Below are 227,011 nucleotides of genomic sequence, written 5' to 3'. Positions count from 1 at the left end.
GCGCGCTTACTTTCAGCGCATTGCGGCCAGCTTGAAGACCGGAGGCCAAGATGAGTGAGCGCAAGGACTTGGAGGTCATCGCCCGTCTGGTGCCCGAGGGCTCACGGGTGCTGGATTTGGGCTGTGGGCAAGGCGAGTTGTTGGCCCACCTGCAGCAGCACCGCGGCTGCAGTGGCTATGGCATCGAGATCGATGATGCCAATGTGCTGGCCTGTGCACAGCGCGGCGTGAATGTGATTCAGCTCAACCTCGAAGAGGGCTTGAAGCTGTTCGACGACCACAGCTTCGATGTGGTGCTGCAACTGGAGACCTTGCAACACCTGCGGAACACCGAGCATATGCTGCGCGAGACAGCACGGGTTGGCCGCATTGGCATCGTCAGCTTCCCCAACTTTGCCCATTGGCCCAACCGGCTGAGTGTGATGCGCGGACGCATGCCCGTGACCAAGGCCTTGCCCTACCAGTGGTACGACACGCCCAATATTCGTGTCAGTACCTTCGCGGACTTTGAGGTGTTGGCGGGCAAGAACGGACTGGCGGTGACCGACAGCTTTGGCTTGAGCGGCGGAGAAGTGATCCGTACTTGGCCCAATCTGCTGGCCAGCGTGGCGGTCTTCAAGTTCGAGCAAGTTTAGGTCCCGCCCCAGACCCTTCTCTTCCGGGAAGGTATCCTCCCGCCTGCCATGTACGCCAAGTTCTTCGGGCTGAGCCAGACCCCTTTCTCCATCGCACCGGATCCGCGCTACCTTTATATGAGCGAGCGCCACCGGGATGCCTTGGCACATCTGCTCTGGGGCGTGGGTGCGGGCGGCGGCTTTGTGCTCCTCAGCGGTGACATTGGCGCCGGCAAAACCACTGTGTGTCGCTGCTTCTTGGAGCAGTTGCCGCCGCAGTGCACGGTGGCCTATATCTTCAACCCCAGCCTGACGGTGGACGAGCTGCTGCAGACCGTCTGCCAAGAGTTTGGCGTGGCGCTGCCAGAGGCACCGCAGACGCCAGGCTCCACCAAGGGCATGGTGGATGCGCTCAACACCTTTTTGCTGCAGGAGCATGCAGCCGGGCGCTCTTGCGTGCTGATCATCGACGAGGCGCAGAGTCTCAGCGCCCCGGTGCTGGAGCAATTGCGTCTTCTCACCAACCTGGAGACGGCCGAGCGCAAGCTCTTACAAATCATCCTGATTGGTCAGCCCGAATTGCGCGACATATTGGCCAGGCCCGAGTTGGAGCAGCTCTCTCAGCGCGTGGTGGCCCAGTTTCACCTCGAGGCTTTGTCGCCCGCCGAGACGCATCAGTACGTGCAGCATCGCCTCTCGGTCGCCGGCTGGCAAGGCCCGTCGCCCTTCGAGCCGCGAGCCTTGGCGCGCATCCAGCAACTCACCAAGGGCGTGCCGCGCCGCATCAACCTGCTGTGTGACCGAGCCCTGCTGGGGGCTTATGCGCTGGGCCTCAAGACCATCGATCGCCACATGGTCGACAAAGCGGCGTTGGAGGTGTTTGCACGCCCGCGTGCTGCCTCGGCATCGCAAACGTCTTGGTTGGGGCGTTTTGGGGTGTTCGGGGGCCTGGGTGCTGGCCTGCTGAGTCTGGGTCTTGCTGCGGTGTGGTGGTGGCCGAATCACGGGCCATCGCGCACGGTGGAGACGCTGACACTGCCGCAGGGCAAGCCCAAGCTGCCGCCTGAAGGCTCAGCGTCTTCCCCAACCACCGCTTCGGGGCCTCTCAAGCCCGCGGTGGCGGCTGAGCTCACCGTGGCCTCCGCGGATGATTTGCAGACAAAGCAGCCTGCCGTGGCCGCTTCGGCTGCGCTTGGCGCGATGCCGGAACGCGGCCAATGGTGGAAGCAAGAGGCCACACCGCTGGGCCTGTTGGTCGAGCGTTGGGGTGGGCAGGTGAGCAAAGGCGATGTGTGTGAGCAGGCCGTCGCGCAGTCTCTACGCTGCTTCCGGGCCTACGGCAGCACCCAACTGATCCGCCTCCTGGACCGCCCCGTGATGCTGCTGTTGCAAGATGAGAGTGGCGCCAAAGGCCAAGTGCTGTTGTGGGGGATGAGGCCTGATCAAGCCTTGGTGCAACACAAAGATGGGCAACTCTGGGTGCGTTGGATCGATCTGGCCCCCCATTGGCGCGGCGAATTCGTGACCCTCTGGCGCACCTCCGAAGCCTGGGCTCAGCGCGACGATGCGGCTGCCCTCAAGGGCATACAAGCGGCCTTGCGCCAGTTGGGTGTGGCGCCTAAGGCGGCCTCCGGCGCTGGCGGCGAGGTCAGTGCGGCCATCTACGCGTTTCAAGCGGCGCAGGGCTTGCGTCCGGATGGCAAAGGCAATGTGCAAACGCTGATGCTGCTGAATCGCGCGATGGCAGTGAAGGAGCCTCGCTTGGGCGAGGAGCGCTGAATATGTCCTACATCCTCGAAGCTCTAAAGAAAGCGGAAGCAGAGCGTGAGCAAGGCCGTGTGCCGAGCCTGCGCAGCCAAGCCTGGGTGCCAAGCGCTCCGGAGATTGACGCCAAAGCGTGGCCCGCAAGCCGATGGCTGCTGGCCGGCTTTTTGGTGGTGGTCTGCGTCGGCGCTGGCTTGTGGCTGTGGCGCGTCGCTGCTCCTTCGGAGCGTCCTGCGCCGACTCCGACCCCCGATCAAACAGTGGCGGCGGCCTTGCCGGTGATACCGCCCACAGCGGCGTCTCAGCTTGTTGCCCCCCCCACGATCGTGCCGGCGCCTCCTGCGCCTGCGCCGGCACTGCGAGCACCCTCTGCCGTGGCGTCGACACCTGCGCCGCTGACTAAGCCAAAAGTGCCCAAGCCGCCTTCACAGGCGGTGTCGGGAAGCGAGCGTGTGATCAAGTGGGCGGACATGACGACAGCACAGCAGCAAGCCCTCTCAAAGCTGGTCTGGGGCGGTGCCATGCATTCCAGCGATCCGAGCGCACGCATGGTGATCATCAACGATCAAGTGATGCGCGAAGGTGATGTGCTCGGCCCAGGGTTGGTGCTGGAGCAGATTGAGCCCAAGTCCGTGGTCCTCAACATGCAGGGGCAGCGGATTCGAAAGAGCTTTTGAACCCGCTCAAGGGCGGCAGCCCTCACGCACTAGGGTGCAGGTGCCTGGGTGTCTAGGGCGGTGGGTTTGAGCTCTTCGACACGCAGACCTTCTTTCAGCAATGCGTGCCGCAGCCATTCCGGGTGAGGGCCTTGGCCATCCCAGGTTTCGCCACTGACGGGGTGACGATACTTGATGGGCAAGGGCCCGGCGGGGGGCGGCGGAGCCGGGATGGGAGCGTCAAGTTCTTCCAGCGTGATGCCCCAAAAGGACATCAAAGACTGAATTCGAGCAATCACCGGCTCCAGTTCGCGGCGGGAGAGACGCTGTTCACCCTGCTCGGGCAGGGGCTCACCGCTGTCTTGAGGCTGCAGCGGTTCATTCATGGCAAATCATGTGCCGATAGATCGAAAAGGAGCGTTGAAATGCGACACAGGGCACCGAGTGGTGCCCTGTTCAAGGGTGTCAGCCCTTGGCCGCGTCAAGTTCGCGGCAGGACGGAGCGCAAACGGCCTGGGACTTGCCCAGAATCTTGCGCGACTTCAGTTGCGCGCGAGGCCGATGCTTGCCGCACAAGAAGCACGACATGGTGGCAGCGCCAAAGGCGCCGGTTGCAGAAAATGGGGAACCCGCCACTTTTGAGCGGTAACGTAGGCCGCCTGGGTCGATGGCGGTCTTGGGATCGTCCTTGGCCAGAATGTGCTCCTTCCTGTGCAATCCATAGATATGGGGCTTTTGCCCTCTCACAGCACGCCACCGAAACGCAATACGTCGCAGTTGACCTTGCAGCGAATCGATGATTATCGCCGATCTCGTCGCGAAAAGCAGAAAGGATAGAGAGAGCTACGTTTGACTCAGCCCACTTGCGTGACGGATGCTGTCCTTTGGGCTCGACGCTTTAGGACTCGCCGTCCATTCCAGCCTTTCAGAGCGGCTGCCAATCGTTGCCACAGGTTGGGTTTGCTGAACGCCAGCCCTGCCTCAAGTGCATATGGTGCGCCTGCCCGCAGTGCCTCGAACTCGTAGGTGGCCAGGAGCCGACGCTCGTCCAATCGGGGATCCAAATCCGGATTGTTCTTGTAGAGGTCTCCGCCAATGGGGCGGGTGTGCCAAACCGGTGTGGCATCCAAGATGGCGATCTTGGGTTGATGCGGTGCCAGCACGGTGGGCCACACCCAGTCTAGCCCCCAACCACTTCGACTTTCCGCAAAGGTATGCAGTACTTTGCGCAGCGTCTCACGCGTGAACAGCGGTGCCATGACCTCCACAAATTGACTGTAGCGGGCGACATGCCCTGGTCGCTGCAAGAGAAGCGCCCAGCTGAAGTAAGAGTTCGCCGTCAGTGCGGGTTGTGCCAAATCGAGGCCCAAGCCGTGGAAGAGAGCAAACATCCGGTTCAGGGTTTCGGTGGACACCGACAAATCGTCATCCGGGAACCAAAAGCTGTCGTACTGATCGATCAACTCCGGCCGTGCGGCCAGCAGGTCTGCAATGCAAGACCACTTCGGGCCTTTGCGCATTTCATAGTGGTCTGCGTCCTGGCGGTGGCAATCTGGCGTGCTGCCGTAATAGCTGATGAGCAGGTCAAAGTGACGTGCGCCCTGAATCCACTCGGTGTGGAGCGACTTATCACCGGCACGCAGTATCACCAGATTGCGTGGAGCATGGGATGCACTCATGGGCGTTTCAGGATGTCATCACTGGCTTTCAACGCTGCCGCGACGATTTGATCCATGTTGTAGTAGCGATACTGGGCCAATCGACCCACGAACGTGACCTGTGTCTCTTGCTCCGCCAAGGCTTCATAGCGCTTGAACAGGGCCTCGGATTCAGGCCGTGGGACTGGATAGTAGGGGTCACCTTCGTCCTGAGGGTACTCCCTCACAATCGACGTACCTTTCGCTTTTTGGCCAGTCAAGTGCTTGAACTCGGTGATGCGGGTGAACGCATGGTCATTCGGGTAGTTCACCGTCCCTACCGCTTGGAACGATGAGTCCTGATCCAAATGTTCGTGAGCGAAGCGCAGGCTGCGGTAGGGCAGCGGGCCAAAGCATTGCTTGAAGTAGCTGTCGATGGGACCGGTGTAAATCAATCGAGCGCTGGTATAGACCTCTCGCACAGACTCGAAGTCTTGGCCCGTTTGCACGCTGATCAAGGGGTGGTCCAGCATGGCTTCGAACATGCGGGTGTAGCCCTGCGCCGGCATGAACTGAAAGCTGTCGGAGAAATAACGGTCGTCGTCATTGGTGCGCGTCGGGATGCGAGCCGCCACGCCGGCGGACAGCTCGCTCAAATCCAGGCCCCATTGTTTGCGCGTGTAGCCTCGGAAGAACTTCTCGCACAAGTCGCTGCCCACCGAGTTGAGCACCACATCCTCACTGGTCTTTAGAGGGGCTCTGGGCTCGCGCACGCGCTCGATATAGGCTTGAGCCTCCTCCTCGCTCAAGGTCAAGCCATAAAGCTTGTTGAGCGTGGTGCGATTGATCGGGATCGGCAGCAACTGGTCTCCCACTTTCGCCAGCACACGGTGCTCATAAAAGCGCCAGTCCGTGAAGCGTGAGAGGTACTCAAACACCAGCTTGCTGTTGGTGTGGAAGATGTGCGGGCCATAGGGGTGGATGAGCACCCCGTGCTCATCCAGGCAGTCGTACGCATTGCCGCCGATGTGTGGCCGCTTGTCGATCACGAGCACCCGGTGCCCCGCGTCTGCCAACTGGCGGGCGCACACGCTGCCGGCAAAACCGGCGCCGACGACCAGAAAGTCTGGGCTTGATGGCGAAGTGCTCATGATGTCTCTCCTGTTGAACCTACGGCAAGAAAGGGAGCCTCATCCCTTTCTTGCCGCAAGCGTTGCCAATTGCCAAGTGAATAGGCGATCTGTTGCCGCACGCGGCGCCAGCGGTGTGTCCAACTCTTGGGGGAGCTGCGGCGGCCAATGCTGGAGACCGTTGAACTTTGGTCCAGGCTCACAGGGTAGGGCAGCAAACCATAGACCCGCAGTTGGGTCTCCCAGGCATAGCGCAGGTCGATGTCGACAGGACGTCCGAAGGGAATGCGGCGCAGCAGCTTTTGGGCCCCTGCACGGCTGATGAAATAGGCGGCCGTCATGCTGGGAATCCGGGCATAGCGGACGACGCGATGCGGTGCACTCAGCGGCCACGTGGCCACCGTCTTTTCATGGCCGCGGCCCACCAGTTTGATCATGTCCCACTGTGGTTCAGTGGCCGACATGAGCTGCGCCATCAAGGTGGGCAAGCAGGCCGCCAACACCACATCGTCTTCCAGGACCAAGGCGCCTGGCACACCGCTGTCCACGATGGCCTGCCAGGTGTTGAGGTGGCTGACGTAGCAGCCGATTTCGCCCGCGGACAGCGGCAGGTGGTACTGCCGAGCATTCAGGTCGGGGCTGTAATAGCGGGCCATCTCCGAGGGCGACAAGTCTCGACCATAGGTGGCCTCTATCGCATGCAGATGATCCAGCAAGCCCAAGGCTGCCAACTGGCTGTGCATGTGTGCGGCGCGGGCCACATCCTTGGGCAAGTTGATCAGGTAGATGGGGCAGGGCATGGGGATCAAACAGGCTTCAGGCCAAACCCTTGAAGCGTGGCCGATTGTAGAGGGGGGTCAAGGCCGATTCACGATGGCCTGGGCTGTTTGCCAAACCAACTCTGTGTCTGGCCATTGCCCGTCTCCTCCCAAGGCGGTCACGGTGGGCCCCCAGGGCCGCCACTGGCGCGTCTTGGTAGGCCCCAAGACGCTCAGCAAGGGCGCGGCCGATGCTGCGGCCAAGTGGGCTGGGCCTGTGTCATTGGCCACGACCAGCTTGCTTTGACCCAGCAAGGCGGCATAGGCATCCAGCGGCAGCTTGTCGATCAGGATGGCGCCGGGGTAAAGGCGGCGGGCCTCTTCGACCTCGGCTGCGGGCCCGGGGCAGACCAAGATGGGTAAGCCCAGCCCTTCCAGCCGCTTGGCAAAAGCCGCAAACTCTGGCCAGCGCTTGGGTTGTTTGTCCACCAAGCCACCGGCAAAGGGTGCGATGCACACATAGTCACCTTGGGGGCCTGCGTGGCGTGCAATGACCTCCCGCGCACGGTCTTGCGCGGCTGCTGTGAGAGGGAGACTGATCCGATCTGGTATGGGCAAACGCTGGCCCAGCAAGCCGCAGGCTTGAGCCCAGAAGGACTCCGCAGCGTGGGGGCCGTCTGCCGCGGGTAATGCCTTCTTCAGCAAGAAGCCCCGGCCGTCGCTGGCAAAGCCCGCCACAGCAAAGCCGCCCAAACGCAACTCCAAAGCGCTGGAGAAGGAGTTGGGCATGGCCAAGGCCCAGACGGCTTCGTCTTGAGGGGCGCCCGCCGCCCGTAATTGTTGGCGCAGAGAGCGAAGTTGGCCCACGCGCGCGCGCAGTCCTTGGCCACGCTTGGTCACGGCCCAGCCTGTCCCTGTAAGCAAGGTTGATGCCCAGCCCGCACCGTAGAGATGTGGCTCATAGCCGTGGGCCGCCAAGAGCTGGAGTGCGGGCAGGCTCAGCACCACATCGCCGATGTAATTGCACAGACGGATGACAAGAGGGCGATTCATGAAGGAGGTATCGATACGGTAAAGCGAGGCCCACACCAAGGAGCGCTTCCAAGGCCTGGACGATAATTCAGACAGATTCTCATTTTGCGCCGCGAATCGGCCTGCCCTGGAGTGTTTGGAATGTCTGCATTGCCCATCAAGTCGCCCGAAGTGATCACTTGCCACGAGGATTGCTTGGCGCAGGCGGATTGGCCGGGCGCAGAGCCAACGGTTGCTGAAGGCGCTGAGTTGCTGCATTGGGTGCGTCGCAATCACTTTTTCAACAGCAGTTTGTGGGCCCAAGAAGACTTGGCTCGCCGCACCACCGTGAGCGCGGAAGAGATTGCTGGCAATAAGCGGGCGATCGACCGCTTCAACCAAGCCCGTAACGATGCGACCGAGCGGGTGGATGAGATTCTGTTGACGGCGCTGGGCCTGGTGGACGCTGCGTCCGCTCGCACAGACACCCCGATCTCGACGGTTCCCAAAGGCGCGCGACTGAACTCCGAGACGGCCGGCAGCATCATCGACCGCATGTCCATCATGGCGTTGAAGATCCACGCCATGCGTCAGCAAACCCTGCGCCAGGACGTGGACGACGCACATCGCGCCTCCAGCGCCGTCAAGCTTGAGCGCCTGCAGCAGCAGCGCCAAGATCTGGGCGATTGCCTGGATGGCTTGTTGGCCGATGCCTTGGCGGGCCGGGCTTACTTCAAGGTCTACCGTCAGTTCAAGATGTACAACGACCCGCGCTTCAATCCGGCGCTGGTGGCAGAGCGCGCAAGCAAGGCCTGAACGGTGGCGCTGCGCGTTTTGGTGGTGAAGACCACCTCGATGGGCGATGTGGTCCACATGTTGCCCGCGGTGGAAGACTTGCTGCGCTGGCACCCCGATGCGCAAGTGGATTGGTTGGTCGAGGCGCCATTTGCGGCCATCCCGGCGCTGCATCCAGGGGTGCAGCGTGTCATTCCTCAGGCTTGGCGCAAGTGGCGCAAGAAGTTGATGGAGCGCGTCACCTGGCAGGCCCTTGGCAAGGTGCGTGCGGCCTTGCGAGAGCAGCCCTATGACTTGGTGATCGATGCCCAGGGCTTGCTCAAGAGCGTGATGTGGGCTCTGCAGGCACCGGGCCTGCGCGTGGGCTTTGATCGGCACAGCATTCGTGAGCCCTTGGCCAGCGCGTTTTATCAACGCAAGGTGGCGGTGTCACGCAGCCTGCAGGCGGTCGAGCGCAATCGCCGCCTGATGGCAGCCGCGCTGGGCCGTGCTTTTGAACCTGAAGTGCCCGCGCAGTTTGGATTGGCCATTCCTCAAGAAGCAACCTGGCGCGCTCCGGTGGATCGCTATGCGCTCTTGATTCCTTGCGCCAGCCGCATTGAGAAGCGCTGGCCAGAGCCTGATTGGCTGGCGGTGGGTGAGCGCTTGAAGACCGCCGGTTTGGGGTTGGTGGTGCTGTGGGGTTCGCCGGATGAGGAGCAGTTGGCGCAGAGGCTGGCTGGCCCCTTGGGTGCGGCGGTGCCGCCTTTTTTGACGGTGCGCGAGATGGCCGCTGTCATCGGGCGTGCGCAAATCGCGGTGGGCTTGGACACAGGCTTCAGCCACTTGGCTGCGGCCTATGGCTTGCCGACCGTGGGCGTTTACTGCGACCATGAGCCGGGTCTGGCCGGCTTGACCGGCCCAGCACTGGTGCAAAGCCTGGGCGGCAAGGGCCGAGTGCCTGAGCGGGCCGAGGTGCTGGAGGCCGTAGAACGCGCCTTGGCGACGCTGGTCGTCAGCCCAGCCTGCGACTAAGGACGACCGTTACTGGTCTTCGATGCGCTGCGGCGGGAAGCTGTCCCAGCTCAAGCAGCCTGGGCACTGCCAGAAATAACGCTGGGCCTCAAAACCGCAGGCGGCGCAGCGGTAACGCTGCAAGGGGCGGCCTGCTTTATCCAGAGCCTTGCCCACAGCGTCCGCGCATTCCTGGGTCCATTGTTCAGCAGGCCGGTTGAGCACAGCCTGGGCGGCCGCTAGCGTGGCTTGTTGCTTCAAGTAGGGCAACACCAGCGGTGACTGTGCCAGCGCTGAACCGTCCAGCACGGCCAAGGCCTTGATGACGTCCAGTGAGGGATGGGCCTCATGGGCGCTGGTCAGGGTGGCCCGTGCTCGCTCCACCTGACCACAGGACTGGCCGGCCTGGGCATAGGCCATGGCCACCAGCGAGAAACTCGCCAGATCAGCCTGAAGCAGGGCTTCCCAGTGCGTCAAGGCCTCGCCGGCTTGCCCGGCAGCCAGCGCCCGCTGGCCCGCGATCAACTGAGGGCGTGGCGCTTGTGGTGCGGCTTGGTGAGCCAACGCCAGTGCTTCCGTCGCCTCGGCGCTTTGCTGTCGGGCATCGGCTTCCAGCGCCACCTCACACCAATGATGGGAGATGCGTTGACCAAACGCACCAGCGCCGGAGACTTCCAGTGCGCGCGCCATCTCGGCGGCGTTGCGCCAGTCGCGTGAGCGCTCGTAGAGGTTGAGCAAGGCCAAGCGGGCTTCTCGGTCATGCTCGCCACCCACCAGAGCGCGATAAGCCGCTTCGGCACGGTCGAACAAGCCAGCCTTCATGAAGTCTTGCGCCAGGGCATGCTGAGCACGGTCGCGCTCGCTTGCGGGCAGGTCGGCACGCGCCAATAAGTGTTGGTGCACCCGCACAGAGCGTTCAAACTCACCCCGGCGACGGAATAGATTTCCCAGTGCGAAGTGCAGCTCCGTGGTGTCGGGGTCGTTTTGGACGGCCTCGATGAAGGCGTCAATGGCTTTGTCCTGCTGCTCGTTGAGCAGCAAGTTCAAGCCCTTGTAATAGGCCTTGGGCGAGTCCACATGCTCACGACGCATCTGCCTGACATCCAGGCGCGAGGCCAGCCAGCCCAAGACAAAGGCCAGCGGCAGGCCGATCAGCAACCAGGCCTGCAGATCAAATTCCATCGGGGATCACGGGGGCTTGTGGGGAAGGGGGGCTTGGGGGCTGGGCACTTGCGACGGCCGCTTGTTGTGCTTGATGCGCTTTTTGGCGCTGCCGCCACCAGGACGGGGTCATGGCCAACACGCCCAGCGCCGCGCCCGCCGCGAAGGCTGCCAACACCACCATGACCATGGGCGCCGACCAACTCTGGCCGAAATACCAGTGCAGGGTGGCCGTGTGCAAGTTGTTCAGCGAGAACGCGAACAGACTAAAGAGGATGAAGGCTCGAAAGAGCCAAACCAGGATGCGCATGAATGCTCCGAGATGGCTGCATTGTAGAAGCATGCGCGTGGGTGCCAGCGAGCTGTTGCGCCCATGAAAAAGGGTCCTTGCGGACCCTCAGCAGAGATTGAGCGTGATGCAACCGTTCAGGCTGCAGGCCCTGACTGGGCCGGTGCAATGGCGTCCACCCCTTCACGCAAGGCTTTGCCCGGTTTGAAGTGGGGAACCAGCTTTTCGGGGATCGTCACCTGCTCGCCGGAGCGGGGGTTGCGCCCCACGCGTGGCGGGCGACGATTGATTGAAAAGCTGCCAAAGCCCCGGATCTCGATGCGGTGCCCGCGCGCCAGGGCGTCGGACATCGCATCCAGAATGGTCTTGACCGCGAACTCAGTGTCGCGCTGGGTCAGTTGCGCGAAGCGCTCTGCCAGTTTGGCGACGAGGTCGGATCGAGTCATGTTCAGGGCTCGCTCAGTTCAGCGGTGACTCAGTTGCCCGAGTTGTCCAGCTTGGCACGCAGCAGGGCGCCCAGGCTGGTGGTACCAGCGTTCTCGCGCTCGTTGGTCTGCGAGAGGCGCTGCATGGCTTCTTGCTGGTCGGCTTGATCCTTGGCCTTGATGGACAACTGGATGTTGCGGGTCTTGCGATCCACGTTGACGATCATCACGGAGACTTCGTCGCCTTCCTTCAGCGCCACGCGAGCGTCTTCAACGCGGTCGCGGCTGATTTCAGAGGCGCGCAGGTAGCCCATCACGTCGTCAGCCAGTTGCACTTCAGCGCCACGGGCGTCCACAGTCTTGACCACGCCGTTCACGATCTGGCCACGGTCGTTGACCGAGGTGAAGGTTGCGAAGGGGTCGCCATCCAACTGCTTGATGCCCAGGGAGATGCGCTCGCGCTCGATGTCGATGCCCAAGACCAGGGCTTCAACTTCTTGGCCCTTCTTGTAGTTGCGCACGGCAGCTTCGCCGGTTTCTTGCCAAGACAGGTCAGACAAGTGCACCAAGCCGTCGATGCCGGCAGCCAGGCCCACGAACACGCCGAAGTCGGTGATGCTCTTGATCGGGCCCTTGACCTTGTCACCGCGCTTGACGGTGGCAGCGAACTCTTCCCAAGGATTGGCCTTGCACTGCTTCATGCCCAGGGAGATGCGACGCTTGTCTTCGTCGATTTCCAGAACCATGACTTCGACTTCCTCGCCCAAGGTGACGACCTTGGAAGGAGCGACGTTCTTGTTGGTCCAGTCCATCTCAGAGACGTGCACCAAGCCTTCGATGCCGGGTTCGATCTCAACGAATGCGCCGTAGTCAGCGATGTTGGTGATCTTGCCGAACAGACGGGTGCTGTTGGGGTAGCGGCGAGCCACGCCCATCCAGGGGTCGTCGCCCAGTTGCTTGATGCCCAGAGAAACGCGGTTCTTCTCGGCGTCAAACTTCAGGACCTTGGCGGTCAGCTCTTGGCCCACGGTCACCACTTCGGACGGGTGACGGACACGGCGCCATGCCATGTCGGTGATGTGCAGAAGGCCGTCGATACCGCCCAGGTCCACGAACGCACCGTATTCGGTGATGTTCTTGACCACGCCGTTGACGATGGCGCCTTCGTGCAGGGTTTCCAGCAGCTTGGCGCGCTCTTCGCCCATGGAGGCTTCCACCACAGCGCGGCGGCTCAGCACCACGTTGTTGCGCTTGCGGTCCAGCTTGATGACCTTGAAGTCCATGGTCTTGCCCTCGAACGGGCTCATGTCCTTCACGGGGCGGGTGTCCAGCAGCGAGCCAGGCAGGAAGGCGCGGATGCCATTGACCAACACGGTCAGGCCGCCCTTGACCTTGCCAGAGACGGTACCAGTCACGAAGTCGCCAGACTCCAGTGCGGTTTCCAGGGACAGCCACGAGGCCAGACGCTTGGCCTTGTCGCGCGACAGGATGGTGTCGCCGTAGCCGTTTTCAACGGCGTCAATGGCCACCGAGACGAAGTCACCGACTTGGACTTCAACTTCGCCCTGGTCGTTCTTGAATTCTTCGATAGGCACATAGGCTTCGCTCTTGAGGCCTGCGTTGACCACCACAAAGCTGTGGTCGATGCGCACGACTTCAGCGGTGATGACTTCACCGGCACGCATTTCGCTCTTCTGCAGCGATTCCTCAAAGAGGGCGGCGAAGGATTCTGTGAATTGGGACATGAGAGATTTCCGTCAATCCAGCACCGCCAAGGGCGCCAGACAAGCATGTGCAGTGCAAGCACTGCGGGTTAGGTTGATGAGATCACGGCCCTATGCGGTGTGTTGCACACCAAGAAGGAGGGCTGTGGGCCCAGGCCGCCAAAACCCCGCTCCGAGCAAGCTCAGTTCGCGGCTGTTGGCGCTTTGCGCTGCTCCCACCAACCCAAGACTTGTTCCACCGAAGACTCGATCGACAACTCTGAGTTATCTAGCAGCAACGCATCTTCTGCAGGCTTTAAAGGCGCGGCTGCGCGAGATTTGTCCCGCTCATCCCGTGCCTGCAAATCCAGCAAAAGACTGTCGATATTAGCGGAAATTCCCTTAGCAATCAACTGCTTATAGCGCCGCTCAGCCCGCTTTTCGGCGCTGGCTGTCAGGAAAACCTTCAGCTGAGCTTGAGGAAAGACCACCGTGCCCATGTCACGCCCGTCTGCCACGAGGCCGGGTAGGCGCTGGAATGAGAGTTGTAACTCGTGCAAGGCTTGGCGCACTTCGGGGTGCACTGAGACTTGCGAGGCCAGGCCGCCGGTGGATTCGAGACGCAACTCGTGCGAGACCTCTTGGCCCGCCATCCACACCGACTCCCCATCGAAGCGGATGTCCAATCGGGCCGCAATCCGGGCCACGTTGGGCCCGTCGGAGAGCGCGACGCCTGCGTTGCGAGCGGCCAGTGCCGTGGCGCGGTAGAGCGCGCCGGAGTCCAGCAGGTGATAGCCCAACGCTTTGGCCAACTCCGCAGCCAGTGTCCCCTTGCCTGAGGCCGTAGGGCCGTCCACGGCCAGCACGGGAATGGCGCCGGGGGCTGCAGTCACCACGCTGAACAGGGTTTCGAAATAGTCTGGGAAGGTCTTGGCGACACACTTCGGGTCTTCAATGCGCACAGTGACGCCCGTTTTGGCCCCCGCCAGCGGGTTGAGTGCGGCGAGCGACAGGCACATGGCCATGCGATGGTCGTCATAGGTGTGGATGCTGGCGGACTGCCACTGATGAAGCGGTGCCACCTCAATGAAGTCCGGCCCCTCGATGACCTCTGCGCCCAGCTTGCGCAACTCGCAGGCCATGGCCGCGATGCGGTCGGTTTCTTTGACGCGCCAGCTCGCAATATTGCTCAGGCGTGTGGGGCTGTCGGCATACAAGGCCATCACGGCCAAAGTCATGGCAGCGTCTGGGATGTGGTTGCAGTCCAGTTGAATGCCCTTGAGCGGCCAGCGGCCTCGCTTCACTTCGAGCCAGCCTTCACCGCCTTGAACTTGAGCGCCCATGGCCTCGGCCGCCTCCACAAAGCGGATATCGCCTTGAATGGCCTCCAGGCCCACGCCTTCAATCCGCACAGGCTGCTCCGTGGCCGCCAGCGCGCCCAAGGCGACAAAGTAAGACGCTGAGGAGGCATCACCCTCCACATGAATGCGGCCCGGGGTTTGGTAGGCCGAGCATTGGGGAATGACAAAGCGCTGATAGCCGTCACGCTGCACCGCAATGCCAAAGCGCTCCAAGAGGCGCAAGGTGATGTCGATATAGGGCTTGGAGATCAGCTCACCTTGCACCTCGATGGTGACAGGCCCATCGTGGCTGACCAAGGGCAGGGCCAGCAGCAAGGCCGTCAAGAACTGGCTGGAGACATCGCCCCGCACGCGAATGGGCGTCTGGGTGTCCAAGCGGGTGGGTGTGCCTGAGCCCACTTGCAAGGGCGGAAAGCCCGCTTGCCCCAAGTCAGTGACGGGGCAGCCCAATTGGCGCAAGGCCTCGACCAAATCACCAATGGGCCGCTCGTGCATGCGGGCCACGCCCGAGAGCTTGAAGGCACCACCTTGGGTGGCGGCCAGCACGGCCAAGGCCGCCGTCAAGGGCCGCATGGCGGTGCCCGCATTGCCCAAGAAGAGGTCGGCCTGTTTGACCTTTAACTGTCCCCCCAAGCCGGTGACGCGCAACACCCCTGGCAGACGCTCCAGGGTGCAGCCCAGCGCCTCCAGGGCCGCCAGCATGACGCGGGTGTCGTCGGAGTCCAGCAAGTCATGCACATCGGTGGTGCCTTGCGCCAAGCCGGCCAGCAAGAGCACGCGATTGGAAATGCTCTTGGAGCCGGGCAGGCGCACCGTGCCAGCGGCTGCAGTCAGCGGGGGAAGGTCAAGGAAAGCGGTCGTGTACATGGTCAGCGCCCAACAACGAGGCGTGAGGAATTTCTATTTTTGACGGGTGTTCAAGCGCCAATGGCTGCGCACTTGCGCCACACCTTGCACCAAGGCTTCCAAGGATTCGCCTTGGCAGTCTTTGAGCGTTTGCTCCAACACACCCAGGGCCCCCCGGAAGCGCTCGGACTGTTTCAGCACCTCTTCCCGATTGGCGATCAAGATGTCGCGCCAGATGGCTGGATCGCTGGCCGCGATGCGGGTGAAATCTCTGAAGCCCGGCCCAGCCAACTGCAGAAAGGCTTCGCTTTCCTTTTGCTGCATCACCCCAGCCATATAGGCAAAGGCCAGCAAATGCGGCAGGTGGCTGACGGCCGCAAAAGCGGCGTCGTGATCTTCGGCCGACATGGTGCGGACCTGGCAGCCCAAGGCTGCCCACAGGCGCTCGGCCTGCACCACCAGCTCGGGCTGGGTTTGGGCAATGGGCGTCAGGATGACTTGGCGGTCGCGGTAGAGCTGTGCGTCGGCATGCTCCACGCCCGCCAGCTCTTTGCCGGCAATGGGGTGGGCGGGCACGAAGGAGCCGATCCGCTCACGCAGGGTGCGCCGGGCCGCGTCCACCACGTCGCGTTTGGTGCTGCCAACGTCCATGATCAGCACGTCGGGCTTGACCAGGTGTCGAATGGCTTTGAAGGTGGCGTCGGTGGCCGCCACCGGGACGGCCATCAGCACAATGTCTGAGCCGGCCACGGCCAGCAAGGCGGACTCGGCGGTTTGGTCGATCACACCCATTTGGCGGGCGCGCTCGGTGGTGGAGGGCGACTTGCTGTAGCCCACCACACGGCCGACCAAGCCTGCTTGCTTCATGGCCAGGGCGAAGGAGCCGCCCATCAGGCCGCAGCCAATCAGGCCCAGTTGTTGGTACTTCACTGGGGGTCTCTCAATGCGTGTCCAAAGGATAGGTGCCCAGCACCTTGAAATAGGCACAGGCCTCGCGCAACTCCTGCAAAGCCACTTGCACTTGGGGCTCGTCGGGGTGGCCTTGCAGGTCGATGTAGAAGTAGTACTCCCACTGGCCGGACCGCGCCGGGCGTGATTCAAAGCGGGTCATCGACACCCCGTGTTTTTTCAGGGGCACCAGCATGTCATGCACGGCCCCTGGGCGGTTGCTGACCGACACCACGAGGCTGGTGCAGTCATGGCCCGAGGCTTTGGGCGCAGGGTGGCGATGCGGGTCGGTGACGATGGCAAAGCGCGTGCGATTGTGCGGATCGTCCTGAATGGCAGGCGAGATCACATGCAGGCCGTATTCGCTGCTGGCGCGCACACTGGCAATGGCGGCCAAGCGGCTGTCCTGCGCCGCCAAGCGCGCGCCTTCTGCATTGCTGGAGACCGGCCTGCGCTCCGCATGAGGCAAATGGGCCGAGAGCCAGCCGTGGCACTGCGCCAGGGCTTGCGGGTGAGCGCACACCACCTCAATACCATCGAGCGCGTTGTCCTTGCGCATCAGGTTGTGACGCACGAACAAGCTGGTCTCGCCGATGATGAACAAGGGCGTTGTCAAGAAGATGTCGAGTGAGCGGGCCACCACACCTTCGGTGGAGTTCTCAACCGGCACCACGCCAAAATCAGCCGCGCCAGCGGCGGTGGTGCGAAACACCTCATCAATGCTGGCGCACATCACCCGCACCAACGACGAGCCGAAGTAACCGAGCGCGGCTTCTTCGCTGAAGGTGCCGGCGGGGCCCAGGTAGGCCACCCGTGTGGGGGTTTCCAGCGCCCGGCAGGCCGACATCACTTCGCGCCAAATGGGCGCAATGGTGTCCGTCATCAGCGGGCCTTGGTTGATGGCCTTCAGGCCGTCAATCACTTGCGCTTCACGCTCGGGCCTGAAGACCACCGAGCCCTCTTTCTTTTTGAGGGAGCCGACCGACAGTGCCAAGCTCGCGCGCTTGTTCAGCAGGGCCAGCAATTCGCGGTCAACGGCGTCGATCTGATGGCGCAAGGCCAGCAGTTCTGGCGGCGTGTCGCTGGAGGGAGCGGTGGGGGTGCTGGGGGCGGGGGCGTCAGCCATGGCGGCGGGCAAAGTCCTGCATATAGTTCACGAGCGCCTGCACACCTTCAAGGGGCATGGCGTTGTAGATCGATGCACGCATACCGCCCACGGACTTGTGGCCCTTGAGTTGCAGCAGCCCAGCCTCTTTGGCGCCGGCCAAGAACGCGTCATTCAGCGTCTCATCGGCGAGGAAGAAGGGCACATTCATCCGTGAGCGCGCGTCATGCGCCACACGGTTGGCATAGAAACCGCCGCTGTGATCGAGGGTGTGATACAGCAAGTCGGCCTTGGCTTGGGCGCGGCGGTCCATTTCGGCCACCCCGCCTTCGGCTTTGAGCCATTGAAACACCAGCCCGGCGATATAAATGCCATAGGTGGGCGGTGTGTTGTACATGGATTGGTTGTCGGCCACGCATTGGTAGTCGAAGGCTGACGGACAGATCGCCAGAGCGTGGCCGATCAGGTCTTCGCGCACGATGACAATGGTCACCCCGGCAGGGCCGATGTTCTTTTGTGCCCCGGCGAACAGCAGGCCCACCCGCGACCAATCCACGCTGCGCGAGAGGATGTGTGAAGACGCATCCACCACCAGCGGCGCCGCGCAGCCCAGGGCGGCCAGATCAGGCAGCGTGTGCATCTCCACGCCGTCAATCGTCTCGTTGCTGCACACATGCACATAGGCTGCGTTCGAGCGCAGACGCCACTGCGAGGTGGCTGGCAATGCCGTGTGGCGGCTGACTTCATTGCTGGCGGCTGCTTGAGCATTGCAGTAGCGCTGGGCCTCTTTCAGGGACTTTTTGCTCCAGGAGCCCGTCACCACCACATCCACCGCGCCACCGCGCGACAGGTTCATGGGTACGACGGCGTTTTCGCCCAAGCCGCCGCCTTGCATGAACAGAATGCGGAACTGCGATGGCACGGCCAGCAATTCACGCAAATCGCGCTCAGCCGCTTCATAGATGGAGATGAACTCTTTGCCACGGTGGCTCATCTCCATCACGCTCATGCCGCTGCCGTGCCAGTCGAGCATCTCGTCGGCAGCGCGCTGCAGCACGGCCTCGGGCAAGGCTGCTGGCCCGGCCGAAAAATTGAAGGGGCGCTTGAGCATGGCCGCAGTGCTGTGAGAGTTACTTCTTGGCGGGCTTGGTGGGGGCGGCCGCGGGGGCTGACGCACCACCTGCCGGTGCTGCAGCATTCAGACGCTTGACCACGTTTTGCTCCAGGGTGGAGATCTTGGCTTCCATCGCCGTGCGCGTTTCCGCCACCAGCTTCTCTGCCAGCACCTTTTCCATCTCACCAGCCAGTGCCTGGTACTTGCGCACTGTGGGCGACTCCAACATGGCGATGACTTCCTTCAGTTCCGCTTCGGTCAGCTTCTCTTCGAGCAAGGCACCGATCGTGCTGGGGCCCAGCTTGACCGCACGGTCACGCAGCATGGGGACGGCATCGTCCGCATACTTCTTGACGTCCGCCTGGATGTCCTTGGCCACAGCGGCCCGCTTCTCTTGGGGGATGCGGGTGTTCAGCACGCCATCGGCTTGCTGCAACATGGCCATGGCAGGGCGCTCGGCCAACTCACGCGCCATGTTCTCGATGGCGCTTTGTTGCAGTTGGACGACCTTGGCCACCAACTCCTTTTTGGACTGCGCCATCGCGGCGCTGCTACCCCCTAAAAGGCCCAAGCTCAGGGCGACGGGGAGGGTGGCTTTGAGGATGAAGTTCAAGTGTTGCTTTCGTCTGCGGCGCCGTCAGTCTCTGTGTCGCCTGGGGTTTCGAGTTGCGCATCGTTTTCGACGATGCGCTGCAAGCCGCTGAGTTTGGCGCCGTCATCCAGGGCGATGAGCGTCACGCCCTGGGTGGCGCGACCGAGTTCACGAATTTCGCTGACCCTGGTGCGCACGAGCACGCCCTTGTCGGTGATCAGCATGATTTCGTCGTCGGCATGAACCAGCGTGGCGGCCACGACCTTGCCGTTGCGCTCGCTTTGCTGGATGGCGATCATGCCCTTGGTACCTCGGCCGTGGCGGGTGTACTCCACGATGCTGGTGCGCTTGCCGTAGCCGTTCTCGGTGGCGGTCAGCACACTTTGGCTTTCGTCTTCAGCCACCAGCATGGCGATCACGGCCTGACCCTCTTCGAGCATCATGCCGCGCACACCACGGGCTTGACGGCCCAAGGGGCGTACATCATCTTCGTCAAAGCGCACCGCCTTGCCGCCATCGCTGAACAGCATCACGTCGTGCTTGCCGTCCGTCAGCGCGGCGCCAATCAGGTGGTCGCCTTCGTCCAAGTCCACGGCGATGATGCCGGCCTTGCGCGGGTTGCTGAATTCATCCAGCGCTGTCTTCTTGACAGTGCCGCGGGCCGTGCACATGAAGATGAAGCGGTCTGCCGGGAAGACGCGGTTGTCACCGGTCAGCGGCAGCACCACAGTCACCTTCTCGCCGGGCTGCAGCGGGAACATATTGACGATGGGCTTGCCGCGGCTGGTGCGGCCACCTTGGGGCACTTCCCAGACCTTGAGCCAATAGACACGGCCACGGTTGGAGAAGCACAGAATCCAGTCGTGGGTGTTGGCAATGAAGAGTTGGTCGACCCAATCATCCTCTTTGGTGGCGGTGGCTTGTTTGCCGCGCCCACCACGGCGCTGCGCGCGGTATTCGGCCAGGGGCTGGCTCTTCATGTAGCCGGTGTGGCTCAGCGTCACCACCATGTCGGTGGGCGTGATCAAGTCTTCGGTGCCCAGCTCTTGGACATTGTGTTCGACCACTGAGCGACGCGCGCCGACCTTGGTTTGGCCAAACTCTTGGCGCAGTGCCGTGAGTTCCTCGCCAATGATGAAGGTGACACGCTCGGGCTTGGCCAAGATGTCCAGCAGGTCGGCGATGACAGCCATCACCTCTTTGTACTCGCCAACGATCTTGTCTTGTTCCAGCCCGGTCAGGCGCTGCAGACGCATCTGCAAAATCTCGCCGGCTTGGTCCTCGGAGAGGCGGTACAGGCCGTCGGCCTGCATGCCAAACTGAGGGGCTAGGCCTTCTGGGCGGTAGGCGGCTGCACCGCCAGGGTTTTCGCTGTCGGCACGGGCCAACATTTCGCGCACCAGCGAGGAGTCCCAGCTTTGCTGCATCAAGGCGGCCTTGGCCACGGGCGGCGTGGGGGACTCCTTGATGATGCGGATGAACTCGTCGATGTTCGCCAGGGCAACCGCCAAGCCTTCCAGCACATGGCCACGCTCGCGGGCTTTGCGCAGCTCGAACACCGTGCGGCGCGTCACCACTTCACGGCGATGCTCCAGGAAGATGTCCAGCAGTTGCTTCAGGTTGCAGAGCTTGGGCTGGCCGTCAATCAGCGCCACCATATTGATGCCGAAGGTGTCCTGCAACTGCGTTTGCTTGTACAGGTTGTTCAGCACCACCTCGGGCACTTCGCCGCGCTTGAGCTCAATCACCACCCGCATGCCGGACTTATCCGACTCATCCTGGATGTGGCTGATGCCTTCGAGCTTCTTCTCGTGCACTAACTCGGCGATGCGCTCTAGCAGGGTCTTCTTGTTGACCTGATAGGGCAGCTCATCCACGATGATGGCTTGGCGGCCCCCTTTGTCGATGTCTTCAAAGTGCACCTTAGCGCGCATGACGACACGACCACGCCCTGTGCGATAGCCTTCGCGCACGCCGTTGATGCCGTAAATGATGCCGGCGGTGGGGAAGTCCGGCGCGGGAATGATCTCCATGATCTGTTCCAGCGTGGCATCGGGCGCCTTGAGCAGGTGTAAACAGGCGTCCACCACTTCATTGAGGTTGTGCGGTGGAATATTGGTCGCCATCCCCACTGCAATACCCGCAGCGCCGTTGATCAGCAAATTGGGCAAGCGTGCGGGCAGCACCAAGGGCTCTTTCTCAGAGCCGTCGTAATTCGGGCCGAAATCAACGGTTTCCTTGTCGATATCCGCCAGCATTTCGTGGGCGATTTTCGACAGCCGAATTTCCGTGTATCGCATGGCCGCGGCGTTGTCGCCGTCGACCGAGCCAAAGTTGCCTTGGCCATCCACCAGCATGTGACGCAGAGAGAAATCTTGCGCCATGCGAACAATGGTGTCGTAGACAGCGGTATCACCGTGAGGGTGGTACTTACCGATCACGTCACCGACGATACGCGCCGACTTCTTATACGGACGGTTCCAGTCGTTGTTCAACTCGTGCATGGCAAAGAGCACACGCCGATGCACGGGCTTCAATCCGTCGCGGGCGTCGGGCAGGGCCCGCCCCACGATCACGCTCATGGCGTAATCCAGATACGAGCGCCGCATCTCCTCTTCGAGGCTGATGGGCAAAGTTTCCTTGGCGAATTGGGTCATGGGCAGGGTGCTGTTGGCCTTTTGAGTCAGCCAGACAGACCGGGCAATGTGGACGAGGCGCTGATTCTAAATGCCATCGCTTGTCGCGGTTGCGCAACATCAAGGGGCGACTGTGGCGCTCGGCGGCGCAAAATACGGCTGGAGCGATGCCCTATGGCACAATGAGTCATCGGTGGTGAGCGCTCGCAAGGACCGGGTGTTTGCCAGGTTTTCTCGCTTCCGATTTGGACGTTACGCAGAGTTACTGCGGCTTTCCTTGAGAGGAGAATCATGAAGAAATTGAACAAGGTAGCGGTGCTGTTTGCATCGGCTGCGCTTGCTGCTCCACTGTCGAGCGCTTTCGCCCAGACAATTGACAACTGGCGCAACGTTGACGGTTTGGTGTGGAAGAACGGCACCAACGAACTGTGCTGGCGCGATGCCAATTGGACACCGGCTACCGCCGCTGCCGATTGCGACGGCGCTATCAAGGCAGCTGCCCCGGCACCTGCTCCGGTGGCTAAGCCTGCTCCTGCACCTGCCCCCGTGGCGCCCCCGGCACCTAAGCCCGCTCCTGCTGCTCCCAAGGCACCTGTGAGCGAGAAGGTGACCTACGCTGCTGACGCCTTCTTTGACGTCAACAAGTCTGTGCTGAAGCCTGAAGCCAAGGCCAAGTTGGACGACCTGGTGGCAAAGACCAAGGGCGTGAACCTGGAAGTCATCATCGCCGTCGGTCACACCGACAGCGACGGCTCTGACGCTTTCAACCAAGCGCTGTCGGTTCGCCGTGCAGACGCTGTGAAGGCTTATCTGGTTGGCGCTGGCGTCGAAAAGAACCGCGTGTACACCGAAGGCAAGGGCGAGAAGTCGCCTGTCGCCGACAACAAGACCAAGGAAGGCAAGGCCAAGAACCGCCGTGTCGAGATCGAGGTCGTCGGTACTCGCGCCACCAAGTAATCGGTTTTCCGATTGCTCCCAAAACCCCGCCCCGGCGGGGTTTTTGCTTTTTCAAGGCTAAGATTCACGCCATGGTGAACGCAGACACTCAAGAGCTGAACAAATTTGGTGACTTAGCCCATCGTTGGTGGGATTTAGAAGGCGAGTTTCGCCCTTTGCATCAAATCAACCCTTTGCGTTTGGATTGGATCGCAGCCCAGGCCCCCTTGACGGGTGCTCGCGTGCTGGATGTGGGCTGTGGTGGTGGCATCTTGGCCGAGTCCATGGCGCTGCGCGGCGCAGACGTGCTGGGCATAGACCTGTCCACCAAGCCGCTCAAAGTGGCGCAGCTTCATGCTCTGGAAGCAGGCGTCAGCGGGCTGGCCTATCGCGAAGTGGCGGTGGAGGCTCTGGCGGCTGAACAGCCGGCCAGCTTTGATGTGGTGACCTGCATGGAAATGTTGGAGCACGTGCCTGACCCTGCTTCTGTGGTGCGGGCCTGTGCGGCTCTGGTCAAGCCGGGTGGCTACGTGTTTTTCTCCACGCTCAATCGCAACGCCAAAGCCTTCTTGCTGGCCATCGTGGGCGCAGAGCATGTACTGGGCATGCTGCCCAAAGGCACGCACGAGTACGCCAAGTTCATCAAGCCCAGCGAATTGGCGGGCTTTGCGCGCCACGCGGCATTGGAGGTCAACGGCTTCAAAGGCTTGGAACACAATCCCCTCACCAAGCGTTATTGGCTGTCGGCCAACACCGACGTCAACTACATGATGGCGTGCCGTCGCCCGGCATGAAGCGCGGCATTCAAGCGGTGCTGTTCGATCTCGACGGCACTCTGATCGACAGTGCCCCCGACTTGGCTGGGGCCGCCAATGCTTTGCGGGCGCAGCACGGCCTTGCCGCATTGCCCTATGAGCAGTTAAGGCCGATGGTAGGCGCTGGTGCGCGGGGCATGGTGGGATTGGCTTTTGGTGTCAGTCCCGGTGACTCACCGTTCGAAGCGCTTCGTGACGCTTTCTTGGCCCAGTACGAGTCAGCCCTGTTGGTGCAGACGCATGTGTTTGCCGACATGTTGCCCGTGTTGGAAGCGCTCCTGGCCAAAGGCTGCCCTTGGGGCATTGTGACCAACAAGAACAGCCGTTTTGCCCAGCCGGTGGTCGCTGGCTTGCCGGACCTGGAGGCCAGCGGCGTGTTGATTTGCGGTGATACCACGGCCCATGCCAAGCCACACCCCGAGCCGCTGCTTGAGGCTGCGAGACGGCTGGCCGTTGCGCCTTCAGCATGCGTGTATGTCGGCGATGATCTCCGCGATATTGAAGCTGGTCGTGCAGCGGGCATGCGCACCGTTGCAGCAGGCTGGGGCTACCTCGGGCAAGGCGAACGCATTGAGGACTGGGGCGCAGATTTCATCGCTTCATCTCCGCAGCAGCTCTTGAAATGGCTGGAACAGGCGTAAACTGAAGGACTCACGGGGCCGACCTGGTTTCGACGTGGGTTCAAAGTTGGATTAGGGCATGCCGAGCACCAGTTCGCTCGTAAAACCACTGGAAACAAAGTAACTGCAAACGACTCTACGTTCGCACTCGCCGCTTAATACCGGCTGAGCATCTCAACGGTTGGCCCATGGGCCGGGCCTGAGCCGCAAGGCAAGGGCTGAGATGACATTCACATGGGCTGGTCTTCGGGTGTGCCACACATCCAAAGACGAGACTTTGTGGCTGGCATCCTGGGTAGCGTGCTGCTGCGCGACCCAGGGAGCGAGATTCAAATCAGACAGCTAAGCACGTAGATCTACCTGGCGATGGCTTACGGACGGGGGTTCAATTCCCCCCGGCTCCACCACTTGAACAAACGCCCTGACGGCTTGAGTCGTCAGGGCGTTTCCTTTTGCTGGCCCGCTAGCCCGACAGCAGCCGGTGCACGAGCTCTGGTGTGGTGGCTGCCCCCACTTTGCGCATCAGGCGCGCCCGATAAACGTCCACGGTGCGCGGGCTGATCTGCAGCTTCTTGCCGATCTGTTTGCTGGTATCACCTTCAATCAGCAGTGCCGCGATCTCACGTTCTCGGGCCGTGAAGTCCACCTTGAGCACGCGGCGCGCGGAGAGGTCTTCGAAGCTCCAAATGCCCGCGGCATGCGGGTCTTGGGCGTCCAGGGCTCGGCCAGAAACATGGCACCAAAAATGCTCACCGCTGCGGCGCTTCATCACGCGGTCGTCGGCATAGCGGCCATCGGTGCCCAAGCTGCCGATGATGCGGGCGCCTGTGCGCTGATACTCGTCTGAGCTGGGGTAGAGGACCTCAAAGGATTGGCCAATGTGATCTTCACGAATGCCACCAAACATGGCCAAAAATTGCTGATTAACGTCCACCATCAGGCGATGGCGAGACAGCACCAGTCCGATGGGGGCCATGTCGAAGGCGGTGCGGTAATCGAGGTCGATCATGCGGCGCGGCTCACAGCATGGCGTAAGTGGTGGTGGCTTGCATGGCCAGTTTGCCGTCGGGCAGCGTGATGTCGATGCGGCCAAAAACGATTTGCCGGCCTGGCCGCAGCACGGTGGCGGTCACATCCAAGTGGCTGGTGTTGGCGGGGACGGGTCTCAAGAAACTGCTGTTGAGTTGCACGGTGGTCATGGGCTGGAACTGGCCCAATTGCGCCGAGATCGCCAGCACCATGGCCGTGTCTGCTGCGGCCATCAAGGTTTGGCCACAGACAACGCCACCACCGTGCACCGTGTCCGCCTGAACGGGCAGACGCAAGACGATCTCGGGTGGCTGCACTGCCCAGGCTTGCAGGCCCAGGGCTTGGACCCAGGGGGCAAAGAGCTGCTCCAGCATGTGCTGTGCGTCTTCAACGCTTTTCAGGGGCAACGAGGAGGGGGGCGAGCTGGGCATGGGGCCGGGCCTTAGTCAAATCTACGTAGTGACTACGTAATGTGTTACGTAGTACCCTTCATGCCCATCCGAACAAGCCCGGAGTTTTTAGACATGAACAAAATTTACCCAAGCGCAGCGGCCGCGCTGGACGGCATTGTCCGTGATGGCCAGTTGCTCGCCGTCGGCGGCTTTGGCCTCTGCGGCATCCCTGAGGCCCTGATCGACGCGCTGCAAGCCAGCGGCAAAAAGGACCTGACCGTCATCTCCAACAACGCTGGTGTGGATGGTTTTGGCCTGGGCAAGCTTTTGGCCACGCGACAGATCAAGAAGATGATCTCCAGCTATGTGGGCGAGAACAAAGAGTTCGAGCGTCAGTATCTGGCAGGCGAGTTGCAATTGGAGTTCACCCCACAGGGCACATTGGCTGAGAAGTTGCGCGCCGGTGGCGCCGGCATTCCGGCCTTCTTCACCAAGACCGGTGTGGGCACCATCGTGGCCGAGGGCAAAGAGCTGCGCGAGTTTGATGGCCAGACCTATGTGATGGAGCGTTCGCTCACGCCAGAGGTGTCGCTGGTCAAGGCCTTCCGTGCCGACAAGAGCGGCAACCTGCAGTTCCGCCGCACCGCACGCAATTTCAACCCCAATGTGGCGATGGCGGGCAAGCTGACGGTGGTGGAGGTCGAAGAGATCGTCGAGACCGGCGCCATCGATCCGGATCAAGTCCATCTGCCTGGCATCTTCGTGCATCGGATTGTGTTGAACACCACACCCGAGAAGCGCATCGAACAACGAACTGTCCGCAAGGCCTAAGGAGAACTCACCATGGCATGGACCCGCGATGAAATGGCCGCCCGCGCTGCAAAAGAGCTGCAGGACGGTTTTTATGTGAACCTGGGCATTGGTTTGCCCACACTGGTGGCTAACCACGTTCCTGAGGGGATGGAAGTCTGGCTCCAGAGCGAAAATGGCCTGCTGGGCATTGGCCCCTTCCCTACGGAAGACCAAGTCGACCCCGACATGATCAATGCGGGCAAGCAGACAGTGACCACGCTGCCTGGCTCCTCGATCTTCAGCAGCGCCGACAGCTTTGGCATGATCCGCGGTGGCAAGATCAACTTGGCCATTCTGGGCGCGATGCAGGTGTCCGAGAAGGGTGACCTGGCCAACTGGATGATTCCCGGCAAGATGGTCAAGGGCATGGGCGGGGCCATGGACTTGGTGGCCGGTGTCGGTCGCGTGATCGTGCTGATGGAGCATGTGGCCACCAAGAAGGATGGCAGCACCGACATGAAGCTCTTGCCCCAATGCACGCTGCCGCTGACCGGCTTGGGCGTGGTGAACCGCATCATCACGGACTTGGCGGTGCTGGACGTGACCCCTCAAGGCTTGACGGTGGTGGAGCTGGCGCCGGGTGTGACACGTGAAGAGCTCCAATCCAAGACAGGCGTGCCACTGCACTGACGTGGCTCGTGAGGCAAAAAGGGAGCCGAAGGCTCCCTTTTTTTGTTTGGCTCAATCCGGATCAGCGTAGCGAGTCGATCAGGACTTCACAGCGCACACCTCGCGGCTCGCGTTCTTCCCAGTGCACGCTTCCCCCCAGCATCTTCACCCGCTTGCGGATGCCACCCAATCCCAAACCATGCGACCATCGTTTGGGCTCACGGCCCACACCGTCGTCGTTCATGACGATGCTGAAGCGACCTTGCTCCAAGGTGCATTCAATGCTCACATGCTGAGCTTTGGAGTGGGCAATCGCGTTGCTCACCAACTCACGCAAGATGCGGGTTAAGGCCGACCACTGCACAACGCTCAGCGTCAGGTCTTGGTCATAGTCGGTGCTCCATTCCAACTCGCACTTGACGGCCGCCAGACGCTGAGTGATGTCGGCCTTCCATTCGGCAGCGGCATGCGAAAGCGGGTGACTTTGCGCTGCCAAGCCACGGGTCAGCGTCTTCAAGTCCTGCAAGGTGTGGCGGACATAGTCCTCCATCTCTTTGCTCGGCGCCTTGTACATCAGGGTCAGCAAGCGCGCGCCGATGTCGTCGTGCAGGTCTTGCGCAATGCGCGTGCGTTCTTCACTGCGGCCACGCTCCACGGCGCGGTCGTGGGCCAAGGCGCGCATCAATTGTTCCAAGATCCGGTCCGCTAGGCGAGCATCCTCGGGGGTGAAGAGCCGCTTGCCGCGCTCCGCAAACCTCAGCGCCACCATGCCGTCTGTTTCAGGGCCCTGCACCAAGTTAGGCATGGGCACCAACAACACCGCGCCATTGCCAGAGATACGGCTGTGTCGGTCAGTGCCTTGCGTAAAGACGGCTTCCAGCGGCTCGAACACATGCCGCAGCAACTCTGCCATGCGCTCGCCCGCTCGCTCAGGCCGGGCTTCGACTTCGCGCGCGATGCGGTAGAGGTGCTCGAACATCCGCTCGGTGGTCAGCGTGCGTGCGCCCATCATTTGCTGCACGATCCAGTGCCGAATGGCGGCGTAAGCGCCCAAGGCCAAAAAGAGTGACAGCGTCAACGAGGCAAACTGGCTGAAAGAAAACGCTGCCACAAACAAGAGATCCACCGATGTGGCGATGGTGCTGATACCGGCCAACATGGCGAACTCACGCATCACGTTCTGTGAGCGCGCGATGAAGGGGATCAGCAAAACGATGGAGGCGAAAAACACCCCCCAGATCACCGGGCCGGCAGCAGCAGCGGGCTGCACTTCTTGCGGCAGCAAGGGCAGCATGGCGACCGCCAAGGTCAGCAGCGTGAGTGTGATCAGCGTCACATCACCAAAGCGCCGCATCACGAGCGCAAAGGGATGCGGAGAAATCTTGTATGACCAATGCAGCAGACCGATGGTCAGCGCGCCTTCACCCAACAGGATCCCTTGCGCCACCCACCATGAGCCTTGCGCCCCCGGCTGGGTGAAAACCAGCGCATAACCCACCACCAACAGCCAAACACTCACCGCAATGGCGCTGCCGCCGGGCAGCCGGCGCGGGTGGATCGTGGCAGCGTGCACCACGGCGGCGCCGGTAATCAGGTCCAACAAGATGCGGATCAATGGGTCGGCCAAGGTCAAGCTCGGCGGCAGAGCCAATCCATTGACGGACCCCATGGCCGCCAGAAGGAGCTGGGCGGCCTGGGCATGGGCCATCAGCCCATACAGGGCATTTCTGAACTGCGGCTGCACCAAGGGCACGATCCAGCCGACCAAGTACAAAATGGTGGCGAAGGTGCTCAGCAGCCAGAACATGGCACCCAGGCCCAGGTAACCCCGAGATTGAGTCGCCAATGTGATGTCGCGGCCCTCGCTGAACACCAGCGTGACTTGGCCGGTCTCTAAGGCATAGGCGGCTTGCAGACGGGCCTGAAGCTGAGCGTTACGCCGCTGGTCATCCGCGATCCAGCGCGCGGACTCCGAGGTTGTGAGGGAGGTCGGCGCCGACAGCGCGCCACTCGGCATCTTGATGCCTTTGAGCTCTGCCCCCAGAAACGGCGCCAATTGGGGCAGCGATGAGGAGGCCAACTCTACTTGGCCATGCGTGCCATGTCGCCATTCGGCTGGGATGTGAGGTTGGTTCGCCAACCATCGGGCCAGCAAAAAAATCCCCAGGCAGCCCACGACAGCCACCAGCAGCAGCAAGTGCCGGCGCCAGCCTATCCGTGCAGGCCCCAGCACGGTGATGGGGGTCGCTCCCTCCACTGCACTGCCATCCATCAGGTCGGGACGCGAGTGGGGGCCGAAAAAGCTGCTGGAGGCGTGTGTGTCCGCTGGGTCTGGGCTCATGACCGCAAGCCCGCTCTGCTCAGACCAGTCCTTGCTTGCTGGCCAGCACGGCGGCTTCAGCGCGGCTGGACACGTTGAGCTTGCGATAGATGGACTTGATGTGGTCGTTCACGGTGAACCACTTGATGCCCATCAGGTTGGCGATTTCTTTGATGGTGAAGCCCTTGCTAAGGTAGGTCAGGACTTCGATCTCACGGGGCGTGAGATGCGGGAGTTCCATGGGCTTTTCGATAGGCACCGGCGGCTTGCTGGAACCCGGCCCCGAGGAGGCTGGTGCGCTGAAACTTGACGACACCATCGGCGGCGTGCCTTCGGCGGCACCACCGAGTCGAAAGTGGGTCAAGAGCCTCCGGGCAATGGCCGGCGACAAGGGGGGTTGGCCCAGCACAATCTTGCGCAACTCTTCGACCAGCACCTCAAAGCGGTCTTCCTTGAGCAAGTAGCCGTCGGCTCCGCATTGCAGCGCTGGGAATAGGTGCTCATCATCGGAGTACAAGGTGGTGATGACCTTGGTCGCGGGGTACTGCCCCAATTCCGCCAGGAGCTCTAGGCCGTTGCCGTCAGGCAGTTCCAGGTCCAGCAACATGAGCTTGAAGGGGTCAGCGCCATGCAGGCCTTGTGGGCCGGTCAGAGAAATCTGCTGACGAGCGGTTTCAATGTCGCCCGCTTCGGTGATGGAGATGGGGTCGCTGAAGGCCTCGCGCAGCACCCGCGACAAGAAGTCCCGGGCCACCGGGTTGTCTTCGAGGATCAGAACTTTGACGGTCATGCGGGTACCTCTCTACGCAGCTTGTCGCCGATAAGGTCGTGACGCATGCACCGACCCTGCCGGGGTTTGAGGGGAGCCGCTTGCCAGCCGCTCCCCGACCAGATGCGGCATGCTAGCAGGCCTGGAAGGCCGATAACGATTTTGAAGACCCAGTCCGAAGCCTCAGTCTAGGGTCATGACCACCTTGCCCTTCACTTGCCGCCCCCCTAGTCGCGCGTAGCCTTGAGCCAACTCGCTGATGGGCAGCACGGCGTCCATCACCGGCTTGACTTGACCTTCGCTGTACCAACGCATCAACTGCGCCATGCCCGCCGCAAAAGCCGCTGGCTCGCGTTTGACAAATTCACCCCAGAACACGCCCACGATGGACGCACCCTTCAGCAGGGCTAAATTGAAGGGCAGGGCCGGAATGTCCCCCGCAGCGAATCCCACCACCAGGTAGCGTCCGCGCCAAGCGATGGAGCGAAAGGCCGGTTCGGCCAAGGCGCCGCCCACTGCGTCATAGACCACATCGGGGCCATGACCTCCGGTCAAGGCCTTTAGGGCCTCGCGCAATGATTCGGTGCTGGTGTTGATGGTGGCATCTGCGCCCATGGCCTTGCAGGCCGCACATTTGTCATCGGTGGAGGCGGCTGCAATCACTTGGGCGCCAGCCGCTTTGGCGATTTGCACCGCTGCACTGCCCACGCCGCCTGCGGCGCCCAGCACCAGCACGGTCTCACCGGGCTTTAGCGCGGCACGGTCGATCAGCGCATGGTGCGAGGTGCCATAAGTGAAGGCGAATGCCGCTGCGTCGGTGAGCGGAAAACCCGCAGGCAGGGGCAGGACTTGCGCGGCGGGCACACACGCGTGGGTGCCAAAGCCACCGGTCCCTGAAATGGCGGTGACGGCATCGCCCACCTTGAGGTGCTTGACCTCGGCGCCGAGCGCATCGATGTGGCCGGAGAACTCCGCGCCAGGCACAAAGGGCAGAGCAGGGCGGACTTGGTACTTGCCATGCACGATCAGCAAGTCGGGGAAATTCAGACTGGCAGCGGCCACCTTGATGCGCACCTCTTTGGGGCCGGGCTCAGGGGTCGGCGCCTCGCGCCAGACCAGGGCTTCAGGGCCATCAAGACGGTCGCAAAACCAAGCGTGCATGGGGAGATCTCCGGTTGAGGCTGACGAAAGTGGCTGATGATAGACAGACGGCGACCCGTGGCCCGTCGCCGAGGTGACGGCTGCCTACAATGCGGCATGCGCATTCTTATCGCCAACGACGACGGTTATCTCGCTCCCGGCATTGCCGCCTTGGTTCAGGCCTGTCAGGGCTTGGGCGAGATCGACGTGATCGCCCCGGAGCAAAACGCCAGCGGTACCTCCAACGCCCTGACCCTGAACCGGCCCCTGTCGGTGTTTCAAGCCAAGGGCGGGCCGGTGGACGGCTTTCGCTTCGTCAACGGCACGCCCTCGGACAGCGTGCATGTGGCCCTGACCGGGCTGTTGGCCCACAAACCCGATTTGGTGCTGACTGGCATCAATCAGGGCGCCAATATGGGCGACGACACGCTTTACTCGGGTACCGTGGCCGCAGCCATGGAAGGCTATCTGTTCGGCGTGCCTGCCATCGCGTTTTCCCAAGTCGATAAGGGCTGGGTTGAACTGGAGGCTGCTGCGCGGACGGTGCGACGCGTGGTGCAGTGGGCGTTGTCGCGCTGGCCGCAAGACGGCAGCCGCCCCGCGCCCTACTTGCTGAATGTGAACATCCCGAACCGGGCAGACGCCGACACCCTGCCGTGGGCCGTCACGCGCTTGGGTCGCCGCCACGCCAGCGAGCCGGTGGTGCGCCAAACCAGCCCCCGCGGCGAGCCGGTCTACTGGATTGGCCCGGCCGGCGATGCCCGCGAGGCAGGCGAGGGCACGGACTTTTTCGCGGTGGCCAATGGCCAGGTCTCCATCACCCCATTGCAGGTCGACTTGACCGACCATGCCGCGCTGGGGGGCTGGCGCGCCGCATGCCCTGCACCGAAGCCATGAGTGACACCCCCCGCAAACCGCGCTTTCCCGCCAGCCTGGCTGCGTTGAGCCCGGCCGCTTCTGCGGGCAAGCCGCAGGCCACACTGCGGCCCCAACGGCATCTGGCTGAAGCTGCCGCCGACGCGCGCCGTCAGGTGCAACCCTCAGGGATAGGCTTAGATGGCGCCGGCGTGCGCCAACGCATGGTGGCCCGTTTGCGCTTGGAAGGCATCAATTGCGAGCCGGTGCTCAAGGCCATGTCCGAGGTGCCGCGCCACCGCTTTGTCGACTCCGCCTTAGCCATCCAAGCCTACGAAGACACCAGCCTGCCAATCGGCCTGGGGCAAACGATCTCCAAGCCCTCCGTGGTCGCTCGGATGTTGGAGTGGCTGTTTCTGGGCGAGCGCGCCAAGGCCAGCGGCCACTTGGGCCATGTGTTGGAGATCGGGACGGGCTGTGGCTACCAGACAGCGGTCTTGGCGACCATGTCACGGAAAATCGTTTCGATTGAACGGCTCCAAGCGCTGCACCAACAGGCCCAACAGCACCTGGACCAGCAGCAGGTCCGCGGCGTGCATCTCCTCTGGGGGGATGGCATGCAGGGGCACGCTGCCCTCGGGCCTTATGACAGCATCATCTCTGCGGCTGGCGGGGAAGACATCCCGCAAGCATGGCTGCAGCAGTTGGCCGTCGGTGGGCGCTTGGTGGCACCCGCCCGGGCCAGCGACGGCCGGGGGCAGGTGCTGGTGGTCGTCGATAGACTGGTCGACGGTTGGCGACGAATCAGCGGTGAGGCCGTGCAGTTCGTCCCCTTAAAATCCGGTACTGACTGAATCTCATCAAAAGACGAGTTGGGCCTGTCAACTGAACAGGCTTGAAGCTCGCTGACAGTGCAGCAGATACGCATGGCGGGGCACTCTGGGCACCGCATGGGCTTCCCCCGCACTCACTCCAGCCCTTTTTCTCAATCGATCGCTCACCATGATGGCTTTCTCTCCTCGTCGATGGCTCGCGCCCGTCAGTCTTGTTGCGATGGTGGTGTTGGCAGGCTGTCAAAACACCAAGCCACCCGCGCCCGTTGAAGACCGCAAGCCCGTCGCGACGCGACCCACCGTGACCCGCGTCACGCCGCCCCCGGCGCCCAGCAACACGCCTGCCACGCCCAAAGCCGAGCCGGGCACCTATATCGTGAAGCCCGGTGACACCCTGACCCGCATTTCGCTTGAGACTGGCCAGGGCTGGCGAGATCTGGCGCGCTGGAACAATATTGAGAACCCCAATCTGATCGAGGTGGGTCAGGTGTTGCGCACTGGCCCGGCCCCCAGCGATACCGTGGCCACGGCACGCCCCGTCACTGGCACGGTGGTGGAGGCCAAGCCTCTGGATAGCAAGCCAGCCGCTGCGCCAGCCAGCAGCACGGCAGCCGCGTCCGGAGCGGCTTCCGCACCGGCCGCCCGCGAGCCGTCCGAAGACGATATTCAGTGGGCCTGGCCCGCCACCAACGCGGTGATTGCCAATTTCGACGAGCCCAAGACCAAGGGCATGATTTTTGGGGGCAAGGCGGGTGACCCGGTCTTGGCGGCAGCCGATGGCCGAGTGATCTACGCCAATGCCGGCCTGCGCGGCTATGGCAACCTCATCATCATCAAGCACAGCGCCAACTACCTGACGGCTTACGCTCACAATCAGGCACTGCTGGTCAAAGAAGACCAAGCGGTGCGCCGTGGGCAAAAGATCGCTGAAATGGGCTCCTCGGATGCTGAGCGGGTCCAATTGCACTTCGAAGTACGCCGCCAAGGCAAACCCATTGACCCGGCCAAGGTTTTGCCAGGCCGCTGACCCCATGACTGCACGTGACGAATGGTTGAGCGTCGAGTCGCTCGACATGGATGCCCAAGGCGTGGCGCATAACGCTGAAGGCAAGGTGGTGTTCATCGAGGGGGCCTTGCCGGGCGAGCAGGTCTTGGTCGAAGTCGGCAAGCGCAAGAACCAGTGGGAACAAGCCACCATGGTGGAGATGCGCCAAGAAAGCCCCTTGCGCGTTCGCCCCCGCTGCCCCAACTTTGGCTTGCATGCAGGCGCCTGTGGCGGCTGCAAGATGCAACACCTCGACGCCTCTGCGCAAGTGGCCGTCAAGCAGCGTGTGTTGGAAGACAACTTGGCGCACCTGGGCAAGGTCAAGCCTGAGCGCATGTTGCGGCCCATCGAAGGCCCGACCTGGGGCTATCGGCTGCGGGCGCGCTTGTCCGTGCGCTACGTCCCGCGCAAAGAAAAAGTGCTGGTGGGCTTTCATGAGCGCAAGTCGCGCTATGTGGCCGACATGGAGCAATGCGAGGTTTTGCCACGTACCGTCAGTGACATGCTGATGCCCCTGCGCGAGCTGATCGGCAGCATGGAAGCGCGGGATCGCTTGCCCCAGATCGAGCTGGCCGCCAGTGAAGAGGTCACCGCCCTGGTGTTGCGCCATCTGGAGCCGCTGTCCGCGGCAGACCAGCAGCGCCTGCGCGACTTTGGCCAACGGCATGCTGTGCAATGGTGGTTGCAGCCCAAAGGGCCGGACACCGTGCATTTGCTGGACACCGATGGGCCTGAGCTGGCCTACCGCCTGCCTGAGTTCGGCGTGGTCATGCCCTTCAAGCCCACGGATTTCACGCAGGTCAACCATCAAATCAACACTGTGCTGGTGGGCCGCGCCGTGCGCATGCTGGACCCGCAAGCGCAGGAGCGTGTCATCGATTGGTTCTGTGGCTTGGGCAACTTCACGCTGCCTCTGGCCACCAAAGCCCGTGAGGTGCTGGGCATTGAGGGCAGTGAGGCTTTGGTCGAGCGTTCACGCCAAAACGCGCTGCGCAATGGCCTGCAAGGCAAAACGAGTTTCGAGGCCCGCAATCTGTTTGAGCTGACGCCCGACGACCTGGTGGCCTTTGGCCAGGCCGACAAATGGCTGGTCGACCCACCGCGTGAGGGCGCCTTCGCTCTGGCCAAGGCGGTGGCGGACTTGCACACCGAGCCCTGCGCGGGCTGGACACCGCCCAAGCGCATCGTCTATGTCAGCTGCAACCCCGCCACCTTGGCCCGCGATGCCGGCTTGCTGGTGAACGTGGCTGGCTACCGCTGCGTGTCGGCCGGTGCCGTCAATATGTTCCCGCACACCGCGCACGTGGAAAGCATGGCGGTGTTTGAGCGCGCGTAAACGTCAGCGCCGCAGCACGCTCATCCCAAGATCAGACGCTTCAGGCCGCGCCACGACAACAGCGACCCCGGCGCTCGTCGTTCCGCCAGGATATCTGCCAAGCGGCTGATGATGCGTGGGCTGTGCTGGGCGCGCCAGATCAGCAAGTTCAGCAGCCAGGGGTGTTGGTTGACGCTGGCGGCTTTGCGGTAAAGCTGAAACTGGGGCAGCAGCGCCTGCAAGGCCGTGCGGTAGTGGGCCTGGACGGCGGCGTCGTTGGGCTCACCTGTGGCACTCAAAATGGCCTCAGCTGCGGCCATGCCGGTCTCCATAGCCTTGCCTATGCCTTCGCCGCTGAAACCATAGGTGGCGCCGACGGCATCGCCCACGGCCAGCAGGCCGGGGGCACTCCAGTGTGCGCCGTTCAAGTCACAGCGCAGCGGTGCGCCTTTGAGGTCGCCGATCATCTCGCCCTCGGCCACCAACTTGGCAGCGACCGGGTCTGCGGCGACAAAGTCGGCAAACATCAGGCGCAGGTTTTTGGGCTTGGGCGCGGGGCCGACGGGGTCCGCGTCCAGGGACTTCAACACGCCGGTGCCGATGTTGTAGGTGTGGTTGGGCCCGGGGAAGATCCAGCCGTAGCCTTCTTTGAGGGTGGGGTGCCAAAAGAAGCGCAAGCCCGGAATCTCCTGGGCCATGCCAGGGTGACGCACATAGCCGCGAATGGCCATGCCGGTGGGTGTGCGCCGTTGGCACAGGCCGGAGGCTTCCAAGGGCTTGAGGGCAGCGCCAGTGGCCAAGACCACCCACGCCGCGCGCACCTCATGCCGCCCGTCGGCGCTACTGAGCTGTGCGCCCACCACCCGGCCCTGCCCGTCATGCAGCGGGGCTTCAAAGCGCGCAGGTGCCACCATGCGGGCACCCGCCTGCACGGCGGCTTGGCAGAGCAGGGCGTCCAGCTCTCGTCTGGGAAGGGCTGCCAATTCGCCGGGCACATCAATGAAGCGGCCGCTGGGAGCCACGCAGCGCGCTGCGGCCGAGGGGCGGGCAAGGGCCTGAACGGACTCCCACACCCCGAGCCGCCTCAACGCCGCATGGGTGTCGGGCACCAAGCCGTCGCCACAGGTTTTGTCGCGAGGAAATCGCTGCGCGTCCACCAGCACCACCTGTTGCCCCGCCTCGGCCAGCATCTTGGCGCAGGCCGAGCCGGCAGGCCCGGCGCCCAGCACCAGCACATCGCAGTGAGTCGGGAGGGAAGAAGGGGGCTGGTTCACGAGCAGTGCGGTGCCGGTGTGGTGGTGAAAGGGTGCTGATGCGCCATAAACAAGAACGCCCCCAGCAGTGGGGGCGTTCAGTCAGCACAGGCGCGAAGCGCCTGATGCTGGGGGTCAGTCGTCGCTGCCGCCGAAGATGCCCAGCAGGCTCAGCAAGCTTTGGAAGACGTTGTAGACGTCCAGATACAAGGCCAAGGTCGCGCTGATGTAGTTGGTTTCGCCGCCATCGATGATGCGCTTGATGTCATAAACCATGAAGGCCGAGAACAAGCCAATGCACATCACAGACAGGGTCAACATCAAGGCGCTGGACTGCACGAACACATTGATGATGCCGGCGGCAAAGATGACCAAGGCGCCGATCATCAAGGTCTTGCCCATGCCCGACAGATCCCGCTTGATCATGCCAGCCAGTGTGGCCATGCCGGCAAACACCAGGGCGGTGCCGCCAAAGGCAGTCATGATCAGCGATGCGCCATTGCCCTTGGTGAGCACAAAGGCCAACAAGCGCGACAGCATGACGCCCATGAAGAAGGTGAAGGCCAGCAAGATGGGCACACCGGCGCCAGAGTTCTTGGTGCGCTCAATGGCAAACATGAAGCCAAACGCACCGCCCAAAAACACCAGCATGCTGACGATGGGGCTCAGGCCCGTGACGATGCCCGTGCTGACGCCGACCCAGGCGCCCAAGACGGTCGGCACCATGGAGAGGGCGAGCAGCCAATAGGTGTTGCGCAGCACGCGGTTGCGTTGTTGCGTCATCGAGCCCGACAGGCCAAAGGATTGCAGGCTTTCGTTCATAGAGGTGTACTCCAGTGGTTGTTCAAATCTTGCCAGGGGCCGAGGCGGCTTCACCAGCAGGACGGCCGCATTCTAGAGGGACATGACGCGCGCCTGGCAAGCAAGTTGGGGGCGCATTAGGGTTTTGCAAGAGCCTAGGACTTCACCGAGCCTTCAGCTCAGGCTATAATCAGCGGGTTTACCCCAAATCAAAAGCCGCCCAGCGAAATTCGTTTCCTTCTGACCTGCCGAACCTCTCGCTGACGCCTTTTCAAAGCGGCAGTATGGGGCACACGGGCTGGGCGCGCGAACACCGGAGTTCCCCCTTGCTGCCCGTCCTGCCCCCCGCAATCCTTGCACTCGCAGACGGCACGGTCTTTTTGGGCACCTCGATCGGCGCTGCCGGTCACACCGTCGGCGAAGTGGTGTTCAACACCGCGCTCACCGGCTACCAAGAAATCCTCACCGACCCGAGCTACTGCCAGCAGATCGTCACCCTGACGTACCCGCACATCGGCAACTACGGTGTCAACCCCGAGGATGTCGAGGCGCGAAAAGTCCATGCCGCAGGCCTGATCATCAAAGATCTGCCCATCCGAGTCTCGAACTTCCGTCAGACCCAGACCTTGTCTGAGTACCTGGTGGCCGAAGGCACGGTGGCGATTGCCGACATTGACACCCGCCGCCTGACCCGCGTGCTGCGCACCACAGGCGCCCAAAACGGCTGCATCGTGTCGTTTGCCGCAGGCCATCAAGTCAGCGAGGCCGACAAGGCTAAGGCCGTGGCCCAAGCCAAGGCAGCACCCAATATGGCCGGGCAAGATCTCGCCCAAGTGGTGACGTCGGATCAGTCTTACGAGTGGACAGAAACCGAGTGGAAGCTGGCCCGCGAAGACGGCACACCGGGCTTTGGCACGCAAAACGCGCCCCTCTACCATGTGGTGGCCTACGACTTCGGCGTGAAGCGCAATATTTTGCGCATGCTGGCTGAGCGCGGCTGCCGTGTCACCGTGGTGCCGGCCAAGACGCCCGCCGCCGAGGTGCTGAAGTACCAGCCAGACGGCATTTTCCTCTCTAACGGCCCCGGCGACCCCCAGCCTTGCGACTACGCCATCGAAGCCGCCAAGACCCTGATCGAGACGGGCATCCCCACTTTTGGCATTTGCCTGGGGCACCAGATCATGGCCTTGGCCAGTGGCGCACAGACTTTCAAGATGAAGTTCGGCCACCACGGTGCCAACCACCCGGTCAAAGACCTGGACACCGGCCGTGTCTCCATCACCAGCCAAAACCATGGTTTTGCGGTGGACGAGAAGACCTTGCCCGCCAACCTGCGCGCCACCCACATCAGCTTGTTTGATGGCACGCTGCAAGGCTTGGCCCGCACCGACAAGCCGGCGTTTTGCTTCCAGGGCCACCCGGAAGCCTCGCCCGGCCCGCACGACATCGCCTACCTGTTTGACCGCTTCACCGCCCTGATGGCGGCAGCCAAGAACTGAGCCGAGCGGCGCCATGTTCGGCATCACCGACCTGTCCACCTACGTCTTGGGCACGATTGCCATCGTGCTCTTGCCAGGCCCCAACTCCATGTTCGTGCTGTCTGTGGCCGCACGGCGCGGGGTGAAGGCCGGCTATGCCGGGGCGTGTGGCGTGTTTGTCGGCGATGCGGTGCTGATGCTGCTGGCCGCCTTGGGGGCGGCCTCGGTGCTCAAGGCGCTGCCGGCGCTCTTCATCGTCATCAAGATGGTGGGTGCGGCCTACCTGACCTGGATCGGCCTGCAGTTGCTCATCGGCGCGGTGCGCCGCTGGCGGGGTGAGGTGAGCGCCGAGCCCACGGCGTCAGCGGACTTGAGCCAGCCCTTTCGCAAGGCGCTGGTCATCAGCCTGCTGAACCCCAAGGCCATCTTGTTCTTCGTGTCCTTCTTCATTCAGTTTGTCGACCCTACCTATGCCTGGCCGGGCCTGACCTTTTTGGCGCTGGGGGCCATCGCCCAAGTGTGTAGCGCGGTGTATCTCTCGGTGCTGATTTTCGCGGGCGCGCGCCTGGCCCAAGCCTTTGCCGCCCGGCGCCGTGCGGCCAGCGTGGCGGCCTCGGGCGTGGGTGCACTCTTTCTCGGTTTTGGTGCCAAGCTGGCCACGGCCAGCTTGGGCTGAGCCCGCATCAGCCTTGGCCAACAACAATATTCACAAGACTCTCGATCATGCCTAAGCGTTCAGACCTACAAAGCATCCTCATCATCGGCGCGGGCCCGATCATCATTGGCCAGGCCTGTGAGTTCGACTACTCCGGCGCCCAGGCCTGCAAGGCCTTGCGGGAAGAGGGCTACCGCGTGGTGTTGGTGAACTCCAACCCGGCGACGATCATGACCGACCCCAACACGGCCGATGCGACCTACATCGAGCCCATCACTTGGCAGGTCGTCGAGCGCATCATCGCCAAAGAACGCGCTGCGCACCCCGACGAGAAAATGGCGGTGCTGCCCACCATGGGTGGCCAAACCGCGCTGAACTGCGCCCTCGATCTGCACCGCCACGGCGTATTGGCCAAATACGGCGTTGAGATGATCGGTGCCAATGAGCACGCCATTGAAAAGGCCGAAGACCGCCTGAAGTTCAAAGACGCGATGACCAAGATTGGTCTGGGCTCGGCCAAGTCGGGCATCGCGCACTCGATGGAAGAGGCGTGGGCGGTGCAAAAAAGCATACAAGCCGACATCGGCGGCTCTGGCTTTCCCATGGTCATTCGCCCCAGCTTCACGTTGGGCGGCACGGGCGGTGGCATTGCCTACAACCCCGAAGAGTTTGAAGAGATTTGCAAGCGCGGCTTGGACCTCTCGCCGACCAATGAGCTGCTCATTGAAGAGTCGCTGATGGGGTGGAAAGAGTACGAGATGGAAGTTGTGCGCGACAAGGCCGACAACTGCATCATCGTCTGCTCCATTGAGAACCTGGACCCGATGGGCATCCACACCGGTGACTCCATCACCGTGGCCCCGGCTCAGACCTTGACCGACCGCGAGTACCAACTGCTGCGCAACGCCTCCATCGCCATCTTGCGCGAGATCGGTGTAGACACCGGTGGCTCCAACGTGCAGTTCTCCATCAACCCGCGCGATGGCCGCATGGTGGTCATCGAGATGAACCCGCGTGTCTCGCGCTCGTCTGCGCTGGCCTCCAAGGCCACGGGTTTCCCGATTGCCAAGATCGCTGCCAAGCTGGCGGTGGGCTATACCCTGGATGAGCTGAAGAACGACATCACCGGCGGCATCACGCCCGCGTCCTTCGAGCCCAGCATCGACTATGTGGTCACCAAGATCCCACGCTTTGCCTTTGAAAAGTTCCCGGCGGCCGACGCTCACCTGACCACTCAGATGAAGTCTGTGGGGGAGGTGATGGCCATGGGTCGAACCTTCCAGGAGTCGTTCCAAAAGGCCTTGCGCGGCCTGGAAACCGGCATCGATGGCCTGACCGAGCGCAGCACCGACCGCGAAGAGATCATCGAGGAGATTGGCGAAGCCGGCCCCGAGCGCATCCTCTTCGTGGGTGATGCCTTCCGCATTGGCATGAGCTTGGAAGAGATCTTCGAAGAGACCGCCATCGACCCCTGGTTCCTGGCGCAGATCGAGCAGATCATCCAAGCGGAGCAGGCCTTGGCTGGCCGCACGCTGGAGAGCCTGAGCCGCGACGAGCTCTATTTCCTGAAGCGCAAGGGCTTCTCGGACCGCCGCTTGGCTAAGCTCCTGGGCACCAACCAGCACGAGGTGCGCGCGAAGCGCCATGCGCTGAACGTGCGCCCGGTCTACAAGCGTGTGGACACTTGTGCGGCCGAGTTCGCCACACAAACCGCCTACCTCTACTCGACCTACGACGAAGAGTGCGAAGCCGAGCCCACCACCAAGAAAAAGATCATGGTCCTGGGCGGTGGCCCCAACCGCATTGGTCAGGGCATTGAGTTTGATTACTGCTGCGTCCATGCTGCGCTGGCCATGCGCGAAGACGGCTACGAGACCATCATGGTCAACTGCAACCCTGAGACGGTTTCCACCGACTACGACACCTCGGACCGCCTCTACTTCGAGCCGGTGACCCTGGAAGACGTGCTGGAGATCGTCGCCAAGGAGCGGCCCGTCGGCGTGATCGTGCAGTACGGCGGCCAGACCCCGCTGAAGTTGGCGCTGGACTTGGAGCGTGCCGGCGTGCCCATCATTGGCACCACGCCCGACAGCATTGACGTGGCCGAAGACCGCGAGCGCTTCCAGCAGTTGTTGCACACCTTGGGCCTGAAGCAGCCGCCCAACCGCACGGCCCGCACCGAAGAAGCGGCGCTGAAGCTGGCCCAAGAAATTGGCTACCCTCTGGTGGTTCGCCCCTCCTATGTGCTGGGTGGCCGGGCGATGGAAATCGTGCACGGCGACAAGGACCTGGAGCGCTATATGCGCGAAGCGGTGCGTGTCTCTGAGAAGTCGCCCGTCCTGCTGGACCGCTTCTTGGATGACGCCATCGAAGTCGACGTGGACTGCATCGCCGACGCCTCGGGCGCGGTGATGATCGGCGGCATCATGGAGCACATCGAACAAGCCGGTGTGCACTCCGGCGACTCGGCCTGCTCACTGCCGCCGTACTCACTGCCCGCCGCCTTGCAAGACGAGCTGCGTCGCCAGACGGCCGAGATGGCCAAGGCCCTGAAGGTCGTCGGCCTGATGAACGTGCAGTTCGCCATCCAGGGCGAGGGCGCCGACGCCATCGTCTATGTGCTCGAAGTGAACCCCCGCGCCTCGCGCACCGTGCCCTTCGTCTCCAAGGCCACGGGCCAACCGCTGGCCAAGATTGCCGCACGCTGCATGGCCGGCCAGTTGCTGAAAGATCAGGTCGGCATGGGCGGCAAGGCGCCGCACGAGGTGATCCCGCCCTACTACAGCGTGAAGGAGGCCGTGTTCCCCTTCAACAAGTTCCCGGGCGTGGACCCGATCCTGGGGCCTGAGATGCGCTCGACCGGCGAGGTCATGGGTGTGGCCATGACCTTCGGCGAAGCCATGCTCAAGAGCCAGTTGGGGGCCGGCAGCCGCCTGCCCACCAAGGGCACTGTGGTCATCACCGTCAAGAACAACGATAAGGACCGCGCCGTCAAGATCGCCTCCGAGTTGGTGGACCTGGGCTTTGACGTGGTGGCTACCAAGGGCACGGCCGCAGCCATTGCTGCCGCTGGCGTGCCGGTCAAGGTGGTCAACAAGGTCAAAGACGGCCGGCCGCACATTGCCGACCTGATCAAGGCGGGTGAGATTCAACTGGTGTTCACCACCGTGGACGAGACCCGCACGGCGATCGCCGACAGCCGCTACATCCGCACGGCGGCCCTGGCCAACCGTGTGACCTACTACACCACCATGGCCGGCTGCGAAGCCGCCACCGAAGCGCTGAAGCATCAAGACGACCTGAACGTGGTGTCTTTGCAAGAGTTGCACCTGTCGCTCGTCTAAAGCTTGCCGGGCTCAGGCCCGATCTGGCTTAAACTCCGCGCCATTGCCGCCGCCTCCACGCCCTTTGGGCTTCAGAGGCGGCGGTTTTCATTCACCTAAGACTTTTGCTGACATGAGCACCATTCCCCTGACCAAGCGCGGCGCTGAAAAGCTGAAGGCCGAGTTGCATCAACTCAAGTCTGTGGAGCGCCACGCGGTCATCCAGGCCATTGCCGAGGCGCGCGCCCAGGGTGACCTGTCGGAGAACGCGGAGTACGACGCTGCCAAGGACAAGCAGGGCTTCATCGAAGGCCGAATCCTCGAAATCGAAGGCAAGCTGGCTGCAGCCCAAATCATTGACCCGGCCACGCTGGACGCGGGGGGGCGCATTGTGTTTGGCACCACGGTCGACTTGGAGGACGAAGAGAGCGGCGACGCTGTCACCTACCAAATCGTGGGCGACGATGAAGCCGACCTGAAGCAGGGCATGATCTCCATCAGCTCGCCCATCGCGCGCGCCTTGATTGGCAAAGAGGTCGGCGATGTGGCGGAAGTGAAGGCGCCGGGCGGCGTGCGCAGCTACGAAGTCATGGCCGTTCGCTACATCTAAGCCTCATGCGTTTGGACGCTTGGGCTGAGCTGCTGCGGCGCTTGTTGCCCGGCCTGTGGGCTGGGCTCTTGCTGTGTGTCGCGCTGGTGGCCACCCCCGCGCCATTCGCCGTGCTCAGCAGCGCGGAGGCGGGCCGGGTGGTGGGGCACGTATTTGCCCGAGAGGCTTCGGTGGCGGTGTTCTTGGGGGCCGTGCTGCTGGTGTTAGAGCGCCGCCGTGCCGCGCAAACCAAGCCCGAAGGCAGCCAATTCAGCGTGGAGATGGGCTTGGCCTTGCTGGCCATTTTCTGCACGGTGCTGGGCTATTACGCCCTGCAGCCTGAAATGGCAGCCGCCAAAGCCGGGCAAGGGCGTTTGAGCTTTGGCCAATTGCACGCCATCAGCTTGGGGCTGTTTGGCATCAAGATCTTGGCCGTGCTGGCGCTGGCGTGGCGCGCTGCCCAAACGGCCGAGCGTTGAGCAGGCCCGCGCCCTGTGCTTACTTGCTGTTGAGCGCCTTCTTCTTGGCGCTCACGACGCGAGCCTTGGCGCGCTTGATCTGGCCACCGGCGGTGATCCGCTCGTTGCCCAAGACCTGAACTTTCTTGATCTCTGGCCGCGAGTGGCCTGACTTGGAATACGTCACCAAGCGCACCGTGCGCGGTGCCGCTCCACCTTTTGTGCCGCCGTCATGGGCGGGCTCTGCGGCACTGTCCGGCAGAGGGCGCCACAGCACCAGCAGCTTGCCGATGTGTTGGACCGGAGCGGCACTGAGCTTGTCGGCCAGCTCGTCGAGCATGGCGCCTCGTGCTTCGCGGTCATCCGAGAAGACGCGCACCTTGATCAGGCCGTGGGCCTTCAGGGCAGCATCGCACTCTTTGAGGATGGCAGGTGTCAGGCCATCATTGCCGATCATGACGACCGGGTTGAGATGGTGGGCTTGGCCGCGCTTGTCCTTGCGGTCGGCGGGCGTGAGTTGAATCGCAGGCATTCCCGTATTATCCCTTCCTTCATGAAAACCCAAACCAAAAGCAAAAAGCTCAACAAGGCCTGGTTGCACGACCATGTCACCGACACCTATGTGAGGCTGGCCCAAAAAGAGGGCTACCGGGCGCGTGCCGCCTACAAACTCAAAGAGATCGACGAGACCTTTCATCTGTTCAGGCCCGGCCAAGTGGTGGTGGACCTCGGTTCAGCCCCTGGCGCTTGGAGCCAATACCTGCGGCGGCGCTTTGCGCCCAAGACCGCAGGGGTGGGCGGAGCGGCGACGGGCGAGCTGGACGGCACCATCATTGCGCTGGACTTGCTGGAGATGGAGCCCATCGACGGTGTGCAGTTCATCCAGGGCGATTTTTGCGAAGAAGCGGTGCTGGGCCAGCTTGAAGCTCTGTTGGCGGGCCGTCCGGTGGATGTGGTGGTGTCTGACATGGCCCCCAACCTCTCGGGCGTGGCGGTGACCGATGGCGCCCGCGTCGCCAATTTGATTGAACTCGCCATCGATTTCGCCCAAAACCACCTCAAACCCCAAGGTGCGCTGGTGGCCAAGGTGTTTCACGGCAGCGGCTACACGCAGTTGGTAGACCTGTTCAAGGCGCACTTCAAGGTGGTCAAGCCGCTCAAGCCCAAGTCGTCGCGCGACAAGTCCGCCGAAACCTTTCTGATCGGCATAGGCTTGAAGAAGGCTTGAAACTGAGCCAAACAGCCCAAGATATCCGCCTCATCTCCCCTGAAAAGGGTGAGGTTGCTCTGATTTACTTCAGGGCTAGCGGGGATTGACTCGTCTAGAATCAATCCCACTTGGTGTGCTGCGAGCCGACTTTGTCTGAAGTCCGGTCGCATGCCACGCTTTCGATGAAGGAACCTCGGTGAACAATCAGTGGCTCTCAAAGGTCGCACTCTCGCTGGTCATAGCATTCGTGCTTTTCACTGTCTTCAAGCAGTTCGAGAAGCCCCGCGCCAACGAGCAGGTGACCTACACCCAGTTCCTTGAAGACGCTCGCCAGGGCAAGATCAAGCGGGTTGAAGTTCAAGGCCGCACCCTCAAGGTCAGCCCGGCCGACGGTGGCCAGCCCTTTACGCTGACCAGCCCGGGCGATCTGTGGATGGTCAACGACCTGATGAAGTACGGTGTCCAGGTCACGGCCAAGCCTGAAGAAGAGCAATCCCTGCTCACCAGCTTGTTGCTGTCGTGGGGCCCCATGCTGCTCTTAATCGGCGTTTGGGTGTACTTCATGCGTCAAATGCAGGGTGGCGGCAAGGGCGGCGCATTCAGCTTTGGCAAGTCCAAAGCGCGCATGCTGGACGAGGCCAACAACGCCACCACCTTTGCCGATGTGGCGGGCTGCGATGAGGCCAAGGAAGAAGTCAAAGAGCTGGTCGACTTCCTGAAAGACCCCCAGAAGTTTCAAAAGCTGGGCGGCCGCATCCCACGCGGCGTCTTGCTGGTTGGCCCTCCGGGCACGGGCAAGACCTTGCTGGCCAAGGCCATCGCCGGCGAGGCCAAAGTGCCTTTCTTCACCATCTCCGGCTCCGACTTCGTCGAAATGTTCGTCGGTGTGGGCGCGGCCCGCGTGCGCGACATGTTCGAGCAGGCCAAGAAGAGCGCGCCTTGCATCATCTTCATCGATGAAATCGATGCGGTGGGCCGGCACCGTGGTGCAGGCCTGGGTGGCGGCAATGACGAGCGTGAGCAGACCCTCAACCAGATGCTGGTGGAGATGGACGGCTTCGAAACCAACCTCGGCGTCATCGTGATGGCGGCCACCAACCGCCCGGACATCCTGGACCCCGCCTTGCTGCGTCCGGGCCGTTTCGACCGCCAGGTTTACGTCACGCTGCCGGACATCCGTGGCCGCGAGCAGATCCTCAACGTCCACATGCGCAAAGTGCCGGTGGGCACCGACGTCAAGGCCGATGTGCTGGCCCGTGGCACGCCGGGTTTCTCGGGTGCTGATCTGGCGAACTTGGTCAATGAGGCCGCCTTGTTTGCGGCGCGCCGCAATGGCCGGGTGGTCGAGATGATCGACTTCGAGCGCGCCAAAGACAAGATCATCATGGGCACCGAGCGCAAGTCCATGGTCATGGACGAAGAAGAGCGCAAGAACACGGCCTACCACGAGGCGGGCCACGCCTTGATTGGCCGCCTGCTGCCCAAAATGGACCCGGTGCACAAGGTCACCATCATCCCGCGTGGTGGTGCCTTGGGGGTGACGGTGTCGCTGCCTGAGAAAGACCGTTACAGCACCGATAAGGTTCGCATGCTCAGCATGATCTCCATGCTCTTTGGCGGCCGCATTGCTGAAGAAGTGTTCATGAACCAAATGACCACTGGCGCCAGCAATGACTTCGAGCGTGCAACCTCCATCGCCCGTGACATGGTCATGCGCTATGGCATGTCGGATTCCTTAGGCCCTGTGGTCTACGCCGAGAACGAAGGCGAAGTCTTCCTGGGCCGCTCGGTGACCAAGACCACCAATGTCTCGGAAGAGACCATGCGCAAGGTCGACGCCGAGGTGCGCCGCATCATCGACGAGCAGTACGGCATTGCCCGCAAGCTCATCGAAGAGCATGCCGACAAGATGCACGCGATGGCGAAAGCCTTGCTGGATTGGGAAACCATTGACGCCGACCAGATCGACGACATCATGCAAGACAAGCCGCCGCGTCCGCCCAAGGATTGGACATCATCGTCCAGCGGCTCGGGCACAGGCCCCACGCCCCCGGTGAACCCGGACAGCGCGCCGGCGGCCGCCTGAGTCTGCCCTTGAGGCTTGAGACACCCACGGGGCCTTCGGGCCCCGTTCTTCATTTCCAGGGAGGTGTGCAGATGTGGTGGCAGACTCGACGATTTCGCGTGGACCTGAGCCGTCCTCAGGTGATGGGCATCGTCAATGTCACGCCCGATTCGTTCTCGGACGGCGGCCGGCATGCCAGCAGTGCCGCTGCGATGGCGCACTGCGAGCAGTTGCTGGGCGAGGGCGCGCACATCCTCGACATTGGAGGCGAGTCCACCCGACCCGGTGCGCAAACGCCCAGCATCGAGGAAGAACTGTCGCGGGTGCTGCCGGTGGTGCGGCATGCGGTGACGCTGGGCGTGCCTGTTTCTGTGGACACCAGCCGTGCCGAGGTGATTGCCGCGGTGCTGGACGCCGGCGCCGACATCATCAACGATGTGCGCGCGCTGCAAAGCCCTGGCAGTTTGGACGTGGTGGCTGCGCATCCGGGCGTGGGTGTCTGCCTCATGCACATGCAGGGCGACCCGCATTCCATGCAGCAAGCCCCGCACTACGCAAACGTGGTGGCCGAAGTGCAGCAGTTTCTGGCCGCCCGGCTGGCTGCCGCCCTGAAAGCCGGTGTGCCCGAAGACTGCATCACGTTGGATCCGGGCTACGGCTTTGGCAAAACCGCAACACACAACCTCGACTTGCTGCGCGGCCAGGCCGCGCTGTCAGCCCTGGGACGGCCCCTGCTGATAGGCTGGTCGCGTAAGCGCACCTTGGGCGAGATCACCGGCAAGCCCGTGAACGAGAGGGTCGCTGCCTCCGTCGCTGCCGCATTGGCCGGCATTCAGCGTGGGGCGCGCATTGTGCGGGTGCACGATGTCGCTCCGACGGTGGACGCCGTGAAAGTCTGGTCTGCAGCCGGGCTGATCGACAATATCCCATAGAGACAACACAAGGCAGGGTCGGGCCGTCGCCCACCACGGTCACTCAACTGCCCAGCATCACAGGAGTAGGTATGACACGCCAGTATTTCGGCACCGACGGTATTCGCGGCACAGTGGGGCAGGGCGCCATCACCGCAGACTTTGCACTGCGCTTGGGCCATGCCGTGGGCCGTGTCTTGCGGCAAGAGGCTGGCGAGGGCAAGCACCCGACTGTGCTGATCGGCAAAGACACCCGCATCTCGGGCTATATGCTGGAGTCGGCGCTGGAAGCGGGCTTTGCCTCTGCGGGCGTCAATGTGCTGCTCACCGGCCCGCTGCCCACCCCAGGCGTGGCCTACCTGACCCGCGCCCTGCGTCTGGACTTGGGCGTGGTCATCAGCGCCTCGCACAATGCTTACCCCGACAACGGCATCAAGTTCTTCTCAGCCAAGGGCGCCAAGCTGCCTGATGCCTGGGAGCTGGCTGTTGAAGCCGCCCTGAACGAGCCGCCGCAATGGGCGGATTCGGCCAGCTTGGGCAAGGCCAAGCGTCTGGACGACGCCGCTGGCCGTTACATCGAGTTTTGCAAAGCCAGCGTCAGCGGCGAGCTCTCGCTCAAAGGTCTGCATCTGGTGGTCGATGGCGCTCATGGCGCGGCCTACCACGTGGCCCCGGCGGTGTTCCATGAGTTGGGGGCCAAGGTCACCGCCATTGGCGTGTCGCCCAACGGCACCAACATCAACGACAAGGTGGGTGCCACGGCCCCGCAAGCGCTGGTCGACGCCGTCAAGCAGCACAACGCCGACTTTGGCATTGCGCTGGATGGTGACGCCGACCGCTTGCAATTGGTGGACCGCGAAGGCCGACTCTTCAACGGCGATGAGCTGCTTTATGTGATGGTGCAAGACCGCTTGGCCCAGGGCGAGAAGGTGCCGGGCGTGGTGGGCACCTTGATGACCAATATGGCCATTGAAGTGGCCTTGGCGGCGCAAGACGTCGAACTGGTGCGCGCCAAGGTGGGCGACCGCTATGTGTTGGAGTCGCTGATCGAGCGCGGCTGGTTGCTGGGCGGCGAAAGCTCGGGCCACCTCTTGGCCCTGGACCGCCACAGCACGGGCGACGGCATCGTCAGCGCCCTGCAGGTGCTGCAGGCCGTGCAGCGCAGCGGCAAGACCGTGGCCCAATTGCTCGAAGGCGTAGCGCTGTTCCCCCAGACCATGATCAATGTGCGCCTGCAAGCCGGTGCCGACTGGACCCGCAACGCCGCCCTCAAGGCTGACATCGAAGCCGTGAAGGCTGAGCTGGGCCAAAAGGGCCGGGTGCTGATTCGCGCCTCGGGCACCGAGCCGGTGTTGCGCGTGATGGTCGAGGCCCAAGATGCGGCCGTGGCCAAGGCGCAGGCTCAGCGCCTGGCGGATCTCGCCGCAAAAAGCTGATTCATGCCGCGCGGCTGAAACGCCGTCGATACGCTTCGGGCAAGTCGGCCAGGGTCAGCATGATGGGCAGGTCGGCCATGCCGAAGTCGGGATCCCACGCTGGGGGGCCCAGCACCTTGCCGCCGCATTTCAAGTACCCCTTGATCAGCGGCGGCGCCGTGACGGTCAAGTCGCTGCGCAGATGTTCCAGCGGCAGTGCTAGGCGGGGCGTCGCCACCACGCCCTCGGGGTGCAGATGGCTCTGGCTCAGTTGCTGCCAGAGACTGGCCGCGCTATGTCCACCGTCTTGCATCGGCACACTGGCGCAACCCAAGGTGGCCTGCAGGCCATTGCGCAGCATGAAGTCCGCCAAAGCGCCCCACAGCATCAAGATCACCCCACCGCTGCGCCACGCGGGCGCCGTGCACGAGCGGCCCAGCTCCACCACATGAGGCCGCAGCGCGTCCAGGCGGCTCAGATCAAACTCTTGGTCGCTGTAGAGGCCACCAGCGCGCCGTGCTGCGGCGGGGGTGAGCACGCGATAGGTGCCCACCACCTCAGCGGGGGCCTGCGCCGTCTCACGGGTGCGCACCAAGAGGTGCTCGCAATGCGCATCAAAGGCGTCCACATCCAGCCCGTCAGGCGTGCCTGGCGGGCAGCTCAGCTTGGCCCCCATCTCTTCGGCAAAGACGCGAAAGCGTAGGCGCTGCGCTTGGCGCACCTCGTCCTCATGGCGGGCCCAACAGACCTCTAGAGCCGGCGCTTCTGTGAGGGGCGCAGCAGAGGGCTGTGGGGCTTGTCCAGGCTGCAGAGCAGCGTTGGGAGACGGTGCGGCGAAGTGCAGTGTGTTCATGAGCCGTCATGCTCGCGTGCGGCCATGACCAGCGCATGAAGCCTGCATGTCAATGCGATGACCGTCATCGCCCCCAAGGCGCCAGAGGCCGCATTCGCGAGACCAAAAAAAAGGGCAGCCCAGCGGCTGCCCAACGACGAAAGAAAGTGCGAAGAAGCGAAAGCGCCCGGATCAGAAGTTGTGCTTGATGCCGACGTCGTAGCCGGTCTTCTGGCGATCGCTAGGGATAGCGTCACGCTTCTCTGTGGTCAGGTCGGCGTACACCGTGGTGCGCTTAGACAGCGCGTAGTGATAGCCCAGGCTGAGTTGCTTGTCGGCCACCACATTGGTGGTCGTGTTCTTCAGTTGGCCATAGCTCAGGCGGGCTTCGCCGCCACCGATCATGGCCTTGCCGCTCAGCATCCAAGCTTGGTGCTTTTGAGCGGAGGTGTTCTTGCCCGTGCCGAAGAAGGCGCCAGCCTTGAACATGCCAAAGTTGTATTCGCCGTTCACCGTGGTCCAGTTGTCGTCCTTGTCGGTGGGGTTCTCGTAGCCCAGGCCCAGCACCAAGGTCTTGTCCTTGTAGGCGGCACCCAAGCTGAAGGGGCGCTTCTCACCGCCATTGCTTTCAGCCATCTGGGCGCCCACGCTGAAGGCCCCCATGTCATAGCGGTAGTTCACCGAGTTGCTGTAGCGTGTGCTGCCAATGCGGCCGGCCACGATGCTGCCGTTGCTGGCCACCGTGTCGGTGCCCCAGGGGTCCGCGGGGCCTTGGCTGAAGGTGTAGGCGGGGTTCTCTTCACGGCCCAGGGTCACGCGGCCGAAAGCGCCTTGCAGGCCGACGATGGCCTTGCCTTCCCAGAAGCGGCTGGTGTTGGCCACGCTGCCGTCCTGGGCGTTGAAGCGGTGCTCAATGTGGAACACCGCATTCAGGCCACTGCCCAAATCTTCGGTGCCGCGAAAGCCCAAACGGCTGCCCGAGCCATTGCGCACTTCCAGGTTCTTGACTGCATCCACTTGCTGGGCGATCGAGAGGTCGACCCGGCCATAGACCGTGACGTTGGATTGAGCCTGTGCGCTGACGGCGGCCGTGGCGGCCAAGGCCAGCACGGCCAGAGCGAGAGTGTGTTGCTTCATGAGTTCTCCTAGCGGTTGAAAGCACGGGCGGCACAAGAGGCAGCCTTGTGTCGCGTTGACCCCGTCACTCTAGGCAGCCTCACTGCATGTTTTCGTGACAGTCCGCAATGCCGGGTGTGCCCGGCAGGGCATTGCCGCCTGTCATGCTTGCGTCACAAGGGGGTGGCAGGCGCCGAGTCAAGAGATGCGTCGGCACCTGGGTGCACGTGATTCACAGCCATGTCATGTCCGCCTTTCATCATGGCCCACCATGCACAGGAGACAAGGCATGGATGATGTGGCCGACCACCCGACTCAGCGCGTCCGCACCGTGTGGATCTCCGATCTGCACCTGGGCACTCCGGGCTGCCAGGCCGAGGCCTTGCTGAACTTCTTGAAGACCGTGGAGTGCGACACGCTGTATTTGGTGGGCGACATCATTGATGGCTGGCAGCTGCGCCGAAGTTGGTATTGGCCGCAGGCCCACAACGACGTGGTGCAGAAGATACTGCGCAAGGCGCGCAAAGGCACCAAGGTGATCTTTGTGCCGGGCAATCACGACGAGTTTGCGCGCCGCTATGTCGCGCACAACTTCGGCGGTGTGGATGTGGTGGAAGACTGCATTCACCACACCGCCGATGGCCGCAGCCTGTGGGTCACCCACGGCGACTTGTTCGACGGCGTCATCCAATGCGCCAAGTGGCTGGCCTATGTGGGCGACGTGGCCTACGAGACCACGCTGAAGGTCAACCGCTGGCTCAATCGTGCGCGCGGGCGCTTAGGTCTGCCGTATTGGAGCCTGTCGCGCTATCTCAAGCTCAAGGTCAAGCGCGCCGTCAGCTATGTCAGCGACTTCGAAGCCGCCGTCGCCCGCGAGGCCCGCAAGCGCGGCGTAGATGGTGTGGTCTGCGGCCACATCCACCATGCCGAGATCCGCACCATCGACGGCATCCTCTATTGCAATGATGGCGATTGGGTGGAGAGCCTCACCGCCTTGGTCGAGCACGCGGACGGCCGCTTGGAGATGCTGCATCACTGACCTGTCAACAGACTCTAGACACCGCTGGCGAGGGCATTCATGCCACTGGCTTGGAGCGACGGTCCAGCAAACGAACCGATCAATACACCTCGGGCACGATCAACTCTTGGGGTGCCGGCCGGCGCTCATAGTCTTCATGGCGCTGGCGCTCTGGCAGCTCAATCACGGGGTGATCGACCTCTTCATAGGGCATCTGGCTCAAGAGGTGATGGATGCAGTTCAGGCGCGCCTTCTTTTTGTTGTCGGCCTGAACGATCCACCACGGCGCCTCTTCAATGTGGGTGCGCTCCAGCATCACCTCTTTGGCCTTGGTGTAGTCCTCCCAGCGACGGCGTGACTCCAAGTCCATGGGGCTGAGCTTCCATTGCTTGAGCGGGTCATGGATGCGGCCCAAGAAGCGGATGCGCTGCTCTTCATCTGATATCGAGAACCAGTACTTGATGACCTGAATGCCGGAGCGCACCAGCATGCGTTCAAACTCAGGGGTGGAGCGGAAGAACTCTTCGTACTGGTCATCGGTGCAAAAGCCCATCACCCGCTCAACGCCCGCGCGGTTGTACCAACTGCGGTCAAACAGCACGATCTCTCCGCCTGCGGGCAGGTGGCTGATGTAGCGCTGGAAGTACCACTGGGTGCGTTCGCGGTCATTGGGTGCGGGCAGAGCCGCCACGCGGCAGACGCGCGGGTTGAGCCGCTGGGTGATGCGCTTGATCACGCCGCCCTTGCCAGCCGCATCGCGGCCTTCAAAGACGATCACCACCTTGTGCTTGGTGGCGACGACCCAGTCCTGCAGCTTGACCAACTCGGCTTGCAAGCGGAACAGCTCGCGAAAGTAAAGCTGCCGCTCGACCATGGGGGTGTTCAAGTCGCGGCTTTCGATCTCGCTGGCAATGCGATCCATGCTGCGGTCTTCAAACTCCAGCTCCAACTCTTCGTCCAAGTCGTCGCGCAGGTCTTGGTGAATGCGGCGGATCATGGACTCGTCAATCTCAGGCATGGCTCTTCCTAGGCTGTCATTTAGCGATGTCCTGTGACAGTAGCGTTGTCATATTTCAGGCCTGTGACACACTTCAGGGCAGGGTTGCAGCCGGGGCGCGGTGCGCGTTATTCTTGCTTGATGGGTTTGAAACCTATATAAATCAATAACTTAACAATCCAATGTCAGGATTGGCCCAAGGCAGGTTGGGGTTTCATTCGGCTCAGGATCTGTCACATCGTTGTCATACGGCGCCCCTACAGTTCAGGCCAACACGAGCACTTCTGCTCGGTGGCATTCACTGAAGAAAGGTCTGACACATGTTCAATACCCTTGCAAAGTTCACCGTCGCCAGCATGGTTCTGGTCAGCGGGTCCGCTGTTTTGGCGCAGGAAGTGACGGGTGCCGGTGCCACCTTCCCCGCACCGCTGTATGCCAAGTGGGCCGATGCCTATAACAAGGCCACCGGTGTTCGTGTGAACTACCAATCGGTGGGCTCGGGCGCTGGCATCAAGCAGATCAAGGCCAAAACGGTGGACTTTGGCGCTACCGACATGCCACTCAAGGACGAAGACCTGGCCAAGGACGGCTTGGTGCAGTTCCCTGCAGTGATCGGTGGCGTGGTGCCGGTGGTCAACATCAAGGGCATCACCCCGGGCCAAATGAAGTTGACCGGCCAACTGCTGGGTGACATCTATCTGGGCAAGATCAAGAAGTGGAACGACCCTGCGCTGGCCGCCTTGAACCCTGGTGTGCCGCTGCCCGATGCAGACATTTCAGTGGTCCGCCGTGCTGACGGTTCGGGCACGACCTTTGTGTTCACCAACTATCTCTCCAAGGTCAACACCGAGTGGAAGGAAAAAGTGGGTGACGGCACGGCCGTGAACTGGCCCACCGGCGCGGGTGGCAAGGGCAATGAGGGTGTGGCTGCGTTTGTGCAGCGTCTGCCCAACTCCATCGGTTACTTGGAGTACGCCTACGTCAAGCAAAACAAGATGACCTTCGCTTTGTTGAAGAACAAGGACGGCAATTTTGTGCCCCCGAGCGACACGGCCTTCAAGGCGGCTGCGGCGGGTGCTGACTGGAACAAGACCTTCTACCAGATCACCACCGAGCAGCCCGGCAAAGATGCTTGGCCCATCACCAACCCCACCTACATCCTGATGCACAAGGCTCAGGACAAGCCTGAAGTGGCGACCCAAGTGCTGAAGTTCTTCAACTGGACTTTTGCTAACGGTGACAAGGCTGCGGATGACCTGGACTATGTGCCGCTGCCTGACTCGGTGAAGGCCTTGGTCGCCCAGCGTCAGTGGTCGCAAATCAAGGATGCAGCTGGCAAGGCTGTGGCGTTCAAGTAATCGACTCCACGTTGAAGGCGGGTGGTGCGTCAGTGCCACCCGCTTTGTCGCGAATTCAGGAGTCCCAGCATGAGTACGACTGTGTCAGCCTCTCCACTTCCCTCCATGAACATTGAAGAGCAGGTGTCGCCCGGTGGTGATCCCACTGATCGCGTGCGCCGTCTGCCGTGGGCCGACAAGGCGTTTTCAGCGGTGGCGCACGGCGCGGCTTGGCTCACCCTGCTGCTGCTGGTGGGCATCATCGGCTCGCTGGTGGTCGGCGCATTGCCCGCCATCAAGGAGTACGGCCTGGCCTTTCTGTGGACCAGTGACTGGGATCCTGTCCAAGAGAAGTTCGGCGGCTTGGTGATGATTTACGGCACCTTGGTGTCGTCCCTCATCGCCTTGGTCATTGCTGTGCCCGTCAGCTTCGGCATTGCCATCTTCTTGACCGAGCTGTCGCCCAATTGGCTGAAGCGTCCTTTGGGCACCGCCGTGGAGCTGCTGGCCGCCGTGCCCTCCATCGTCTATGGCATGTGGGGCTTGATGGTGTTCAGCCCGCTGCTGGCCACCTATGTGCAAGGCCCCCTGCAAAAGACTTTTGCCGACGTGCCTTATCTGGGGGCGCTGTTTGCGGGGCCTCCTGTGGGGATTGGCTTGCTCTCGGCAGGCATCATTCTGTCGATCATGATCATTCCTTACATCGCGTCGGTCATGCGGGACGTGTTTGAAGTCACGCCCCCCATGCTCAAGGAATCAGCCTATGGCTTGGGCTGCACCACCTGGGAGGTGGTGCGCAATGTGGTGCTGCCTTACACCAAGACGGGTGTGGTCGGCGGCATCATGCTGGGCTTGGGCCGGGCGCTGGGCGAAACCATGGCCGTCACCTTTGTGATCGGCAATATGAACCAGCTCAACTCGGTGTCGCTGTTTGAGGCAGCCAACAGCATTGCCTCCTCCTTGGCCAACGAGTTTGCCGAAGCCGGTGAAGGCCTGCATCAGGCCTCGCTGATCTACTTGGGCTTGGTGCTGTTCTTCATCACCTTTGTGGTGCTGTCGCTGTCCAAGCTGATGCTGGCTCAACTCAAGAAGAACGAAGGGAGCCGCTCATGAGCAGCTTGACCCAATTGGCGCCCGAGCGCATGGCGCGGCACAAGAGCCGAAAGCGCATCAATGCGGTGGCCTTGGCGCTGTCTTTGGCGGCCATGTCTTTCGGCGTGTTTTGGCTGCTGTGGATCTTGTTTGAGACCTTCCGTTTGGGCCTGGGTGGCCTGAGCTGGCAGGTCTTCACCGAGATGACGCCGCCGCCGCAAGAAGAGGTGGGCGGCCTGGCCAATGCCATCTTTGGCTCGCTGCTGATGGTGAGTTTGGCCACACTGCTGGGCACGCCCATCGGCGTGATGGCCGGTGTCTACTTGGCTGAATATGGCCAGCGCACTTGGCTGGGCCGCGCCACGCAGTTCATCAACGACATTTTGCTGTCGGCCCCCTCCATCGTCATCGGCCTGTTCATCTATGCGGTGGTCGTGGCCAAGATGAAGAGCTTTTCCGGTTTTGCGGGCATCTTGGCCTTGGCCTTGATCGTGATCCCGGTGGTGATCCGCACCACGGAGAACATGCTCAGCCTGGTGCCCAACGCGATGCGTGAAGCGGCATACGCTTTAGGTACGCCCAAGTGGAAGGTGATCCTCAGCATCACCCTGAAGGCGGCTCGTGCCGGTGTGGTGACGGGCGTGCTGCTTGCCGTGGCCCGCATCGCGGGCGAGACCGCACCGCTGCTGTTCACTGCGCTGTCCAACCAGTTCTGGACCAGCAGCTTGGGTGAGCCCATGTCCAGCTTGCCGGTGACCATCTTCAAGTTCGCCATGAGCCCCTATGAGAACTGGCAGAAGCTCGCTTGGGCGGGTGTCTTCCTGATCACGATGGGCGTGCTGGCGCTGAACATCATTGCGCGGGTTTTCTTCCGCAACAAACACTGAACATAAGGTGAACCCTATGGACGCCAAAGTTGAATGGCCGGTGGCCGAAAAGGCCAAGATTGCGGTCCGTGACCTGAACTTCTATTACGGCAGCTTCCACGCGCTGAAGCACATCAATCTGGACATCCCCGAAAAGAAGGTCACCGCCTTCATCGGCCCGTCGGGCTGCGGCAAGTCCACCTTGCTGCGCACCTTCAACCGCATGTTCGAGCTCTATCCCGAGCAGCGCGCTGAAGGCGACATCTTGGTCGATGGCCAAAACGTGCTGGACCGCAAGCTGGATGTCTCGCTGATCCGCGCCAAGGTGGGCATGGTGTTTCAGAAGCCGACGCCCTTCCCGATGTCGATCTACGACAACATCGCGTTTGGCGTGCGCCTGTTCGAGAACCTCTCTCGCGTGGAGATGGATGAGCGGGTGGAGTGGGCGCTGAAGAAGGCGGCGCTGTGGACGGAAGTCAAGGACAAGCTGGGCCAAAGCGGCTCTGGCCTGTCGGGCGGCCAGCAGCAGCGTCTGTGCATCGCTCGTGGCATTGCCATCAAGCCCGAAGTGCTCCTGCTCGACGAGCCTTGCTCGGCGCTGGACCCGATCTCGACCGGCAAGGTTGAAGAGCTGATCCACGAGCTGCGCGAAGACTACACCGTGGTCATCGTGACGCACAACATGCAGCAGGCGGCGCGGGTCTCTGACTACACCGCCTACATGTACCTCGGCGATCTGGTCGAGTTTGGCCCCACGCGTGACCTCTTCATGAAGCCCAAGAAGAAGGACACTGAGGACTACATCACCGGCCGTTTCGGTTGAGACAGGGAATAAACCATGAGCGATAAGCACCTCTCTACGCAATTCGACAGCGAGTTGTCCAGCATTTCCACCCGCGTGTTGGAGATGGGCGGCTTGGTCGAGTCCCAAGTGGCCCAGGCCATGTATGCGCTGAATCATTTCAGTGCTGAAACCGCGACCCAGGTGTTGGCCATCGAAGAGCGCGTGAATGCCATGGAGGTGGAGATCGACGCCGATCTCTCCGCCATCATTGCGCGGCGCCAGCCCACCGCGCGCGACCTGCGCTTGCTGATTGCCGTCTCCAAGACCATCGGCAATTTGGAGCGCGTGGGCGACGAAGCCGCTCGTATTGCGCGCACCGTGCAACGCTTGATCAACACCGGCGTGTTCAGCCGCCTGCGTCTGCCCACCGGTGATGTCTCGTTTGAGTCCGACTTGGCCATCGCGTCGCTGCGCAAGGCGCTGGACGCTTTTGCTCGCCTGGATGCGGTGCAGGCCTTGGAGGTGATCAAGGGTGACAACCAGATCGACCAAGAGTTTGACGGCCTGATGCGCAAACTCATCACCTACATGATGGAAGACCCGCGCACCATCTCGGCCAGCATCGACCTGGTGTTTGTGGCCAAGGCCATCGAGCGCGTGGGCGACCATGCCAAGAACCTGGCCGAGCAAATCATCTACATCGTCAAGGGCACCGACGTGCGTCACCACTCGATGGAGTCGGTGGAGTCCGTGGCGCTGAATCGTTGATCTTCCATCGGAGCGTCACAGGGCGATGACTACGATTCTGGTCGTTGAAGATGAACCCGCGATCGGCGAGCTGATTGCCATCAATCTGCGTCACTCGGGCTTTAAAGTGGTCTTGGCGGAAACGGCAGAGGCCGCTCAGTCTGCTGTCGATGGCGTGCTGCCAGAACTGGTGTTGCTGGATTGGATGTTGCCCGGTCAATCCGGCGTGTCCTTGGCTCGGCGTTGGCGGGCAGATGCCCGTACCCGAGCCTTGCCAGTCATCATGCTGACGGCCAAGGCGGATGAAGCCGACAAAATTGCGGGCCTGGATGCAGGCGCCGACGACTACCTCACCAAGCCGTTTTCCCCGAATGAGCTCCTGGCGCGGATCCGCGCGGTGTTGCGTCGGCGGCAGCCCGAAGCGCTGGACGCAGCAGTCAGCGTCGCGGGCCTGGTGCTGGACCCGGCCACGCACCGCGTGAGCTTTCAAGGGCAGGAGTTGAAGCTGGGCCCGACCGAGTTCCGCCTCTTGCACTTCTTGATGAGCCATGCCGAGCGGGTGCACAGCCGGGCGCAGTTGCTCGACCGTGTTTGGGGTGACCATGTGTTCATTGAAGAGCGCACAGTGGATGTCCACATCAAGCGCTTGCGGGAGGCGCTTGCGGTGGGACAGTGCTCGCACATGATCGAAACCGTTCGGGGGGCTGGCTATCGCCTGACCGCTCAGGCTGGTGTGCGCATAGACTGACTGACGGACACTTATGTTTTGGTTAGTTCCTCGCGCCCTGGTTCCCATGCTGCTGGTGGGCTTGGGCGCCTTAGTCGGCGCCTGGGTGGGGCGCCAGTGGGGCTGGCCGGTTCTCGGTGCGGTGCTCGGTGGCATGGCTGGGTCGGCCGCTTGGACACTGGCGGACACCTTGCGCGCCGGTCGCCTCATGAGTTGGCTGAGTGGCACGATGGCAGAGGCCTCACCGCCCTTGGTGGGCTTGTGGGGTGAAGCAGGTTTGCGCATGGAGCGCGCTTTGCGCAACCGAGAGCGCGAGACCTTGCGGGAGCAGGAGCGCTTGACTCAGTTTCTCGAAGCCATTGAAGCCTCGCCCAATGGCGTGATGCTGTTGGACATCAACGACCAAATCCTCTGGACGAACCGGGTGGCTGCGGATCAGCTGGGCCTTCATCCGCAGCGCGATCTTCGACAGCGCGTGACCAATCTGGTGCGGGCGCCAGCCTTTGTCTCTGCACTGCATGAGCGCGGCGCCCAGTCGGTGCCCGTTCAGATTCCGGGTGTGGGGGGCCGAGGCTTGATCTCGGTGCTGCTGCGGCCGTACGGCGAAGGCCAGCGCCTGATGTTGACGCAGGACGTGACCGAGCGGGAGCGCGCGGACGCGATGCGGCGCGATTTCGTGGCCAATGTGTCGCATGAGATCCGCACACCATTGACGGTGCTGGCGGGCTTTGTGGAGACCATGGTCAGCCTGCCGCTGAGTGACGAGGAGCGCCGGCGTGTGCTGTCCTTGATGGGACAGCAGACTCAGCGCATGCAAGCGCTGGTGGGGGACCTCCTGACGCTGGCTCGTTTGGAAGGCAGCCCGAAGCCGGCGGTGGAAAGCTGGTGGCGTCTGGATCGGGTCGGTCGACAGGTCGAATCAGATGCACGTGCTTTATCGAGCGGGCGCCATGCCTTGAGCTTTGACTGGGGTGAAGACTTGGAAGTGGCTGGCAACGAGGGCGAGTTGCTCAGTGCGGTGGCCAACCTGGTCAACAACGCTGTGCGCTACACACCAGAGCATGGCCAGGTGTCCGTGAGCACGCAACAGCGTGAAGACGGTGGGCTGGAGATTGCCGTGGTGGACACAGGCCCTGGCATTGCGGCTGAGCATGTGCCTCGTCTGACCGAGCGCTTCTATCGCGTGGACAGCAGCCGCTCGCGAGACACCGGTGGCACGGGCTTGGGCTTGTCCATCGTCAAGCACGTGGCTCAGCGCCATGGCGGTGAGTTGCGCATCCACAGCGTGGTGGGGCAGGGCTCTCAGTTCATCATCAGTCTGCCCGCCATGCGCGTTCGGCAGCGTGAGGTTCACGCTCACTGAGTGGCCCCGTTCGGGTGCGCAAGCGCCGATCTGCAGCTCGCAGCGCACCTGGACTGGCGTGGCCTGTTGGGCTCATGCGGGCAGGTTTATTTGTCAACAGACCCTAGGCCTGCAGCACTGCTGCCTCTGTGCCGTTCAAGGTTGAGACTGCCGAAAGATCAACAGCTTTTCTTGCCGGTCGGTCGGGCGCCGTGCCTCGCCTTGCAAGGTCCAGCCCGGCACCTGCGGCGCGGCTTGGTCTGTGCGGAGGTTCAGCAGCCACCACGGGCAAGCCGCCATGGCGCTCTGGGCGTCTGCGGCCGAATGGACGGTATAGCCCCCCATGGCCTCCAGAGCCGCCACTTGGGGCCGCGAGAGACCGGCTGCCCGTACGCATTGGCCCGAGGGCACGGTCTTGGCAATGGCTTGCACCCATGGCTGCGGGCTGCGGGCGTAGTCCAGCACAGGCAGCCACAGGGTCATGGTCAAGAGCCAGGTCAGGGCCACACCACTGGCGGGCAAGACCAAGCTCTTCCACAAAGGGTGGCGATGCCGCGAGGTGCGCCAGTGCACCAGCCAGAACCAGGCCACCGTGCCCAGCAGTGCCGCCCCCAAAGCCAAGGCTGAAAAGCTCGGCACAAAGCCCGGTGCGAGGCGAAGAATGTTGGCCAGGGGCTTGGCAGGCACGCCCAGGTGCATGGACGAATAGATCACCCAGACGGCCAATGCCGCAATGCTGAAGAAGAAGACCGAGAACCAGTCGATCAGCGCCCCTGCGCTGCGGCGCAAGGTGGGCAGCGCAAAGGCCGCCAACACCGCCAAGCCCGGCAGGGCCAGCATCAAGGCTCGGTCGGAGCCGCCCATGACCAAACAGCCCATGAGCCCGACGGCAAAAGCGCCCAGTGGAATGGAGATATGGCGCCTCAGCCATTGGCGCCGCCATTGCCAGAGGGTCCAGAGCGCCATGGGCCACAGTGGCCACGGGAACCACAGCAACAGCTTGATGATGTCCAAGACATCATTGCTGCTGTCCGGTGCGCGCACCCGCCAGTGCCAAGCCCCCAGGCCCCAGGCTGCCAGTGCCGCGAGCGCGGTCGAGGCCAGCCACCACAGGGTTAGACGGTGGACTTGCGGATAGGCTGAGCGCGCGCAGATCATCAAGGCGACGGCGCCCAGGGCCACTGCCATGGCCGGCGCACCGCTGCTGGCCAAGGCGGGCAGTGACAGGAGGGCTACGGCCCGGCTGCGGCCTTCACGATAGGGCGCGGCAGCCAATGCCCACAGCCACAGCGCGACGCCGCACAACTGGGCCAGCTCCGGCGTGGTCTCGTGCCCCAGTTGCAGCAAGCCAAGGCTTGCGATGGTGGCGAGCAAAGCCCCGTCCGCCAAGGCACGAGCGTAGTCCAGCGGTGCGGCTTCTCCGCCAAAGGCAAAGGCGACGGGCTGGGCGGCCTCTGTGCGGGCCAAGTGAAAGGTGGCATACCAGACCAGGGCCAAGGTGCCGGCCAGCAGCAGGACAAAGGGCAAGCGGGCGGCGAGGGCAGGGTCCAGCCAGGGACTGAGGGCTTGAATGGCCCAGGCGCCCAGCGCATGCGGCAACACGGCGACGTCAGCCGGAATCCCGCCCAGCATGGGGTTCAACCACGAGGTGCGGCCTTCGGCCATGGCCAACATGGTGGCGTAGGTCGTCAGGTCCGCATTGCGCCAGGGGTCTCGGCCGATCAGCCCGGGCAGCAAATAGGCCGCGCAGAACAACAACAGTGCCAGCCGGGGCAAACGCTCGGCGGCGCGCTGAGTGACGAGGGCAGGAGTGGCGAGGCTCACTGGAAGGGTGTAGAGCTGAGAGGCAGATGTGTGGCGATGCTGACAAGAAAAAAGGCAGCCTGAGCTGCCTTTTTACCGCGAGAGCGCCAAGACTCAAGCAGACTTCTTGATGCCGACGCGCGCAAACTTGTTGCGGAACTTCTCGACGCGACCGCCCAGCGAGTCCACGCTCTTTTGGGTGCCGGTGTAGAAGGGGTGCGACTCGCTGGAAGTTTCGAGCTTGAACAACGGCATTTCGCGGCCGTCTTCCAGCTTGATCATTTCCTTGCTAGGCGCGCAAGAACGCGTCACGAACTTGAAGCCGTTGGACTGGTCCACGAAGCAAACGTCGCGGTAGTTCGGGTGAATGCCGTCTTTCATGTCTTCATTGGCGCGGTCAAGCGCCCCCTTGTCGCGCAGCGCAAAATTGCTGTGCTGCTTTGCTGTTTACGCGCTGTTGAGCCGGGAGCCACGCGCCACCCCATGTGGGCGCACTTTCCGACAACGGTAAAACCTTGGATTATAGCCTATGTAGGACCTACGCAAAACAGGCGCGGCTTTGTTGCTTTGGCTTGCCGTACGGGGTGTACTGTCTGCGCCTTCGCGCCTAGCCCCGCCCGCTTTGCGTCAATCCTACTGTGCAGACGCGAGCAGGCGATCAGCCGCCGCGCCGCATCATCTCGAAGAAGTCCAGATTGGTCTTGCTGGACTTCATCTTGTCGAGGATGAACTCCATCGCCTCGATCTCGTCCATGTTGTAGAGCAGCTTGCGCAAGATCCAGGTCTTTTGCAGGATCTCAGGCTTCAGCAACAGCTCTTCACGGCGGGTGCCCGAGCGGTTGATCTGGATGGACGGGTAGACCCGCTTCTCGGCCATGCGACGATCCAGGTGGATTTCGCAGTTGCCCGTGCCCTTGAACTCTTCGTAGATCACCTCGTCCATCTTGGAGCCGGTGTCGATCAGGGCGGTGCCGATGATGGTCAGCGAGCCACCTTCTTCGACATTGCGTGCGGCACCGAAGAAGCGCTTGGGGCGCTGCAGGGCGTTGGCATCCACACCACCGCTCAACACTTTGCCGGACGACGGCAGCACGTTGTTATAGGCGCGAGCCAAGCGGGTGATGGAGTCCAGCAGGATCACCACGTCCTTCTTCAGCTCGACCAAGCGCTTGGCGCGCTCAATCACCATTTCGGCCACTTGCACATGGCGGGCGGCCGGCTCGTCGAAGGTCGACGAGATAACCTCGCCGCGCACGGTGCGCAGCATTTCGGTCACTTCCTCGGGGCGCTCATCCACCAGTAGCACGATCAGGTGCACGTCCGGGTGGTTGGCCACCAAGGCGTGAGCCAAGTTCTGCATCATGATCGTCTTGCCGGTCTTGGGCTGGGCGACGATCAGGGCACGCTGGCCTTTACCAATGGGGGCGATCAGGTCAACGATGCGCCCGGTGATGTTGTCATCGGCCTTCTTCAAGCCCTCACGTTCTAACCTGAACGCTTCCTTGGGGAAGAGCGGGGTCAGGTTTTCGAACATGATCTTGTGCTTGTTCTCCTCGGGGGTCAGGCCGTTGACGCGGTCAACCTTGACCAAGGCGAAATAGCGCTCACCGTCCTTGGGGACGCGCACCTCACCCTCGACCATGTCGCCGGTGTGGAGGTTGAAGCGCCGCACTTGGCTGGGGCTGAGGTAGATGTCGTCGGTGGACGCCATGAAGCTGCTGTCCAGCGAGCGCAGAAAGCCGAAGCCGTCCGGCAGCACTTCGAGCACGCCGTCGCCGAAGACCTGCTCGCCTGCCTTGGCGCGCTTCTTCATGATGGCGAACATCAGCTCCTGCTTGCGCAGGCGAGCGACGTTGTCGATCTCCAGCGCCTCGCCCATCTCGATCAGTGCCGAGACGTGGAGCGCCTTGAGTTCAGATAAATGCATCGGAAATCACCCTCTGGGTGTGCCGCCATGCCCGTCGCTGCCGCAGGCGCATGGCCTGTAGAGCGGGCTCAGATGATCCTGAGCCTGGGCAGTCCGGGTGGTGCAATCCACTCGGGTGCGGTGCGGAAAAATCTTGTCGGGGGGATCTGTGGGCTGCACAGCAAGAATGTGCATGAAGGTGCGAGCGCTTGACGCTCGAACCCCGGCAGCCCTGGAGCCTGCGGTGTGACCGAGATGGGTGTGGCGCAGGGCGCCCCACCAAGCTCAGCACAGGCGTGATTATAGTTGAGCGTCGACGAAGGCCTTGATCTTGGCCTTCGGATGGTTGCCCACCAAGGTGTCAGCAAACTGGCCGTTCTTGAACAGCATCAGGGTAGGAATGCCACGGATGCCGAACTTGGCCGGGATGGCGCGGTTCTCATCGACGTTCATTTTGGTGATCTGAACGCTTGCGCCATATTCCTTGGCCAACTCTTCCAGAACGGGGGCAATGGCCTTGCAAGGCCCGCACCACTCGGCCCAGTAATCGACCAGCACTAGCTTGTCGGATTGCAGGACATCGGCTTCGAATGAAGCGTCGGAAACGTGCTTGATCAAATCGCTCATGGGAAATTCCTGTGGGGGAGTCCGCGGCGTAATGGAGGGTGGCGCTGCTCGTCGAATGACAGGCCTTGCGGCGCACCCCAACCGGGTCGCGTTGATTCTGACACAAAGGTGCGCCCTTTGTTGCCGACGCCCCCCGCAGGCCCGCTGGGGCGCGTGCTCCGGTTTCTGGCATGGCCGCCAAGGCGGGGAAAAGATCACGGATTCCCTGGCTACTCCGGCCGCTACAAAGCTGAAGCAAAGGGTTCAATGCCGTGGCAATCCCCCTTTTCTCGTCATGAACGCCACGTCCGCTCCGCCACCTCCCAATGCTGCTTCGTCCGGCAAGGCCGTGCGCATGTTTGGGCGGTTCCAATTGCTGAGGCTGCTGGGCAAAAGCGCCAAGACCATGGTCTGGTTGTGCATGGATACCCGCAGCCAGCTTGAATGCATGCTGGATATCCCACGTGATAAGCCAGCCGGTGGCGCTTTGGCGGCCTGGCTAGAGGCGGTTCGTCGCGGCGCCCGGCTCAACCACCCTCAGTTGGCGCAGCCGCTGGAAGTGGGCGAGCACGACCATTGGCCCTATGCGGTTTATGAGCGCGGCCAGTGGGTGACTTGGGCCGAAAAAATCTCCACCAAAGGCCTGCCGCCCGGCGAGGTCGCCACCTGGACGGCGCAAGTTGGCCGCGGGCTGGCGTTTGCGCATGAGGCAGGCATCAGCCACCAAGACCTTCAGCCCTTTCATTTGCTGATAGACGACGACCAAAACGTCTGCATCATGGGCTTGGAAGTGGCCTCGCGGGCGCAGACGGCCGATGGCTCGGTCGGCTTGGAGTCGCTGCGGGCGTCTCGACATGCCGCCGAGGACGATGTGTTGGCCCTGGGCTTGATCTTGCACCATGCCTTAGCCGGGCAGCCGGCGCTGGAAGAGGCCGATGTCAGCCTGGTGATGGGGCGCATGGCGCCGCGTGGTTCAGAGTTTGTGCGTTTGCCGTGGGCCTTGCCCAGGCCCGTGCCCGACCCCTTGCGCGCCATCGTCAACCGCGCGACCGATCGCCAAGAAAAGCAGCGCTATCTCACCGCACGCTCGCTGCAGCGCGCCTTGGAAGGCTGGCTCAGCACGCTGTCTGACCAGAACGGCGGTCCGCTGGCCATTCTGATGGACCGCTTGCGCAGCGTCGGGGTCTTGCCCGCCATGCCGGGCGGGGCGGACCGGGTGGCTCACCTGATCCTGCTGGAAAAGGGCCGCACCAACGAGCTGGCCGCCATCGTCTTGGAAGACTTGGCCTTGACCTACGAGCTGCTGCGGGTGGTCAACACGGCGCAACTGCGGGGTGGTCAAGTTTCGGGGGACGGCCCGGTGCTGATGTTGCGCCGTGCCATCTCGATGGTCGGTTTGGAAGGGGTGCGCCGTGCTGCCCTGAGCCTGCGGGCTTGGCCCGGCCCCATGAACGAAAAGGCCGCTGAGGAAATGGAGCGGCTGATTCAGCGCGTGAAGCGCGCCGCCCGCATCGCCACCCGACTGGCTCCCGCGGGCTACGACGCCGAGGTCATCGCGCTGATCACCACCTTGCAGAACTTGGGTCGCATGATGGTGCAGTACCACTTCCCGGAGGAGTCCCTGCAGATCCGCCGTCTGATGCATCCCTCAGAGTCCGCAGCAGGCACCTCTGCAGAGCAAGGGATGACTGCGGAGGCCGCCTCCTTTGCCGTGCTGGGCACCGACCTGGAGTCTTTGGGCGTGGCAGTGGTGCGGCAGTGGGGCTTTGACGAAGCGGTGCTGACCATGATTCGCCGCTTGCCCACCAACACGGGGCTGAAGATGCTCGAAGGTGACAACGACCTCCTGCGTGCCACCGCGAGCTGCGCCAACGAGCTGATGGATGCACTGGCCCTGCCGCCTAAACGGGTCGGCCAAGCGCTGAGCGCCGTGGCCAGCCGCTATGGCCGGGCGCTTCACATCACGCCCAAGGACATTCAAGACGCGATCCAGGCCGATTCAGCGCCTGCAGGGAGTACCTCGGCGGAGCGGGGCATGGCCTCCGCCTGATGCAGGCCACCATGCCCACACAACAGGTTGGCCGCTTCAGGCTGTTAGAGCCTTTGGGGCAGGGCGCGCAGGCGGTGGTGTGGTGTGCGTTTGACCCCAACCTGCAGCGCGAAGTTGCGCTCAAACTTTTTCGCAGCGATCTGCCGGCCTCAGAGGTCGACGCGTGGCTGCGGGAGGCCCGCTTGATGGCGCGGCTCAACCACCCCGGCATCGTGGCGGTGCACGATGTGGGCCGGGATGGCGCTCAGCCCTTCGTCGTGCTCGAGCGCGTCAAGGGCCGCAGCTTGACGGAGCATCTCAGAGACCACGGTGCGCTGGCGCCTCGAGAGGCCGTGGCTTTGATGCTGCCGGTGCTGGAGGCGCTGGCCTTTGCCCACCGGCACGGCATTGTTCACCGCGACCTGAAGCTCTCCAACGTGCTGTTGGGTGAGGACGGCCGCCCCCGCGTGATGGACTTCGGCATTGCCGGACGCATGGCGCAGGACCACGATGGCAGCATCGTCGGCACCCCCTCCACCATCTCGCCCGAGGCCGCGCAGGGCTTGGCGCCTACACCGGCCATGGACGTGTACTCTGCGGGGATGGTCTTGGGCCACTTGCTCTGCGGCCAGCCCTTGCGCCAAGAGCGCGACCCCTGGCGTGCCATTCAAAGCGCCATCCACGATGACATTCAGTGGCCGAGCGCAGCGCACAGTGCTGCGGGGCAAGCCGTCGATGACGGCCTGCGCTCCTTGGTGCTGCGGGCGGTGGCCCGAGACCCCAGCGTGCGCTTCGCGGACGCTGCTGCGTTGGCGTCCGCCTTGACGCGCTGGATGGAGCCTGACCCGGCTCCGGTGCAAGACGCCCAGCACAGCACGCTCCACTTCTTGCTGCGCCGCATGCGCTTGCACGGTGACTTCCCGGCGCTGAGCGACTCAGTCATGCGCATCCAGCGCATCGTGGGCTCGGATGCCGGCAGCTTGGGCGCCCTCTCCGACGAGATCATGAAGGACGTGGCGCTGACCCATAAGCTGCTGCGCTTGGTCAACACTGTGCAGTTCCGTCGCTCCAACGCAGCGGAAGTGACCTCGGTCGCCCGCGCGGCCGCCTTGGTGGGCTTTGCCGCCATCCGCAACATGGCTTTGTCGGTGATGTTGCTCGAGCACATGCAGGACAAGGCCCAGGCCGAGCGCATGCGCAGCCTGTTCTTGCGGGCTTTGCTGACCGCCGCGCTGTGTGATGAGTTGACCCCCATTGGCCCCGAACGAGAGGAGTCCTTTCTGGCCGGCCTGCTCAGCCACTTGGGCCGATTGCTGGTGCAGTACTACCTGCCCGAAGAAGCGAGGCAGATTGACGCGCGCGTGCAGGCCTCAGGCCAGCCCGCATCAGCAGCCTCGGACCACGCTGCCCGCTCGGTGCTGGGCCTGAGCCTGCACGAGTTGGCCCACGGCGTGGCTGAGGCTTGGCAATTGCCACCTAGCTTGCTGGAGGCCATGAGCCTGCCCCAAGGCGATGTGCCCAAAAGGGCTTTGCAGACCACGCCTGAGCGCCTGCGCTGGCGCACACGCTTGGCGCATGACATGGTCGACACCCTTTTGAGCCAGGAGCCCGAAGCCGCTGCCAGTGAGATCGCACGTCTGGCGCACACCTATGCTCGGGCGCTGGGTTTGTCGGCCGATCAAATCCAAGCAGCCGTTCAAGTGGCCCGGGCGCAGTTGGTGTCACTGGCCGCCAGCCTGCATTTGCCCCTGGGCCAAGGGCCGCTGGACAGGCGTCTGAGCGGCTTGGCTTCCCCAAAGCGCCCGGCGCCGCATGACCCAGAGTTGGCCCAGCAGCAGTTGGAGCACAGCATCGAGCAGGTGACCGACGCTTTGGCCGCCGACAGCTTCAGGCTCAACGACGTGCTGCTGATGGTCCTGCAGGGTTTGCAGCAGGCGTTGGACGCTCGCACCGTGGTGCTGGCGCTGAGGGACCCCGCCACCGGCAGTTTGCTGGGCCGTTTGGCAGTGGGGGAGGACGTCGACACGCTGCGGGCTCAATGCCGCGTTGAGTTGCGCAGCGGCTTGGCCGCTGACCTGCTGGCCGCTGTTTGCATCAAGGGCAAAGACACCTTGATCAGCGACGCCCAGGCCTCGACCTTGGCGCCGCGATTGCCGGCCTGGCTGCGCGAGCACACGCCGCGCAGTTTTTTGCTGCTGCCCTTGATGCGCCAGGGCGTGCCCTTTGCCTTGATCTATGTGGCCTATGACGGCGAGGAAGCCTTGACGCTCAGCGACCGCGAACTGGGCCTGGTGCGCACGCTGCGCAACCAAGCCCTGATGGCCTTCAAGACAGCGGCCTGACAGCGCCATCCGTTAACCTCGGGTCATGAGTGAGGCGAGTACCCCTGACGCCGCAGCGCCGCTGCGCCTGCGCGATTTCCCAGACTATCTACGGCTGATGCTGGCCCGCATCAGTGGCACCACGGCCAATCAGATGCTGATGGTGGCCTTGGGCTGGCAGATGTATGACCTCACCGGCAGCGCTTGGGATTTGGGCCTCGTGGGCCTCTACCAGTTTGTGCCGGCCCTGGCGCTGACGCTGCCGGCTGGCCACCTGGCGGATCGCTATGACCGGCGCGGCCTCTTGGCCATCAGCTTGCTGATCCAAGCCGCCGTGGCCACGCTGCTGCTGTGGGGCAGTTGGGGTTTGTGGATAGACCGCGATGTGGTGCTGGCCACCTCGGTGATGCTGGGCATGGCGCGTGCCCTGCAAATGCCCAGCCTGTCCGCCCTGACGCCGTCCTTGGTGCCGCCTGCCTTGCTGCCACGCGCGGTGGCCCTCAGCAGCACCGCCATGCAAGCCGCCATCGTGGCCGGCCCCGCGCTGGGCGGTGCGCTCTACGCGTGGGGCCCGCAGCTCTTGGCCCTGGTGTGGCCCTCTGTGCCACGCAGTGGCAGCGGCCCGGCCTCGGTGTATGGCACCAGCTTGTTGCTGCTGGGTTTGGCGGTGCTCGGGGTGGCGGCGATTCGCACCCGCTCAAAAGCGGCCGAGCAGCGCGCGGCCAGCTTCGAGACGCTGACCGCCGGCGTGCGCTTCATCTGGCAGCGCCCGGTTTTGCTGGGGGCCATCTCACTCGACTTGTTTGCCGTGCTTTTGGGCGGGGCGGTGGCCCTGCTGCCCATTTTTGCCAAGGACATCCTGCACACGGGTCCCGAGGGCTTGGGCGTGCTGCGGGCCGCACCGGCTTGCGGTGCGCTGGTCGTGGGCCTGTGGCTGGCGCGACGGCCGATTGAGCGCAAAGCGGGGGCTTGGCTCTTGGGCGCGGTGGCGGTGTTTGGCGTCTCGACCATTGTGTTTGGCCTGTCCACTCACTTCGGCGTGGCCCTGGTGGCGCTGGCCGTGTCGGGCGCTTCCGACATGGTCAGCGTGGTGTTGCGTCAGTCGCTGGTGCAACTGGAAACGCCCGACGAGATGCGCGGCCGCGTGGCGGCTGTCAACTCGGTGTTCATCGGAGCCAGCAATCAGCTTGGCGAGTTTGAGTCGGGCGTGACCGCCGCTTGGTGGGGGCCGGTGGGCGCCGTGGTGGTGGGCGGCGTGGGCACTTTGTTGGTGGTCGCGGGCTGGACCCGGCTGTTTCCGGAGCTGGCGCGGCGCGACCAGCTCTACAGCCCCAAAACTGCTTGATAACGGCTTGTTCAGAACACCATGTTCTGCCGCACCAAGCCCACCGCAATGCCTTCAATGAAGAAGTCTTCACGCTCGGGCGTGACGATGATGGGCGCGAAGTCGGGGTTCTCGGGCAGCAGCTCAATCTGGCTGCGGCTGCGGTGCAGGCGCTTGACGGTGACTTCGTCGCCCAAACGCGCCACCACAATTTGGCCGTTACGGGCGTCGGCGGCACGCTGCACAGCCAGCAGGTCGCCGTCCATGATGCCCACATCGCGCATACTCAAGCCTTTGACCTTGAGCAGGTAATCGGGCTTGGTGCGGAAGAGGCTGGCCTCCAGCACATAGTTCTGCTCAATGTGCTCTTGGGCCAAGATGGGCTGGCCTGCCGCCACCCGGCCCACCAAGGGCAGGGTGAGTTGGGCGAGGCTGGGGAGGGGCAGCATCATTTGTTGGCTGCGGGCCTCGTTCATCGCGCGTAAAGTGCGGCCCTGCAAACGGATGCCGCGCGAGGTGCCGCCCAGCAGCTCGATGGCGCCTTTGCGGGCCAAGGCCTGTAAATGCTCTTCAGCGGCGTTGGGCGACTTAAAGCCCAGCTCAGCGGCGATCTCAGCCCGGGTGGGTGGGGCGCCCGTCAGCTCCATGGTGCGTGTCACCAAATCCAGCACCTGTTGTTGGCGCGCGGTGAGTTTGGGGCTGTCGGTCATGATGGGCAGGCCCACTCAAGGGCTGAGGTTGTATCCAGTATCTGTATTTTTATCCAGACTTCATCGAAATGCAAAACAAAGCTGAAAAGATCGTCCTGCTGGGCACCGGCGGCACCATTGCCGGCACCTCGGCCCAGGCGGGCGACAACGTGGGCTACACCGCCGGCCAGCTCAGCGTGGGGCACCTCATCGCCGCCGTGCCCGCTTTGGGCCACGTGCCGCTGGAGGCCGAGCAAGTCGCCCAACTCGACAGCAAAGACATGAGCCATGCGGTGTGGCAGGCCTTGGCCCAGCGGGTGGCGGCGCACCTGGCCCGGCCTGACGTGGCGGGCGTGGTCATCACCCATGGCACCGACACCCTGGAAGAAACCGCCTGGTTCTTGCACCGGGCCTTGGCGCCGCAAAAGCCCGTGGTGCTGACCTGCGCCATGCGGCCGGCCAGCTCACTGCAGCCCGACGGCCCGCAAAACCTGCTGGACGCCGTGACCGTGGCACAAAGCGCTGTGGCTCAGGGTGTGTTGTGCGTGGCCCAAGGCCAGGTCTTGGCGGCTGAAGACGTGCGCAAAGTGCATGGCTACCGCATCGACGCGTTTTCTGCCGGAGATGCAGGGCCTGTGGCGCGGGTGGAAGAAGGGCAGTTGATCGCGCTCAGGCCTTGGCCCCAAGCACAGGCGCTGGGCTTGGCGGCCATCGCCCAAGATGTTGCCCAATGGCCCCGCGTGGGCCTGGTCTGCAGCCATGCGGGAGCAGAGCCTTGGGCGGTGGAGGCGGCGGTGGCCGCAGGCCTGCAAGGCTTGGTGGTGGAGGGCACGGGCAATGGCACCGTGCATCACGGCTTGGAAGCCGCGCTGCACAAAGCGCAAAGTGCCGGCCTGCGTGTGCTGCGCGCCTCGCGCTGCGTGGCGGGTGGCGTGGTGGGCGCACCCACCGGGGCATTGCCCTCAGCAGGTGGGCTGACGCCAGCCAAGGCGCGGGTGGAGTTGCTGTTGCAACTCCTTGCGAAGGCCTCAACCTAGAGCGGCGCACAAAAGCGAGCGCAGCGGTTCTGGCTATCTTGAGACGCGCTTAGGCGACCGTCAGGGTCACGTCGATATTGCCGCGAGTGGCATTCGAGTAAGGGCAGACCTGGTGCGCAGCAGCCACCAGGGCCTCCGTGGCAGCACGCTCCATGCCGGGCACGGTGATGGTCATGGCCACCTGGATGCCGAAGCCGCCGGTGATGGGGCCGATGCCCACGCTGGCGCTGATGGACACATCGTCCGGCAGCTTGATCTTCTGGCCAGCGGCCACGGCCTTCATGGCGCCGATGAAGCAGGCCGAGTAGCCGGCGGCAAACAACTGCTCAGGGTTGGTGCCAGCACCGCCAGCGCCACCCAGTTCACGCGGAGTCGAGAGGTTGACTTGCAGCGCGCCGTCGTCTGACTTGGCCGTGCCGGTGCGGCCACCGGTGGAGGTGGCGTGGGCGGTGTAGAGAACTTTGTCGAGTGCCATGGTGTGTCCTTGTAGGGTGAGGGAAGGGTGAAGGGTCTTTATCAAGCGGTGGTCACCGCAGCGAGGCGTTGACGCAGGGCCTTCAACTCCTGCGTCAGCCGGGAAATCTCATCCAGCTCGCACGCTACGGCGCAGCCGATGTCGTGAGGGATGCGCTCTGCGTGCTGCCGCAGCGTCTGGCCTGTGCGGGTCAGGTGCACCAAGACCCGACGTTCATCGGCGGCGTCGCGCTGGCGCTCAATCAACCCAGCGGCTTGCAGGCGCTTGAGCAAGGGTGTGAGCGTGCCGCTGTCCAGAAACAGGCGCTCGCCCAACTGCGACACGGTGACCCCGTCTTGCTCCCACAACACCAGCATCACCAAGTACTGCGGATAGGTCAGCCCCAGCGGCTCCAGCAGTGGCTTGTAGAGTTTGGTCATGGCCAGCGAGGACGAGTACAGCGCAAAGCACAACTGATGGTCCAGAGCCAGCCAAGAGGCGGGGGGAGAGGGGGGGCGGCGGGGCATGGGCTGAATTGTGATGTGAGCGATTAAATTGCGTGCAACCTAAATAATTGACCTTGCGATCGACAAGGGCATCGTGGGCCAACCGCGTCCGGGAATGTCCTGTCCTGATTTGTCAGGACGCTGGCTGTCCGCTGAGAGAGGGGGCTGCACAATCCGATGCGAGGGTCATCAGGCCGTTTGCTGCTGTCATGACAAGCGTCGTGAAGCCCTGACTGGATGGGAGTTTGGCCATGTTCTTGAACACGCGACAGCTGAGTTTGCTCAGCCACATCATGCAAGCCTTGGCCGAGCCGCATGAGGAAATGGCCCTGCGGGAGCAGATTGGCAGCTGGGTCTTGGACCTGCTGCAAGCGCAGTTCTATGCCAGCTTTGTTTGGCAGCCGGGCAGCCAAGCCTTTGAGCGGCCGGTGGTCATCAATATGGACCCCGGCAACCTGGATCGCTACCTCGCGCATTACCAGTATCACGACCCCATCACGCCGGTGATGCAACGCTACCGCGTGGCCATTCGGTCCACCGATGTGATGGCCCAGCCGGCCCTGATGCGCACCGAGTTTTTCAATGACTTCTTGGCGCGAGATGGCCTGCATTGGGGCGTCAATCTCTATGCCTGGCAGGGCGGCCACAACATTGGCGATATGCGCATCTGGCGCGACAAGCGCCGCGAGAACTTCAGCGCCGATGACTTGCAACTGCTGGACCTCATCGGCCCCGCCTACGTGGCGGCCTTGGCCCGCGCGCGGCAAGGCCAAGGCGCGGTGGCTGTGCCGGTCGCTTCCTCGGTGCTGGCTGCACCGCTCAGCCCCCGCGAGTGGCAGGCCGCGCGCATGGTGGCCCAAGGCTTGGCCGACAAAGAAATCGCCCGCGCCTTGGGGGTCAGCATCACCACCGTCAGAACTCACTTAGAGCGCTCGTTCCGCAAGCTCGGTGTGCACAACCGGGCGGGCCTGGCCCACGCGCTGTCTCAGTGTCCTGAGCCTCGAGGATAGTGCGGCGCGAAGGGTCTTCCTAGGATGAAGCCTTGCCGCTTGAGTGCGGTTGGCCTTCAACCCAAGGACCCTCATGTCTACGCCTAAACACACGCCCACGTCCGACCCTTCTCGTCGCCGTTTTTTGCATGCCAGCAGCTTGGTCGGCCTCAGTGGCCTCAGCGGATTGATGGTCACCGGCCTCAGCGCCTGTGGCGGCTCTGATGACCCACCCGACCCACTGACTGCGTCCTCGTCCGACGTGCTGGAGGCGGTGCAGCGCGGCACGCTCAGTGCCGAAGCCTGCGCCACGGCCTTGATTGCCCGCGCCAAGCAGCAGGCCGACCTCAACAGTCTGATCTTTCTGAACGAAGCTGCAGCCTTGGCGGCCGCACGGCAGATTGACCTGGACCGCCAAGCAGGCAAGCCGCTGAAGCCTCTGGCTGGGCTGTTCATCGTGGTCAAAGACAACATCAACACGGCGGACATGCCCACCACCTCGGGCACGCCCGCCCTGCAAGGCGCGCGGCCCAGCACCACCGCGCCTTCACTCAAGCGGCTGACCGACGCAGGCGCCATCGTGCTGGCCAAGGCCAATCTGCATGAGCTGGCCTTTGGCATCACCAGCACCAATCTGAGCTTTGCCAAGCCGGTGAAGAACCCCTATGACAAAGCCCGCATCCCTGGCGGCTCCTCAGGCGGCACGGCGGCGGCGATTGCGGCCGGCATCGTGTCTTGCGGCTTGGGCACGGACACCGGAGGCTCCACCCGCGTGCCTGCCGCGCTGTGTGGCGTGGTGGGCCTGCGCCCCTCCGTCGGCAATGGGGGCACCCAGCGCCGTTACACCGACACCAACGCCGTCATGCCCATCAGTCACACCCGCGACACGGTCGGCCCCCTGGGGCGCACGGTGGCCGACGTCGCCTTGCTGGACTCGGTGATCACCCAGACCCCGCAAGCACGCATCACATCCTTGCAGGGCGTGCGCTTAGGCTTGCCGGCCGCCTTGTGGGCCGGCTTGGATACCTCGGTGGCCAGCGTGGCCCAAGCAGCCAAGGCCAAGCTGACCGCGGCCGGCGCGGTGCTGGTGGAGATGGACATCCCTGGCCTCTTCGCCACCAACGACCTGATCTCCTTTCAGGTGGCCCTGCATGAGCCACTCGCCGACATCCCCGCCTACTTGGCGGCCAGCGGCCTGACAAGCCAGAGCATGGCCAGCATCGCCGCTGCCATTGCCAGCCCCGATGTGCAGGGCGCCTTTGCGGCGATTCAAGCCGATGTCTTTGGCCCGGCCTACCCCGACGCCATCAACATCCACCGCCCCCTCTTGCAAAAGCTCTATGCCGATGCCTTCGCGCAGAACAAGGTCGAGGCCCTGCTGTTCCCCACCACCTTGCTGGCCGCCACACCCATGGATTTGGAGAAGGGCTCCGGCACCGTCAGCGTCAACGGTGGCCCGCCGGTGGACACCTTTGGCACCTACATCCGCAACACCGACCCCGGCTCCAACGCGGGCCTGCCAGGGCTGTCCGTGCCCGCAGGCTTGAATGCTGCAGGCTTGCCGGTGGGCATGGAGCTGGACGGCCCGGTGGGCTCAGATCAGCGGCTGCTGAGCTTGGGGTTGGCGTTGGAGGCGGCGCTTGGCCGGGTGCCTGCGCCTAAGCTTTGATCAGTTCGTGACCAACCCGTTCATAAGTTCGCATTGCTGCTGAAAACACCGACCACACCGACTGCTGTGGTCGAGTGACCCCTTGAATGCCCGTCGCAACAGCTGAGAGAGCAGCAAATCAGGACAAGTCACTCCCCCAAATGGTGGGCCGTGCATCCCTAAATCTGTGGATGCGATAAACCCTTAGCTCAGTCTGTAGACAAGCAGATTCCGTCAATACACAATTCCGATAACGCCCGGCAAAAGTTGTGACTTCTGCCTGCGGCTTTACTACATAAACAGTCGTGAGGAGAACCCAATGGAACGCAGTGTCCGATTGGTTGGGCGTGCATGTGCCAGCGTCGCGTTGGGGCTTTTTTCTTCTTTCAGCTTTGCGCAGCAGTGCTACCCCACGCACTGTGTGGGCACGGTGGAGGAGATCTACAGTCATGTTGAGGCCGGTGGTCTTACCTACGTCAAGATCGCCGGAGATGTTTCAAAACTCAACTGCACCCCGGTATCAGGCAGTCATCTGACTTTGCCTGGTGACAAGCCGGGTTCAAAGGGCCTCATGGCTATGCTATTGGCGGCCCAAGCGAGCGGCCGCACTATTGGGCTTCGCATTGCAGATGGCTCTGTGGGTTGCATCGTCGTCTACGCAACTCTCGGAAAGTAATTTTCCATTCAGCCCTCTTGGCCTCTGAACATTCGAGGCTGACTTGCATCACATGAGCACTGCCATGCAGACACACCGTTCAAGCCCTCACCTGGTTTCTCAGGCCCTTTCTTTGGCAACGACGTGGAGCTTTTTTGCGTTGATTTCATGCTTGGCCAACCCCGCTTCGGCGCAGCTTGCGGTGTCTGAAAGCGGCACAGTGACATACAGCCATTCACTTGCTGTAGCACCGGGCCGCGGAGGGATGGCGCCTCAGCTGTCGTTGCAGTATTCAGGTGGTGGTGGCAATGGACCGGTGGGGGCGGGTTGGTCATTGCAAGGGTACTCTGCCATCACGCGGTGTCCGCAAAACAGGGCCATTGACGGCTTGCCCCGTAACGTCATGAACAATAGTGGCGACCGCCTGTGCATGGATGGTCAGCCCTTGATTCGTGTCGATAGCGCCGGCGTGCCGTACGTGTCGCCTGCCATACCTACAGATGACGCAAAAGGTATGGCGTCAGGCTACCTCGAGTTCCGTACCGAGCGAGACTCCTTCTCGCGTATCCGGTCCTTTGGCTTGGCCGATCCGGCAGATGCGAGCAAGGGGCCAGCCTATTTCAAGGTTTGGACCAAAGCAGGGCAGGTTTACTACTTTGGCACTCATCCGGCCATGGCTGCCAATAGCAACGGCCGCATTGCCAACACTGAGGGCATCCCGGTGGCCTGGGCCTTGAGTCGAGTGGAGGACACGGCCAGCAATTACATGGACTTCTTCTACGAGCGGCGAGAAGCGGCCTGGGGCTCTGGCAGCACTTCGTCTTATCCAAAGCCGGGTATGGAGTGGAATCTCGTTGAGATTCAGTACGGTGCCAACGTCAATACTGCGTCACCGCATCACGCCAAGGTGGTTCTTGCATACTCAGACCGGGCAAGCCCCGCCAGTCCGCCGGTTGATACGCCCCCGCCTTGTCAAGGATACAACTGCATCCCTTACAAGACGCTGCCTAAGGTGTATGGCGCGACGCCGAGGGTGGCTGCTTTGGGAGTTGGGACTATCCAAAGCACACAGCTCCCACCTCCACCACAAGACGCTCAAGAGAGTTATCACCTTGAGGCCAAAATGGTCAGCCTCAGGCGTTTGGCAAGCATCACAGCCTACGCAGCCATCACTGCACCAGGCAAGTTAGGGCCTGATGGCAAGGCCGTTCGCACTACCAAAGTGCTATACGAGATTGCACCTGTGTCAGGGCGTTCTCGCGTCAGCAAGTTGACGGAGTGTGCCGGCGATGTCTCCAGCACGGCCTGCTTGCCAGGCCCAAGCTTCACCTACTCAGCGCCCGAGTCAGGCAATGAGTCCATTACCCTTAACAGCAAGTTCAATCTCTCCAAGATGGAGTTGATGCCCAAGCCGGGTGTTCGAAACCTCGGAATCTTGCTCGGTGATTTCAACGGAGATGGTCGAACCGATATCTTGCGGTGGCACAACACCCCCGCGCTTAACCAATTGTGGTTGAGCAAAGGAGATGGCTCCTTCACCCAAATACCCAATGGGACCTCTCCAGGTCAGTTCAATTTGCCGCATCAACTCTTTCGAGATGATGGCTGTTTCACTTCATTCGTCAGTGACTTTGACGGGGACGGTTTGGTTGATATCGTCCGAACTGCGACGTCAAAGAACAAGATCGGGCTAGCCTGTCCAACTGCGACTCAGGCCTACGCTCATTACTTTAAGAATGACGGTAAGGGACAGTTCACACCCGTTCGCCTGACTTTGGACGCAGCCTCGGGGGGGGGCGATCTTCCTGTAGACCAGCTCACGGTGAATGCCATTGACGGCATCGGAGACGCGGGTGTGATTGGCTACAGCGAAGGGCGCAGCACTTATTTCTTGGACCTGAATCAAGACGGTTTCTTAGACGCCGTTCACGCGCGCTATCCAGCCACCTCTCCGGCCGCCGAGCTGCCCGATTGCTCAACGGGTTGCACGCGCGTGTTTATGGGGAAGGGGAATGGGCAATTCAGCGAAGTTGCCAGTAACGTCAAGCCATATTTGCTCTATAGCAATCCGGGTAATCCGGGCGCTCTCACCACTGGCAAGAACCTCGCGGACCTCGATGGAGATGGCCTGACCGATATCATTAAAGTGGGTGGTCAGCACTATGAAACGGGCAGAGTTGCTTGGCGCTCCCGGGGCGATGGCAACTTTGAACAGACCAGCTTTACCGAAGTCGCTTGCGATGTCCCTATCGATTTCAATGGCGACGGTCGTGCTGACTGTCTGTCAGTGGGAGACACCTCCGCGAAGACCGTCTTACAGGCTTCTGTCGGTACCAACCGAGTCATGAAGGTCGCCGACTTTAGGTTGCAAAAGTGGACTGGAACCGCATTGACGGCTGACCCGAGAGCCCTGGCTGGCAACACCTTTGGAATCTCCGTTCTCGACCTGAACAGTGACGGCCGCGAAGACATCCTGCGTTGGGATGACGCAGCACCATACAGTGCGCTCTATCTCTCCGACGGAGATGGCAAGTTCACGCGCTCTGTCATTCATGATGGCATTACCCCCACTCGGTTCCGTCACTCCAACGGCACCATGGACTTCATCACCGGCGACTTCACCGGGCGTGGAACCACGGAGATTTTGCGCCTCTCCAGCGGCGCTCCAACGGCAGCAGATACTTCTAGCACCAATAACCTCTACACCCGTATTCACAGCACGCCGCCAGACCTTTTGGTTTCAGTGAAAACTGGAACGGGCCTCACGACGACGCTGACTTATCAGCCCTTGACAGAACTCGATCGTGACACCGATCGCAGGTACAAATCCGACCGCTTTACCGCCCTCCAGGCTGCTGCACCCTTGGTGGATATTCAGGCACCGATTTGGGTGGTGACAGACATGGTCAACGATGCGGCTGTTCTGGATGCGAATGGGCAGATGCAGACGGTCACCACCAAGTACGCATATGCGGGCTTGAAGGCCGACTCCTCTGGACGAGGTATGGCAGGCTTTCGGGAAGTTCGACGTGAAGGGGTCAGTGCCAAGGGCAATCCTTTAACCACGATCACAGAGTATCTTCAAGTCCATCCCTACATGGGCTCCCCAAAGCGCACGAGCACTCGGCTGGACACCCTCTTCGGCACAAGCGGGAAACTCCTGTCGAGTGGAAGCAACGTCTATTGCGATGCGACAGCCCCCAGCAGCATGCGCGATGCAGCCAGTACGACGCCTGACGCACCCTGTATCTGCACCGCAGCAACCTGCGGCATGAAGGCCCGCATTCATCGGCCTTACTTGTTGCGCTCCAAGCAGCAAGGCTTTGACCTTGACGGAAGCGTCCTGCCGGAAACGCTCACCGAGTACACGGTATTGCCTTCGGGTGACCCACTTACGGTCAAGGCCACAACCAGTGCCACCCTGTTGGGCCAGCTTCGCAGCTACGTGAAGTCCACCACCAACGAGTACCACCTCGATGTGGTCAACGACACCACCTACCGCGTCGGCCAACTCAAATCCGCCACCGTCACGCAGACCGTGCCCAACCTGATGCCTAGTCTCAGCACGAGTGCGGGTAACAGCCCCAATGCCACCAAGACCCAAGGGGTGCCGCCGGGCGACTGGCAACCGCCGCCTTCACTGCCGCCGGGCGTTCTCAGCGCCATTCTCGACTTGCTGCTGCAGGACTGAAGGGGAGCCCACCATGACCATCAGCCACTTCCTGCGTGCCGCTTTGCGTGGTCGTGCAGCCGCCGCCTGCGCAGTTTTGCTGGGCATGGGTGCCGCCATGGCCCAAACCACGCCGACAGACCCCTACAGCTACAGCCGAAAGAGCAGCTTCACCTATAACGCCCAGGGCTTGTTGGAAACCGAAACGGTGGAGCCTGGAAACCCTGTCTTGGGTGTCAAAACCACCCACGGCTATGACGCCTACGGCAACCGAATCAGCAGCCGAATTGAGAATGAAGTTGGCGCAAAAAACGATGCCCAATTCCTGCCTGTTTTTTCCGCCCGTGCGGCATCTTCCGCGTTCAATGCCACACCTGCATCGGGCTCCATTGCGGCCTCTCCAGTGGGCCTCTTTGCCACGGTCAGCAGCAATGCCCTGAACCAAAGCGACAAAAAGGTTTTTGACCCGCGCTTTGGCGCAGTAGTCTCAGTAGAAGGCCCCAACCAGCTCACCACCCGATGGGAATTGGACGACTTTGGCCGCAAGGTCAAAGAGACTCGGGCTGACGGCACGTTTACCCGAGTCAGCTATTGCTACATCGCCGGCCGAGCAGCAGATCACGCCAGCAATTCAAGCACCTGCCCGACCAATGTGCCTGCCGCCGAAATTCCGGCCCAAGCACTGTCCTTCACGCATACCCAAGCCGTTGCCAAAGATGGCACCACAACGCTTGGCCCCTTCACCCGAGTCTATGCTGATCGCGCTGGCCGCGAGATACGTGTCGCGACCCAAGGCTTTGACGGTGCCGGCCAACCCGCAGGCTACAGCGGTGCCACCGTCGTCAAAGACACCCAGTACAACCGATGGGGTGTCAAAGAGCTGGAGACTGCGCCCTATTACCTGGGCAAGAACACCAGCACCCTCAACACGCTGAGCAATGGCTTGGTGCAAGCCAAGCCCGCTGCAGCCACCCCTGACTACGGGGTGAGCTTGACTGAAGTGGACGACCTTGGGCGCCCTGTGGCCATCTACATGGCAGACCCGCAAGGCAGCCAAGCCTCTGTGAGCTTTGGCCCCGTGCATGGCACCCGCAAAGCCAGTGTGCAGCGCGCAGCCCATACCGCGCTGAAGGTGACGCAAACCACCGACAAAGGCCACACCCGCGTTGAAGAGCGCAACCCCGAGGGGGCGGTCATCCGGGTGACAGATGCCACCGGGGCGCAATTGGCCCACCAGCACGACGCCTTTGGCAACCTCGTCGCCACCAAAGACGCTCTGCAAAACGTCATCCGCACAAAGTATGACATCCGGGGCCGCAGAGTCGAACTTACCGACCCCGACACAGGCTTCTGGAAGTACACCCACAACGCGCTTGGCGAACTGGTTAAACAGGAAAGCCCCAATCAAATCTCCGCGGGGCAATCCACCACCATGAGCTACGACCTGCTGGGTCGCATGCTCACGAGGGCTGAACCAGAGTACACCAGCACCTGGGTGTACGACAGCTGTACCAAAGGGGTTGGCAAGCTCTGCAGCACCAGCACCACCCATGGGGTGAGCCGCACCATGGCCTACGACAGCCTGGGCAGGCCGTCGTCCAGCCGCACCAAAGTCAGTGGGGCCGTGGCGGGTGGTATTGCTCAAGATGTTGCCACTGCGGTGGGATTTGACGCCAATACAGGGCGTGTTTCTTGGCAGCGTTTCCCGACCGGACTTCAAGTCAAGCCGAGCTATACCACCCTCGGTTTTACGGATAAGTTGGTGCTGGACACCGCCTTGACCATCACCCCCCTGCCCGACAAAAACGGCACCGTGGCGCCCCAACGCCCGATTGCGGCCGGCCAAGTGCTGTGGACAGCGCTGCAGGTTGATGCCCTGGGCAAAGTTGAAAAGCAAAAGCTGCACAACGACATCAGCACCCTCATTGCCCCCGAGGCGAGCACGGGCAGGGTACTGGCGCAACAAGGCTTTGCCGGCACGGCCACCACGCCCACCATACAGAACCAGCAATACACCTGGGACAGCATTGGTAACTTGGTGGCCAGGGCAGACGCCATTGGCGACGGCACCAGCGGGGCCGTGAGTGAAAGCTTTATCTACCAAGACGGTTTGAACCGCCTGACCAGCTACACCGTGGCGGCAACCAACATCCCCGGCACCGCCCGCAAGGTCGACCTGCAATACAACGCCCTGGGCATGCTGCTCTTCAAGAGCGACGTGGGCGTCTACACCTATGGCGCGCAAGGCGATGGCCAAACTCGACCGCATGCCCTCAAGTCCGTCACCGTCAACGGCGTGGTGCGTGACCTGGGCTACGACGCCAACGGCAACCTCATCACCGCCAGCTCAGGCCCTTATCGCAACCTGTCCTACACCAGCTTCAATCTGCCCGACAGCAGCACGGGCATAGCGGGCCCGGGCGGCACACCAAGATACACCTGGCATTACGACGAAAACCACGCACGCCTCAAAGAAACCCACGCCAGCCCGGCCGGCACCCGCACCACGTGGTACTTCCATCCCGACAACCAAGGCGGCTTGGGCTTTGAGCGCGAAATTGCGGCCAACGGCCTGATCAGCAACCGCCACTATTTGGCGGCGGGCGGCGCCACCATAGGCGTGTTCATCAGCCGTGGCGCGCTGCCCACGCTGACAGCCGCTGCCCCATTCCCGGCCCAGCTCCCCAGCATCACCGGCGTGAAGCTGGAGTACTGGCACCGCGACCATCTAGGCAGCTTGGTGGCCACGTCCGATGCTTGGGGCACCGTCACCGCCCGCTACGCCTACGACCCCTTTGGCAAGCGCCGCATGACGGACGGCCGTTATGACGCATTTGGCACCTTGATTGTTGACTGGGTGGCAGACCGCAATACAGGCACCGACCGCGGCTTTACGGGCCACGAGCACCTGGACGACATCGGCCTGATCCACATGAACGGCCGGATCTTTGATCCGACGCTGGGCATCTTCTTGCAGGGCGACCCGTTCATTCAAGACCCCACGGACTTGCAGAACTACAACCGTTATGGGTACTGCCTGAATAACCCGATGACGTGTACGGATCCGACGGGGTATTTCAGTCTGAAGAAGTTCTTCGGGTCTTATGTGGTCGGGTTTGCGCTGGACTTCTTTGTTCCTGGCTTGGGAACTTATCTGTCCGCCGGCTACCGTCTAAGAATGATCGCCCGAACCAAGATTGGGTATCAGATTGGATCCATTGTTATTTCGGTACTCTCTGTTTACTGTGGGCCCAATGCTCCCGCCTGCAATGCAATCGGTCAGATGGCGTGGTCAGCTCTGGCCGGTCATAGCGCTGAAAACGTGCTGAAGACAGGAGCGTTTGCCTATGTGTCTGCCACCATGAACCAAGGAATCGGCGAAGCCTTTCCTGGTGGAGTCGGGGAAACGTCAAGAAGCGCACTCACCGCTAAGAGCATGGAGGTCACTGCGACCAGCCGCTTCTTGAACACGGTTGCCCACGCCGGCTGGGGTTGCTTAGAGGCAACCATGAGAGGTGGCGCGTGTCGAGATGGAGCGAAGGCAGGTGCTGTATCGGCGGCGATGTCCAATTACGCGAATATGGGCGTTTCGGGCGATGATTTTGCGGCGCGTGCGACCAATACCGCCATTCACGCGGTGACTGGTGGGGTTGTGTCAGTGGCGGGTGGGGGGAAGTTTGGGGATGGGGCGTATTCGGCGGCGGCGGCGTATCTGTTTAATGAGCTATTACATGAAGGCGGGGGAACTGCGTCGGAACGGAAACGTCGTTCAGGATATTCTGACGGAACCACCAAGCCAGCCGAAGTCCTCTTTGGTCCAAAGGAGTCGGATGATACCTACGGTAGAAAGGTACTGACGTCGGATGCTGCGGGCAATCTCGTCGGGATCGCTGATGGGAGTATTTCTTGGGACTCTCAACTGGCTGCGTGCTCGAACGGATGCCCCGTAGTTCAACCAGGTGAATATGAGGGGGTAGTTAAAAAATCACCAAACTTTGGCCTTTCCATCAATATTGAAGGAGGTCAAGCGGTTCCAACCAGAGACCCCAATCCAAACCAGGGTGGGCAATCATTCGCCACGCATGTATTAATACATAAAGGGATGGGGTTGCTTAGAACAGGAGCGGAGGGATGTTTAACAATAGCACCGGCAAGCTACCAAACATTCATTGGGCAATTTAGTTATGGGCAAAAGGTGGAAGTTAAGGTGTCGAGATGATGTATAAAGTTGCCTTTGCGATTTACCTTACTGTTCAAACATCCGTAGGTTCTGCACACTGCAGCGCGTTCTGTCCTGCTCTGGGGCAATTTTATGAAATCAAGTTGGCTCAGAGGTATCAAATAAAAGACGGAAAAATTTTTGGCATTCCATTGGAATACTCTGGTATAGGAGGGGTAATATCTATGAGCTCAGATGAGCTGCATTCAAAGTTTGGGGTTCTAAAAAATTCCATGAGAAGAATTAAAGACGTATCGGTTGCTTTTGAGTTGAGCGACAATCTAAGTTTTGGTGAGGCGGTTGCGATCAGTTTTTCGGCAGATTGTAAATTTGTGCGCGAAGAAGTTGCTAAGTTCGCAAAATTATTCAAGTCATCTAAAAATGACAATCCTTATGTCCGTGAGTTTGTGATAAGCAATGGCAGATTTAAATATCAGTTGTTCGAGCGATCTGGTAACTGCGCCATTGATCTTTCTCTGAATAGATTCCTTGGGAAATCGGGGTCGGGTCTTTAATTTAAACTCAACGAAATCCGAAATCCGAAATCCGAAATCCGAAATCCGAAATCCGAAATCCGAAATCCGAAATCCGAAATCCGAAATCCGAAATCCGAAATCCGAAATCCGAAATCCGAAATCCGAAATCGTGGTCAGGTCTTTGAGATCGGGGTCAGGTCTTCAATTTAAACCCCTATCTACGTTTAATGGTTGATGTGAGTGTTTGCGGGGTCGTAAACGACGAACTTTCAGAGATAGAGTATTTTTAGGAGTCATGTAATGAGCAAGCTAATTGGTTTGGCGAAAAGAATCGTTTTGGGACTGGCTTGTGCCGGCGCTTTTTCCACTGCGTCGGCCGAGCAAGTGGTCGGAAAAGTGTCGGGGTACTTGGTTACCGATACCGGCGGAACGGAGCTTCTCATTATTCGAGTCTCGAACGCTGATTCGGCGGACGGATGTAACACCACTGGGAGATTTGCGCTGCTGAGTAGTACAGGAAAGCACTACAAAGCGACGGTAGCAGCGATTGTGGCGGCGTACCATTCCCAGAGTGACATCAGAGTGTCTTATGCGAAGACATGCCAGCAATGGGGTAATTCTTATGATCTGAATTACGTCTGCGTAGGCGTTATTCCATGTTGATGTAGTGACTTTCAGATCTCTGGATGGCTTTCCTTGTGCAATATTTTTATCTCCTGTCTCGAAGCGATATTTATGAATGTCAGCCAAAAGTTCATGCGGTGTGTTGCCCTTGTCGCCTTGATGTTTGGACATCAGATGGCACGATCACAGGTTGATTGCACAGGAGCTGTTACAAATCTGAGCTTGCAGCTGAATGCACAAGGCACGGTGACACTGAGTCTTTCTGGTGGCCCTTCCATGACCTACCTTTGTGATATTGACGGAGTTGGCCGCAATGGGGTCGCTCCTGCTGTTTGCCGCGCAATGTATGCCTCGCTGCTGACGGCAAAGACATCAGGTAAGAAAGTATTGATTCGATTTTATGACTATCCCACTTGTGCCGCCGTTCCTGCTTGGGGAAGCGCTGGCGCACTGGGGTGGACTCAGATCGCTTTAGATTAAGTTTTTGGCCTATTTCAATTGATGAAATTCCTGGACTTCCTGTTGTGAAATTTGCCTTCGCGGTGGGCTTCATTCTTTGTTCAAGTGTCTTGCATGCTCAAAGCCAAGTCGACTACAACCGAGCGCTGGTCACCGTTGCCACAGAAGCTGAAAATGGATATCTCCGCATGCAGCCTGTGTCAAGTTTAGGATGTAAATTTGATGTAGTTTACTTCCCTTTGTCAACATCTCCGGGCCGTGCAAAGCTGGCTTTGCTACTGACTGGAAAAGCTATTCAGAAGAACTTGTCTGTGGTTTCTTACGCAAAGGATACATCGGGCTTTTGCTGGGCGCAGACTATTGAGCTTGCTCCCTAACTGGAGATCGAAGGTGTTTTCACTCAAATCATTGCCCATCTTTGTCACCACCATGCTGATCAGCACTGTTTGCCATAGCGCTGCATTCGTGTGTGAGTACAAGGTGGATTCCGTCTCACTGCATCCTGGTGGGCCGGTGTATGCAAGCCTCAGCCAAGTGGGCGGGCCTGGCAAGATGACATATATGCAGTTCTGCAGTGTGGAAGGCCCTCTGAACGGCATGACGGCTTCCAGTTGCAAAGCCATGCTTGCTGTGATGATCAATGCCAAGAATACGCAGGCCAGTGTGAACCTTTGGTTTGACGGCACCAAGACCTTTGCGTGTACGGATGCCAACCGGTCCTGGCAAAGCATGCCCGAGACAGGTTTCTACTTCGGCCCCGAGATCAAGTAGAGTTCGCGGCTTTTGTGATGGCTGGTTGAGCTTTGCCACTGCCCTTTTTGCCCACATCTCGCCCTCCTTCTGCCCACTGGGCCCTGTTGTCTCGTCGCCCTGCGGCCTTGTGGCTGGTGTGGTCTGTAGTGAGCGGGGGGTTGATGCTTGGATGCGCGGCTTTGATCGCCAATGCCTGGGGCACGCGCCACGCATTGGCTACGGCCTCCCAGGTTAACGCCGCGCGTGAGCCGAGCTTAGTGCCGCCCGCACACAGTTCTGCCTCGGCGGCAGTGGCAGACTTCACTCAGCTCTGGCAACCGGCTTCGGAAGTGGGCCTGACGGCGCTGCTGCAGCAGGCTTGCCAAGAACAAGGCGTGGTGTTGGCACAGCTCAGCTTTGCGCCCACTGGCAGTGTGGCTCCTGCCGGTGCTCAGGGGCTGGAGCAGCCCAAGCAGCAACTCGCCTCGCTCGCCCTACAAGCACGCTTCAGGGGCTCTTACCCCGCCACCAAGCGGGTGCTCGGCATGGTGTTTAAGGCCCACCCTAATGCCGTGCTCACCTTGGCCCGTTGGACGGCGCCTCAAGCCGGTGCGGGGGAGAGTGAGTTATCGGTGAGCATGGCGGTGATGCAGCCACCACTTCAAGCAGGGGGCACTCATGCGCCCTAGCTTGAAATGGGCCTTGGCAGGCAGCGTTTGCCTGACCGTGGGCGTGTGGCTGCTGGGCCCTAATGCGCCGACCGCCCAGGTGGTGGAGGCCACCCCAGTGCGTGGGGCGCCAGGGCCTCTCAATCCGGGTGCAGCGCCAACCGCAATGGCCCCGCTCCCCGCACACTGGCCTGCTTTAGCGGTATCTGCCGCCCAGCGTGATGTGTTTGCCGCCGTGCAGCCTCCGGCGACACCTGCACCCAAAGTGGTGGCCCAGGCCGCAGTGGTCAATCAGACAAGCGCCCAGGTGCCACCGCCGCCCCCACCCGCACCTGCTGTGAGTTACCGCTTTCTGGGCCGCATGCGCACCCCTGAAGGCCAGGTGCTGACCCTGCTTCAGCGAGACGACAAGCCCGTCACCCTCAGCGTGGGCCTGGTGCTGGACGATGGCTATGTGGTGCAAGCCATAGAGCCCCTCGCGGTGCGTTTGTTCTATCCGCCCACCGCCACCGTAGTGGAACTCCCAACGCCCGCAAGTGCAGAGACGGGCTCTGGGTGGTGACAATGCAGCCTATGAGAGAAAAAGAATGGGTTTGGGGCAGGCGGGCCCTGTGTGCAGGGGCGGGCGTGGCGCTCGTCCTGTTGTTGAGCGGCTGTGTTGCAGAGCGCCTGCGTGCTGACGCCCAAGAGCGCTTGCGCGCGGGCGACTACGAAGCGGCACTCGACAGCCTTGAAGCGGGCCAAAAAGAACACCCTGACTCTGCCCTCTTGCGCTCTGGCACCTTGTCGGCTCGCAACGAGGCCTTGTCTCGTCTCCTCACCGAGGCCGCTGCTGAAAGAGCGCTAGGCCGCCTAGATGCCGCCGAGGCCCTGCTCAAGCGGGCCTTGCGCTTCGACACGGGTGGCAAGCGGGTTGAAGCCTTGCTGGCTGATGTAGCCGTCGAGCGGCGGCAGCGCCAGGCCTTGGCCCAGGCCGAGTCTTTGGCTGCCCAGCAACCGCAGGCGGCGCTGCTGGTCATCAACACCGCCCTGAAGGACAACCCCCGCCAGGCCGACTTGTTGGCCTTGAAGCGCCGGCTAGAGGCCCAACAGCGCCAAAGCCAAACCAAGGCCATGCAGCAGGGCTTGAATGAAGCTCGCCCCATCTCACTCGATTTCAGAGACGCCAACCTGCGCACGGTGCTCGACGTGGTCAGCCGCAACAGCGGCATCAACTTTGTGCTGGACAAAGACGTGCGGGCCGACGTGCGGGTCAGCGTGTACCTGCGCTCCGCTCGGCTCGAAGACGCCATAGACCTGATCACCTCCACCCATGGTCTGGCCAAAAAGCTGCTGGATGGGCAGACCATGCTCATCTACCCCAACACCCCCGAGAAGCAGCGCGAGTACCAAGAGCAAGTGATCCGCGTCTTCCACCTTGCCAGTGCCGAGGCCAAGGGCGCAGCCGCCTTTTTGCGCTCCATGCTCAAGCTCAAAGAGCCCTTTGTGGACGAGCGCTCCAACATGCTTGCCCTGCGTGAAACACCAGAGAACATAGAACTGGCCGAGCGCCTCTTGGCCCTCTACGACACGCCGGAGCCCGAAGTCGTGTTGGAACTGGAGGTGATTGAAGTTCGTTCATCGCGCCTGCTGGATTTGGGCGTGAAGTTCCCCGACACCCTCTCACTCACCCCGCTGGGGCCCACCGGGGCTGCAGGCGGCATCACGGCGGGCAATATTGAAAGCCTGACACGCAACAATGTGAGCCTGAGCTTCGGCGGCGTGTTGCTGAACTTCAAGCGCGAGATTGGTGACTTCAACACCCTGGCCAACCCCCGCATCCGCGCCCGTAACAAAGAGAAAGCCAAAGTGCTGGTGGGCGACAAAGTGCCGGTCGTGACCACCACCACCGGGCAAGGCGGCTTTGTGGCGGACAGCGTCAACTACCTGGATGTGGGCCTGAAGCTCGAAGTGGAGCCCACCATCTTCGCCGATGACGAAGTCGCCATCAAGGTTGGCCTGGAGGTCAGCAGCGTTTCGCGCGAGGTCCGCAGCACCAACGGCACCTTGGCCTACCAAATCGGCACCCGCAACGCCAACACCACCTTGCGCCTGCGAGATGGCGAAACCCAGCTCCTCGCCGGCTTGATCAGCCGGGAAGAGCGCATCAGCGCCAGCCGCCTGCCGGGCTTGGGGGATCTGCCCGTGGCGGGCCGTTTGTTCTCTAGCCAGCGCGACGACAACACCAAGACCGAGCTGGTGCTGGCCGTCACCCCCCGCATCGTGCGCAACCTGCGCATCCCAGATGCTGCCCAGGCCGAGCTGTGGGTGGGCACAGAATCGGCCACCCGGCTGCGGGCCGTGGGTGGGCGCGCACCGGCGGTTGAGGCGCCCACCAGCCCAGACAAGCCGGCCACTGCGCCCGCTGCTGCGGCAAGCAGGCCTGAAGGGCAGGGGGGCATTTCCCCAATTCCAGGCCCTGGCGGGCCTTCGCTTCGGCCACCGGCGCCCGGCCTTGAATCCCCACCCGTGGCCCCAACCGTCAACCCCTTGACCCTGTCTTGGCGCGCCCCTGCAGAGGCCAAGGTGGGTGAGGTCTTTGAGCTCAGCCTCATGCTCAACAGCCTCACCACCCTGCGCGGTGCACCTGTCACACTGGCCTACAACAAAGCCATGGTCGAAGTGGTGGGCGTGGAAGAGGGCGACTACTTCCGCCAGGGCGGGCAAAAAACCCACTTCACCCACCAAACTGATGCGGCAGCCGGCCGGGTGCAAGCCGGCGTGCTGCGCGAGACCCTGCAAGGCACCCCCGGCCAGGGTAGCGTGCTGACCCTCAAGCTCAAAGCCCTGGCCCCCGGCGTGGCTGAGTTTCATCTGGCCAGCTTTGACGGCGTGGTGGTGGGTGTGGCACCCGTGGCCAGCCCGCGGCTCGCGCCTCACAAACTTCAAGTGAAAGCGCCATGAAAGTCTCGGGGCGAGGTCGCTCAGCAACCCAACGCGGCCTCACTTTGGTGGAGCTGCTGGTGGTGATGGCCGTGCTGGGAATCTTGGCCTGGGCGGCCACGCCCATGGTCGAGCTCAGCGTGCAACGCCAGCGCGAGCAAGAGCTCAAGCGCGCCCTGTGGGAGATTCGTGACGCCCTGGACGCCTATCACTTGGCCGCGCAGCAGGGCTTGGTGGCGGGTGGTGCCTCCGGCTACCCGCCCAGCCTAGAGGCCTTGGTTCAAGGCGTGCCCGATGTGAAGGCCCCAGGCCAAATGCGTTACTTTCTGCGCCGCATTCCGTCTGACCCCTTTGCACCCCCCAGCACACCTGCGGCGCTGTCATGGGGCCTGCGTGCGTATGACACCCCGCCCGACAGGCCGGGCCCAGGCGCTGATGTGTACGACGTTTACAGCCGCTCTAACCGCATGGGTTTGAATGGCCAGCCAGTGTCCCAGTGGTAACCCACCATGCGCAAAGCGACTGGCTTTACCTTGATCGAGCTTTTGGTGGTCATGGCCGTCTTGGCCCTGCTGACCACCCTGGCCGTGCCCCGCTATGTGGAGCATGTGGACAGAGCCCGCGAGCGGGTGCTGAAACAAAACCTGATCACCCTGCGCGAAACCATCGACAAGTTCTACGCAGACCGGGCACGCTACCCCGCCAACCTGCAAGAGCTGGTGACCCAGCGCTACTTGCGCGAGGTGCCGACGGACCCAGTGACGGAGCGCTTTGACACCTGGCAACAGCTTCCCCCGCCGGGCCAAAGCGCGGGCCAAGCTGTGTTTGATGTGCGCAGCGGTGCGCCGGGCGCAGGCCGCGATGGAGTGCCCTATGCGCAGTGGTAGCCCGCGCGTGCAAAGCCGCCCCACCCAAGGCTTCAGCTACATCGCCATGCTGGCTACTGTGGCCGTGCTGGGCGTGGGCTTGGCCGCCATTGGCCAGGCCTGGTCAGACCAACAACGCCGCGAGCGCGAAGCCGACATCCTGCGCATTGGCAGCCTCTATGCCGAAGCCATTGCGCGCTATCACCGCATGGCGCCGGGCAGCGTCAAAACCTATCCCGCCACCCTGCAAGACCTGCTGCACGACCCGCGCTTTCCGGGCACAGTGCGCCACTTAAGGCGTCTGTACCCCGACCCCACCAACCCGAAGCGCCCTTGGCTGCCCATCCCCGCCCCAGAAGGAGGTGTGCAAGGGGTCTACATCACTTCGGCACAAGCTCCTGTGCGCCAAGCCCCTTTGGTACTCGGTGCGGTGACATTGCCTCCCGCCCGCCACTACCATGAGTGGCGTTTCATTCCCACGGTGACACCATGACAAGCCCCTCTCTGCACGCGCGCCCTCCAGCCAAAGGCTTCACCCTGATGGAACTGCTGGTGGTGGTGCTCATCATTGGCCTGTTGACAGGCATTGTGGCCCCCCGCCTTTTGGGCCAAATCAACAAGTCCGAAGTGACCACCGCCCAAGCGCAAATGGATGCGCTAGACAAAGCACTGCAGGCCTACCGCATCGACACTGGGCGTTACCCCAGCAGCGCCCAAGGGCTCAAAGCCCTGGTGCAGCAGCCGCCAGAAGAAACACGCTGGCGTGGCCCCTACATGCGGGGCGACATCCCGCCCGACCCCTGGGGCATGCCCTATGTGTACCGAGCACCCGGCAACAACGGCAAAGAGTTCGAACTGCTGAGCACGGGGCGTGACCGTGTTCCTGGTGGATTAGGGGATGACGCTGATATTCTTCGTTGATTTGAGCGACAATAATCGGACAAAAGATCAGTGACGATTGCGCCAATGTGAGGGATCGCAAGGGCCAAGCCAAAGAGGGCAGCATCAGGTTGCTGCGATGGGGAGTTTCCATGTTCACCACACGGTTTGCCGCAGCTCGGCAGAGCCGCTGCTTTTCTGTCTCTGCACCCCAAGTGGCACATCACGTGCTTGTTTCGGGCGCTGCAGTGCCTGCAGTCGGCCCAACCGCGTCAACTTCCAAAGCCAAAGCCATGTCTCTACCTCCACTGCGCCTCACGCTCGGCCGCTGCGCGCTGCCCAGTCTGCTTTTGGGCCTTGCAGCCAGCGTGCACACATTGCCCGCGCTCGCCAACGGCGTCACCAGCCCCATGCAGTTTGCAGTCACAGAGTCTGGCCAAGCCACGGTCAACATTCCCATTCAAGTGCCGCGCGGCATTGCAGGCATGGAGCCGCACCTAGCCCTCAACTATTCCTCCGGCGCCGGCAACGGCCTCTTGGGCCTGGGCTGGACGCTCAGCGGCATCTCCGCCATCACCCGCTGCCCCAAATCCATCCAGCACGACCAAGTGCGTGGCGTCATTCGCTTCAACACGGGCGATCGCTACTGCCTGGACGGCCAAAGGCTTTTGATCGTCAACAAAGGCAATACAGACGCTGAGTACCACTCTGCGGGGGCCGAGTACCGAACATTCCCGGACAGCTTCTCGCGCATCACGGCTGTTGGCACCACCAATGGCTCGCCCACCTACTTCAAGGTGGAAACCAAAGCCGGCTTGACCATGGAATTCGGTGATGTCAGTGCGACGGCGCCGGCCAATAGTGCCCGCATAGAAGCACTGTTTGAAGATGCCACTTTTGGCAGTGCCACCAACCGTTGGATGCTCAGCACTATCACTGATCGCTTCAGCAATTCCATTCGTTTTGTGTATTGCAAAGGCCGCGTCAGCGCAGACGGCAACAACTGCAGCGGCGCAGGAGATTGGACGGGCAGCGCCCCCTTGCACTACATCCAATACACCAAAGCACTGAGCGGTGGCCCGCTCATGGCGGTGGTCTTCAATTACGAAGACAGGCCAGACGCACAAGCGGCCTTCACCTATGGAGCCAAAGTTGCCCAGACGCAGCGCCTCAAGTCCATCGTCACCTACATGAACTTCAAGAGCCTCACTGACCGTGGCACGCGCATCAAGCACTATGCGTTGACCTACGACCCACTTGAAGATGCAGGGAAAGTTTCTCTGCGTGCTACCCGGACCAGTCGTCTCATTCAAGTTCAGGAGTTTGGCGAAGTCGATTCCATGAAGTTGCCACCATTGAGATTCGATTACCTGTCCGACTCAGTGTTTGGAAAAACCGTAAAACTCAACGCTGAAGGCAGTGCTGGAACAGGAAAAGACGACAGAAGCTGTGGCGGGTTCGCCCAGCCTGGTGTGCCTCAACAGCTCTGCCCATAATGCCGCCGGAGAAGTCAATGCAAACACAAATACAGTATCTCTTGCGCATCTCAGCAGTGGCCTTGCTGCTCTTCTGCCCGCTTGTGCAAGCACAGGAACTGAAATGGGCTCCTGAGTCTGGTGGCGTCTCTGCACCTGAAATTGGGTCCATAGAAACTAGGCACTGGGTCGATGTTAATGGTGATGGGCGTGACGACTTTTGTGCGTTTTCCGATAATGATAATATATATCTGGTTTGCTACTTCGCTACTGATGCTGGGTTTTCAAAGCAAAACTTGAAATTTCAAGTGCGCAGCATGGATGGTGTGAAGCCATTTCAATGGGTTGATCTGAATGGAGATGGTCGGGTGGACCTTTGTCGGGTCGACAGGCTAGACGGAAGCTCCGGTTGGAACGTCAATTGCTATCAGAATAATTTGCCGGAATCAGCGAGTTTCAGCACAGTTCCGACGCTGTCAATTCCATATTATTGGGAAGAGACAGATTGCGGATACAACGGCTGCGCACCAACCATCATTCACCCAGGCGTCGATAAGCCCGGTGACTTCTTTTTTTCCGATGTAGATGGTGATGGCAATGCCGAGGTTTGCTACATCCACCAAACCAACCCATCCTCAAAGTCATTGCGGTGCAGAAGCTTCTCAGTGAATTCTTTTCAAGCGGAAACTGCAAAGTGGACTTCTGCCTTCATGCCCGAAGGCACCTACCAGCGGGGTTTTTATGATTTCAACGGAGATGGCTACAAGGACTATTGTGCTTTGCATGCTGATAATCTGATCCGGTGCACCTTGACCGGCCCGAACGGCTTAGTGGGAGCCGAGGTCGTTACGTCCTCAATTCAGACTTACAAATACGCATCTGCTGGCGCCTCGTTTGTAGACATCAATGGCGATGGGAACACAGATTTCTGTGCTCCCACCCAAAATGGATTGGGTCTGATTGCTTGCGTGCTCTCGAATGGGCGAAGCTGGGCAAAAGAGCAGGTCGTATTGTCCGTAGGAGACTTTGGGCATGAAGGTTATCGTTGGTGGACGGATATCAATGGGGATGGTGCTGCCGACTATTGCAGGGTGCCCAGCACAGCAGCCAAGCCAAGGAGCCCGACTTACGATGCTTCAGCCGGGGATGTTTATTCCACCTTGAGTTGCCGTCTCGGACAAATAGGTGCCGACGCGAGGGTCTTTGGTAAATCACTTTTCACTCTCAGTGATTTAGTTGTCACTGGCGTGAATTTCGGTGCTGGTACAGGGCTTAGCTTTTGCTCAGCTGGTGGCAACGGGTTTCAAACGCTTTGTCGCGTCACCAATGTTGTTACACCAGTAACCCCGGTTTGCACTGATAACCCGAATCCCAATCGACCGCCCATTTGCACCCCTGCCTATACCAACCAAACGGGCTTTTCCGCAGGAATCGCTGGCGTCAATCAAGCCAGCCCTGCACTCATGCGCTCGCTGGAGGACGGCCTAGCGGCTCAAACTCGCGTCACCTATTTGTCTATGAGTGATGCACGTGTGTACAGGCGTTCAAGTGCAGGCAATGGTGCTCGTCAGCAGCTCATTCAAGGCACGTCGCCCCTGGTCTACGAGTCTCGTGCCTGGCTCAAACAAGAAGGTGAGCCCGATGAGTCCAAATGGCCACCGCTCACTGGCACGGCACGCTACTACTACATGGACATGATGACCGATGTCGTGAACGGTAACCGCGGTTTCCGCGAGCGATTCATGCTTACCGAAGGCAGCAACACCATCGACCATGCGGTGTACTTCCAAGGGCGCGGTAAGGAAGTCGATGTCACTTCTCGCATGGACGACCCCCTCGAAATCGGCGTCGCAAAACTACGCGCCAAGTTCGTGATCGACCCCAAGTCGATCAACGTGCCCGCTGTGGCCAACGGGGCGTCCTATCGCCAGCGCTACTTGGATGCCGTCATGACGCAGGCCGCGCAGACCACTACTTCAACCGTCAACGTGCCGGTTTGGTTAGGTGCTGCAGGCTGGACGACTGTTCCTTTTACAACCTCAAGCACCCGCTTGAAGCGGGCTGCCGAGGCGGAAGCCAACTCTGATGACGGGGCGTTCTTGCTCGTGCAGCGCTCCCTCAATGAATTGGCCGATACCGTCAGCCCCGTTGGTGAGGTTCTCCCCGCCGGGGTGGCTGCCATCAACCCCCGGGTGCGCTATGTCGGCAAATCCAGCACAGCCGCATTCGACCTGAACGGCAGCACGTCTATCCGCCTGCCCAGCACCATTGCCACCAGCAAGCAGAATGCCTTCGGCAATGTGTGGGAACAGGTGCAGACCACCCAGCAAACAGGCACGTCACAAGGCACCTTGGAGTGGGCCAAGACCACGACCAGCACCTATGCCGACGACTACACCAAGTGGAACCTGGGCCGCATGACGGGCAGCACGGTGGTGAGTACCGCGCCCACTGCAGACAAGCAATTGAGCTTGTTCGCCCGAAGCGCTGGCTCCTCACCCAACGCCAGCACCATTTCGGGCTCAGGTCCTACGCCGCCCCCGCCGCCGCCAGGCCCACCAGCGCCGCTGGCCCCTGGGGTGCTCAGCGCCATCTTGCAGTTGCTCTTGGAAGACTAATTGTCTGGACACGCCGTCATGACACACATTCATAGTGCAATGCCCCAGTGGGCGGTGGCTGTGCTGCGCCAGAGCTTGGCTGCTGCTGCAGGTCTGAGCCTCGCCCTTTCATCAGCGCTGGCCCAAGCGCAACCCATCAGCCGCTCGGTCGCCTACACCTACGACCCGAACAACGGCCAGGTGCTGACAGAAACCGTGGACCCGGGCGGCACGCACTGTGCCAAGACGACGTTTACCTACGACGGCCAGGGGAATAAGAAGAGTGTGCTGGTGCAGTACTGCGGCAACAGTACCGATCCGGCTGTGGCCTTTGCAGACAGACTTACGCTCAACGACTTCACCAAACACGCCAGCGTAGGCGCATTGCCCACGGTGGCAGATGGCACGTTTTTGACCAAAGTCCAAACCGGTGTCCCCAATGCAGGCAAAGACGGCTTTCAACCTGAGTTGAGCCAGACCACGGCGTCCTACCACCCGGCCTACGGCGTGCCGCTGACCCAAACCGTCGTGGCCCTGGACAGCTCGGTCTACAACATTGTCAGCAAAACCGAACTCGACGCCCTGGGCCGCGTCAGCCGCGTCTTCACCCCCGTGGGGCGCAATGGCGACAACACGCTGACCTTCACCAGCACCGAGCAAAAGCGGGTCTACTGCACTGGGCCCCTTGCAGCCACGGGTGCTGAGCTTGCTGCCTGCCTCAAGCACACGCACACCGTTGAAGTCGCCGTTGCCTCCAAAATGCTGTTCACCAGCGATGGCGAGCCCACCAGCACCACCACCGCCACTGCGGTGTCGGCCTACTACATCGAGACCGTCCCCAAAGACAGCACAGGCAACATCATCGGTGCGCGCAGCCGGGTTCACTACGACGCCCTGCACCGCGAGATCGCCAAAGAAAGCGAAGCCTACGACAAGCAATGGACCATGAGCCTGACGGTCTATGACCGCCTGGGCCAAGCCGCGTCCAGCTGGTCTGGCTTTTATGGCCGCAACGCCGCCGGGCAGTTCCAAGCCCCGCCCGCCGAGCTGCGCCAATGGGCCGCCAAGCGCGACCTGGTGCACCGCCCCACCGAGAGCCGCCAATTCTTCCGCGCCGGTGCCGGTGAGGCCGCCAAAGAGCTGGCAGGCACAACGGAGTACATGGGCCTGAGCAGCAAGTCCACTACCCCTGGCCCTAACGGCGAGTGGCGGACCTCCATAGCCCACAAATACGGCAATGGCCAGATCGCCCAAACGGTAGACGCCTACGGTGCCACCCTCAACAACGCCTACGACGCCGTGGGCAACTTGGTCCAGACGCTGGACCCACTGGGTAACACCAGCACCATCACCTACACCCCAGGCACGGCCCGCTTCAAAGTGGCCATGAAGGACCCCAACCAGGGCCAATGGCAATACACCTACAACGCCTTGGGTGAGCTGGTTAAACAAAAGGACGGCAAAGGCCAAGAAACCACACTCGAATACGACCGCATTGGTCGTTTGATCAAGAAGAAAAACCCCACCCAAAACGGTGAGTGGTACTACAACAGAGACAAGGCCGGTCTCCTTTGCGCTAAGGGCCTGCCCAAGCTGTGCCAAACCATCGCGGGCAATACCAGCACCAGCAAGGAGATCACGAGCCAAACTCTGGCTTACGATACCCTGGGCCGTGGTACCAAGGCCACCGTCAATCTGGCCGACCGCACCTGGGTGTCTGAAAGCACCTACGACACCCTGGGCCGCCTGGCCACCCAAAAATACCCCACCGGCTTTACCGTGGGCTATGGCTATAGCGCATCCACCGGCAGCCGCCTGCCCGGCGTGCTGGAGCGGGTGTTTGACAGCACCACGGTCAGTACCACCTCGCGCCACTTCTGGCGCATAGACACCGTGCCTGCGGCCGAAGTGTTCAACGCCCGGGGCCAGCTGCAAAAAGCCCACCTGGGCAAAGACACGGGCACAGACGCCCAGTGGGTCACCCAAGACGACAAGTTCGACCCCATCTCTGGCAAAGCCTTTGCACTCACAGCGGCCAACCAAAGCGGCGTGGGCGCCCTGAACCACAACTACCGCTTTGACGAAGCCGGCAATGTGGTGATGCGCCAAAACTCTTTGATGGGCACCACCGAAAACTTTGTCCACGACAAGCTCAGCCGCCTGACCAACTTCACCATGGCCTCCACGGCGGATGCGTCGGCAGCCCGCACGGTAGAAGTGCAATACAACGCCATCGGCAACATCCTCTACAAGAGCGATGCAGGGGCCTACACCTACAACGCCAGCGGCAACAGCGCCCTGGCCCCCCATGCCGTGCAAGCCGTGAATGGCACCAACTATGTGTATGACGCCAACGGGGCGCTGGAAAGCACCACCGGCGCACAGGTGCGCAGCCACACCTGGACGGCCTTCAACCAGCCCGCCACCATGGCCTATCAAGGCCGCAGCGTGGCCTTCAAGTACGACGAGTCTTACAAGCGGGTGGAAGAGGTCATCACCAACGGCTCCACGGTGCGCACACTGCATTTGCTGCACCCGGACAACCAAGGTGGTTTAGGTTTTGAGCGTGAGGTCATCACGGTGGGCGGCAGCCGCACCCGCAACGAAAACCGGCACTACATCAGCGTGGGCGGGGCGGTGGTGGCAGTGGTCAAGACGCTCACCCCCGTCACCAGTGACCTGAACACCGGCGCACTCAACGGCAGCCTCTCCACCGCTGCGGCGGATGCCAATTTGGTGAACTACTGGCACAAAGACGCGCTGGGCTCCATCGTGGCCATCAGCGATAGAGACGGCAATGTCATTGAGAAGATGGCGTTTGACCCCTGGGGCCGGCGCTTGCAAGACACCGGGCGCTTGGTGGACGGCGTGAACCCGGCGCATGGTGACCGTGGGTTTACGGGGCACGAGCATCTGGATGAAATTGGCTACGTCCATATGAATGGGCGGATCTATGACCCGGTGTTGGGGAGGTTTTTGAGTACGGATCCCTACGTCTCAGATCCGAATGATTTGCAGCATTTCAATCGGTATTCGTATGTGGTCAATCGGCCGCTGATGTTGACGGACCCGAGTGGGGAGTTTTTGCCGATCATTGCCTGGAAGGTCATCGCCGTCGTGGCGGGTGCTGCGATGATTAGCGAGGGGAACAAGTATTGGAAGATGGTTGGCACCGTCTTGGTGACTTGGGGTTTAGGAACCCAGGGGGCTAACTATGGTGGGCCGGGCTTGATTGAGGTGGGTACTTCAGGTGCCATCGCTGGCACTGGAGCCAATGTTGCCGCAGGCTTCATAGTGGGCGGTGCGACCGGTGGGGCGGAAGGGGCTATCTTGGGTGCTGTCAGTGCCGGAGCGTTTGGGGCCATTGGCGCGGCGGATTTGCCTATTGGACAGGCCATGCTTGCTCATGCGCTGGTAGGCTGCGTTATGGGCGAGGCATCCGGAGGAAACTGCGGCCCTTCGGCGATGGCTGCGGCTGCAGGAAAGCTGACCAGTCACGCCATTGAGGTCAATATCCCTGCTTCGGAGAAGATACTGGGATTCGCGGCAACTGCATTGGCGGGGGGAACGGTATCTGTTATTGGTGGTGGCAAGTTTGCTAACGGGGCATTGCAGGCGGGGTTGGGGTATTTGTTGAATCAGGCGACGAGCGCTGACTCTTCGGCTGACTTTCAAAGTCGCACCGTTGCTCTGCGTGCAGCACTCTCAGATGCTGGTGTAAGTTGGCGAGATTCGATGTCGCAGGTTCGTGAGGTTCAACTGTATGACAAGGGTGAGGATGGCTCTGTTCGTCGTCCGCTAGTTCGGGCGGACGGGACACCAGTTCGAGTTCTTGAGTATAAATTTGAAACTGCAAATGGAAGAATTGTTGTTACTGATCATGCCGCAGGGCATATGGTGAATGGGCGGTTCGTTGAAAAAGGACATTTCAACGTTATGAAAGAAGTTGACCTTCCTGATGGGAAGGTTGAGCGAGTAAAAGTACCAGGTGTAAAGCCTCATTATAACTTCCAGTCTGTTCCAACGATCAACAGGTTCTATAGGTATTATTATGTTGGACCAGGTGGAAAATTGACTCCAAGGGGTGCCGGGGAATGAATATTTCGAATTGGCTAAATACGTCAAGTTGCGTTGAAAAGATCGCATCTATATTTGGGGGTAGTGTACCTCGCCTCGATGAGTTGCTGTTTGATCGAATACAGTTGGAACAGAATGGAAATGTCTCCATGTTTCTAATTAAAAAAACTCTACCGCCAGAAGCGCCCATGAAGTGGTTCATTAAAAATCATGACGCCATTCAAATAATTTTGGAGTTTAGTGGAGTACGGAAAATTTCTGTTGCTGCTAATTTCGGAGAGCAGTATCATGCCCAATATTGCCAGATTCGATCCTGGGTCCAGGAGTCGAAATTTTTCGAAGTAAAAGCTGAAGATCTATGTGTTACTCTTGAATTTGCATTTTTCAATGTGAGGTTTGCCCCGTTTTCGCTTCAAGATTCAGAAGACCTGCCGATTACATTGTGAAGCGGGAAATCGGAAAAATCGGGGTCGAAAAATCGGAGCGAAAAACCGGGGTCAGGTCTTTAATTTAAACCCCTGATCGCCTCGTTCTCACCACTTCCCCAATCCACCAGGACATCCATCCAGTGAGCCACCACTCCCATCAACCACTCAGCCATGGCGGCGGCGGGCGTTTGAACGCTGCGGCCCCCATGGGCCGTGGTTGGTCGCGCGCTGGCCGTGTACTCACGCGCCACCGCTCGTGCGAAGACGGGGTCAGGTCTTTAATTTAAACCCCTAAGTCCGGCAAGCGAAAATCGAGGTCAGGTCAATAGGAGTGCTCAGATCATGTCTGTTCAAAAGATAGTCGCGGTTCTTTTCGTTTTGGTGGGTCTCTTGCTGCCGCCGGTTTCCGCTCGCGCAGCGGTAGATTGCTCTGGGAAGGTCACTCAAGTCTATAAATGGCACAACATGGGTGCGCTGTCCATGCGCGTGAAGTTGGCAGACGGCACGGTGACGAATTGGATTGGGTTGCCCAGCAAGTCTGATGAGGCTGCCGCGTTAATGGCATTGGCTGGTGCAAAGCCGGTTTATATTTATTGGGCACCAAGTGACGTGACAAAGTGCGTGGACGGCTGGGACCACAATCGAGCGCTGAATGGGTATTTTGTCGTCATGGAGTAGCGTAGCACTTCAGCGAGATTTTTTACTAGGTGCGTGATGATTGTTTGTTAAAAAATTTATTTGAAAAGGTGGTTGATGTATGAATCTAAAGAGATTCTGGTTTACTATTCTCTTTGCTACCGTGTGTCAAGCATCGCAGGCCGAGCAAGCCTTTCTTGGTGAAAGACTGATCAAGACTTATTGGTTGGAAAATTCGTCCTATTTGGTGGTGACACCAACACAGCCTTTCGATACTGCTAATGGTTGTGATGTTAAGACTTCAGCGATTATTTCTGTCTCTGAGCCACATTTTAAGTACGTGATGGCGACGGTGATGCAATCGATGGCCACGGGAAAGAGTATTCAGATCTATGCGGTTGATTGCTTTACAGCTTGGGGGAGTAGGTACCCAAGGATCGTCAACATTGGAATGGGTGGCCCCTTTTAAGATGCAATGACGAAACATGATTTCGTGTGCCAGGGCGATGAATTGAATTCCTAAGTCGAGTAGTTTTCAATCGTTTAATCGAGGCTGAGCGCGAGATCGATCAATGTCACGCCCTTTGCGCATTGAATTCCCAGGCGCGCTTTATCACGTCACAGCGCGCGGGGATAGGCGTGAGGACATTTTTGAAGACGATCACGATAGAGCTTGCTTGTTAGATGTTGTTGCGCAGGCGACTGAGCGGTTTGACGCGAGTGTGTTGGCTTATTGCTTGATGAGTAACCACTACCATTTCGTGCTCCAGACGCAGCAAGCCAACCTGTCATTGCTGATGCGGCATATCAACGGTGTGTATTCGCAGGCCTTTAACCGGCGTCACCATAAGGTGGGCCATGTGTTCCAGGGGCGGTTCAAGGCGATTTTGGTGGACAGAGAGACTTATCTGATGGAATTCTGTCGATACGTGGAGTTAAACCCGGTTCGGGCCGGCATGGTGCCGGTGCCAGAGGCTTGGCCGTGGTCGAGCTATCGCGCGCACACAGGCTCGGGGGAGGTGCCTGCCTGGCTGGATACCGCCTCTTTGTTGGCGTTTTTGTTGGGCCAAGAGCCAGCCATGGGGCACGAAGTGCAGCGGGCTCAGGCGCTCTACGGTGAGTTGGTGGCGGCGGGGCGCGATGCACCGCTGTGGGAGCGCAGCCTGAACAAACAAATCTACCTGGGCGACGACCGCTTTGTGGCGCATATGCAAGCCCAAGGCAGCCCTAGCGCGCTGCGCAATAGCAGTGTGCCCCGGGTGCAAAGGCAGTCGGCGCGCACGCTGGCCGATTGGTTGGCGGTTTGCCCCAGCAGGGAAGAAGCCCTGTGGCGCGCGCATGTATCCAGCGGCCTGACCATGACCGCACTGGCCAAAGAGCTGGGGCTCAGCGTGGCCCGCGTCAGCCAGCTCATTGCCAAGGCAGAAGCTGACAGCAAAAACACTCATCCATCATCGGTGCCTCATTAAGGAGTGAACATGAACAAGCGAATCTTGAAGAACACTTTGGCTGCGGCTGGTGTGGCGCTGGCTTATCTGCCGCTGGCGCAAGCCGGCTGGACCCAAGAGGTTAAGGTCAAGTCAGTGGTGGTAGTGTCGTCGGGTGGCATCAACGTGGCGGTTGAGCCCGCACTCAGTGGCTGCACTTCTCAAAGCGGCTATGGCGCCCGCTATGCTTCCATTTACCCCAGCCACCCTGGCCTGAAAGCCATGCATGCCAATTTGCTGCTGGCCATGAATTCAGGCACTTCTGTCCGGCTGTATCTCACCGATCCTCAATGCACCGTCGGGGAGATGGTGTTGGGGGAGGCTTTGTGGTAGACGTTTGCCATTAATCAATGAATTGAAATGGATTCTGAGAAATCTCTATGAAAAAATATCTTTCAATTGCGTTGTTGCTAGCTGGTTTTAATGCTGGCGCTGCTGACTTATGGTGCCAAGGTAAGGTTTCCCGGGTATTGACTTACTCCAGTGGCGAACTCATGATAACTTCGTCATGGCGGGGAGATTGGACAACCATTTGCAATGTGGAGACTCCTAGGGCAGGCATTCCTGTTGGCGTTTGCAAGAACTGGTATTCACAACTCAGTGCGGCGACGGTTGCCGACAGAGAGGTCATTGTTTATTACTCGGGCGTCCCAGATGGCATTTCTTGCTCGAACTTGGGCACTTATGGCGGTGCACCTGTGCCGGGGTATGTGTCGCTTTCCAAGTGAAGTCTATTTTTTGCTCACTCTACCGGCCGTAAAATAGAGTTGGCCACCTTGCAGGATTCATGAATTAATCTCCAAGATTTTGCTATTGACTCATTGATCTCAAGCTGTGGGGGCGGCTCAGCGTTGATTCAGGAAGCTCTGGTGTTGCGTCTGTGCTTACTGCGTAAGTGCCGGCAGCCTGCGCTTTTGAGACTGGGCAGTTAACGAGGGAGGATCCAGGTTCGAAAGGGCCCCGTTTTGCCGCTAAAAGCGGCACCACGTTCCATCTCGGATTCATACGAATTTGCTTTCAACCCCGGTAGGTCATTTTGCAGTTCCAAGCCCGCGTCCTCGACCCCAAGGCCTCTGCCGTGATCCTGCGCCCCATTGAGGCGCCCGATGAGGCGGCAGCGGGCATGGCGCTGCAAGCGCAAGGCCTGACAGTTCTGGGCTTGGAGCAGGGAGCCTCGCAGGGTGGGCAAACTCAACGCGCTGCGCCGTGGGAAGTGGCTTGGTGGTGCCGAGAGCTGCGCACCTTGTTGCGCTCTGGCATGACGGTTGTTGAGGCCATCGACACCATGGGCTTGTCGGCTGAGCCCCACTCCACTCGGGCGGAGGTACAGCAAACCTTACTGGGCTATCTGCAGCAGGGGCAGGGCTTGTCGCAAGCCATGCTGAGTTGTGGGCGTTTCCCGGCGGTGCTGGTGGCCAGTGTGACGGCGGCCGAGCGCAGCAGCAAGCTGGTGGAGGCGCTGGACGATTATTTGCGCTATGACGAGCTGCTGGAGCGGCTGCGCCGCCAGGTGGTGAGTGCGGCCATCTACCCGGCCTTGGTGGTGGGCTTGGGGGGGCTGATCACCTTGTTTTTGTTGGGCTTTGTCATTCCCCGCTTTTCTCGTATTTATGCGGACATGCCCCAAGAGATCAGTGGGCTGACTCAAGCGGTGCTGTGGCTGAGCGGTGCGCTGCAGGCCCAGGGCTGGTGGTTGGCGGTGGCGGCGGCGTTATCGGCGTTTGGCCTGGGCTGGGCGGCTCGCCAAGGCTTGCTCAAGCATTGGCTATTGGCAGCAGTGTCCCGTGTGCCTTGGCTGGCCCAAGAGTGGGGTCAGTTCGGTTTGGCCAGGCTGTACCATGCGCTGGCCTTGATGTTCCGCGGGGGCTACCCGCTGAGCGAGGCCTTGCAGGTGTGTGAAGGCTTGGGCTTGAGCCCAGATTTGCAGCGGGGCGTGGCCCTTGCGCGCTTGGAGATTGCCAAGGGCTGCGCCGTGGCTCAGGCCTTTGCGCACGCTGGCTTGGCAGATGCCGTGACCCAGCGCCTGCTGGCCGTGGGCGAGCGCGCCGGCGGTTTTGACACCGTGCTGCAAACCGTGGCAGACCGGCATGCCTTACGCTTCACCACTTTTGTGGAGCGGGCCACCCGCATTGCTGAGCCCTTGTTATTGCTCTTGGTGGCACTGGTGGTGGGCGGCGTGGTGGTGATGATGTACATGCCTATTTTTGACATGGCTGGCCAGGTGGGGGTGGGGCGTTGAGCACTTCTGTACCCACGCCGCACAAACCGCTGCGCCAGCAGTGTGAAGAGGCCCGGGCGCAGCACAAAGCGGGTTCGGGCGCGGTGCTGGATGTGCTGCTGCGCGCGCAGCCAGATGCCGCACTGTTGGCGGCCCAGCTCTGGGCCCAAGAGGGGATCAAAGTTTGGGTAGATGAGCCGGGCTGGCAGGCCAGTTTTGAGCACTGGGACCCAACCATGGCGCGCCAACACCATGCCGTGGTCTTGGTGAACGAGGCGCGCAGCAGCACCCGCTTGGCCCTTGAAGACCCATGGGACGAAGGCTTGGTGCAGCGCCTTGCCGCGCGGCTGGGCCAGTGGCCGGAGGTGGTGGCTGTGACCCGCGCCCAGATGAGCCTGTGGCTGGAGCCCGGTGCCGCCGAGCAGGTCCATACGGGCCAGGGGCCTGAGGTGTCCGGCCCGGTGGTGAGCTTTGTGGACGACGCGCTGGTGCAGGGCTTTCGGGGCGGTGCTAGCGACGTGCACTTTGAGTGCGACCGCCAAGGCGTGACCGTCAAGCTGCGGCTGGATGGCGTGATGGTGCCCCATGCGCATATGGATGGCCCGCAACGTGCCCAAGAGGTGATCTCCCGCATCAAGGTGTTGGCGGCGCTGGACATCACCGAGCGGCGCGTTCCGCAAGACGGGCGCTTTAGGCTGCAGGTGGGGGGTGTGATGGTGGACTTGCGCGTCTCCATCATGCCCAGTGTGCACGGTGAAGATGCGGTGCTGCGGCTGCTGGATAAGTCTCAGCTTCGTGGGCAAGAGGCCAGCGTGTCTCTCGCGTCATTGGCCTTTGCACCTGCCGCCGCTGATGCCGTGCGTGCGCTCGCTACTTTGCCCAGTGGCATGCTCTTGGTGACGGGGCCTACCGGCAGTGGCAAGACCACCACCGTGTATGCGGCGCTGTCAGAGATCAACACGGGGCTGGAAAAGATCATCACCATTGAAGACCCGGTGGAATATGAGCTGCCGGGGGTGCTGCAGATCCCCGTCAATGAGCGCAAGGGTTTGACGTTTGCCAAAGGCTTGCGGTCCATCTTGCGGCACGACCCAGACCGCATTCTGGTGGGTGAAATCCGGGATGCCGAAACCGCTGAGATCGCGGTGCAATCCGCCTTAACAGGCCATTTGGTGTTCACCACCGTGCATGCCAACAGCATGGGCGATGTGGTGGGGCGCTTCAGGCACTTTGGTATTGATATGTTTGGGTTTATGTCGGCGCTCAATGGGGTGGTGGTGCAGCGCTTGTTGCGCCGCTTGTGCCCACAGTGCCAGGGCTGGGGGCCGCCAAGCAAGGCCGAGCTGCACTGGGCCGAGGCTCACGGGGTGGCCTTGCCGCAGGTGCCCGTTGCCGTGGGCTGCCCTGAGTGCCGCCAAACGGGCTATAAAGGGCGCTTCGTGGTGGCAGAAGTGCATGCCGTGGACGACACGCTGAGAGATTTGGTGACCACCCTGGCACCGTTGTCGGCCTTAAAGCACCATGCGGTGGCGGCCGGGGTGCTGTCTTTGCAAAGCCAGAGCGCTTACTGTGTGGCAGAGGGCAAAACCACGGTGGCCGAGGTTCGGCGAGTGATAGGCTTAGCCGCATGATGCAGCAGCTTTATGTGGCCCGCTCCGAAGTGGCCTTAGGTGGCCAAGCGCCTGTGCAAGTGCCTTTGTCTGCGGGGCCAGAAACAGTGGTGGCGGCCGCTCTGGCATTGCTGGGCAAGCCTGCAGGCCGTGGCTGGCGGCGGCCCAAGCTGCAAGTCTGGCTCAGCGCAGGCTGGTGCCGCCCCCTGTTGGTGCCCCAGGTGGCCGGGCTCCAATCGTGGGCAGAGGCCGAGGCCCTGGCCTTGGCCCAAGCGCAAACCCAAGCCGCCGTGGGCCTGGAGGGTGGCGCGACGGTGTGGCTGAACGGCTGGCCTGGGGATGGCCCGCAACTGGCTTGCGTGGCGAGTCTTGCCTTGTTGAATGCGCTCCAGAAGCAGACGCAAGCACTGGGTGTTCAGTTGGCGGCGGTTCGGCCCTGGTGGACAGAAAGCCAGACTACGCAAGGCACTGAGCAGGGGGCTGAGCCCACGCTCTTGCTGGCGGAATGCCCCGACGGCGTCACGCTGCTCAAGGGCGACAATACCCAAGTGAGCTGGGCCAACACCTGGATACCCGCACCCAAAGGTGCGGCGCGAGACGCCATGCTTCAGCGCTTGAGTCTGAGTCATTCTGAGGTGCCCGTTCAATCAGCCCAATGGAACCCGGCTCGGGCGGGAAGCTTGTGATGGTGCGCTTGGACATCAACTTTGTGGCCCCCGCCAAACCCGGCCCTTGGGCTTGGGGGCTTGTGGCCATGCTGGCCTGTGCAGCCGCAGGGGCGGCCTGGAAGGCGGCAAGCCTGCAAGATGACTTGGCGCGCCAACAGGCTTTGGCGGCCAGAGCCAGCAGCGAGCAGAAAGTACAGGTTCAAGCCCCTCCAGCAAGACCGGCAGCCCCTTATGACGAAGCGGCCCGCTCTTTCATGCGCCATGCGCAATGGCCTTGGCCAACAGCACTGGCGGCGCTAGAGGGCAACCTGACGGCAGGTGTCACCCTCAGCGCCCTGGAACTCTCAGCCACAGACGGTTTGGTCAGGCTGGAGGTGCGAGCCCCCAGCTACGACCTCTTGTTGCGTTGGCTTCAAGAACAAAACCTTCAGAGCGAAGGTCTGAACCCCGCCTGTTGGCAATGGACGCTGACGGAAGCCACCTACCAACCAGGGGGAGAGATTTGGGCGAGGGTGCAGGGGCGGTGCGCAAGCCAGGATCTATGAAATCAGGGCATCGTGACGTAAGTGATGGTGCATTCAGAAGTGCCCGGCAACAACCGAATATTCACGTTACGCGAAGACAGTTGGGCTGCGAGCAATGTCGAATAAATCACTTTGAAGTTCGGTAGAGTGCCTGGGAGCTTCAAGAGGCTGCCACCCGGAGGCACGCAGGTGAGGCTAGACACACTGCTGTTGACCCCGACATACGCATCGGTGCCGTCGACATACAGCAAAGTCGTTTTGACATCGGTACACGCACCGGGATCGGTTTGGGAGTTGCTGGCGCATGCTGCCTCCACGTTGGTACTCACAGCTAGTCCTGCGACGACGATGGCAGCAGCAAGGTCGTGAAAATGACTGATCGGCAAGGCACTCTCCTCAGTTTGATAGCTTGATCCCGGAGTCTAGTGGCGCGACTTGCGTTGTGGGCGAGGTACTTTCCTTAGGCAGGTTCAGCCGGCGGCTTCGATCGCCTCGATCTCGCCGGTCAGCTCCAGCCAACGCTCCTCCAACATCGCCACTTCGGCGGCGATGTGGTTGAGGCGGCGGCCGGCCTCGGCCATGTCGGGGCCACTGAGGGCCCCGGCCACGATCTGCGCTTCAATGTCACTGCGCTCTTGGCCTAGCTTTTCCATGCGCTGGTCCACCGTGCTCAGCTCATTGCGCAGGGGTCGGGTCTTGGCCGCCAGTTGCTGGCGGGCGGCGGCCGAGGCCTTGCGGTCCGCGTTGCGCGGTGCGGGGGCGGCTGCAGGCGCTGCGGCAGCCACGGGTGCCGCTGCAGGGGCCGGCTTGGCAGCAGCAGCGGCTGCCTTCTTGGCGCCTTTGCCATTGGCCTCGTTCAGAGCGCGTTGGGCCTCGCGGCTGCGCTCGACCAGCCACTTTTGATAGTCGTCCAAGTCGCCATCAAAGGGCTTGAGCGCGCCATCGGCCACCAGCCAAAACTCGTCGCAGGTCTCGCGCAGCAAGGCCCGGTCGTGGCTGACCAGCATCACCGTGCCCTCAAACTCATTGAGCGCCATAGAGAGCGCTTCACGCGTGGTCAGGTCCAGGTGGTTGGTCGGCTCGTCCAGCAACAGCAGGTTGGGGCGCTGCCACACCAAGCTGCCCAGCACCAAGCGTGCTTTCTCGCCGCCCGACAAGGTGCCGATGACCTGGTGCACCATCTCATCCACAAAGCGGAACTGGCCCAAGAAGTTGCGCAGCTCTTGCTCGCGTGCGTCCATGCCAAGGGTCTTGGCCAGGCGGGTCATGTGCTGCAGCGGAGTGTCGTCGGCATGCAGCAAGTCCATCTCCTGCTGCGCAAAATAACCAATGGATAAGCCCTTGCCCTCGGTCATGGTGCCCGCCAGGGCCGGGTGCATGCGCGCGATGGTTTTGACCACCGTGGACTTGCCTTGGCCGTTGGCGCCCAAGATGCCGATGCGCTGGCCGGCCAGCACGGTGCGGTTGATGTTGTGAACAATGGGCTTGTCGCTGCCGTCTGGGTTGGCCTTGGCATACCCGGAAATGACATCGCTCATCGCCAGCATGGGGTTGGGCAGGCTTTGCGGTTCGCGGAACTCAAAGGTGAAGTCGCTGGCCGTGAGCACCGGCGCCAGCTTTTCCATCCGGGCCAAGGCCTTGACCCGGCTCTGCGCCTGCTTGGCCTTGGTGGCCTTGGCCTTGAAGCGGTCGATGAAGTGCTGCAGGTGGGCAATGCGCTCTTGCTGCTTGGCGAAGGCGGCGGCTTGGTGCTCCATGCGCTCGGCGCGCAGTTCCTCAAAGGTCGTGTAGTTGCCGCCGTAGCGCGTCAGCTTGGCGTCTTCAAGGTGCAGGGTGACCCGGGTGATGGCATCCAAAAACTCGCGGTCATGGCTGATCACCAAGAGCGTGCCCACATAGCGGCTGAGCCAGTTTTCCAGCCACACCAGGGCGTCCAAGTCCAAGTGGTTGGTCGGCTCGTCCAGCAGCATCAAATCGGCCGGGCACATCAGCGCGCGGGCCAGTTGCAAGCGCATGCGCCAACCGCCCGAGAAGCTGTTGACCGGGGCTTCCAACTGTTCGCTCTTGAAGCCCAAGCCCATCAGCAAGGCCTGGGCGCGGGCCCGGGCGTCAAAGCTGCCGGCTTCTTCCAGCGCCACATAGGCTTCAGCCATGGCATTGCCGTCATCGGCGGCCAGGGCCGCATCCAGCGCGGCCTGGGCGCGCATCAGCGGCATATCGCCTTGCAACACAAACTCGGTGGCCGAGTCCTCGGTTTCAGGCATGGCCTGCGCCACTTCGGTCAACTGCCACTTGGGCGGCATTTCAAAGTCGCCGCCGTCGGCCTGCAGCCGCCCTGCCAGCAGCGAAAACAAGCTGGACTTGCCCGCGCCGTTGCGGCCAATCAGGCCCACCTTTTCGCCAGGGTTGAGGGTGACAGAGGCGCTGTCCAACACCACTTTGGTGCCGCGGCGCAGGGTCAGATTGCGAAGGGTGATCATGCCGAAGAGTTCAGGAGCGAATGCAGCCAGACAGGTGCTGGTGCACCGAAGCAAGCGGGTTGGGAAGAGGGCCGCGTCAGGCACCCCGCGCGGTGAGCTTGTCGGCGGTGAAGCCAGTGGCCCCGAGGCCAAGCGTGGCGTGGGGCAAGCTGGGGCGGATTATCGGCTATCGTGGCCGCACGACGCGCAGACCGAAAAGGACGCAAGCTGCGGACTGCGCAATTTCAAGCCACGGACGAGGACCTTGCCATGTCTGCCACCCACTCTGAGCGGCCCCGCCTTGCAGCGTTGTGCGACGAGGAAGTGGCCCGAGCCTTGCCAGCGCTGCCCGATTGGCGCGTGGTCACGCTCGGCCCTTGTGGCTCTTCTGGCTCTGATGCGAGTGGGGCGCCCGCGCGGCAAGGCCTGCAGAGGTCTTGGCGCTTTGCCAGCTTTCCGGAGGCGATGGCTTTTTTGCAGACTTTGGTGGAGCCCTTGGAGGCCCTGAACCACCATCCTCGCATCGAGAGCAACTGGCGTGAGTTGACCCTGACGTTCACGACCTGGGATGCCGGCCAAAGGCTCACTGCCTTAGACATGGAGGCTGCCTTGGCCGTGGAAGCGCTCTATCTCAGCAGCGCCTCTCGCTCCACCAACAGCACCTGATCATCCCCCGCGCTGGTGCTGAGCCACATCACGTCGAGCGTGGGGAATGCCGCTTCAAAGAACGGCCGCTCGTGGCCGATCTCCAGCACCAGTACGCCGTGCTCGCTGAGGTGCTGGGGCGCTTGGGCCAAAAGGTGGCGGATGAAGTCCATGCCGTCATCGCCGCCGGCCAGGGCCAACTCGGGCTCGGCCCGGTATTCGGCGGGCAGCGCAGCCATGGAGGCGCTGTTGACGTAAGGGGGGTTGCAGAGGATGAGGTCGAAGACCGCGTCACCCACGGCCGCGAGGCCATCACCTTGGGCCAAGCGGATGCGATCGCTTAAACCATGGCGCTGCACATTCAAGGCGGCGACGGCCAGGGCGTCGGCGGAGAGATCGGCGCCGGTCACCTGGACATCCGGCCAGGCCATGGCCGAGAGCACGGCCAGGCTGCCGTTGCCGGTGCAGAGGTCCAGCACCTGCTGGGTGTGTTCACCGAGGAAGGTGTCGATGCTGCCCTCGGCCAAGCATTCGGCGATCAAAGATCGCGGCACGATCACGCGTTCATCCACCGTGAAGGGCACGCCTTGCAGCCAGGCCTCGCCCGTCAGGTAAGCGGCGGGCTTGCGCGTGCTGATGCGCTGGCTCACCAGGTCGCTGACGCGCTGCTGGTCTGCGGTATTCACGGTGCTGTCAGCCACATCATCCAAGGCGTCGAGCGGGTGTTGCAGCGCCCACAGCACCAACCAGGCCGCCTCGTCAAAGGCATTGGTGGTGCCGTGGCCAAATGAAACGCCCGCCTCGGTGAGGCGGGCGGCTTGGGTGTTGATCAACTCGATCACCGTCATGGGGATGCTTTCATCGCGGGCTCAGCAGCGCTTCAAGCGTGCGGCGGTAAATGTTCTTGAGCGGCTCGATGGCGTCCACCGCCACATGCTCGTCGATCTTGTGGATGGTGGCGTTCACCGGCCCAAACTCCACCACCTGGGGGCAGACCTTGGCGATGAAGCGGCCATCGGACGTACCACCCGTGGTGGAGAGTTCGGTCTGCAGGCCGGTCTCGGCGCGGATGGCCTCGCTCAAGGCCGTGACCAAGCTGCCCACCGGGGTGAGGAAGGGCTCGCCGCCCAGCACCCAATCGACCCGCCATTGCAACTGGTGCCTGTCCAGCACCCGCGCCACACGGTCCTTCAAGCCCTGCGGGGTGGAGGCGGTGGAGAAGCGGAAGTTGAAGTCCACTACCAGCTCACCGGGGATCACATTGGTGGCACCGGTGCCAGCGTGGATGTTGGAGATTTGCCAGGTGGTGGGCGGGAAGTACTCGTTGCCCTCGTCCCAAGCGATGGCCGCCAACTCGGCCAAGGCCGGGGCTGCCAGGTGCACTGGGTTCTTGGCCAACTGGGGGTAGGCCACATGCCCTTGCACGCCGGTGACGGTGAGCTTGCCCGAGAGCGAGCCGCGGCGCCCGTTCTTGATGACATCGCCCAAGCTGTTGACCGAGGTCGGCTCGCCGACGATGCAGGCATCGAGCTTCTCGCCCCGCGCTTGCAGGTGTTGCACGACCTTGACCGTGCCATCGACGGAAGGGCCTTCTTCGTCACTGGTCAGCAAAAAAGCAATGCGGCCGGTGTGCTGAGGGACGGCACGCACAAACTCCTCGGCAGCCACCACCATGGCGGCGACCGAGGTCTTCATGTCGGCGGCTCCACGGCCGTAGAGCTTGCCGTCGCGGTAGGTGGGCACAAAGGGCTCGCTGTGCCATTGGGCCAGCGGGCCGGTAGGCACCACATCCGTATGGCCGGCGAAGACAACTGTGGGCCCCGCCACACCCGAGTCATGGACGGCCCACAGGTTGTCCACCCGGAAGGTGTCCGGCCCGAAGGGCAGGTGTTCGCAGACAAAGCCCAGGGCGGAGAGCCGCTGGGCAATCAAGGCTTGACAGCCATGGTCGGCAGGGGTGACGGAAGGGCGGGTGAGCAGGTCTTCGACCAGACGCAGCGTGGCGGTCATGAGTGAGATGCAGCAAGCAGGCTTAGCGTCGGTAAGGCACGGTGCCGGTCTCGGGCACCACATCCAGCGCAATTTCGGTGAAGGATGGGCTCTCCGGCTCCGGCTTGGGCGGCACGATGCGCGAGGTGGGCTGGGCTTCGTTTTGCAGGCGCCACAAGAGATTGGTCGGCGAGTCAGCGTATTGCAGGCCTTCCTCTTGGGAGACCACCTCTTCGTGGATCAGCCGAGCGATGTCTTCTTCAAAGGTCTGCGAGCCTTCGGCCAGCGAGCGCTCCATCGCGTCCCGCACGCCGGCAAAGTCGCCGGCTTCAATCATCTCGGAGACCAGCTTGGAGTTCAGCAGCACTTCCACCGCTGGCACGCGGCCACCCGCCGTGGCCCGCAGCAGACGCTGCGAGACGATGGCTTTGACGGCGGCGCCCAAGTCGGCCAGCAAGGCCGGACGCGCCTCAGGGGTGTAGAACGACAAGATCCGCCCCAGCGCATGGTGGCTGTTGTTGGCGTGCAAGGTCGCCAGCACCAGGTGGCCCGAGAGCGCATACGAGATGGTCTGTGTCATGGTCTCGCGGTCGCGGATCTCACCAATCATGATGCAGTCCGGCGCCTGGCGCAGCGCGTTCTTCAGGGCCACATGCAGGCTTTGGGTGTCGCGGCCCACTTCGCGCTGGTTGACGATGGAGCGCTTGTTGGAGAACAAGAACTCAATCGGCTCTTCAATGGTCAGGATGTGGCCCGAGAGATGCTGATTGCGCCATTCCAGCATCGAGGCCATGGTGGTGCTCTTGCCGGTGCCGGTGGCGCCCACCATCAAGATCAAGCCGCGCTTTTCCAAAGCCAGGTTGGAGAGAATGGCCGGCAGGTGCAGGGTGTCGATGGACGGGATACGCACCGGGATGCAGCGAATCACCGCGGCCACCGACGCCCGCTGCTTGAAGGCCGAGAGCCGGAAGCTGCCGACCTTTTGGATGCCGAAGCCCATGTTCAGCTCACCCTCTTGATCCAGCTCTTCCAGCTGCAGGGGCGTGAGGATCTCGGCCAACATGGTCCGCGGGTCTTGCGGGGCCAGCACATGGTCGGTGACGGGCAACAATTGCCCGTTGATCTTCAGCATCACCGGCGCATTGGCCGAGAGATACATGTCCGAAGCGCCTTTTTCGGCCATCAGGTGCAGCACACGTTGCATGTTCATGGCGATGTTCTCCGGGGCTTGTGGAAAAGGGTCAAAAAGGCGCTGGACAGCAGGCGCTTAGTCGCGCAGCAGCTCGTTGATGCTGGTCTTGGAGCGGGTCTGTGCATCCACGCGCTTGACGATGATGGCAGCGTACATGCTGTAGTTGGCACCGTTGGCAGCCTTCTTGGGCAAATTGCCGCTGACCACCACCGAGCCGCTGGGGACGCGGCCGTAGCTGATCTCGCCGGTGGCGCGGTCGAAGATGGGGGTGGATTGGCCAATGTAGACGCCCATGCCCAGCACCGAGTGCTCTTCAACGATCACGCCTTCCACCACTTCCGAGCGTGCGCCGATGAAGCAGTTGTCTTCGATGATGGTCGGGTTGGCTTGCAGCGGCTCAAGCACGCCGCCAATTCCGACCCCGCCCGAGAGGTGCACGTTCTTGCCAATCTGGGCGCAAGAGCCGACGGTGGCCCAGGTGTCCACCATGGTGCCTTCGTCCACATACGCACCGATGTTCACATAGCTGGGCATCAGCACCGCACCCTTGGCGATATAGCTGCCACGGCGGGCCACGGCCGGGGGCACCACGCGCACGCCGGCGGCGGCGACGTCCGACTCCTTCATGTGCGAGAACTTGGTGTCGACCTTGTCGAAATAGGTCAGGTCGCCCGAGCGCATGACCTTGTTGTCGTTCAGGCGGAAGGACAGCAGCACGGCCTTCTTGATCCACTGGTGCACCGTCCACTGGCCCACGCCCTCGCGGGTGGCCACGCGCAGGCGGCCGGCGTTCAGGTCCGCGATGACTTGGTTCACCGCCTCACGCACCTCACCATGGGTGCTGGCGTTGATGGTGGTGCGCGACTCCCAGGCGGTGTCGATCAGGGCTTGCAGAGGATGGGTCATGGTCGTGTGGGGAAGGGAGAGCAGAAAAAGAGGAGGTTCGCGGCGCGGCCATCAAGCGGCGCAGCGAGCCGCATAGTCTTGTGTGAAGCGCACCATGCGTTCAGCGGCTTCGCGGCATTCATCGATCTCAGCCACCAAAGCCAAGCGGATACGCCCGGCACCAGGGTTGAGGCCATGGGCCTCGCGGGCCAGCAGGCTGCCGGGTAACACCGCGACATTGTATTGAGCCAGCAACTCCAGGCTGTAGCGCACATCATCCCCGCCGGGCACGCCGGCCCAGAGGTAGAAGGCCGCATCGGGCAGGGCCACGTCCAGCACTTGGGCCAGCATCGGCGTGACCTGGACAAACTTGGTGGCGTAGGCGGCGCGGTTGGCCACCACATGGGCCTCGTCGCGCCAAGCCGCCACGCTGGCCATTTGCACGGTCTTGCTCATGGCGCTGCCGTGATAAGTGCGATAGAGCAAAAAGGCTTTGAGGATGTCGGCATCACCCGCCACAAAGCCCGAGCGCAGGCCTGGCACATTGCTGCGCTTGGAGAGGCTGGTCAATACCACCAGGCGTTTGAAGTCATCGCGGCCCAAGGCCTTGGCCGCAGCCAGCGCGCCCAGTGGCGGCTCATCTCCAAAGTAGATCTCGGAATAGCACTCGTCCGAGGCGATCACAAAGCCATGGCGGTCGCTCAGCTCAAACAGGGTTTTCCACTCCGACAGCGGCATCACCGCGCCAGTAGGGTTGCCAGGCGAGCAGGCATAGACCAACTGCGTGCGGGCCCAGGTGGCCTTATCCACCTGGCTCCAGTCGCAGGCAAAGTTGCGTTTCGGGTCTGAGTTCGCAAACGCCACTTGGGCGCCGGCCAGCAAGGCCGCGCCTTCGTAGATCTGGTAGAACGGGTTGGGGCACAGCACGGTGGCCCCAGGCTGGCTGGCGTCGATCACCGTTTGCGCCAATGAAAACAGCGCTTCCCGCGAGCCCTGCACCGGCAAGACTTGGGTCTTGGGGTCCAGCTTGACCCCATAGCGGCTCTGCACCCAATCGGCACAGGCCTCGCGCAGCACGGGCTCGCCTGCCGTGGCAGGGTAGTTAGACAAACCAGGCAGGGCGGTGATCAGCGCCTGCTCCACCAAGGCCGGTGCCGGATGGCGGGGCTCGCCCAAGCCCAAACTGATGGGCTTGTAGGCCGGGTTGGGAGTGATGTCGCGGGTCAGCGCACGCAGGCGCTCAAAGGGGTAGGCGTTCAGCTGGCCGAGCAGGGGATTCATGGTGGCGGGATTATCCGACACCCATCCGGTTTCTCTGGCCTATGGCTGCATGAATTGCCCACTGCCGCGGCCAGCAATGCGGCATGATGCGCAGATGAACCCTTTCACGCACTGGCCGAGACCCGGCATCGTTGCTCGGTCCCGCCCATCGCGTCTGTGGGGCCTGGGCCTGTTGGGCCTGATCGCAGCGCTCGGCCAAGCCCCCTTGGCACAGGCAGCCCAGCCCAAACCGGCAGCCCCCGCGCCCACCGGTCCAGAGCGCTGCGAGGCCAGCGGCGGCCGCGCCGTGATCTGGAGCTTGCGCACGCCCCTCAAAGAGCCAGCCCGCGCTCAGTTTGACCAACGCGGTCGCCTGCCGGCGTGCGAGTGGCGCGCGGCCGATGGCTCCAAGCTGGGGTTGTCGATGCGCACCTTGGCGGCTGTTCAAGCGTCACAAGCGGTGAAGGCTTGGCTCAAGCCGGTGGCCTTCGATGCCAAGGGTGGGGGCAGCCCCGCCGCGCATTACTGCGTCCAGATCGGTGGCACCAGCACCACCATTGTTCATTGGGGCGCGCGGGGCGCGGCCGCCGGTGAGATGGGCCTGTGCCTGTTTGCCGACGGCTCTGCCATCGACGACTGGGCCTTGTTCTACAAACAAGGCGGCGACTTGCGCGGCAAGGACCTTGCCACCTTGTGGCCTGAAAAGTCTTAGGGCGGAGCTGTAGAAGCCCCCGTAGAGGCGCGCGCCTCGATGGCTGCGAGGGGCTTTTCAGCGTTGCCCTAGAGCTTGCCCACGCAGCCCGGGGCGCCACAGCGGCAAGTCAGCCGGCCTTCGTGGTGGGTTTCACCGTAGTTCACGGTGATCTCTTCCTCGGGCGCAATGGGCTTGATGGACCAAAACTCAATCCGGCCATCGCGAATGCTCAGGCGACCATTGGGCTGGCAGGAGTGGTTGGTGAAGCGCATGGGGTCGGTGGAGGCGGCCAGATCAACCGCGGTCTTGTGCGAGACCTCGACGATCATGATGCGCTCCAGGGTGGCGGCGCGGCGGCGGCCTTCGGCCACGCTGATGGTCTCGCCGCGCACCTCACCGATCTTGCGGTTCTTGGGCACGGGCTCGGTGGCAAACACCCCAAAGCCGTCGATGGCGCTGCGCCGTACCGTGACCCCGTACTTTTGATAGGGCTGAAGCTCAAACAGCGCACCCATCGTCTAGCCCCGCCCGCTCAGCGCAGGCCGGTGGCGGTGGGCAGGCTGGGCGTGGGCACCACGCTGTCGCCCTTGAAACCCTTTTTGCGGTGCTCGACCACCACATTGGTGTAGATGCCGCCGCGCACATACCAACGCGCGGTGATGCGGGCATAGCGCGGCTGAGTGGTGGCCACGATCTTGCCCAAGATGTCGTTGGTGACCTTTTCGTGGAAAGCGCCTTCGTCGCGGAAGCTCCACATATACATCTTCAGGCTCTTCAGCTCCACACAGAGCTTGTCGGCCACCATGTCAATGGTGAAGTGCGCAAAGTCGGGCTGGCCGGTCAGCGGGCAGTGGCAGGTGAACTCAGGCACCTGGAACTGGATCAGATAGTCGCGCTCGGGCGCGGGGTTCGGAAAGACATGCAGCTCTTTGGAGGGGCGGCTCGGCGGGTTCACCGGCATCTCACGTTGGGCGGGGGCGGCAGCAGTTTTGGTCTTGGGGGCGCGGGCCATGTCTTGAGCTTGCGAATGCAGAGGGAAGAGGGGGTGGGCGCGATGGTATCATCCTTGGCTGACGTGTGTGTCGCCGACGAGGCGATTTCTGCATACAAATCAATGACTTAGAGCCGAGATGGCGGGCCTGCCCAGGGAGGCGGCCCTTGCTGGACTCGTGCCACTCAGGTTTTCATGCGGCTCAATCAAATCAAGCTCTCGGGCTTCAAGTCCTTCGCCGAACCCACCACGTTCCAACTGCCGGGGCAGCGGGTGGGGGTGGTCGGCCCCAACGGTTGCGGCAAGTCCAACATCATGGACGCGGTGCGCTGGGTGTTGGGCGAGTCCAAGGCCAGTGAGCTGCGCGGCGAGTCCATGCAGGACGTGATCTTCAATGGCTCCGGCAACCGCAAACCCGCCAGCCGCGCCAGCGTGGAGCTGGTGTTCAGCAATGAAGACGGCCGCGCGGGCGGCAGCTGGAACCAGTACGCTGAGATTGCCGTGAAGCGCGTGCTGACGCGAGACGGCACCAGCAGCTACTTCATCAACAACCAGCCCGTGCGTCGCCGTGACGTGCAGGATGTGTTCTTGGGCACCGGCTTGGGGCCACGCGCCTACGCCATCATCGGCCAGGGCACCATCAGCCGCATCATCGAGTCCAAGCCCGAAGAGCTGCGTTTGTTCCTGGAAGAAGCCGCCGGCGTCTCCAAGTACAAAGAGCGCCGCCGCGAGACGGAAAACCGCCTGCGCGACACCCGCGACAACCTCACCCGCGTGGAAGACATCCTGCGCGAGCTCAACGCCAATCTTGAGAAGCTGGAGCGCCAGGCCGAGGTGGCCAGCCAATACCGCAGCCTGCAAGACGCGGGCACGCTCAAGCTGCACCAGCTTTGGTTCTTGAAGCACCGAGATGCGACGAGCGAGGGCGAGCGTGTCCGCTTGGCGCACCTCGAGGCCACGAATGCCCTGGAAGCCCGCTTGGCCGAGCTGCGCCATGTCGAGGCAGAGCTGGAAACCGTGCGCCAAGCCCACTATGCGGCGTCTGATGCGCTGCACTTGCGCCAAGGCGATTTAGCGCAGGCGCAGTTGGAGGTCTCTCGCCTCGAAGAGCGCATCCGCTATGTGGTGGAAGGCCGGCAGCGCGCCGAGGCCCGCTTGGCTGAGCTGCAGTTGCAGAACAACCAATGGGCCGACCGCAGCGCGCAGGCCCAAGGCGAGCTGGAGAGCATTGCCGAGCAGATGGCCACGGCCGATGAACGCTCGGAATTGCTGGCCGCCCAGGCCGAAGAGCAGGGCATGCAGCTGCCCAACCAGGAAGACGCGGTGCGCGCCGCCCAGGCGCGCGCCAATGAGCAGCGCGCCCAAGTGGCGGTGGTGCAGCAGCAGATCCAGGTGCTGGCGGTGGAGAGCCGCAATGTGGAAGAGCAAAGCCGCAGCCTGCGCACGCGCCGTGAGCGGCTGGCGGCAGAGCGCAGCGGCTTGGCCGCCCCCGACACCGAGCGCCTGAGCGCGCTGCGGGCCGAGGGCCAAATGGCCGATGAGCTGCTGGCCGAGGCGGAAGGCCGCTTGGGCCAACTCAGCGATGAAGTCCCGCAGCTCGATGAGCAGCGTCGCCAGCGGCAGGTGGCCGTCAGCCAAGAGTCGGCCAAGCAGTCGGACCTCAGTGCTCGCCTTGAAGCCCTGCGTGCCCTGCAAGAAAAGGTGCAGACCGAAGGCAAGCTCAAGCCTTGGCTGGCCAAACATGGCCTCGACACCCTGCCGGGTTTGTGGACCCATATTCACATTGAGCAGGGCTGGGAAGTGGCCTTGGAATCCGCCCTGCGCGAGCGCATGAATGCGCTGGCGGTGGGGCGGCTGGACATCGTGCGGGCCTTTGCGGCCGATGCGCCGCCGGCCAAGCTGGCCTTCTATTCTCTGCCGCAGGCGGCCGTCGCTGACACGCACCAGACCCTGCCTCGCCTCTCGGATTTGCTGCGTTTGCACGACGCCGGTCTCAAAGGCTTGCTGACCGATTGGCTGGAGGGCGTCTACACCGCCAGCAATCTCGATGAGGCGCTGGCCCAGCGCAGCCGCCTGACCCATGGCGAGGTCATCATGACCCGCGAAGGCCATGCGGTGTCGCAGTTTGCGGTGAGCTTTTATGCGCCCGACTCCGAGCAAGCCGGCATGTTGGGCCGCGCGCAGGAGATCGAAAACCTCGACAAGCAACTGCGGGCCCAAGCCCTGATTGCCGAAGACAGCCGCGTGGCCTTGGTGCGGGCCGAGGCCGCCTACACCGAGGCTTCGCAGCGCCTGGGCGTGGCGCGCCGCGAAGCTGCCGAGGCCCAAACCCGCGCGCATCAGTTGCAAGTGCAGGTCTTGCAGCTCAGCCAGCAGGCCGAGGCGGCCAGCAGCCGCCGGGGCCAACTGGATGATGAAATCTTCGAGATCGACGCCCAGATGGAAGAGCTGGCCGAGCGCCGCATGACTGGCGAGGCCCGCTTTGAAGAGCTGGACATGCAGCTGGCGACCACCCAAGAGCGGCACGCGGACCTGGAAGAAGCGGTGATCCAGGCCGAGCGCAAGCTGGCCGAAGCGCGAGAGCAGCTGCGCACCTTGGAGCGGCAAGCCCAGGAGTCGCAGTTCCAGGCCCGCGCTTTGGTGGCGCGGCAAGCAGAGTTGCAGCGCGCGATCGAAACCGCTGAGCTGCAAATGCGCGCCAACCAACAATCGGGCGAGCAACTGCAGCTGGAGCTGGGCAGCTTCAACGACCAAGCCGCTCAAGCCGGCCTGCAAGACGCGCTGGCGCTGAAGGTCGAGAAAGAGCAAGCCCTGGCTGCCACGCGCAGCGAGTACGACGACCTTTCTGCACGGCTCAAGGCCGCTGACGAGCAGCGCTTGGCCTTTGAGCGCAGCCTGGAGCCGCTGCGCGAGCAGCTCACCAAGCTGCAGTTGGAGCAGCAAGCGGCGCAGCTGGGCGGGGCGCAGTACCTGGAGCAACTCACGGCCGCCGAGGTCGACCTGGAGGCTTTGGCCAAGAGCATCGAAGACAGCGGCGTCAAGCTTTGGGGCTTGCAGGGCGAGATCGACCGCATCAACCGTGAGATCGCTTCGCTGGGGGCTGTCAACCTGGCCGCGCTGGATGAGTTGACCGCCGCTCGCGAGCGCAAGACCTTCCTCGACTCGCAAAACGCCGACCTGACCGACGCCATCAACACGCTGGAAGACGCGATCCACAAGATCGACCTGGAAACCCGCGACCTGCTGATGAACACCTTCAACCAGGTCAACCAAGGCTTTGGCGCCATGTTCCCCAAGCTCTTCGGCGGTGGGCAAGCCAAGCTGATGATGACCGGCGACGAGGTGCTGGACGCCGGCGTGCAGGTGATTGCGCAGCCGCCGGGCAAGAAGAACTCCACCATCCACCTGCTCTCCGGCGGCGAAAAGGCCTTGACGGCCATCGCCCTGGTGTTTGCGATCTTCTTGCTCAACCCGGCCCCCTTCTGTTTGCTGGACGAAGTGGACGCGCCGCTGGACGACGCCAACACCGAACGCTATGCCCGCCTGGTGGCCGAGATGTCGGCCGGCACGCAGTTCCTCTTCATCTCGCACAACAAGATCGCGATGGAAATGGCCGAGCAACTCATCGGCGTGACCATGCAAGAGCAGGGCGTCTCCCGCATCGTGGCTGTGGACATGGATGCGGCCGTGGGCTTGATGGAAGCGGGCTGAGGTAGGCTCTTGATTCAGACACACAAAAACTGACGAGATTGGCATGACCCTCACCGTCGCACTGGCCATGTTGGCTGGCTTGGTTCTTTTGGCTGTGGTGGTGCACAGCGCCTGGACCGCTCGAAAGAACGGGCCACGCCTGCCGCAACCTCAGACGGGCGAAGCGCCCCGCCTGGAGCCCACGCTCACGGGCTTGGGCGACGACGCAGCCTTGGAGCAGGCCGCCGCCTTGCCCGACCTGCCGCTGCGGCACATGGCCGTCACCCGGCGCGCTGCACGCATCGATGCGCTGATCGACGCCATTGCCACGCTGACCCCGGAGCACCCCATCAGCGGTGACATGGTCTTGACCCACCTGCCGCCCACCCGCCGTGCCGGTGGCAAGCCCTTCCACATTGAAGGCCTGAATGCCGAAACCGGCGAGTGGGAGTTCCCCAGGGCCGGCCAGCGCTATGGCGAGTTTCAAGCGGGCTTGCAAATGGCCAACCGCCTGGGCGCGGTCAACGAGATCGAGTACTCCGAGTTCGTGCAAAAGATCCAAGCCTTTGCCGACGCCATCGGCGCCGGTGCGGACTTCCCCGACATGCTGGATGTGGTGGCCCGCGCCCGCGAGCTGGATGCCTTTTCCAGCCAGCACGATGCCCAGCTAGGGGCGGTGCTGGTCTCCAACTCGGTGGCTTGGAGTGTGGGTTATATCCAGCAGTGCGCGGGCCGTCACGGCTTCGTCCCCGGCTCGGTGCCTGGCCGTTTGGTGATGCCCTCCGCTGAGGAAGGCGCGCCCCCGATGCTGGTCTTGAGCTTCGACCACAACGCCGCCCTGGCCGACGACCCTGGCCACGCCGCGCTGCGCGAGCTGACGCTAAGCCTCGACGTGCCCCAAACCCCCGAGAGCGCTGAGCCCTTTGCCGCTTGGCATGAGTCTGCCCGTCGCTTGGCTGATGACCTGGACGCCACCTTGGTGGACGACGAAGCCCAGCCCATCACCCTGCATGCCTTTGCCGCCATTGGCCAAGAGATGCAACGCCTCTACCGCGCATTGGAGTCGCGTGACTTGGCGGCGGGCAGCACGGCAGCACGGCGCTTGTTCAGCTGAGCGATACCCAGGCCCGTGCCCTTGGGGCTCGGCAAGCCCAGCCCCGACGTGATGGAAGTCGCGTGCCCTTCGTCCCACCGCGTTCCGCCTGAGAGACAAGGCCAGCATCTGATGCAATGATAGTGGGCTGCCCCTTTGAGTGGATGTGTTGGGGCGCGGGGCGTTGGGATGCGAGAGTCGAAGTTCAAACAATTGGTCACCGAGTACGACCACCGTGCGCGCCACGCGCCGGGTCGCTTCACGGCAGTGACGGCGCTGTGGGCCGTGCTGGGCCAGTTCGCCATCTTGGCCCTGCTGCTGTTGGCCATGGTGGGCTTGGCCTTTGCGGTCGGCCATTTGCTCAATGAGCCCTTTCAGTTCTCCGCCTTGCTGTGGGCGTTGGGCTTTGCGTCCTTGCTGTGGTCCACCTTGGCGGCCTTGTGGCTGCGGCAGCAGCCCTTGCCCGGCCGGGTATTGAAGCGCAGCGATGCCCCCAAGCTGTTTGACCTGATCGACAAGGTCCATCAACGCTGCCATGTGCCCAGCCCTGATGTGGTGGTGCTGGACACCGAGCTCAACGCTGCCATCTTGCAGCAGCCTCGCCTGGGTTTGCTGGGCTGGCACCGCAATGTGCTGGTGCTGGGCCTGCCCCTGCTGATGGCCTTGGATGTGAAGCAGCTTGCCGCGGTGGTGGCCCACGAGTGCGGCCACTTGCGTGGCAGCCACGGCAAGCTGGGCGCTTGGATCTATCGCACCCGCCGCAGCTGGTTCCGGCTGGCGGAGTCTCGGGCGGATGCCGGTGGCGGCATGTGGCTGGGCGATGCAGCTCTGCAACTGTTTTTCGAGGTGTTCTTCCCCCGCTTCAATGCACGGGCTTTTGTGCTGTCGCGCCAGCAAGAGGTGGAGGCCGATGTGCTGGCCCGCGTCGCGATGGGCCCCAAGCCGGTGGCCGAAGGCCTGATGATCATGGCGGTGCAGCAGCGCTATCTGGATGAGGTCTTCTGGCCCCGCATGTTGCGCCCCGCGCACACCGAGCCCGTGCCTACCGGCCGCCCCTTCCGGGACATGCGGCTGCAGATGCGCGAGGCCTTTGTACACCCCAAGGCCGAGCACTGGCTGCGTGATGCTTTGCGCCGCGTGCCCGCCCCGGGCGACACCCACCCCTCGCTGCGCGAGCGTATCCAAGCCACCGAAGCCCCGCCCTTGTTGCCGGCCCGGCCGCTGCACTGTGCCGCAGACGCCCTGTGTGCCAAGGCCTTGCCCAAGTGGCTGCATTGGGCGGATGAGCAATGGCGCAAGGATGTCGAGATCACCTGGGCCACCCGCTACCGCCTGGCTCGCCGAGATGCCGCCTTGCTGCAAGACCTGGCCCAAGAAGAGGCCCATGGCCCAGGATTGGCTCCCCCGGATCTGCTGCTGTGGGCACGCACCGCTTGGCGCCTGGAGGGCCGCGGGTCTGCGCGCCTGCCGCTGGAGCGGCTGTTGCGCCAGCATCCCCAAGAAGGCGAGCCCCGTTACCTGATGGCTTGCCTGGAGCTGGATGAGGCCAGCGACCCCACCAGCCTTCAAAGCCGCACCGCCATGCGCGAATCGGGTTTGGCCCGGCTGGAAGCCTTGGCCCAGCAAGGCCATTCGGAATGGGCCGTGGCGGCGGCACGGCGCTTGGAAGAGGCCTACGAGGCCGGCGAAGACTTTGCGGCCCTGGCCGACTTGCGCTCGGTGCGCAAAGCGCTGGAAGCGCAGGACCAACAAGCCCTGGAAGCCTTGTACGAGTTTGGTGGCCGGGTGGAGCTGAGCGTGCCGGCGTTCAGCGCCCGAGTGATGCGCCCGATCCTGGATGTGCTGCGCCGCGAGCCAGCGGTCGGGCGCGCGTTTTTCTTGAAGCGCACGGTCAGCCAAGCTGCGGGCTGGTCCCTCTACCTGCTGGTGGTGGAGCGCAAGCCGGGCGTGCCGCAGCCCGACCCCCAGCACTGGTGGCAAGCCCTGGACGAGCAGATTGACATGCCCCTGCGCCTGATGGTGGTGGACCTGGAGCACCCCCACTGGGCCAGCCCGGCGCGCCAGCCGCTGGTGGAGCACCTCAAGCGCATTGAGGGAGCCTGCATCTACAGCGGCCGCAGCCTCTGATTCCATTTCTAAATCATCCGCGCCTCTACACTGGGCGGATGTCTGACCTGTTTTCTACCCACGCGCCCCCAGAGGCCCAGCAGCGTGCCGCAGAGCTGCGCGCTCAACTGCAGCATCACGCCCACCAGTACTATGTGCTGGACGCGCCCAGCATCCCCGACGCCGAGTACGACCGCCTCTTCCAAGCCCTGCAAGCGCTGGAGGCGCAGTACCCCGAGCTGCTGACTCCCGACTCGCCGACCCAGCGCGTCATCGGCAAGGTGCTGGAGGGTTTTGCCAGCGTGCGCCATGCGGTGCCCATGCTCAGCATCCGCACCGAAACCGACACCACGGCGGGCGGTGCCCAGGCTTTTGACGCCCGCGTGCGGCGAGAGCTGGCGCTGGCTGAAGGTGAGCCCAGCCCCGCCTATGCAGCCGAGCTGAAGTTCGACGGCCTGGCGCTTAACTTGCGTTACGAGCACGGCGTGCTGGTCCAAGCCGCCACGCGGGGTGACGGCGAAAGCGGCGAAGACGTGACCCAAAACATCCGCACCATCGGCCAGATCCCTCTTCGGCTCAAAGGCTGCGAGGCGACGGTGCTGGAAGTGCGCGGCGAGGTCTATATGCGCCGCGACGACTTCGAGGCCTTGAACGAGCGCCAGCGCGGCCTGATTGCCGCAGGCGCCAAGAACGAAAAGACCTTTGTGAACCCGCGCAATGCGGCTGCTGGCGCGGTGCGTCAGTTGGACCCGGCCATTGCCGCCAAGCGCCCGCTGAGCTTTTATGCCTACGGCCTGGGCGAGGTGCAGGGCTGGGCCGTGCCGCCAACCCACAGCGGCCTGCTGGATGCCTTGGCCGCACTGGGCTTGCCGGTGTGCGAACACCGCACCGTGGCGGCCAGTGCGGATGAACTGGTGGCCTTCCACACCCGCATGGGCCAGCAGCGCGATGCGCTGCCCTTTGACATCGACGGCGTGGTCTACAAGGTCAACGAGCGGGCGCTGCAAGAGCGCCTGGGCTTTGTCAGCCGCGAGCCGCGCTGGGCTGTGGCCCACAAATACCCAGCCCAAGAGCAGATGACGCGCCTGCTCGACATCGACATTCAGGTCGGCCGCACCGGCAAGCTCACCCCGGTGGCCAAGCTGGAGCCGGTGTTTGTGGGCGGCACCACCGTCAGCAACGCCACGCTGCACAACGAAGACGAAGCCCGCCGCAAAGACGTGCGCGTGGGCGACACGGTGATCGTGCGCCGCGCGGGCGATGTGATCCCCGAAGTGGTGGGCGTGGTGCTGGAGAAGCGCCCGGCCGAAGTGGGCGACGCCTTCGACCTCTACAAGCGCTTGAGCGGCCAATGCCCCGTCTGCGCCAGCCCCATTGCGCGGGAGGAGGGCGAGGCTGATTGGCGCTGCACCGGTGGCATCACCTGCCCCGCCCAACGCAAACAAGCCCTGCTGCACTTTGCAGGCCGCCGCGCCATGGACATCGAAGGTCTGGGCGACAAGCTGGTGGACCAATTGGTGGATGCCGGCATCGTGCGTACCTTGCCCGACCTCTACAAACTGGGGTTTGTGCACTTGGCCACGCTGGAGCGCATGGGCGAGAAAAGTGCCAACAACCTGGTGGCCGCCATCGAGGCCAGCAAACAAACCACGCTGGGTCGGTTCTTGTTTTCGCTCGGTATCCGCCACGTGGGCGAGACCACCGCCAAAGACACGGCCAAGCACTTTGGCGACATCACCCGCATCATGGACGCCCGCTTGGAAGAACTGCTCGAAGTGCCCGACGTCGGCCCCGTGGTGGCCGCCAGCCTGCGCCAGTTCTTTGACCAGCCCCATCACCGCGAAGTGGTCGAGCAACTCGTCGCCTGCGGTGTCACCTGGCCCGCCATCGAGCCGCAAGCCAGCGACGCCCCCCGGCCTCTGCTGGGCAAGACCCTGGTGCTGACCGGCACCCTGCCCACGCTCAGCCGCGACGAGGCCAAGGCCTTGATCGAAGCGGCGGGCGGCAAGGTCAGCGGTTCGGTCTCCAAAAAGACCAGCTATGTGGTGGCCGGTGAAGAAGCCGGCTCCAAGCTGGACAAAGCCCGCGAGTTGGGTATTGCTGTGTTGGACGAAGCTGGCCTGCAAGCCTTGCTGGCACAGGGCGCAGCAGGGGGTGAGGGTGGCGTCGAGGGCGGCGGTGATGCTGTTGTCAGCGGCTGAGCGGGACAGCATGCCCTGACATCCCCCCAAAGCTGATGATGTTTGAGACTCCATACTGGGTAGTCTGGTAGCCGACGACCATGACACTGGTCATAATCAGATGCAAGAGCAGGAATTAGTCATTGCTTCCTGGTCGAAATTGAAGCACTGCTTGTCGCTGGATATCCTTGGCTCGCTCCCCTCGGTTTCCAGGCAAACCGTTGACGTCGAAGTTGAGGTGCTTCATGTCTGCACTCCAGCACTACCTTGAGCCGAGCATGAACCTAAAGCATCTTTCATTCTTCTCGCTAGTCTTTGCGATCGGTGGCTGTGCGACACCAGGCCCGTATGCTGAAGTGACGGGAGAACGCCTCATTGGATCTGATTTGAATGAGGTGCCAGTCCGAATAGTTGGGGTCAATGGAAGGCTAGACACATCTGGCAGTTCCAGCGTCAGGATTGATCCTGGTAGCAATTTGCTTCTTGTTCAAACGACAAGGAAAGCAGTTCGGCGACCGAGCCCCGATGCGATGCTGCCTCTCAACGCGAAGGGATGCATGCGGTACTACGTAGTTGCGGTACACGAGTCATCGGTGACCGTTGAACCTTGGTCGCTTGAAATTAAAAAAGTTGAGCCCATTGACGAATGCTTAGCAAAGTATCCACCGGGTTTGGCCCCCAAGCAGTAAGCCCTGACGAGATCATTCACCAAACCCTTTCAACCTGACCTGCTCGGCTTTTCGAACCAGTTGTTCCGTAAGAAAGCTCGTTGGTGTTGACCCTGTTCCAAGAACAGAGTGAGATAGGCATGAATACTGTATAAAAATACAGTATTCATGCCCGCTCCCTACGCCGAACTCCACTGCCGCAGCAATTTCAGCTTTCTGGCGGGTGCCTCGCACCCGCAGGAGCTGGTGGCGCGCGCGCAAGGCTTGGGCTATGCCGCGCTGGCGCTGACGGACGAGGGCAGCCTGGGTGGGGTGGTGCGGGCCCATGAAGAGGCCAAGCAGCGCGGGCTGCATCTGGTGGTGGGGGCGCGCATGAGCTTGCTGGCGGCAGCAGCCCCCAAAGGCGGCACAGCGGGGGAGGAGGGCGACGCTGCACCGTGGGCGCGGCTGGTGGTGCTGGTGCAAGAGCGGCGCGGCTATGGCAACTTGGCGCAGTGGATCACGGTGGCGCGGCGCCGTGCGCCCAAGGGGCAGTACTTTGCGTATGGCAGTGACCTGGAGGGCAAGGTGCCGCATTTGCCGCATCTGGCTGGGCTGCCCGGTTGCTTGGCCCTGCTGGTGGTGGAGGTGGGGCCCGGCACCGGCACCGCCCGGCCGCAGCTGCCGAGTTTTGAGGCCGTGTTTGCGCGGGCGCTGTGGCTCAAAACCTGGCTGGGCGACAGGGCGGCGCTGACGGTGGCCAGCACCTTGGGGCCTTGGGACGAGGAGCTGCTGGATTTAACGCAAAAAGTGAGCCAAGCCAGTGGCTTGCCGTGGCTGCCCAGTGGCGATGTGCTGATGCACAGCCGGGCCCGCAAGCCGCTGCAAGATGTGCTGACGGCGACCCGCCTGAACACCACGGTGGCCGCAGCAGGCTGGGCCTTGCAGGCCAATGCCGAGCAGCATTTGCGCAGCCGCCAGCGCTTGGCCGAGCTGTGGCCACCAGACGCCCTGGCGCGCACTGTGGCCTGGGCTGGGCGCTGCGCGTTTTCTCTGGACGAGTTGCGCTATGAATATCCGCAAGAGCTGGTGCCCGAGGGCCACACCCCCACCACCTGGCTGCGGGCGTTGACGGAAGACGGCGTGCGCCGCCGCTTCAGCCAGGGCGAGCCGCCCAAGGTGCGGGCGCAAATTGAGCATGAGCTGGGCTTGATTGCGCAACTGCGCTATGAGCCCTATTTTTTGACCGTGGCTGACATCGTGCACTGGGCGCGCGCCCAAGGCATCTTGTGCCAGGGGCGGGGCAGCGCGGCCAACTCGGTGGTGTGCTTTTGCTTGGGCGTCACCGAGGTGGACCCGGCGCGCATGAGCCTGCTGTTCGAGCGCTTCATCAGTGCCGAGCGCAATGAGCCGCCGGACATTGATGTGGACTTTGAGCACCAGCGCCGCGAAGAGGTCATTCAGTACATCTATCGCAAATACGGCCGCCACCGTGCGGCGCTGACGGGCGTGGTCATCACCTATCGCACGCGCTCGGCGCTGCGCGATGTGGGACGGGCGCTGGGCTTTGACTTGGACCGCATCGACGCGGTGTCGCGCCAGCAGCATGGCATGGTCAGTGGGGTGTTTTCGGCCCAGCGCTTGGCCGAGCATGGCTTTGATGCGGACGCGCCCTTGGTGCACCTGTGGGTGGAGTTGACCCAGCAGCTCAAGGGCTTTCCGCGCCATCTCAGCCAGCACCCCGGTGGGTTTGTGATTGCCAAGGACGACATCGCCCGCCTGGTGCCGGTGGAGAACGCGGCCATGGCCGGGCGCACCGTGATCGAGTGGGACAAAGACGACCTGGATGCGCTGGGCCTGATCAAGGTGGACATCTTGGCGCTGGGCATGTTGAGCGCCATTCGCCGTGGCCTGGACCTGCTGGTGCTCAAAGAGCCCCTGCGCTGGGGCCCGCTATGCCAGCGCAGCGCGCCGGACCGCCCCGACACGCCGCAGGTGCCCCACGCTTTGCCCATGAGTGCCCTGCCTGCGGACGACCCGGCGGTGTACGACATGCTGTGCCGGGGGGAGTCCACCGGGGTCTTTCAGGTGGAGAGCCGGGCGCAGATGAGCATGCTGCCGCGCCTGCAGCCCCGCAAGTTTTACGACCTGGTGATCGAGGTCGCCATCGTGCGGCCCGGGCCCATCCAGGGCGGCATGGTCCACCCCTATCTGAAGCGCCGCAGCGGCGAAGAGCCGGTGAGCTACCCCAGCGACGAGGTCAAGCAGGCCCTCGACCGCACGCTGGGCGTGCCCATCTTCCAAGAGCAGGTGATGCAGTTGGCCATTTTGGCGGCCGACTTCACCCCCGGCGAGGCCGATGCGCTGCGGCGCGGCATGGCCGCCTGGAAGCGCAAGGGCGGGCTGGAGCCTTTTCACGAGAAGCTGGTGGGCCGCATGGTGGCCAAGGGCTATGAGCGCGAGTACGCCGAGGCCATCTTCCGGCAGATCCAGGGCTTTGGTGAATACGGCTTCCCAGAAAGCCATGCGGCCAGCTTTGCGCTCTTGGTCTATGTCAGCGCCTGGCTCAAACACCATCACCCCGACATTTTTCTGGCCGCCTTGCTCAACAGCCAGCCCATGGGTTTTTATGCCCCGGCCCAACTGGTGCGCGACGCCCGCGCCAACGGTGTTGAGGTGCGGCCGGTGGATGTGGGCCAGAGTGACTGGGAGACCACGCTGGAGCCGCGCCCCGAACAGCCTGCCGCCCACGCCGCTCACGCCAGGCACACCGTTCGCCCTGAGCCTGTCGAAGGGGCGTCCACTGCCTCCCGCTCTGTTCGCCCTGAGCTTGTCGAAGGGTCTATAGCCCGCTCCTCCCCCGCCTTGCGCGCGGTGCGCCTGGGCCTGCATCAGGTCTCGGGCCTGCCCGAGGCAGCCGTGCAGCGCCTGGTGGCGGCGCGGCGCGGCCAAGGCCCCTTCAAGGACGTGGCCGACCTGGCCCACCGGGCCGAGTTGGACGCCCGCAGCCTGCAAATGCTGGCCGAGGCCAATGCCCTGCACACCTTGGCGGGCCACCGCCGCCAAGCGGCCTGGGCGGTGACGGGCCTTGACACCCGGCCACCGCCTTTGCTGGCCGAAGCGCAAGCCCGCAGCAGCGCCTCCGTGAGCAGCGCGGAAGAGCCCGCCGCCACCTTGCAGCCCCTGAGCCAAGGCGAAGCCCTGCTGGCCGACTATCGCCGCACCGGCCTGTCGCTGGACAGCCACCCGCTGGCCCTGCTGCGCCCGCAATTGCAGGCCTTCCGAGTGCTGCCCGCCGACACCTTGCGAGACTGCCGCCCCGGCCAGTTGGTGCGCGCCAGCGGCTTGGTCACCCACCGCCAGCGCCCGGCCACCGCCAAGGGCGTGGTGTTTGCGACCCTGGAAGACGACACCGGCACCGTCAACGTCATCGTCTGGCCCCAAGTGGCCGAGGCCCATCGCCGTACCTTGCTGACCGCACGCCTGCTGACCGTCTACGGCATCTGGCAAACCGACGGCGTGGTCACCCACCTCATCGCCCGCCGCTTGGTGGACCACAGCCACTTGCTGCAGGGCTTGCAGCAGCGCAGCAGGGACTTCCGTTGACCCGGACGGCTGTCGATTCGTCGCCACCGCTGTCCATTGGTCGCATGCTGCCCTTGCAGGGTGAGCGCGCTCTCTAGCATCCGCGCCATTCCTCAACGACTTGGAGATTCTCATGGCCTTATCCCTCACCTCCGGTGTTCAACTGGGCTTGGCTGGCGCGCTGTTGTCGGCCTCTGCGGTGCTGGCGCAGTCGATTCAGTTCAGCCCCTCCGACCGGGTGCTGGCCGGGGAGCCGTTTGCAGTGGTGGTCGAGGGCTTGCCGCCCGGTGACGAGGTGACGGTGCAAGCGCGCCGCATGGCGCCCGATTTCACCGGCCAGGTCAAGCCCTATCAGGCGCAGGCGGTGTTCAAGGTCTCGCCCCAAGGGCAGGTGCAGCTGGCCGAGCAGGCGCCGCTGTCGGGCAGCTATGAGGGCGTGGATGGCCGGGGCTTGCTGTGGGCCATGAAGCTCCAAGCTGGGCCAGTAGAAGCCGGGCGCACGCCGGCGCAGACCGAGTACACCGTGCTGCACCAGGGCCGCACCGTGGCCAGTGGCGTGCTGCATCTGCTGCGCAGCCTGCCGGACGTACAGGAGCGGGCGGTGCCCAGCTTTGAAGGCGCCAAGCTGGCCGTCATGCCCGGGTCCACGCGGCGGCCTGCCTTGATTTTGCTGGGCGGCTCAGAGGGCGGCTCGCTGGTCACCCGCGATGCGGCGGTCTGGGCCTCGCGGGGCTATGCGGTCTTGGCCTTGCCCTACTACTCACCCGTGGGCTGGGGGCCGCAAGGCCCGACGCCGTCCGAGCTGCCCAGCCTGCCCGCCAGCTTTGCCAACATCCCGCTGGAGCGGCTGCAAACCGCCCGCGATTGGCTGGTGCAGCAGCCCGAGGTGGACGGCCAGCGCATCGGCGTGATGGGCACCTCCAAGGGGGCTGAGTTCGCGCTCTTGGCGGCGGTGCGCATGCCCTGGATCAAGGCGGTGGCCGCCATCGTGCCCACCGATGTGGTCTGGGAGGGCTGGGGGCCCGGCGTGGCCGAGGGCCGCAGCGCCTCGTTTGCGTGGCAGGGCCAGAGCTTGCCCTTTGTGCCTTACCAAGGGTTTCAGCAGGAGTTCGCGGGCTTTGCCACCGGCCAAGCGGTGCGCATTCGCCGCCCGCATGACCAAGGCCGTGCAGCCCATGCCGATCGGGTGGAGGCTGCGCGCATTCCGGTCGAGAAGATTGCCGCACCGGTGTTCTTGGCCGGGGCCGGGGACGACCAGATTTGGGCCTCCGGGGCGATGACGGAAGCGCTGACACAGGCGCGCCAAAAGGCCGGCCTGCCCACCGTGAGCTTGGTGTTCCCGCAGGCCGGGCATTTCTTGGGCGGCACGGGCACCTCGTCGACCCAGCATTACAACGACGGCCCCATGAAGAGCGGCGGCACCCCTGCTGCCACGGCCCAAGCCCAGGCCCAGACCTTTGAAGCACTGAAGCGCTTCTGGAAAACCACGCTGGATCAGTGAGCCGGGGCGCTGCCTTGCTGGACCAACCACGATGGCTTGCAAGCCGATATGCTTTGCCCCATCAGCAACACCCGCCCCACCCCGGAGTACGCCCATGGAACTCAGCGCAGCCCGACTGTTCGTTCGCGATCTTGCGCAGGCGCAGCATTTCTATGGCACCTTGCTCGGCCTTCCCCTGCAGGCGGGCGGTACAGAGCTTGGTTTCTGCGTGTTTGGGCCGAGCAGCGTGCAACTTGTGGTGGAGCCTGTGCCCCTCGACGCACCGCCCGAAGAGCAAGCCTTGGTCGGTCGCTTCTCGGGGCTGTCGTTTGCGGTGACCTCCATCGCGGATGAATACACCCGGCTGCAAGCCTGCGGCGTGACCTTCACCGGTGCGCCAGAGGTCCAGCATTGGGGCGGCGTGTTGGCCACGCTCAAGGACCCTTCGGGCAATCAAGTTCAACTGGTTCAGCGGCCAAAGCCAGCCCAGGACCTTGCTTGATGCGGCCCCTGCCGTCCGCCATACTGCCGCATGACTGATCTCTTCCAGCGCAGCCTGGGGGTGCTGCTGGCGCTGTGCGCAGCCACCGCGGTGGCTGCCGACTACGACGGCCCTTTGTTTGACGCCCACCTGCACTACAACGTCGAGGCCTGGGATGGCCGCAACGGGCCGCACCCGCCCGAGGATGTGCTGGGGCGCCTGCAGCGCAGCGGCGTGCGGGCGGCGCTGTCCAACTCACGGCCTAACGACGGCACCAAGCTGCTGGTGGCCAGCCCGCTCCTCCAGCAGACGCAGGTGCAGGTGGTGCCCTTCATCCGGCTCTACCGCAACCGGGCTGATTACGACACTTGGCACCACGACGAGAGCATTGTCCAGATGGTGCGCGCAGAGTTGGCCCAAGGCACGGCTGCGGGGCCGTATCGCGGCATTGGCGAGTTCCACCTCTATGACAGCGCCAACGCCAAAGGCCCCACAGCGCGCACCTTGATGGCGCTGGCCGAGGACAAAGGCCTGACGGTGTTGGCCCATGTGGATGATGCGGCCATCGACCTGCTGATGGCCGCCACCCCCAGCCAAGGCCAGAAGCTGTCGCTGATCTGGGCCCATACCGGCATTGGCGGCACGCCGCCCGAACGCGTGGCGGCCTTGCTGGAGCGCTACCCTGGCTTGAAGGGCGAACTGTCCTACCGGCCCGGCTTGGTCTGCGAGTCGGGCCAGCTCTGCCCCGCTTGGCGCGCACTGCTGCTGAAATACCCCGACCGTTTTTTGGTGGGCTCCGACACCTGGGTGGTGCAGCGCTGGCAGCACTACGAAGCGCTGATGCAGGCCTACCGGGTGTGGTTGGGGGGCTTACCCCGTGAGGTGGCCGAGCAGGTGGCTTGGCGCAATGCCCAGCGATTGTTCGGGTTGAGCAAGCCCTGAGCCCGGCAAGCCCCCTCGACAAGGGCGACAATCCGCCGCCATGAGTACCTCTATCCAAACCCTGCGCTGGGTGCCCGAGAGCGGCCAGCCTGAGCAACTGTTTGTGCTGCTGCACGGTGTGGGCGCCAATGCGGCAGACATGGGCCCGCTGGCCGAGCATTTGCGCCGTGAGTTCCCGCAGGCGGCTGTGCTGGCCTTTGACGGTTTTGAGCCCTTTGACGGCCTGCCGGCCGCCCAGGTGGGGGGCGCGCGGCAGTGGTTTTCCATCCAGGGCCAAACCGACGCCACTCGCGTGGCCCGTCTGGAGCCGGTGCTGCCCACGCTGCAGGCGGCCGTGCAGGCGGCGCAGCAGGCGGTGGGCTTGGGCCAACAGGCGACGTGCTTGGTGGGCTTTTCTCAGGGTGCCATCTTGGCGCTGGAGTTGGCCCAACGCTATGACGGCTTGGTCGGCCGGGTGTTGGCCTTTGCGGGCCGCTACGCCACCTTGCCAGAGGCCGCGCCCAAGCAAACCACGCTGCATTTCTTCCATGGGGGCCTGGACCCGGTCATTGAAGTGCAGCACGCGCGTGAGGCGATGCAGCGCTTGGCCGATGTGCAGGGCGATGCCACCATCGACATTGCCGAAGACGCGGGCCATGAGATCAACGGCGCTTTGCTGATGCGGGCGGTGTTCCGGCTGCGCAACCACATTCCGCATCGCTCTTGGCGGGCTGCGTTGGGCCAAGCACCAGACATGCCCTCTCAGGGGCTTGAGGCCCTGGACTGAGGCTGGTCGCGATGTTGTTCTTGCTCTCGCCAGCCAAGTCGCTGGACTATGAAACGCCGGTGGCGGCTGAGGTCGAAGCCCTGGCCACGCGGCCCGAGTTTGTAGCCGAGGCCAAAGTGCTGATCGACCTGCTGCGCCCGCAAACCCCGCTGCAGATTGCCAAGCTGATGGACTTGTCGGACGCGCTGGCGCAGCTGAATGTGGCCCGCTACGGCGCTTGGTCGACGCGCTTCACGCCGCACAACAGCAAGCCCGCCGCACTCGCCTTCAATGGCGATGTGTATGAAGGCCTGCAGGCGCAGAGCTTGTCGCTGCAAGACTTGGTCTGGGCGCAGCAGCATGTGGTCATCCTCTCGGGGCTGTATGGCGCCTTGAAGCCGCTCGACAGGCTGCAGCCCTATCGCCTGGAGATGGGCACCCGCCTGGCCAACCCTGCGGGCAGCGACCTCTATGCCTATTGGTCAGAGACCCTGAGCCCTTACCTCAACCGGCGCCAAGCCAAAGAGAAGGCCCCGGTCGTCATCAACCTGGCCTCGCAGGAATACTTCAAGGCCGTGAAGCGCAAGACGCTGAAGGCCCGCGTGGTGGAGTGCGTGTTTGAAGAGGGCAAGGGCGGCGAGTGGAAGATCGTCAGCTTTTTTGCCAAGCGAGCACGCGGCCTGATGGCCCGTTGGGCCATTCAGCATCGCATCGAGCGGCCCGAGGACTTGGCTGGTTTTGACGTCGAGGGTTATGCCTTCAGTGCCGCTCACAGCAGCCCAGACCGGATGGTGTTCCGGCGTGCCGCCCAGGCCTGAGTGCAAGCTGCTCTGCGAGAATGCCCGCCATGAGCAAACGACACCTTCCTCATAAGCAGCAGCGGCCCGTGGTGATGAAGCAGCAAGCTTCGCCCGAGCTGAAGGCCTGGATCATTGCCCAAGCACAAGCCGGGTGTCGCCCGGAAGATGTGCTCAAGGCCATGATGGACCGGGGTTGGCAAGAGGATGTGGCGGTAGCAGCGATGGAGGAGTCGCTGGCCGAGCATCTCAAGCAGCAGCAGGCTGCTTTGGCCGCGCAAGGCTTGGCGCCGGGGCAATTGCCCGTGGGCGACAAGCCTCTGCCAGGGCCTCTGCTGGAGGGCTCGCCCAGCCGCATCTGGGCCCACGATAAACATGTGGATGTTCTGCTGACCTTGCAGTTGCCGCGTGTGGTGGTGTTTGGGAATTTCTTGTCCGAGCAAGAGTGCGAGGAGATGAAGCGCTTGGCGGAAGTGCGCTTGGCCCGCTCAGAGACCGTGGTCAATGAAACCGGTGGCAGCGAGGTCAACGAGGCGCGCACCAGTGACGGCATGTTTTTTGAACGTGGTGAACACGAGGTCTGTGCCCGCATTGAAAAGCGCATTGAGGCCTTGCTGCGCTGGCCGGTGTCACATGGCGAAGGCTTGCAAGTGCTGCGCTATCGGCCTGGTGCCGAGTACAAGCCGCACTATGACTATTTCGACCCGGCGCAGCCCGGTGCCAAGACGATCTTGGCGCGTGGTGGGCAGCGCGTTGGCACCTTGGTGATGTACCTCAACTCGCCTGAAAAGGGCGGCTCGACCACCTTCCCAGATGTGGGCCTGGAAGTGGCTCCGGTGCGCGGCAATGCGGTGTTCTTCAGCTATGACCGGCCGGACCCAGCCACCCGCACTTTGCATGGTGGCGCGCCGGTGCTGGAGGGCGAAAAATGGGTCGCCACCAAATGGTTGCGAGAGGGCGTGTTTGTCTGACGCCTTAAGGGGCTGAATCAAGCCACAAGATGAAGGAGAAAAGGGGAGCCCAGGCTCCCCTTATTTCTTGAACAGGCGCTCGCCCATTCACCGCCGGCCTGCGGCGGCTCAGGCTCAGCGGCTTTGGCCGCCGCCATTGCTGCTGCCACCGCCGCCACGGCGTGAACCACCGCCGTTGCTGCCGCTGCGACCACCGGTATGGCCACCGCCTTGGCCACCGCGCGGCGCGCCAGAGCGCTGCCCGCCGCCATTGGGCCCGCGTCCGCCCGCAGGGGCACCGCTGCCTCCTGGTGCACGCCCTGCGGGGGCACCTGTGCGACCACCGCCGCCAACTTGGCCTTGAGGACGGCCACCGCCGGAGCCACCCCGACCGCCGCCGCCGCCACCGCTGGAGCGGCGTTGACCGCCACCACCGCCGCCACCGGCACCCACGCCAATGGTCATGCGACGACCCAACACAATCGGTTCAGCCTTCTCATTCGGGTCTGGCTCAAAGCCCGGCACCAATTCGCGCGGCAAGGTGCGTTTGATCAGCTTTTCAATGTCGCGCAAGAACAGGTTTTCGTCCACGCACACCAAAGAAACGGCTTCACCTTGAGCGCCGGCGCGGCCCGTGCGGCCAATGCGGTGCACATAGTCTTCTGGCACATTGGGCAGCTCAAAATTGACGACGTGCGGCAACTGGTCAATGTCAATGCCGCGAGCCGCAATGTCGGTGGCCACCAGCACGCGCAGATCGCCGCTCTTGAAATCGCTCAAGGCCTTGGTGCGAGCCCCTTGGCTCTTGTTGCCATGGATGGCCATGGCGGTCAGCTCTTCCTTGTTCAGGAACTCGGCCAAGCGGTTGGCGCCGTGCTTCATGCGGGTGAAGACCAGCACTTGGTGCCAGTCGCCCGAGCGGATCAGGTGGGCCAGCAGCTCCTTCTTGCGGTCACGACCCACCGGGTGGATCTTCTGCGCAATGGTGTCGGCCGTGGCATTGCGGCGGGCCACTTCGATCAGTTGAGGCTGGTTCAGCAAGCGGTCGGCCAAGGCCTTGATGTCATCGCTGAAGGTGGCCGAGAAGAGCAGGCTTTGCTTCTGGGCGGGCAGCACGGCCAGCACCTTCTTGATGTCATGCACAAAGCCCATGTCCAACATGCGGTCGGCTTCGTCCAGCACAAAGATTTGCACATGGCTCAGGTCCAGCGTGCCTTGGCCATGGTGGTCCAAGAGGCGGCCGGGCGTGGCCACCAGGATGTCCACACCTTTGCGCAGTTGGTTGATTTGCGGCTGCATGCCCACGCCACCGAACATGACCATGGAGGTCAGGGGCAGGTACTTGCCGTAGGTGCGCACGCTTTCTTCGACCTGGGCTGCCAGCTCGCGGGTGGGCGTCAGGATCAGGGCGCGGATGCAGACCTTGCCTTTGGCATCGCGCTGTTGGCCTTGAGCGGCCAGGCGGTGCAGCAAGGGCAATGTGAAGCCGGCGGTCTTGCCCGTGCCGGTTTGGGCACCGGCCATCAGGTCGCCGCCATTGAGCACGGCGGGAATGGCTTGTGCCTGGATGGGGGTGGGTTGGGTGTAGCCCTGCTCAAGCACAGCGCGCAGGATGGGCTCAGCCAAGCCGAGGGTATCGAAGGTCATCGAGGGATTTGGGAGTCTTCACCGGGACCGTTGCCTGCGCGCAAAGGCGCAGCACCAGCCGGAGGCCCGGAGGGGGAGGGCGGTGCGCCACTAGGCTTGCTAGGGGCAGACACCGGTGTCAGGACTGACAGGCCGCGTCGTCAAGGCTGGACCTCGCGCGGATGGCAGCAGTGTACCAGCCCGCCTTGGCGGCATGAAAAAGGGCTGGGTGAACCCAGCCCTTTCGTGAGATGGTGCAAGCCTTCCCAGGCTCGCGCCCTGGGTGTGGATCAGAAACCGCTGACGTCCAGGCGACCACCGGTCACGCACTTGCCTGTCATCGAAGCCGTGGGCACAGCAGCAGCCAGGATGGCGGCCTTGATTTGCGCAGCCGTCGAGCCGGGGTGACGCGAGGCATAGTAGGCCACGGCCCCGGTCACGTGAGGCGTGGCCATGGAGGTGCCGCTGTAGTTGGCATAGCCCGCCCCGGTGCTGGTGGGCACCGTTGACCAAATGCTGGAGCCAGGTGCTGCAATGTCCACTGTGGTGAGGCCGTAGTTCGAGAAGCTAGAGCGCGCACCCGTGTTGGTGATGGATGCCACGGAGATGATGTTGGCGCTGGTGTAGCCGGAAGGGTAGTTGGGCGTTACATCGCTGTTCAGGCCGCTGTTGCCAGCCGCCGCCACAAACAAGATGTCGGCCGCACCGGCACGGTCGATCGCGTCCTTCAAAGCCTGGGAGAAGCCGCCGCCGCCCCAAGAGTTGTTGGTGGCCACCAAATTCAAATCATGGCGGATCTTGAGGTCGGTGATGTAGTCCACCGAGAGGATCGCGTCCGCGGTTGAGCCCGAGCCTTCCAGGAACTTGGCACTGATCATCTTGACCGTGGGGCAGATGCCCACAATGCCTTGGCTGTTGGTGCGTGCCCCAATGGTGCCGGAGACGTGGGTGCCATGGTCGTCCGTGGTGCCATCGAAAGTGGTTTTGTCGTCGTGCAGGAAGTCCCAGCCCGTGACGTCATCAATGTAGCCATTGCCATCGTCGTCGATGCCGTTGTTGGGAATCTCCCCCGGGTTCTTCCAGATACCCGCCTTGGTATCGGGGTGCGTGTTCATCACACCCTCGTCGATGATGCCAACGACCACGCCCGCCTTGCACTTCTTGCCGGCGTTGAAGGCTTCGCCGGCTTGGCTGCCGTATTGGTTTTGCTGGGTGGGTGAGGTGTCACCGTAATAGCCCCACAAGCTGCCGTTCGTGTAGTAGGGGTCAGCAGGGGCCGCTTGAGTGGTGACGATCCAGTTGGGCTCTGCAAAGTCGATGGCATCGTGCGCGCGCAGCCATTGGATGGCTTCAGGCACGCTGAAATGAGCGGGCAATTTGACCAGGTGCAGTTCTGCCTTGCCACCGCGTGCAATGCTGCGCAGCGTCTTGATGGACGACAGACCCAAGCCTCGCAAGGATTGCTGGACGCTTTCGAGACGCATGCCCGGCTTGAACTGAACAATCAGCTCGGAGGGCTTGTAGCGGTGGGCAGGGTTGGCCAGGCTGGCGTCGACCAACTGGGGGCTGGCCGAAGCCAGGCTGCTGAAGGTGCAAGCGGCCATGGTGGCGGCCAACATCGTGAGTCGCGAGAAAGTGCGGTTCATGGAAATCCTCTACTGACGGTTGATGATGATGTGCAGCCTTGGGGATCAACCGGCTAGGCGCAGGCTGCGCCGCCCTTCCGGGTACTGCAAGAAAACTTCACAAACAGAGCAAAAAAAAGGCCGGGAGCAAAGTCCCGGCCTTTCAGACGCTATCGATGCAGAAGATCAGAAGCCGCTGACATTCAGGCGGCCGCCGGTGACGCACTTGCCGGCCATCGAGGCCGTAGGAACGGCCGAGTTCAGGATGGCGGCCTTGATCTGCGCAGCAGTAGAGCCGGGATGCAGCGAGGCATACAGGGCGGCTGCGCCGGTCACGTGCGGCGTGGCCATGGACGTGCCGTCATAAGAGGCATAGCCTGCGCCCGTGGCGGTCGGCACCGTCGACCAGATGCCAACGCCCGGCGCTGCGATGTCCACGCTGGTGGCGCCGAAGTTGGAGAAGCCAGCCTTCTTACCAGAGGAGGCCAGAGCCGCCACAGCGATGATGTTGCTGCTGGTGTAAGACGAGGGGTAATTCGGCTTCTTGTCGGTGTTGATCGCCTTGCCAATGATGTTGCCGTTGCCCGCTGCGGCGATGAACAGGATGTCAGCCGCACCTGCGCGGTCAATGGCGTCCTTCAGCGCTTGCGAGAAGCCACCACCACCCCAGGAGTTGTTGGTCGCCACAATGTTCAGGTTGTGACGGGTCTTCAGGTCAGTGATGTAGTCGACGGCCAGGATCGCGGCTTCAGTGGTGCCGCTGCCTTCCAGGAACTTGGCGCTGATCATCTTGACGTTGTCGCAGATGCCAGCGATGCCCACGCCGTTATTGGCCACTGCGCCGATGGTGCCGGACACGTGGGTGCCGTGGTCGTCGGTCGTGCCGTCAAACGTGGTCTTGTCGTTGTTCTTGAAGTCCCAGCCATTCACATCGTCGATGTAGCCATTGCCATCGTCATCGATGCCGTTGTTGGGGATCTCAAACGGGTTGACCCACACATTGGCCTGGGTGTCTGGGTGGGTGTTCATCACGCCTTCGTCGATGATGCCCACCAGCACTGTGCCATTGCACTTGCGGCCAGCGTTGTAGCTTTCGCCGGCTTGGCTGCCGAACTGGTTGGTCTTCACGGGGGAGGTGTCACCGTAGTAGCCCCACAGGCTGCCGTTCGTGTAGTACGGGTCGTTGGGGGCGGCTGCAGTCGAGAGAATCCAGTTGGGTTCCGCAAACTTCACGGCACTGTTGGCGCGCAACTTCTGCATCGCTTCGGTGACCTTCTGGCCTGCGGGCAGGCGCACCAGATGCAACTCAGCATCGGCACCGCGCGCGGCGCTGCGCAGCACCTTGGCGGTTTGCAGGCCCATGCTGTTCAGGGCACGTTGTGCCACCGCCTGCATGCCGGGCTTGAACTGCACCAGGACTTCAGACTCCACATAGCGCAGGGACGCGTCCTTCAGGCTTGCATCCACCAGGGCCGGGTTGGCCTGAGCGGTAGTGCCCAAGGTGCTGGCCAGCAGGGTCGCTGCGGCCAGCAAGGAACGACGAACTTTGATCTTCATGGCGAGAGCTTTCTTCACGTAGGAGGTCTCGACGGCAGGTGGCCGCCTTGCTGCGTGCGCCGCCCCAACTGGCGACTTGCACGAGCTCGTTTGTACAGGAGTGAACTGCTGCAAGCGAGTCCCCAAGGCGTTCAATTTAGGGAGGTGTTCTCCCTTCTTTTGTATCGGACTGTCAGCGACTCCCACGTGTGAAGGGGGCGGTTTCTATGCATATGTTGTACTTGTGGGCTGGCCCCGTCCGAGATGCCAGAGCCCCCCGGTATATTCTGGATCTGCACCCCTTGGTGCGCCACTACCTGCTTTCGTTTTGCTGCAGCTTCCTTTGTTCACTGCCGTTTTGGAGCGCATGGGCTTTTCCCAGCGCGCCGTGGATCTCAGTACGCCCGAACTGAGAGCCTGTCATTTGACCGTGGTGAACCGCCTGACCCCGCTGCTCATGGCCGCGAACTTGTTCACGGCTGTTCTCTTTGCGCTGATGATTCACTCCTCAGTGCATGTCGGCTGGTTGATGCTGTGGCTGGCGACTCTGGTCGTTTTGTGCGGGTCGGCCTTGATGAGCTGGTGGCAGCGCCGCGGCAAGGTCTTGAACAGCGTGTCGATTGAGACCTTCAGTCGGGTGGCGCGAAACGCCGGAACGCTGGGGGCGCTCTGGGCGGTGGCGCTGATCGCCTACATGCCGGAAGTAAACCCCCAGCAGCAACTTGCGTTGGCGGTGGTGGGATGCGGCATGGTGTGTGCAGGTGGCTTTGCATTGGCCACTGTGCCCAGGGCCAGCTTGGCGTGGGTGTGTGCGCTGACCCTCGGTGGCGTGGTGTCCTTGCTTCGCACTGGCGAGCCTACGCACATGATGCTGACCGCCTTGGTCTTGGTGTATGGCTTGGTCATCGTGGTGGCGGCTGTGTCGGCGGCCTCTGCTTTCAATGCCGGCCTGCTGTCCGAGCGTGAGGCCGAGCGCCAAGGGCATATGGTGTCGCTCTTGCTGCGTGATTTTGAAGAGCATTCCACCGATGTGCTCTGGGAGATCGATCGCACTGGCGCCTTCACGCATGTCTCCAAACGGCTTGCTCAGTTGTTGGGCACTCCCGAGGGCGCTGAGCTGCCGCAGAGCTTGATGAGTGTGCTTCTGCAGCGCAGCCCTGACGGGACGCAATCAGAAGGCTTTCATGCACTGAAGCGCGCCTTGCTGTTGGACAAACCCTTTCGGGACTTGCTGCTCTCGGTCAAGGCAGGTGATGCTTTGCGGTGGTGGTCGATCACGGCCAAGCCCTTGGTCAGCGACTCCGGCCTGACCACGGGCTGGCGGGGTGTGATTTCGGATGTCACACAGCAGCGCTTGACCCACCAGCGCCTGGCTTATTTGGCTCACTACGACTCGCTGACGGGTTTGGCGAATCGGGTGCAGTTGCGTGAGCGCCTGACTCAAGCCCTGGAGGCGCGCGGCACGCCGCCTCGGCGCAGCGCCATGCTGTGTCTTGACCTTGATAACTTCAAGATGATCAACGACTCGCTGGGCCATTCGGTGGGTGACGATGTCCTGAAGTTGGTGGCGCAACGCCTGCAGGCCGTGATGCGGCGCAGCGATGTCGTGGCCCGATTGGGCGGCGACGAGTTCGCTGTGTTGATGGACGACGTGCGCAGCGATGAGGAAGTCGCGGTGCTGTCCCAGCGCTTGCTGCAGGCCTTGAACCAAGCGGGTGAGATCCGGGGCCGCACGGTAGCCATCGGCGCCAGCATGGGCATTGCGATGATCCCCGACCACGGACAAACGCTGGATGAAATCCTGGGTAACGCAGACTTGGCCCTGTATGCGGCCAAGGAGCACGGCCGGGCTCGCTGCGAGATGTTTGCGCCTTGGCTGGGTGAGCGCAATCGGCGCTTGTTGTCGATTGAGCAAGCGCTGCGCGAGGCCCTCAAGCGGGGAGAGTTCACCCTGCATTGGCAACCCCGCGTCAGCGTGGCGACTTGGGAGGTGCTGGGGGCCGAGGCCCTGCTGCGGTGGCGTCATCCCACGCTGGGAGAGCTGCAGCCCTCGGAGTTCATTCCGGTGGCCGAGAAGACCGGCTTGATCACAGACATCGGGGCTTGGGTTCTGGAGCAGGCCTGTTTGCATGCGCGTCGCTCGCTGCCCGGGCTGTCGATCTCGGTGAATGTGTCGGCCGTGCAGTTGATGCGCGACCATTTCTTGGGTGACGTAGAGCGGGCCTTGGTGCGGTCCGGCTTGGCCCCCAAGTTGCTGGAGGTCGAGATCACCGAGTCAATTTTTGTCGATGACCCTGCTGCGGCCTTGAGCAATCTTCATGGTCTGAAAGCGCTGGGCGTGCAGATTGCCTTGGATGACTTCGGCACCGGCTACTCATCACTGGCCTATCTGCGCCGCTTCCCCTTTGACACCCTCAAAATCGACCGCGCCTTTGTGCGGGAGCTGCTGACCCACCATGATGCGCGGGCCATCGTTCGCACCATTGTGGACATGGCCAACACCTTGGGCATGCTGACGGTGGCCGAAGGGGTTGAGGAGCCAGCGCAGTTGGAGGTTCTACGGCTGGCGGGCTGCGGTGCGGTGCAGGGCTACCTCGTGGCGCACCCCTTGCCCTTGGTGGCATTGCAGAGAATCTTGGATCATTGGGACCAGGCGGGGCGACCTGAACCTGGCGAAATGCCCTTGTCAGAGACCTCGGCGCTCAACGAGTTGCCGCGCATTGAACGGCGTCAGCCCCGGCCGTCGTCGCCATCTCCGGGATAATGCGGGTTCCGCGCTGGGCCTTCTGCCTGTGGCGCACCTTTTGATTTCCGCCGACTTGCGGCCCATTTGCGGGCGGCTTCACCGGCCTTTTCTTGTGTCTGGATCTCTCTAGCATGGCTCAATACGTCTTCACCATGAACCGCGTCGGCAAGATCGTGCCGCCGAAGCGTCAGATTCTGAAGGACATCTCCCTGTCGTTTTTCCCGGGCGCCAAGATCGGTGTGCTGGGCCTGAACGGCTCGGGCAAGTCCACCTTGTTGAAGATCATGGCGGGTTTGGACAAGGAAATTGAAGGCGAAGCCGTGCCCATGCCGGGCATCAAGATTGGCTACCTGCCGCAGGAGCCGCAAATCGACCCGGAGCAAACGGTTCGGCAAGCGGTGGAAGAAGGCATTGGTGGCGCATTGGCAGCGCAAAAGCGGCTGGACGAGGTCTATGCAGCCTATGCCGAGCCGGACGCTGACTTTGACGCCCTGGCCAGCGAGCAAGCCGAGCTGGAGGCCATCATTGCTGCTGCTGGCGGCGAGAACACCGACCACCTGCTCGATATCGCTGCTGACGCGCTGCGCCTGCCGCCCTGGGATGCCAAGATCGGCCCCTTGTCGGGCGGTGAAAAGCGCCGGGTGGCCCTGTGCCGCCTGCTGCTGTCCAAGCCCGACATGCTGCTGCTGGACGAGCCGACCAACCACTTGGACGCTGAGTCGGTGGAGTGGCTGGAGCAGTTCTTGAAGCGATTCAGTGGCACCGTGGTGGCCATCACCCACGATCGCTACTTCTTAGACAACGCGGCCGAGTGGATTTTGGAACTCGACCGTGGCGTGGGCCACCCCTACAAGGGCAATTACTCCGACTGGCTGGAAGGCAAGGAAAAGCGCCTGGAGGCCGAGCAAAAGAGCGAAGATGCCCGAGCCAAAGCCTTGAAGCAGGAATTGGAGTGGGTGCGCAAAAACGCCAAGGGCCGCCAAGCCAAGAGCAAGGCACGTCTGGCGCGCTTTGAAGAGCTGAGCGATGTCGAGTACCAAAAGCGCAACGAAACCAATGAAATCTTCATCCCCGTAGCCGAGCGCCTGGGCAATGAGGTCATTGAGTTCAAGGGCGTGACCAAGAGCTTTGGCGATCGCGTGTTGATCGACAACCTCAGCTTCAAGGTGCCCGCAGGCGCCATCGTGGGCATCATCGGGCCGAACGGCGCGGGTAAGTCCACGCTGTTCCGCATGATCCAAGGTGTGGAGCAGCCTGACAGCGGTGAAGTGGCCATCGGCAAGACCGCCAAGCTGGCCTTTGTGGACCAGAGCCGTGAAGGCTTGGCGGCCGAGAACACCGTGTGGCAAGACATCTCCGGCGGCTTGGACAACATCGTCGTGGGCAAGTTCGTGATGCCCAGCCGCGCCTACATCGGCCGCTTCAACTTCAAGGGCAACGACCAGCAAAAACTGGTGGGCAGCCTCTCCGGTGGTGAGCGTGGCCGTCTGCACCTGGCCAAGACCTTGGCTCAGGGCGGCAACGTGCTGATGCTGGACGAACCGTCGAATGACCTCGACGTCGAAACCTTGCGGGCGCTGGAAGACGCGCTGCTGGAGTTCGCGGGCTCGGCCATGATCATCTCGCACGATCGCTGGTTCCTCGACCGTATCTGCACCCACATCCTGGCCTGCGAAGGCGACTCGCAGTGGTTCTTCTTTGACGGCAACTACCAAGAGTACGAAGCCGACAAGAAGAAGCGCCTGGGTGAAGAAGGTGCCAAGCCGCACCGCCTGCGCTTCAAGGCACTCAAGTAATCTTCACGCGATGAAGAAGGCAAAAGGGCCCCCCATTAGGGCGGCCCTTTTTGCTGACGGATCGGAACTCTCAGAGCGCTCAAGGAGCGGGCAAGATCACCTTGTCGATCACGTGGATCACGCCATTGCTGGCCAGCACATCGGTGCCAGTGATCTTAGCGCTGCGAGCGCGCTGGTCCGTGATGGCCAGGCTGGCGTTCACCGTGAAGGTGTCGCCTTCCACCGTGGCGATGGGGCTACCCACCGGCACTTGTGCCTTGAGCACCAGGCCAGGCACGACGTGATAGGTCAACACGCTCGTCAGCAAGGGCTTGTCGGCAAACAATGCTTCCTTGGTGATGCCAAGTTCAGCCAACAGCGCCACGAATGCGGCATCGGTCGGTGCGAACACGGTGAAGGGGCCGGGGCCGCTCAGCGTGGTGACCAGGTCAGCGGCCGTCAAGGCTTCGACCAGCAAAGTGAACTCAGGGGTGGCCGAGGTGCTCAGCGCGACGGCTGTACCGACCACGGTCTTGTCCGCGGGCAGCAGCACCTTGTCGACCACGTGGATCACGCCGTTGCTGGCGTCGACGTTGGCGGTGGTGACCTTGCTCAGGCGGTTGCGGCCATCGGTCAATTGCAGGGTGCTGCCTGACGCTTCAGCCTTGAAGTAACCCTTTTGCAAGGTGGTGATGGGGCGGCCCAGGGGCACCGCAGACGACGGGATCTCACCGCTGACCACGTGGTAGGTCAGCACGGCCGTCAACAAAGGCTTGTCGGCGAAGAGTTGCTCTTTGGTCAGCTTCAGCTCTGCCAAAACATTGGTGAAGGCTTGATTGGTGGGGGCGAACACGGTGAAGGGGCCTGCGCCTTGCAGGGTGGGGGCCAAGCCGGCCGCGTCAATGGCTTCGGCCAAGACGCTGAGGTCCGGGTTGGAGCGCGCGAGGGTCACCACGTCAGCGGCGTCATCGCCTCCGCCGCAAGCCGTCAGAAAGGTGACGCTGGACGCGATCACGATCGCAGTCAGCCGTTTGATCCATGAGGTCATCTCTTACTCCTGTGAGGGCCTTTGAAGGAGGCCTTGAATGAGGTTTTGGGGGAAATCTTGCTGAGCCGTGCACTGCTCGGTATCAAGTGTGAACTCATCAGTTCAAAAAAGCAACTGCAAAGTACAAAAAAGACCAAAAGGTTTGTTTGTGACCATTTCGTATGCGCAGAGGCCTAGCGCGGCTACAATGGCGGAATGGCCAAGGTATCGTTTCGTGAGCAGGTGTTGCGTGTCCGTGAGGACGCCATCGTGTCGACCGTCAATCGCTTATTGGCGGAGAAGGGCTTCGACCTGATGACAGTGGACGAAGTGGCGGCGGAGGTCGGCATCGCTAAAGCCAGCCTCTATAAGCACTTCGCCTCCAAAGAAGAGTTGGCCGCGGCCGCCATGGTCCGGGTGTTGGACAAAGCCAGCGAGTTCCTGGCGACGCGCAAGCAGCTGGCCGAGGCCACGCCGCTGCAGCATCTGCAAGCCGTGGCGCGCTGGACCATGGAAGTTCAATTGGCTGGCGAAATGCCGTCTTTGCCCGCGCAAAACTCGTCGCTGCGCGCCTCTCTCGCCTCCAACAAACTCTATTTGGCGCGCTTGATGGAGGTCAGCGACCAACTGGGTGAGTGGATTGTTCAGGCTCAGGCTGACGGCGCACTGGATAAAACCGTGCCCGCAGAGTTGGTGCTCTACACCCTGTATGCCCGGGCCTGCGACCCGGTGCTGGGCGTTCTCAAGGCCAGCGGCAATTACAGCGACGAGCGCATCATCGACATGCTGCTGCAGACCTGCTTTGGCGGCCTGCTGACGCGCTGATCGAATGGGCCCTCGCGCGCGCCGAATTTGCATGGCGCGACTCTCTGCGCCTGCCCGAAATGGGTACCATGGCGACCGTTTGAAATTGGCTCACTTTTGTGGAGATAAGTCATGGCCATGGATGTAGTGGACTACGAGATCAAAGGCTCGGAGATGCAGTTTGTCGAGGTCGAGTTGGACCCCGGCGAAGCTGCGGTGGGCGAGGCAGGGAGCCTGATGTACATGGAGTCCGGCATTGGCATGGACACGGTGTTCGGTGACGGGGCCCAACAAAGCGGGGGCTTCTTCGGCAAGCTGTTGGGGGCCGGCAAGCGCTTGATCACTGGTGAATCGCTGTTCACCACGGTCTACACCAACAACGGGTCAGGCAAGCAAAAAGTGGCTTTTGCTGCGCCTTACCCTGGCAAGATCATTCCGATGGAGCTGAGCAAGATGGGCGGCATGCTCATCTGCCAGAAGGACGCGTTCTTGTGCGCTGCGCGCGGCGTCTCTTTGGGGATCTACTTCCAGCAAAAGCTGTCGGTGGGTTTCTTCGGCGGTGAGGGCTTCATCATGCAGAAGCTCGAAGGCGACGGCTTGGCCTTTGTGCATGCCGGCGGCACGGTGATGCGCCGCGAACTCAAGCCCGGCGAAACGCTGCTGGTGGACACCGGCTGCGTGGTGGCGTTCACCCCCAACGTCAACTTCGAAATCCAATACGTCGGCAAGATCAAGACGGCGCTGTTTGGTGGCGAAGGTTTGTTCTTCGCCAAGCTCACGGGCCCAGGCACTGTGTGGCTGCAGAGCTTGCCGTTCTCTCGACTGGCCAGCCGCGTGTTCGCTGCAGCCCCGCAGATGGGCGGCTCGCGTGAAGAGGGCTCCATGCTCGGCGGCTTTGCCACCGGTGGCCTGCTGGGGTCGGTGTTGGGCGGGGACGACGACTGAGTTGTTTTGTCCTGGATCAACCTACGCTCAGCTTGGCTTCAGCGGGGTTGATCCTTTGAGCGCCTACACTGGAGGGTCAATCTGTCCACCGTAGTGCCTCCTGTGAATATTCCATTTTTGACTCGGCCGCTTCGCATTTCTTTGGGCCGAGGTGTCGCGCTGGCCGGGCTGTGTGCCGGCCTGCTGCATCTGCCCGGTGGGGTGTCGGCTCAGACGCCCGCCAAGGGCGCCCGGCCCATTTTTGTGCTGAATTCGCTGGACGCCAACGTCAGCGTGATTGACCCGGTGACCTTCACCGAGCGCAAGCGCATTCCCGTGGGCAAAGAGCCTCATCACCTCTACCTGACACCGGACGAAAAGTCTCTGTTGGTCGCCAACGCGGTGGGGGACACGCTGACCTTTATTGACCCGGTCACCGCTGAAGTTCAGCGCACGGTCACGGGCATTGTCGACCCGTATCAATTGCGCTTCTCTCCGGACATGAAGTGGTTTGTCACCCTGGCCAACCGTCTGAACCACGTTGACATCTACCGCTGGCAGCCCGAAAACGCGGCTGAGCCATTGAAGCTGGTCAAGCGCATTCCGACCGGCAAGACGCCCAGCCACCAGTGGATCGACAGCAAGAGCAGCATCATTTACGCCTCCATGCAGGACAGCAACGAGCTGGTGGCGATTGACATTGCCACGCAGAGCGTGCGTTGGCGTGTGCCGACCGGCAAAATGCCGGCCGACGTCTACCTGACCGCTGACGACAAATTTGTGTTTGTCGGCCTGACCGGTGACAAGTTCGTCGAGGTCTATGACGTCTCCAGCGGCCCTGGCAAGCTGGTCAAGCGCATCCAAACCGGTGAGGGCGCTCACGCCTTTCGGGCCAAGGGTGATAAGCGCCATCTGTTCGTCAGCAATCGCGTGGCCAACACCATCAGCCTGATCGATACGCAGACCATGACGGTCGTCTCAGAGCTGCCTGGCCCTGGCGGCCCTGACTGCATGGATCTGCTGGCCGATGGCAAAACCTTGTTGCTGTCCTCGCGGTGGGCTCGCAAGCTGACCTACATCGATATCGAGACCAAGAAGGTGATTCGCCAGATCAACGTCGGGCGCTCACCGCACGGGGTCTGGACACTGGACCATGCGCCTCGTCAGTAAGCGCCAGGCCTTGGCCGGGCTGTTGCTCGGCAGTGTGTGGGCTGTCGCTGCAGCCCAGGCGCGGTGCGAGCAACCGGTCTACCTGACGTTCGATACCGGCCACATGGGTGTGGCACCCCTGATCGCCGACGTGCTGGCGCGCCATCAGGTCAAGGCCACCTTCTTCCTTGCCAACGAGCGCACCCAAACCGAAGGCAGCAGCCTGGATGCGCAGTGGGCGCCTTGGTGGAAGGCTAGGGCGCAGGAAGGCCATGTCTTTGGCAGCCACACCTTTGACCACTCCTACTGGGTGGCGGACTTGCCCGAGGGTCGTTTCAAGATTCGCCCCTCCGCAGGGCCAGATGCTGGCAAGACCTTCACCTGGACAGCGGCCCAGTATTGCGCCGCCCTGCAGCAAAGCGCAGACCGCTTCAAGGCCATGACGGGGGCCTCCATGTCACCGGTGTTCCGCGCGCCGGGCGGCAAAACATCGCCGCAGCTGCTGGCCGCCGCCAAGGCTTGTGGCTGGGCGCATGTGGGCTGGGCGCCCGCCGGTTTTTTGGGCGATGAGTTGCCCAGCCAGAAATACAGCAACGCGCAGCTCTTGAAGCAAGCCTTGCGTGATGTCCGTGCCGGCGACATCTTGATGGCCCATCTGGGTATTTGGTCGCGGCAGGACCCCTGGGCGCCCGCCGTGCTGGAGCCCTTGATCGTGGGCCTGAAGGCCCGCGGCCTGTGCTTTGCCACCCTGGCGCAGCACCCTGCTTACGCAACGATGATCAACGCCTCGCGCTGAGGCCTTTTTGCCCCATGTTGGAGACCTTTTTGAATTGGTTTGGCGACGCGCAGCAATGGCTGTTTGAGTCCGCCATTCAACCGCTTTTGTTCCACGTCGGTGCCGCATCGGTCATCGCTGATGCCTACAACGGCACAGGTTGGTTGCTCGCGGGCATTTTGCAGATCGTGATCATGCTGCTGCTGATCGCCCCGCTGCAGCGCTGGCGCCCGGCAGAAGCCGTGAGCCCAACGCCCGAGCGCAAGCGAGCCATCCGCGCGGATGTGATCTACACCTTGATCCATCGCTTGGGCGTTTTTCGCGTGGCGGTGTTCTTTGCCATTGAGCCCTTGTGGAACGCTTTGTTCGGTTGGCTGGCGGTTCACGGCGTGGACGGCTGGCACCTGGACCAAGCCATTGCGCCCTGGTGGCCGGGGGTGACGGACACGGCCTTGGTGGGCTTCTTGGCCTACCTCATCGTCTTCGACCTGATCGACTACTGGCTGCACCGCGGCCAGCACCACTTTGATGCGTGGTGGGCATTGCACGCGCTGCACCACAGCCAGCGTCACATGACCATGTGGACCGATAACCGCAACCACTTGCTGGATGATTTGGTGCGGGATTTGATCTTGGCCCTGGTCGCGCGCGCTATTGGCGTGGCACCCGAACAGTTCATGGCCTTGGTGGTGGTGGGCCGGATGCTGGAGAGCCTCTCTCACGCCAATGTCCGACTGTCCTTCGGCCGTGTCGGCCAGCGTTTGTTGGTCGGCCCCAAGTTTCACCGCGTGCACCATGGCATTGGCATTGGCCATGAATCAGGCGGGCAGGGCACTTTAGGTGGCCACAACTTTGCGGTGCTGTTTCCAGTGTGGGACATGCTCTTCGGCACGGCTCGCTTTGATGTCCCGACAGGCCCGACGGGCATTCGCGATCAACTGCCCGAGCATGGGGGCCGCGATTATGGTGAGGGGTTCTGGGCGCAACAAAGGCTGGGCCTTTTGCGCCTCTTTGGGCGGGCCTGAGTCACCCTCCCTAGGCCGGCGGTCAGTCGCCTGCGCTGAGTCGCGTATGCTCACGCCATGAGAATGATGCTTGATTCCTTCTGGCGTGCGCTGGCCTACTTGTTCATGCCGCGCATCATCGGGCTGAGCCTGATGCCCTTGCTGATCGCCGGCAGCTTGACCCTGGTGATGGGTTACTTCTTTTGGACAGATGCGGTCACGGCGGTGCGCTCGACGCTGGAGAGCTGGTCGCTGGTCGAAGCCATGCTGCAATGGATAGACGGGATGATCGGCTCTTCATTCCGCACCGTTCTCGCCCCCCTGGTGGTCGTCGCCTTTGCGGTGCCTGTGGTCATCGTATTGAGCCTGCTGCTGGTGGCCTTGCTGGCCACGCCGTCGATTGTGAGCTTGGTCGCAGAGCGTCGCTTTGCCGAGCTAGAGCGGCGCCACGGTGCGGCCGCTTGGCGCAGTGTGGCCTGGTCTTTGGGCTATACCCTGGCGGCCTGCGTGGCGTTGCTGCTGACCATGCCGCTGTGGCTGATCCCGGGTGTGGTCTTTGTGCTGCCGCCGCTGATCTGGGGTTGGTTAACGGCCAAAGTCATGGCCTTTGATGTGCTGGCAGACCACGCCACCCAGGAGGAGCGGCGGGCAGTGCTCAAGGCCCATGCCTGGCCCTTGATGGTGATTGGCATTACCACTGGCTTCCTTGGGGCCGCACCGTCCGTCATCTGGGCTTTTGGGGCGATGACCCTGGTGTTCGCCCCGCTGCTCCTGGCCGTCTCGGTGTGGCTCTACACCGTGGTGTTTATGTTTTCAGCACTGTGGTTCGCCCACTATGCCTTGGCGGCTCTGGGCCAGCATCGGCGTGCCAGTGTGGTGGAGGTCGTGCCCATGCCCGGCACAGCACCCACCAGCAGCACCCCAGCGGCCTTGCCGCCAGACCCCGCGGCCTCTGCCATCACCGGAGTTTGAGCATGGCGTTTGGATTGATTGTGGTGGGCGATGAGATCCTCTCGGGTCGTCGCCAAGACAAGCACCTGACCCGCACCATTGAGATCTTGGCCGCTCGCGGCCACAGCTTGGCCTGGTGCGAGGTGATTGGGGACGACCGCTCACGCATCACCGCCAGCCTGAAGCGGGCCTTTGCCAGTGGCGATGTGGTTTTCAGCTGTGGTGGCATTGGCGCCACACCAGACGACCACACCCGCCAATGTGCAGCCGCCGCCTTGGAGCGCCCGCTGGCCCTGCACCCTGAGGCCAAACGCTTGATCGAGCTGCGCATGCAGGAGATGGCTGCGGAGAAAGGAGTGCCCTGGGAGCCTGAGCACCCCGACAACATTCACCGGCTCAATATGGGCGTCTTCCCGCAAGGCGCCCAGATCATCCCCAACCCCTACAACCGCATTCCCGGCTTCAGTGTGGGTGATGTGCACTTTGTGCCGGGCTTCCCGGTCATGGCCCACCCGATGGTGGAGTGGGTGCTGGACACCCACTATCCGCACCTCCAGCCTGAGCCTCATGTCGAGAAGGCGGTCTATGTGTTCGGCGGCCTCGAGGCGCAGCTCACGCCGCTGATGCTGCAAGTCGAGCAGCAGTTTGAGGGCGTGCGCATCTTCAGTCTGCCCAGCGTTGACCATCCTCAGCGTGGCAAGCACATCGAATTGGGCGTCAAGGGGGCCCCCGAGCAGGTGGCTGTGGCCTTCGAGTTTTTGCAGCAAGGCCTACGTGCCGTGCCCGGTTTGCAATTCAGCACCGAATAGGTGCGACTCCATTCGCACCGCGATGGTGCAAATGCACCAAAAATGAACATTGTGGGCCGAGGCGACTCTCGAGCGGGCGGCCTCGCCCGCGCCGTGCCACACTGACCGCGCGGGGATTCACGAGGGCATTCAGGGGTGGCTGGGCGAGTGGCGCCGTCCTTGAGCGTGGTCACCAAAAGTGGGCACGCTTTCTGCTACATTCCGCCCGCTGAGTTTGAACTGTCTCGGGGTCTTCACCGGCCCTCTGGCACGCAGAGCTCCAAGCCGCAAGCCCCTCTCATAACTGATCCGCAGGAGCCTTTTGATGGCCAAGACCGTCGCCGACGTGATGAAGATGGTGAAAGACAACGAAATCAAGTTCGTTGACTTCCGCTTCACTGATACCCGTGGCAAGGAACAGCACGTCACCGTGCCGGTTTCCCACTTTGATGAAGACAAGTTCACTTCGGGCCATGCGTTCGACGGTTCGTCGATCGCCGGCTGGAAGGGCATCGAAGCTTCGGACATGCAGTTGATGCCTGACCCGAACACGGCCAACATCGACCCCTTCTTCGAAGAGCCCACCCTGATCCTGACTTGCGACGTCATCGATCCGGCTGATGGCAAGCCCTACGAGCGCGACCCTCGCTCCTTGGCCAAGCGCGCTGAAGCCTACATGAAGGCCTCTGGCCTGGGCGACACGGCCTACTTCGGCCCGGAACCCGAGTTCTTCGTGTTCGACAGCGTCCGTTGGGCCAACGACATGTCCGGGTCCTTCTTCAAGATCGAATCTGAAGAAGCCGCTTGGAACACCGGCAAGGAATACGAGCACGGCAACACCGGCTACCGTCCTACCGTGAAGGGTGGCTACTTCCCTGTGCCCCCGGTCGATAGCGCGCAAGACATGCGCTCTGAAATGTGCCTGTTGCTGGAGCAGTGCGGCATTCCCGTCGAAGTGCATCACCACGAAGTGGCGAATGCCGGCCAGATGGAAATCGGCACCAAGTTCAGCTCGCTGGTGGAGCGCGCGGACTGGGTTCAGCTGCAAAAGTACATCATCGTGAACGTCGCTCACGCCTACGGCAAGACCGCGACCTTCATGCCCAAGCCCATCGTGGGCGACAACGGCTCCGGCATGCACGTGCACCAGTCGGTCTGGAAGGACGGCAAGAACCTGTTCGCCGGCGACGGCTATGCCGGCCTGTCTGATTTCGCCCTGTACTACATCGGCGGCATCATCAAGCACGCTCGCGCGCTGAACGCCATCACCAACCCTGGCACCAACAGCTACAAGCGCTTGGTGCCCGGCTTCGAAGCGCCGGTGAAGCTGGCTTACTCGGCCAAGAACCGCTCGGCTTCGATCCGTATCCCCTATGTTGCCAACCCCAAGGGTCGCCGCATTGAGGCTCGCTTCCCCGATCCTTCGGCCAACCCCTACTTGGCTTTCGCAGCCTTGTTGATGGCCGGTCTGGACGGCGTGGAGAACAAGATCCATCCGGGCGAAGCCGCCACCAAGGATCTCTACCATCTGCCCCCAGAAGAAGACGCAAAGATCCCGACCGTCTGCCACAGCCTGGATCAGGCGCTGGAGTACCTGGACAAGGATCGTGCCTTCTTGACCAAGGGTGGTGTGTTCACCGATGCCTACATCGATGCCTACATCGACCTGAAGATGCAAGAAGTCACCCGCTTCCGCATGGCCACCCATCCGGTGGAATTCGACATGTACTACGCGCTGTAATTCTCAGGAATTACCCGCCAGAAAAAAGGGACGGCTTGCCGTCCCTTTTTTTCGCCCCGCTTTGGGGGTGTCTCGTGACACATTCACCGCATGCCGTATGCCCGCAAGTCCTTTTCGCCGTTGAGCGTCAAGATTCGCCACAATAGCCGACATGACGCCTTTTGACTTTTCCACTGACGCCACACGCTGGCGCCGACGTGCTGCTGCAGCGCTGACCATGTCTGCCATGGCCGCTGGCGCAGGGGCCCAGACGGGCTCGGTCTATTACGTCTGCCCGGGCAATATCTTCACCAACACCATTTCGGCCAAAGAGGCGGAGACCAAGGGCTGCAAAGCGCGAGAGGCGCAACAGCCCACCTCGGTGCCTGCGCCCAAGCCGCGTCCGGCCTCCACCGGCACCGCAGCACCGTCGTCCGCGCCGCGGCCGGCGGACAGTCGCATTGATTCTTCCGAGCAAAAGGCCCGCGACACCGACGCCCGCCGCATCCTCGAAGCAGAGCTGCGCAAAGAAGAAGAAAAGCTTGAAGCGCTGCGCCGCGAGTACAACAACGGCGAGCCCGAGCGCAAGGGTGAAGAGCGCAACTCGCAAAAGTACGCTGATCGGGTGGCCGAGATGAAGGCGGCGATTCAACGCAAAGAAGCCGATCTGGCCGCCATACGGCGCGAGATGGGCAAGCTCGGTCAGTGAGCCTCGCGCCCAACGATCGCCAGGCCCAGTCCCAATGGGCCACCTTAGACCAACTCGCCACCATGGTGGCGGTGGTCGATGAGCAAGGCTGCTGCGTCTTCGTCAATGCGGTCTTGGAATCCGTCATCGGGCTGTCGCGTCGCATGCTTGCGCATTGCCCGCTGAGCGACTGGTTCAAAGAGCCGCTGGCGCTGCAAGAGGCCTTAGGTGCGGTCGAGCGCAATGAGTTTGCGACTCGGCGCTTCGAGGCAGAGTTGCGCCGCACTGGCGTTGGCGGAGCCGAATCGCTGCATGTGCATGTGATCGTCAGCCAAACCGAGCATCCCTACCGAGGTTTGTTGGTGGAGATGCTGGAGATTGAGCAGCAGGCGCGGCAAGAGCGCGAAGAGCGCGTGATGGGCCAAGCGCAAGTCACCAAAGAGCTGATCCGCAACCTGGCGCATGAGATCAAGAATCCCTTGGGAGGTATCCGTGGTGCCGCACAGTTGTTGGCCATGGAGTTGCCCTCGCCCGAGCTGACCGAATACACCGAGGTCATCATCCACGAGGCGGATCGGCTGCAGACCTTGGTCGACCGGCTGCTGGCGCCGCACCGCAAACCCCATGTGGTGAGTGACGTCAACATCCACGAAGTTTGCGAACGTGTGCGTTCTTTGGTGCTGGCCGAGCATCCCAAGGGGCTCAGCGTGGTGCGCGACTACGACACCTCGCTGCCCGAGTTTCGCGGCGACAGAGAACAGCTGATTCAAGCCGTGCTCAACATCGTTCACAACGCCTGCCAAGCCCTGAGCGAGCGGATTGTGCAGGGCGACGGGCAGATCGTGTTGCGCACGCGCGCCGCACGCCAAGTCACATTGGGCAAGCAGCGCTATCGCCTGGCATTGGAATTGCATATCCAGGATAACGGACCGGGCATCCCCGAGGCCCTGAGAGAACGCATCTTCTATCCCCTGGTCTCAGGGCGTGAAGGTGGCTCAGGCTTGGGGCTGACGCTGGCGCAGACTTTCGTGCAGCAACACCAGGGCACGATTGAATGCAGCAGCGAGCCGGGCCGGACGGATTTCAAAATCGTGATTCCTCTGCCTTGAAAGCGAAGTGGCCCGGCATGAAACCCATCTGGATCGTTGACGACGACCAATCCATTCGCTTCGTGCTTGAAAAAGCACTGGCCCGCGAACAGCTGCCGGTGCGCAGCTTCTCCAACCCGCGCGATGTGCTGGCCGCCTTGGCCAACGACGAGCCTCAAGTGCTGGTCAGCGACATCCGCATGCCCGGTGGCTCGGGCCTGGACCTGCTGGCTCAGGTCAAGGCCAAGTTGCCCGGCTTGCCCGTCATCGTGATGACGGCCTACTCCGACCTCGACAGCGCCGTTTCGGCCTTCCAGGGCGGCGCCTTTGAATACCTGCCCAAGCCCTTTGACTTGCCCAAGGCCGTCGAACTGATTCAGCGCGCCGTGGACGAAAGTCTGCGCGAGCAGGTGAGCGACGAGCGCAAGTCCGAGGCTCCTGAAATGCTGGGTCAAGCGCCCGCCATGCAGGACGTCTTTCGGGCCATTGGGCGCCTGAGCCAAAGCAATGTCACGGTGTTGATCACTGGTGAGTCCGGCTCGGGCAAGGAGTTGGTGGCGCGCGCCTTGCACCGCCACAGCCCGCGCGGCGATGCGGGCAGCAACGGCCCCTTCATTGCGATCAACACCGCGGCCATTCCCAAAGACCTGTTGGAGTCTGAGCTGTTCGGGCATGAACGCGGCGCCTTTACCGGGGCGCAGACCATGCGGCGCGGCCGCTTCGAGCAAGCCGATGGTGGCACGCTGTTCTTGGACGAAATCGGCGACATGCCCTTTGATTTACAGACGCGCTTGCTGCGTGTGCTGTCGGATGGCCAGTTCTATCGCGTGGGCGGCCACCAGCCGCTCAAAGCGAATGTGCGGGTGATCGCCGCCACCCATCAGCACCTGGAAGAGCGGGTGCGCCAGGGCGTGTTTCGGGAGGACTTGTTCCACCGCCTCAACGTGATCCGGCTGCGCCTGCCACCGCTGCGCGAGCGTCGTGAGGACATCGCGCCGCTGACGCGCTTCTTCCTGGGCAAGAGTGCCAAAGAGTTGGGCGTGGAGCCCAAGCGGATCACCGATGAGGCGCTGGAGCGCCTGATGGGCTTTGAGTTCCCGGGCAACGTCCGGCAGTTGGAAAACCTCTGTCATTGGCTGACCGTGATGGCGCCGGCCCAAGTGATCGAAGCCAAAGACCTGCCGCCTGACATGCTCGAAGGTGATGCCTCTTTAGCTCGCCATGAGGCGCCCGCGCCAGCAGGCGCAGCCTCAGCCTCTGAAACGCTTCTCGCAGCCCCCGCGGCGCGCACACCCTCTGCGCTGGCTGTGGCACCGGGGGCGGAGGGTGATCCGACCTGGATCAAGGACTTGGAGTCCGAAGCCCGTCGGCTGTTGGCAGAAGGGCGAGACGATGTGTGGGACGTGCTGACCCGTCAATTTGAGGCACGGCTCATTGAGACAGCCGTGGCCATGACGCGTGGGCGCCGCATTGAAGCCGCCCAAAAGCTGGGCATAGGCCGCAACACCATCACCCGCAAGATCCAGGAACTGGGCCTAGACGTTTGAGCGGGCGAGGGCTGGGCCGGCGCCTCAGGGCTGGCCCAGGAACAGGTACACCGTGGTGCTCCGGCCCGCGGTGCGCCCGAGCCCCATGAACAGCGGCCCCAGGGGAGTTTCAGCGGCGGCAAACAAAGAGCCAGCGGTCAGCAGATCTTTGGCGTATCCGTTGGCAGGCCGCGTCTCCCAGGTGTTGCCCACTTCCAGCGAGCCACCCAGCAGCAAGCGCCGACCGAACAGGTCAAGTGTGCTGACGCGATTGAGATAAGCCAAGCGCAGCAGCCCGAGGCGCGAGCCCGTCAGGGCCCCATTGGGCAGCCCCGAGAGCTCCAAGAAGCCGCCCATCTCAAACGGGCTGGCGCCATCGCCCTCGGAGGAGCGAGCCTTCGCCAAGCGAAGGGCCGGCCACAAGGTGTGGTTGTTGAAGGTGTAGGCGCCTGTCCAGCGCAGTTCAATCTTGCTGTCTGCTGGGTCACGATCGGTCTGGCTTCGGCCCAGTTGCACCATCAAGCGCTGGCCGCTGCTGGGCAAAAAGGCATTGTCCAGAGAGTCAGACAAAAAGCGCGCGTACACCTCGTTCTCGGTGAAGCCCAGCGTCAGATCTTTGACGAGGATGCCTTCCAATGGATCGGCGATATTCAGGCTGGTGGTCGCCCGGAACACCTTGCGTGATGCGCCCAAGCGCAGCTCAGACTGCTTGGACAGCTCCGCCCCCAGCTCCAACACCGCTCGGTGCTCTTTGAGGTCGCCGGTCAGCACGGCTTTGCCGTTGAGGTAGAGCGACTTTTTGTAGCTCAACACACCCGCACCAGCCGAGGCAAAGAGAGGTGAATTGAGCCACATGGGCTGGTGCAACTCGGTGCTGAGGCCATTGATGCGGCCCAAGTCCAGGCGATTACGCCATTGCCCGCCGGCCTCATTGAGCCAGGTTCTGAGGTGACCCAACCGGAAACTGACCGAGCCTTCCCCGGCCAAATCGATAGAGGCATCCAGCCCCAGGCGCAAGTAGTTGGGCCCCCAGAACTTCTCTTTGGCATCGATCAACAGGCCAAAGTCGTCACCTTGGCGAACATTGCGCACGGACACGCGCTCGAAGTCCCCCATCTCCTGAACCCGGCCGATGGCGGCTTGGATGTCCTCCGGCTTGGCACTCTCACCCACCTTCAGACCGGCGGCTTCAAGCACTGCCTTGGCGGGCACCACCGACAAGCCGGAGACGGTCACGAACTCTGCTGGCGCGGGCTCGCGGGCCAGACTCGCTTGCGAGCGCCGCCACTCCGCGTACTGCGCGGGGGGCAGGCCCAATGCGGCGATCTTGGCTTCCAAAGGCTTGGTGGCGTCTTCGCCGATGCGCACCAACTCGGTGGCGCGGGCAAAGTCCAGAAAGCTGAACCCTGCTAGGTCTGGAGAGACCAGCACATCTTGAGGCCCAAGCAAGGCTTTTTGGGCCGTGACGTTTTGCTCCGTCAAGATGTTGATCATCTGCTGCGAGACGCTCAGCAAGCTGCGCAACTCACTGCGCGGCGTCAGCGGCGTGCCGATGTTGACCGCGATCACGCGCTGCGCGCCCATCTTGCGTGCGACGTCGACCGGCAAGTTCTTCACCAAGCCACCGTCGGCCATCAAGCGGCCATTCAGCTCAATGGGAGAGAACAGGCCCGGCACCGACATGGAGGCCCGAATCGCCTCGTACAGATTGCCCTCTTGGATCACCACTTCCTGGCCGGATTCCAAATCGGTGGCCACGGTGCGGAAGGGCAGCGGCAGCACATCGAAGTGAATCGACTCGGGCACATGTGCCGTGAGGGTTTGCAAGAGCTGCTCGAACTTGCCGCCACTGACCACGCCACTGGGCAGAGACACGCCGTCTGCGGCCACCCCCATCTCCAAGCCCAAGGGGTAGGTGTAGTCATCAGCCCGCCGCGTGACGCCCAAGCGGCTGCGGTCGACCTTTTCATTGCCCAAAGCGGACCAATCTGTCTTGAGGAACGCAGCCTCGATCTCCGCACCGCTCATGCCTGAGGCGTACAGCCCACCGACGATGGAGCCCATGCTGGTGCCGACCACGCAATCAATGGGCACGCGCAAACGCTCCAACACCTTGATCACCCCGACATGGGTGAAGCCTCGTGCGCCACCGCCAGACAAGACCAAGCAAGTCTTGGGGCGCGTCTCAGTCGCGTTGGAATTGGCCTGGGCTGTGGCTTGTGCGCCTGAAAGTGCCAGGGCAACGCCCAGCAAGGAAAGCAGTGCTTGTTTCATGGGACATCACACCAAGTTCAGTGACAGCACCACGGGAGCGTGGTCACTCGGTCGTTCGTTCTTGCGGGGGAGCTTGTCGATGGCGCAGGCCTGGACCTGGCCGCGCAAAGCCTCGCTGACGAGGATGTGGTCAATGCGCAGCCCTTGGTTCTTGCGGAAGGCGAGGTTGCGATAGTCCCACCAACTCCAACTCTTCGGCGCTTGCTCAAACAAACGGAAGGCGTCCACCATGCCTTGGTCCAGCAGGGCTTGGAAGTGGGCTCGCTCTTGCGGCGTGCAGTGGATCTGCCCCGCCCAGGCCACGGGGTCGTAGACATCGCGGTCTTCTGGTGCGATGTTGAAGTCGCCCATCAGCACCACGTGGGGGTGGCGGCTCAATTCGTCGGCCACATGTTTTTGCAGGGCGTCCAGCCACGCCATTTTGTAGACGAACTTGTCGCTGTCAGGCGCTTGACCATTCGGGAAGTAGGCGCCAATGACGCGAACACCGGCCACCGTGCCTGTGATCACGCGCGCTTGTTCATCCGCCAAGCCGGGCAGATTGCGCAGCACATCCGTGGCCGGCGTGCGGCTGAGCAGGGCGACGCCGTTGTAGGTCTTTTGACCAAACCACTGTGCGTGATAGCCGGCGGCCAGCAACTCGGCATGCGGAAACTTGTCGTCTGTCAGCTTGGTCTCTTGCAGCACGATGGCATCGACCGGATGGGCCGCCAGCCAGTCCAGCAATTGGGGCAGGCGCACGCCCAGCGAGTTCACATTCCAAGTGGCCAGTTGCATGAGAGCTTTCTTTTCAAGGCTGCGGTGGCATGCGCTCGTAACACACGAAAGCGAAGTCGAAGTCGTTGGGTGCCGCAGCGTGGTGGGTTTCGCGGCTGACCTCCCTGAAGTCTGCTGCAGGCCAGGCCGGAAACTGCGCATCGCCTGGGACGGCGACGTCCAGCTCGGTCAGCAGCAAGCGCTGCGCATGGGGCAGCGCCTCAGCGTAGATCTGCGCCCCACCGATGACAAAAACCGTATCACTGGGCGTGAAGCGCGCCAAGGCCTCGGCCAAGGTGTGCACCACCTCGGCACCTGGTGCGTCATAGCCTGCTTGGCGGGTCAGCACCACATTACGGCGGCCGGGCAGGGGGCGAAACCGCTCGGGCAGGGACTCCCAAGTCTTGCGGCCCATCAGCACCGGATACCCCTGGGTGCTGCGCCGGAAATGCGCCATGTCTTCAGGCAGGTGCCAGGCGAGTTGGTTGTCACGGCCGATGACGCGGTCATGGGCCATGGCCGCAATCAACACAAGGCGGGGAAGGGAGTCGTGCATCAGCCAGATTGTCGCTGAATGCCTCAGCGCGGACCAGTTGAAGGTCGCCGCTCACAGATTGCCCCGCGAGCGCAGGGCTTATGTCGCAAGACTGTCGCTTCTATCGATGACAAAGCCAATCCCTCTGACTGTGCGAATCTGTTGGCGGCCCAACTTCTTGCGCAAATTGGACATGTGCATGTCGAGCGAGCTGGCCGTTTCGTTGCTGAGTGCGAGCTCCTCGATGGTGTTGCGCGGCACCACGCGCCCAATGCGTTGGAGCAGAAGTTGTGTGATCTGAAACTCGGTGCGAGAGAGGTGGATGACTTGCCCGTCCAGGTAGACAAGATGCGCTTGGTGGTCGATCTCCAAACCGCAGCCCCGCAAGCCAGACTGGGTGAAGCCTTTCAGGCGACGGATCATGGCCTGCAATCGGGCGATCAACTCTTCCAACTCAAACGGCTTGACCAGAAAGTCATCGGCGCCCTGCTTAAGGCCGTCAAGCCGGTCTCGCAGGCTGTCACGCGCCGACAAAATCATCACCGGCTGCAGCCCCTCTTGGGCGCGCAGCATGGTCAGCCAGGTCAGGCCATCGCCGTCAGGCAACCCCAAGTCGAGCACAGCCAAGTCGAAGTCCTTCGAGGTCTTGAACGTCATCGCACTGGCTAGGGTACGAACCCACACCACAGTCAGGTCGTGCTGTTGCAAGGCGCGCTGAATGCCGGCACCGATGTCGAGGTCGTCTTCAATCAGCAGTAACTTCATGATTTGCCTTGAATTGTCAGGTCTAAATGATCGACGCCCTGTTTCAAATCTTTAGCCGGGCTTTAGCTTCCATTGAGCTCAAGCGTGGCGTCATGCGCCACATTCGCCATGCAGGCCAGGGTGCACCTTGGCCGCAGAGGCATGGACTGAGGCATTGCGGTGAGTTGGCGAGAACGGGTTGGGGCATTCAAGGTGTGGCGGATGTGGCGGTCGAGATGGGGCCTGGCTTGGGTCGCCGCCAGCCTATCCCTTGGGCTGCTGGTGGGGCATGTCGGCCGCGGGCCTGAGGCCCTGCCCAGCTCGCCGCTGCTGCTGCTGGATGGGCGCACCTATGTGGTCGTCTCTCACCGTGAAAGCAGCGCTTCGGATCAACCTGCGCTGCTGTTGCGCGAAGAGAGGACCGGGCGTCTGGAATGGCGTCGAGCCATCATTCTCATTGCCCTCGCTGATGGTGTGTCTCTGCTCGATGTGCTCACCGATGTTCCGGTGGCGTCCTTTGTCAGCCGTGGCCCTCATCAGTACCAACTCACCGTTGCCCCCACGCATTTCTCCAAAGCCCACCGAGCGCTTCTCACGGATTGGCGAGTGCTCCGCGCAGAGGTCCCGCTGCTGCAGCACGTTCAGCCGCCTTCTCTCATCTCTGGCCCGTCAAGGCGGGCGCCTGAGGACGTTGTCTTGAAGAAGTCTTGAGTCTTCCAAGAGATAGTCTTGAGATGCCTTGCAGACAATGCCGACAGCGCCGACGGATGGCGTGTTAACTTTGAAGGTGTTGTGATGAAAAAAGTGTTGGCTCTGGCCGCGTTGGTGATGGGTGCTTGTGGCGCTGCGCAAGCGGGTGACTTCTATGTGGCGGGTGATGTCGCCAAGACGCGCTACTCAGGCGGTGGGTCTGATCAAGGGTTCTCCTTGGCAGGGGGCTACCAATTCAACAAGAATTGGGCCGCTGAGCTGGGCTACCGCTTCATCGGGTCCGACACCAAGAGCTACACCGAAGGCGCCAACAAGTGGACGGAGTCCTACCGCTTTCGCTCCATTGATTTGTCGGCGATCGGCACACTGCCCTTGACCGATCAGTTCAGTGTTTTCGGTCGTCTGGGATACGGCACCCTCCAAGTGAAGGAATCCTACGCCGTGACGGCTGGATCGGCGCCCACCAGCTATAGAGGTTCCGGCACTGACAGCGGCTTGATCTATGGCTTGGGTGCGGACTACGCGCTCACGAAGCAGCTTTCTGTTCGCGGTGAGTATCAGCGTGTAGCGTCCGACGTTTCCGTGTTGGCGCTCGGTTTGAAGTACGGCTTCTGAGCACCCTTCTGGGGCTCAAAAAAGCAAAAGGGGCCTCGGCCCCTTTTTGCGTGGCGGTCTGTCTCCTCAGACCGCGACCGGCGCCTTGATCGCCGGGTGGTGTTGATACTCCAGCACCTCAAAGTCCTCGAACTCGTAGTCGAAGATCGAGGCGGGCTTGCGCTTGATGTTCAGCACAGGGTAGGGCAGAGGGGCGCGCGCCAGTTGGGTCTCCACCTGCTCGAAGTGGTTGGTATAGAGGTGGCAGTCGCCACCGGTCCAGATGAAGTCGCCCACATCCAGGTCGCATTGCTGGGCCAGCATATGCGTCAGCAGCGCGTAGCTGGCGATATTGAAGGGCACGCCCAAGAAGATGTCGGCGCTGCGCTGATAGAGCTGGCAGCTCAAGCGCCCACGCCCGCCCGGCTCGGTGGCAGGCGCCACATAGAACTGGAAGAAGGCATGGCAGGGCATCAGTGCCATCTTGCTCAGATCAGCCACGTTCCAGGCGCTCACGATGATGCGGCGCGAATCGGGGTTGGTCTTGAGCTGCTGGACCACCTCGCTGATTTGGTCGATGTGGCCACCGTCGGGCGTCGGCCAGTTACGCCATTGCACGCCATACACCGGCCCCAGGTCGCCGTCTTCACGCGCCCACTCGTCCCAGATGGTGCAGCCACGCTCTTGCAGCCACTTCACATTGCTGTCGCCGCGCAAGAACCACAGCAGCTCCACGATGATGGCCTTGAGGAACACCTTTTTGGTGGTCACCAAGGGGAAGCCTTCATTCAGGTCAAAGCGCATTTGATGCCCGAACACGCTGCGCGTGCCGGTACCCGTGCGGTCCCCCTTGGCCACACCATGCTCATAGACATGGCGCATAAAGTCTTCGTACTGGGAGCGGATAGGGCGAGTCACGGTGATCAAGACACTGGCTAAAGGGCAGGAGGGTTGATTCTAGGCGGCACCGAATTGCATGGCTGCCAGCTTGGCATACAGCCCTCCGCGCGCCACCAATTCGGCATGGGTGCCTTGCTCTTGGATTTGTCCGCCTTCGAGCACCACGATGCGGTCGGCCCGCTGAACGGTGGCCAGGCGGTGGGCAATCACCAGTGTGGTGCGGTCTTTCATCGCGCTTTCCAGCGCGGCCTGCACCATGCGCTCGCTCTCTGCGTCCAAGGCACTGGTAGCCTCGTCCAGCAGCAGCAGCGGTGGGTTTTTGAGCATGGCGCGGGCAATGCTGATGCGCTGGCGCTGGCCGCCGGAGAGGCGCACGCCGCGTTCACCCAAAAAGCTGTCGTAGCCGCCCGGCAGCGCCATGATGAAGTCGTGCGCATAAGCGGCCTTGGCTGCGGCGATGACCTCGGCGTCGCTGGCCTCAGGGCGCCCATAGCGGATGTTCTCCATCGCCGAGGTCGAGAAGATCACGCTGTCCTGCGGCACGATGCCAATGCGGCCACGCAAATCTTGCAGATCGACCTCGCGCACGTCCACGCCGTCCAGCAGCACCCGCCCCGATGCCACGTCATAGAAGCGCAGCAGCAGTTGGAACATCGTCGTCTTGCCCGCGCCACTGGGGCCCACCAAGGCCACGGTTTCGCCGGGCCGGACATCCAAGCTCAGGCCTTGGAGAGCGGCTTGGTCGGGTCGCGAGGGGTAATGAAAGTTCACGCCTTCGAGCGTCAGGGCCGAGCCGCCTTGGGTGGCCGGCAAGGCCTTGGGCTGTGCAGGAGAAGTGACGGGGGAGGTGGCATGCAGCAACTCCATCAAGCGCTCGGTCGCCCCCGCTGCGCGCAGCAGGTCGCCATAGACTTCTGAGAGCACCGCCACCGAACCGGCCAAGGTGATGACATAGAGCACGGTTTGGCCCAAATGTCCTGGGGTGATTTCACCCTTGAGCACTGCTTGCGTGCCCTGGTAAAGCCCCCACAACAATGCGCCAAACGTGGCGGTGATGAGGAAGGCCACCAGCACGGCGCGCAGGCGGGTGCGCTTGCGGGCGGTGTCGAAGGCGGCCTCGGTGGCGCCGTCAAAGCGATGGGCTTCTCGTCCCTCTTGGGTATAGCTCTGCACGACGGGGATGGCGTTCAGCACTTCGGCCGCGATGGCGCTGGTGTCGGCGACCCGGTCTTGGCTGGCACGCGAGAGCTTGCGCACGCGGCGGCCAAACATCAGCGCGGGCAGCACCACCAGCACCAAAATGCCCAGCACCTGCACCATCACATAGGGGTTGGTGGCAATCAGCAGGCCCAGGGCGCCAACACCCATCACCACATTGCGCAAGCCCATGCTCAGGCTGGAGCCCACCACGGTCTGCACCAGGGTGGTGTCCGTGGTCAGGCGGCTCAGGACCTCGCCGGTCGCCGTGGTTTCAAAAAAGGCTGGGCTTTGGCGCACCACATGGGCATAGACGGCATTGCGCAGATCGGCCGTGACGCGCTCACCCAGCCAACTCACCATGTAAAAGCGCAGGGCCGAGAACAAGCCCAGCGCCGCCGCCACCCCAAACAGCGCACCAAAGTGCCCGCGCAGCGCCATCATCCGGTCCCCCGGCGCCGCGCCCACCAAGCCCTCGTCCACCAAGGTCTTGAGCGCCATGGGCAAGGCCAGCGTGGCCCCCGCAGCCAGCACCATAAAGGCCAGGGCCAGCGCGATGCGGCCCCGATAGGGTTTCAAAAAGGGCGCGAGGCCCGAGAGCGATTTGGGGGAGCTGCCCTTAGGGCGGTCAGAGTCAGAAGCCATACCGCCAGTGTAGGCGGGCTCACTCGCCGTTGCGCTGGTCCTCGGGGTCGGATGGTGCAGGCACTCGACCGCGCCGTGCCAGGGCCTCACGCAGCAGGTACTCCACCTGCGCATTGGCGCTGCGCAACTCCTGAGCCGCCAAGCGCTCGATCTCGGCCCAGAGGGCCGGGTCGATGCGCAGAGGGTAGGACTTTTTGCCGGGGCTGGCCATGGAGGCAAAGGCCTTCGCTTGCTCAGTTGTAGAGGGTGCCGGTGTTGACGATGGGCTGGGTCTCGCGGTCGGAGCACAGCACGACCAGCAGATTGGACACCATGGCGGCTTTGCGCTCGTCGTCCAACTCGACGATGGAGCGCTCGGACAGGCCCTTGAGCGCTGCTTCCACCATGCTCACTGCCCCTTGCACGATCTTGGCCCGGGCGCTGATCACGGCTTCCGCCTGCTGGCGGCGCAGCATGACCTGGGCGATCTCGGGTGCATAGGCGAGGTGGGTGAGCTTGGCGTCCATCACCTCCACACCGGCATCGCCACAGCGGGCCTGCAGCTCTTGGCGCAGGCCTTGGGTAACTTCATCGACACTGCCGCGCAGGGTGATCTCGCCACTGTCGGGGTGCTCGCCTTCGTCGTAGGCGTAGAGCGACGCCAAGTGGCGCAAGCCGGCCTCGGCCTGCACGCGGACATACAGCTCAAAGTCGTCCACGGAGTAGGCCGCGCGGGCCGCGTCGTTGACGCGCCAGACCACGGCCGCGCTGATTTCAATCGGGTTGCCACGCTTGTCGTTCACCTTCAGCGTGGGCGTGTTTTGGTTGCGCGCCCGCAGTGACAAGCGCCGCTTGGCCAGCAAGGGGTTGGCCCAGCGCAGGCCCTCTGCGCGGTCCGTGCCCTTGTAGGCGCCAAACAAGTTCAGCAGCGTGCAGGTGTTGGGCTGCTGCATGTACAGGCCCACCAAGCTGATGACCCCGAGCACGGCCAGGCCCAGCGACAGCGCAGCCGCCCAGATGCCCATATCGAGCGTGGCCCCGGAGAGCGGCAGACCAGCGGCCAGCACGATGGCGGCAATGCCCAGCCCCGCCATCAGATAGCCATTGCTGGAGTGAAACGTGCGGTCCGAGTACGTATGTGCGAAATTGGACACGAGAGCCCTCCGTAAGTGGAATCAAAGTGATATCACTTTAGGTGGTTTTCAGGGCGTTCGCAAGCCCCCAACCGGCGAGCCAGCGTGTCACCTGGGAAATCGCTCCCCCTAATTCCACACAGAGGCTCTGCGCAATCGGCAGGCAGGCGAGATACTCGGGCTTCAGACGAGCGGTTTTGTCACAGGCATGGCCTACAGTTGGGGGGCCAAATGGCCGAAGTGAGTCGGACTCCCGCGCAAAAGGACTCTTTGAGATGACGACGAAAGACACAAGCCCCGCCTGGCCGCAGCGTTTGGCCCAGTGGGTCAGCCGCTTCAGCCTGGGCTCGGCGTGGATGTTTCAAGCTGGTGTGGGCGGTTTGGTCGCAGCGGGTGTGGCCACACTTTTGGTGGTCCTGGACGGTGTGTCCTGGAGCACAGCGGCCCTGGCAGGCGTGTTGGCACTGATGCCGGCGTTATTGGCCGGCGGTGTGGCCTTGCATCTGGCGCGCACACTGGCGCAGTCCGCCTCACAGCGTGAAGCCTTGAGCCTGGAAGACGAACTGACGGGTGTGAGCAATCGCCGCCAGTTCTTGCGTTTGGCTGAGCGCGAGTGGTCGCGCTGCCGCCGCTACGGTGACAACGGCGCCTTGCTGCTGATCGACGCCGACCACCTGCGCCGCATCAACGACAACCTGGGCCAACGCTGTGGCGACGCCATCTTGCTGGAGGTCACCCGCCGCATCAGCGCCACGCTGCGCCAGTCTGACCTCTTGGCCCGCTTTGGCGGGGCCGAGATGTCGGTCTACCTGCCCCACACCGACCCGCTGGGTGCGCTGGACGCGGCAGAGCGCATTCGCCAGCAAGTGGCTTCCACGCCCTTCTTGTGGGAGCAGGCCCATGTGGTGGTCACCGTGAGCGTGGGGGTAGCCCATGTCCATGGCGGCCAACTGGCGCTGGACGCGCTGGTGCATGAGGCCGAAGCCGCCCTGAACGCAGCCAAAGAAGCGGGCCGCAACTGCGTGCGCGCGGCGCCCATTCAGCCGCGCCGTGACGAAACCCGCTCGGTCAACGCGGGCTGAGGCCTCAAGCCGGCAGGCGGTAGTGGGCGGGGCCCATCAGGTCCACGCCGCAGGCCAAGCCGCGCACCCAAGCGATGAACTCTTTGACGGCTGGGCCGGCGAGCGGCGCGCCGTGCTGCGGCACCATCATCGCGATGGGCAAGTCGGCCACCATGTCGGCCCACAGGCGCAAGACCTTGTTGGACGCCATATAGCGCTGGTGAAAGGCGGCCATGCTGGGCATCAACTCCGCCAAGGACTCCACCGGCGCTCGGGCCACAGAGCCTGAGACCATGGACACGCCCAGATCGCCCGAGAACAAGATCTTGCTGACCGGGTCCCAGAACTGAAAGTTGCCCTCGGCGTGCAAGAAGTGCGCAGGCAGGGCCCAGACCTCGTTGCGGCCAATGCGAATGCGCAGACCCGCGTCGGGGATGCCCACGATGCGGCCTGTGGTTTTGCCTGGCTTGCAGAAGTGCGGCACAAAGCGCTCCCACACCTTGGAGACATAGATGCTGGCCTGCGTGGAGGTGGTCCAGCGGTCGAGCGAGGCGATGATGTCCGGGTCGGCATGTGAGGCCAAGATGGCCGACAGCTTGTGCGGCGCAAAGTGACGCGTCATGGTGAGATACAGCTCGTTATAAGCGAGATTGCCACCCGGGTCGAGGATGGCGCCGGTGTCGCCGTCCACGATCAAAAACTGGTTGGCTTGCACGGCGTCCGAGGCGCCACTGTCGTCCACCAGGTCGGTGAACATCAGGCAGCGGTGGCTGCCATCGTCATAGAGGGTTACAGGCATGCGGCACTGTAGGCAGTGCCCCAGGCTCAGGGCTTGAGCAAGGTCAAGACCCGCTGCGCCAAAGCGCGCATTGAGCCAGGACCTGGGCCACCAGGGCATCGCCGGTCTCTGTGCTTTCGGCCGCCAAGGCGCTGCGCTGCATGCTGCGCAACCAGGTGAGTTGGCGTTTGCCCAACTGCCGCGTCGCGGCGCAGCCGGTCTCGATCACCTGAGCCTTCAGGGCCTCGCCGCTGAGCCCGGCGTCCAGCGCCTCCCAAGCTTGGCGATAGCCCACGCAGCGCATGGAGGGCAGGTTCAGGTGCAAGTCACCCCGGGCGCGTAGCGCCTGCACTTCGCCCAAAAAATTGGCGGCCCACATCTGCTCAAAGCGCTGATGAATGCGGCCATGCAGCCAGGCGCGCTCGGTGGGCTCCAGGGAGAGCAACAAGTGCGGCGCGGCACGGGGCGTGTCGTTGGCGCCCCGGGTGTGAAAGGATGACAGCGGCTGGCCCGAGACGCGCCAGACTTCCAAGGCGCGCTGTATCCGCTGTGAGTCATTGGGCGCCAAACGTGCGGCGGTGGTCGGGTCGACCTGCGCCAGTTGGGCGTGCAGGGCGGGCCAGCCCAGCCGTGCGGCTTCGTCATCCAAGGCGGCACGCACCGTGGGGTCCGCAGCGGGCAAGGCGTCGATGCCATCGATCAAGGCCTTGAAGTACAGCATGGTGCCGCCCACCAGCACTGGCCAGCGGCCCCGGGCGTGGACGGCGGCAATCAGCGTTTGCGCGTCTTGCACAAAGCGGGCGGCCGAGTAGGACTCGGTCGGGTCCAGGATGTCGATCAGGTGATGCGGCACCAGCGCCTGTTCGGCTGCTGTGGGCTTGGCCGTGCCAATGTCCATGCCGCGATAGATCAGGGCCGAATCCACGCTGATGATCTCGATGGGCAGGGCCTGGGCCAGGCGCAGCGCCAGGGCCGTTTTGCCGCTGGCGGTGGGCCCGGCCAAGCCGATCCAGGGCAAGACGTGTTCACTCATGCTCGCGCCGCGCTGGGGAGTTGGCCAAAGCGTTGCACCACGGTCCAGGCCGTCAGGCTGGTCAGCAGCGCAAAAAAGCACAGCCCGCTGGCCAAGACCAGCACGCTGCCGTCCATGGCTTGGCCCAGCCGCAAGCCCGTCACAAAGGCCGTGGCGGCCAGCACAAAGCCCGAGAGGGCGGAGGCCACCCCTGCCATCTGCGGAAAGGCCCCCACCGCCGCTGTTTGGCTGCACGGCTGGTGAATGCCATGGCCGAAGAGATAGATCCAATGCGCCACCACGATGGGCAGCACAGCCGTCTGCCCACCCAGCGCAAGTGCCAACATGCCCAGTCCGCCGGCTGCTGTCGCAAACGCACCGCGCCAGACCGTGCCCAACAGGCCGTGCCGGAGCAGCAAGCGGCGGCAGGCAAAAGTGCCCGCGATATAGCTCAGCGAGCCGGTCGCCATCACTGCCCCATAAGCCCAAGGCGCTAGGCCCAGCGTGCCGATGTAGACAAAGGAGCTGCCCGCCAGCAGGACGAACAAACCGCCGTAGGTAAAGCTCGAGAGCGCCGTCCAGGCCCGAAAGCCGGTGTGGCGGGACACGGTGCGCATCGCGGCCAACCAGGGCCCTGGGCGCAGCGCGTCAGGGCGCTTGGTGGCCAGGGTCTCTGGCAGGCGCCACCACACCCACAGGCCTGTGGCAATGCCGGCCAGCGTCACGGCCGTCAGCGCTGCGCGCCAGCCTTGGCCTGCGGCCAACACCCCACCCAACGCTGGTGACAAAAAGGCAATCAGCCCCAGCCCGCTCAAGCCCTTGGACATGACTTGTGCACCCTGGTGCGGTTCATACAGGTCGCGCACCATGGCGCGAGCGCACACCACCGCAGCGGCCAAGCCGGCGCCCTGCAGGGCGCGCAGGCCAATCAGCGTGTGGATGCTGGGGGCCAGCGCACAGCCCAGGCTGGCCACGCTGTAGAGGAACAGGCCGCCCAGCAACACGGGCCGGCGACCAAAGCGGTCGGACAGTGGCCCCATCACGAGCTGGGCCATGCCGAAGCTCAGCAGCAGCGCCGACATGGTGAGCTGCACCGAAGCCATGGGCGCGGCCAAGTCGCGCGCCAACAGGGGCAGGGCGGGCAGGTACAGGTCGGTGGTGATGGGCTGCAGGCCCAACAACAGGGCCAGCGCCAAGGCCACCTGCTGGGCGCTCAAGGCACCGCTGCGCACCCCCAATGCCGGGTTAGAAGCGCTCATCGTCACGCAGATAGCGCCATTGGCCGGCAGGGAGTTTGCCCAGCACCACGCTGCCAATCCGCACGCGCTTGAGCCCCACCACCTTCAGGCCCACCAGCTCGCACATGCGGCGGATCTGGCGCTTGCGGCCTTCACGCAGCACAAAGCGCAGCTGGTCTTCATTGGCCCAGCTCACCCGGGCGGGGCGCAGTTGCACGCCGTCCAGCTCCAGGCCGTGGTTCAGCAGCTTCAAGTCCGCTTCCGGGAAGGCGCCTTCGCGTTGGTACTCCACCCGCACCAAGTACTCTTTCTCCACCGTGCTGTCTTCGCCGATCAGGTGCTTGGCAATGCGGCCATCTTGGGTCAGCACCAGCAAGCCGGTGGAGTCGATGTCCAGCCGCCCTGCAGGGGCCAGGCCGCGCGCATGCCCCGGGTGGAAAGGCTTGCGAAGCGGGTCCTCTTCCCAGCGGTTGGCCGCAGTGACCAACACGCTGGCGGGCTCGTAGCCGTCTTCGGCTTGGCCGGACACATAGCCGATGGGCTTGTTGAGCAAGATGGTGACACGTTGGGCTTGCTGCTGATGCGCGGCGGGGTCGATGTCGATGCGGGCGGTGGGCAGCACACGCTGACCCAACTCGGCCATCACGCCGTCGACCTTGACCCAACCGGCCGCGATCCAGTCGTCCGCCTCACGGCGCGAGGACACGCCGCGGTCGGCCAAGACCTTGGACAGGCGCACGCCTTCAGGGTTGGGCGCTGAGCGTCCCTCCGCTGCGACCTCAGAGCGCGGAATGCGCACCGGCGGGCGGCTGTCGTCCCGGCGGAAGGCCGCTTCGCGCTCGCCTTGGGGCGGTGCGACGCGTCGGCGGTCATCGTGCCGGTCATCCCGAAAGGCTGGGCTCGGCCGGCCTTCAAAGCGCTGCGCGCCGCGATCATCGCGGCGCGGCTCCTCACGACGGGGCGCGACGCCCCCTTGGGGGCGGTCAAAGCCACGCTCGGCCGGGCGGTCAAAGGAGCGGCCGCGCTCATCCGGTCTGTCGTAGGAACGAGGTCTGTCGTTGGGCCGGTCGAAAGAGCGTGGCCGGTCATCCGGCCGGTCAAAGGGGCGCGGCCTGTCATTCGGCCGCTGGGGTGGCCGGTCGCTCCAGGGGCGTTGCGGTGGGCGGTCGTCGTAGGGGCGGCGTGCATCGCCGGCGCCACGTGGGGGCGGGCGGCCCTCATCGCGCCGGGGCGGTGGGCGGTCGCCATAGGCGCGTTGCGGCGGGCGGTCTGCGGGGTAGCGCTGCTGGGGGCGGTCGCTGCCACGCGGGGCGCCATAGGGGCCCTCTCGATCTTGTCGGCGGTCACCTCGGTCTTGCGGGCGCTCTGTTCGGCGGTCCGCGCCGCGGTCGTCGCGGCGGCCGTCCCGCTGGCCGTAGGGCGCGCCGGTGGGTTCGCGGTGGGTGACCGGAATATTGGCAAACGGCGCGTCGGCGGCTTGTTCGGTCTTGGGGGCGTCGGCATCGCCTTCTTTGCGCACAGGGCGGCGGGGGGTTCTTTGGATGTCGCGGTCAGATCGCATGGCGAACCCGTCTCTTCATGAAAAAAGGAAAAAGCCGCCCATCAAAGGGTGGCACATGAGGCCAGTCAGCGGCCTCGCAAAAACAAGTTGTCCAGCTCTTTCATGGACAACTGGCGCCAGGTCGGGCGCCCATGATTGCACTGATCGGCCCGCTCGGTGGCCTCCATCTGGCGCAACAAGGCGTTCATTTCTTCCAGCGTCAAGCGCCGGTTGGCACGCACGGCGCCATGGCAGGCCATGGTGGCGAGCATATCGTCTCGGGCGCGGGTCACCAAACGCCCGGCATCGGCGGCGTCCACCTCGTTCATGTCATGCAGCACGGCGCGGGCCAACTCCACCGGGTCGGCGTCGGGCAGGGCGGCAGGGCGGGCACGCACCGCCAGGCTGGTGGGGCCCAGGGGCGAGATGTCCAAGCCTAAGGCGTGCAGCTCCTCATGCCGCGTCTCTGCCAAGGCCACCTCGGTGGGCGTGGCGGCGAACGTAGCGGGGATGAGCAAGGGCTGCGAGGCCAAGCTCGCGTTGTTGGCGGCGGCCTTGAGCCGCTCGTAGACGATGCGTTCATGGGCGGCGTGCATGTCCACAATCACCAGCCCGTGGGCGTTTTGCGCCAGCACATAGACGCCGTGAAGCTGGCCCAATGCACGGCCCAGCGGCCAGTCCTCGCTGGCGGCTGGCTCTGAGGCTGGAGCCGGGTAAGCGCCCAAAAGGGGGCCTGCGGTGGGCTGAGGGTCCAGGGGATGGCCTTGCCAGCCCGGCGTGGCCTCGCGCACCGTCAAGGGGGCGCCAGGCGCCGGCGCCATCAGTGGGGCCATGTCCGCCAAGCTCAGGCGCGATTGCTGGGCCGTGAACGGCAGGCCTTGAGGCCGCGCCCACGCAGCACTTGTGGCCCCGCTGCTGAAGGAGGAGCCGCCGCGGGCGCTGGCCCCCAGCTCTGACGGCGCTGCCTCCAAAGCCGGCGCCGCGTTGGCACTGGCCGCTGTGAGGGGGGCACCCGCCGTGGTGGAGAGCGCTGCATCCACGGCGCGGCGCACCGCCTGATAGACCTCGCCCGACTCTCTGAAGCGCACCTCGATTTTGGTGGGGTGGACGTTCACATCCACGCGTGTCGGGTCGATGTCGATGAACAGCACATAGCTGGGCTGGCGCTGGCCGTGCAGCACGTCTTCATAGGCGCTGCGCAGGGCGTGGGTGATCAGTTTGTCGCGCACATAGCGGCCGTTGACATAGGCGTACTGCTGGTCGGCCCGGTTGCGCGCCGCTTCGGGCAGGCCGATGCGGCCTTGCACCCGCATGGGGCCGACGGGCACGTCCACCGCCCGGCTCTTCTCGACAAACTCTGGCCCCAACACGTCGGCCATGCGCTGCTCGTGGGTGGCCTTGCGCCACTGCGCGATCAGCTTGCCGTCATGCCACAGTGCAAAGCTCACATCCGGGCGGGCCAGGGCGTGGCGCTTCAGCGCCTCCAGCGCATGGGCCAACTCGGTGGCATCGCTCTTCAAAAACTTGCGCCGCGCCGGGGTGCTGAAAAACAGCTCGCGCACCTCGATGCTGGTGCCGGTCGCGCGGGCGGCTGGGGCCAACTCACCGCTGCGGGCCTCCAGGCGCTGGGCGTGCGGTGCCTCCGGGGTGCGGCTGGTAATGGCCAAGTCGGACACCGAGGCAATGGCCGCCAAGGCCTCACCCCGAAAGCCCATGGTCATCACGCCCTCCAACTCGGCCAGTGAGCCAATTTTGCTGGTGGCATGGCGCTTGAGCGCGAGTGGGATTTCTTCAGCGGGGATACCGCAACCATCGTCCTCAATGACGATGGCGCGCACGCCGCCCGCGCTCAGGCGCACCGTGACTTGCGTGGCCCCGGCGTCCAGGGCGTTATCCACCAGCTCGCGCACCACTGAAGCCGGGCGTTCCACCACCTCGCCCGCAGCGATCTGGCTGACCAGTTCATCAGGCAGTTCGCGAATCGGGCGGCGTGACGCGATCAGGGGCTCAGTGGAATTCATCCCGGGATTGTAGGGACACGGGGGGCCCTAAGCCCCTGAGCACAGCCCCCACCCGCCTCAAAGTGCTTTGCCTTGAAACAGCAGCTTGTCCCGCTTTCGCAAGGTGGCCTCGCCCTGGTGCTCCCAGAATTCCAAGGCGCCGGCCGTGTACCTGGAGCCTGAACCCGAACGAGCCTGTTTCATGCTCACCACTTGGCCTTGGGGCCAATGGACCTTCACGCGCCCCAGCTCCGGCTCATAGACCGCCGTCAACGTCTGGCCCGTGATGGACTGATAAACCACCCGGGTGCCCGCCGAGGGCGTCGCTGCGGGGACGCTAGACGCCAGCCCAAGGCTGAGGGAGAGAAGGGCCTGACTCAATCGGTGCGAGTAGGGCATGCAGTTTTCTCCGTGAGCTTGTCGAGATTGGGTAGCGGGCTGTCCCGCTGAGGGCATCAGAACTCATGGGCGAGGGGCAGGCTCCGCAGGCGGTGATGGAGGCTCGGCGTTCTCCGCCCACGCTGACGCCCACATCAAGGGGCCATGGCAGCGGCATCGCAATGCCGCGATCCGCCAATTCAAGTTGGGATGACTGCTGCCAGCGTTATGGGCCACATCCCACAGGCTGCGCTCAGAGATCTGTGCGCTGTGATGCGCAGCGGGGTTGACTTCTGTGTAGAGGTGCTTGCCGGCCGCCAGCATCATCAGCGCTTGGCCGTCGCGGTCTCCGGAGAGTTGAGCCCCCACTTGGTCTGAGCTGTACTCGCAAGCCCGGCTCAGCGGCAAGCCTAAGAGGTAATTCAAGGGCGGAAGATGTGCGGCCACGGTGAACAAGCGGTGGAACCAATGCACATGGCCCAATCGAATATGCCCCAGCTCGTGGCCCAAGATGAAACGAAGACTCCGCTCGTCGCGCAGGGCCAAGGTGCGCTCCAAGATGTCGGAGTAAATCACCCCAAAGGGCCGAAAGCCGGGAACGCAGCTGACAAAGGCGTTCAAAGCGCCATTGCCGTTGAGCAAGAACAGTTCAGGGGTCTTCACCAGGCCCACTTCTGCGGCCATGGATTGCCACAGGTGGTAGACCTCCGGGAACTGAGCCGTGCCGAGCTTGACACCGTTGCTGCGCGCGCTGCCGTAGAGCCGCCCGATGCCACCCATCAAGACGATCACAAAGGCTATCGGAGCCAGCAGAACATGCCAGAGCTCAAGCTCCCGCAGAGAGGCCAGGGTTTCCTGATCGTCTGGAGGGAGCGACTTCAACGCCTCCGCCCGGCTCAGAGCCTGCCCCTCGGGGTGATCTGCAAGGTGGCTGGCCACCCATTGGTCCTCAATCCACTGGTAAGTGGGTGCTTTGAAGGCCGTGAGTGCCAGAGCCACCAAAAACAGCAACAGCGTCAGTGCGGCACTCAATGACAACAGCACGAGCTCCAGTGGGTGACGGACTTGATGAGCTTGAAACTTCATCTTGCGGATTTTCTGGAACGGCTGGGCCAAACATTCAAGCCCAGCTTGGGCCAAGCTCAAGAAAGGCTCAACGTTTCGACAACAGATAATCCCCGCATGGACCTTCTTCCCTTCTTGATTGACTTTGTCTTGCATGTGGACAAGCACTTGGCCACTTTCGTCACCAACTATGGCGCTTGGGTGTATGCGCTGTTGTTCTTGATCATCTTTGTCGAGACCGGCGTGGTGGTCATGCCCTTCTTGCCCGGCGATTCCCTGCTCTTTGTGGTGGGGGCCATGTGCGGCACGGGTGTGATGGCGCTAGAGATTGCCATGCCGCTGCTCTTGGTGGCGGCGGTGGCGGGCAACCAGACCAACTACAGCATTGGCCGCTACTTTGGCCCCAAGGTGTTTCAGTGGGAGAACTCGCGCTTCTTCAACAAAAAAGCCTTTGACCAAGCCCATGCCTTCTACGAAAAGCACGGCGGCGTGACCATCGTCATCGCCCGCTTCATGCCTTTTGTGCGCACCTTCGCCCCCTTTGTGGCGGGCGTGGCCGCGATGACCCGCAGCAAGTTCACCTTCTACGATGTGACCGGTGGCGCTTTGTGGGTCTGCGGCTTGACCACCGCCGGTTACCTCTTCGGCAACATCCCCTGGGTGCAGGCCAACCTGTCCAAAATCATCTGGGCCATGATCGTCATCCCAGGCTTGTTGGTGATTTTTGGCAGCTTGCGGGCCAAGTTCAAGCGCCAAGAGACGGCTTGATCAACATCTCAAGCAGAGGCCTGCATGACCGTCTTGACGACCCCTCGTTTGCGCCTTGAGCCCATTGGCGACCAGCATCTCGACGGCCTGCATGCCATGAACGCGCGGCCTGAAGTGATGCAATACATCAGCGGCCAAGGCGAGACACTGGAGCAAACGGCAGCCTTTGTCGCGCGGGTGAAGCGCGGCTGGGCCGCCTGGGGCGCGGGCTGGTGGGCCCTGATTCACCTCGACAGTGGCCGCGTGGCGGGGGCAGGCTGCATCCAGCATCTGCGGCGCGAGGCAGCCATCCCTGAAGACCTCCTCACCTTGTGCACCAACCCGCTAGAGATCGGCTGGCGCCTGCACCCTGACTTCTGGCGCCAAGGTGTGGCCAGTGAAGCGGCTTCCCGCATGACAGCCTTTGCCTTTGAGGACCTCGCGGCTGAGGAACTGCTGGCGGTTCGCCACCCTGAGAACCTCAACTCCGCGCGCGTCATGGACCGCCTTGGGATGCGCTACCGGGGCTTAGAAACTTGGTACGGGCGGGAGCTGGCGACGCATGTGCTGAGGCGAGCACATTGGAGCTCGCTCCACCGAGCTGCGGGCTGAAGCTCGCCACCCAAGCGACTATTTCAGCCGGTGCTCGCCTGCATTCCTGCGCTGCTCAGCGCTGCCTAGGCGCCACCCTGGTCTCCAAAGCCGCCGCTCGGTATTCCGGCACCAGCTTGCAGTCCCCCCCAAAAGTCGGCTGCGCCGCCTTGCAACGCTGCAGCAGACTTTGCGGCGTGGGCTTCTCGCCGCGTTCTATCCAGGCCAGCAGCGCGTCCATCGCGGCGGGGTATTCTGCGTCGTGCAGGTAGCTGTGCTCGGCGCTGTCGGAGTAGGTTTGCACCAGCCACTGGGCGTTGCCAGCGTTGCGCATGGCGTCGGCGAACACGCTGTCCATTTCCACAAACGCAGTGGCGTCGTGGATGCCGCGCAGGCTTAGCGTGGGCTTGCTGATCTTGCCTTGCGGGTCGGTGTCTGCGGCCAGGGTGGCCACGGCTTGAGGGTCGGCCGCATAGCGGGCGACCTTGGCGTTCAGGGCATCTTGGCCCGAGGCGGAGGTGTAGACCACGCCGATATTGCCAAAGGGATTCTTGCCGCCAGTGCGCTTTTGCACAATGTCTTGGAAGTGCCAAGTGGCCCAGTTCAGGTGGCCGATGAGGCTGCGCTCGGGGATGCGGGCCTGGCGCGTCAGCGTGTCTAATGCTTGCTGCTGTGCGGGGCTGCGCTGGGTTGCGGGCAGGTTGACGCCGGTGCAGGCGTTGACCCGCTGGGCCAACTCGGTCCGCGTGAGCTTGCTGTCCGGCGGCAGGCCCATCCACACGGGGTAGGGCGTTTCATCGGGTTTGGGGTGGGTGCCGCAGACGGCTTGGTAGACCACCCGCAAATCCAGGCGGAAGTCATAAGAGCGCGTGCCCCCGGCCAGCACGCCGCTGGTCAACAGCACGCCGTCGACGCTCTTGGGAAACATCTCCGCGCCAATGGCCGCCACGCTGGCCCCCCAGCTTTGGCCGTGCAGCACGGTGCGGCGCGGGGTGGCCACTTCTTTGTTGAACAGCAGGCGCAGTCGCTCGGTGTCCTCGGCGGCAGCCCGCACGACCACACCGCCTTGGCGGAAGGTGGAGCCCGCCCAGGCGTGGCCCGCCTTGACCATGATGGACCAGCGCTGCAAATCCGCCGCGCTGCGCTCTGCACGCGGGGCGCCCAGCTCGGGCCCACCATGCGCGTGCATCACCAGCACCCCAGACCACACTTTAGGCATGGCCACCCACCAATAGGCGCCGGCGTCGTCTTTGCCGCTGAGGCATTGCGTGCCCTCGGGCAGGCCGGTGGGGCAGGTGGCGCGGGCGCGATGAGCGCTGAGGTCGGGTGTGACGGGGGGCGCGGACGGGACGGTGGTGGCGCAGCCGCCCAGCACGGTCAGCACACCCAGGGCACCCACCCAAGGGAGGCCTCGCGGTTGAATCGATTGCATCTTGAATACCTTTGGTGGAGAGCGCACTTGAAAAGCCTTGCCACATCCTAGACCCAAGGCACTGCCCGACAATCAGCGATTGCCCTTTAATGGGCTTGAAGAGATGAGTGTGCTTTGAAGAGAGTCGATGCCGAGGTTTGGGCCCTGCTGGACGACAGCGCAGAGGGCCGCAGCCGTCTCTACACCGAGTTTGTGCGCGAGCACCGCTGCGTGCTGCCCCAAGAGCTGGAGGCCGTCTGGGCACAAGTGGCCGCAGATCAAGAGGGCGGCCTTCATGCCGTGCTGCTGGCCGACTATGAGTGGGGCGTGGCCTTGCAGCGTGGTGTTGCCTCGCAGGCGCAGGCGGGGGAGCCTGCGCCTGCGCCTGCGCTGCGCGTGATGATGTTCGCTCGCCAGCAAACCCTCGATGAAGCCGGGACGGCGGCATGGCTGCAAGCCCATGACAGCGGCCACGCCACGCCCAGTGCTGCAGGGCCGTTGAGCTTGAGCCCCAGCGTGGACGAAGCGGCCTATGTGCAGGCCGTCCAGGCCGTGCAAGAGGCCATTCGCCAAGGCATCAGCTACCAGGTCAACTTGACGTATCGGGTCCACGGCGCCTTGCATGGCTCGCCCGTGGCGCTGTATCGCCGCCTGCGCGCGCGCCAGCCCGTCGCCTATGGTGCGCTGATCCTCTTGCCCGAAGGCGGCGAGGTGCTGTCGCTCTCGCCGGAGCTGTTCTTGCGCCACCAGCAGGGCGTGTTGACCGCCAAGCCCATGAAGGGCACAGCCGCGCGACAAGTTGACGCCCTGGAGGACGCCCGTGTCGCCGCCGCCCTGCAGCAAGACCCCAAGAACCGGGCCGAAAACCTGATGATCGTGGACCTGCTGCGCAACGACATCGGCCGCATCGCCCAGACCGGCAGCGTGCAGGTGCCGGCCCTCTTCACCATTGAGCCCTATGCCACGGTCTATCAAATGACCTCGACCGTGCAGGCCCGCCCCCGGCCGCAAGTGACCTTCCCCGATGTGCTGCGGGCCACCTTTCCCTGTGGGTCCATCACCGGGGCGCCCAAGCATCAAACCCTGGCGCTCATCGAGCAGTTAGAAACCACGCCGCGCGGCCTGTACTGCGGCGCCATCGGTTGGGTCGCCCCGCCCACTGCGGGGCAAGCCTTGGGTGAGTTTTGCCTCTCTGTGGCCATCCGCACCTTAGAGGTCGGGCCACTGCAGGCCCCCATCGGCACGCGCCCGCTGCGCTTGGGGCTGGGCGCCGGCATTGTGTTGGACAGTGTGGGCGCGGATGAATGGCAAGAGTGCCAACACAAAGCCCGCTTTCTGACCGATGTGGACCCGGGCTTTGAGTTGTTTGAAACCCTGAGGATTGAGGGCTTGCCGCAGCAGCCTCAGGCGCAGCTGCACGACGCTCATCTGGCGCGCCTGGCCCGCAGTGCGCAGGCCTTGGGCTTTGCATGGCCTGAGCACGACGTGGACGCAGCGTTGGACCAAGCCTTGGTGGACTTGACTCGAAACCCAGCAATCACCACGCCCCAAGCACGCCTGCGCATGAGCTTGAACCACCGCGGCGCGGTGACGATCCACACCGAGCCTTTGCCCGATCTACCGCCAGGCCCGGCGCTTTTGAGCCTCAGCCCGCTGCGCCTGCCCAACGCTCAGCCCCTGGCCGCCCACAAAACCACCCTCCGCCAGCACTACGACGCAGCCGTGCGCGAGGCCATCGCCCAAGGCCAGTTTGACCAGTTGTTTGTGACCGAGGGTGGCTGGCTCACCGAAGGCGGGCGCAGCACGGTGTTGGTCAAGTTGCACGGCCAGTGGTGCACTCCGCCCGTGGCCGACGGTGCGTTGCCCGGCGTGGCCCGCGCCCAGGTCTTGGCGCAAGGCCTTGAAGGGCAGCCTGTGCTGGAGCGTCGCCTCTGGGTGCAAGAGCTGGAGCAGGCCCAGGATTGGCGCGTCTGCAATGCGCTGCGCGGGGTGCTGCCGGCTCAGCTGGTTCGGTTGCGCGACAGCGGCGGGTTCTTGGCGAAGTAGCGCTCTACGCCCAAGAAGATGGCCTCGACCAGGCGTTCTTGATACTCGGGGTCGCGCAGGCGCTGCTCTTCGGTGGGGTTGGAGATGAAGGCGGTCTCGACCAGGATGGACGGGATGTCTGGGGCTTTGAGCACCGCAAAGCCGGCTTGCTCGACATCGCGCTTGTGCAAGCGGCCCACTTTGCCGATGTTGCGCAGCACTTCTGAGCCCACGCGCAGGCTGTCCTTGATCTGCGCAGCCGTGCTCATGTCCAGCAGTGCTTTGAGCACCTGCTCATCTTTGACGTTGGCGTTCACGCCGCCCACCATGTCGGCGGCATTCTCCTTCTTGGCCATCCAGCGCGCAGCAGCGGAAGAAGCACCGCCCTGGCTCAGCGCAAACACGCTGGCGCCTCGCGCCTCGGGCGTGAAGAAGGCGTCGGCGTGGATGGAGATGAAGAGGTCGGCCTGCACCCGCCGGGCTTTGTTGACGCGGTCGTAGAGCGGCACGAAGAAATCGGCGTCTCGCGTCATCACGGCCCGCATGCCGGGCTTTTTGTTGATGCGGTCGCGCAGTTGCAGCGCGACTTGCAGCACCACGTCTTTTTCTTTCAATCCGCTCGGGCCAATGGCGCCGGGGTCTTCGCCGCCATGGCCGGGGTCGATGGCGACGATGATCAGGCGGTTGATGCGGTCTTTGAGCTCGCGAGAGGGTGGCGGCGGGGGGGCGGGTGTCTGCAGCGGCGCTGTGGGTGCCGCAGCGCCTAGCCCCGGGGCGGGCAGCGTGCCCGTAGGCTTGGGCGGTGTGACCTGCAGCGGCTTGTCCACCCGCCCGATCAGCTCGCCCAGCGCATCTTGCACCGATTGCGCGGCTTCTCGCTCGGCTTGTGCCTTCTCGGCCACCAGGGCCACCATGGGGTCGGTCGCTTGGGTGGGGTAGAGATCAAACACCAAGCGGTGCTGGTAGGCCGCCACCGGCATCAAGGTGAACTGCTCTGGGCGTACGCTTTGCTTCAAGTCGAAGACCAGTCGCACCACGCGGGGCTGGTTCTGGCCCACGCGCACGCCGGCGATGAAGGGGTCGTCGGGCCGAACCTTCCCCACCAGCTCGCGCAGGGCGGGGCTGAGCTCCAAGTTCTCGATGTCGATCACCAAGCGTTCGGGGTTCTGGGCCATCAAATGCTGGGCGGCCAGCGGGCGGTCAGACTCGATCGTCACGCGGGTGTAGTCGGCGGCGGGCCAAACGCGCACGGCGACGATGGACGCCCCATAGGCGAGTTCTGCGGCGCCCAGACTGAGCACCAAAAAGGGGACTTGTTTCAGGGCTTGGCGGCGCTTCATCGCAGCAACTCCTGGCCACGCGGTGTCAGGGCTTGCAGCGTCACTGTGCGGCTGTCATCCGCCTCCATCTGCAAGCCAATGCGCAAGTCGGGTGGGGGCAGGCGGCCGGCGACCTTCTCGGCCCATTCACAAAGCTTGAGGCCTGGGGCTGCGAAGAGCTCTCGAAAGCCCGCGTCTTCCCATTCATCGGGGCTTTCAAAGCGGTAGAAGTCGAAATGAGAGACGGCCAGCGGGGGCAGGCCCGGCCGCTCAAGCTCGTACAGCTCCACCACAGCGTAGGTGGGGCTTTTGATGCGGCCTTGGACGCCCAGGGCGCGCAGGAGGTGGCGCACAAAGGTGGTTTTGCCTGCACCCAGCGTGCCTTCCAGTTCTAGTGTGGCATCCGCCAGGGCCGCATTCCGGGCTAAAGAGGCGGCAAAAACCTCGCAGGATGATTCATCCGGCCAGTGTTGCGTACGGGTTTCTAGAATCGGCGTATGAGTCAAGGAAGCAGCGAAGGCAAGGTGGACCCAGCAGAAGCGCTGTTGGCATGGCTGCGAGACAGCGGGCGCTCCTTGGGATTCTCCCAGATTGGCGTGGCCGATGTGGACTTGCGTCATGCAGAACCTGGCTTACTGGCTTGGCTAGAGGCGGGCTTTCATGGGCAGATGCACTATATGCAGGCGCATGGGCTCAAGCGCGCGCGCCCGTCTGAGCTGGTGCCTGGCACGCTGCGGGTGATCACCGCGCGCATGGACTATCTGCCGCGCAGCACGCCGGAAGGCTGGCAGGCGGTGGAGTGGCGGCGCTTGAGCGAGCCCCAGCAGGCGGCGGTGTCGGTCTATGCCCGAGGACGCGACTACCACAAGGTCTTGCGCAGCCGCCTGCAAAAGCTAGCCGAGCAATTGGCCCAGAAGCTTGGGCCGCTGGGCCACCGCGCCTTTACCGATTCGGCTCCGGTGCTGGAGGTGGAGCTGGCCCAACGCAGCGGCCTGGGTTGGCGCGGCAAGCACACGCTCACGCTGGCGCGTGAGGCGGGCTCCATGTTCTTCTTGGGCGAAATCTTTGTGGATGTGCCGCTGCCACTGACCGCACCGGTCAGCGCCCATTGTGGCCAGTGTGAGGCCTGCATCGGCGCGTGCCCGACCGGCGCCATCGTGGCGCCTTATCGCCTGGATGCGCGGCGCTGCATCTCCTACCTGACGATTGAGCATGAGGGGCCGATTCCGGTGGAGATGCGGCCCTTGATGGGCAACCGCATTTACGGCTGTGATGACTGCCAGCTCATCTGCCCCTGGAACAAGTATGCCCAGCGGGCCAGCGTGGCGGACTTTGATGCGCGCCCCGCGCTGCAGGCGCCCAGCTTGGCGCCACTGTGGCAATGGGACGAGGCGACCTTTTTGCGCCACACCGAGGGCAGTGCCATTCGCCGCATTGGCCACGAGCGCTGGCAGCGCAACTTGGCGGTGGCCATGGGCAATGCGCTGGCGCTGGCCGACGACCCTGGCTTGCGAAGCGCGCTCGCAGCGTCCTTGCCCCAGGCCAGCCCACTCCTGGCCGAGCACATCACTTGGGCGTTGGCACAGACAGCGCGTTAACGCAGGGTTTCGAGGGCCCACAGCGCCGTGGGCAGGCCGACCATGGCCAGCAAGGTGGAGAGGCTGACCAAGCCCGCCACGTAGCTGCCTTGACCTCCCATGCGGGTGGCCAGCACATAGGCGCTGGAGGCGGTGGGCAGGGCGGCAAAGGCCACCACCACGGTTTGTTGGCCTGGGGGGAGGTCGGCCATCAAGACCAAGGCCAGCGCCAATGCGGGCAAGACAAAGTGGCGTATGCCCAAGAGGCCGGCAGCCAAACGAGGGGCTTCACGCAGTGCCCCCATGCGCAGGCCTGCGCCCACGGCCATCAGGCCCAGGGGCAGGGCGGCTGCGCCCATGCGAGACAGGGTGATTTGCATCACCTCCGGCACCGGCAGGCCGCTGAGGTTGGTGGCGAGGCCCGCCACGGTGCCAATGATCAGCGGGTTGCGCAGCAGCTCGCGCCCCAGCGACTGCCCGCCTTGGCGCGCCAGGGGCCAAACGGCGGCGACGTTGCAGATGGGCACGCACAGCGCAATCAGCAGCGCCATCCAGGCCACAGACTGCGCGCCGCCCAGGCGTTCGGCCAGGGCCAGTGCCACATAGGAATTGAATCGAAAGGCGGTTTGCGCCCCAGACGCATGGGTGACCGCGCTGACCCCCGGCCAGTGCGCCAAGCTGTAGGCAATGGCAATGCCGCTGGCCACCACGGCCAGGCCACAACCCGCCAGCATCACCATGGCGCCGGGCTGAATGGGCTGGCGCACGATGGCCACAAACAGCAGGGCCGGAAACAAGAGGTAGTAGACCAAACGCTCCACACCGTCCCACACAGGGCGGTCTAGGGGTGTGTGGCGGCAAATGAAAAAACCCGCTGCAATCAGCAAGAAATCGGGCAGTAGCAGCATGGCGTGGCTCATGCGGACAGTGTGCCAGCCCCAGCGTGGCGGAGGGCTGTGTAGACTGCGTACACGCCATGAGTTCAGTCGCCCCTCCCGCCATCGACAGCCCTGCGGCAGCCCTGCCGCCGGACGGCCTGATCGACACTTTCATGGATGCCTTGTGGCTTGAAGACGGCCTGGCTGCCAACACCTTGGCGGCCTACCGGCGCGACTTGAGCTTGTTGTCGCAGTGGCTGCGGGGCGAGCAAGGGCCGACGAAGACGCTGGCGCAGGTGTCAGAGGCGGATCTGCGAGCCTACTTGCTGGCCCGCCATGCCAGCAGCAAGCCCACCACGGCCAACCGGCGCTTGGCGGTGTTTCGCCGCTTTTACCGCTGGGCCTTGCGAGAGGCCTTGGTCAGCAGTGACCCCACGCTCAAGCTGACGGGCGCGCGCCAGCCCTTGCGGATTCCCAAGACCTTGAGTGAGGCGCAGGTGGACGCCCTGATGCAGGCGCCAGACGTCAACACGCCGCTGGGCTTGCGGGACCGCACCATGCTGGAGCTGATGTATGCCAGTGGCCTGCGGGTGAGTGAGCTGGTGGAGTTGGCGACCATTCGCGTGGCCCTGGCCGAAGGGGTGGTCCATGCTCACGGCAAAGGGGCCAAGGAGCGCTTGGTGCCCTTTGGTGAGCAGGCGCGGGACTGGCTTCAGCGCTACCTCGCGGAAGCCCGTAACGAGATTTTGAGTGGCCAGCAGAGCCCGGCCTTGTTTGTGACAGCCCGCGGCGGGCCGATGACGCGGCAGATGTTCTGGACTTTGGTGAAACGCCATGCCTTGGCTGCCGGCATCACCCAAGCCTTGTCGCCGCACACCTTGCGGCATGCCTTCGCGACACATTTACTGAACCATGGGGCCGACCTGCGCGCGGTGCAGATGTTGCTGGGCCACGCGGACATCTCCACCACCACCATCTACACCCATGTGGCGCGGGAGCGCCTCAAGACCTTGCACGCCCAGCATCACCCCAGAGGTTGAGGCAACGCGCGGGCAAAAAAAACTGGCCCGAAGGCCAGTGGGGTGTGAGCGAGCGGCCTGGCCGCTGCGATCAGAAGTTGTGGCGAACGCCGAAAGCCACGGCGCTGAGGTTGCCCTTGGAGTACATCTTCAGCTTGTCGTCGTCCCCCACGCGGGTGTAGAAGGCATAGACCTTGGTCCGCTTGCTGAGGTTTTGATTCACGCCCAGAGTGATCTGGTGAGCGCTGGAGCCAGGCAGGCCCTTGACGTCGCTGGCTGCACCCACATTGGCATGCAACTCGGTCGCGCCCATGGTGTACTGAGCGGCCAAGCGATAGTTGGTGCGGTTGCCGCCGAGCACGTTGTCGCGCTGGACATAGCCGCCGACGACCACAGGCCCCATTTCATACAAGGCACGAACGGCGATTTGCTTGTCATCGCCCAGCTTGCTGAAGCCAGCACCCAGGTGCAGCTTGCCCATGTCGTAGTTGGCGGCCAGGTCGAGACCACGGTCGCCTGCGCTGTTGGCTTCTTGGACAGCCAGCTCAGCAACGAAACCACCCATGGTGGGCGTGCGGTAGGCCACTTTGCGGGCGCCGTTGAAGCCATTGGCGTCGTTGTACAGGCGGTCCGCCGAGGTGCCGGTGTCATGGTTGTGCATGCTGACGTAGTCAGCGGTGGCGAAATAGGCTTCGCTGGTGAAGGTGCCCAGGCGGATCATCCCGAACGAGCCGCTCAGGTTAACTTCGGCTTGACGGCCCCAGAAGGTGCTGGACGCAGCACCATTGGCAGGGTTGAAACCGTGCTCGATCTGGAAGCCAGCCTTCAGGCCGCCGCCCAGGTCTTCCACGCCCTTGAAGCCGATGCGTGAGGAGTTGTTCACCAAATCGTTGGTGGTGACGGAGCCGTCCTTGCTGCGCTCCAAGGTCACGTTGAGGCGACCGTAGATGTTGACGCTGCTTTGTGCAAAGGCGGGCGCAGCCATGGCGGTGGCCAATGCTGCAAGGGTAACGAGCTTGTACATGTAGTTCCTCCTGAAGGTGAGATCCGGTAGCACGATCGTGGCCGAGAGTTCCCAGGGTGAAACTCTCGTTGCTGATGCGCTAACGTGGCAGTTTAGGTCTGGCAAGCAAAAAAGTTGGCAGAAAAGATATTCCTGCGGGCCTTAGTGTGTCTAGATGTTGCCATGTTGCAACGAGTAGTGCATCCCTAAGGTGACTGACAATGCGGGGGATGGACCACACCTTTGTTTCTGCACTTGTTCTGCTGCTGCTGGTGCTTGACCCCTTTGGCAGCCTCCCCATCTTCATCAGCGTGATGCGTGGCGTCGCTCCTGAGCGACGAACCCGCGTGGCTCTGCGGGAGGTCAGCATTGCGTTCAGCGTCTTGCTGGCGTTTATGTTCGCGGGGCAAAGCTTTCTGAATTTGATGCACCTGTCCGAGCGCTCGCTCGAGGTTGCTGGGGGCGTGATCTTGCTGATCATTGCCATCCGCATGATCTTTGCCACCGGCGGCGAAATTTATGCCAATGACGGCGACCGCGAACCCATGATCTTTCCGCTGGCTGTCCCGCTGCTGGCAGGGCCTTCGGCCATGGCGACGGTGCTGCTGCTGGCTTCGCGTCAGCCCGAGCGCATCACGCATTGGATCGCGGCGCTGACGTTGGCCATGGCCATCAGCGGCTTGGTCTTGTTGCTGGCCGACCGCATTCGCAAACTCTTGGGCACGCCCATGGTCTCGGCCATTGAGAAGCTGATGGGGCTGGTGCTGACGGCCATTGCCGTAGAGATGATCTTGGCGGGGCTCAAGCGTTACTTCTTTGACCCTCTCTGACGCGACAAGCCTCAAAGAAAAAACGGCAGCCTAGGGCTGCCGTTTTGCCGTGGGCCTTGGGTCCGGTCAGCGGCCGCGCAGATGAGCAGGCGCTTCGAGGCGCTGGGCCAAGGTGGAGAGCACCAGGGTCAGGACCAAGTACATGGCCGAGATGGCCAGATAGGGCTCCCAGTAGCGCGAATAAGCGCCGGCCACCGTACGTGCAGCCAATGCCAACTCGGCCAAGCCAATGGCCGAGACCAAGGAGGAATCCTTGATCAGCGTGACCCCCTCGTTGACCAAGGCAGGCACCATGCGGCGAAAGGCCTGCGGCATGATCACAAAGCGCATCGCTTGGCCGTGGGTGAGCCCCAAGCTCCAGGCGGCTTGCGTTTGGCCGGTGTGAATGCTTTGAATGCCAGCCCGGAAGATCTCCGAGATATAGGCCCCCGCATTCAGCGACAGCGCCACCGCGCCAGAGAAGAAGGCCCCGTGCTCCTGACGGAACTCACGGGCCAGCTCACCGGACAACAGCAGGCCGTGCTCTGGGTGAACCAGCGCCGGCATGACCGCAAAGTGCACCAGCAGGATCTGAACGAACAAAGGCGTGCCGCGAAAGAAGGTCACATAGGCCGTGGTCAGGCCGCGTGCCAGCTTCAGCAGCAGGTTCAATGGTTCAGACTTGAGCGGGGGCGCATCGCGCGAGCTGCTGATCAGCCCCAAGACCGCGCCGAGTGCCAAGCCCACCACAATGGCCACTAATGTGAGCTCTATCGTGGTGAGCAAGCCCTCCATGAACAAGGGCCAATAGCCCGAAAGAATGTCCCAACGTAAGTCCATGTGAGCTCTTTTCTGGCGCGTTCAGGCGATCAGTTGGAGGCTGCGGAGGCCGGAGCCGCCGAGGCTGCTGCCGCAGCAGGCTCTGTGCCGAAGGTCTTCTTGTAGATGGCGTTGTACGTGCCATCGGCCTTCACAGCCGCCAAGCCCTTGTTGATCTGGGCCAGCAATTCAGCATTGCCCTTCTTCACAGCGATACCGTATTGCTCAGGCGCGAAGGACTTGGTGTCCGACACGGTCTTGAACTTGGCGCCGGCGTTGTTGGCCACATAGTGAATCACCACGCCATTGTCAGCGACCACGGCGTCCACGCCACCGGCTTCCAGCTCTTTCAGAGCCAGCGGGGTTGATTCAAAACGCTTGATGGTGGTGGCCGTCTTGCCTTGCAGCTTGGTGACCACTTCGTCGCCGGTGGTGCCGGTTTGCACGCCGACCTTCAGCTTCTTCAGGTCGTCGAACTTAGCGACCTTGGAGTTTTCTTTGACGGCGATGAGCTGGTTCGCATCGAAGTAGGGGTCAGAGAAATCCATGGTTTGCTTGCGCTCGTCGGTGATGGTGATCGAGGAGATCAGCACATCGCGGTCGCCTTGGCCCAAGGCATTGAAAATACCTTCCCAAGGGGTGTTGACGAACTTGACCTTGAAGCCACCCTTCTCAGCCACGGCATTCAGCAGGTCGACCGAGAAGCCGACGATTTCACCCTTCTCGTTTTGGAACTCGAAGGGGGCGTAGGCGGCATCGGTGCCCACGGCGTAGACCTTGGCCGGTGCGGGCTCAGCCGCCGAAGCCGGAGCCGATGCGACCGGAGCCGATGCTGCGGGAGCGGGTTCCTTCTTGCCGCATGCAGCCAGCACCAGGCCAGCGACCAACATGCTGGCAACCTTCAGGAATTGACGGGTGTCTTGACGAGCCATGAGAGTCCTTCAACAAAGATAAGAGTGACGGAAAAAACGTCGACCCTCCAGTGTATGCCTGTGTCCCAGGCTTTGAGCAGAGGGCGGGTTGGGGTTGTCCTGGGGTTTTGGCAAGGCTGAACGAGGCGCGCGCCTGTGCCGGGCCTGCTTCAGCTTGGCCTCAGGCTTGATCGAGCCGACTCAGCTCTTCTTCACTGAAGCCGGCCGCGCGACGGGCCTCTAGGTTGAAGGGCTTGCGCAAACGCGGGGCTGCGTGGGTGCGCGCCAATTCCGCATAGGTTTGCAAGGGGTCGAGCTGAGCTTGCTGGCACAACCAGGCATACCAGCGATTGCCAATGGCGACATGGCCGACCTCGTCGCGCAGGATGATGTCCAAGATGGCGGCGGCTCGGTGGTCTCCCATGTGCCTAAACTTGGTTTGCACAGCGGGCGTGGCGTCCAGCCCCCGAGCCTCTAAGGTCCGGGGCACCAGGGCCATGCGAGCCAGCACATCCTGGGCTGTGCGCTCAGCCATGGACCACAAACCGCCGTGGGCTTCGAAGTCGCCGTAGTCAAAGCCCAGGCTTTGCAGATGTTCACGCAGCAGGCTGAAGTGCAGAGCTTCTTCATCGGCCACTTGCAGCCAATCCAGGTAGTAGCGCTCGGGCATGCCCGCAAAGCGCCAGATGGCATCGAGGGCGAGATTGATCGCGTTGAACTCGATGTGGCAGAGTGCATGTACCAAGGCGGCTCGGCCCTCGGGCGTGCGCAGCGAGCGCTTGGGGACGGCGGTGTGATCCACCCACACGGGTTGGGCCGGTCGCCCTGGCAAGGGGGCATCGCAGTGCAGGGCGGCGGCGGTGTCCAGCGTCAGGGTGGAAGCATCCCTTCGCAAAACTTGGGTGCGAAGGACTTTTTGGCCTGGGTCGGGCTCGCACAAGGCGGCCAGAGCGCTGGTTCGGAGTTCCATCTTTAAAATTATCAATCCTCCCCCATATCACCCCCATGAGCGAACTCCATAAATTTCTCTTCGAAGGCCTGCCCGTGCGTGGCATGTTGGTGCGCCTGACCGACTCATGGCAAGAAGTGCTGCGCCGCCGCGAGGCTGCTGGCGCCTATCCGCAAGAAGTGTCTGCCCTGCTGGGGCAAATGAGCGCGGCCGCCGTGCTGATGCAGGCCAACCTGAAATTCAACGGCGCCTTGATTTTGCAGATTCATGGCGACGGCCCTCTCAAGCTGGCCGTGGCTGAAGCGCGCAGTGACCTCGACTTTCGGGCCACCGCCAAGGTCATGGGCGAGGTGCCGGCCCAGGCCGGTTTGGGGGACATGCTGAACGTCAGCGGCCAAGGCCGCTGTGCCATCACGCTCGACCCGCAAGATCGACTCCCCGGCCAGCAGCCGTATCAAGGGGTGGTGCCACTGAACGGTGGGGATGGTCAGTCTTTGAGTCAGCTCTCTGAGGTGCTGGAGCAGTACATGCGCCAGTCCGAGCAGTTGGAGACGCGCTTGGTCTTGGCTGCCGATGGTCAACTGGCCGCCGGCTTACTGATCCAGCGCCTGCCGCTGGAAGGCCAGGGCAATCTGGAGGGCACAGGGGCAGTGAGTTCGCCCGAAGATGCGGCGGAGTCCTTCAACCGCATTGCCCACTTGGCCGCCACCCTGAGCCAAGAAGAGCTGTTGACCTTGGATGCCGACACGGTGATGCGGCGCTTGTTCTGGGAAGAAGATGTGCGGCGCTTTGAACCGCTGAAGCCACGCTTTGCCTGCACCTGCTCGCTGGAGCGCGTCCAACACATGCTCCAAGGCTTGGGCCAAGAAGAGGCGGTGGGGGTGGTGCAAGAGCGCGGCGAGATCGAAGTGGGCTGCGATTTCTGCGGCCAGCACTATCACTTTGATGCGGTGGACGTGGCCGCACTCTTCACCCCCGAGGGCGAGACCTTAGCGCCTACCCGCACCTTGCATTGACGCTGGCTGCCGAAGGGCGTGTTCGCACTCGGGGCTGTCGCAGTCGCACAGCCAGGGCCACGCCGGCGCTTCGGCGTCGCGCAGGGTCAGTCGGGTGAAGAGACCCGGCTTGCGGCCCGCCTTGTGGTCTCGCAACAGGGGGCTGATGGCGTCCAGGGCGGCGTCCACGCGCGCAGTGCCTTGGCCACGGATGACCACGAAGTCCAGGCCGCCTTGCAGCAGCAAGTGGCGCAGCCGCGCGTCGACGGGCTCGCGCACATGCGGGCCCTCTCGCTGCAGGCCATCGGCCACCCAGGGCAAGTCCAGCCCCGTCAGTAAAGTGAGGCTGCAGTGCTGACCGTGCCATTGCAGCGCGGCGGCATCCAGCTCATTGCTTGCAAACACCTGCCAGTGATAGACGGCTGTCATCAGTGGCGTGGTGTCCGCGAGGACCACATCGTGCGTCTCGCGCGCTGCTTCAATGGCGGTGCTTTGCAGCCGCACGATCTGGGCTTGCTCGTGCTGAAGCGGCGTGCGCTGGTGCTCGTCGCACCAACTGCGCAGTGCCTCCGGCACCCAAGTGCACCTCAGGCCCGTGGCTTCGGCCAATTGATCGGCCAGGGCGGCCGCCAGGGTGCTCTTGCCCGTGGATTCGGCGCCGACCAGGGCGATCACCTGCCCCAACGCATCAGGCATGGGCTTGGCCTTCTAGGCGTTGCCATGCCCGCCAACCTTGCAGCGCCATCAGCGTGAACAAGCTGTACAAAATGACCGTCAGCCACAGGCCCTTGGTGGCAAACAAGGCGATGCTGACCAGGTTGACGGCGACCCAGGTCGGCCAGTTCTCAATGCGTTTTTGCGCCAGCAAGAACTGGCCCGTCAAGCTGCCCACCGTTGGCAAAGCATCTAGCCAGGCGACGTCTGAACTGGTGTAGGTGCTCAAGGCCCACGCCAAGGCGGGCCAAGCGGCCAAGGTGGCCAGCAGCGCAGTGAGGCGCTGCCGGGGGCTCAAGCGAGAGACTTTCAGGGCCTCGGCCTCGTTGTGCCGGCCCTTGAGCCACTGGTGCCAGCCCCAAAAAGCCACGACGATGAACACGACTTGCAGCCCCGCTTCGCCAAAGAGCTTGAAGTGGGCGAACAGCAGGCCATAAAGCGCCGAGCTGAGGATGGCCAGTGGCCAAGCCACCGGGTGGACGCGCATATTGGCCACCACCATCACCAAGGACAGGACGAAGGCGATGAGCTCGGCTGCGGTGACGTCACTGCCCCAGAGCGAAAACAGAGGCCTCAGCAGCGGCGCGGTGGCCTGCAACAGGCTGTCCAACATGGCGTGAATGAACGAAAGGGTGGGGCTCAGCGGCTGCCAGGCGCCACCACCACCAAGACTTCGTCGGGCTTGATCATGCCCATGTCGAGACGGGCTCTCTCCTCGACGATCTCGACACCGTCTTTCAGGTCAGCCACTTCGGCCATCAGGCGCTCGTTGCGCGCGCGGGCCTCATCATTGCGTGCGCGCTGCTCGGTCAACTCCGAGCGCAGCGACATCACATGCGGCACGCCCCCTTTGCCAAACCAAAGCTCGGCATGCACCAGCAGCAGCAAGGCGGCAAAGACGAAGGGGACGATGCGCATAGGTTTGGATTGTGCCGCAGCGCTGAAGCGCTGCGGCACACCTCATCAACGCAGGTTGTAGAACGCGTCGCGGCCGGGGTAGACGGCCACATCGCCCAGGTCTTCTTCAATGCGCAGCAACTGGTTGTACTTGGCCATGCGGTCCGAGCGCGACAGCGAGCCGGTCTTGATCTGGCCTGCATTCAAGCCCACCGCGATGTCGGCGATGGTGGAGTCTTCGGTTTCGCCCGAGCGATGGCTGATGACGGCGGTGTAGCCGGCACGCTTGGCCATCTCGATGGCGGCGAAGGTTTCGGTCAAGGTGCCGATCTGGTTGATCTTGATGAGGATGGAGTTGGCGATGCCCTTCTCGATGCCTTCCTTCAGGATCTTGGTGTTGGTGACGAACAGGTCGTCGCCCACGATCTGCACCTTCTTGCCCAAACGGTCGGTCAGCACCTTCCAGCCGTCCCAGTCGCTTTCGGCCATGCCGTCTTCGATGGAGACGATGGGGTACTTGTCGCACCAGGTGGCCAGGATGTCGGTCCACTCGGTGGCAGTCAGCGTCAGGCCTTCGCCTTCCAGGTGGTACTTGCCGTCTTTGTAGAACTCGCTGGCGGCGCAGTCCAGGCCGATGGCGATCTGTGTGCCGGCGGTGAAGCCCGCTTTGTCGATGGCTTCCAGGATCAACTGAATCGCGGCTTCATGGCTGGGCAGGTTGGGCGCAAAGCCGCCTTCGTCGCCCACGGTGGTGCTCATGCCCTTGGCATCGACCAACTTCTTCAAGGCGTGGAAGACTTCGGCGCCGTAACGCAGGGCTTCGCGGAAGCTCGGTGCGCCCACAGGGATGATCATGAACTCTTGCAAGTCCAGGCTGTTATTGGCGTGGGCACCGCCATTGATGACGTTCATCATCGGCACGGGCAATTGCACCCCACCCATGCCACCGAAATAGCGGTAGAGCGGCAGGCCAGCTTCTTCAGCCGCGGCGCGGGCCACGGCCATCGAGACGGCCAGCATGGCATTGGCGCCCAGGCGGCTTTTGTTGTCGGTGCCGTCCAAGTCGATCAAGGTCTTGTCCAGGAAGGCTTGCTCGCTGGCGTCCAGGCCCAACACGGCTTCGCTGATTTCGGTGTTGATGTTCTGCACCGCCTTCAGCACGCCCTTGCCCAGGTAGCGGCTCTTGTCGCCGTCACGCAGCTCAATGGCTTCACGCGAGCCGGTGGAGGCACCCGACGGCACGGCCGCACGGCCCAAAGTACCGCTTTCCAGCAGCACGTCGCATTCAACGGTGGGGTTACCGCGGCTGTCCAGCACTTCGCGGCCGACGATATCAACAATGGCGCTCATGACTTACTCACTCCGTGATTGAAAAAACTATTCGGCGCGCAGGATGCCGTAAATCCGTTACCTGCGTGCATCAATGTCGTGTCATCAAAATTCAGGCTCGCTTCACGCGACACCATCGACCACCACCATGCGCATCACCCCCGCGCCTTCGCGCAGCGTGCGGGCGTGGCTGTAGGTTTGGCTGGTGTAGAAGGCCTTGGCGGCGTCTCGGCTGGCGAACTTCAGCAAGACCAAGCGCGACGGCGTCCACGGGCCTTCCAGCACCTCAAATTCGCCCCCGCGCACCAGCACCTCGGCGCCATGCTCTTGCATGGCCTTGGTCGACCATTCCCGGTACTTGGCCATCTTCTCGGCGTCGGTCACGGTCACATCGGCAATGATGTAGGCGCTCATTGGAAGTTGTCCTCCAACAGGGGCTGGCTCTTGACGACCTTGTCGAGCTGCACCAGCGTTTCGAGCAGCGCTTGCATTTTGCCCAGCGGCACCGCATTCGGGCCGTCCGACCAGGCTTCAGCGGGCTTGGGGTGCGTCTCCATGAAGAGGCCCGCCACACCGGCTGCCACGCCGGCACGGGCCAGCACCGGCACCATCTCGCGGGCGCCACCACTGCTGGTGCCTTGTCCTCCGGGCTTTTGCACCGAGTGGGTCACGTCAAACACCACCGGGGCGCCCGACTTGCGCATCTCGGCCAGGCTGCTCATGTCAGCCACCAAGTTGTTGTAGCCAAAACTCACACCGCGCTCGCAGGCCAAGAAGCGGTCTTCAGACAGGCCTGCCTCACGCGCAGCGGCGCGGGCCTTGTCGACCACATTCTTCATGTCCCAAGGGGCAAGGAACTGGCCCTTCTTGATGTTCACCGGCTTGCCGGACTTGGCCACGGCGCGGATGAAATCGGTCTGGCGGCACAAGAAGGCGGGTGTCTGCAGCACATCCACCACGCTGGCCACGGGCTCGACTTGGGATTCGTCGTGCACGTCCGTCAGGATGGGGAGTTGCAACTGCCGGCGCACTTCCTCCAGCACCTTCAAGCCCTTGTCCATGCCCAGGCCGCGCGGGGTGTTGCCCGAGGAGCGATTGGCCTTGTCGAAGGAGCCTTTGTAGATCAGCGGGATGCCCAGCGGCGTGCAGATCTCTTTGAGCCGGCCCGCGACCTCCAGCGACATCTCCAAGCCCTCGATCGAGCAAGTGCCTGCGATCAGGAAAAAGGGCTTGTCGAGTCCAACCTCGAATCCACACAGCTTCATGGCTCAGCCCTTTGCTTGTTGGCGCGCGGCTTGGTGATCCAGCGCTGCCCTGATGTAGCTCTTGAACAGCGGGTGACCATCCCAGGGGGTGGACTTGAATTCCGGGTGGAATTGCACGCCCACATACCAGGGGTGAACGTCGCGCGGCAGCTCCACCATTTCGGTGAGCTTTTCGCGCTGGGTGATGGCCGAGATCACGAGCCCCGCTTCTTGCAAGCGGTCGAGGTAATGCTCGTTGGCTTCATAGCGGTGGCGGTGGCGCTCGGTGACTACCGGGCCGTAGATGTCATGGGCCAGCGTGCCGGCCTTCACATCCGAGCTTTGCGCGCCCAGGCGCATGGTGCCGCCCAGATCCGAGTTGGCATCTCGCTTTTGGATCGAGCCATCGGCATCTTGCCACTCGTCAATCAGCGCGATGACCTTGTGCGGTGCATCGGGCTCGAACTCGGTGGAGTTGGCGCCTTCCAGACCAGCCATGTGGCGGGCGTACTCAATGGTGGCGACCTGCATGCCAAGGCAAATGCCCAAGTAAGGCAGCTTGTGCTCGCGGGCAAAGCGTGCGGCGCTGATCTTGCCCTCCACACCGCGCTTGCCAAAGCCGCCGGGCACCAGCACCGCATCAAACTTGGCCAATTGCTCGGCCGCGTTCTCGTCGGTCAGGGTCTCGGAGTCCACGTAATTGATTTTGACGCGCACATGGTTGTGCAGGCCAGCATGGCGCAGCGCCTCGTTGAGCGACTTGTAGCTGTCCGACAGGTCGGTGTACTTGCCGCACATAGCGATATTGACTTCGCCCTTGGGGTTCTCGACTTCGTGGACCAGGTTGTCCCAGGTCTTGAGGTCGGCCGCTTTGGTGTGCAGGGCCAGCTTGCGGCAGATCAGGTCGTCCAGGCCTTGCTCATGCAACACGCGTGGCACTTTGTAGATGGTGTCCACGTCCCACATCGAGATCACGCCGTGCAGGGCCACATTGGTGAAGAGAGAAATCTTCTCGCGCTCTTCCACAGGCACTTCAAAGTCGGCGCGGCACAGCAGCGCATCGGGCTGGATACCGATCTCGCGCAGCTTTTGCACGGTGTGCTGGGTCGGCTTGGTCTTCAGTTCACCAGCGGCCTTGATGTAGGGCACATAGGTGAGGTGGACAAAGGCGCAGTTGCCGGGCTGCTTGAGACTCAACTGGCGCACGGCTTCCAAGAAGGGCAGGGACTCGATGTCGCCCACCGTGCCGCCAATCTCCACGATGGCCACGTCCACCGCCTCGGGTGTGTCAGCACCCGCGCCGCGCTTGACGTACTCTTGGATTTCGTTGGTGACATGGGGGATGACCTGCACGGTCTTGCCCAGGTAGTCGCCGCGGCGTTCTTTTTCCAGCACCGACTTGTAGATCAGGCCGCTGGTGAAGTTGTTGCTGCGCTTCATCCGGGTGGTGATGAAACGCTCATAGTGGCCGAGGTCGAGGTCGGTCTCCGCGCCGTCGTCGGTGACGAAGACTTCGCCGTGCTGGAACGGCGACATCGTGCCCGGATCGACGTTGAGGTACGGATCGAGCTTGATGAGGGTGACTTTGAGACCGCGCGATTCCAAAATCGCAGCCAACGAGGCCGACGCGATGCCCTTGCCGAGCGAGGACACCACACCGCCGGTGACGAAGACGTACTTGGTCATGGGATGAGGCCACTGGCGGCTCTCAAAAACGGAGCGGCGCAGGAATGCCGTGGTGGTAAAGCGCGATTATAGGCAAGGTGGGCGGAGGGCTTGGATGGCGACCACTTTTGTGGGCTGGTCAGGCGCTTGAGCTGGTGTGTCGACGTGCTGTCCTATTGGGTGGGACATTGAGGGCAATGGTCGGAGCAATCCGCTCGCCAAGAGGCCTGCGGCGACTGCCGCCGCTCATGCCAAGGTCAGAGACCTTGGCCTTCTCCAGGCATGAACAGCCCTCAGGGCTATTCATGTCCGGGATCAGTCCTCCGCCGTCGGCTGCGCCGCCGTCTCCCCCTTTACTTCGCTTTGGCAGTCACCGCAGGCCTCGTGGCTGGGGTGGGCGCTTAGTCTGGTCGCTAGCCGTCGCTTTGGCTAGGCGTCGGCAGACCGAAGCGCAAGGCCTCAGCAAGTGTTTTGGTCACGAACTCAGACTTCGCCAAGGAATATCTCTCCTGGGACTCAAGCGTCTCGCCGTCGTGTACGGCGGCAAGCGCAGACTTCAGTTGCGCGTAGTCCGCAGCCACATCCGAATGGAGACGCAGATACTCCCGAAAGGCGAGGTGATGGCACTCCTCCTGGGAACCCGCCACACACAAATGCACATGATGCGTGCTGGGCCAGATCCCAGGCTTCGTAAAGAAGGGGTACACCTGGTCGAATTCCCCAAGGTCCACATGCAGATAGCCGAGGGCAGCCATTTCTGCCAGAAGCGTCGCTCTCGGCTCTAGCGATGCGAATGACACCTGAATGTCGATCACGGGCTTTGCGGCCAAACCTGGGACGGATGTGGAGCCGACATGGTCGATACGGATCGCGCGATCGCCGAACTGTTGGCGGAGAAGCTTGGCCTCTTCGGCGAATGCTCTTTGCCATTCGAGCCGATAGGGGATGATCTCGATCATTGCTTCAGCTCTCCTAAGGTCGGGAGGCGCCCAAGCCGTCCCTACATGCTCGCTTAACTCACTGCCCCCTCGGAGACTTGTGACTCAGCCATAGGTCGGCCAAACCGCAATCCAATTCGCCGTTCACCCCATGCTCCCCAGCAACTTCAACACCTCCGCCGCCGTCGCCTCCGGCTGCTCCATGGGATAAAGATGCCCGCCTTCGAACTGGACAAAGCGCTCTTTGGCCATGGCTTTGGCGGTGGCGACACCGCCTTGGCGCATTTCTAGGCTTTGGGTGCCGGCGATAAAGCCCACCGGGCACTGCGGGGGGTGCTTGGCCAGCAGCGGGCCTAGGTGGTGGGGCAAGGTGTTGTAGATGGAGGTTTCGACGTCGCGCTGAAAGCCCAGTTCGATATGGCCGGCGACGTCGTCAAACCCAGTGTTGACATAGTCGCGCAGCACGCGGTCATCCCAGCGGGCAAAGGCGGACTTGCTTTTGAAGTGCTCGTAAACCGCTTCACGATTCGGCCATTGGTAACGGCGTTTTTGCGAGACTTTACCTGGAGAGACCCTGCCGATCAGGCGGCTGTGCTTGAGCACTTGCAGGCTGTGCGCCCGCCAGCCGGTGATGACAGGGGAGTCCAGCATCACCAAGCCTGCCGCCAGGTCTGGTCGGCGGCAGGCCGCCAAGAGGCTGAGCAGGCCACCCAAGGAGTGGCCGACCAGATAGACCTTGCCTGGGGCGTTCTCGCTGATGAAGTCGAGCAACTGGTCGCGCAGCGCACGCCAGTTGCTGGCCACCGGGTAGCGCGGGTCGTGGCCGAATCGCTCGACGGCCAGTACTTGATAGCCTGCCGCGCGCCACTGCTCGAACATCACCCGATAGGTGCCTGCGCCAAAGCCGTTGGCGTGGGAGAAGACAATGGTGCGCGTCGTGCTCATCAGACAATCCGCTCGTCAGGCGTGGTGATCTTGCGCATGGGCTCGAAGCGGGCGCTCTCGGCCAGCAAAGGGTGGGCTGCATCGCCGCCGTCCCAGCGAGGATCTTCGATGGCTTCAAAGACTTCGCGCAAGCGCTCGCCCCAGGTGGTGCGGATCATCTTGAAGTACGGGTTGTGCTCGTCGATGACGGCAATGCGCTCGCTCTTCAGCGTGCCTTCTTCATAGACCAGCAGGTCCAGCGGCAAGCCCACCGACAGGTTGGACTTGAGGGTGGAGTCCATGGACACCAGGGCGCATTTGGCGGCTTCGTCTAGCGGTGTGGTGGGGGTCAGCACGCGGTCCAGAATCGGCTTGCCGTACTTGCTCTCACCCACTTGGAAGAAGCAAGTCTCGCGCGTGGCTTCGATGAAGTTGCCGGCCGAATAAACCAGGAACAAGCGCATGGCCTCACCGGCGATCTGGCCACCGAAGATCATGCTGCAGTTGAAGTCGATGCCTGCAGCCCTCAGGGCGGGACCGTCTTGCTCATGCACGCGGCGCACTGCCGAGCCCAGCACCCGAACAGCGTCAAACATGCTCTTGGCGTTCCAGATGGTGATGGGCTCATCATCGCCGTTAGGAATCTTTTCAACCTGCAGGATCTCTCGCACCGATTGCGAGATGCTGAGGTTGCCCGCGGAGAGCAGCACCATGAAGCGCTCACCGGGCTTCTCATAGACCATCATCTTGCGAAAGGTGCTGATGGCATCCAGGCCCGCGTTGGTGCGCGAGTCAGACAAAAACACGAGGCCGGCATTCAGGCGTACGCCCACACAGTAAGTCATGAGGTGGCTCTTGCTAAGAGGTTTGCAGTTTCTTGAGTCGGTACAGCGCGTCCAGCGCTTCACGGGGGGTCAGGGCGTCGGGGTCGATGTGGCTCAGCGCCTCGTCAAGCTCTGAGCGGGCCGCAAGCACTGGTGCAGGCGGCGGCGCAAACAAATCGACTTGCGCATCGCCCGCGCGCGATTGAGTTTCCAGGGCTTGCAGCGTGGCCCGGGCTTGCCGCACCAAGCCGGGCGGCATGCCGGCCAGGCGCGCCACTTGCACACCATAGCTGCGGCTGGCAGGGCCGGGCTCAATGGCATGCATGAAGACGATGTCTTCGCCGCTCTCCACGGCCCCCACGTGCACGTTCAGCGCGCGCTCGTGTTGGCGCGGAAACTCGGTGAGCTCGAAGTAGTGGGTCGCAAACAAGGTGAAGGCCTTGTTGCGGTCGTGCAGGTGGGCGGCGATGGCGGAGGCCAGCGCCAAGCCGTCGAAGGTGGAGGTGCCGCGGCCGATTTCATCCATCAAGACCAGCGAGTGTTCAGTAGCACTGTGGATGATCTGGGCGGCTTCCGTCATCTCCAGCATGAAGGTGGACTGCGCGTTGGCCAGGTCATCCGCTGCGCCAATGCGCGTGTGGATGGCGTCCAGTGGCCCCAATCGGCAGCATTTGGCGGGCACAAAAGAGCCCATGGCCGCCAGCAGCGCGATCAGCGCCACTTGGCGCATAAAGGTGCTCTTGCCGCCCATGTTCGGCCCGGTGATCACCAGCAGCTTGGTGCGCGCGTCGAGGCGGCAATCATTGGCAATGAAGTCGCCCGCACCCGTCTCGGCCAAGCGGGCTTGCACCACAGGATGGCGGCCGGCTTCGATCTCGATGCAAGGGTGGTTCACAAACTCCGGGCGGCACCAGTCCAGCGTGGTGGCGCGCTCGGCCAAGGCGGCCAGCGCGTCAATGGTGGCCAGCGCGCGGGCCAGCGCGGCCAGCGGCTGCAAAAAGCCCTGCAGGCTGTCCAGCAGTTGCTCGTAAAGCCATTTCTCGCGGGCCAAGGCGCGGTCTTGGGCCGAGAGCGCCTTGTCCTCGAAGGTCTTCAGCTCGGGCGTGATGAAGCGCTCGGCGTTTTTGAGGGTTTGGCGGCGCTGGTAGTCGCTGGGAATGCGGTCCAGCCCGCTGCTGGTCACCTCAATGTAGAAGCCGTGCACCTTGTTGAACTGCACGCGCAAATTGCCAATGCCGGTGCGGGCGCGCTCGCGGGTCTCCAAGTCGATCAAAAACGCATCGCAGTTTTGCCCAATGGCCCGCAGCTCGTCCAAGTCTGGGTCCAGCCCCGTGGCAATCACGCCGCCGTCACGCACCTGCACGCCCGGCTCTTCGGCCAAGGTGCGCTGCAGCAGGGCTTCGATGGCGGGGTCGGGCGTCAGGTCGGCACGCACAGCGTCCAACAGCTCCACACCCGGCGGGATCAGGCGCAGCAACACCGGCAGGGCTTGCAAGGTGTGGCGCAGCCCCGCCAGCTCGCGCGGGCGCACCTGGCGCAGGGCAATGCGGGAGGTGGTGCGCTCTACGTCGCTGATGTGCTTGAGCGTGTCGCGCAGGGTGCCAAAGCCTTGGGCCATCAGCTCGGTGATGGCGGCATGGCGCTGGGCGGCCAGCGTGCGCTCGCGCAAGGGGTGGGTCAGCCAATGGCGCAGCGCCCGGCTGCCCATGCCGCTGGCGCAGGTGTCCAGCAAGGAGAGCAGGGTGGGCGAGCGCTCGCCACGCAGGGTCTCCGTCAGCTCCAAATTGCGGTGCGTGGCGGGTGGCATCTCCAGCAGGTCGGTGGCGCGCTCCACCGTCAAGGTGTGCACATGCGCCAGGGCGCGGCCTTGGGTGTGTTCGGCAAAAGAGAGCAGTGCAGCCGCCGCCGCATGGGCGGTGCTCAGCTCTTGGGCATTGAAGCCCACCAGTGAGGCCACGCCCAGTTGCTCGCACAGTTTGCGCAGGCCCAGGCCCGCATCAAACTGCCAAGCTGGGCGTTGGGTGCGGGCGGCTTTGAGTTGGCGCAGGGCGGCGGGTTGCTCTTCGCGGTCAACCAGCACTTCGGCCGGGGCCAAACGGGCCAGCCAAGAGCCCAGCTCACGCTCGCCGCACTCGGCCAAGCCCAACTGCCCGCTGGCCAAACCCAGCCACGCCAAGCCATAGGTGTTGCGATGGCGCGAGAGGGCCAGCAGCAGGGTGTCGCTGCGCTCGTCCAGCAGCTCGGTGTCGGTGATGGTGCCGGGCGTGACCACCCGCACCACTTTGCGCTCCACCGGGCCTTTGGCTGTGGCCACATCGCCGACCTGCTCGGCAATGGCCACCGCCTCGCCCATCTTGATGAGCCTCGCCAGATAGCCTTCGACCGAGTGCACGGGCACACCGGCCATCACCACCGGCTCGCCGCCGCTGGCGCCGCGTGTGGTCAGGGTGATGTCGAGCAGGCGATGTGCTTTGCGCGCGTCGTCAAAAAACAGCTCGTAAAAATCGCCCATCCGGTAGAAGAGCAGGGTCTCGGGGAACCCTTCCTTCAGCCGGAAGTACTGCGCCATCATCGGCGTGTGGCCGGCGTAATCGGCAGGCCCTGGCTGGGGGCTGTGCGGTTTGCTCACCATGCTGGCCGCGGCGCTCAGAAGGGTGCGTCGTCGCCTTCGGGGGCTGCGGGCGCGGCGGACTTGCGCAGGCGAATGGGCTTGCGGGCCAAGGCGGCCTCAGGGGTCAGCTCTGGGGTTTCGGGGGCTGCAGGGGCGGCCGCTGGCTCATCCGAGATGATGCGGGTGTAAGGCGACAGCAGCTTGACCAGTTGACCGTAAATCTTGGGGTTGCCGGCCACCACTTCGCGTTGGTGCAAGAAGTCCGACTCGCCGGTGAAGTTGCCAATCAAGCCGCCAGCTTCGGTGATGATCAGAGAGCCTGCAGCAATGTCCCAGGGCGAGAGGCCAGTCTCGAAAAAGCCGTCGTAATTGCCGGCGGCCACATAGCAGAGGTCCAAGGCGGCGGAGCCGGGGCGGCGCAGGCCGGCGCAATGCGGCATCACGGCCTCAAACATCTTCAGGTAGCGCTGGAAGTTGTCGCCCTTGCGGAAGGGAAAGCCCGTGCCGATCAAGGAGTCGGACAGACGGGTGCGCTTGGAGACGCGCAGGCGCTTGTCGTTCAGGTAGGCGCCGCGCCCCTTGGAGGCCATGAACAGGTCGTTGCGCGTCGGGTCGTAGACGACGGCTTGCTCGATCTTGCCGCGGAAGCTCAGGGCGATGGAGACACAGTAGACGGGGAAGCCGTGGATGAAGTTGGTGGTGCCATCCAGGGGGTCGATGATCCAGACGAAATCGCTGTGCCGCGAGCCGTGTTCGCGCCCCGATTCTTCTGCCAAGATGCCGTGGCCTGGGTAGGCGGTCAGCAGGGTTTCAATGATCGCGGCCTCAGCGGCTTGATCGACTTCGGTCACGAAGTCATTGGGCGCCTTGGTGTTGATCTTGAGCAGGTCCAGGTCCATGGACGCCCGGTTGATGATCCCCCCGGCTGTGCGAGCCGCCTTGATGGCGATGTTGAGCATGGGGTGAAGGGCTTGGGACATGGTGTGACCTGGACAGCAAGTGCTGCAGGCACACGCACACCGCTGGTGGGGCGTGGGCGCACTGCAGACGTTCAAGAAAGGGGCTAGCGGGGACCAAAGAGCGACAGCACCGGCACATCGACGTGGACTTCACGTGGCTTGAGCAGACAATAGAAGCCCGCTCGGCTCAGTACTAACCCGCCATTTTAGCCGCCCCAGGCCGTTTTTGTCATGCCCCATTCTCCAATCAGTTCGGCGACATGCGCCACCCGCTTTGTGTTGGTGGGCACCAGCCACCCTGGCAATGTGGGGGCGGCGGCCCGCGCCATGAAGGTGATGGGCTTTGCTGACCTGGTGCTGGTGCAGCCGCGCTTTGCCAACGTGCTCTCGATGGAGGAGACCGTGGCCATGGCCAGCGGCGCGGCGGATGTGCTGACCCGCGCCCGCATTGTGGACAGCGTGCCCGAAGCGCTGGAGGGCATCAGCCATGTCTGCGCCACCGCCATGACGCCGCGCGACTTTGGTCCCCCCACGCGAGCGCCGCGCCCGCACTTCCCCGAGCTCGTCGCGGCCGGCCACAGCGTGGCCTTTGTCTTTGGGAGTGAGCGCTATGGCCTCTCCAATGACGATGTTTACCGCGCTCACACCTGCCTGAGCATCCCGACTGCGCCGGGCTACGGCTCGCTGAACTTGGCCCAAGCGGTGCAGGTCGTGGCCTACGAATGGCGACAGGCGCTGGGGAGCTTCGACGTGGAAGAGCGCACCAAGGCGTCTCAGTGGGCTGACGCGGTGGCCGTGCAAGGCGCATTGAAGCACTGGGAAGAGGTCTTGGTGCAGGTCGGCTTTCTGGACCCGGCGGCACCCAAAAAGCTGATGCCGCGGCTGCAGCAATTGCTGAACCGCCAGACACTGACCACCGAAGAGATTCACATCTTGAGGGGGATTGCGCGGGCTGTGCAGCGCCGCTGAAGGGCTCAGGCATGGCAGCAGGGCCTCTGCAGCCCTGCGCGGCGCCTGCTGCGCGTTGGAGTGCGCGCCTGCGCACTTTCTGCCCCGCGGCTACACTCACCGCCCGGCCTCTGATTCGGCGGCTGGGCTGTTGTTCAACTCCCATCGGATTCTTCTCATGTTCTCTCGCCTGCGCGAAGACATTGCCTGCATTCTGGAGCGCGACCCGGCGGCACGCTCGACCTGGGAGGTGCTCACCTGTTACCCGGGCCTGCATGCACTGGTTTTGCACCGCTGGGCGAATCGCTTTTGGCGCATGGGCTTCAAGTGGGCCGGTCGCTTTACGTCGCACACCGCCCGTTGGCTGACGGGTATTGAGATCCACCCTGGCGCGACCATAGGTCGGCGTGTGTTCATCGACCATGGCATGGGGGTCGTGATCGGTGAGATGGCGGAGATCGGCGACGGCTGCACCATCTATCAGGGCGTCACGCTGGGCGGCACCTCATTGGTCAAGGGCGCCAAGCGCCACCCGACCTTGGAGGCCGGTGTGATCGTGGGCGCCAACGCTGCGGTGTTGGGTGGCTTCATCGTGGGGGCGGGGGCCCGAGTGGGGTCAGGCGCGGTGGTGACCAAGCCGGTGCCTGCGGGTGCCACGGCGGTGGGCAACCCGGCGCGCATCATCCAAGCGCAGGCGGATGCTGCACGCGAAGAAGCCGCAGCGCGCATGGGCTTCTCGGCCTATGGTGTGACTGCGGGCGATGACCCGGTGGCGCAAGCCATGAAAGGCTTGATCGACAACGCCTCCACCCATGAGCACCAGATTGCGCTGCTGTGGCAGGCCATCGAAAAGCTCTCGGGCACCACCCGCGAACTGCCCAGCGGCGACTGCGTGCCCCAAGAGGCCCGAACCACCGAGCAGTTTGATGCTGAGGGCCTCAACCGTTTGGTGAAGTAAGCCCTGAACGAGAAAGAGGCCCTGGTGAGGGCCTCTTTTGCGGTGTGGCCGCCTGTTTGCTTGCTGCGGCGCTCAGAGCGCCAGCACAAAGGGCAGGAAGTACCAGAGGAAGGTCCAGTCGCGAGGGATCTCGATCTTCAGGGTGCTGCTCCATGGCGTGATGTAGCCATCTGGCTCTACCGAGCGGTAGCGGAAGTAATAAGCGCCGGGCAAGCCGGGGTTGTCAATGGCCCATTCGGATTGAGCCAACTCCGCTCGCGCGACCACGTCGGTGAAGTCTGGATTGCGGGAGAGTTCGACCTGCTGCCGGTCTTCGGCGCGGGCGCTCCAGCTCAGCTTCATCTGCTTGCCATCACCGCTCAAACCGCCCTCGGGGCTGGCGGGCAGGGGCTTGATCTCAAACTTCCGTGCATCTCCCCAAGGGCCGCGGTCACCATTCGGGCGCACGCTGGCCATGCGCCAATGGTAGATGCCGGTCTCTTCAAACTTGAGCTTGGTGTTGGCCCCGACGATGCCTTTGACATCCTTGACCACCGTCTGAAAGCTCGCATCTTTGGCCACCTGCAAGCCGTAGGACCCCGCTTCGGTGTTTTCGGCCCAGACCAACTGAACCTCACCCACTGGCCGCTTTGCGTTCTGCTCAGGTGCCATCGCGGCAGGCGGCTCAGGGCGCGCGTGCAGCACGAACTTGCTCTTGGCGTCACGACCTTCAAGGCCGTTGGCGTCGATGCGGCGAGCCCGGACGTACCAGGTGCCATCCTCCAATCCGGCGATTCGGACATCACCGCCAGGAGCGATGCGCTGGTCACGGACGATGCGTTCGAACTGAGGATCTTCCGCCACCTGCAGGCGCAGCGACAGCGACTCACCCTGCACCGTAAACCGCACCATGGGCCGCTCAAACGGCGCATTCAAGGCAGGCAGCTTGGGCGCGTCAGCCAGGGCCGCCACGGCGGGCTCTTTGGCGCCCGTGGGCATCACGGCACCAAATCCTTCATTGAGGGCGGCGCCCGGCTTGCCGGTGGCCGTGATGTCCGCTTGCACCTTGCCCTCCAGCACCTCCGTGCGCGAGGTGCCTACGCCCTGGCTGTCGTGGTGAACCCGGTACTCTGTGCCGCGCACGCCGATCACCGCGGTGGGCGTGGTGACCTCCAAGGGCTTGGCGCGGGGCACTTTGGTGGCGGCCATGTCCACCGAGCCGCGCACCAAGCGCATGGTGCTGGCGAACAGGCCTTCGCTCTCGCCGACAGGCTCAGCGCTGCGATTGGCCTTGAGTTGGTAGCGGCGGTTTTGACCCAGCACGGTTTCGGTGCCGGGCATGACCTTGACCCGAGAGCCATCTCCCAGTTGCAGAATGGCTGTGCTGGCCTCTGCGGTGGTGATGGTTTGTCCGGGGTTCACCGTTGCACCCGCTGGCGCGGCTTTGCCGTCAACGCGAACATCACCGGAGGCGGCGACCAGCGTTGCCGGGACATCCACAGAACGCAGCAATCGTGCGGGGATCCGCAGCCGCTGCCCAGGCACGATGTGATTGGGGTTGGGCAGGCGGTTGGTGCGGGCGACCTCGGGCCACGCCGACGGATCCACCAGCAAATTCTTGCCCAACCAAATGAGAGTGTCGCGCTGCTCTACGGTGTACTCCAGCGTGGCCTCTGCCGCCGCCGCAGGAGCCTGCGCCAGGGTGGCGGATGCTGCTGCCAACAGCAGGCCAGCACAAGAGATGGGCAAAAGACGCATGCGAATCAACTCCGAGCAGGGCGCTGGGCAGACTTGGGGCGGAAGGCAGCGCAGACGCTGGTGTCCGTTTCCAAGTAGGGGCCACCCAAAAGATCAAGGCAATAAGGCACCGCCGCAAAGATGCCCGGCGCCGGAGGGTTGGCTTGCGGCAAGCCCTCTAGCGTCTCGGCAATCGACTTCGGCTGCCCTGGAAGGTTAATGATCAAAGCCTTGCCGCGGATGACCGCCACCTGCCTAGAAAGGATGGCCGTAGGCACAAATTTAAGGCTGATAGCGCGCATTTGTTCACCAAAACCCGGCATTTCCTTGTCTGCAACGGCCAGGGTGGCCTCGGGCGTCACGTCGCGCAGTGCGGGGCCGGTGCCGCCGGTGGTCAGCACCAAATCGCACTGTTCGGCGTCGACCAAGTCGCGCAGAGCAGCGCTGATGCCGGCCTGTTCATCGGGGATCAAGCGCGTGACCCAGGTGATGGGGTTCAGCAGCGCCCGCCCCAGCCAAGCCTGGAGTGCGGGAATTCCCTTGTCTTCATAGACGCCGCTGGAGGCCCGGTCACTGACAGAGACCAAGCCGATGCGCACCGGCTCAATGGGAAGGTTAGAGGTACTCATCTTCGTCTGTGTCCGCGTCGGGTTCTGCGTCGCTGTCGGCATTGGCGGCTTTGGCACTGTTAAGGGCCGCCTTCACCCACTGAAACAGCTCTCGATAAGCCTTGCCGTGCCGGGGCATGCCGGCTTCGGTCAATTGCTGGGCATCTTTGCGGGCTGAGCGCAGCAGGCTGCGCAGGTGTTGCACATCGGTGCTCGGGTGTGCCTGCAACCAAATCGTTAGCGCATTGTCGTCGCTCATCAATCGGTCACGCCAATGCTCGGCCTCATGCAAGGCCAGGGTTTCCTTGGCGCTGCCAAGCTTGTAGGCGGCCACGGCTTCGCGCAGGGGCGCGGGATCCGTCTGGCGCATCAGCTTGCCGATGAACTGCAGTTGGCGGCGGCGGCCTTCATGCGAGCGGGTGCGCTCATATTCTTTGAGGGCGTCCCGAAGGCTCTCCGGGATGTCCAGCGCTTTGATGCGGCTGGCCGGCAACTCCGTCAATTCTTGGCCCAGCACCTGCAGGGCTTGCATCTGGCGCTTGAGTTCAGACTTGCTCGGTGGCTCGTCAAAGGGTTCGAAATCGTCTGGCTCTTGGCGCATGAAGGGTGTCTGTGGCGTAGGGATGTCGTCGGCTCGCTATGATTGTCCCGCAAATGCTGGGCCACGCTGTTGCGCGCACGCCCGATTTCCCTAGTTCAGACCCTCTCTCAAGAGCAATCGATGACCACGTCTTCCGCCCACGGCTTCTCCCACACTTCTGAGCAGTTTCAACAGATCGTCGACGATGTGCTCGCGATGGCGCGTGCGGTTGGGGCCAGCGACGCAGGCGCTGAGGTGTCTGAAGGGTGTGGCTTGAGCGTGTCGGTCCGCAAGGGCGAGCTGGAGAATGTAGAACGCAATCGCGACAAATCGGTTGGGGTGTCTGTCTACTTGGGTCAGCGCCGTGGCAACGCCAGCACCTCTGACTTCTCGCAGGCGGCCTTGAAGCAAACGGTGCAAGCCGCTTACGACATTGCCCGCTTCACCGCTGAAGACCCCGCTGCTGGCTTGCCAGATGCCGAAGAGCTGGCCACGCCAGAGCAGACCCGCCGCGACCTGGATTTGTTCTTTCCGTGGGACGTAGACGCCCAGGCGGCTGCGCAGTTAGCGCGCCGGGCCGAAGACGCTGCCCTGAGCCTGGATAAGCGCATCACCAACTCCGAAGGCGCCTCAGTCTCTGCCCAGCAGTCGCATTTTTGGTCGGGTAACAGCCGAGGGTTCAGGGGCGGCTATGCGAGCTCGCGGCATTCGCTGTCGGTGTCGCCCATTGCGGGCAAGGGCCGGGACATGCAGCGCGACTATTGGTACACCTCAGAGCGCTGCGCCTTGGACATGGCGGCGCCAGAGATTGTCGGCCGTTATGCCGCTGAGCGTGCGATGGCGCGGCTCAAGTCGCGCAAGATTGACACCTGCGAGGTGCCGGTTTTGTTTGAGTCCACTGTCGCAGCTGGCCTGCTCGGGGCCTATGTGCAGGCCACCAGCGGCGGCTCGCTCTATCGCAAGGCCACTTTTTTGCATGACTGCTTGGGCAAGCAAGTGCTGGCCGCACACCTGGACATCGACGAAAACCCGCACATTGCGCGCGCCAAAGGCAGCGCACCGTTTGACGATGAGGGCGTGCCCACACGCGCACGCCGTGTGGTCGACGCCGGGGTGACCCAGGGGTATTTCCTATCGTGCTATTCCGCCCGCAAGCTGGGCATGAAGACCACTGGGCACGCCGGGGGCTCACAAAACCTGCGCCTGACCAGTCGGCTGACCCAGCCTGGCGACCACCTTGAGGAGATGCTGCGCAAGCTGCACCGGGGTTTATTTGTGACCGAGCTGATGGGCCAGGGTGTCAATTACGTGACCGGTGATTACTCTCGGGGTGCGGCGGGCTTCTGGGTCGAGAACGGCCGCATTGCCTTCCCAGTGCACGAGGTCACCATCGCCTCCCAGTTGGACCAGATGTTCAAGCAGATTGTGGCCGTGGGCGCGGATGCCTATGCGTTTGGTGCCAAGACCGTGGGTTCGGTGTTGATCGAGCGCATGAAAGTCGCAGGCAGCTGAGCCCGAGTGACGAAGCGTGCGGGTTGCCCCCATCAGGATGAACCCGAATTTCAGGGGAATGCAAGCTGGCCGAAGGCATGCTGTCTGCCGGCCCGAATGCTGGGCCGTTGCACAGGTGCGCACGGGTAAGCCCGAGGCGCTGGAGGGCAACGGCTCCCTAGAATAATTCGGGTGTCAGTTGTTCATTGATCCTCTTTGACAGGAGACTCTTGATGGAACGTCGTTCCTTTGTTCGTAGTGCCGGTATTGCCGGTGTGTTGGCTGCGGGTGCTGCACCCGCCATCGTGCAAGCGCAAGCCAACATCCGTTGGCGTTTGGCGTCCAGCTTCCCCAAGGCACTGGACACCATTTACGGCGCGGCTGACGTGTTCTCCAAGCAGGTTGCTGCGATGAGCGGCGGCAAGTTCCAGATCTCGGTGCATGCCGGTGGCGAACTGATGCCTCCCTTCGGCGTGGTCGACGGCGTCCAAAACGGTACGGTCGAAATGGCCCACACCGCGCCCTACTATTTCTTCGGCAAGGATGAAACCTTCGCCCTGGGTTGCGCCATCCCCTTCGGCCTGAACAGCCGTCAGATGACCGCTTGGTACTACGAAGGCAACGGCGAAAAGCTGATGCGCGAGTTCTACGCCAAGTACAACATCGTGAACTTCCCCGGCGGCAACACCGGTGCTCAGATGGGCGGCTGGTACCGCAAGCCCATCGGCTCCATGGCCGACATGAAGGGCTTGAAGATGCGCATTGGCGGCTTTGCCGGCAAGGTGCTGGAGCGTCTGGGTGGCGTGCCACAAAACATCCCTGGCGGCGAGATCTATCAAGCACTCGAAAAGGGCACCATTGACGCCGCTGAGTGGGTCGGCCCTTATGACGACCAGAAGCTGGGCTTCAACAAGGTAGCGCCTCACTATGCCTACCCTGGCTGGTGGGAAGGCGGCCCGCAGCTGGACTTCTTCATCAACCAAAAAGCCTATGACGGCCTGAGCGCTGAATACAAGGCCATCGTGACCGCGGCGGCTGCCTATGCCCACGTGGACATGCAAGCCAAGTACGACGGCCGCAACCCGGCTGCGCTGCGCTCGCTGGTGTCCAGCGGCACCAAGCTGTTCCGCTTCCCCAAGGACGTGATGGAAGCGGCGTTCAAGGAGTCGATGGCGGTTTACAGCGAAATCTCGGCCAAGAACCCGAACTGGAAGAAGGTCTACGACGACTACTCCAAGTTCCGCGCCGAGCAGAACCTGTGGTTCCGCTTCGCCGAAGCGGGCTTCGACGACTTCATGCAGCAGCAAAAGCTGTAAGGCCAATCCCACAGCCACAAACCCCGCCTCGGCGGGGTTTTTTTTGGCCTGCTGTCCAGGCCCGGCCCATCTTGGTGAACTGAGGCCCCGAAGCCTCAGACACAAAAAAAGCGCCCCTCGAAGGGGGCGCTCAGGTGCAGACGTATCACCAGGGGCCGTGGCCCCGTGTTGTCACTTCTTGGCGTCTTGCTTGATGGCGTCCATCATGGCTTTGACGTCGTCGTTAACGGCCCCACTGGCGCCACCCTCAGAGGGCGTGGTCTCCGGGAAGGCGGGCGGTGCTGAAGGCTCGCTGTTGCTCGGCTGGTTGAGCTGCTCAAAGGCGGCATCGGCATCCACCTTGACACCCTCTACCAAGTTACCCGAAACCAAGCCGGGGTAGGCGATGACCACGGCCACCATGATCAACTGCAGCACGATGAAGGCGATGGAGCCCTTGTAGATCTGCGGTGTGGTGACGGCCGGGATGGTTTCGCCAGTGATGCGATCTTTGTAGTCGCTCTTCGGGGCCACGCTGCGCAGATAGAACAGCGCGAAGCCAAAGGGCGGCGTCAAGAACGAGGTTTGCAGGTTCATTGCAATGATCACGCCAAACCAGATCATCACCGCGTCCACTGGCACGCCGGGCAGCAGAGTGGGCAAGAGCTTTTCTGCCACCGGCATCAGGATCGGAATCACGATGAAGGCGATCTCGAAGAAGTCGATGAAGCAGCCCAAGATGAAGATCAGGATGTTCACCACGATCAAGAAGCCCAAGGCGCCACCGGGCATGTCGGCAAACAAGTGCTCGACCCAGAAGTGACCGTCGGCCGCATTGAAGGTGAAGCTGAACACCGTGGAGCCGATCAAGATGAACAACACAAAGGTGGCCAAGCGGGCGGTGCTGTCCAGCGCTTGAGTCAGCAGCTTGAAGCTGATCTGGCCGCGCGAGCCGGCCATGATCAAGGCGCCCAGTGCGCCCATGGCGCCGCCTTCGGTGGGGGTGGCCACACCCAAGAAGATGGTGCCCAAGACCAAGAAGATCAGCACCAAGGGCGGGATCAACACAAAGGTGACGCGCTCGGCCAGCTTGGACAGCAGGCCCATCTTCAGCACCCGGTTGATCAAGGCCAAGCCCAGGGCCAAGAAGGAAGACACCGTCATGGACATGATCACGATTTCATCGCCGGCGGCTGGCGTGGTGCGGCCAATCCAAGGGCTGATGATGTGGTCATGCACTTGGGCCCAGCTCCAGCCTGCCGCAGCGCAGATTGCAAGCAGGACCAGCAAGGACTTATGGCCGCTGGCGCCGTTGTCTTCTTTGTAAATGCGGGCCTCGGCCGGCAAGGCCGGCACCCAAGAGGGCTTGAAGATGGCCACAGCCACCACGAAGGACAGGTACAAGCCCACCAACAGCAGGCCCGGCACCAGGGCGCCGGCATACATGTCGCCCACCGAGCGACCCATTTGGTCGGCCAAGACGATCAACACCAGCGAGGGCGGAATGGCCTGCGCCAAGGTGCCCGAGGCGGTGATGGTGCCCGTCGCGATGGTGCGGTTGTAGCCGTAGCGCAGCATGATGGGCAAGGAGATCAGGCCCATGGAGATCACGGCTGCCGCAACCACCCCGGTGGTGGCCGCCAAGAGCGCGCCCACCAGGATCACGGCAATCGCCAAGCCGCCGCGGACGGGGCCAAAGACCTGGCCCACGGTCTCCAATAAATCCTCCGCCATCCCGCTGCGCTCCAGCAAGATGCCCATGAAGGTGAAGAAGGGAATGGCCAGCAGCGTGTCGTTCTGCATGATGCCAAACACGCGCAGCGGCAGGGCCTGGAACAGGGTGGAGCCGAACATGCCGACTTCCATGCCAATGAAACCAAACAGCAGGCCTGTGGCGGCCAGTCCGAAGGCGACCGGGATGCCCGTCAGCAAAAAGACCAGCAGGCCGCCAAACATCAGCGGCACAAAGTTTTGGGTGATGAATTCGGTCATGCTCAGCGAGCCCCCTCAAGCTTTTTGGCGGCAGCAGCGGCCAGTTCTTCAGCCAGCTTTTCTTCGTCGGACTTGGTGTGTGGGTCGACACTGAAGGCCGAGGCCCGGTGCCCCCCCAGGTAGGCAAAGCGCTTGATCAGCTCGGAGGCGCATTGCAGCAGCAGCAGGCCAAAGCCAGCAGGGATCAGCAGCAGCACCGGCCAGCGGATCAAGCCACCCGCGTTCTGGCTCATCTCGCCGGATGCCCAAGCGGCTGAGAACAGCGGCCAGGAGAGGTAGATCATGATGATCGACAGCGGGATGGTGAAGACGATCATGCCCACCGCGTCGATGATGGCGTTGGTGCGGTCAGACAGCCGGGCTGAGATGAAGTCGATGCGAACGTGCGCATTGCGCAAGAACACAAAACCCACGCCCAACATGAACACGCCGGCGAACAAATACCACTGGATCTCCAAAAAGGCATTGGAGCCAATATTGAAGGCTTTGCGGATGATGGCGTTGCCGGCGCTGATGAGCACAGCGGCCAGTACCAGCCAGCGAATGAATTTGCCGACCGTCTCGTTCAAGGCGTCGATCAGCGCTGAAAACCTGAGCAGGGCTGCCAAGGGAGTCTCCTAGGAAATCACAACATCGGGGCTCCTCTTGGGAAGCCCCGCTTGCGCCAAGCTGCTGCCGCCCTTGAAAGAACGGCGTGGCTCAGCGTTCCTGGATTGTCAAACCTGGGCCCTGAAACGCCCCTGAAAAATGTTCAGTCAGCGCCCTGGGGATTCCCCGGGGGTGCTCAGGCGCCCGTGGCGGCCATGTAGAGGCGCGTCGAGCGAGCGCCAGAGCGGCAGAAGCACAGCAAGGGGCGCGGCACTTGGGCCAGCAATTGACCAAACGCAGCGATCTCTTCGGGCGATTGGTAGGCCCCCTCAACAGGGAGGTATTGGTAGTTCAAGCCCGCTGCCGTGGCAGCCGCCTGCACCGCAGTGTTCAAGGGCTGCTCCGGGCCGCCTTCGCCGTCAGGCCGGTTGTTGATGACGGCAGCAAAGCCCAGGCGGGCCACTTCGGCCATGTCGGTGGGCTCCAACTGAGGGGCCACGTAGACATCGGGGGCGATTTCGCGGATGGGGAGGTGAGTGTTCATCATGTCTGTGGTCCTTACTTCGCCAGCGCAGCCTTCACAGCCGCAGAGATCAGGCCCATTTCGGCCTTGCCGGCCAGCTTGGCCTTGGCGGCCCCCATCACCTTGCCCATGTCGCCAGGGCCAGCGGCACCCAGCTCTGCGACGATGGCGGCCACTTCGGTGGCGATCTCATCGGCCGACAGGCGCGCTGGCAAGTAGGCCTGCAGCACGGTGATTTCGGCGGCTTCTTTATCGGCCAGGTCTTGGCGATTGGCTTGGGTGTAGGCGGCCACGGAGTCTTTGCGCTGCTTGATGAGCTTGTCGACCAGGCCTACCACCATCGCGTCGTCTAACACCACGCGCTCGTCCACTTCTTTTTGCTTGCAAGCGGCCAAGAGCAGACGGATGGTCGAGAGGCGGTCCACCTCTTTGGCGCGCATAGCGGCCTTCATGTCTTCGGTGATGCGGTCTTTGAGGCTCATGGCCACTCCTGCGGTGTGATCAGTTGGGCGCTATTGTCGCAGCCTCGCAGGGGCTACACCGCCTCTAGGGCCAGCAGTTCAGCCACGGTTTGCCGGCGGCGGATCAAGCGGTGCTGCTCGCCATCGACCAGCACCTCCGCAATCAGCGGGCGGCTGTTGTAGTTGCTGGACATGGAGGCGCCGTAGGCGCCCGCATCATGGATCACCAGCAGGTCGCCCACCTGAGCTTGGGGCAGGGCGCGGCTCAACACCACCCCGCCTTCACCCTGGGTGAACACGTCCCCGGATTCGCACAGCGGCCCGGCCACCACACTTTGGCGAATGGCGCGAGGCTGGCCATCGGCGGCCAGCAGGCTCATGCCGTGGTAGGCACCATACATGGAGGGCCGCATCAGGTCAGAAAAGCCCGCATCGACCATCACAAAGTGGTTGTGGCCGACGTCTTTGGAGGCCCGCACTTCGGTGAGCAACACGCCACTCTCGGCCACCAGATAACGGCCGGGTTCCAACTCAAGCTGCACAGGGTGGCCCAGGTGGCTGGCCACCTCGCGCCGCGCCGCGTCCCAAAGGCTGAAGTAGTGCTGGGTGTCGATGCGCGCTTCGCCGTCGCGGTAGGGGATGGACAGGCCGCCACCAGCGGAGATGGCCTCTAGTGGCACGCCGGCGCGCTTCACCAGGTCGACCATCGCTGCGCAGACTTGCTGCAAATGGCTGTAGTCCACACCTGAGCCGATGTGCATGTGCAGGCCCACCAACTGCAAGCCATGCTGCTGCACCGCCGCCAGCGCCGCGCCCAGGTCGGTGTGCCATATGCCGTGCTTGCTGTGCTCACCGCCGGTGTTGGTTTTGTTGCTGTGGCCATGGCCAAAGCCGGGGTTGATACGCAGCCACACCTTGTGCCCCGGTGAGCGCGCGCCCAATTGATGCAGCATATCGACGGAGCCCGCATTGACCGGCACCTGGTGCTGCACCACGGACTCCAGCGTGGCGGCGTCCAGCAAGTCGGCCGTGAACACAATGCCGCTGGCGCCTTGGGCGTTCGGGGCGGCTGTGTAGCCGGCAGCCAAAGCACGCTCGATCTCGCCCCGCGAGACAGCATCCACCACCACGCCTTGCTCGCGCATCAGGCGCAGCAGGTGGGTGTTGGAATTGGCCTTTTGCGCAAAGCGAATGGTGTCGAACGACTTTAAGTCGGCAATGCGCTGGCGGATGGTGGCGGCGTCATACACCCACAAGGGGGTGCCGTAGCTGTGGCCCAGTGAGCGCAGCAGGTCGTCTGAGAAGGGATTCATGCTGCCATCTTGCCGACCTTCAGCTATGCTGTGAAATTCCGATTTATGGCTTAGTCATTCATTATTGATATGAAACTCACCCATCGCCAAATCGAGCTGTTTCGGGCTGTGATGGTGGCCGGCCATGTCACCCGCGCCGCAGAGGCGCTCCACACCTCCCAGCCTACGGTGAGCCGAGAACTCGCCCGGCTGGAGCAGGTCTTGGGCTTTGCACTGTTTGAGCGCATCAAGGGCCGCTTGCACCCCACGCCGCGCGCCATGGCCTTGCTGGCCGAGGTCGAGCAGTCTTTTGTGGGCCTGGAGCGCATTGCCGAGGCGGCCGTGGCCTTGCGTGACTTTGCCCAGGGCAGGCTGCAAGTGGCCTGCCTGCCGGCCTTGGCCCAAGCCCTAGTTCCCGAAGCTTTGGCCCGCTTCGCAGCGCAATGGCCACAAGCCAGCGTCAGCCTGAGTGCGCTGGAATCCCCTGCGCTGGAGCGCGCCCTGACCGAGCAGGCCTTTGATGTGGGCCTCTCAGAGCGCCCCGAGGCGTCACCCGGCTGCGAGCGCTTGCCCCTGCTGGCCGCCAACGAGGTGTGTGTGTTGCCACCGGGGCATGCGCTGGCGGCCAAGGCCGTGCTGCAGCCTCAGGACTTTGCCAACCAGCCTTTCATCAGCCTGGCCCCTAGCGACCCCTACCGCCAACAAATTGACGCTGCCTTTGCACAGGCCGGCGACCAGCGTCAAATGCGCCTAGAAACGCCCAGCGCGGCCTCAGTGTGCGCCTTGGTGCAGGCAGGTGTGGGTGTAGGTTTGGTGAACCCCCTGACCGCCCAATCCTGGCAGGCCCAGGGCCTGATCATCAGGCCGTTCAGCGTGCCAATTGCCTTTGAGGTGGGCGTGGTGCTGCCGCAATGGCGGGCGGAGCATCCGCTGAGAGCGGATTTCTTGCGGGTGTTGAGGGAGGCGGTTGAGGAGATGCGGGGCGATTAGCGGCAGGCGGCGTCGAAGGACAAATTCGGGCCGCGAGTTCCGGTGCACTCATTCACTTGGAACGACTGTATTGGGCAGGCAAGTTGAATCTGGTTTGTTGATTTAATATTGGTAATTCTATAGATTGGAGAGTTATTAAAGAAAATCACATACGAGTCAGTGACTTTAAATCGATGAACTGGTTCCTCATCCCGGATCAAGGCTAGACCACGACCTCGGCCATACGCCGCAACTGGTTCAGTGATGATTGCCTTATACTTAATTATTTTCTTTTCCTCTAAGGTGTTTGAGGGTATGATTTCCACATGAACGTTCTTGGGTTGGGGTTCTGTCCAATTTTGGATTTGAATGTAGGATTCTATAAATTCACAAGCAGCAGATGCTTGTGCTAATGGGGCTCCTAGTGCAACGAGTGCCAAAATATTTTTAAATTGCAGCAATGTAGCCATAATATGTGCTCTTCCATGATTTGGCGGAGATGCCGTTTTTTCTGAAGTTATTCATGCTCTCAGATAGATACTTGGAGTCTGTATTGTCTAAATACTTTTCACTTGTATTTGGGTTTGTGCCATACGAGTAAGCGGAGAAGCTCACTGTCACGGTCTCGCTTGAAACTGTGGTGAATTTTCCGTCCCTGTCAAACATTTTCAGGTTTCCTTCGTAGACAATCCAATGTGATCTGGAGATGTCTCCGATAGAGTATTTTGTGCCGCCGTTCAGCATATTGGCATCAATCATCAGCATGACCTTCTTACCTGACTGATACAGCTTATCGATCTCCAAGAGTGATGCGATATCAGAGTCTGAAAAGGCATCGTAGATCTGCCCAAAGACGGACTTCTTCACCACCACCCCCAGCATGGACGTGTCGACGGATTCAACCTGCTCAAACCCGCCGATGGCTTGGGTGAGTTCAGCCATCAGCCCAGGCCAGTTCACCGACTTAAACTGATCCGTACCTCCGGTCCCTAAGCCATCAAAGGCCAGGAGAGATTCGCTGCTGCGGCTGACGGCCAGCACTATCCAATCGACCTCAGACATCTTCAATTCAGTAAATCGCTGTTCGGTCGGTTTGAGTTCATACATGGTATCTTCTGCCGCGAAATGAGGCTTGACCATGTAGTCTCCAAGCTTCAACTGACCTTTACGATGCAGTTCGGTAGCGAGCTTCTGGTAGGGGCCAGGCTTGTTTTGGGCCATAAGGTAAAACAACGCTGCCATGCCACATAAGGATGACTGGCCTTGATCTATGCGCCAGGGTTCAGCCACCCGCTGGGCGGCCTGGGTTTTGACGCGTTGGCCGTCAAACCAACGGAATCTGCAGTGCACAGGTACGGACAGGCTGGCGCCAGACCCTTGGGATTGGATATAGGCCTGAACGGTGATGTCTGTGCCGCACAGCTCGAGCTCTTCCAAGGTCAAGGTGGCTGAAAGACCGGAGGGCTTCAAGCGGAGGTCGAACCTTGTGCCTTCAGGGCTGTGGCCGAAGGCTTTCCATTGAATGCTGGAGGGGCTGACGGGCGCTTTGCTTTCAAAGTCTTTGACCTTGAACTCATAAGTCTTGCCGTAAACCATGGCTTTGCGCAGCGTGGCTCCGGTGCCGTCGTTGGCGGAGCCTTCGTCGAGCTCAGTCGTTATCTCGAGTGCCGCGACCTCATTTACGGCGGCCATGGTCTCTGCAGGGGCACTCTCTGGCAGGCTCACACTCGCGGCGCTGGCACTTGCCCCAGCCATCATCGCCTGCGCCGCCCCCTTGGCCGCCCAGGTCCCCGGCGTCACAAAGGTGATGTCCCCACCGTCCAAGATGATGCCGGAGTCGGCGCCGATCAGCTCGATCTTGCTCTGCGCATTGATGTGGATCTCGCCGTTGACGCTGAGGATGGTCACGTCTTTGTCGGCCAGGATCTGCAGCTCATCGGTGTGGGCGCGCAAAGAAACCGGGCCGTTGGCTGCATGCGCCGTGATGCCGCCGGCATGGGTGTAGAGGCTCAAGGTTTGGCCGGCCACGGTGGCATGGGTGTGGGCGGCTGTTTCGTGCTGGTCGCCCTGAGCAACGCGGGCCAGGTCTTGGCCCGCATAGCTGGCAATGCTGGCATCACTGAGCCAAGCTTGGCTGCTGGGGGTGTCGAGCAGGATGGTGGGCGTTGACGGAGCCTCGACGGGCTCGGTCAAGTCTCGGCCTTGGGCTTTCTGCGCCTCTTGGCCGTTGATGGTCGCCGTGATTTTGCCGTCTTGCTCCGGGTCCAAGGTTTTGATCAGCGCCGGGATGCTCTCGGCGTGGGCGGTGAGCGCCTGGGCTTGGCCGGTTTGCGCGGCTTGGGTGAGGCGCTGGGCCAAGTCTTGCGCGCCCTTGAGCTGAGCCACGGCCTCGGTGGCATCCATTTGCGTGCTTTGGGCGCTGCCGTAGCTGCCGGGCCGGGCGGTGGTGCTGATCAGCAAGCCCTTGGAAGAGCGAAGGCTGGCCCAAGCCCGGGTGGCCGCTTCAAAGCCGCTGCCGCGCCAGGCGCCGCGCTGGGCTGTGTGCGCGGCTTGTTGGATCAAATGCCCCAGGCCCACCTCGGCGGCGCTGTAGCTGCACAGCAGGCGCATGCGCACTTGGGCCGTGGCGTCATCCAGCACCCATTGGTTAAAGCCCGATTGATCGAGGCTGTGGCTATGGAGGCCGCTGAGCGTACCGGGGTGGTTGACGCCTGAATCGAAACCGGCGGAGAAGGGCGGTCGGTCTTGCCCGTTGTAGAGCGCGGCGGTGATGACGGGGCGGTCGATGTCGCCCTCGATGAACTCGACCAGCACCTCGGTGCCGATGCGTGGGGTGAAGACTGCGCCCCAGTTCGCGCCGGCTTGGGGGCTCATCACGCGCACCCAAGTGCCGGAGTGCTCATTGCCCGGTGCGTTGCCTTGGCTATCAGGCGATTGGCCATCATGAGCGAGGCCACCAGCGAGGGCCTTGTTGCCCCGTTGCCAGGGGAACTGAACTTTGACGCGGTGGTCGCGATCGGTCGTGATTGCTTCGCCGTCCAAACCCACGACCAGGGCGGTTTGCGCGCCGGGTGCGGTGGGCTTGCGGGCAAAGCGAGGGATGACGGGCGCTGCTGCAGGCGCCGCGTGGAACTGGTTGCGATAGCCTCCCCGCTCGATGGTGCTCAAGCCCAGCAAGGCGGCGGCTTCAGAGCCCAGGTTGTTGGCGGCGTGGTGCTCCACGGCGAGGATCGTGAAGCGGTTGTCCTCGCGTCCGCCCAGGATCGCAGCGGGCGCGTCCAGCACCGCTTTGATCGCACCACTCAGGCCTTCGGTGAGGCCCGCGCCATAGAGCGGGTGGTCGATCAGGCTGAACTGTCGGCCCGCCTCAAAGTGGCGGGTGCTGCCCTGGCCTTCAAAGGTCTTGGTCTGCAACTCCAGCGCGCCCAGAGCCAGCTCGGTGGCGCGTTGGGCGTGGGCGGCGTTTTCATAGCGATAGGCACCGCTGCCGTCATAGACCTCCAGCGTGGGCACATCGCCTTGCTCCAGCGCTGTCGCCAGGGTGGCGCTGCTGCCCACCAGTTCGCGGTAGTTCCAACTGCCCAGGGCCACGGCATTGGGCTGCAGGCGGCGCTGGGTCTTGAAGGCGGTGATGGCGTCCTTCTGGCCCTGGATGAAGGCCGTGGGGTGCTGGGCAGCAAAGCGGGTGGTGCCCAGATCGGGGCGGGGAGCTGCGCGGTCGGTGATCACCAAGGTGTGCAATGCGCTGCTGGCGCCTACTAACACAGCGCCATCAGCAGCATGCTCGAAGTGGTAGCTGAGTCCCTCTTCGGCCAGCAGGCGTTGCACGAACTCTAGATCGCTCTCGCGATACTGCGTGCACAAAGAGCGGCGGCGCAGCGGCTCGCTCAGCTCAAAGCGAAACTGCGCTTCGGGGTAGTCGGCAAAGATGTCTTCGATGATCTCGCGGGCCGTGAGGTCCTGAAACACAAAGGCATCTCGGCGCTGGGCCAAGCTGCTCAACCAAGGCTTGAGCACCAAGCGGTAGCGTGCCAGCGCGCCGTCAGAACCCAACTGTGCGGCTTCAAACACATAGCCATGCCAGGGTTTGTAGCTGCCGTCAGGCTGCAGCAGGCCCACAGAGACTTGTTCGCCCACCAGATGCTTGAGTTCAAAGTGAGCGGACGTGGACAAGCAATCGATGAGCAGCTCGAAGGGCTGGCTCACGGCCTCGCGCATCACCATGCGCTCCGGGATCAGGGCCAGCGTGGGCAGCGCGGTGTGGACTTGCAGCAGGCGACCGCGCTGGTCGAGCAAGGCTTGAAAGTCAAACCGTGAACTGATTCCGCCCGGTAAGAACGACGGAATGAGTGACGAGAATGACATGGCGCTCCCCAGCGATATTGAGTGAATGGTTTGCGGTGATTATGCCGCTCCATCCCTGGGGGAGTAGGGCGCTCCTTTGGGGGGAGGCTGTGCTGCAGTGTGAAGTTGTGACGCACTCCACTGGCCCGCCACCTGACAGGCACAAAAAAACCCGCTGCGGCGTCCCGAGCGGGTTTTTGGTGCGGCGGCGGCTCAAGAGCCATCGGCCACAGAAGGCTGATCAGTACAGCTTCTTGGGCAACTGCATGCTGCGAACGCGCTTGTAGTGGCGCTTCACGGCGGCAGACTTCTTGCGCTTGCGCTCAGCGGTCGGCTTTTCGTAGAACTCGCGGGCACGCAGGTCGGTCAGCAGACCGAGCTTCTCAATGGTGCGCTTGAAGCGACGCAGTGCAACGTCAAAAGGTTCGTTTTCTTTGACTCGAATCGTGGTCATTTACGAAGGGATCCTTGAGGATAAGTGCGCTCGGTGTCCGCTTGGTTACGGCTTGTTCCGGATTTGCCGCTCGGCTTCATCTAAAGCTGAGTGCCAACGGATCGACACGCGGGTTTGCTAGCAAAGACTGCGATTCTAGCCTGAAAAGTGGCTGGGAGCAATTTCTGGGCTGCAAACTCGATAAAGTGTGGCCCAAATTCAATTCTCAACTCGATCTGAAGGAGTCTCAAATGAGCATTCAAACCGTTGGCGTGATCGGTGCGGGCACCATGGGCAACGGCATCGCGCAGGCTTGCGCGGTCAGCGGCATTGCCGTGGTGATGGTGGACATCTCCCAGCAAGCCGTAGACAAAGGTCTGGCCACGGTGGCAGGCAGCCTCGACCGCCTGATCAAAAAAGAGAAGATGACGGCGACCCAGAAGGATGCGGCCCTGGCCCGCATCAGCACCTCCACCGACTATGCCGCCTTGACGGGCGCGCAGTTGGTGATCGAGGCGGCCACTGAAAACGAAGCGCTGAAGATCAAGATCCTGCAGCAGCTCGACACCATGCTGCCCGCTGAGACGATCGTTGCGACCAACACCTCGTCCATCAGCATCACCAAGCTGGCGGCGGCCACGCAGCGGGCCGACCGTTTTGTAGGCATGCATTTCTTCAACCCGGTGCCGATGATGGCGCTGGTGGAGATCATCCGCGGCCTGCAGACCAGCGATGCCACCCATGACGCTGTGGCTGCGCTGGCCGTGACGCTGGGCAAGACCCCCGTCACCGTCAAGAACGCACCGGGCTTTGTGGTGAACCGAATCTTGGTGCCGATGATCAACGAAGCGTTTTTTGTGTTGGCCGAGGGCACCGCCACGCCTGAGGACATCGACAACGCGATGAAGCTGGGCTGCAACCAACCGATTGGGCCGCTGGCCTTGGCAGACATGATTGGCCTGGACGTTTGCCTGGCCGTGATGAATGTCTACATGGCCGAGTTCAACGACTCCAAGTACCGGCCTTGCCCGCTGCTCAAGGAGATGGTGGCCGCAGGGTGGCTGGGCCGCAAGACGGGCCGCGGCGTCTACACCTACTGAGCAGGGCTTCCGAGGCTGGCGGCCAGGGCTTCTGCACAAGCCATGCCGCTGGCCCAAGCCCATTGGAAGTTGTAGCCCCCGAGCCAGCCAGTCACATCCACCACTTCACCAATGAAGTAAAGGCCAGGCTGCAGGCGGCTCTCCAGGGTTTGAGAGGACAGGTCGCGGGTGTCCACGCCGCCGGCCATCACCTCGGCCTTGTTCCAGCCTTCGGTGCCGGCCGGGGTAAGCTGCCAGGTGTGCAGGCTGTCAGCGACGCGGCTGATCTGAGCGTCGGGCACCTGGGGCATGGGCAGGCTGGCATCCAAGCCCAGCATCTGCAGCCAGGTGTCGGCCATGCGCTGGGTCAAAAGGCTGGCTAACTCATTGCCCCATTGCCGCTTAGAGCGCTGTTTAGCAGCGCGCAAGGTTTCGGCCACATCGACCTGCGGCAGCAGGTTGATCGTGATGGGCTGCCCCGGCTGCCAGAAGCTGCTGATCTGCAGCACTGCCGGGCCGCTCAAGCCCCGGTGTGTGAACAGCAAGTCTTCATGAAACGCCACCGGTGGCGGTGCCTTCTTGCTCTTGCCAGTGGCTCCAGGGCGGGTACTGATCACCACCGGCATGGCTTGGCCCGCCATCGCCACAAACGGTGCCCATTCGGCGGCCGAGAAGGTCAACGGCACCAGGGCCTGGCGAGGTGCCACGATGCGGTGGCCGAAGCGCTCGGCCAGCTTCAGGCCGAAGTCGCTGGCGCCGATTTTGGGTACGGGCAGACCCCCTGTGGCTACCACCACGCTGCGCGCCTGCACGGCGCCGCGTGCGGTCTGGGCGCGCCAGGTGCCATCCTCCAAGCGCTCCAGGTCTTGCACGCTGCAGGGCTGCCAGCGCTCGACCCCACCGCGTTCGCACTCGGCCAGCAGCATGCGGATGATCTGCTCGGCCGAGTCGTCGCAGAAGAGTTGGCCTTTGTGCTTCTCGTGAAAGGCAATGCCGTGCTGCTGCACCAAGGCGATGAAGTCTGCTGGGGTGTAGCGGGCCAGGGCTGAGCGGCAAAAGTGTGGGTTCTCAGACAGAAAGTTGGCCGGCGTGGCCTCGCGGTTGGTGAAGTTGCAGCGGCCGCCGCCCGAGATGCGGATCTTCTCGGCCACTTTGGGTGCGTGGTCCACCAGCAGCACCGACAGGCCGCGCTGGCCCGCTTGGGCCGCACAAAACAAACCAGCCGCACCGGCGCCAATCACCAGTGCATCAACAGAGCGTGCGTGAGTCATGATTCAGCCACTCGCCCCATCATCAGCCCGCAAAGGCCTTCCACACCATATAGGCCGCCAAGGCATACAGCAGGACAGCAAAGGCCTTTTTGAGCTGAGCGACATTCATGGCGTGGGCCGTTCGCGCGCCTAACGGGGCCATGGTGACGCTGGCTGCGGCAATCACCACCAAAGCCGGCAGGTACAAAAAGCCGAAGGCGCCGGGCAGCGCGGGCGGCAAGGACCAGCCGCCCAGCACATAGCCCAGCGTGTTGGCCAGGGCAATGGGAAAGCCTAAAGCGGCGCTGGTGGCCACAGCATGGTGGATGGGCACGTTGCACCAGGTCATGAAGGGCACGCTGACAAACCCGCCCCCGGCACCTACCAAGCCCGAGAGAAAACCGATGCCCGTGCCAGCGGCCGTTTGCCCGGCCAGGCCCGGCATCTGGCGGCTGGGCGTGGGCTTGCTGTTGCGCAGCATTTGGGTGGCCGAGAAGCTCACAAACAAGCCAAACACGCCGGCCAGCACCTGGCCCTTGAGCAGCGCAAAAGCACCCGCACCCGCCAGCAGGCCACCCAGCACAATGCCCGGCGCCATGCCTTGCACCAAGGGCCAACGCACCGCCCCTCGCTTGTGGTGGGCCCGCACGCTGGAGAGCGAAGTGAAGGCAATCGTGGCCATGGAAGTGGCAATCGCCATCTTGACGGCCATGTCCGCCGGCACGCCGCGCTGGCCCAAGATGAGGGTCAGAAAGGGCACCATCAGCATGCCGCCGCCAATGCCCAGCAAGCCGGCCAGAAAGCCGGCCACCAGGCCCAGGCTCAGCAACTCCAGCAATAGCAGCGGGTCGAGCAAGGCACTCAACATCTCAGGGCTCCAGCAAGGCCAGCACGGCTTGCCACTCTTGGGGGGTGACGGGGGTGATGGACAGGCGGCTGCCGGGCTTGAGCAGCAACATGCTGGCCAGCTCAGGGCGACTGCGCATCTCACGCAGGCTCAAGAGCCGCGTTTTGCGCCGCAGCTTGACGTGCACATGCAGCCAGCGCGGTTTGTCGCGGCTGGCCTTGGGGTCGAAATAGGGGCTCTGAGGGTCGAACTGAGTCTCGTCCACCGTCACGCCACTGGCCACTTCGGCCAAGCCCGCGATGCCGGGCTCGGCACACGAGGAGTGATAGAACAGCACCCCGTCACCCACCTTCATGGCATCTCGCATGAAGTTGCGCGCTTGGTAGTTGCGTACGCCCGTCCAGGGCACGGTTTGCTGGGGCAGGCGCGCGAGGTCGTCGATGGAGCACTCGTCGGGCTCGCTCTTCATGAGCCAGTATTGCGTCATGGGGATGAGGGCGCCCGCCAGGGATGCGGCCCAAAAGGTGAGAGGGTGTCCGCCGCAAGCCGTGGGCCGCATTCCTGAACCCTAGGGTTACAGGTGGGCGAGGTCAGCATGGCTTCGGGTTCATCTGACGCGAGACGATCACACCAGCCTTGCAATGTTCCAAGCCCTTGCTCGCGAAAGCATCGGTTCAAGGAAATATAAAACCCACGCGGGTGCGACGGACAACTGCATTTTAGGCGCGCCACGCTGGTGGAACCACCGTGAAGACCGCAAAACCCCTGCTTGCTCGAAAGAATCAGAGCAAATGACCGTCGCCACCCAGCACACCGTCGATGCGCTCGATCATGCGATCCAGCGAGGCCGTGGCCTCGGCGTCCAGGCTCTGGTCGGCGACGTCGGGTGCGGCTTGCCGTTGCGGTGTGGCCGGGCGCTCTGCCAATTGGTAGGCCAAGTTCAATGCAGCCAGCACCGCCATGCGCTCACGCGCCTTGACCTTGCCCGCGTCGCGAATGGCGCTCATTTCGTCGTCCACCAAGCGCACGGCGGCTTGCAGCAGAGCCTCGCCGCCCTCAGGGCAGGCCAGCAAATAACTCTGGCCCAGGATGGTGACTTCCATTTGCTTCATCCGCCTTCTCCTGGGGGGCTAGCGTCTTGGGTGGGGAGGCGCTCCAGCAAGGCGTCGATGCGCGCACGGGCGGCCCCCAGCCGAGACTTGAGGCTGTCGCGCTCAGCACTCAGAGACTGCACCTGCTGGGTCAGCAGGGCATTGGTTCGGGCGAGTTCTTCGTGGCGCAGCACGAGCCGCTCGATGCGATCAGCAAGATCGGACAGTCGGGACATGGGCGTGGCGTGAGAGGCTGTCGGGTGGAGGACCATTGTAGGTGCGAGGGCTAGGAGCGCGGGCCTGAGTTTCTGCCGCCCACGCTCCTAGGCTCAAGGCTTGGCCTCGGGCCGCGCCTGCCGCAGGCTGCGCGCCAGCTCAATGACGGCCATTGCGTAGTAGCTGGACCAGTTGTAGCGCGTCACCACATAGAAGTTCTTGGTGCCAGCCACATAGGCGGGCGCCCGCTCGCCCATTTGCAACTCCACCAAGGCCAAAGGGCCGGTGTAGGTGCGTCCGGCCTCGTCTAACTCGGCGCCGCGCTCGGCCATTTGCTGAGCGGTGAAGCTGGGCACGATGTCCGGCGCCAGCAGGTGCGCGCGGTCGCGGGTGTCGGTGGGCGGCTTGACGGCAAAGTGGGTCGGCTGGCCGCGCTCCCAGCCAAACTCTGCGAAGTAATGGGCCACGCTGCCCACCACATCGGCCCCGTGCGTGTTCAGGTCGATCTTGCCGTCGCCGTCAAAATCCACCGCGTACTTCAGGATGCTGCTGGGCATGAACTGCGGCAGTCCAATCGCGCCAGCGTAGGAGCCTTTGACGCTGTGCGGGTCGCGGCCTTCGCGGGCGCACCAGCGCAGAAAGGCCTCCAGCTCATCACGATAAAAACCGCTGCGGTCGGAGCGGCCTTTCGGGAAGTCGAAGGCCAGAGTGGCCAGGGCATCAATGACCTTGAAGTCGCCCGTGATGCGGCCGTAGTAGGTTTCCACACCAATGATGGCCACA

The 227,011-nt window shown here is 62.7% G+C and carries 205 protein-coding genes and 2 other RNA genes (2 of these 207 cut by a window edge); 107 read left to right on the top strand and 100 right to left on the bottom strand.

The genetic code is table 11. The features are described from left to right. The 4 genes from metX to KAK11_RS22175 all read left to right on the top strand — a co-directional run. Positions 1-58 carry the end of a homoserine O-succinyltransferase MetX gene (gene metX, locus KAK11_RS07595; RefSeq protein WP_210807831.1) on the top strand. The gene continues 1,094 nt to the left of window position 1, outside the view, so the window shows 58 of its 1,152 coding nt (coding positions 1,095-1,152); the start codon falls outside the window, past its left edge; its stop codon occupies positions 56-58. Next, a complete protein-coding gene (gene metW / locus KAK11_RS07590) occupies positions 51-635 on the top strand; it encodes a methionine biosynthesis protein MetW (RefSeq protein WP_210807829.1) in 585 nt (194 codons plus the stop codon). The genes metX and metW overlap by 8 nt, the downstream gene beginning before the upstream one ends. A 48-nt stretch (positions 636-683) precedes the next feature. Continuing rightward, positions 684-2,393, top strand: coding sequence for an ExeA family protein (locus KAK11_RS07585; protein ID WP_210807827.1), 1,710 nt, complete (start codon positions 684-686; stop codon positions 2,391-2,393). A 359-nt stretch (positions 2,394-2,752) separates the two neighbouring features. Further along, positions 2,753-3,055, top strand: coding sequence for a general secretion pathway protein GspB (locus KAK11_RS22175; RefSeq protein ID WP_210807825.1), 303 nt, complete (start codon positions 2,753-2,755; stop codon positions 3,053-3,055). 29 nt (positions 3,056-3,084) lie between these two features. Here the strand turns inward: KAK11_RS22175 and KAK11_RS07575 are convergent, their stop codons facing one another. The 6 genes from KAK11_RS07575 to KAK11_RS07555 form a co-directional block, all read right to left on the bottom strand. Next, positions 3,085-3,420 (bottom strand): H-NS histone family protein, encoded by a 336-nt coding sequence (locus KAK11_RS07575; RefSeq protein ID WP_210807823.1) that lies wholly within the window; start codon positions 3,418-3,420, stop codon positions 3,085-3,087. Between the two features lie 79 nt (positions 3,421-3,499). Next, positions 3,500-3,730: a hypothetical protein gene (locus tag KAK11_RS21760; RefSeq protein WP_246498668.1), complete on the bottom strand. Its 231-nt coding sequence runs from the start codon at positions 3,728-3,730 to the stop codon at positions 3,500-3,502. Between the two features lie 158 nt (positions 3,731-3,888). Further along, positions 3,889-4,713 carry a DUF707 domain-containing protein gene (locus tag KAK11_RS07570; RefSeq protein WP_210807821.1) on the bottom strand — a complete coding sequence of 275 codons (825 nt, stop codon included), beginning with the start codon at positions 4,711-4,713 and terminating at the stop codon, positions 3,889-3,891. After that, positions 4,710-5,822 (bottom strand): UDP-galactopyranose mutase, encoded by a 1,113-nt coding sequence (glf, locus tag KAK11_RS07565; protein ID WP_210807819.1) that lies wholly within the window; start codon positions 5,820-5,822, stop codon positions 4,710-4,712. The genes KAK11_RS07570 and glf overlap by 4 nt, the downstream gene beginning before the upstream one ends. Continuing rightward, a complete protein-coding gene (locus tag KAK11_RS07560; RefSeq protein ID WP_210807818.1) occupies positions 5,819-6,601 on the bottom strand; it encodes a glycosyltransferase family 25 protein in 783 nt (260 codons plus the stop codon). Before KAK11_RS07560 ends, glf begins: the two co-directional genes overlap by 4 nt. 57 nt (positions 6,602-6,658) lie before the next feature. Next, a complete protein-coding gene (locus tag KAK11_RS07555) occupies positions 6,659-7,612 on the bottom strand; it encodes a glycosyltransferase family 9 protein (protein ID WP_210807816.1) in 954 nt (317 codons plus the stop codon). 120 nt (positions 7,613-7,732) lie between these two features. Between KAK11_RS07555 and KAK11_RS07550 the strand changes: the two genes are divergently transcribed. Both KAK11_RS07550 and waaC read left to right on the top strand, forming a co-directional pair. Next, complete coding sequence (locus tag KAK11_RS07550) at positions 7,733-8,386, top strand: DUF4254 domain-containing protein (protein WP_210807814.1); 654 nt, start codon at positions 7,733-7,735, stop codon at positions 8,384-8,386. 3 nt (positions 8,387-8,389) lie between these two features. Further along, positions 8,390-9,379: a lipopolysaccharide heptosyltransferase I gene (gene waaC / locus KAK11_RS07545; protein WP_210807812.1), complete on the top strand. Its 990-nt coding sequence runs from the start codon at positions 8,390-8,392 to the stop codon at positions 9,377-9,379. A gap of 9 nt (positions 9,380-9,388) precedes the next feature. Here the strand turns inward: waaC and lapB are convergent, their stop codons facing one another. The 10 genes from lapB to gyrA all read right to left on the bottom strand — a co-directional run bounded on the left by lapB (position 9,389) and on the right by gyrA (position 21,559). Then, on the bottom strand, positions 9,389-10,540 hold the full coding sequence (lapB, locus tag KAK11_RS07540; protein WP_210807810.1) for a lipopolysaccharide assembly protein LapB: 1,152 nt from the start codon (positions 10,538-10,540) through the stop codon (positions 9,389-9,391). Then, positions 10,530-10,829: a lipopolysaccharide assembly protein LapA domain-containing protein gene (locus KAK11_RS07535; protein ID WP_210807808.1), complete on the bottom strand. Its 300-nt coding sequence runs from the start codon at positions 10,827-10,829 to the stop codon at positions 10,530-10,532. The genes lapB and KAK11_RS07535 overlap by 11 nt, the downstream gene beginning before the upstream one ends. Positions 10,830-10,945: 116 nt before the next feature. Further along, positions 10,946-11,254, bottom strand: a complete 309-nt coding sequence (locus KAK11_RS07530) for an integration host factor subunit beta (RefSeq protein ID WP_210807806.1) — start codon at positions 11,252-11,254, stop codon at positions 10,946-10,948. Positions 11,255-11,283: 29 nt separating this feature from the next. Further along, positions 11,284-12,978: a 30S ribosomal protein S1 gene (gene rpsA / locus KAK11_RS07525; protein WP_210807804.1), complete on the bottom strand. Its 1,695-nt coding sequence runs from the start codon at positions 12,976-12,978 to the stop codon at positions 11,284-11,286. 161 nt (positions 12,979-13,139) lie between these two features. Beyond that, complete coding sequence (locus KAK11_RS07520) at positions 13,140-15,164, bottom strand: bifunctional 3-phosphoshikimate 1-carboxyvinyltransferase/cytidylate kinase (protein WP_210807802.1); 2,025 nt, start codon at positions 15,162-15,164, stop codon at positions 13,140-13,142. Positions 15,165-15,197: 33 nt separating this feature from the next. Continuing rightward, a complete protein-coding gene (locus KAK11_RS07515) occupies positions 15,198-16,034 on the bottom strand; it encodes a prephenate dehydrogenase (RefSeq protein ID WP_246498664.1) in 837 nt (278 codons plus the stop codon). 49 nt (positions 16,035-16,083) lie between these two features. After that, positions 16,084-17,217, bottom strand: coding sequence for a prephenate dehydratase (gene pheA / locus KAK11_RS07510; protein WP_210807798.1), 1,134 nt, complete (start codon positions 17,215-17,217; stop codon positions 16,084-16,086). Further along, the gene (serC, locus tag KAK11_RS07505) at positions 17,210-18,307 is read right to left on the bottom strand and encodes a 3-phosphoserine/phosphohydroxythreonine transaminase (protein WP_210807796.1); all 1,098 of its coding nucleotides are present in this window, start codon (positions 18,305-18,307) and stop codon (positions 17,210-17,212) included. Before serC ends, pheA begins: the two co-directional genes overlap by 8 nt. A gap of 19 nt (positions 18,308-18,326) precedes the next feature. Then, a complete protein-coding gene (locus KAK11_RS07500) occupies positions 18,327-18,851 on the bottom strand; it encodes a hypothetical protein (RefSeq protein WP_210807794.1) in 525 nt (174 codons plus the stop codon). Between the two features lie 68 nt (positions 18,852-18,919). After that, on the bottom strand, positions 18,920-21,559 hold the full coding sequence (gyrA, locus tag KAK11_RS07495; protein WP_210807792.1) for a DNA gyrase subunit A: 2,640 nt from the start codon (positions 21,557-21,559) through the stop codon (positions 18,920-18,922). Positions 21,560-21,829: 270 nt separating this feature from the next. Here gyrA and ompA point away from each other — a divergent pair, with 270 nt between their 5' ends. The 4 genes from ompA (at position 21,830) to ssrA (ending at position 24,316) form a co-directional block, all read left to right on the top strand. Next, positions 21,830-22,495, top strand: a complete 666-nt coding sequence (gene ompA, locus KAK11_RS07490; RefSeq protein ID WP_210807790.1) for an outer membrane protein OmpA — start codon at positions 21,830-21,832, stop codon at positions 22,493-22,495. 71 nt (positions 22,496-22,566) lie between these two features. Beyond that, positions 22,567-23,268 carry a bifunctional 2-polyprenyl-6-hydroxyphenol methylase/3-demethylubiquinol 3-O-methyltransferase UbiG gene (ubiG, locus tag KAK11_RS07485; RefSeq protein WP_246498537.1) on the top strand — a complete coding sequence of 234 codons (702 nt, stop codon included), beginning with the start codon at positions 22,567-22,569 and terminating at the stop codon, positions 23,266-23,268. Beyond that, complete coding sequence (locus KAK11_RS07480; RefSeq protein ID WP_210807788.1) at positions 23,265-23,930, top strand: HAD family hydrolase; 666 nt, start codon at positions 23,265-23,267, stop codon at positions 23,928-23,930. Before ubiG ends, KAK11_RS07480 begins: the two co-directional genes overlap by 4 nt. A gap of 14 nt (positions 23,931-23,944) precedes the next feature. Further along, positions 23,945-24,316: a transfer-messenger RNA gene (gene ssrA / locus KAK11_RS07475) on the top strand. Between the two features lie 56 nt (positions 24,317-24,372). Here the strand turns inward: ssrA and KAK11_RS07470 are convergent. Next, positions 24,373-24,918 (bottom strand): PAS and helix-turn-helix domain-containing protein, encoded by a 546-nt coding sequence (locus KAK11_RS07470; protein ID WP_210807786.1) that lies wholly within the window; start codon positions 24,916-24,918, stop codon positions 24,373-24,375. A 10-nt stretch (positions 24,919-24,928) separates the two neighbouring features. After that, positions 24,929-25,369 carry a PaaI family thioesterase gene (locus KAK11_RS07465; protein WP_210807784.1) on the bottom strand — a complete coding sequence of 147 codons (441 nt, stop codon included), beginning with the start codon at positions 25,367-25,369 and terminating at the stop codon, positions 24,929-24,931. Positions 25,370-25,462: 93 nt separating this feature from the next. On the opposite strand from KAK11_RS07465, the gene KAK11_RS07460 reads away from it, so the two are divergent. After that, positions 25,463-26,161, top strand: coding sequence for a CoA transferase subunit A (locus KAK11_RS07460; protein ID WP_210807782.1), 699 nt, complete (start codon positions 25,463-25,465; stop codon positions 26,159-26,161). A gap of 12 nt (positions 26,162-26,173) precedes the next feature. Beyond that, positions 26,174-26,812, top strand: coding sequence for a CoA transferase subunit B (locus KAK11_RS07455; RefSeq protein ID WP_210807780.1), 639 nt, complete (start codon positions 26,174-26,176; stop codon positions 26,810-26,812). Between the two features lie 61 nt (positions 26,813-26,873). On the opposite strand, the gene KAK11_RS07450 is transcribed toward KAK11_RS07455, so the two are convergent. The 3 genes from KAK11_RS07450 to KAK11_RS07440 all read right to left on the bottom strand — a co-directional run bounded on the left by KAK11_RS07450 (position 26,874) and on the right by KAK11_RS07440 (position 31,041). Continuing rightward, positions 26,874-29,132 carry a sensor histidine kinase gene (locus KAK11_RS07450; RefSeq protein WP_210807778.1) on the bottom strand — a complete coding sequence of 753 codons (2,259 nt, stop codon included), beginning with the start codon at positions 29,130-29,132 and terminating at the stop codon, positions 26,874-26,876. Between the two features lie 19 nt (positions 29,133-29,151). Next, on the bottom strand, positions 29,152-29,901 hold the full coding sequence (locus tag KAK11_RS07445; protein ID WP_210807776.1) for a LuxR C-terminal-related transcriptional regulator: 750 nt from the start codon (positions 29,899-29,901) through the stop codon (positions 29,152-29,154). A gap of 162 nt (positions 29,902-30,063) precedes the next feature. Beyond that, positions 30,064-31,041, bottom strand: coding sequence for an NADPH:quinone oxidoreductase family protein (locus tag KAK11_RS07440; RefSeq protein ID WP_210807774.1), 978 nt, complete (start codon positions 31,039-31,041; stop codon positions 30,064-30,066). A gap of 96 nt (positions 31,042-31,137) precedes the next feature. Here KAK11_RS07440 and surE point away from each other — a divergent pair, with 96 nt between their 5' ends. The 4 genes from surE (at position 31,138) to rlmD (ending at position 35,089) form a co-directional block, all read left to right on the top strand. Continuing rightward, a complete protein-coding gene (surE, locus tag KAK11_RS07435; protein ID WP_210807772.1) occupies positions 31,138-31,917 on the top strand; it encodes a 5'/3'-nucleotidase SurE in 780 nt (259 codons plus the stop codon). Next, positions 31,914-32,729 (top strand): protein-L-isoaspartate(D-aspartate) O-methyltransferase, encoded by an 816-nt coding sequence (locus tag KAK11_RS07430; RefSeq protein ID WP_210807770.1) that lies wholly within the window; start codon positions 31,914-31,916, stop codon positions 32,727-32,729. Before surE ends, KAK11_RS07430 begins: the two co-directional genes overlap by 4 nt. Before the next feature lie 148 nt (positions 32,730-32,877). After that, positions 32,878-33,735 carry a peptidoglycan DD-metalloendopeptidase family protein gene (locus tag KAK11_RS07425; RefSeq protein ID WP_210807768.1) on the top strand — a complete coding sequence of 286 codons (858 nt, stop codon included), beginning with the start codon at positions 32,878-32,880 and terminating at the stop codon, positions 33,733-33,735. A 4-nt stretch (positions 33,736-33,739) separates the two neighbouring features. Continuing rightward, positions 33,740-35,089 carry a 23S rRNA (uracil(1939)-C(5))-methyltransferase RlmD gene (rlmD, locus tag KAK11_RS07420; protein WP_210807765.1) on the top strand — a complete coding sequence of 450 codons (1,350 nt, stop codon included), beginning with the start codon at positions 33,740-33,742 and terminating at the stop codon, positions 35,087-35,089. Positions 35,090-35,109: 20 nt separating this feature from the next. On the opposite strand, the gene KAK11_RS07415 is transcribed toward rlmD, so the two are convergent. After that, a complete protein-coding gene (locus tag KAK11_RS07415; protein ID WP_210807763.1) occupies positions 35,110-36,342 on the bottom strand; it encodes an NAD(P)/FAD-dependent oxidoreductase in 1,233 nt (410 codons plus the stop codon). A gap of 114 nt (positions 36,343-36,456) precedes the next feature. After that, positions 36,457-37,143 carry a Bax inhibitor-1/YccA family protein gene (locus KAK11_RS07410; RefSeq protein ID WP_210807761.1) on the bottom strand — a complete coding sequence of 229 codons (687 nt, stop codon included), beginning with the start codon at positions 37,141-37,143 and terminating at the stop codon, positions 36,457-36,459. 305 nt (positions 37,144-37,448) lie between these two features. Between KAK11_RS07410 and carA the strand changes: the two genes are divergently transcribed. The 5 genes from carA (at position 37,449) to KAK11_RS07385 (ending at position 43,646) form a co-directional block, all read left to right on the top strand. Beyond that, positions 37,449-38,621 (top strand): glutamine-hydrolyzing carbamoyl-phosphate synthase small subunit, encoded by a 1,173-nt coding sequence (gene carA, locus KAK11_RS07405; protein ID WP_210807759.1) that lies wholly within the window; start codon positions 37,449-37,451, stop codon positions 38,619-38,621. Positions 38,622-38,634: 13 nt separating this feature from the next. Beyond that, positions 38,635-39,276, top strand: coding sequence for a leucine efflux protein LeuE (gene leuE, locus KAK11_RS07400; protein WP_210807757.1), 642 nt, complete (start codon positions 38,635-38,637; stop codon positions 39,274-39,276). Between the two features lie 47 nt (positions 39,277-39,323). Further along, positions 39,324-42,599: a carbamoyl-phosphate synthase large subunit gene (carB, locus tag KAK11_RS07395; RefSeq protein WP_210807755.1), complete on the top strand. Its 3,276-nt coding sequence runs from the start codon at positions 39,324-39,326 to the stop codon at positions 42,597-42,599. 112 nt (positions 42,600-42,711) lie between these two features. After that, positions 42,712-43,188 carry a transcription elongation factor GreA gene (greA, locus tag KAK11_RS07390; RefSeq protein WP_210807752.1) on the top strand — a complete coding sequence of 159 codons (477 nt, stop codon included), beginning with the start codon at positions 42,712-42,714 and terminating at the stop codon, positions 43,186-43,188. A gap of 5 nt (positions 43,189-43,193) precedes the next feature. Beyond that, complete coding sequence (locus tag KAK11_RS07385; protein ID WP_210807750.1) at positions 43,194-43,646, top strand: DUF4149 domain-containing protein; 453 nt, start codon at positions 43,194-43,196, stop codon at positions 43,644-43,646. A 19-nt stretch (positions 43,647-43,665) separates the two neighbouring features. Here the strand turns inward: KAK11_RS07385 and KAK11_RS07380 are convergent, their stop codons facing one another. After that, complete coding sequence (locus KAK11_RS07380) at positions 43,666-44,157, bottom strand: YhbY family RNA-binding protein (RefSeq protein WP_210807749.1); 492 nt, start codon at positions 44,155-44,157, stop codon at positions 43,666-43,668. Between the two features lie 21 nt (positions 44,158-44,178). Here KAK11_RS07380 and KAK11_RS07375 point away from each other — a divergent pair, with 21 nt between their 5' ends. The 4 genes from KAK11_RS07375 (at position 44,179) to glmM (ending at position 49,247) form a co-directional block, all read left to right on the top strand. Further along, positions 44,179-44,853 (top strand): RlmE family RNA methyltransferase, encoded by a 675-nt coding sequence (locus KAK11_RS07375; protein ID WP_210807747.1) that lies wholly within the window; start codon positions 44,179-44,181, stop codon positions 44,851-44,853. A 178-nt stretch (positions 44,854-45,031) separates the two neighbouring features. Next, positions 45,032-46,921 (top strand): ATP-dependent zinc metalloprotease FtsH, encoded by a 1,890-nt coding sequence (gene ftsH, locus KAK11_RS07370; RefSeq protein ID WP_210807745.1) that lies wholly within the window; start codon positions 45,032-45,034, stop codon positions 46,919-46,921. A 71-nt stretch (positions 46,922-46,992) separates the two neighbouring features. Then, positions 46,993-47,832 carry a dihydropteroate synthase gene (gene folP, locus KAK11_RS07365; protein WP_210807743.1) on the top strand — a complete coding sequence of 280 codons (840 nt, stop codon included), beginning with the start codon at positions 46,993-46,995 and terminating at the stop codon, positions 47,830-47,832. Between the two features lie 71 nt (positions 47,833-47,903). After that, positions 47,904-49,247, top strand: a complete 1,344-nt coding sequence (gene glmM / locus KAK11_RS07360; RefSeq protein WP_210807741.1) for a phosphoglucosamine mutase — start codon at positions 47,904-47,906, stop codon at positions 49,245-49,247. A 1-nt stretch (position 49,248) separates the two neighbouring features. Here the strand turns inward: glmM and KAK11_RS07355 are convergent, their stop codons facing one another. Further along, complete coding sequence (locus KAK11_RS07355) at positions 49,249-50,079, bottom strand: GNAT family N-acetyltransferase (protein WP_210807739.1); 831 nt, start codon at positions 50,077-50,079, stop codon at positions 49,249-49,251. 171 nt (positions 50,080-50,250) lie between these two features. Beyond that, positions 50,251-51,195 (bottom strand): porin, encoded by a 945-nt coding sequence (locus KAK11_RS07350; protein ID WP_210807737.1) that lies wholly within the window; start codon positions 51,193-51,195, stop codon positions 50,251-50,253. A 268-nt stretch (positions 51,196-51,463) separates the two neighbouring features. On the opposite strand from KAK11_RS07350, the gene KAK11_RS07345 reads away from it, so the two are divergent. After that, entirely contained in the window at positions 51,464-52,213 is a 750-nt protein-coding gene (locus KAK11_RS07345; protein ID WP_310737762.1) for a UDP-2,3-diacylglucosamine diphosphatase, read from the top strand. Between the two features lie 79 nt (positions 52,214-52,292). Here the strand turns inward: KAK11_RS07345 and ppk2 are convergent, their stop codons facing one another. Then, positions 52,293-53,210: a polyphosphate kinase 2 gene (gene ppk2, locus KAK11_RS07340; RefSeq protein ID WP_210807732.1), complete on the bottom strand. Its 918-nt coding sequence runs from the start codon at positions 53,208-53,210 to the stop codon at positions 52,293-52,295. A gap of 299 nt (positions 53,211-53,509) precedes the next feature. On the opposite strand from ppk2, the gene pstS reads away from it, so the two are divergent. From pstS to phoR, 7 genes are all read left to right on the top strand, one after another. Beyond that, complete coding sequence (pstS, locus tag KAK11_RS07335; RefSeq protein WP_210807730.1) at positions 53,510-54,547, top strand: phosphate ABC transporter substrate-binding protein PstS; 1,038 nt, start codon at positions 53,510-53,512, stop codon at positions 54,545-54,547. Positions 54,548-54,652: 105 nt separating this feature from the next. Further along, positions 54,653-55,639, top strand: coding sequence for a phosphate ABC transporter permease PstC (pstC, locus tag KAK11_RS07330; protein ID WP_246498656.1), 987 nt, complete (start codon positions 54,653-54,655; stop codon positions 55,637-55,639). Then, on the top strand, positions 55,636-56,505 hold the full coding sequence (pstA, locus tag KAK11_RS07325) for a phosphate ABC transporter permease PstA (RefSeq protein WP_210807726.1): 870 nt from the start codon (positions 55,636-55,638) through the stop codon (positions 56,503-56,505). Before pstC ends, pstA begins: the two co-directional genes overlap by 4 nt. 16 nt (positions 56,506-56,521) lie before the next feature. Further along, positions 56,522-57,307, top strand: coding sequence for a phosphate ABC transporter ATP-binding protein PstB (pstB, locus tag KAK11_RS07320; RefSeq protein WP_210807724.1), 786 nt, complete (start codon positions 56,522-56,524; stop codon positions 57,305-57,307). 15 nt (positions 57,308-57,322) lie between these two features. Beyond that, positions 57,323-58,036 carry a phosphate signaling complex protein PhoU gene (phoU, locus tag KAK11_RS07315; protein ID WP_210807722.1) on the top strand — a complete coding sequence of 238 codons (714 nt, stop codon included), beginning with the start codon at positions 57,323-57,325 and terminating at the stop codon, positions 58,034-58,036. 25 nt (positions 58,037-58,061) lie between these two features. Next, entirely contained in the window at positions 58,062-58,763 is a 702-nt protein-coding gene (gene phoB, locus KAK11_RS07310; protein WP_210807720.1) for a phosphate regulon transcriptional regulator PhoB, read from the top strand. A 13-nt stretch (positions 58,764-58,776) separates the two neighbouring features. Further along, positions 58,777-60,105: a phosphate regulon sensor histidine kinase PhoR gene (gene phoR / locus KAK11_RS07305; protein ID WP_210807717.1), complete on the top strand. Its 1,329-nt coding sequence runs from the start codon at positions 58,777-58,779 to the stop codon at positions 60,103-60,105. 135 nt (positions 60,106-60,240) lie between these two features. On the opposite strand, the gene KAK11_RS07300 is transcribed toward phoR, so the two are convergent. The 4 genes from KAK11_RS07300 to trxA form a co-directional block, all read right to left on the bottom strand. Continuing rightward, positions 60,241-61,908 (bottom strand): glycosyltransferase family protein, encoded by a 1,668-nt coding sequence (locus KAK11_RS07300; protein ID WP_210807715.1) that lies wholly within the window; start codon positions 61,906-61,908, stop codon positions 60,241-60,243. 93 nt (positions 61,909-62,001) lie between these two features. Further along, positions 62,002-62,268: a type B 50S ribosomal protein L31 gene (locus KAK11_RS07295; protein ID WP_210807713.1), complete on the bottom strand. Its 267-nt coding sequence runs from the start codon at positions 62,266-62,268 to the stop codon at positions 62,002-62,004. A gap of 277 nt (positions 62,269-62,545) precedes the next feature. Then, complete coding sequence (gene rho / locus KAK11_RS07290; protein WP_210807711.1) at positions 62,546-63,814, bottom strand: transcription termination factor Rho; 1,269 nt, start codon at positions 63,812-63,814, stop codon at positions 62,546-62,548. 279 nt (positions 63,815-64,093) lie between these two features. Beyond that, positions 64,094-64,420: a thioredoxin TrxA gene (trxA, locus tag KAK11_RS07285; protein ID WP_210807709.1), complete on the bottom strand. Its 327-nt coding sequence runs from the start codon at positions 64,418-64,420 to the stop codon at positions 64,094-64,096. A gap of 274 nt (positions 64,421-64,694) precedes the next feature. On the opposite strand from trxA, the gene KAK11_RS07280 reads away from it, so the two are divergent. Genes KAK11_RS07280 through KAK11_RS07270 form a run of 3 tightly spaced genes read left to right on the top strand, consistent with a single transcriptional unit; the run spans position 64,695 to position 70,094 of the window. Continuing rightward, complete coding sequence (locus KAK11_RS07280; protein WP_246498517.1) at positions 64,695-66,449, top strand: serine/threonine protein kinase; 1,755 nt, start codon at positions 64,695-64,697, stop codon at positions 66,447-66,449. Between the two features lie 11 nt (positions 66,450-66,460). Further along, on the top strand, positions 66,461-68,770 hold the full coding sequence (locus KAK11_RS07275; RefSeq protein ID WP_210807707.1) for a protein kinase domain-containing protein: 2,310 nt from the start codon (positions 66,461-66,463) through the stop codon (positions 68,768-68,770). Between the two features lie 25 nt (positions 68,771-68,795). Beyond that, complete coding sequence (locus KAK11_RS07270; protein ID WP_210807705.1) at positions 68,796-70,094, top strand: MFS transporter; 1,299 nt, start codon at positions 68,796-68,798, stop codon at positions 70,092-70,094. A gap of 11 nt (positions 70,095-70,105) precedes the next feature. Here the strand turns inward: KAK11_RS07270 and lexA are convergent, their stop codons facing one another. Further along, positions 70,106-70,783, bottom strand: coding sequence for a transcriptional repressor LexA (gene lexA / locus KAK11_RS07265; RefSeq protein ID WP_210807703.1), 678 nt, complete (start codon positions 70,781-70,783; stop codon positions 70,106-70,108). Positions 70,784-70,851: 68 nt separating this feature from the next. On the opposite strand from lexA, the gene KAK11_RS07260 reads away from it, so the two are divergent. Beyond that, entirely contained in the window at positions 70,852-71,799 is a 948-nt protein-coding gene (locus KAK11_RS07260; protein ID WP_210807701.1) for an asparaginase, read from the top strand. A 49-nt stretch (positions 71,800-71,848) separates the two neighbouring features. Here KAK11_RS07260 and KAK11_RS07255 read toward each other — a convergent pair whose 3' ends face one another. Both KAK11_RS07255 and KAK11_RS07250 read right to left on the bottom strand, forming a co-directional pair. Continuing rightward, positions 71,849-72,274: an organic hydroperoxide resistance protein gene (locus tag KAK11_RS07255; protein ID WP_210807699.1), complete on the bottom strand. Its 426-nt coding sequence runs from the start codon at positions 72,272-72,274 to the stop codon at positions 71,849-71,851. A gap of 41 nt (positions 72,275-72,315) precedes the next feature. Then, the gene (locus KAK11_RS07250; RefSeq protein ID WP_210807697.1) at positions 72,316-72,780 is read right to left on the bottom strand and encodes a MarR family winged helix-turn-helix transcriptional regulator; all 465 of its coding nucleotides are present in this window, start codon (positions 72,778-72,780) and stop codon (positions 72,316-72,318) included. 230 nt (positions 72,781-73,010) lie between these two features. Between KAK11_RS07250 and KAK11_RS07245 the strand changes: the two genes are divergently transcribed. From KAK11_RS07245 to KAK11_RS07110, 28 genes are all read left to right on the top strand, one after another. Further along, positions 73,011-73,769, top strand: a complete 759-nt coding sequence (locus tag KAK11_RS07245) for a response regulator transcription factor (protein WP_210807695.1) — start codon at positions 73,011-73,013, stop codon at positions 73,767-73,769. 169 nt (positions 73,770-73,938) lie between these two features. After that, on the top strand, positions 73,939-75,417 hold the full coding sequence (gene iaaH, locus KAK11_RS07240) for an indoleacetamide hydrolase (RefSeq protein WP_210807987.1): 1,479 nt from the start codon (positions 73,939-73,941) through the stop codon (positions 75,415-75,417). 298 nt (positions 75,418-75,715) lie between these two features. Further along, entirely contained in the window at positions 75,716-76,072 is a 357-nt protein-coding gene (locus tag KAK11_RS07235; protein ID WP_210807693.1) for a hypothetical protein, read from the top strand. Positions 76,073-76,136: 64 nt separating this feature from the next. Then, positions 76,137-79,742, top strand: coding sequence for an FG-GAP-like repeat-containing protein (locus tag KAK11_RS07230; RefSeq protein WP_210807691.1), 3,606 nt, complete (start codon positions 76,137-76,139; stop codon positions 79,740-79,742). Positions 79,743-79,950: 208 nt separating this feature from the next. After that, positions 79,951-83,940: an RHS repeat domain-containing protein gene (locus KAK11_RS07225; protein ID WP_210807689.1), complete on the top strand. Its 3,990-nt coding sequence runs from the start codon at positions 79,951-79,953 to the stop codon at positions 83,938-83,940. After that, positions 83,937-84,455 (top strand): hypothetical protein, encoded by a 519-nt coding sequence (locus KAK11_RS07220; protein WP_210807687.1) that lies wholly within the window; start codon positions 83,937-83,939, stop codon positions 84,453-84,455. Before KAK11_RS07225 ends, KAK11_RS07220 begins: the two co-directional genes overlap by 4 nt. 696 nt (positions 84,456-85,151) lie before the next feature. After that, complete coding sequence (locus KAK11_RS07215; RefSeq protein WP_210807685.1) at positions 85,152-85,520, top strand: hypothetical protein; 369 nt, start codon at positions 85,152-85,154, stop codon at positions 85,518-85,520. Next, on the top strand, positions 85,496-85,876 hold the full coding sequence (locus tag KAK11_RS07210) for a hypothetical protein (RefSeq protein ID WP_210807683.1): 381 nt from the start codon (positions 85,496-85,498) through the stop codon (positions 85,874-85,876). Before KAK11_RS07215 ends, KAK11_RS07210 begins: the two co-directional genes overlap by 25 nt. Positions 85,877-85,889: 13 nt before the next feature. Continuing rightward, a complete protein-coding gene (locus KAK11_RS07205) occupies positions 85,890-86,270 on the top strand; it encodes a hypothetical protein (protein WP_210807681.1) in 381 nt (126 codons plus the stop codon). Positions 86,271-86,542: 272 nt separating this feature from the next. Beyond that, positions 86,543-86,920 (top strand): hypothetical protein, encoded by a 378-nt coding sequence (locus KAK11_RS07200; RefSeq protein WP_210807679.1) that lies wholly within the window; start codon positions 86,543-86,545, stop codon positions 86,918-86,920. After that, complete coding sequence (locus KAK11_RS07195; RefSeq protein WP_210807677.1) at positions 86,910-87,461, top strand: hypothetical protein; 552 nt, start codon at positions 86,910-86,912, stop codon at positions 87,459-87,461. The genes KAK11_RS07200 and KAK11_RS07195 overlap by 11 nt, the downstream gene beginning before the upstream one ends. Before the next feature lie 65 nt (positions 87,462-87,526). Continuing rightward, the gene (locus tag KAK11_RS22170) at positions 87,527-89,842 is read left to right on the top strand and encodes a secretin GspD/PilQ domain-containing protein (RefSeq protein WP_210807675.1); all 2,316 of its coding nucleotides are present in this window, start codon (positions 87,527-87,529) and stop codon (positions 89,840-89,842) included. Further along, complete coding sequence (locus KAK11_RS07185; RefSeq protein WP_210807673.1) at positions 89,839-90,324, top strand: type II secretion system protein; 486 nt, start codon at positions 89,839-89,841, stop codon at positions 90,322-90,324. Before KAK11_RS22170 ends, KAK11_RS07185 begins: the two co-directional genes overlap by 4 nt. A 6-nt stretch (positions 90,325-90,330) precedes the next feature. Continuing rightward, complete coding sequence (locus KAK11_RS07180; protein ID WP_210807671.1) at positions 90,331-90,708, top strand: type II secretion system protein; 378 nt, start codon at positions 90,331-90,333, stop codon at positions 90,706-90,708. Then, positions 90,695-91,180 (top strand): pilus assembly FimT family protein, encoded by a 486-nt coding sequence (locus KAK11_RS07175; RefSeq protein WP_210807670.1) that lies wholly within the window; start codon positions 90,695-90,697, stop codon positions 91,178-91,180. The genes KAK11_RS07180 and KAK11_RS07175 overlap by 14 nt, the downstream gene beginning before the upstream one ends. Beyond that, entirely contained in the window at positions 91,177-91,608 is a 432-nt protein-coding gene (gspG, locus tag KAK11_RS07170; protein ID WP_210807668.1) for a type II secretion system major pseudopilin GspG, read from the top strand. The genes KAK11_RS07175 and gspG overlap by 4 nt, the downstream gene beginning before the upstream one ends. A gap of 326 nt (positions 91,609-91,934) precedes the next feature. Further along, positions 91,935-93,062, top strand: coding sequence for a SpvB/TcaC N-terminal domain-containing protein (locus KAK11_RS07165; RefSeq protein ID WP_210807666.1), 1,128 nt, complete (start codon positions 91,935-91,937; stop codon positions 93,060-93,062). A 17-nt stretch (positions 93,063-93,079) separates the two neighbouring features. Then, on the top strand, positions 93,080-95,659 hold the full coding sequence (locus KAK11_RS07160) for an FG-GAP repeat domain-containing protein (protein WP_210807664.1): 2,580 nt from the start codon (positions 93,080-93,082) through the stop codon (positions 95,657-95,659). 18 nt (positions 95,660-95,677) lie between these two features. Beyond that, a complete protein-coding gene (locus tag KAK11_RS07155; protein WP_210807662.1) occupies positions 95,678-99,736 on the top strand; it encodes an RHS repeat-associated core domain-containing protein in 4,059 nt (1,352 codons plus the stop codon). Next, positions 99,733-100,161, top strand: coding sequence for an Imm50 family immunity protein (locus tag KAK11_RS07150; protein ID WP_210807660.1), 429 nt, complete (start codon positions 99,733-99,735; stop codon positions 100,159-100,161). The genes KAK11_RS07155 and KAK11_RS07150 overlap by 4 nt, the downstream gene beginning before the upstream one ends. 324 nt (positions 100,162-100,485) lie before the next feature. Continuing rightward, a complete protein-coding gene (locus KAK11_RS07145) occupies positions 100,486-100,821 on the top strand; it encodes a hypothetical protein (RefSeq protein WP_210807659.1) in 336 nt (111 codons plus the stop codon). Positions 100,822-101,351: 530 nt separating this feature from the next. Beyond that, a complete protein-coding gene (locus KAK11_RS07140) occupies positions 101,352-102,248 on the top strand; it encodes an REP-associated tyrosine transposase (protein WP_210807657.1) in 897 nt (298 codons plus the stop codon). A gap of 9 nt (positions 102,249-102,257) precedes the next feature. Further along, a complete protein-coding gene (locus KAK11_RS07135; RefSeq protein WP_210807655.1) occupies positions 102,258-102,599 on the top strand; it encodes a hypothetical protein in 342 nt (113 codons plus the stop codon). Between the two features lie 47 nt (positions 102,600-102,646). Then, positions 102,647-102,994, top strand: a complete 348-nt coding sequence (locus KAK11_RS07130; RefSeq protein WP_210807653.1) for a hypothetical protein — start codon at positions 102,647-102,649, stop codon at positions 102,992-102,994. Between the two features lie 350 nt (positions 102,995-103,344). Then, a complete protein-coding gene (locus KAK11_RS07125) occupies positions 103,345-104,505 on the top strand; it encodes a type II secretion system F family protein (RefSeq protein WP_210807650.1) in 1,161 nt (386 codons plus the stop codon). After that, positions 104,502-106,115 carry a GspE/PulE family protein gene (locus KAK11_RS07120; RefSeq protein WP_246498510.1) on the top strand — a complete coding sequence of 538 codons (1,614 nt, stop codon included), beginning with the start codon at positions 104,502-104,504 and terminating at the stop codon, positions 106,113-106,115. The genes KAK11_RS07125 and KAK11_RS07120 overlap by 4 nt, the downstream gene beginning before the upstream one ends. Then, positions 106,112-106,780, top strand: coding sequence for a hypothetical protein (locus tag KAK11_RS07115; protein ID WP_210807648.1), 669 nt, complete (start codon positions 106,112-106,114; stop codon positions 106,778-106,780). Before KAK11_RS07120 ends, KAK11_RS07115 begins: the two co-directional genes overlap by 4 nt. Next, positions 106,780-107,307 (top strand): hypothetical protein, encoded by a 528-nt coding sequence (locus KAK11_RS07110; RefSeq protein WP_210807646.1) that lies wholly within the window; start codon positions 106,780-106,782, stop codon positions 107,305-107,307. Before KAK11_RS07115 ends, KAK11_RS07110 begins: the two co-directional genes overlap by 1 nt. A 2-nt stretch (positions 107,308-107,309) precedes the next feature. On the opposite strand, the gene KAK11_RS07105 is transcribed toward KAK11_RS07110, so the two are convergent. Further along, on the bottom strand, positions 107,310-107,672 hold the full coding sequence (locus KAK11_RS07105; RefSeq protein WP_210807644.1) for a hypothetical protein: 363 nt from the start codon (positions 107,670-107,672) through the stop codon (positions 107,310-107,312). 84 nt (positions 107,673-107,756) lie between these two features. Beyond that, complete coding sequence (locus KAK11_RS07100; protein ID WP_210807642.1) at positions 107,757-109,766, bottom strand: ABC-F family ATP-binding cassette domain-containing protein; 2,010 nt, start codon at positions 109,764-109,766, stop codon at positions 107,757-107,759. Positions 109,767-110,015: 249 nt separating this feature from the next. Here KAK11_RS07100 and KAK11_RS07095 point away from each other — a divergent pair, with 249 nt between their 5' ends. Next, positions 110,016-110,411, top strand: a complete 396-nt coding sequence (locus KAK11_RS07095; RefSeq protein WP_210807640.1) for a 4a-hydroxytetrahydrobiopterin dehydratase — start codon at positions 110,016-110,018, stop codon at positions 110,409-110,411. Here KAK11_RS07095 and prmB read toward each other — a convergent pair. The 5 genes from prmB to dapC are packed head-to-tail and all read right to left on the bottom strand — an operon-like array spanning position 110,372 to position 115,737. Next, positions 110,372-111,238 (bottom strand): 50S ribosomal protein L3 N(5)-glutamine methyltransferase, encoded by an 867-nt coding sequence (prmB, locus tag KAK11_RS07090; protein ID WP_210807638.1) that lies wholly within the window; start codon positions 111,236-111,238, stop codon positions 110,372-110,374. The genes KAK11_RS07095 and prmB overlap by 40 nt on opposite strands. 10 nt (positions 111,239-111,248) lie before the next feature. Continuing rightward, positions 111,249-112,400, bottom strand: coding sequence for a succinyl-diaminopimelate desuccinylase (gene dapE / locus KAK11_RS07085; RefSeq protein WP_210807636.1), 1,152 nt, complete (start codon positions 112,398-112,400; stop codon positions 111,249-111,251). 22 nt (positions 112,401-112,422) lie between these two features. Next, positions 112,423-113,589, bottom strand: coding sequence for a PilT/PilU family type 4a pilus ATPase (locus KAK11_RS07080; protein ID WP_210807634.1), 1,167 nt, complete (start codon positions 113,587-113,589; stop codon positions 112,423-112,425). Between the two features lie 57 nt (positions 113,590-113,646). After that, positions 113,647-114,477 carry a 2,3,4,5-tetrahydropyridine-2,6-dicarboxylate N-succinyltransferase gene (gene dapD / locus KAK11_RS07075; RefSeq protein WP_210807632.1) on the bottom strand — a complete coding sequence of 277 codons (831 nt, stop codon included), beginning with the start codon at positions 114,475-114,477 and terminating at the stop codon, positions 113,647-113,649. Between the two features lie 51 nt (positions 114,478-114,528). Next, complete coding sequence (dapC, locus tag KAK11_RS07070; protein WP_210807630.1) at positions 114,529-115,737, bottom strand: succinyldiaminopimelate transaminase; 1,209 nt, start codon at positions 115,735-115,737, stop codon at positions 114,529-114,531. Positions 115,738-115,831: 94 nt separating this feature from the next. On the opposite strand from dapC, the gene KAK11_RS07065 reads away from it, so the two are divergent. Then, positions 115,832-116,428 carry a DUF333 domain-containing protein gene (locus KAK11_RS07065; protein WP_210807628.1) on the top strand — a complete coding sequence of 199 codons (597 nt, stop codon included), beginning with the start codon at positions 115,832-115,834 and terminating at the stop codon, positions 116,426-116,428. A gap of 68 nt (positions 116,429-116,496) precedes the next feature. Here KAK11_RS07065 and KAK11_RS07060 read toward each other — a convergent pair whose 3' ends face one another. Further along, complete coding sequence (locus KAK11_RS07060; protein WP_210807626.1) at positions 116,497-116,925, bottom strand: SET domain-containing protein; 429 nt, start codon at positions 116,923-116,925, stop codon at positions 116,497-116,499. A gap of 17 nt (positions 116,926-116,942) precedes the next feature. Further along, positions 116,943-117,371, bottom strand: a complete 429-nt coding sequence (queF, locus tag KAK11_RS07055; RefSeq protein ID WP_210807983.1) for a preQ(1) synthase — start codon at positions 117,369-117,371, stop codon at positions 116,943-116,945. Between the two features lie 225 nt (positions 117,372-117,596). Between queF and smc the strand changes: the two genes are divergently transcribed. The 11 genes from smc (at position 117,597) to KAK11_RS07000 (ending at position 136,118) form a co-directional block, all read left to right on the top strand. Next, entirely contained in the window at positions 117,597-121,112 is a 3,516-nt protein-coding gene (gene smc / locus KAK11_RS07050) for a chromosome segregation protein SMC (protein ID WP_210807624.1), read from the top strand. A 43-nt stretch (positions 121,113-121,155) separates the two neighbouring features. Then, entirely contained in the window at positions 121,156-122,205 is a 1,050-nt protein-coding gene (locus tag KAK11_RS07045; RefSeq protein WP_210807622.1) for a cell division protein ZipA C-terminal FtsZ-binding domain-containing protein, read from the top strand. Positions 122,206-122,373: 168 nt separating this feature from the next. After that, entirely contained in the window at positions 122,374-124,311 is a 1,938-nt protein-coding gene (locus tag KAK11_RS07040; protein WP_210807620.1) for a M48 family metallopeptidase, read from the top strand. A gap of 38 nt (positions 124,312-124,349) precedes the next feature. Then, positions 124,350-126,491 (top strand): NAD-dependent DNA ligase LigA, encoded by a 2,142-nt coding sequence (gene ligA, locus KAK11_RS07035; RefSeq protein ID WP_210807618.1) that lies wholly within the window; start codon positions 124,350-124,352, stop codon positions 126,489-126,491. Between the two features lie 815 nt (positions 126,492-127,306). Further along, complete coding sequence (locus KAK11_RS07030) at positions 127,307-130,723, top strand: error-prone DNA polymerase (protein WP_210807616.1); 3,417 nt, start codon at positions 127,307-127,309, stop codon at positions 130,721-130,723. Positions 130,724-130,835: 112 nt separating this feature from the next. Beyond that, positions 130,836-132,203, top strand: coding sequence for an acyl-CoA thioester hydrolase/BAAT C-terminal domain-containing protein (locus KAK11_RS07025; protein WP_210807614.1), 1,368 nt, complete (start codon positions 130,836-130,838; stop codon positions 132,201-132,203). Between the two features lie 94 nt (positions 132,204-132,297). Continuing rightward, positions 132,298-132,684 (top strand): VOC family protein, encoded by a 387-nt coding sequence (locus KAK11_RS07020; RefSeq protein WP_210807612.1) that lies wholly within the window; start codon positions 132,298-132,300, stop codon positions 132,682-132,684. Between the two features lie 30 nt (positions 132,685-132,714). Next, positions 132,715-133,605 (top strand): amidohydrolase family protein, encoded by an 891-nt coding sequence (locus tag KAK11_RS07015; protein WP_210807610.1) that lies wholly within the window; start codon positions 132,715-132,717, stop codon positions 133,603-133,605. 40 nt (positions 133,606-133,645) lie between these two features. Then, positions 133,646-134,371, top strand: coding sequence for an esterase (ypfH, locus tag KAK11_RS07010; protein ID WP_210807607.1), 726 nt, complete (start codon positions 133,646-133,648; stop codon positions 134,369-134,371). Positions 134,372-134,382: 11 nt separating this feature from the next. Further along, positions 134,383-135,168, top strand: coding sequence for a peroxide stress protein YaaA (gene yaaA, locus KAK11_RS07005; RefSeq protein ID WP_210807605.1), 786 nt, complete (start codon positions 134,383-134,385; stop codon positions 135,166-135,168). 20 nt (positions 135,169-135,188) lie between these two features. Then, on the top strand, positions 135,189-136,118 hold the full coding sequence (locus tag KAK11_RS07000) for a 2OG-Fe(II) oxygenase (RefSeq protein WP_375140667.1): 930 nt from the start codon (positions 135,189-135,191) through the stop codon (positions 136,116-136,118). A 114-nt stretch (positions 136,119-136,232) separates the two neighbouring features. Here the strand turns inward: KAK11_RS07000 and KAK11_RS06995 are convergent, their stop codons facing one another. The 3 genes from KAK11_RS06995 to KAK11_RS21750 all read right to left on the bottom strand — a co-directional run bounded on the left by KAK11_RS06995 (position 136,233) and on the right by KAK11_RS21750 (position 140,923). Beyond that, entirely contained in the window at positions 136,233-137,744 is a 1,512-nt protein-coding gene (locus KAK11_RS06995; RefSeq protein WP_210807603.1) for a DEAD/DEAH box helicase, read from the bottom strand. Between the two features lie 269 nt (positions 137,745-138,013). Further along, a complete protein-coding gene (locus tag KAK11_RS06990; protein WP_210807601.1) occupies positions 138,014-139,369 on the bottom strand; it encodes a S8 family peptidase in 1,356 nt (451 codons plus the stop codon). 165 nt (positions 139,370-139,534) lie between these two features. Continuing rightward, entirely contained in the window at positions 139,535-140,923 is a 1,389-nt protein-coding gene (locus KAK11_RS21750) for a S8 family peptidase (RefSeq protein ID WP_210807599.1), read from the bottom strand. A 304-nt stretch (positions 140,924-141,227) separates the two neighbouring features. Between KAK11_RS21750 and KAK11_RS06980 the strand changes: the two genes are divergently transcribed. Further along, on the top strand, positions 141,228-143,648 hold the full coding sequence (locus KAK11_RS06980) for a putative bifunctional diguanylate cyclase/phosphodiesterase (protein WP_210807596.1): 2,421 nt from the start codon (positions 141,228-141,230) through the stop codon (positions 143,646-143,648). A gap of 113 nt (positions 143,649-143,761) precedes the next feature. Beyond that, positions 143,762-145,426 (top strand): energy-dependent translational throttle protein EttA, encoded by a 1,665-nt coding sequence (gene ettA, locus KAK11_RS06975; protein ID WP_210807594.1) that lies wholly within the window; start codon positions 143,762-143,764, stop codon positions 145,424-145,426. Between the two features lie 79 nt (positions 145,427-145,505). Here ettA and KAK11_RS06970 read toward each other — a convergent pair whose 3' ends face one another. Continuing rightward, the gene (locus tag KAK11_RS06970) at positions 145,506-146,453 is read right to left on the bottom strand and encodes a fasciclin domain-containing protein (RefSeq protein ID WP_210807592.1); all 948 of its coding nucleotides are present in this window, start codon (positions 146,451-146,453) and stop codon (positions 145,506-145,508) included. A 195-nt stretch (positions 146,454-146,648) separates the two neighbouring features. On the opposite strand from KAK11_RS06970, the gene KAK11_RS06965 reads away from it, so the two are divergent. From KAK11_RS06965 to ntrC, 11 genes are all read left to right on the top strand, one after another. Then, the gene (locus tag KAK11_RS06965; RefSeq protein ID WP_210807590.1) at positions 146,649-147,257 is read left to right on the top strand and encodes a TetR/AcrR family transcriptional regulator; all 609 of its coding nucleotides are present in this window, start codon (positions 146,649-146,651) and stop codon (positions 147,255-147,257) included. 111 nt (positions 147,258-147,368) lie between these two features. Beyond that, on the top strand, positions 147,369-148,181 hold the full coding sequence (locus KAK11_RS06960) for a TIGR00266 family protein (protein ID WP_210807588.1): 813 nt from the start codon (positions 147,369-147,371) through the stop codon (positions 148,179-148,181). Positions 148,182-148,349: 168 nt separating this feature from the next. After that, entirely contained in the window at positions 148,350-149,330 is a 981-nt protein-coding gene (locus KAK11_RS06955) for a YncE family protein (RefSeq protein ID WP_375140674.1), read from the top strand. Continuing rightward, entirely contained in the window at positions 149,314-150,105 is a 792-nt protein-coding gene (locus KAK11_RS06950; protein ID WP_210807586.1) for a polysaccharide deacetylase family protein, read from the top strand. Before KAK11_RS06955 ends, KAK11_RS06950 begins: the two co-directional genes overlap by 17 nt. Positions 150,106-150,122: 17 nt before the next feature. Continuing rightward, positions 150,123-151,109, top strand: coding sequence for a sterol desaturase family protein (locus tag KAK11_RS06945; RefSeq protein WP_375140673.1), 987 nt, complete (start codon positions 150,123-150,125; stop codon positions 151,107-151,109). 57 nt (positions 151,110-151,166) lie between these two features. Further along, positions 151,167-152,060: an EI24 domain-containing protein gene (locus KAK11_RS06940; RefSeq protein ID WP_246498507.1), complete on the top strand. Its 894-nt coding sequence runs from the start codon at positions 151,167-151,169 to the stop codon at positions 152,058-152,060. Beyond that, positions 152,057-152,848 carry a competence/damage-inducible protein A gene (locus KAK11_RS06935; protein WP_210807582.1) on the top strand — a complete coding sequence of 264 codons (792 nt, stop codon included), beginning with the start codon at positions 152,057-152,059 and terminating at the stop codon, positions 152,846-152,848. Before KAK11_RS06940 ends, KAK11_RS06935 begins: the two co-directional genes overlap by 4 nt. A gap of 304 nt (positions 152,849-153,152) precedes the next feature. Further along, entirely contained in the window at positions 153,153-154,568 is a 1,416-nt protein-coding gene (glnA, locus tag KAK11_RS06930; RefSeq protein ID WP_210807580.1) for a type I glutamate--ammonia ligase, read from the top strand. 151 nt (positions 154,569-154,719) lie between these two features. Continuing rightward, positions 154,720-155,256 carry a hypothetical protein gene (locus tag KAK11_RS06925; RefSeq protein WP_246498505.1) on the top strand — a complete coding sequence of 179 codons (537 nt, stop codon included), beginning with the start codon at positions 154,720-154,722 and terminating at the stop codon, positions 155,254-155,256. Further along, positions 155,253-156,344 (top strand): nitrogen regulation protein NR(II), encoded by a 1,092-nt coding sequence (gene glnL / locus KAK11_RS06920; protein WP_310737761.1) that lies wholly within the window; start codon positions 155,253-155,255, stop codon positions 156,342-156,344. Before KAK11_RS06925 ends, glnL begins: the two co-directional genes overlap by 4 nt. Positions 156,345-156,361: 17 nt before the next feature. Next, on the top strand, positions 156,362-157,870 hold the full coding sequence (gene ntrC, locus KAK11_RS06915; protein ID WP_210807578.1) for a nitrogen regulation protein NR(I): 1,509 nt from the start codon (positions 156,362-156,364) through the stop codon (positions 157,868-157,870). A 24-nt stretch (positions 157,871-157,894) separates the two neighbouring features. Here the strand turns inward: ntrC and KAK11_RS06910 are convergent, their stop codons facing one another. From KAK11_RS06910 to KAK11_RS06895, 4 genes are all read right to left on the bottom strand, one after another. Beyond that, positions 157,895-160,123 carry a patatin-like phospholipase family protein gene (locus KAK11_RS06910; protein ID WP_210807576.1) on the bottom strand — a complete coding sequence of 743 codons (2,229 nt, stop codon included), beginning with the start codon at positions 160,121-160,123 and terminating at the stop codon, positions 157,895-157,897. Between the two features lie 6 nt (positions 160,124-160,129). Next, entirely contained in the window at positions 160,130-160,900 is a 771-nt protein-coding gene (gene xth / locus KAK11_RS06905; RefSeq protein WP_210807574.1) for an exodeoxyribonuclease III, read from the bottom strand. 13 nt (positions 160,901-160,913) lie between these two features. Further along, a complete protein-coding gene (locus KAK11_RS06900; RefSeq protein WP_210807572.1) occupies positions 160,914-161,435 on the bottom strand; it encodes a dihydrofolate reductase in 522 nt (173 codons plus the stop codon). 78 nt (positions 161,436-161,513) lie between these two features. After that, positions 161,514-162,179 (bottom strand): response regulator, encoded by a 666-nt coding sequence (locus tag KAK11_RS06895; RefSeq protein WP_210807571.1) that lies wholly within the window; start codon positions 162,177-162,179, stop codon positions 161,514-161,516. A gap of 201 nt (positions 162,180-162,380) precedes the next feature. Here KAK11_RS06895 and KAK11_RS06890 point away from each other — a divergent pair, with 201 nt between their 5' ends. Further along, complete coding sequence (locus tag KAK11_RS06890; protein ID WP_210807569.1) at positions 162,381-162,869, top strand: hypothetical protein; 489 nt, start codon at positions 162,381-162,383, stop codon at positions 162,867-162,869. Positions 162,870-162,953: 84 nt separating this feature from the next. Next, complete coding sequence (locus tag KAK11_RS06885) at positions 162,954-163,484, top strand: porin family protein (protein ID WP_210807567.1); 531 nt, start codon at positions 162,954-162,956, stop codon at positions 163,482-163,484. Between the two features lie 66 nt (positions 163,485-163,550). On the opposite strand, the gene KAK11_RS06880 is transcribed toward KAK11_RS06885, so the two are convergent. The 4 genes from KAK11_RS06880 to KAK11_RS06865 are packed head-to-tail and all read right to left on the bottom strand — an operon-like array spanning position 163,551 to position 167,338. After that, positions 163,551-164,381 carry a thymidylate synthase gene (locus KAK11_RS06880; protein WP_310737760.1) on the bottom strand — a complete coding sequence of 277 codons (831 nt, stop codon included), beginning with the start codon at positions 164,379-164,381 and terminating at the stop codon, positions 163,551-163,553. A 39-nt stretch (positions 164,382-164,420) separates the two neighbouring features. Next, the gene (locus KAK11_RS06875; RefSeq protein ID WP_210807565.1) at positions 164,421-166,205 is read right to left on the bottom strand and encodes an ABC transporter transmembrane domain-containing protein; all 1,785 of its coding nucleotides are present in this window, start codon (positions 166,203-166,205) and stop codon (positions 164,421-164,423) included. A gap of 19 nt (positions 166,206-166,224) precedes the next feature. Then, on the bottom strand, positions 166,225-166,416 hold the full coding sequence (locus tag KAK11_RS06870) for a type II toxin-antitoxin system antitoxin (protein WP_210807563.1): 192 nt from the start codon (positions 166,414-166,416) through the stop codon (positions 166,225-166,227). 22 nt (positions 166,417-166,438) lie between these two features. Continuing rightward, positions 166,439-167,338 (bottom strand): SPFH domain-containing protein, encoded by a 900-nt coding sequence (locus KAK11_RS06865; protein WP_310737759.1) that lies wholly within the window; start codon positions 167,336-167,338, stop codon positions 166,439-166,441. A gap of 254 nt (positions 167,339-167,592) precedes the next feature. On the opposite strand from KAK11_RS06865, the gene KAK11_RS06860 reads away from it, so the two are divergent. Further along, positions 167,593-168,399: a GGDEF domain-containing protein gene (locus KAK11_RS06860; RefSeq protein ID WP_210807561.1), complete on the top strand. Its 807-nt coding sequence runs from the start codon at positions 167,593-167,595 to the stop codon at positions 168,397-168,399. Between the two features lie 4 nt (positions 168,400-168,403). On the opposite strand, the gene KAK11_RS06855 is transcribed toward KAK11_RS06860, so the two are convergent. The 7 genes from KAK11_RS06855 to KAK11_RS06825 all read right to left on the bottom strand — a co-directional run bounded on the left by KAK11_RS06855 (position 168,404) and on the right by KAK11_RS06825 (position 176,410). Beyond that, positions 168,404-169,177: an oxygen-binding di-iron domain-containing protein gene (locus tag KAK11_RS06855; RefSeq protein WP_210807559.1), complete on the bottom strand. Its 774-nt coding sequence runs from the start codon at positions 169,175-169,177 to the stop codon at positions 168,404-168,406. Positions 169,178-169,220: 43 nt separating this feature from the next. Next, positions 169,221-170,189: a tRNA (adenosine(37)-N6)-dimethylallyltransferase MiaA gene (miaA, locus tag KAK11_RS06850; RefSeq protein WP_210807557.1), complete on the bottom strand. Its 969-nt coding sequence runs from the start codon at positions 170,187-170,189 to the stop codon at positions 169,221-169,223. After that, on the bottom strand, positions 170,186-171,427 hold the full coding sequence (locus KAK11_RS06845) for a Bcr/CflA family efflux MFS transporter (protein ID WP_210807555.1): 1,242 nt from the start codon (positions 171,425-171,427) through the stop codon (positions 170,186-170,188). The genes miaA and KAK11_RS06845 overlap by 4 nt, the downstream gene beginning before the upstream one ends. Beyond that, positions 171,414-172,967 (bottom strand): pseudouridine synthase, encoded by a 1,554-nt coding sequence (locus KAK11_RS06840; RefSeq protein WP_210807553.1) that lies wholly within the window; start codon positions 172,965-172,967, stop codon positions 171,414-171,416. Before KAK11_RS06840 ends, KAK11_RS06845 begins: the two co-directional genes overlap by 14 nt. A 65-nt stretch (positions 172,968-173,032) precedes the next feature. Next, positions 173,033-174,967, bottom strand: coding sequence for a DNA mismatch repair endonuclease MutL (gene mutL, locus KAK11_RS06835; protein WP_210807551.1), 1,935 nt, complete (start codon positions 174,965-174,967; stop codon positions 173,033-173,035). Positions 174,968-175,024: 57 nt separating this feature from the next. Continuing rightward, complete coding sequence (locus KAK11_RS06830) at positions 175,025-175,345, bottom strand: MliC family protein (RefSeq protein ID WP_210807549.1); 321 nt, start codon at positions 175,343-175,345, stop codon at positions 175,025-175,027. Between the two features lie 63 nt (positions 175,346-175,408). Beyond that, entirely contained in the window at positions 175,409-176,410 is a 1,002-nt protein-coding gene (locus tag KAK11_RS06825) for a M48 family metallopeptidase (RefSeq protein ID WP_210807547.1), read from the bottom strand. Between the two features lie 96 nt (positions 176,411-176,506). On the opposite strand from KAK11_RS06825, the gene KAK11_RS06820 reads away from it, so the two are divergent. Further along, the gene (locus KAK11_RS06820; protein ID WP_210807545.1) at positions 176,507-177,157 is read left to right on the top strand and encodes a DedA family protein; all 651 of its coding nucleotides are present in this window, start codon (positions 176,507-176,509) and stop codon (positions 177,155-177,157) included. Positions 177,158-177,181: 24 nt separating this feature from the next. Beyond that, the gene (locus KAK11_RS06815) at positions 177,182-177,748 is read left to right on the top strand and encodes a GNAT family N-acetyltransferase (RefSeq protein ID WP_210807543.1); all 567 of its coding nucleotides are present in this window, start codon (positions 177,182-177,184) and stop codon (positions 177,746-177,748) included. Positions 177,749-177,803: 55 nt separating this feature from the next. Here the strand turns inward: KAK11_RS06815 and KAK11_RS06810 are convergent, their stop codons facing one another. Continuing rightward, positions 177,804-179,159 carry a hypothetical protein gene (locus KAK11_RS06810; RefSeq protein WP_210807541.1) on the bottom strand — a complete coding sequence of 452 codons (1,356 nt, stop codon included), beginning with the start codon at positions 179,157-179,159 and terminating at the stop codon, positions 177,804-177,806. Between the two features lie 114 nt (positions 179,160-179,273). Between KAK11_RS06810 and pabB the strand changes: the two genes are divergently transcribed. Further along, positions 179,274-181,184: an aminodeoxychorismate synthase component I gene (pabB, locus tag KAK11_RS06805; RefSeq protein WP_210807539.1), complete on the top strand. Its 1,911-nt coding sequence runs from the start codon at positions 179,274-179,276 to the stop codon at positions 181,182-181,184. Here the strand turns inward: pabB and KAK11_RS06800 are convergent. Then, positions 181,139-182,503 (bottom strand): N-acetylmuramoyl-L-alanine amidase, encoded by a 1,365-nt coding sequence (locus tag KAK11_RS06800; protein ID WP_210807537.1) that lies wholly within the window; start codon positions 182,501-182,503, stop codon positions 181,139-181,141. The genes pabB and KAK11_RS06800 overlap by 46 nt on opposite strands. Then, positions 182,500-182,988, bottom strand: coding sequence for a tRNA (adenosine(37)-N6)-threonylcarbamoyltransferase complex ATPase subunit type 1 TsaE (tsaE, locus tag KAK11_RS06795; protein WP_210807999.1), 489 nt, complete (start codon positions 182,986-182,988; stop codon positions 182,500-182,502). The genes KAK11_RS06800 and tsaE overlap by 4 nt, the downstream gene beginning before the upstream one ends. Here tsaE and queG point away from each other — a divergent pair. Beyond that, on the top strand, positions 182,980-184,080 hold the full coding sequence (queG, locus tag KAK11_RS06790) for a tRNA epoxyqueuosine(34) reductase QueG (RefSeq protein WP_210807535.1): 1,101 nt from the start codon (positions 182,980-182,982) through the stop codon (positions 184,078-184,080). The genes tsaE and queG overlap by 9 nt on opposite strands. Here queG and KAK11_RS06785 read toward each other — a convergent pair. Then, the gene (locus KAK11_RS06785) at positions 184,077-184,979 is read right to left on the bottom strand and encodes an AEC family transporter (RefSeq protein ID WP_210807533.1); all 903 of its coding nucleotides are present in this window, start codon (positions 184,977-184,979) and stop codon (positions 184,077-184,079) included. The two genes, queG and KAK11_RS06785, sit on opposite strands and share 4 nt — an antisense overlap. 56 nt (positions 184,980-185,035) lie before the next feature. On the opposite strand from KAK11_RS06785, the gene xerD reads away from it, so the two are divergent. Continuing rightward, positions 185,036-185,977, top strand: a complete 942-nt coding sequence (gene xerD, locus KAK11_RS06780; protein ID WP_210807531.1) for a site-specific tyrosine recombinase XerD — start codon at positions 185,036-185,038, stop codon at positions 185,975-185,977. 70 nt (positions 185,978-186,047) lie between these two features. On the opposite strand, the gene KAK11_RS06775 is transcribed toward xerD, so the two are convergent. Then, complete coding sequence (locus KAK11_RS06775) at positions 186,048-186,980, bottom strand: porin (protein ID WP_210807529.1); 933 nt, start codon at positions 186,978-186,980, stop codon at positions 186,048-186,050. A 209-nt stretch (positions 186,981-187,189) separates the two neighbouring features. Between KAK11_RS06775 and KAK11_RS06770 the strand changes: the two genes are divergently transcribed. Beyond that, entirely contained in the window at positions 187,190-187,789 is a 600-nt protein-coding gene (locus KAK11_RS06770) for a MarC family protein (RefSeq protein WP_210807527.1), read from the top strand. Positions 187,790-187,855: 66 nt separating this feature from the next. On the opposite strand, the gene KAK11_RS06765 is transcribed toward KAK11_RS06770, so the two are convergent. The 3 genes from KAK11_RS06765 to KAK11_RS06755 form a co-directional block, all read right to left on the bottom strand. Next, positions 187,856-188,608: an amino acid ABC transporter permease gene (locus tag KAK11_RS06765; protein ID WP_210807525.1), complete on the bottom strand. Its 753-nt coding sequence runs from the start codon at positions 188,606-188,608 to the stop codon at positions 187,856-187,858. Positions 188,609-188,637: 29 nt separating this feature from the next. Then, entirely contained in the window at positions 188,638-189,519 is an 882-nt protein-coding gene (locus KAK11_RS06760; RefSeq protein ID WP_210807523.1) for a basic amino acid ABC transporter substrate-binding protein, read from the bottom strand. A 160-nt stretch (positions 189,520-189,679) separates the two neighbouring features. Next, positions 189,680-190,468, bottom strand: a complete 789-nt coding sequence (locus KAK11_RS06755) for a ferritin-like domain-containing protein (RefSeq protein ID WP_210807521.1) — start codon at positions 190,466-190,468, stop codon at positions 189,680-189,682. 35 nt (positions 190,469-190,503) lie between these two features. Here KAK11_RS06755 and hslO point away from each other — a divergent pair, with 35 nt between their 5' ends. After that, a complete protein-coding gene (gene hslO, locus KAK11_RS06750; protein WP_210807519.1) occupies positions 190,504-191,463 on the top strand; it encodes an Hsp33 family molecular chaperone HslO in 960 nt (319 codons plus the stop codon). Here hslO and KAK11_RS06745 read toward each other — a convergent pair. The 12 genes from KAK11_RS06745 to KAK11_RS06690 all read right to left on the bottom strand — a co-directional run bounded on the left by KAK11_RS06745 (position 191,437) and on the right by KAK11_RS06690 (position 203,568). Further along, positions 191,437-192,138 (bottom strand): AAA family ATPase, encoded by a 702-nt coding sequence (locus KAK11_RS06745; RefSeq protein ID WP_210807517.1) that lies wholly within the window; start codon positions 192,136-192,138, stop codon positions 191,437-191,439. The genes hslO and KAK11_RS06745 overlap by 27 nt on opposite strands. Then, positions 192,131-192,769 carry a nicotinamide riboside transporter PnuC gene (gene pnuC / locus KAK11_RS06740; RefSeq protein ID WP_210807515.1) on the bottom strand — a complete coding sequence of 213 codons (639 nt, stop codon included), beginning with the start codon at positions 192,767-192,769 and terminating at the stop codon, positions 192,131-192,133. The genes KAK11_RS06745 and pnuC overlap by 8 nt, the downstream gene beginning before the upstream one ends. A gap of 26 nt (positions 192,770-192,795) precedes the next feature. Continuing rightward, positions 192,796-193,074 (bottom strand): cell division protein FtsB, encoded by a 279-nt coding sequence (ftsB, locus tag KAK11_RS06735; RefSeq protein WP_210807513.1) that lies wholly within the window; start codon positions 193,072-193,074, stop codon positions 192,796-192,798. 45 nt (positions 193,075-193,119) lie between these two features. After that, a complete protein-coding gene (gene eno / locus KAK11_RS06730; protein WP_210807511.1) occupies positions 193,120-194,403 on the bottom strand; it encodes a phosphopyruvate hydratase in 1,284 nt (427 codons plus the stop codon). A gap of 102 nt (positions 194,404-194,505) precedes the next feature. After that, positions 194,506-194,796, bottom strand: coding sequence for a DUF1330 domain-containing protein (locus tag KAK11_RS06725; protein WP_210807509.1), 291 nt, complete (start codon positions 194,794-194,796; stop codon positions 194,506-194,508). Next, complete coding sequence (gene kdsA, locus KAK11_RS06720) at positions 194,793-195,647, bottom strand: 3-deoxy-8-phosphooctulonate synthase (protein WP_210807507.1); 855 nt, start codon at positions 195,645-195,647, stop codon at positions 194,793-194,795. Before kdsA ends, KAK11_RS06725 begins: the two co-directional genes overlap by 4 nt. A gap of 3 nt (positions 195,648-195,650) precedes the next feature. Further along, on the bottom strand, positions 195,651-197,312 hold the full coding sequence (pyrG, locus tag KAK11_RS06715; protein WP_210807505.1) for a CTP synthase: 1,662 nt from the start codon (positions 197,310-197,312) through the stop codon (positions 195,651-195,653). Positions 197,313-197,704: 392 nt separating this feature from the next. After that, positions 197,705-198,250, bottom strand: coding sequence for a GrpB family protein (locus tag KAK11_RS06710; RefSeq protein WP_210807503.1), 546 nt, complete (start codon positions 198,248-198,250; stop codon positions 197,705-197,707). Between the two features lie 123 nt (positions 198,251-198,373). Further along, positions 198,374-199,174 (bottom strand): alpha/beta fold hydrolase, encoded by an 801-nt coding sequence (locus tag KAK11_RS06705; protein WP_210807501.1) that lies wholly within the window; start codon positions 199,172-199,174, stop codon positions 198,374-198,376. Continuing rightward, entirely contained in the window at positions 199,174-199,998 is an 825-nt protein-coding gene (locus tag KAK11_RS06700) for a proteasome-type protease (protein ID WP_210807499.1), read from the bottom strand. The genes KAK11_RS06705 and KAK11_RS06700 overlap by 1 nt, the downstream gene beginning before the upstream one ends. A gap of 13 nt (positions 199,999-200,011) precedes the next feature. After that, complete coding sequence (gene mutS, locus KAK11_RS06695) at positions 200,012-202,609, bottom strand: DNA mismatch repair protein MutS (RefSeq protein ID WP_246498502.1); 2,598 nt, start codon at positions 202,607-202,609, stop codon at positions 200,012-200,014. 14 nt (positions 202,610-202,623) lie between these two features. Beyond that, a complete protein-coding gene (locus KAK11_RS06690; RefSeq protein WP_210807497.1) occupies positions 202,624-203,568 on the bottom strand; it encodes an inositol monophosphatase family protein in 945 nt (314 codons plus the stop codon). A 210-nt stretch (positions 203,569-203,778) separates the two neighbouring features. On the opposite strand from KAK11_RS06690, the gene KAK11_RS06685 reads away from it, so the two are divergent. Both KAK11_RS06685 and cysE read left to right on the top strand, forming a co-directional pair. Further along, entirely contained in the window at positions 203,779-204,516 is a 738-nt protein-coding gene (locus KAK11_RS06685) for an RNA methyltransferase (RefSeq protein ID WP_210807495.1), read from the top strand. A gap of 157 nt (positions 204,517-204,673) precedes the next feature. After that, positions 204,674-205,453, top strand: a complete 780-nt coding sequence (gene cysE, locus KAK11_RS06680) for a serine O-acetyltransferase (RefSeq protein ID WP_210807493.1) — start codon at positions 204,674-204,676, stop codon at positions 205,451-205,453. A gap of 72 nt (positions 205,454-205,525) precedes the next feature. Here cysE and KAK11_RS06675 read toward each other — a convergent pair whose 3' ends face one another. Genes KAK11_RS06675 through yjgA form a run of 3 tightly spaced genes read right to left on the bottom strand, consistent with a single transcriptional unit; the run spans position 205,526 to position 208,378 of the window. Further along, positions 205,526-207,190, bottom strand: a complete 1,665-nt coding sequence (locus KAK11_RS06675) for a FecR domain-containing protein (RefSeq protein WP_210807491.1) — start codon at positions 207,188-207,190, stop codon at positions 205,526-205,528. Between the two features lie 5 nt (positions 207,191-207,195). Then, positions 207,196-207,798, bottom strand: a complete 603-nt coding sequence (gene mog / locus KAK11_RS06670; protein WP_246498500.1) for a molybdopterin adenylyltransferase — start codon at positions 207,796-207,798, stop codon at positions 207,196-207,198. After that, entirely contained in the window at positions 207,785-208,378 is a 594-nt protein-coding gene (gene yjgA / locus KAK11_RS06665; protein WP_210807487.1) for a ribosome biogenesis factor YjgA, read from the bottom strand. Before yjgA ends, mog begins: the two co-directional genes overlap by 14 nt. Before the next feature lie 120 nt (positions 208,379-208,498). On the opposite strand from yjgA, the gene pmbA reads away from it, so the two are divergent. Then, positions 208,499-209,869, top strand: a complete 1,371-nt coding sequence (gene pmbA, locus KAK11_RS06660; protein WP_210807485.1) for a metalloprotease PmbA — start codon at positions 208,499-208,501, stop codon at positions 209,867-209,869. A 212-nt stretch (positions 209,870-210,081) separates the two neighbouring features. After that, positions 210,082-211,164 (top strand): TRAP transporter substrate-binding protein, encoded by a 1,083-nt coding sequence (locus tag KAK11_RS06655; RefSeq protein WP_210807483.1) that lies wholly within the window; start codon positions 210,082-210,084, stop codon positions 211,162-211,164. A gap of 171 nt (positions 211,165-211,335) precedes the next feature. On the opposite strand, the gene KAK11_RS06650 is transcribed toward KAK11_RS06655, so the two are convergent. The 5 genes from KAK11_RS06650 to lysA form a co-directional block, all read right to left on the bottom strand. Beyond that, positions 211,336-213,135 (bottom strand): TRAP transporter large permease, encoded by a 1,800-nt coding sequence (locus KAK11_RS06650; protein ID WP_210807481.1) that lies wholly within the window; start codon positions 213,133-213,135, stop codon positions 211,336-211,338. A gap of 2 nt (positions 213,136-213,137) precedes the next feature. Next, positions 213,138-213,743: a TRAP transporter small permease subunit gene (locus tag KAK11_RS06645; protein ID WP_210807479.1), complete on the bottom strand. Its 606-nt coding sequence runs from the start codon at positions 213,741-213,743 to the stop codon at positions 213,138-213,140. A 176-nt stretch (positions 213,744-213,919) separates the two neighbouring features. Next, positions 213,920-214,270: a protein tyrosine phosphatase family protein gene (locus KAK11_RS06640; protein WP_310737758.1), complete on the bottom strand. Its 351-nt coding sequence runs from the start codon at positions 214,268-214,270 to the stop codon at positions 213,920-213,922. Between the two features lie 11 nt (positions 214,271-214,281). After that, on the bottom strand, positions 214,282-214,728 hold the full coding sequence (locus tag KAK11_RS06635) for a GatB/YqeY domain-containing protein (protein WP_210807477.1): 447 nt from the start codon (positions 214,726-214,728) through the stop codon (positions 214,282-214,284). Positions 214,729-214,781: 53 nt separating this feature from the next. After that, positions 214,782-216,020: a diaminopimelate decarboxylase gene (gene lysA, locus KAK11_RS06630; protein WP_210807475.1), complete on the bottom strand. Its 1,239-nt coding sequence runs from the start codon at positions 216,018-216,020 to the stop codon at positions 214,782-214,784. A gap of 69 nt (positions 216,021-216,089) precedes the next feature. On the opposite strand from lysA, the gene KAK11_RS06625 reads away from it, so the two are divergent. Next, positions 216,090-216,989 carry a LysR family transcriptional regulator gene (locus tag KAK11_RS06625; protein WP_210807473.1) on the top strand — a complete coding sequence of 300 codons (900 nt, stop codon included), beginning with the start codon at positions 216,090-216,092 and terminating at the stop codon, positions 216,987-216,989. Here KAK11_RS06625 and KAK11_RS06620 read toward each other — a convergent pair. From KAK11_RS06620 to rpsU, 3 genes are all read right to left on the bottom strand, one after another. Then, a complete protein-coding gene (locus tag KAK11_RS06620; RefSeq protein ID WP_210807471.1) occupies positions 216,986-217,438 on the bottom strand; it encodes a hypothetical protein in 453 nt (150 codons plus the stop codon). The genes KAK11_RS06625 and KAK11_RS06620 overlap by 4 nt on opposite strands. Further along, a complete protein-coding gene (locus KAK11_RS06615) occupies positions 217,416-221,333 on the bottom strand; it encodes a type VI secretion system Vgr family protein (protein ID WP_210807469.1) in 3,918 nt (1,305 codons plus the stop codon). The genes KAK11_RS06620 and KAK11_RS06615 overlap by 23 nt, the downstream gene beginning before the upstream one ends. 220 nt (positions 221,334-221,553) lie before the next feature. Then, complete coding sequence (rpsU, locus tag KAK11_RS06610) at positions 221,554-221,766, bottom strand: 30S ribosomal protein S21 (RefSeq protein ID WP_210807467.1); 213 nt, start codon at positions 221,764-221,766, stop codon at positions 221,554-221,556. A 230-nt stretch (positions 221,767-221,996) separates the two neighbouring features. On the opposite strand from rpsU, the gene KAK11_RS06605 reads away from it, so the two are divergent. Continuing rightward, the gene (locus KAK11_RS06605) at positions 221,997-222,845 is read left to right on the top strand and encodes a 3-hydroxybutyryl-CoA dehydrogenase (RefSeq protein ID WP_210807465.1); all 849 of its coding nucleotides are present in this window, start codon (positions 221,997-221,999) and stop codon (positions 222,843-222,845) included. On the opposite strand, the gene KAK11_RS06600 is transcribed toward KAK11_RS06605, so the two are convergent. The 7 genes from KAK11_RS06600 to mltB form a co-directional block, all read right to left on the bottom strand. After that, the gene (locus KAK11_RS06600) at positions 222,839-224,095 is read right to left on the bottom strand and encodes a BaiN/RdsA family NAD(P)/FAD-dependent oxidoreductase (RefSeq protein WP_210807463.1); all 1,257 of its coding nucleotides are present in this window, start codon (positions 224,093-224,095) and stop codon (positions 222,839-222,841) included. The genes KAK11_RS06605 and KAK11_RS06600 overlap by 7 nt on opposite strands. Before the next feature lie 22 nt (positions 224,096-224,117). Continuing rightward, positions 224,118-224,942, bottom strand: coding sequence for a sulfite exporter TauE/SafE family protein (locus KAK11_RS06595; RefSeq protein ID WP_210807461.1), 825 nt, complete (start codon positions 224,940-224,942; stop codon positions 224,118-224,120). Between the two features lies 1 nt (position 224,943). Then, positions 224,944-225,408, bottom strand: a complete 465-nt coding sequence (locus KAK11_RS06590; protein ID WP_210807459.1) for an EVE domain-containing protein — start codon at positions 225,406-225,408, stop codon at positions 224,944-224,946. Between the two features lie 44 nt (positions 225,409-225,452). After that, a non-coding RNA gene (ssrS, locus tag KAK11_RS06585) (6S RNA) lies at positions 225,453-225,633 on the bottom strand. Between the two features lie 70 nt (positions 225,634-225,703). Beyond that, positions 225,704-226,033 carry a cell division protein ZapA gene (locus KAK11_RS06580; RefSeq protein ID WP_210807457.1) on the bottom strand — a complete coding sequence of 110 codons (330 nt, stop codon included), beginning with the start codon at positions 226,031-226,033 and terminating at the stop codon, positions 225,704-225,706. Continuing rightward, positions 226,030-226,248 carry a cell division protein ZapB gene (locus KAK11_RS06575; protein ID WP_210807455.1) on the bottom strand — a complete coding sequence of 73 codons (219 nt, stop codon included), beginning with the start codon at positions 226,246-226,248 and terminating at the stop codon, positions 226,030-226,032. Before KAK11_RS06575 ends, KAK11_RS06580 begins: the two co-directional genes overlap by 4 nt. Positions 226,249-226,341: 93 nt before the next feature. Next, positions 226,342-227,011 carry the 3' portion of a lytic murein transglycosylase B gene (gene mltB / locus KAK11_RS06570; protein ID WP_246498492.1) on the bottom strand. The gene runs 398 nt beyond the window's last position, so 670 of the gene's 1,068 nt are visible here — the last part of the coding sequence; its start codon lies beyond the right edge, outside the window — the gene reads right to left on this strand; it ends in the stop codon at positions 226,342-226,344.

The organism is Ideonella paludis, assembly GCF_018069865.1.
Classification (GTDB): Bacteria; Pseudomonadota; Gammaproteobacteria; order Burkholderiales; family Burkholderiaceae_C; genus Ideonella; species Ideonella paludis.
Note: the sequence above shows the minus strand (reverse complement) of the source record. Positions and strands in the feature narration are given on the sequence as shown.

What these genes read in the sequence shown, in the direction of transcription:
- metW (WP_210807829.1), top strand. Translation starts at nt 51, where the DNA reads ATGAGTGAGCGCAAGGACTTGGAGGTCATCGCCCGTCTGGTGCCCGAG.
- KAK11_RS07585 (WP_210807827.1), top strand. Translation starts at nt 684, where the DNA reads ATGTACGCCAAGTTCTTCGGGCTGAGCCAGACCCCTTTCTCCATCGCA.
- KAK11_RS07575 (WP_210807823.1), bottom strand. Translation starts at nt 3,420, where the DNA reads ATGAATGAACCGCTGCAGCCTCAAGACAGCGGTGAGCCCCTGCCCGAG.
- KAK11_RS07570 (WP_210807821.1), bottom strand. Translation starts at nt 4,713, where the DNA reads ATGAGTGCATCCCATGCTCCACGCAATCTGGTGATACTGCGTGCCGGT.
- glf (WP_210807819.1), bottom strand. Translation starts at nt 5,822, where the DNA reads ATGAGCACTTCGCCATCAAGCCCAGACTTTCTGGTCGTCGGCGCCGGT.
- KAK11_RS07560 (WP_210807818.1), bottom strand. Translation starts at nt 6,601, where the DNA reads ATGCCCTGCCCCATCTACCTGATCAACTTGCCCAAGGATGTGGCCCGC.
- KAK11_RS07555 (WP_210807816.1), bottom strand. Translation starts at nt 7,612, where the DNA reads ATGAATCGCCCTCTTGTCATCCGTCTGTGCAATTACATCGGCGATGTG.
- KAK11_RS07550 (WP_210807814.1), top strand. Translation starts at nt 7,733, where the DNA reads ATGTCTGCATTGCCCATCAAGTCGCCCGAAGTGATCACTTGCCACGAG.
- lapB (WP_210807810.1), bottom strand. Translation starts at nt 10,540, where the DNA reads ATGGAATTTGATCTGCAGGCCTGGTTGCTGATCGGCCTGCCGCTGGCC.
- KAK11_RS07535 (WP_210807808.1), bottom strand. Translation starts at nt 10,829, where the DNA reads ATGCGCATCCTGGTTTGGCTCTTTCGAGCCTTCATCCTCTTTAGTCTG.
- KAK11_RS07530 (WP_210807806.1), bottom strand. Translation starts at nt 11,254, where the DNA reads ATGACTCGATCCGACCTCGTCGCCAAACTGGCAGAGCGCTTCGCGCAA.
- rpsA (WP_210807804.1), bottom strand. Translation starts at nt 12,978, where the DNA reads ATGTCCCAATTCACAGAATCCTTCGCCGCCCTCTTTGAGGAATCGCTG.
- KAK11_RS07520 (WP_210807802.1), bottom strand. Translation starts at nt 15,164, where the DNA reads ATGTACACGACCGCTTTCCTTGACCTTCCCCCGCTGACTGCAGCCGCT.
- KAK11_RS07515 (WP_246498664.1), bottom strand. Translation starts at nt 16,034, where the DNA reads ATGGGCGGCTCCTTCGCCCTGGCCATGAAGCAAGCAGGCTTGGTCGGC.
- pheA (WP_210807798.1), bottom strand. Translation starts at nt 17,217, where the DNA reads ATGGCTGACGCCCCCGCCCCCAGCACCCCCACCGCTCCCTCCAGCGAC.
- serC (WP_210807796.1), bottom strand. Translation starts at nt 18,307, where the DNA reads ATGCTCAAGCGCCCCTTCAATTTTTCGGCCGGGCCAGCAGCCTTGCCC.
- KAK11_RS07500 (WP_210807794.1), bottom strand. Translation starts at nt 18,851, where the DNA reads ATGGCGCAGTCCAAAAAGGAGTTGGTGGCCAAGGTCGTCCAACTGCAA.
- gyrA (WP_210807792.1), bottom strand. Translation starts at nt 21,559, where the DNA reads ATGACCCAATTCGCCAAGGAAACTTTGCCCATCAGCCTCGAAGAGGAG.
- ompA (WP_210807790.1), top strand. Translation starts at nt 21,830, where the DNA reads ATGAAGAAATTGAACAAGGTAGCGGTGCTGTTTGCATCGGCTGCGCTT.
- ubiG (WP_246498537.1), top strand. Translation starts at nt 22,567, where the DNA reads ATGGTGAACGCAGACACTCAAGAGCTGAACAAATTTGGTGACTTAGCC.
- KAK11_RS07480 (WP_210807788.1), top strand. Translation starts at nt 23,265, where the DNA reads ATGAAGCGCGGCATTCAAGCGGTGCTGTTCGATCTCGACGGCACTCTG.
- KAK11_RS07470 (WP_210807786.1), bottom strand. Translation starts at nt 24,918, where the DNA reads ATGATCGACCTCGATTACCGCACCGCCTTCGACATGGCCCCCATCGGA.
- KAK11_RS07465 (WP_210807784.1), bottom strand. Translation starts at nt 25,369, where the DNA reads ATGCCCAGCTCGCCCCCCTCCTCGTTGCCCCTGAAAAGCGTTGAAGAC.
- KAK11_RS07460 (WP_210807782.1), top strand. Translation starts at nt 25,463, where the DNA reads ATGAACAAAATTTACCCAAGCGCAGCGGCCGCGCTGGACGGCATTGTC.
- KAK11_RS07455 (WP_210807780.1), top strand. Translation starts at nt 26,174, where the DNA reads ATGGCATGGACCCGCGATGAAATGGCCGCCCGCGCTGCAAAAGAGCTG.
- KAK11_RS07450 (WP_210807778.1), bottom strand. Translation starts at nt 29,132, where the DNA reads ATGAGCCCAGACCCAGCGGACACACACGCCTCCAGCAGCTTTTTCGGC.
- KAK11_RS07445 (WP_210807776.1), bottom strand. Translation starts at nt 29,901, where the DNA reads ATGACCGTCAAAGTTCTGATCCTCGAAGACAACCCGGTGGCCCGGGAC.
- KAK11_RS07440 (WP_210807774.1), bottom strand. Translation starts at nt 31,041, where the DNA reads ATGCACGCTTGGTTTTGCGACCGTCTTGATGGCCCTGAAGCCCTGGTC.
- surE (WP_210807772.1), top strand. Translation starts at nt 31,138, where the DNA reads ATGCGCATTCTTATCGCCAACGACGACGGTTATCTCGCTCCCGGCATT.
- KAK11_RS07430 (WP_210807770.1), top strand. Translation starts at nt 31,914, where the DNA reads ATGAGTGACACCCCCCGCAAACCGCGCTTTCCCGCCAGCCTGGCTGCG.
- KAK11_RS07425 (WP_210807768.1), top strand. Translation starts at nt 32,878, where the DNA reads ATGATGGCTTTCTCTCCTCGTCGATGGCTCGCGCCCGTCAGTCTTGTT.
- rlmD (WP_210807765.1), top strand. Translation starts at nt 33,740, where the DNA reads ATGACTGCACGTGACGAATGGTTGAGCGTCGAGTCGCTCGACATGGAT.
- KAK11_RS07410 (WP_210807761.1), bottom strand. Translation starts at nt 37,143, where the DNA reads ATGAACGAAAGCCTGCAATCCTTTGGCCTGTCGGGCTCGATGACGCAA.
- leuE (WP_210807757.1), top strand. Translation starts at nt 38,635, where the DNA reads ATGTTCGGCATCACCGACCTGTCCACCTACGTCTTGGGCACGATTGCC.
- carB (WP_210807755.1), top strand. Translation starts at nt 39,324, where the DNA reads ATGCCTAAGCGTTCAGACCTACAAAGCATCCTCATCATCGGCGCGGGC.
- greA (WP_210807752.1), top strand. Translation starts at nt 42,712, where the DNA reads ATGAGCACCATTCCCCTGACCAAGCGCGGCGCTGAAAAGCTGAAGGCC.
- KAK11_RS07385 (WP_210807750.1), top strand. Translation starts at nt 43,194, where the DNA reads ATGCGTTTGGACGCTTGGGCTGAGCTGCTGCGGCGCTTGTTGCCCGGC.
- KAK11_RS07380 (WP_210807749.1), bottom strand. Translation starts at nt 44,157, where the DNA reads ATGCCTGCGATTCAACTCACGCCCGCCGACCGCAAGGACAAGCGCGGC.
- KAK11_RS07375 (WP_210807747.1), top strand. Translation starts at nt 44,179, where the DNA reads ATGAAAACCCAAACCAAAAGCAAAAAGCTCAACAAGGCCTGGTTGCAC.
- folP (WP_210807743.1), top strand. Translation starts at nt 46,993, where the DNA reads ATGTGGTGGCAGACTCGACGATTTCGCGTGGACCTGAGCCGTCCTCAG.
- glmM (WP_210807741.1), top strand. Translation starts at nt 47,904, where the DNA reads ATGACACGCCAGTATTTCGGCACCGACGGTATTCGCGGCACAGTGGGG.
- KAK11_RS07355 (WP_210807739.1), bottom strand. Translation starts at nt 50,079, where the DNA reads ATGAACACACTGCACTTCGCCGCACCGTCTCCCAACGCTGCTCTGCAG.
- KAK11_RS07350 (WP_210807737.1), bottom strand. Translation starts at nt 51,195, where the DNA reads ATGAAGCAACACACTCTCGCTCTGGCCGTGCTGGCCTTGGCCGCCACG.
- KAK11_RS07345 (WP_310737762.1), top strand. Translation starts at nt 51,464, where the DNA reads ATGGATGATGTGGCCGACCACCCGACTCAGCGCGTCCGCACCGTGTGG.
- ppk2 (WP_210807732.1), bottom strand. Translation starts at nt 53,210, where the DNA reads ATGCCTGAGATTGACGAGTCCATGATCCGCCGCATTCACCAAGACCTG.
- pstS (WP_210807730.1), top strand. Translation starts at nt 53,510, where the DNA reads ATGTTCAATACCCTTGCAAAGTTCACCGTCGCCAGCATGGTTCTGGTC.
- pstC (WP_246498656.1), top strand. Translation starts at nt 54,653, where the DNA reads ATGAACATTGAAGAGCAGGTGTCGCCCGGTGGTGATCCCACTGATCGC.
- pstA (WP_210807726.1), top strand. Translation starts at nt 55,636, where the DNA reads ATGAGCAGCTTGACCCAATTGGCGCCCGAGCGCATGGCGCGGCACAAG.
- pstB (WP_210807724.1), top strand. Translation starts at nt 56,522, where the DNA reads ATGGACGCCAAAGTTGAATGGCCGGTGGCCGAAAAGGCCAAGATTGCG.
- phoU (WP_210807722.1), top strand. Translation starts at nt 57,323, where the DNA reads ATGAGCGATAAGCACCTCTCTACGCAATTCGACAGCGAGTTGTCCAGC.
- phoB (WP_210807720.1), top strand. Translation starts at nt 58,062, where the DNA reads ATGACTACGATTCTGGTCGTTGAAGATGAACCCGCGATCGGCGAGCTG.
- phoR (WP_210807717.1), top strand. Translation starts at nt 58,777, where the DNA reads ATGTTTTGGTTAGTTCCTCGCGCCCTGGTTCCCATGCTGCTGGTGGGC.
- KAK11_RS07295 (WP_210807713.1), bottom strand. Translation starts at nt 62,268, where the DNA reads ATGAAAGACGGCATTCACCCGAACTACCGCGACGTTTGCTTCGTGGAC.
- rho (WP_210807711.1), bottom strand. Translation starts at nt 63,814, where the DNA reads ATGCATTTATCTGAACTCAAGGCGCTCCACGTCTCGGCACTGATCGAG.
- trxA (WP_210807709.1), bottom strand. Translation starts at nt 64,420, where the DNA reads ATGAGCGATTTGATCAAGCACGTTTCCGACGCTTCATTCGAAGCCGAT.
- KAK11_RS07280 (WP_246498517.1), top strand. Translation starts at nt 64,695, where the DNA reads ATGAACGCCACGTCCGCTCCGCCACCTCCCAATGCTGCTTCGTCCGGC.
- KAK11_RS07275 (WP_210807707.1), top strand. Translation starts at nt 66,461, where the DNA reads ATGCCCACACAACAGGTTGGCCGCTTCAGGCTGTTAGAGCCTTTGGGG.
- KAK11_RS07270 (WP_210807705.1), top strand. Translation starts at nt 68,796, where the DNA reads ATGAGTGAGGCGAGTACCCCTGACGCCGCAGCGCCGCTGCGCCTGCGC.
- lexA (WP_210807703.1), bottom strand. Translation starts at nt 70,783, where the DNA reads ATGACCGACAGCCCCAAACTCACCGCGCGCCAACAACAGGTGCTGGAT.
- KAK11_RS07260 (WP_210807701.1), top strand. Translation starts at nt 70,852, where the DNA reads ATGCAAAACAAAGCTGAAAAGATCGTCCTGCTGGGCACCGGCGGCACC.
- KAK11_RS07255 (WP_210807699.1), bottom strand. Translation starts at nt 72,274, where the DNA reads ATGGCACTCGACAAAGTTCTCTACACCGCCCACGCCACCTCCACCGGT.
- KAK11_RS07250 (WP_210807697.1), bottom strand. Translation starts at nt 72,780, where the DNA reads ATGCCCCGCCGCCCCCCCTCTCCCCCCGCCTCTTGGCTGGCTCTGGAC.
- KAK11_RS07245 (WP_210807695.1), top strand. Translation starts at nt 73,011, where the DNA reads ATGTTCTTGAACACGCGACAGCTGAGTTTGCTCAGCCACATCATGCAA.
- iaaH (WP_210807987.1), top strand. Translation starts at nt 73,939, where the DNA reads ATGGTCACCGGCCTCAGCGCCTGTGGCGGCTCTGATGACCCACCCGAC.
- KAK11_RS07235 (WP_210807693.1), top strand. Translation starts at nt 75,716, where the DNA reads ATGGAACGCAGTGTCCGATTGGTTGGGCGTGCATGTGCCAGCGTCGCG.
- KAK11_RS07230 (WP_210807691.1), top strand. Translation starts at nt 76,137, where the DNA reads ATGCAGACACACCGTTCAAGCCCTCACCTGGTTTCTCAGGCCCTTTCT.
- KAK11_RS07220 (WP_210807687.1), top strand. Translation starts at nt 83,937, where the DNA reads ATGATGTATAAAGTTGCCTTTGCGATTTACCTTACTGTTCAAACATCC.
- KAK11_RS07215 (WP_210807685.1), top strand. Translation starts at nt 85,152, where the DNA reads ATGAATGTCAGCCAAAAGTTCATGCGGTGTGTTGCCCTTGTCGCCTTG.
- KAK11_RS07195 (WP_210807677.1), top strand. Translation starts at nt 86,910, where the DNA reads ATGCGCCCTAGCTTGAAATGGGCCTTGGCAGGCAGCGTTTGCCTGACC.
- KAK11_RS07185 (WP_210807673.1), top strand. Translation starts at nt 89,839, where the DNA reads ATGAAAGTCTCGGGGCGAGGTCGCTCAGCAACCCAACGCGGCCTCACT.
- KAK11_RS07180 (WP_210807671.1), top strand. Translation starts at nt 90,331, where the DNA reads ATGCGCAAAGCGACTGGCTTTACCTTGATCGAGCTTTTGGTGGTCATG.
- KAK11_RS07175 (WP_210807670.1), top strand. Translation starts at nt 90,695, where the DNA reads ATGCGCAGTGGTAGCCCGCGCGTGCAAAGCCGCCCCACCCAAGGCTTC.
- gspG (WP_210807668.1), top strand. Translation starts at nt 91,177, where the DNA reads ATGACAAGCCCCTCTCTGCACGCGCGCCCTCCAGCCAAAGGCTTCACC.
- KAK11_RS07160 (WP_210807664.1), top strand. Translation starts at nt 93,080, where the DNA reads ATGCAAACACAAATACAGTATCTCTTGCGCATCTCAGCAGTGGCCTTG.
- KAK11_RS07155 (WP_210807662.1), top strand. Translation starts at nt 95,678, where the DNA reads ATGACACACATTCATAGTGCAATGCCCCAGTGGGCGGTGGCTGTGCTG.
- KAK11_RS07150 (WP_210807660.1), top strand. Translation starts at nt 99,733, where the DNA reads ATGAATATTTCGAATTGGCTAAATACGTCAAGTTGCGTTGAAAAGATC.
- KAK11_RS07145 (WP_210807659.1), top strand. Translation starts at nt 100,486, where the DNA reads ATGTCTGTTCAAAAGATAGTCGCGGTTCTTTTCGTTTTGGTGGGTCTC.
- KAK11_RS07140 (WP_210807657.1), top strand. Translation starts at nt 101,352, where the DNA reads ATGTCACGCCCTTTGCGCATTGAATTCCCAGGCGCGCTTTATCACGTC.
- KAK11_RS07135 (WP_210807655.1), top strand. Translation starts at nt 102,258, where the DNA reads ATGAACAAGCGAATCTTGAAGAACACTTTGGCTGCGGCTGGTGTGGCG.
- KAK11_RS07130 (WP_210807653.1), top strand. Translation starts at nt 102,647, where the DNA reads ATGAAAAAATATCTTTCAATTGCGTTGTTGCTAGCTGGTTTTAATGCT.
- KAK11_RS07115 (WP_210807648.1), top strand. Translation starts at nt 106,112, where the DNA reads ATGATGCAGCAGCTTTATGTGGCCCGCTCCGAAGTGGCCTTAGGTGGC.
- KAK11_RS07110 (WP_210807646.1), top strand. Translation starts at nt 106,780, where the DNA reads ATGGTGCGCTTGGACATCAACTTTGTGGCCCCCGCCAAACCCGGCCCT.
- KAK11_RS07100 (WP_210807642.1), bottom strand. Translation starts at nt 109,766, where the DNA reads ATGATCACCCTTCGCAATCTGACCCTGCGCCGCGGCACCAAAGTGGTG.
- KAK11_RS07095 (WP_210807640.1), top strand. Translation starts at nt 110,016, where the DNA reads ATGTCTGCCACCCACTCTGAGCGGCCCCGCCTTGCAGCGTTGTGCGAC.
- prmB (WP_210807638.1), bottom strand. Translation starts at nt 111,238, where the DNA reads ATGACGGTGATCGAGTTGATCAACACCCAAGCCGCCCGCCTCACCGAG.
- dapE (WP_210807636.1), bottom strand. Translation starts at nt 112,400, where the DNA reads ATGACCGCCACGCTGCGTCTGGTCGAAGACCTGCTCACCCGCCCTTCC.
- KAK11_RS07080 (WP_210807634.1), bottom strand. Translation starts at nt 113,589, where the DNA reads ATGAACATGCAACGTGTGCTGCACCTGATGGCCGAAAAAGGCGCTTCG.
- dapD (WP_210807632.1), bottom strand. Translation starts at nt 114,477, where the DNA reads ATGACCCATCCTCTGCAAGCCCTGATCGACACCGCCTGGGAGTCGCGC.
- dapC (WP_210807630.1), bottom strand. Translation starts at nt 115,737, where the DNA reads ATGAATCCCCTGCTCGGCCAGCTGAACGCCTACCCCTTTGAGCGCCTG.
- KAK11_RS07065 (WP_210807628.1), top strand. Translation starts at nt 115,832, where the DNA reads ATGAACCCTTTCACGCACTGGCCGAGACCCGGCATCGTTGCTCGGTCC.
- KAK11_RS07060 (WP_210807626.1), bottom strand. Translation starts at nt 116,925, where the DNA reads ATGGGTGCGCTGTTTGAGCTTCAGCCCTATCAAAAGTACGGGGTCACG.
- queF (WP_210807983.1), bottom strand. Translation starts at nt 117,371, where the DNA reads ATGCCGGTGAACCCGCCGAGCCGCCCCTCCAAAGAGCTGCATGTCTTT.
- smc (WP_210807624.1), top strand. Translation starts at nt 117,597, where the DNA reads ATGCGGCTCAATCAAATCAAGCTCTCGGGCTTCAAGTCCTTCGCCGAA.
- KAK11_RS07045 (WP_210807622.1), top strand. Translation starts at nt 121,156, where the DNA reads ATGACCCTCACCGTCGCACTGGCCATGTTGGCTGGCTTGGTTCTTTTG.
- KAK11_RS07040 (WP_210807620.1), top strand. Translation starts at nt 122,374, where the DNA reads ATGCGAGAGTCGAAGTTCAAACAATTGGTCACCGAGTACGACCACCGT.
- ligA (WP_210807618.1), top strand. Translation starts at nt 124,350, where the DNA reads ATGTCTGACCTGTTTTCTACCCACGCGCCCCCAGAGGCCCAGCAGCGT.
- KAK11_RS07030 (WP_210807616.1), top strand. Translation starts at nt 127,307, where the DNA reads ATGCCCGCTCCCTACGCCGAACTCCACTGCCGCAGCAATTTCAGCTTT.
- KAK11_RS07025 (WP_210807614.1), top strand. Translation starts at nt 130,836, where the DNA reads ATGGCCTTATCCCTCACCTCCGGTGTTCAACTGGGCTTGGCTGGCGCG.
- KAK11_RS07020 (WP_210807612.1), top strand. Translation starts at nt 132,298, where the DNA reads ATGGAACTCAGCGCAGCCCGACTGTTCGTTCGCGATCTTGCGCAGGCG.
- KAK11_RS07015 (WP_210807610.1), top strand. Translation starts at nt 132,715, where the DNA reads ATGACTGATCTCTTCCAGCGCAGCCTGGGGGTGCTGCTGGCGCTGTGC.
- ypfH (WP_210807607.1), top strand. Translation starts at nt 133,646, where the DNA reads ATGAGTACCTCTATCCAAACCCTGCGCTGGGTGCCCGAGAGCGGCCAG.
- yaaA (WP_210807605.1), top strand. Translation starts at nt 134,383, where the DNA reads ATGTTGTTCTTGCTCTCGCCAGCCAAGTCGCTGGACTATGAAACGCCG.
- KAK11_RS07000 (WP_375140667.1), top strand. Translation starts at nt 135,189, where the DNA reads ATGCCCGCCATGAGCAAACGACACCTTCCTCATAAGCAGCAGCGGCCC.
- KAK11_RS06995 (WP_210807603.1), bottom strand. Translation starts at nt 137,744, where the DNA reads ATGACCTTCGATACCCTCGGCTTGGCTGAGCCCATCCTGCGCGCTGTG.
- KAK11_RS06990 (WP_210807601.1), bottom strand. Translation starts at nt 139,369, where the DNA reads ATGAACCGCACTTTCTCGCGACTCACGATGTTGGCCGCCACCATGGCC.
- ettA (WP_210807594.1), top strand. Translation starts at nt 143,762, where the DNA reads ATGGCTCAATACGTCTTCACCATGAACCGCGTCGGCAAGATCGTGCCG.
- KAK11_RS06970 (WP_210807592.1), bottom strand. Translation starts at nt 146,453, where the DNA reads ATGACCTCATGGATCAAACGGCTGACTGCGATCGTGATCGCGTCCAGC.
- KAK11_RS06965 (WP_210807590.1), top strand. Translation starts at nt 146,649, where the DNA reads ATGGCCAAGGTATCGTTTCGTGAGCAGGTGTTGCGTGTCCGTGAGGAC.
- KAK11_RS06960 (WP_210807588.1), top strand. Translation starts at nt 147,369, where the DNA reads ATGGCCATGGATGTAGTGGACTACGAGATCAAAGGCTCGGAGATGCAG.
- KAK11_RS06950 (WP_210807586.1), top strand. Translation starts at nt 149,314, where the DNA reads ATGCGCCTCGTCAGTAAGCGCCAGGCCTTGGCCGGGCTGTTGCTCGGC.
- KAK11_RS06940 (WP_246498507.1), top strand. Translation starts at nt 151,167, where the DNA reads ATGAGAATGATGCTTGATTCCTTCTGGCGTGCGCTGGCCTACTTGTTC.
- glnA (WP_210807580.1), top strand. Translation starts at nt 153,153, where the DNA reads ATGGCCAAGACCGTCGCCGACGTGATGAAGATGGTGAAAGACAACGAA.
- KAK11_RS06925 (WP_246498505.1), top strand. Translation starts at nt 154,720, where the DNA reads ATGACGCCTTTTGACTTTTCCACTGACGCCACACGCTGGCGCCGACGT.
- ntrC (WP_210807578.1), top strand. Translation starts at nt 156,362, where the DNA reads ATGAAACCCATCTGGATCGTTGACGACGACCAATCCATTCGCTTCGTG.
- KAK11_RS06910 (WP_210807576.1), bottom strand. Translation starts at nt 160,123, where the DNA reads ATGAAACAAGCACTGCTTTCCTTGCTGGGCGTTGCCCTGGCACTTTCA.
- xth (WP_210807574.1), bottom strand. Translation starts at nt 160,900, where the DNA reads ATGCAACTGGCCACTTGGAATGTGAACTCGCTGGGCGTGCGCCTGCCC.
- KAK11_RS06900 (WP_210807572.1), bottom strand. Translation starts at nt 161,435, where the DNA reads ATGCACGACTCCCTTCCCCGCCTTGTGTTGATTGCGGCCATGGCCCAT.
- KAK11_RS06895 (WP_210807571.1), bottom strand. Translation starts at nt 162,179, where the DNA reads ATGAAGTTACTGCTGATTGAAGACGACCTCGACATCGGTGCCGGCATT.
- KAK11_RS06890 (WP_210807569.1), top strand. Translation starts at nt 162,381, where the DNA reads ATGTGGCGGTCGAGATGGGGCCTGGCTTGGGTCGCCGCCAGCCTATCC.
- KAK11_RS06885 (WP_210807567.1), top strand. Translation starts at nt 162,954, where the DNA reads ATGAAAAAAGTGTTGGCTCTGGCCGCGTTGGTGATGGGTGCTTGTGGC.
- KAK11_RS06875 (WP_210807565.1), bottom strand. Translation starts at nt 166,205, where the DNA reads ATGGCTTCTGACTCTGACCGCCCTAAGGGCAGCTCCCCCAAATCGCTC.
- KAK11_RS06870 (WP_210807563.1), bottom strand. Translation starts at nt 166,416, where the DNA reads ATGGCCAGCCCCGGCAAAAAGTCCTACCCTCTGCGCATCGACCCGGCC.
- KAK11_RS06860 (WP_210807561.1), top strand. Translation starts at nt 167,593, where the DNA reads ATGACGACGAAAGACACAAGCCCCGCCTGGCCGCAGCGTTTGGCCCAG.
- KAK11_RS06855 (WP_210807559.1), bottom strand. Translation starts at nt 169,177, where the DNA reads ATGCCTGTAACCCTCTATGACGATGGCAGCCACCGCTGCCTGATGTTC.
- miaA (WP_210807557.1), bottom strand. Translation starts at nt 170,189, where the DNA reads ATGAGTGAACACGTCTTGCCCTGGATCGGCTTGGCCGGGCCCACCGCC.
- KAK11_RS06845 (WP_210807555.1), bottom strand. Translation starts at nt 171,427, where the DNA reads ATGAGCGCTTCTAACCCGGCATTGGGGGTGCGCAGCGGTGCCTTGAGC.
- KAK11_RS06840 (WP_210807553.1), bottom strand. Translation starts at nt 172,967, where the DNA reads ATGCGATCTGACCGCGACATCCAAAGAACCCCCCGCCGCCCTGTGCGC.
- mutL (WP_210807551.1), bottom strand. Translation starts at nt 174,967, where the DNA reads ATGAATTCCACTGAGCCCCTGATCGCGTCACGCCGCCCGATTCGCGAA.
- KAK11_RS06830 (WP_210807549.1), bottom strand. Translation starts at nt 175,345, where the DNA reads ATGCCCTACTCGCACCGATTGAGTCAGGCCCTTCTCTCCCTCAGCCTT.
- KAK11_RS06825 (WP_210807547.1), bottom strand. Translation starts at nt 176,410, where the DNA reads ATGAAGTTTCAAGCTCATCAAGTCCGTCACCCACTGGAGCTCGTGCTG.
- KAK11_RS06820 (WP_210807545.1), top strand. Translation starts at nt 176,507, where the DNA reads ATGGACCTTCTTCCCTTCTTGATTGACTTTGTCTTGCATGTGGACAAG.
- KAK11_RS06815 (WP_210807543.1), top strand. Translation starts at nt 177,182, where the DNA reads ATGACCGTCTTGACGACCCCTCGTTTGCGCCTTGAGCCCATTGGCGAC.
- KAK11_RS06810 (WP_210807541.1), bottom strand. Translation starts at nt 179,159, where the DNA reads ATGCAATCGATTCAACCGCGAGGCCTCCCTTGGGTGGGTGCCCTGGGT.
- KAK11_RS06800 (WP_210807537.1), bottom strand. Translation starts at nt 182,503, where the DNA reads ATGAAGCGCCGCCAAGCCCTGAAACAAGTCCCCTTTTTGGTGCTCAGT.
- queG (WP_210807535.1), top strand. Translation starts at nt 182,980, where the DNA reads ATGAGTCAAGGAAGCAGCGAAGGCAAGGTGGACCCAGCAGAAGCGCTG.
- KAK11_RS06785 (WP_210807533.1), bottom strand. Translation starts at nt 184,979, where the DNA reads ATGAGCCACGCCATGCTGCTACTGCCCGATTTCTTGCTGATTGCAGCG.
- xerD (WP_210807531.1), top strand. Translation starts at nt 185,036, where the DNA reads ATGAGTTCAGTCGCCCCTCCCGCCATCGACAGCCCTGCGGCAGCCCTG.
- KAK11_RS06775 (WP_210807529.1), bottom strand. Translation starts at nt 186,980, where the DNA reads ATGTACAAGCTCGTTACCCTTGCAGCATTGGCCACCGCCATGGCTGCG.
- KAK11_RS06770 (WP_210807527.1), top strand. Translation starts at nt 187,190, where the DNA reads ATGGACCACACCTTTGTTTCTGCACTTGTTCTGCTGCTGCTGGTGCTT.
- KAK11_RS06765 (WP_210807525.1), bottom strand. Translation starts at nt 188,608, where the DNA reads ATGGACTTACGTTGGGACATTCTTTCGGGCTATTGGCCCTTGTTCATG.
- KAK11_RS06760 (WP_210807523.1), bottom strand. Translation starts at nt 189,519, where the DNA reads ATGGCTCGTCAAGACACCCGTCAATTCCTGAAGGTTGCCAGCATGTTG.
- KAK11_RS06755 (WP_210807521.1), bottom strand. Translation starts at nt 190,468, where the DNA reads ATGGAACTCCGAACCAGCGCTCTGGCCGCCTTGTGCGAGCCCGACCCA.
- hslO (WP_210807519.1), top strand. Translation starts at nt 190,504, where the DNA reads ATGAGCGAACTCCATAAATTTCTCTTCGAAGGCCTGCCCGTGCGTGGC.
- KAK11_RS06745 (WP_210807517.1), bottom strand. Translation starts at nt 192,138, where the DNA reads ATGCCTGATGCGTTGGGGCAGGTGATCGCCCTGGTCGGCGCCGAATCC.
- pnuC (WP_210807515.1), bottom strand. Translation starts at nt 192,769, where the DNA reads ATGTTGGACAGCCTGTTGCAGGCCACCGCGCCGCTGCTGAGGCCTCTG.
- ftsB (WP_210807513.1), bottom strand. Translation starts at nt 193,074, where the DNA reads ATGCGCATCGTCCCCTTCGTCTTTGCCGCCTTGCTGCTGCTGGTGCAT.
- eno (WP_210807511.1), bottom strand. Translation starts at nt 194,403, where the DNA reads ATGAGCGCCATTGTTGATATCGTCGGCCGCGAAGTGCTGGACAGCCGC.
- KAK11_RS06725 (WP_210807509.1), bottom strand. Translation starts at nt 194,796, where the DNA reads ATGAGCGCCTACATCATTGCCGATGTGACCGTGACCGACGCCGAGAAG.
- kdsA (WP_210807507.1), bottom strand. Translation starts at nt 195,647, where the DNA reads ATGAAGCTGTGTGGATTCGAGGTTGGACTCGACAAGCCCTTTTTCCTG.
- pyrG (WP_210807505.1), bottom strand. Translation starts at nt 197,312, where the DNA reads ATGACCAAGTACGTCTTCGTCACCGGCGGTGTGGTGTCCTCGCTCGGC.
- KAK11_RS06710 (WP_210807503.1), bottom strand. Translation starts at nt 198,250, where the DNA reads ATGATCGAGATCATCCCCTATCGGCTCGAATGGCAAAGAGCATTCGCC.
- KAK11_RS06705 (WP_210807501.1), bottom strand. Translation starts at nt 199,174, where the DNA reads ATGAGCACGACGCGCACCATTGTCTTCTCCCACGCCAACGGCTTTGGC.
- KAK11_RS06700 (WP_210807499.1), bottom strand. Translation starts at nt 199,998, where the DNA reads ATGACTTACTGTGTGGGCGTACGCCTGAATGCCGGCCTCGTGTTTTTG.
- mutS (WP_246498502.1), bottom strand. Translation starts at nt 202,609, where the DNA reads ATGGTGAGCAAACCGCACAGCCCCCAGCCAGGGCCTGCCGATTACGCC.
- KAK11_RS06690 (WP_210807497.1), bottom strand. Translation starts at nt 203,568, where the DNA reads ATGTCCCAAGCCCTTCACCCCATGCTCAACATCGCCATCAAGGCGGCT.
- KAK11_RS06685 (WP_210807495.1), top strand. Translation starts at nt 203,779, where the DNA reads ATGCCCCATTCTCCAATCAGTTCGGCGACATGCGCCACCCGCTTTGTG.
- cysE (WP_210807493.1), top strand. Translation starts at nt 204,674, where the DNA reads ATGTTCTCTCGCCTGCGCGAAGACATTGCCTGCATTCTGGAGCGCGAC.
- KAK11_RS06675 (WP_210807491.1), bottom strand. Translation starts at nt 207,190, where the DNA reads ATGCGTCTTTTGCCCATCTCTTGTGCTGGCCTGCTGTTGGCAGCAGCA.
- mog (WP_246498500.1), bottom strand. Translation starts at nt 207,798, where the DNA reads ATGAGTACCTCTAACCTTCCCATTGAGCCGGTGCGCATCGGCTTGGTC.
- yjgA (WP_210807487.1), bottom strand. Translation starts at nt 208,378, where the DNA reads ATGCGCCAAGAGCCAGACGATTTCGAACCCTTTGACGAGCCACCGAGC.
- pmbA (WP_210807485.1), top strand. Translation starts at nt 208,499, where the DNA reads ATGACCACGTCTTCCGCCCACGGCTTCTCCCACACTTCTGAGCAGTTT.
- KAK11_RS06655 (WP_210807483.1), top strand. Translation starts at nt 210,082, where the DNA reads ATGGAACGTCGTTCCTTTGTTCGTAGTGCCGGTATTGCCGGTGTGTTG.
- KAK11_RS06650 (WP_210807481.1), bottom strand. Translation starts at nt 213,135, where the DNA reads ATGACCGAATTCATCACCCAAAACTTTGTGCCGCTGATGTTTGGCGGC.
- KAK11_RS06640 (WP_310737758.1), bottom strand. Translation starts at nt 214,270, where the DNA reads ATGATGAACACTCACCTCCCCATCCGCGAAATCGCCCCCGATGTCTAC.
- KAK11_RS06635 (WP_210807477.1), bottom strand. Translation starts at nt 214,728, where the DNA reads ATGAGCCTCAAAGACCGCATCACCGAAGACATGAAGGCCGCTATGCGC.
- lysA (WP_210807475.1), bottom strand. Translation starts at nt 216,020, where the DNA reads ATGAATCCCTTCTCAGACGACCTGCTGCGCTCACTGGGCCACAGCTAC.
- KAK11_RS06625 (WP_210807473.1), top strand. Translation starts at nt 216,090, where the DNA reads ATGAAACTCACCCATCGCCAAATCGAGCTGTTTCGGGCTGTGATGGTG.
- KAK11_RS06620 (WP_210807471.1), bottom strand. Translation starts at nt 217,438, where the DNA reads ATGGCTACATTGCTGCAATTTAAAAATATTTTGGCACTCGTTGCACTA.
- KAK11_RS06615 (WP_210807469.1), bottom strand. Translation starts at nt 221,333, where the DNA reads ATGTCATTCTCGTCACTCATTCCGTCGTTCTTACCGGGCGGAATCAGT.
- rpsU (WP_210807467.1), bottom strand. Translation starts at nt 221,766, where the DNA reads ATGACCACGATTCGAGTCAAAGAAAACGAACCTTTTGACGTTGCACTG.
- KAK11_RS06605 (WP_210807465.1), top strand. Translation starts at nt 221,997, where the DNA reads ATGAGCATTCAAACCGTTGGCGTGATCGGTGCGGGCACCATGGGCAAC.
- KAK11_RS06600 (WP_210807463.1), bottom strand. Translation starts at nt 224,095, where the DNA reads ATGACTCACGCACGCTCTGTTGATGCACTGGTGATTGGCGCCGGTGCG.
- KAK11_RS06595 (WP_210807461.1), bottom strand. Translation starts at nt 224,942, where the DNA reads ATGTTGAGTGCCTTGCTCGACCCGCTGCTATTGCTGGAGTTGCTGAGC.
- KAK11_RS06590 (WP_210807459.1), bottom strand. Translation starts at nt 225,408, where the DNA reads ATGACGCAATACTGGCTCATGAAGAGCGAGCCCGACGAGTGCTCCATC.
- KAK11_RS06580 (WP_210807457.1), bottom strand. Translation starts at nt 226,033, where the DNA reads ATGAAGCAAATGGAAGTCACCATCCTGGGCCAGAGTTATTTGCTGGCC.
- KAK11_RS06575 (WP_210807455.1), bottom strand. Translation starts at nt 226,248, where the DNA reads ATGTCCCGACTGTCCGATCTTGCTGATCGCATCGAGCGGCTCGTGCTG.